The 227,015-nt window shown below is 63.8% G+C and carries 216 protein-coding genes and 3 pseudogenes (1 of these 219 only partly in view); 100 read left to right on the top strand and 119 right to left on the bottom strand.

The window, feature by feature from the left end; genetic code table 11:
* On the bottom strand, positions 1–815 hold the 5' portion of the coding sequence (locus AC1DLO_RS07605) for an aspartate transaminase (RefSeq protein WP_476889045.1). Its footprint begins 394 nt before the window's first position; 815 of the gene's 1,209 nt are visible here — the first part of the coding sequence; its start codon is at positions 813–815; its stop codon lies beyond the left edge, outside the window.
* A gap of 295 nt (positions 816–1,110) precedes the next feature.
* Between AC1DLO_RS07605 and AC1DLO_RS07600 the strand changes: the two genes are divergently transcribed.
* A complete protein-coding gene (locus tag AC1DLO_RS07600) occupies positions 1,111–1,641 on the top strand; it encodes a hypothetical protein (protein WP_476889044.1) in 531 nt (176 codons plus the stop codon).
* A gap of 46 nt (positions 1,642–1,687) precedes the next feature.
* On the opposite strand, the gene AC1DLO_RS07595 is transcribed toward AC1DLO_RS07600, so the two are convergent.
* From AC1DLO_RS07595 to AC1DLO_RS07565, 7 genes are all read right to left on the bottom strand, one after another.
* Positions 1,688–2,131 carry a hypothetical protein gene (locus AC1DLO_RS07595; RefSeq protein WP_476889043.1) on the bottom strand — a complete coding sequence of 148 codons (444 nt, stop codon included), beginning with the start codon at positions 2,129–2,131 and terminating at the stop codon, positions 1,688–1,690.
* A gap of 105 nt (positions 2,132–2,236) precedes the next feature.
* Entirely contained in the window at positions 2,237–3,073 is an 837-nt protein-coding gene (locus AC1DLO_RS07590) for an aldolase/citrate lyase family protein (protein WP_476889042.1), read from the bottom strand.
* Positions 3,058–3,843: a 2-oxo-hept-4-ene-1,7-dioate hydratase gene (hpaH, locus tag AC1DLO_RS07585; RefSeq protein ID WP_476889041.1), complete on the bottom strand. Its 786-nt coding sequence runs from the start codon at positions 3,841–3,843 to the stop codon at positions 3,058–3,060. The genes AC1DLO_RS07590 and hpaH overlap by 16 nt, the downstream gene beginning before the upstream one ends.
* Before the next feature lie 53 nt (positions 3,844–3,896).
* Entirely contained in the window at positions 3,897–4,973 is a 1,077-nt protein-coding gene (gene hpaD / locus AC1DLO_RS07580; RefSeq protein ID WP_476914446.1) for a 3,4-dihydroxyphenylacetate 2,3-dioxygenase, read from the bottom strand.
* Between the two features lie 107 nt (positions 4,974–5,080).
* Positions 5,081–6,595 (bottom strand): 5-carboxymethyl-2-hydroxymuconate semialdehyde dehydrogenase, encoded by a 1,515-nt coding sequence (gene hpaE, locus AC1DLO_RS07575; protein ID WP_476889039.1) that lies wholly within the window; start codon positions 6,593–6,595, stop codon positions 5,081–5,083.
* Positions 6,596–6,651: 56 nt separating this feature from the next.
* Complete coding sequence (locus tag AC1DLO_RS07570; RefSeq protein WP_476889038.1) at positions 6,652–7,377, bottom strand: GntR family transcriptional regulator; 726 nt, start codon at positions 7,375–7,377, stop codon at positions 6,652–6,654.
* Positions 7,370–8,827, bottom strand: a complete 1,458-nt coding sequence (locus AC1DLO_RS07565) for a fumarylacetoacetate hydrolase family protein (protein ID WP_476889037.1) — start codon at positions 8,825–8,827, stop codon at positions 7,370–7,372. The genes AC1DLO_RS07570 and AC1DLO_RS07565 overlap by 8 nt, the downstream gene beginning before the upstream one ends.
* Positions 8,828–9,096: 269 nt before the next feature.
* On the opposite strand from AC1DLO_RS07565, the gene AC1DLO_RS07560 reads away from it, so the two are divergent.
* Positions 9,097–11,001, top strand: coding sequence for an FAD-binding monooxygenase (locus tag AC1DLO_RS07560; protein WP_476889036.1), 1,905 nt, complete (start codon positions 9,097–9,099; stop codon positions 10,999–11,001).
* A 74-nt stretch (positions 11,002–11,075) separates the two neighbouring features.
* Positions 11,076–11,780 (top strand): alpha/beta fold hydrolase, encoded by a 705-nt coding sequence (locus tag AC1DLO_RS07555; RefSeq protein WP_476889035.1) that lies wholly within the window; start codon positions 11,076–11,078, stop codon positions 11,778–11,780.
* 18 nt (positions 11,781–11,798) lie between these two features.
* On the opposite strand, the gene AC1DLO_RS07550 is transcribed toward AC1DLO_RS07555, so the two are convergent.
* Positions 11,799–12,098 carry a hypothetical protein gene (locus AC1DLO_RS07550; RefSeq protein ID WP_476889034.1) on the bottom strand — a complete coding sequence of 100 codons (300 nt, stop codon included), beginning with the start codon at positions 12,096–12,098 and terminating at the stop codon, positions 11,799–11,801.
* A gap of 528 nt (positions 12,099–12,626) precedes the next feature.
* Here AC1DLO_RS07550 and AC1DLO_RS07545 point away from each other — a divergent pair.
* From AC1DLO_RS07545 to AC1DLO_RS07485, 13 genes are all read left to right on the top strand, one after another.
* Positions 12,627–13,412: an amino acid ABC transporter ATP-binding protein gene (locus tag AC1DLO_RS07545; RefSeq protein WP_476914445.1), complete on the top strand. Its 786-nt coding sequence runs from the start codon at positions 12,627–12,629 to the stop codon at positions 13,410–13,412.
* Position 13,413: 1 nt separating this feature from the next.
* Entirely contained in the window at positions 13,414–14,058 is a 645-nt protein-coding gene (locus AC1DLO_RS07540; RefSeq protein ID WP_476889032.1) for an amino acid ABC transporter permease, read from the top strand.
* The gene (locus tag AC1DLO_RS07535; RefSeq protein ID WP_476889031.1) at positions 14,055–14,708 is read left to right on the top strand and encodes an amino acid ABC transporter permease; all 654 of its coding nucleotides are present in this window, start codon (positions 14,055–14,057) and stop codon (positions 14,706–14,708) included. Before AC1DLO_RS07540 ends, AC1DLO_RS07535 begins: the two co-directional genes overlap by 4 nt.
* Before the next feature lie 42 nt (positions 14,709–14,750).
* A complete protein-coding gene (locus AC1DLO_RS07530) occupies positions 14,751–15,623 on the top strand; it encodes a substrate-binding periplasmic protein (RefSeq protein WP_476889030.1) in 873 nt (290 codons plus the stop codon).
* A gap of 164 nt (positions 15,624–15,787) precedes the next feature.
* Positions 15,788–16,693, top strand: coding sequence for a dihydrodipicolinate synthase family protein (locus AC1DLO_RS07525; protein ID WP_476889029.1), 906 nt, complete (start codon positions 15,788–15,790; stop codon positions 16,691–16,693).
* A gap of 176 nt (positions 16,694–16,869) precedes the next feature.
* Positions 16,870–17,871, top strand: coding sequence for a proline racemase family protein (locus tag AC1DLO_RS07520; RefSeq protein WP_476889028.1), 1,002 nt, complete (start codon positions 16,870–16,872; stop codon positions 17,869–17,871).
* On the top strand, positions 17,868–18,821 hold the full coding sequence (locus AC1DLO_RS07515; RefSeq protein ID WP_476889027.1) for an ornithine cyclodeaminase family protein: 954 nt from the start codon (positions 17,868–17,870) through the stop codon (positions 18,819–18,821). Before AC1DLO_RS07520 ends, AC1DLO_RS07515 begins: the two co-directional genes overlap by 4 nt.
* Positions 18,818–19,546, top strand: a complete 729-nt coding sequence (locus AC1DLO_RS07510) for a GntR family transcriptional regulator (RefSeq protein WP_476889026.1) — start codon at positions 18,818–18,820, stop codon at positions 19,544–19,546. Before AC1DLO_RS07515 ends, AC1DLO_RS07510 begins: the two co-directional genes overlap by 4 nt.
* The gene (locus tag AC1DLO_RS07505; RefSeq protein ID WP_476889025.1) at positions 19,543–20,802 is read left to right on the top strand and encodes an NAD(P)/FAD-dependent oxidoreductase; all 1,260 of its coding nucleotides are present in this window, start codon (positions 19,543–19,545) and stop codon (positions 20,800–20,802) included. The genes AC1DLO_RS07510 and AC1DLO_RS07505 overlap by 4 nt, the downstream gene beginning before the upstream one ends.
* The gene (locus tag AC1DLO_RS07500; protein ID WP_476889024.1) at positions 20,799–21,125 is read left to right on the top strand and encodes a (2Fe-2S)-binding protein; all 327 of its coding nucleotides are present in this window, start codon (positions 20,799–20,801) and stop codon (positions 21,123–21,125) included. Before AC1DLO_RS07505 ends, AC1DLO_RS07500 begins: the two co-directional genes overlap by 4 nt.
* Positions 21,122–22,645, top strand: a complete 1,524-nt coding sequence (locus AC1DLO_RS07495) for an FAD-dependent oxidoreductase (RefSeq protein WP_476889023.1) — start codon at positions 21,122–21,124, stop codon at positions 22,643–22,645. The genes AC1DLO_RS07500 and AC1DLO_RS07495 overlap by 4 nt, the downstream gene beginning before the upstream one ends.
* The gene (locus AC1DLO_RS07490; protein ID WP_476889022.1) at positions 22,642–24,144 is read left to right on the top strand and encodes an aldehyde dehydrogenase (NADP(+)); all 1,503 of its coding nucleotides are present in this window, start codon (positions 22,642–22,644) and stop codon (positions 24,142–24,144) included. The genes AC1DLO_RS07495 and AC1DLO_RS07490 overlap by 4 nt, the downstream gene beginning before the upstream one ends.
* A gap of 229 nt (positions 24,145–24,373) precedes the next feature.
* Positions 24,374–25,468 carry a hypothetical protein gene (locus AC1DLO_RS07485; protein WP_476914444.1) on the top strand — a complete coding sequence of 365 codons (1,095 nt, stop codon included), beginning with the start codon at positions 24,374–24,376 and terminating at the stop codon, positions 25,466–25,468.
* A gap of 23 nt (positions 25,469–25,491) precedes the next feature.
* On the opposite strand, the gene AC1DLO_RS07480 is transcribed toward AC1DLO_RS07485, so the two are convergent.
* The 3 genes from AC1DLO_RS07480 to AC1DLO_RS07470 form a co-directional block, all read right to left on the bottom strand.
* Positions 25,492–26,031 carry a hypothetical protein gene (locus AC1DLO_RS07480; RefSeq protein WP_476889020.1) on the bottom strand — a complete coding sequence of 180 codons (540 nt, stop codon included), beginning with the start codon at positions 26,029–26,031 and terminating at the stop codon, positions 25,492–25,494.
* A gap of 121 nt (positions 26,032–26,152) precedes the next feature.
* Positions 26,153–26,848, bottom strand: coding sequence for a maleylpyruvate isomerase family mycothiol-dependent enzyme (locus AC1DLO_RS07475; protein WP_476889019.1), 696 nt, complete (start codon positions 26,846–26,848; stop codon positions 26,153–26,155).
* A 26-nt stretch (positions 26,849–26,874) separates the two neighbouring features.
* Positions 26,875–27,357 carry a MarR family winged helix-turn-helix transcriptional regulator gene (locus AC1DLO_RS07470; RefSeq protein WP_476889018.1) on the bottom strand — a complete coding sequence of 161 codons (483 nt, stop codon included), beginning with the start codon at positions 27,355–27,357 and terminating at the stop codon, positions 26,875–26,877.
* A 100-nt stretch (positions 27,358–27,457) separates the two neighbouring features.
* On the opposite strand from AC1DLO_RS07470, the gene AC1DLO_RS07465 reads away from it, so the two are divergent.
* On the top strand, positions 27,458–29,317 hold the full coding sequence (locus tag AC1DLO_RS07465; protein WP_476889017.1) for an ABC transporter ATP-binding protein: 1,860 nt from the start codon (positions 27,458–27,460) through the stop codon (positions 29,315–29,317).
* Here AC1DLO_RS07465 and AC1DLO_RS07460 read toward each other — a convergent pair.
* The 6 genes from AC1DLO_RS07460 to AC1DLO_RS07435 are packed head-to-tail and all read right to left on the bottom strand — an operon-like array spanning position 29,307 to position 37,211.
* Complete coding sequence (locus tag AC1DLO_RS07460) at positions 29,307–29,984, bottom strand: response regulator (protein WP_476889016.1); 678 nt, start codon at positions 29,982–29,984, stop codon at positions 29,307–29,309. The two genes, AC1DLO_RS07465 and AC1DLO_RS07460, sit on opposite strands and share 11 nt — an antisense overlap.
* Positions 29,981–32,629: a DUF4118 domain-containing protein gene (locus AC1DLO_RS07455; RefSeq protein ID WP_476889015.1), complete on the bottom strand. Its 2,649-nt coding sequence runs from the start codon at positions 32,627–32,629 to the stop codon at positions 29,981–29,983. The genes AC1DLO_RS07460 and AC1DLO_RS07455 overlap by 4 nt, the downstream gene beginning before the upstream one ends.
* Positions 32,630–32,686: 57 nt before the next feature.
* Positions 32,687–33,313: a K(+)-transporting ATPase subunit C gene (kdpC, locus tag AC1DLO_RS07450; RefSeq protein ID WP_476889014.1), complete on the bottom strand. Its 627-nt coding sequence runs from the start codon at positions 33,311–33,313 to the stop codon at positions 32,687–32,689.
* 8 nt (positions 33,314–33,321) lie between these two features.
* Complete coding sequence (gene kdpB / locus AC1DLO_RS07445) at positions 33,322–35,460, bottom strand: potassium-transporting ATPase subunit KdpB (protein ID WP_476914443.1); 2,139 nt, start codon at positions 35,458–35,460, stop codon at positions 33,322–33,324.
* Complete coding sequence (kdpA, locus tag AC1DLO_RS07440) at positions 35,457–37,124, bottom strand: potassium-transporting ATPase subunit KdpA (RefSeq protein WP_476889012.1); 1,668 nt, start codon at positions 37,122–37,124, stop codon at positions 35,457–35,459. The genes kdpB and kdpA overlap by 4 nt, the downstream gene beginning before the upstream one ends.
* A 6-nt stretch (positions 37,125–37,130) precedes the next feature.
* On the bottom strand, positions 37,131–37,211 hold the full coding sequence (locus AC1DLO_RS07435) for a potassium-transporting ATPase subunit F (RefSeq protein WP_231497388.1): 81 nt from the start codon (positions 37,209–37,211) through the stop codon (positions 37,131–37,133).
* A gap of 439 nt (positions 37,212–37,650) precedes the next feature.
* On the opposite strand from AC1DLO_RS07435, the gene AC1DLO_RS07430 reads away from it, so the two are divergent.
* A complete protein-coding gene (locus AC1DLO_RS07430; protein ID WP_476889011.1) occupies positions 37,651–39,627 on the top strand; it encodes an APC family permease in 1,977 nt (658 codons plus the stop codon).
* A 72-nt stretch (positions 39,628–39,699) separates the two neighbouring features.
* On the opposite strand, the gene AC1DLO_RS07425 is transcribed toward AC1DLO_RS07430, so the two are convergent.
* Positions 39,700–40,734, bottom strand: a complete 1,035-nt coding sequence (locus AC1DLO_RS07425; protein WP_476914442.1) for a LacI family DNA-binding transcriptional regulator — start codon at positions 40,732–40,734, stop codon at positions 39,700–39,702.
* Between the two features lie 291 nt (positions 40,735–41,025).
* On the opposite strand from AC1DLO_RS07425, the gene AC1DLO_RS07420 reads away from it, so the two are divergent.
* From AC1DLO_RS07420 to AC1DLO_RS07390, 7 genes are read left to right on the top strand one after another with little or no spacing between them, the layout of a single operon-like run.
* Positions 41,026–42,345, top strand: coding sequence for an ABC transporter substrate-binding protein (locus tag AC1DLO_RS07420; RefSeq protein ID WP_476889009.1), 1,320 nt, complete (start codon positions 41,026–41,028; stop codon positions 42,343–42,345).
* Positions 42,346–42,348: 3 nt separating this feature from the next.
* Positions 42,349–43,251 (top strand): carbohydrate ABC transporter permease, encoded by a 903-nt coding sequence (locus tag AC1DLO_RS07415; RefSeq protein ID WP_476889008.1) that lies wholly within the window; start codon positions 42,349–42,351, stop codon positions 43,249–43,251.
* Entirely contained in the window at positions 43,251–44,174 is a 924-nt protein-coding gene (locus AC1DLO_RS07410) for a carbohydrate ABC transporter permease (RefSeq protein ID WP_476889007.1), read from the top strand. The genes AC1DLO_RS07415 and AC1DLO_RS07410 overlap by 1 nt, the downstream gene beginning before the upstream one ends.
* 34 nt (positions 44,175–44,208) lie before the next feature.
* Positions 44,209–45,402, top strand: coding sequence for a Gfo/Idh/MocA family protein (locus AC1DLO_RS07405; protein ID WP_476914441.1), 1,194 nt, complete (start codon positions 44,209–44,211; stop codon positions 45,400–45,402).
* Positions 45,403–45,414: 12 nt separating this feature from the next.
* On the top strand, positions 45,415–46,419 hold the full coding sequence (locus AC1DLO_RS07400; RefSeq protein WP_476889005.1) for a sugar phosphate isomerase/epimerase family protein: 1,005 nt from the start codon (positions 45,415–45,417) through the stop codon (positions 46,417–46,419).
* A 41-nt stretch (positions 46,420–46,460) separates the two neighbouring features.
* Positions 46,461–47,159, top strand: a complete 699-nt coding sequence (locus AC1DLO_RS07395) for a ThuA domain-containing protein (RefSeq protein ID WP_476889004.1) — start codon at positions 46,461–46,463, stop codon at positions 47,157–47,159.
* The gene (locus tag AC1DLO_RS07390) at positions 47,144–48,265 is read left to right on the top strand and encodes a Gfo/Idh/MocA family protein (RefSeq protein ID WP_476889003.1); all 1,122 of its coding nucleotides are present in this window, start codon (positions 47,144–47,146) and stop codon (positions 48,263–48,265) included. The genes AC1DLO_RS07395 and AC1DLO_RS07390 overlap by 16 nt, the downstream gene beginning before the upstream one ends.
* Here AC1DLO_RS07390 and AC1DLO_RS07385 read toward each other — a convergent pair.
* The 3 genes from AC1DLO_RS07385 to xylA all read right to left on the bottom strand — a co-directional run bounded on the left by AC1DLO_RS07385 (position 48,247) and on the right by xylA (position 52,339).
* Positions 48,247–49,461: an ROK family transcriptional regulator gene (locus AC1DLO_RS07385; protein WP_476889002.1), complete on the bottom strand. Its 1,215-nt coding sequence runs from the start codon at positions 49,459–49,461 to the stop codon at positions 48,247–48,249. The genes AC1DLO_RS07390 and AC1DLO_RS07385 overlap by 19 nt on opposite strands.
* Positions 49,462–49,626: 165 nt before the next feature.
* Entirely contained in the window at positions 49,627–51,129 is a 1,503-nt protein-coding gene (gene xylB / locus AC1DLO_RS07380; RefSeq protein ID WP_476914447.1) for a xylulokinase, read from the bottom strand.
* A gap of 19 nt (positions 51,130–51,148) precedes the next feature.
* The gene (gene xylA / locus AC1DLO_RS07375; protein ID WP_476889001.1) at positions 51,149–52,339 is read right to left on the bottom strand and encodes a xylose isomerase; all 1,191 of its coding nucleotides are present in this window, start codon (positions 52,337–52,339) and stop codon (positions 51,149–51,151) included.
* Between the two features lie 202 nt (positions 52,340–52,541).
* Here xylA and AC1DLO_RS07370 point away from each other — a divergent pair, with 202 nt between their 5' ends.
* From AC1DLO_RS07370 to AC1DLO_RS07355, 4 genes are read left to right on the top strand one after another with little or no spacing between them, the layout of a single operon-like run.
* Entirely contained in the window at positions 52,542–53,807 is a 1,266-nt protein-coding gene (locus tag AC1DLO_RS07370; protein WP_476889000.1) for an FAD-binding protein, read from the top strand.
* Positions 53,808–53,817: 10 nt separating this feature from the next.
* A complete protein-coding gene (locus AC1DLO_RS07365) occupies positions 53,818–55,023 on the top strand; it encodes an ROK family protein (protein ID WP_476914440.1) in 1,206 nt (401 codons plus the stop codon).
* A gap of 11 nt (positions 55,024–55,034) precedes the next feature.
* Complete coding sequence (locus AC1DLO_RS07360; protein WP_476888998.1) at positions 55,035–56,051, top strand: aldose 1-epimerase family protein; 1,017 nt, start codon at positions 55,035–55,037, stop codon at positions 56,049–56,051.
* A gap of 36 nt (positions 56,052–56,087) precedes the next feature.
* Positions 56,088–57,035, top strand: a complete 948-nt coding sequence (locus AC1DLO_RS07355) for a proline dehydrogenase family protein (RefSeq protein ID WP_476888997.1) — start codon at positions 56,088–56,090, stop codon at positions 57,033–57,035.
* Positions 57,036–57,178: 143 nt separating this feature from the next.
* Here the strand turns inward: AC1DLO_RS07355 and AC1DLO_RS07350 are convergent, their stop codons facing one another.
* From AC1DLO_RS07350 to AC1DLO_RS07340, 3 genes are all read right to left on the bottom strand, one after another.
* Positions 57,179–58,366 (bottom strand): 4-hydroxybenzoate 3-monooxygenase, encoded by a 1,188-nt coding sequence (locus AC1DLO_RS07350; RefSeq protein ID WP_476888996.1) that lies wholly within the window; start codon positions 58,364–58,366, stop codon positions 57,179–57,181.
* 100 nt (positions 58,367–58,466) lie between these two features.
* On the bottom strand, positions 58,467–59,225 hold the full coding sequence (locus AC1DLO_RS07345) for an IclR family transcriptional regulator (protein WP_476888995.1): 759 nt from the start codon (positions 59,223–59,225) through the stop codon (positions 58,467–58,469).
* Positions 59,226–59,277: 52 nt separating this feature from the next.
* On the bottom strand, positions 59,278–59,880 hold the full coding sequence (locus AC1DLO_RS07340) for a hypothetical protein (protein WP_476888994.1): 603 nt from the start codon (positions 59,878–59,880) through the stop codon (positions 59,278–59,280).
* A 183-nt stretch (positions 59,881–60,063) separates the two neighbouring features.
* Here AC1DLO_RS07340 and AC1DLO_RS07335 point away from each other — a divergent pair, with 183 nt between their 5' ends.
* Positions 60,064–61,305 (top strand): integrase catalytic domain-containing protein, encoded by a 1,242-nt coding sequence (locus AC1DLO_RS07335; RefSeq protein WP_476888993.1) that lies wholly within the window; start codon positions 60,064–60,066, stop codon positions 61,303–61,305.
* Between the two features lie 44 nt (positions 61,306–61,349).
* Here the strand turns inward: AC1DLO_RS07335 and AC1DLO_RS07330 are convergent, their stop codons facing one another.
* From AC1DLO_RS07330 to AC1DLO_RS07320, 3 genes are all read right to left on the bottom strand, one after another.
* On the bottom strand, positions 61,350–62,120 hold the full coding sequence (locus tag AC1DLO_RS07330) for a GAF and ANTAR domain-containing protein (protein ID WP_476889081.1): 771 nt from the start codon (positions 62,118–62,120) through the stop codon (positions 61,350–61,352).
* Positions 62,121–62,175: 55 nt separating this feature from the next.
* A complete protein-coding gene (locus AC1DLO_RS07325; protein WP_476888992.1) occupies positions 62,176–63,240 on the bottom strand; it encodes an FUSC family protein in 1,065 nt (354 codons plus the stop codon).
* An 81-nt stretch (positions 63,241–63,321) separates the two neighbouring features.
* Positions 63,322–64,815: a PucR family transcriptional regulator gene (locus AC1DLO_RS07320; protein WP_476888991.1), complete on the bottom strand. Its 1,494-nt coding sequence runs from the start codon at positions 64,813–64,815 to the stop codon at positions 63,322–63,324.
* 240 nt (positions 64,816–65,055) lie between these two features.
* Between AC1DLO_RS07320 and speB the strand changes: the two genes are divergently transcribed.
* From speB to AC1DLO_RS07260, 12 genes are all read left to right on the top strand, one after another.
* Positions 65,056–66,075, top strand: a complete 1,020-nt coding sequence (speB, locus tag AC1DLO_RS07315; protein WP_476888990.1) for an agmatinase — start codon at positions 65,056–65,058, stop codon at positions 66,073–66,075.
* Entirely contained in the window at positions 66,072–67,529 is a 1,458-nt protein-coding gene (locus tag AC1DLO_RS07310; RefSeq protein WP_476888989.1) for a purine-cytosine permease family protein, read from the top strand. The genes speB and AC1DLO_RS07310 overlap by 4 nt, the downstream gene beginning before the upstream one ends.
* Positions 67,530–67,606: 77 nt before the next feature.
* Positions 67,607–69,139, top strand: coding sequence for an aldehyde dehydrogenase family protein (locus AC1DLO_RS07305; protein ID WP_476888988.1), 1,533 nt, complete (start codon positions 67,607–67,609; stop codon positions 69,137–69,139).
* Between the two features lie 28 nt (positions 69,140–69,167).
* Positions 69,168–70,463 carry a D-arabinono-1,4-lactone oxidase gene (locus tag AC1DLO_RS07300; protein ID WP_476888987.1) on the top strand — a complete coding sequence of 432 codons (1,296 nt, stop codon included), beginning with the start codon at positions 69,168–69,170 and terminating at the stop codon, positions 70,461–70,463.
* Positions 70,464–70,560: 97 nt separating this feature from the next.
* Positions 70,561–70,986: a large conductance mechanosensitive channel protein MscL gene (mscL, locus tag AC1DLO_RS07295; RefSeq protein WP_476888986.1), complete on the top strand. Its 426-nt coding sequence runs from the start codon at positions 70,561–70,563 to the stop codon at positions 70,984–70,986.
* A gap of 118 nt (positions 70,987–71,104) precedes the next feature.
* Positions 71,105–71,968, top strand: a complete 864-nt coding sequence (locus AC1DLO_RS07290; protein WP_476888985.1) for an ACT domain-containing protein — start codon at positions 71,105–71,107, stop codon at positions 71,966–71,968.
* A 40-nt stretch (positions 71,969–72,008) separates the two neighbouring features.
* Positions 72,009–72,356 carry a hypothetical protein gene (locus AC1DLO_RS07285; protein ID WP_476888984.1) on the top strand — a complete coding sequence of 116 codons (348 nt, stop codon included), beginning with the start codon at positions 72,009–72,011 and terminating at the stop codon, positions 72,354–72,356.
* A 543-nt stretch (positions 72,357–72,899) separates the two neighbouring features.
* Positions 72,900–74,240: an MFS transporter gene (locus AC1DLO_RS07280; RefSeq protein WP_476888983.1), complete on the top strand. Its 1,341-nt coding sequence runs from the start codon at positions 72,900–72,902 to the stop codon at positions 74,238–74,240.
* A gap of 102 nt (positions 74,241–74,342) precedes the next feature.
* A complete protein-coding gene (locus AC1DLO_RS07275; protein WP_184740093.1) occupies positions 74,343–75,026 on the top strand; it encodes a GntR family transcriptional regulator in 684 nt (227 codons plus the stop codon).
* Complete coding sequence (locus tag AC1DLO_RS07270) at positions 75,023–75,814, top strand: aspartate/glutamate racemase family protein (protein WP_476888982.1); 792 nt, start codon at positions 75,023–75,025, stop codon at positions 75,812–75,814. The genes AC1DLO_RS07275 and AC1DLO_RS07270 overlap by 4 nt, the downstream gene beginning before the upstream one ends.
* A complete protein-coding gene (locus AC1DLO_RS07265; protein WP_476888981.1) occupies positions 75,811–77,244 on the top strand; it encodes an amidohydrolase family protein in 1,434 nt (477 codons plus the stop codon). The genes AC1DLO_RS07270 and AC1DLO_RS07265 overlap by 4 nt, the downstream gene beginning before the upstream one ends.
* Positions 77,245–77,252: 8 nt before the next feature.
* On the top strand, positions 77,253–77,987 hold the full coding sequence (locus tag AC1DLO_RS07260) for a maleate cis-trans isomerase family protein (protein ID WP_476888980.1): 735 nt from the start codon (positions 77,253–77,255) through the stop codon (positions 77,985–77,987).
* Positions 77,988–78,003: 16 nt separating this feature from the next.
* Here the strand turns inward: AC1DLO_RS07260 and AC1DLO_RS07255 are convergent, their stop codons facing one another.
* Entirely contained in the window at positions 78,004–78,207 is a 204-nt protein-coding gene (locus AC1DLO_RS07255; protein ID WP_306860887.1) for a cold-shock protein, read from the bottom strand.
* Between the two features lie 239 nt (positions 78,208–78,446).
* Here AC1DLO_RS07255 and AC1DLO_RS07250 point away from each other — a divergent pair, with 239 nt between their 5' ends.
* The 9 genes from AC1DLO_RS07250 to AC1DLO_RS07210 all read left to right on the top strand — a co-directional run bounded on the left by AC1DLO_RS07250 (position 78,447) and on the right by AC1DLO_RS07210 (position 86,720).
* Entirely contained in the window at positions 78,447–79,121 is a 675-nt protein-coding gene (locus AC1DLO_RS07250; protein WP_476888979.1) for a hypothetical protein, read from the top strand.
* A gap of 157 nt (positions 79,122–79,278) precedes the next feature.
* Positions 79,279–80,493 (top strand): serine hydrolase domain-containing protein, encoded by a 1,215-nt coding sequence (locus AC1DLO_RS07245; RefSeq protein WP_476888978.1) that lies wholly within the window; start codon positions 79,279–79,281, stop codon positions 80,491–80,493.
* A 216-nt stretch (positions 80,494–80,709) separates the two neighbouring features.
* The gene (locus AC1DLO_RS07240; RefSeq protein WP_476888977.1) at positions 80,710–82,071 is read left to right on the top strand and encodes an MFS transporter; all 1,362 of its coding nucleotides are present in this window, start codon (positions 80,710–80,712) and stop codon (positions 82,069–82,071) included.
* Between the two features lie 80 nt (positions 82,072–82,151).
* A complete protein-coding gene (locus tag AC1DLO_RS07235) occupies positions 82,152–82,811 on the top strand; it encodes a GntR family transcriptional regulator (RefSeq protein ID WP_184740079.1) in 660 nt (219 codons plus the stop codon).
* A 47-nt stretch (positions 82,812–82,858) separates the two neighbouring features.
* A complete protein-coding gene (locus AC1DLO_RS07230; RefSeq protein WP_476888976.1) occupies positions 82,859–83,671 on the top strand; it encodes a carbon-nitrogen family hydrolase in 813 nt (270 codons plus the stop codon).
* Between the two features lie 17 nt (positions 83,672–83,688).
* Positions 83,689–84,372, top strand: coding sequence for a DUF2848 family protein (locus tag AC1DLO_RS07225; RefSeq protein WP_476888975.1), 684 nt, complete (start codon positions 83,689–83,691; stop codon positions 84,370–84,372).
* On the top strand, positions 84,369–85,835 hold the full coding sequence (locus AC1DLO_RS07220) for a 4-hydroxyphenylacetate 3-hydroxylase family protein (RefSeq protein WP_476888974.1): 1,467 nt from the start codon (positions 84,369–84,371) through the stop codon (positions 85,833–85,835). The genes AC1DLO_RS07225 and AC1DLO_RS07220 overlap by 4 nt, the downstream gene beginning before the upstream one ends.
* 2 nt (positions 85,836–85,837) lie before the next feature.
* The gene (locus tag AC1DLO_RS07215) at positions 85,838–86,194 is read left to right on the top strand and encodes a cupin domain-containing protein (protein WP_476888973.1); all 357 of its coding nucleotides are present in this window, start codon (positions 85,838–85,840) and stop codon (positions 86,192–86,194) included.
* Between the two features lies 1 nt (position 86,195).
* Positions 86,196–86,720, top strand: a complete 525-nt coding sequence (locus tag AC1DLO_RS07210) for a flavin reductase family protein (RefSeq protein WP_476914439.1) — start codon at positions 86,196–86,198, stop codon at positions 86,718–86,720.
* Between the two features lie 38 nt (positions 86,721–86,758).
* Here AC1DLO_RS07210 and AC1DLO_RS07205 read toward each other — a convergent pair whose 3' ends face one another.
* Together AC1DLO_RS07205 and hisC are read right to left on the bottom strand one after the other, a co-directional pair.
* Positions 86,759–88,171 carry an amino acid permease gene (locus AC1DLO_RS07205; RefSeq protein ID WP_476888971.1) on the bottom strand — a complete coding sequence of 471 codons (1,413 nt, stop codon included), beginning with the start codon at positions 88,169–88,171 and terminating at the stop codon, positions 86,759–86,761.
* Between the two features lie 64 nt (positions 88,172–88,235).
* Positions 88,236–89,333, bottom strand: coding sequence for a histidinol-phosphate transaminase (gene hisC, locus AC1DLO_RS07200; RefSeq protein ID WP_476888970.1), 1,098 nt, complete (start codon positions 89,331–89,333; stop codon positions 88,236–88,238).
* Positions 89,334–89,424: 91 nt separating this feature from the next.
* On the opposite strand from hisC, the gene AC1DLO_RS07195 reads away from it, so the two are divergent.
* Together AC1DLO_RS07195 and AC1DLO_RS07190 are read left to right on the top strand one after the other, a co-directional pair.
* Positions 89,425–89,928, top strand: a complete 504-nt coding sequence (locus AC1DLO_RS07195; RefSeq protein ID WP_476888969.1) for an Lrp/AsnC family transcriptional regulator — start codon at positions 89,425–89,427, stop codon at positions 89,926–89,928.
* Positions 89,929–90,047: 119 nt separating this feature from the next.
* The gene (locus AC1DLO_RS07190) at positions 90,048–91,721 is read left to right on the top strand and encodes a thiamine pyrophosphate-binding protein (RefSeq protein ID WP_476888968.1); all 1,674 of its coding nucleotides are present in this window, start codon (positions 90,048–90,050) and stop codon (positions 91,719–91,721) included.
* Between the two features lie 157 nt (positions 91,722–91,878).
* Here AC1DLO_RS07190 and AC1DLO_RS07185 read toward each other — a convergent pair whose 3' ends face one another.
* Positions 91,879–92,934, bottom strand: a complete 1,056-nt coding sequence (locus AC1DLO_RS07185; RefSeq protein ID WP_476888967.1) for an iron ABC transporter substrate-binding protein — start codon at positions 92,932–92,934, stop codon at positions 91,879–91,881.
* 349 nt (positions 92,935–93,283) lie between these two features.
* Between AC1DLO_RS07185 and AC1DLO_RS07180 the strand changes: the two genes are divergently transcribed.
* Both AC1DLO_RS07180 and AC1DLO_RS07175 read left to right on the top strand, forming a co-directional pair.
* The gene (locus tag AC1DLO_RS07180; RefSeq protein ID WP_476888966.1) at positions 93,284–93,937 is read left to right on the top strand and encodes a hypothetical protein; all 654 of its coding nucleotides are present in this window, start codon (positions 93,284–93,286) and stop codon (positions 93,935–93,937) included.
* A 53-nt stretch (positions 93,938–93,990) separates the two neighbouring features.
* Positions 93,991–94,425 carry an SRPBCC family protein gene (locus tag AC1DLO_RS07175; RefSeq protein ID WP_476888965.1) on the top strand — a complete coding sequence of 145 codons (435 nt, stop codon included), beginning with the start codon at positions 93,991–93,993 and terminating at the stop codon, positions 94,423–94,425.
* A 94-nt stretch (positions 94,426–94,519) separates the two neighbouring features.
* Here AC1DLO_RS07175 and AC1DLO_RS07170 read toward each other — a convergent pair whose 3' ends face one another.
* The 3 genes and pseudogenes from AC1DLO_RS07170 to AC1DLO_RS07160 all read right to left on the bottom strand — a co-directional run.
* Complete coding sequence (locus AC1DLO_RS07170; RefSeq protein ID WP_476888964.1) at positions 94,520–94,714, bottom strand: RidA family protein; 195 nt, start codon at positions 94,712–94,714, stop codon at positions 94,520–94,522.
* Between the two features lie 67 nt (positions 94,715–94,781).
* A pseudogene (locus tag AC1DLO_RS07165) lies at positions 94,782–94,901 on the bottom strand (Rid family hydrolase); the annotation flags it as partial.
* Positions 94,902–94,955: 54 nt separating this feature from the next.
* A pseudogene (locus tag AC1DLO_RS07160) lies at positions 94,956–95,078 on the bottom strand (ectoine/hydroxyectoine ABC transporter ATP-binding protein EhuA); the annotation flags it as partial.
* A gap of 15 nt (positions 95,079–95,093) precedes the next feature.
* Here AC1DLO_RS07160 and AC1DLO_RS07155 point away from each other — a divergent pair.
* Complete coding sequence (locus tag AC1DLO_RS07155; protein WP_476889080.1) at positions 95,094–95,675, top strand: PucR family transcriptional regulator; 582 nt, start codon at positions 95,094–95,096, stop codon at positions 95,673–95,675.
* On the opposite strand, the gene AC1DLO_RS07150 is transcribed toward AC1DLO_RS07155, so the two are convergent.
* The 3 genes from AC1DLO_RS07150 to AC1DLO_RS07140 are packed head-to-tail and all read right to left on the bottom strand — an operon-like array spanning position 95,662 to position 98,566.
* Positions 95,662–97,035, bottom strand: a complete 1,374-nt coding sequence (locus AC1DLO_RS07150) for an NAD(P)(+) transhydrogenase (Re/Si-specific) subunit beta (protein ID WP_476888963.1) — start codon at positions 97,033–97,035, stop codon at positions 95,662–95,664. The two genes, AC1DLO_RS07155 and AC1DLO_RS07150, sit on opposite strands and share 14 nt — an antisense overlap.
* Positions 97,032–97,358, bottom strand: a complete 327-nt coding sequence (locus AC1DLO_RS07145; RefSeq protein ID WP_184740045.1) for an NAD(P) transhydrogenase subunit alpha part 2 — start codon at positions 97,356–97,358, stop codon at positions 97,032–97,034. The genes AC1DLO_RS07150 and AC1DLO_RS07145 overlap by 4 nt, the downstream gene beginning before the upstream one ends.
* The gene (locus AC1DLO_RS07140; RefSeq protein ID WP_476914438.1) at positions 97,358–98,566 is read right to left on the bottom strand and encodes a Re/Si-specific NAD(P)(+) transhydrogenase subunit alpha; all 1,209 of its coding nucleotides are present in this window, start codon (positions 98,564–98,566) and stop codon (positions 97,358–97,360) included. The genes AC1DLO_RS07145 and AC1DLO_RS07140 overlap by 1 nt, the downstream gene beginning before the upstream one ends.
* A gap of 1,084 nt (positions 98,567–99,650) precedes the next feature.
* On the opposite strand from AC1DLO_RS07140, the pseudogene AC1DLO_RS07135 reads away from it, so the two are divergent.
* Positions 99,651–99,923: pseudogene (locus tag AC1DLO_RS07135) on the top strand (RidA family protein); the annotation flags it as partial.
* 91 nt (positions 99,924–100,014) lie between these two features.
* Here the strand turns inward: AC1DLO_RS07135 and AC1DLO_RS07130 are convergent.
* Positions 100,015–100,539, bottom strand: coding sequence for an AAA family ATPase (locus tag AC1DLO_RS07130; RefSeq protein ID WP_476888961.1), 525 nt, complete (start codon positions 100,537–100,539; stop codon positions 100,015–100,017).
* 78 nt (positions 100,540–100,617) lie between these two features.
* Here AC1DLO_RS07130 and AC1DLO_RS07125 point away from each other — a divergent pair, with 78 nt between their 5' ends.
* From AC1DLO_RS07125 to AC1DLO_RS07115, 3 genes are all read left to right on the top strand, one after another.
* Positions 100,618–100,923: a hypothetical protein gene (locus AC1DLO_RS07125; protein ID WP_476888960.1), complete on the top strand. Its 306-nt coding sequence runs from the start codon at positions 100,618–100,620 to the stop codon at positions 100,921–100,923.
* A gap of 419 nt (positions 100,924–101,342) precedes the next feature.
* Positions 101,343–101,615, top strand: a complete 273-nt coding sequence (locus AC1DLO_RS07120) for a DNA gyrase subunit A (RefSeq protein WP_476888959.1) — start codon at positions 101,343–101,345, stop codon at positions 101,613–101,615.
* 156 nt (positions 101,616–101,771) lie between these two features.
* Complete coding sequence (locus tag AC1DLO_RS07115) at positions 101,772–102,383, top strand: NADPH-dependent FMN reductase (RefSeq protein WP_476888958.1); 612 nt, start codon at positions 101,772–101,774, stop codon at positions 102,381–102,383.
* A 16-nt stretch (positions 102,384–102,399) separates the two neighbouring features.
* Here the strand turns inward: AC1DLO_RS07115 and AC1DLO_RS07110 are convergent, their stop codons facing one another.
* From AC1DLO_RS07110 to AC1DLO_RS07055, 12 genes are all read right to left on the bottom strand, one after another.
* Positions 102,400–103,224, bottom strand: coding sequence for an IclR family transcriptional regulator domain-containing protein (locus AC1DLO_RS07110; protein WP_476888957.1), 825 nt, complete (start codon positions 103,222–103,224; stop codon positions 102,400–102,402).
* A 96-nt stretch (positions 103,225–103,320) separates the two neighbouring features.
* Entirely contained in the window at positions 103,321–104,007 is a 687-nt protein-coding gene (locus AC1DLO_RS07105) for a 3-oxoacid CoA-transferase subunit B (protein ID WP_476888956.1), read from the bottom strand.
* A 1-nt stretch (position 104,008) separates the two neighbouring features.
* Positions 104,009–104,668, bottom strand: a complete 660-nt coding sequence (locus tag AC1DLO_RS07100) for a 3-oxoacid CoA-transferase subunit A (RefSeq protein ID WP_476888955.1) — start codon at positions 104,666–104,668, stop codon at positions 104,009–104,011.
* Between the two features lie 6 nt (positions 104,669–104,674).
* A complete protein-coding gene (locus AC1DLO_RS07095; protein ID WP_476888954.1) occupies positions 104,675–105,904 on the bottom strand; it encodes a thiolase family protein in 1,230 nt (409 codons plus the stop codon).
* Positions 105,905–105,986: 82 nt separating this feature from the next.
* Complete coding sequence (pcaC, locus tag AC1DLO_RS07090; RefSeq protein WP_476888953.1) at positions 105,987–106,448, bottom strand: 4-carboxymuconolactone decarboxylase; 462 nt, start codon at positions 106,446–106,448, stop codon at positions 105,987–105,989.
* Entirely contained in the window at positions 106,445–107,248 is an 804-nt protein-coding gene (locus AC1DLO_RS07085; RefSeq protein ID WP_476888952.1) for an alpha/beta fold hydrolase, read from the bottom strand. The genes pcaC and AC1DLO_RS07085 overlap by 4 nt, the downstream gene beginning before the upstream one ends.
* Positions 107,241–108,683 carry a lyase family protein gene (locus AC1DLO_RS07080; protein ID WP_476888951.1) on the bottom strand — a complete coding sequence of 481 codons (1,443 nt, stop codon included), beginning with the start codon at positions 108,681–108,683 and terminating at the stop codon, positions 107,241–107,243. The genes AC1DLO_RS07085 and AC1DLO_RS07080 overlap by 8 nt, the downstream gene beginning before the upstream one ends.
* The gene (pcaG, locus tag AC1DLO_RS07075; RefSeq protein WP_476888950.1) at positions 108,680–109,255 is read right to left on the bottom strand and encodes a protocatechuate 3,4-dioxygenase subunit alpha; all 576 of its coding nucleotides are present in this window, start codon (positions 109,253–109,255) and stop codon (positions 108,680–108,682) included. The genes AC1DLO_RS07080 and pcaG overlap by 4 nt, the downstream gene beginning before the upstream one ends.
* A gap of 3 nt (positions 109,256–109,258) precedes the next feature.
* Positions 109,259–110,131 carry a protocatechuate 3,4-dioxygenase subunit beta gene (gene pcaH, locus AC1DLO_RS07070; protein WP_476889079.1) on the bottom strand — a complete coding sequence of 291 codons (873 nt, stop codon included), beginning with the start codon at positions 110,129–110,131 and terminating at the stop codon, positions 109,259–109,261.
* A gap of 54 nt (positions 110,132–110,185) precedes the next feature.
* Positions 110,186–112,099: a bifunctional sugar phosphate isomerase/epimerase/4-hydroxyphenylpyruvate dioxygenase family protein gene (locus AC1DLO_RS07065; protein WP_476888949.1), complete on the bottom strand. Its 1,914-nt coding sequence runs from the start codon at positions 112,097–112,099 to the stop codon at positions 110,186–110,188.
* The gene (locus tag AC1DLO_RS07060) at positions 112,099–113,022 is read right to left on the bottom strand and encodes a shikimate dehydrogenase (RefSeq protein ID WP_476888948.1); all 924 of its coding nucleotides are present in this window, start codon (positions 113,020–113,022) and stop codon (positions 112,099–112,101) included. The genes AC1DLO_RS07065 and AC1DLO_RS07060 overlap by 1 nt, the downstream gene beginning before the upstream one ends.
* Before the next feature lie 166 nt (positions 113,023–113,188).
* Entirely contained in the window at positions 113,189–113,959 is a 771-nt protein-coding gene (locus tag AC1DLO_RS07055) for an IclR family transcriptional regulator (protein WP_476888947.1), read from the bottom strand.
* A gap of 207 nt (positions 113,960–114,166) precedes the next feature.
* Between AC1DLO_RS07055 and AC1DLO_RS07050 the strand changes: the two genes are divergently transcribed.
* Together AC1DLO_RS07050 and AC1DLO_RS07045 are read left to right on the top strand one after the other, a co-directional pair.
* A complete protein-coding gene (locus AC1DLO_RS07050) occupies positions 114,167–115,483 on the top strand; it encodes an MFS transporter (RefSeq protein ID WP_184740008.1) in 1,317 nt (438 codons plus the stop codon).
* 195 nt (positions 115,484–115,678) lie between these two features.
* Entirely contained in the window at positions 115,679–115,915 is a 237-nt protein-coding gene (locus tag AC1DLO_RS07045; RefSeq protein WP_059388807.1) for a hypothetical protein, read from the top strand.
* 17 nt (positions 115,916–115,932) lie between these two features.
* On the opposite strand, the gene AC1DLO_RS07040 is transcribed toward AC1DLO_RS07045, so the two are convergent.
* The 3 genes from AC1DLO_RS07040 to AC1DLO_RS07030 are packed head-to-tail and all read right to left on the bottom strand — an operon-like array spanning position 115,933 to position 117,641.
* Entirely contained in the window at positions 115,933–116,220 is a 288-nt protein-coding gene (locus AC1DLO_RS07040) for a MoaD/ThiS family protein (protein WP_184740006.1), read from the bottom strand.
* An 8-nt stretch (positions 116,221–116,228) separates the two neighbouring features.
* A complete protein-coding gene (locus AC1DLO_RS07035) occupies positions 116,229–117,383 on the bottom strand; it encodes a WD40/YVTN/BNR-like repeat-containing protein (protein ID WP_476888946.1) in 1,155 nt (384 codons plus the stop codon).
* 57 nt (positions 117,384–117,440) lie between these two features.
* On the bottom strand, positions 117,441–117,641 hold the full coding sequence (locus AC1DLO_RS07030; protein ID WP_184740003.1) for a hypothetical protein: 201 nt from the start codon (positions 117,639–117,641) through the stop codon (positions 117,441–117,443).
* Positions 117,642–117,747: 106 nt separating this feature from the next.
* Here AC1DLO_RS07030 and AC1DLO_RS07025 point away from each other — a divergent pair, with 106 nt between their 5' ends.
* Complete coding sequence (locus tag AC1DLO_RS07025) at positions 117,748–118,290, top strand: universal stress protein (RefSeq protein ID WP_476888945.1); 543 nt, start codon at positions 117,748–117,750, stop codon at positions 118,288–118,290.
* A gap of 344 nt (positions 118,291–118,634) precedes the next feature.
* On the opposite strand, the gene AC1DLO_RS07020 is transcribed toward AC1DLO_RS07025, so the two are convergent.
* From AC1DLO_RS07020 to AC1DLO_RS07000, 5 genes are all read right to left on the bottom strand, one after another.
* A complete protein-coding gene (locus tag AC1DLO_RS07020; RefSeq protein WP_476888944.1) occupies positions 118,635–119,861 on the bottom strand; it encodes a S53 family peptidase in 1,227 nt (408 codons plus the stop codon).
* 380 nt (positions 119,862–120,241) lie between these two features.
* The gene (locus AC1DLO_RS07015; RefSeq protein ID WP_184739999.1) at positions 120,242–121,633 is read right to left on the bottom strand and encodes a GntP family permease; all 1,392 of its coding nucleotides are present in this window, start codon (positions 121,631–121,633) and stop codon (positions 120,242–120,244) included.
* A 23-nt stretch (positions 121,634–121,656) separates the two neighbouring features.
* Positions 121,657–122,292: a bifunctional 4-hydroxy-2-oxoglutarate aldolase/2-dehydro-3-deoxy-phosphogluconate aldolase gene (locus AC1DLO_RS07010; protein ID WP_476888943.1), complete on the bottom strand. Its 636-nt coding sequence runs from the start codon at positions 122,290–122,292 to the stop codon at positions 121,657–121,659.
* Complete coding sequence (locus AC1DLO_RS07005; protein ID WP_476888942.1) at positions 122,282–123,949, bottom strand: N-acyl-D-amino-acid deacylase family protein; 1,668 nt, start codon at positions 123,947–123,949, stop codon at positions 122,282–122,284. Before AC1DLO_RS07005 ends, AC1DLO_RS07010 begins: the two co-directional genes overlap by 11 nt.
* Before the next feature lie 10 nt (positions 123,950–123,959).
* Complete coding sequence (locus AC1DLO_RS07000) at positions 123,960–125,270, bottom strand: type III PLP-dependent enzyme domain-containing protein (protein WP_476888941.1); 1,311 nt, start codon at positions 125,268–125,270, stop codon at positions 123,960–123,962.
* Between the two features lie 241 nt (positions 125,271–125,511).
* On the opposite strand from AC1DLO_RS07000, the gene AC1DLO_RS06995 reads away from it, so the two are divergent.
* The 3 genes from AC1DLO_RS06995 to AC1DLO_RS06985 are packed head-to-tail and all read left to right on the top strand — an operon-like array spanning position 125,512 to position 127,723.
* Positions 125,512–126,564, top strand: coding sequence for a sugar kinase (locus tag AC1DLO_RS06995; protein ID WP_476888940.1), 1,053 nt, complete (start codon positions 125,512–125,514; stop codon positions 126,562–126,564).
* Positions 126,561–127,322, top strand: coding sequence for an IclR family transcriptional regulator (locus AC1DLO_RS06990; RefSeq protein WP_476888939.1), 762 nt, complete (start codon positions 126,561–126,563; stop codon positions 127,320–127,322). Before AC1DLO_RS06995 ends, AC1DLO_RS06990 begins: the two co-directional genes overlap by 4 nt.
* Positions 127,319–127,723 (top strand): RidA family protein, encoded by a 405-nt coding sequence (locus tag AC1DLO_RS06985; RefSeq protein WP_184739987.1) that lies wholly within the window; start codon positions 127,319–127,321, stop codon positions 127,721–127,723. The genes AC1DLO_RS06990 and AC1DLO_RS06985 overlap by 4 nt, the downstream gene beginning before the upstream one ends.
* Before the next feature lie 220 nt (positions 127,724–127,943).
* Here AC1DLO_RS06985 and AC1DLO_RS06980 read toward each other — a convergent pair whose 3' ends face one another.
* Entirely contained in the window at positions 127,944–128,393 is a 450-nt protein-coding gene (locus AC1DLO_RS06980) for a rhodanese-like domain-containing protein (RefSeq protein ID WP_476888938.1), read from the bottom strand.
* Positions 128,394–128,600: 207 nt separating this feature from the next.
* Between AC1DLO_RS06980 and AC1DLO_RS06975 the strand changes: the two genes are divergently transcribed.
* The 4 genes from AC1DLO_RS06975 (at position 128,601) to AC1DLO_RS06960 (ending at position 132,587) form a co-directional block, all read left to right on the top strand.
* Positions 128,601–129,419 carry an alpha/beta fold hydrolase gene (locus AC1DLO_RS06975; RefSeq protein ID WP_476888937.1) on the top strand — a complete coding sequence of 273 codons (819 nt, stop codon included), beginning with the start codon at positions 128,601–128,603 and terminating at the stop codon, positions 129,417–129,419.
* 75 nt (positions 129,420–129,494) lie between these two features.
* Positions 129,495–129,851, top strand: coding sequence for a metal-sensitive transcriptional regulator (locus AC1DLO_RS06970; protein WP_184739983.1), 357 nt, complete (start codon positions 129,495–129,497; stop codon positions 129,849–129,851).
* 49 nt (positions 129,852–129,900) lie between these two features.
* The gene (locus tag AC1DLO_RS06965; protein ID WP_260404984.1) at positions 129,901–130,140 is read left to right on the top strand and encodes a heavy-metal-associated domain-containing protein; all 240 of its coding nucleotides are present in this window, start codon (positions 129,901–129,903) and stop codon (positions 130,138–130,140) included.
* 8 nt (positions 130,141–130,148) lie between these two features.
* On the top strand, positions 130,149–132,587 hold the full coding sequence (locus AC1DLO_RS06960; RefSeq protein ID WP_476888936.1) for a heavy metal translocating P-type ATPase: 2,439 nt from the start codon (positions 130,149–130,151) through the stop codon (positions 132,585–132,587).
* A 128-nt stretch (positions 132,588–132,715) separates the two neighbouring features.
* Here the strand turns inward: AC1DLO_RS06960 and AC1DLO_RS06955 are convergent, their stop codons facing one another.
* The gene (locus tag AC1DLO_RS06955; protein ID WP_184739977.1) at positions 132,716–132,988 is read right to left on the bottom strand and encodes a DUF2277 domain-containing protein; all 273 of its coding nucleotides are present in this window, start codon (positions 132,986–132,988) and stop codon (positions 132,716–132,718) included.
* Between the two features lie 254 nt (positions 132,989–133,242).
* Between AC1DLO_RS06955 and AC1DLO_RS06950 the strand changes: the two genes are divergently transcribed.
* Positions 133,243–133,506 carry a WXG100 family type VII secretion target gene (locus AC1DLO_RS06950; RefSeq protein WP_184739975.1) on the top strand — a complete coding sequence of 88 codons (264 nt, stop codon included), beginning with the start codon at positions 133,243–133,245 and terminating at the stop codon, positions 133,504–133,506.
* Between the two features lie 120 nt (positions 133,507–133,626).
* Here AC1DLO_RS06950 and AC1DLO_RS06945 read toward each other — a convergent pair whose 3' ends face one another.
* On the bottom strand, positions 133,627–134,619 hold the full coding sequence (locus AC1DLO_RS06945; RefSeq protein ID WP_476889078.1) for an EamA family transporter: 993 nt from the start codon (positions 134,617–134,619) through the stop codon (positions 133,627–133,629).
* Positions 134,620–134,728: 109 nt separating this feature from the next.
* Between AC1DLO_RS06945 and AC1DLO_RS06940 the strand changes: the two genes are divergently transcribed.
* The gene (locus tag AC1DLO_RS06940; RefSeq protein ID WP_476888935.1) at positions 134,729–135,277 is read left to right on the top strand and encodes a CGNR zinc finger domain-containing protein; all 549 of its coding nucleotides are present in this window, start codon (positions 134,729–134,731) and stop codon (positions 135,275–135,277) included.
* A gap of 130 nt (positions 135,278–135,407) precedes the next feature.
* Here the strand turns inward: AC1DLO_RS06940 and AC1DLO_RS06935 are convergent, their stop codons facing one another.
* The 3 genes from AC1DLO_RS06935 to AC1DLO_RS06925 form a co-directional block, all read right to left on the bottom strand.
* Entirely contained in the window at positions 135,408–135,767 is a 360-nt protein-coding gene (locus AC1DLO_RS06935; protein ID WP_476888934.1) for a hypothetical protein, read from the bottom strand.
* A 72-nt stretch (positions 135,768–135,839) separates the two neighbouring features.
* Positions 135,840–136,394, bottom strand: coding sequence for a hypothetical protein (locus AC1DLO_RS06930; RefSeq protein ID WP_476888933.1), 555 nt, complete (start codon positions 136,392–136,394; stop codon positions 135,840–135,842).
* A 9-nt stretch (positions 136,395–136,403) separates the two neighbouring features.
* The gene (locus AC1DLO_RS06925) at positions 136,404–137,747 is read right to left on the bottom strand and encodes an MATE family efflux transporter (RefSeq protein WP_476914437.1); all 1,344 of its coding nucleotides are present in this window, start codon (positions 137,745–137,747) and stop codon (positions 136,404–136,406) included.
* A 249-nt stretch (positions 137,748–137,996) separates the two neighbouring features.
* Between AC1DLO_RS06925 and AC1DLO_RS06920 the strand changes: the two genes are divergently transcribed.
* Complete coding sequence (locus AC1DLO_RS06920) at positions 137,997–138,431, top strand: DoxX family protein (RefSeq protein ID WP_476888931.1); 435 nt, start codon at positions 137,997–137,999, stop codon at positions 138,429–138,431.
* Positions 138,432–138,593: 162 nt separating this feature from the next.
* On the top strand, positions 138,594–139,589 hold the full coding sequence (locus AC1DLO_RS06915) for an acyl-CoA thioesterase (RefSeq protein ID WP_476888930.1): 996 nt from the start codon (positions 138,594–138,596) through the stop codon (positions 139,587–139,589).
* Here the strand turns inward: AC1DLO_RS06915 and AC1DLO_RS06910 are convergent.
* From AC1DLO_RS06910 to AC1DLO_RS06880, 7 genes are all read right to left on the bottom strand, one after another.
* A complete protein-coding gene (locus tag AC1DLO_RS06910; protein ID WP_476888929.1) occupies positions 139,574–139,918 on the bottom strand; it encodes a cupin domain-containing protein in 345 nt (114 codons plus the stop codon). The two genes, AC1DLO_RS06915 and AC1DLO_RS06910, sit on opposite strands and share 16 nt — an antisense overlap.
* Before the next feature lie 35 nt (positions 139,919–139,953).
* Positions 139,954–141,369, bottom strand: coding sequence for an NAD(P)/FAD-dependent oxidoreductase (locus AC1DLO_RS06905; protein ID WP_476888928.1), 1,416 nt, complete (start codon positions 141,367–141,369; stop codon positions 139,954–139,956).
* 83 nt (positions 141,370–141,452) lie between these two features.
* Complete coding sequence (locus tag AC1DLO_RS06900) at positions 141,453–143,057, bottom strand: dipeptide ABC transporter ATP-binding protein (RefSeq protein WP_476888927.1); 1,605 nt, start codon at positions 143,055–143,057, stop codon at positions 141,453–141,455.
* Positions 143,054–143,911: an ABC transporter permease gene (locus tag AC1DLO_RS06895; protein ID WP_476888926.1), complete on the bottom strand. Its 858-nt coding sequence runs from the start codon at positions 143,909–143,911 to the stop codon at positions 143,054–143,056. The genes AC1DLO_RS06900 and AC1DLO_RS06895 overlap by 4 nt, the downstream gene beginning before the upstream one ends.
* Positions 143,908–144,927 (bottom strand): ABC transporter permease, encoded by a 1,020-nt coding sequence (locus AC1DLO_RS06890; protein ID WP_476888925.1) that lies wholly within the window; start codon positions 144,925–144,927, stop codon positions 143,908–143,910. The genes AC1DLO_RS06895 and AC1DLO_RS06890 overlap by 4 nt, the downstream gene beginning before the upstream one ends.
* Before the next feature lie 2 nt (positions 144,928–144,929).
* Positions 144,930–146,579 carry an ABC transporter substrate-binding protein gene (locus tag AC1DLO_RS06885; RefSeq protein WP_476888924.1) on the bottom strand — a complete coding sequence of 550 codons (1,650 nt, stop codon included), beginning with the start codon at positions 146,577–146,579 and terminating at the stop codon, positions 144,930–144,932.
* Positions 146,580–146,616: 37 nt separating this feature from the next.
* Positions 146,617–148,281 carry an amidohydrolase gene (locus AC1DLO_RS06880; protein WP_476888923.1) on the bottom strand — a complete coding sequence of 555 codons (1,665 nt, stop codon included), beginning with the start codon at positions 148,279–148,281 and terminating at the stop codon, positions 146,617–146,619.
* A gap of 168 nt (positions 148,282–148,449) precedes the next feature.
* On the opposite strand from AC1DLO_RS06880, the gene AC1DLO_RS06875 reads away from it, so the two are divergent.
* Positions 148,450–149,142, top strand: coding sequence for a TetR/AcrR family transcriptional regulator (locus AC1DLO_RS06875; RefSeq protein WP_476888922.1), 693 nt, complete (start codon positions 148,450–148,452; stop codon positions 149,140–149,142).
* A 92-nt stretch (positions 149,143–149,234) separates the two neighbouring features.
* Complete coding sequence (locus AC1DLO_RS06870; protein ID WP_476888921.1) at positions 149,235–150,713, top strand: gamma-aminobutyraldehyde dehydrogenase; 1,479 nt, start codon at positions 149,235–149,237, stop codon at positions 150,711–150,713.
* Positions 150,714–150,765: 52 nt separating this feature from the next.
* On the opposite strand, the gene dnaB is transcribed toward AC1DLO_RS06870, so the two are convergent.
* Positions 150,766–152,145 carry a replicative DNA helicase gene (gene dnaB / locus AC1DLO_RS06865; RefSeq protein ID WP_184739940.1) on the bottom strand — a complete coding sequence of 460 codons (1,380 nt, stop codon included), beginning with the start codon at positions 152,143–152,145 and terminating at the stop codon, positions 150,766–150,768.
* A gap of 623 nt (positions 152,146–152,768) precedes the next feature.
* Between dnaB and AC1DLO_RS06860 the strand changes: the two genes are divergently transcribed.
* Together AC1DLO_RS06860 and AC1DLO_RS06855 are read left to right on the top strand one after the other, a co-directional pair.
* Positions 152,769–153,248, top strand: coding sequence for a hypothetical protein (locus AC1DLO_RS06860; protein ID WP_476888920.1), 480 nt, complete (start codon positions 152,769–152,771; stop codon positions 153,246–153,248).
* Between the two features lie 3 nt (positions 153,249–153,251).
* Entirely contained in the window at positions 153,252–153,827 is a 576-nt protein-coding gene (locus AC1DLO_RS06855) for a hypothetical protein (RefSeq protein WP_476888919.1), read from the top strand.
* Between the two features lie 54 nt (positions 153,828–153,881).
* On the opposite strand, the gene AC1DLO_RS06850 is transcribed toward AC1DLO_RS06855, so the two are convergent.
* The 7 genes from AC1DLO_RS06850 to rpsF form a co-directional block, all read right to left on the bottom strand.
* Positions 153,882–154,241, bottom strand: coding sequence for a TFIIB-type zinc ribbon-containing protein (locus tag AC1DLO_RS06850; protein WP_184739932.1), 360 nt, complete (start codon positions 154,239–154,241; stop codon positions 153,882–153,884).
* Positions 154,242–154,422: 181 nt separating this feature from the next.
* Entirely contained in the window at positions 154,423–155,049 is a 627-nt protein-coding gene (locus AC1DLO_RS06845; protein WP_476888918.1) for an FMN reductase, read from the bottom strand.
* Between the two features lie 99 nt (positions 155,050–155,148).
* Positions 155,149–155,985: a PhzF family phenazine biosynthesis protein gene (locus AC1DLO_RS06840; RefSeq protein ID WP_476889077.1), complete on the bottom strand. Its 837-nt coding sequence runs from the start codon at positions 155,983–155,985 to the stop codon at positions 155,149–155,151.
* A 180-nt stretch (positions 155,986–156,165) separates the two neighbouring features.
* A complete protein-coding gene (gene rplI, locus AC1DLO_RS06835) occupies positions 156,166–156,618 on the bottom strand; it encodes a 50S ribosomal protein L9 (protein WP_059388834.1) in 453 nt (150 codons plus the stop codon).
* A gap of 17 nt (positions 156,619–156,635) precedes the next feature.
* Complete coding sequence (gene rpsR, locus AC1DLO_RS06830) at positions 156,636–156,875, bottom strand: 30S ribosomal protein S18 (RefSeq protein WP_003800144.1); 240 nt, start codon at positions 156,873–156,875, stop codon at positions 156,636–156,638.
* A 124-nt stretch (positions 156,876–156,999) separates the two neighbouring features.
* Positions 157,000–157,572 (bottom strand): single-stranded DNA-binding protein, encoded by a 573-nt coding sequence (locus AC1DLO_RS06825; RefSeq protein WP_184739924.1) that lies wholly within the window; start codon positions 157,570–157,572, stop codon positions 157,000–157,002.
* A gap of 55 nt (positions 157,573–157,627) precedes the next feature.
* Positions 157,628–157,933, bottom strand: a complete 306-nt coding sequence (rpsF, locus tag AC1DLO_RS06820) for a 30S ribosomal protein S6 (RefSeq protein WP_028267876.1) — start codon at positions 157,931–157,933, stop codon at positions 157,628–157,630.
* A gap of 271 nt (positions 157,934–158,204) precedes the next feature.
* Between rpsF and AC1DLO_RS06815 the strand changes: the two genes are divergently transcribed.
* Together AC1DLO_RS06815 and AC1DLO_RS06810 are read left to right on the top strand one after the other, a co-directional pair.
* Complete coding sequence (locus tag AC1DLO_RS06815) at positions 158,205–158,543, top strand: YnfA family protein (RefSeq protein ID WP_476888917.1); 339 nt, start codon at positions 158,205–158,207, stop codon at positions 158,541–158,543.
* Between the two features lie 96 nt (positions 158,544–158,639).
* Positions 158,640–159,254, top strand: a complete 615-nt coding sequence (locus AC1DLO_RS06810; protein WP_476888916.1) for a DUF1345 domain-containing protein — start codon at positions 158,640–158,642, stop codon at positions 159,252–159,254.
* Positions 159,255–159,300: 46 nt separating this feature from the next.
* Here the strand turns inward: AC1DLO_RS06810 and AC1DLO_RS06805 are convergent, their stop codons facing one another.
* Positions 159,301–160,602 (bottom strand): M18 family aminopeptidase, encoded by a 1,302-nt coding sequence (locus AC1DLO_RS06805; RefSeq protein ID WP_476888915.1) that lies wholly within the window; start codon positions 160,600–160,602, stop codon positions 159,301–159,303.
* Positions 160,603–160,776: 174 nt separating this feature from the next.
* Complete coding sequence (locus AC1DLO_RS06800) at positions 160,777–161,229, bottom strand: ester cyclase (protein ID WP_476888914.1); 453 nt, start codon at positions 161,227–161,229, stop codon at positions 160,777–160,779.
* Positions 161,230–161,677: 448 nt separating this feature from the next.
* Between AC1DLO_RS06800 and AC1DLO_RS06795 the strand changes: the two genes are divergently transcribed.
* Complete coding sequence (locus AC1DLO_RS06795; protein ID WP_476888913.1) at positions 161,678–162,058, top strand: PASTA domain-containing protein; 381 nt, start codon at positions 161,678–161,680, stop codon at positions 162,056–162,058.
* Between the two features lie 134 nt (positions 162,059–162,192).
* On the opposite strand, the gene AC1DLO_RS06790 is transcribed toward AC1DLO_RS06795, so the two are convergent.
* The 7 genes from AC1DLO_RS06790 to AC1DLO_RS06760 form a co-directional block, all read right to left on the bottom strand.
* Positions 162,193–163,278 carry a DUF1648 domain-containing protein gene (locus AC1DLO_RS06790; RefSeq protein WP_476888912.1) on the bottom strand — a complete coding sequence of 362 codons (1,086 nt, stop codon included), beginning with the start codon at positions 163,276–163,278 and terminating at the stop codon, positions 162,193–162,195.
* Entirely contained in the window at positions 163,275–163,667 is a 393-nt protein-coding gene (locus tag AC1DLO_RS06785; RefSeq protein WP_476914436.1) for a GntR family transcriptional regulator, read from the bottom strand. Before AC1DLO_RS06785 ends, AC1DLO_RS06790 begins: the two co-directional genes overlap by 4 nt.
* Before the next feature lie 82 nt (positions 163,668–163,749).
* Positions 163,750–164,445, bottom strand: a complete 696-nt coding sequence (locus tag AC1DLO_RS06780) for a response regulator (RefSeq protein WP_476888910.1) — start codon at positions 164,443–164,445, stop codon at positions 163,750–163,752.
* Entirely contained in the window at positions 164,442–165,728 is a 1,287-nt protein-coding gene (locus tag AC1DLO_RS06775; RefSeq protein ID WP_476888909.1) for a sensor histidine kinase, read from the bottom strand. Before AC1DLO_RS06775 ends, AC1DLO_RS06780 begins: the two co-directional genes overlap by 4 nt.
* 66 nt (positions 165,729–165,794) lie before the next feature.
* On the bottom strand, positions 165,795–166,685 hold the full coding sequence (locus tag AC1DLO_RS06770; protein WP_476888908.1) for an ABC transporter permease: 891 nt from the start codon (positions 166,683–166,685) through the stop codon (positions 165,795–165,797).
* On the bottom strand, positions 166,682–167,680 hold the full coding sequence (locus AC1DLO_RS06765) for an ABC transporter ATP-binding protein (protein ID WP_476914435.1): 999 nt from the start codon (positions 167,678–167,680) through the stop codon (positions 166,682–166,684). The genes AC1DLO_RS06770 and AC1DLO_RS06765 overlap by 4 nt, the downstream gene beginning before the upstream one ends.
* 166 nt (positions 167,681–167,846) lie before the next feature.
* Complete coding sequence (locus tag AC1DLO_RS06760) at positions 167,847–169,352, bottom strand: phosphatase PAP2 family protein (protein ID WP_476888906.1); 1,506 nt, start codon at positions 169,350–169,352, stop codon at positions 167,847–167,849.
* Between the two features lie 37 nt (positions 169,353–169,389).
* On the opposite strand from AC1DLO_RS06760, the gene AC1DLO_RS06755 reads away from it, so the two are divergent.
* The 5 genes from AC1DLO_RS06755 to AC1DLO_RS06735 are packed head-to-tail and all read left to right on the top strand — an operon-like array spanning position 169,390 to position 174,143.
* Complete coding sequence (locus AC1DLO_RS06755; protein WP_476888905.1) at positions 169,390–170,097, top strand: phosphatase PAP2 family protein; 708 nt, start codon at positions 169,390–169,392, stop codon at positions 170,095–170,097.
* Positions 170,098–170,154: 57 nt separating this feature from the next.
* Positions 170,155–171,684 (top strand): efflux RND transporter periplasmic adaptor subunit, encoded by a 1,530-nt coding sequence (locus AC1DLO_RS06750; protein WP_476888904.1) that lies wholly within the window; start codon positions 170,155–170,157, stop codon positions 171,682–171,684.
* 6 nt (positions 171,685–171,690) lie between these two features.
* Positions 171,691–172,419 (top strand): ABC transporter ATP-binding protein, encoded by a 729-nt coding sequence (locus tag AC1DLO_RS06745; protein WP_476888903.1) that lies wholly within the window; start codon positions 171,691–171,693, stop codon positions 172,417–172,419.
* Complete coding sequence (locus AC1DLO_RS06740) at positions 172,416–173,663, top strand: ABC transporter permease (protein WP_476888902.1); 1,248 nt, start codon at positions 172,416–172,418, stop codon at positions 173,661–173,663. Before AC1DLO_RS06745 ends, AC1DLO_RS06740 begins: the two co-directional genes overlap by 4 nt.
* Positions 173,664–173,723: 60 nt before the next feature.
* Positions 173,724–174,143, top strand: coding sequence for a hypothetical protein (locus tag AC1DLO_RS06735; protein WP_476888901.1), 420 nt, complete (start codon positions 173,724–173,726; stop codon positions 174,141–174,143).
* Between the two features lie 70 nt (positions 174,144–174,213).
* On the opposite strand, the gene AC1DLO_RS06730 is transcribed toward AC1DLO_RS06735, so the two are convergent.
* Genes AC1DLO_RS06730 through AC1DLO_RS06720 form a run of 3 tightly spaced genes read right to left on the bottom strand, consistent with a single transcriptional unit; the run spans position 174,214 to position 176,615 of the window.
* Positions 174,214–175,407, bottom strand: coding sequence for an MFS transporter (locus AC1DLO_RS06730; protein WP_476888900.1), 1,194 nt, complete (start codon positions 175,405–175,407; stop codon positions 174,214–174,216).
* 55 nt (positions 175,408–175,462) lie between these two features.
* On the bottom strand, positions 175,463–176,032 hold the full coding sequence (locus tag AC1DLO_RS06725) for a TetR/AcrR family transcriptional regulator (protein ID WP_476888899.1): 570 nt from the start codon (positions 176,030–176,032) through the stop codon (positions 175,463–175,465).
* Between the two features lie 4 nt (positions 176,033–176,036).
* Entirely contained in the window at positions 176,037–176,615 is a 579-nt protein-coding gene (locus AC1DLO_RS06720) for a sugar O-acetyltransferase (RefSeq protein ID WP_476888898.1), read from the bottom strand.
* A gap of 235 nt (positions 176,616–176,850) precedes the next feature.
* Here AC1DLO_RS06720 and AC1DLO_RS06715 point away from each other — a divergent pair, with 235 nt between their 5' ends.
* Positions 176,851–177,501, top strand: a complete 651-nt coding sequence (locus tag AC1DLO_RS06715) for a dihydrofolate reductase family protein (protein WP_476888897.1) — start codon at positions 176,851–176,853, stop codon at positions 177,499–177,501.
* 164 nt (positions 177,502–177,665) lie between these two features.
* On the opposite strand, the gene AC1DLO_RS06710 is transcribed toward AC1DLO_RS06715, so the two are convergent.
* From AC1DLO_RS06710 to AC1DLO_RS06700, 3 genes are all read right to left on the bottom strand, one after another.
* Positions 177,666–179,348, bottom strand: coding sequence for an ABC-F family ATP-binding cassette domain-containing protein (locus AC1DLO_RS06710; protein ID WP_461838479.1), 1,683 nt, complete (start codon positions 179,346–179,348; stop codon positions 177,666–177,668).
* A gap of 83 nt (positions 179,349–179,431) precedes the next feature.
* On the bottom strand, positions 179,432–179,920 hold the full coding sequence (locus AC1DLO_RS06705; RefSeq protein WP_476888896.1) for an anthrone oxygenase family protein: 489 nt from the start codon (positions 179,918–179,920) through the stop codon (positions 179,432–179,434).
* A complete protein-coding gene (locus tag AC1DLO_RS06700; RefSeq protein ID WP_476888895.1) occupies positions 179,917–180,648 on the bottom strand; it encodes an NAD(P)-dependent oxidoreductase in 732 nt (243 codons plus the stop codon). Before AC1DLO_RS06700 ends, AC1DLO_RS06705 begins: the two co-directional genes overlap by 4 nt.
* A 62-nt stretch (positions 180,649–180,710) precedes the next feature.
* Between AC1DLO_RS06700 and AC1DLO_RS06695 the strand changes: the two genes are divergently transcribed.
* Entirely contained in the window at positions 180,711–181,202 is a 492-nt protein-coding gene (locus AC1DLO_RS06695) for a MarR family transcriptional regulator (RefSeq protein WP_476888894.1), read from the top strand.
* A gap of 4 nt (positions 181,203–181,206) precedes the next feature.
* On the opposite strand, the gene AC1DLO_RS06690 is transcribed toward AC1DLO_RS06695, so the two are convergent.
* The 7 genes from AC1DLO_RS06690 to AC1DLO_RS06660 all read right to left on the bottom strand — a co-directional run bounded on the left by AC1DLO_RS06690 (position 181,207) and on the right by AC1DLO_RS06660 (position 190,280).
* The gene (locus tag AC1DLO_RS06690; protein ID WP_476888893.1) at positions 181,207–181,794 is read right to left on the bottom strand and encodes a TetR/AcrR family transcriptional regulator; all 588 of its coding nucleotides are present in this window, start codon (positions 181,792–181,794) and stop codon (positions 181,207–181,209) included.
* Positions 181,795–181,817: 23 nt separating this feature from the next.
* Positions 181,818–183,098: an FAD-dependent oxidoreductase gene (locus tag AC1DLO_RS06685; protein ID WP_476888892.1), complete on the bottom strand. Its 1,281-nt coding sequence runs from the start codon at positions 183,096–183,098 to the stop codon at positions 181,818–181,820.
* 158 nt (positions 183,099–183,256) lie between these two features.
* Positions 183,257–184,681, bottom strand: coding sequence for an amidase (locus tag AC1DLO_RS06680; protein ID WP_476888891.1), 1,425 nt, complete (start codon positions 184,679–184,681; stop codon positions 183,257–183,259).
* Positions 184,678–185,940, bottom strand: a complete 1,263-nt coding sequence (locus AC1DLO_RS06675; protein WP_476888890.1) for a M20 family metallo-hydrolase — start codon at positions 185,938–185,940, stop codon at positions 184,678–184,680. The genes AC1DLO_RS06680 and AC1DLO_RS06675 overlap by 4 nt, the downstream gene beginning before the upstream one ends.
* Before the next feature lie 33 nt (positions 185,941–185,973).
* The gene (locus AC1DLO_RS06670; protein WP_476889076.1) at positions 185,974–187,233 is read right to left on the bottom strand and encodes an MFS transporter; all 1,260 of its coding nucleotides are present in this window, start codon (positions 187,231–187,233) and stop codon (positions 185,974–185,976) included.
* A gap of 451 nt (positions 187,234–187,684) precedes the next feature.
* Positions 187,685–188,602, bottom strand: a complete 918-nt coding sequence (locus tag AC1DLO_RS06665; protein ID WP_476888889.1) for a LysR family transcriptional regulator — start codon at positions 188,600–188,602, stop codon at positions 187,685–187,687.
* Positions 188,603–188,636: 34 nt separating this feature from the next.
* The gene (locus AC1DLO_RS06660; RefSeq protein ID WP_476888888.1) at positions 188,637–190,280 is read right to left on the bottom strand and encodes a PucR family transcriptional regulator; all 1,644 of its coding nucleotides are present in this window, start codon (positions 190,278–190,280) and stop codon (positions 188,637–188,639) included.
* Between the two features lie 125 nt (positions 190,281–190,405).
* Here AC1DLO_RS06660 and AC1DLO_RS06655 point away from each other — a divergent pair, with 125 nt between their 5' ends.
* Together AC1DLO_RS06655 and AC1DLO_RS06650 are read left to right on the top strand one after the other, a co-directional pair.
* Positions 190,406–191,893 carry a CoA-acylating methylmalonate-semialdehyde dehydrogenase gene (locus AC1DLO_RS06655; RefSeq protein WP_476888887.1) on the top strand — a complete coding sequence of 496 codons (1,488 nt, stop codon included), beginning with the start codon at positions 190,406–190,408 and terminating at the stop codon, positions 191,891–191,893.
* 27 nt (positions 191,894–191,920) lie between these two features.
* Positions 191,921–193,333: an aminotransferase class III-fold pyridoxal phosphate-dependent enzyme gene (locus tag AC1DLO_RS06650; RefSeq protein ID WP_476888886.1), complete on the top strand. Its 1,413-nt coding sequence runs from the start codon at positions 191,921–191,923 to the stop codon at positions 193,331–193,333.
* 161 nt (positions 193,334–193,494) lie between these two features.
* Here the strand turns inward: AC1DLO_RS06650 and AC1DLO_RS06645 are convergent, their stop codons facing one another.
* The 3 genes from AC1DLO_RS06645 to AC1DLO_RS06635 all read right to left on the bottom strand — a co-directional run bounded on the left by AC1DLO_RS06645 (position 193,495) and on the right by AC1DLO_RS06635 (position 197,558).
* Positions 193,495–195,474, bottom strand: coding sequence for a penicillin-binding transpeptidase domain-containing protein (locus tag AC1DLO_RS06645; RefSeq protein ID WP_476888885.1), 1,980 nt, complete (start codon positions 195,472–195,474; stop codon positions 193,495–193,497).
* A 102-nt stretch (positions 195,475–195,576) separates the two neighbouring features.
* Positions 195,577–196,236, bottom strand: coding sequence for a response regulator (locus tag AC1DLO_RS06640; RefSeq protein WP_476888884.1), 660 nt, complete (start codon positions 196,234–196,236; stop codon positions 195,577–195,579).
* Positions 196,233–197,558, bottom strand: coding sequence for a sensor histidine kinase (locus AC1DLO_RS06635; protein ID WP_476888883.1), 1,326 nt, complete (start codon positions 197,556–197,558; stop codon positions 196,233–196,235). The genes AC1DLO_RS06640 and AC1DLO_RS06635 overlap by 4 nt, the downstream gene beginning before the upstream one ends.
* Positions 197,559–197,757: 199 nt before the next feature.
* Here AC1DLO_RS06635 and AC1DLO_RS06630 point away from each other — a divergent pair, with 199 nt between their 5' ends.
* Positions 197,758–198,849, top strand: coding sequence for an ABC transporter permease (locus tag AC1DLO_RS06630; protein ID WP_476888882.1), 1,092 nt, complete (start codon positions 197,758–197,760; stop codon positions 198,847–198,849).
* Between the two features lie 45 nt (positions 198,850–198,894).
* A complete protein-coding gene (locus AC1DLO_RS06625) occupies positions 198,895–199,593 on the top strand; it encodes an ABC transporter ATP-binding protein (RefSeq protein WP_476888881.1) in 699 nt (232 codons plus the stop codon).
* A gap of 13 nt (positions 199,594–199,606) precedes the next feature.
* On the opposite strand, the gene AC1DLO_RS06620 is transcribed toward AC1DLO_RS06625, so the two are convergent.
* Positions 199,607–199,999 carry a winged helix-turn-helix transcriptional regulator gene (locus tag AC1DLO_RS06620; RefSeq protein ID WP_184741295.1) on the bottom strand — a complete coding sequence of 131 codons (393 nt, stop codon included), beginning with the start codon at positions 199,997–199,999 and terminating at the stop codon, positions 199,607–199,609.
* 83 nt (positions 200,000–200,082) lie between these two features.
* On the opposite strand from AC1DLO_RS06620, the gene AC1DLO_RS06615 reads away from it, so the two are divergent.
* A complete protein-coding gene (locus tag AC1DLO_RS06615; protein ID WP_476888880.1) occupies positions 200,083–200,688 on the top strand; it encodes an NAD(P)-dependent oxidoreductase in 606 nt (201 codons plus the stop codon).
* Between the two features lie 257 nt (positions 200,689–200,945).
* On the opposite strand, the gene AC1DLO_RS06610 is transcribed toward AC1DLO_RS06615, so the two are convergent.
* The 3 genes from AC1DLO_RS06610 to AC1DLO_RS06600 all read right to left on the bottom strand — a co-directional run bounded on the left by AC1DLO_RS06610 (position 200,946) and on the right by AC1DLO_RS06600 (position 204,208).
* Positions 200,946–202,391 carry a phytoene desaturase family protein gene (locus tag AC1DLO_RS06610; protein WP_476888879.1) on the bottom strand — a complete coding sequence of 482 codons (1,446 nt, stop codon included), beginning with the start codon at positions 202,389–202,391 and terminating at the stop codon, positions 200,946–200,948.
* The gene (locus AC1DLO_RS06605; RefSeq protein ID WP_476888878.1) at positions 202,384–203,916 is read right to left on the bottom strand and encodes a glycosyltransferase family 87 protein; all 1,533 of its coding nucleotides are present in this window, start codon (positions 203,914–203,916) and stop codon (positions 202,384–202,386) included. The genes AC1DLO_RS06610 and AC1DLO_RS06605 overlap by 8 nt, the downstream gene beginning before the upstream one ends.
* A gap of 151 nt (positions 203,917–204,067) precedes the next feature.
* Positions 204,068–204,208 (bottom strand): hypothetical protein, encoded by a 141-nt coding sequence (locus tag AC1DLO_RS06600; protein WP_172465581.1) that lies wholly within the window; start codon positions 204,206–204,208, stop codon positions 204,068–204,070.
* A gap of 142 nt (positions 204,209–204,350) precedes the next feature.
* Here AC1DLO_RS06600 and AC1DLO_RS06595 point away from each other — a divergent pair, with 142 nt between their 5' ends.
* Complete coding sequence (locus AC1DLO_RS06595) at positions 204,351–204,500, top strand: hypothetical protein (protein ID WP_476888877.1); 150 nt, start codon at positions 204,351–204,353, stop codon at positions 204,498–204,500.
* 307 nt (positions 204,501–204,807) lie between these two features.
* Here the strand turns inward: AC1DLO_RS06595 and AC1DLO_RS06590 are convergent, their stop codons facing one another.
* Positions 204,808–205,392 (bottom strand): histidine phosphatase family protein, encoded by a 585-nt coding sequence (locus AC1DLO_RS06590; RefSeq protein WP_311770617.1) that lies wholly within the window; start codon positions 205,390–205,392, stop codon positions 204,808–204,810.
* Positions 205,393–206,889: a CCA tRNA nucleotidyltransferase gene (locus AC1DLO_RS06585; protein ID WP_476888876.1), complete on the bottom strand. Its 1,497-nt coding sequence runs from the start codon at positions 206,887–206,889 to the stop codon at positions 205,393–205,395.
* A 216-nt stretch (positions 206,890–207,105) separates the two neighbouring features.
* On the opposite strand from AC1DLO_RS06585, the gene AC1DLO_RS06580 reads away from it, so the two are divergent.
* The 5 genes from AC1DLO_RS06580 to trxA all read left to right on the top strand — a co-directional run bounded on the left by AC1DLO_RS06580 (position 207,106) and on the right by trxA (position 213,163).
* Positions 207,106–207,606, top strand: coding sequence for an NUDIX hydrolase (locus tag AC1DLO_RS06580; protein WP_184741317.1), 501 nt, complete (start codon positions 207,106–207,108; stop codon positions 207,604–207,606).
* Between the two features lie 70 nt (positions 207,607–207,676).
* Positions 207,677–209,758: a murein biosynthesis integral membrane protein MurJ gene (gene murJ, locus AC1DLO_RS06575; RefSeq protein WP_476914434.1), complete on the top strand. Its 2,082-nt coding sequence runs from the start codon at positions 207,677–207,679 to the stop codon at positions 209,756–209,758.
* A gap of 142 nt (positions 209,759–209,900) precedes the next feature.
* Entirely contained in the window at positions 209,901–211,541 is a 1,641-nt protein-coding gene (locus AC1DLO_RS06570) for an ABC transporter substrate-binding protein (RefSeq protein ID WP_476888874.1), read from the top strand.
* 302 nt (positions 211,542–211,843) lie between these two features.
* Positions 211,844–212,800, top strand: a complete 957-nt coding sequence (gene trxB / locus AC1DLO_RS06565; protein ID WP_476888873.1) for a thioredoxin-disulfide reductase — start codon at positions 211,844–211,846, stop codon at positions 212,798–212,800.
* Positions 212,801–212,836: 36 nt separating this feature from the next.
* Positions 212,837–213,163, top strand: a complete 327-nt coding sequence (gene trxA, locus AC1DLO_RS06560) for a thioredoxin (RefSeq protein ID WP_184741286.1) — start codon at positions 212,837–212,839, stop codon at positions 213,161–213,163.
* 6,357 nt (positions 213,164–219,520) lie between these two features.
* Here the strand turns inward: trxA and AC1DLO_RS06555 are convergent.
* The 8 genes from AC1DLO_RS06555 to rpmH form a co-directional block, all read right to left on the bottom strand.
* Positions 219,521–220,711 carry a ParB/RepB/Spo0J family partition protein gene (locus tag AC1DLO_RS06555; protein ID WP_476888872.1) on the bottom strand — a complete coding sequence of 397 codons (1,191 nt, stop codon included), beginning with the start codon at positions 220,709–220,711 and terminating at the stop codon, positions 219,521–219,523.
* A 67-nt stretch (positions 220,712–220,778) separates the two neighbouring features.
* Complete coding sequence (locus AC1DLO_RS06550; RefSeq protein WP_476888871.1) at positions 220,779–221,834, bottom strand: ParA family protein; 1,056 nt, start codon at positions 221,832–221,834, stop codon at positions 220,779–220,781.
* 86 nt (positions 221,835–221,920) lie between these two features.
* Positions 221,921–222,571, bottom strand: a complete 651-nt coding sequence (gene rsmG, locus AC1DLO_RS06545; RefSeq protein WP_184741284.1) for a 16S rRNA (guanine(527)-N(7))-methyltransferase RsmG — start codon at positions 222,569–222,571, stop codon at positions 221,921–221,923.
* A gap of 6 nt (positions 222,572–222,577) precedes the next feature.
* The gene (locus tag AC1DLO_RS06540; RefSeq protein WP_184741283.1) at positions 222,578–223,156 is read right to left on the bottom strand and encodes a Jag family protein; all 579 of its coding nucleotides are present in this window, start codon (positions 223,154–223,156) and stop codon (positions 222,578–222,580) included.
* Positions 223,156–224,127: a membrane protein insertase YidC gene (yidC, locus tag AC1DLO_RS06535; RefSeq protein ID WP_476914433.1), complete on the bottom strand. Its 972-nt coding sequence runs from the start codon at positions 224,125–224,127 to the stop codon at positions 223,156–223,158. Before yidC ends, AC1DLO_RS06540 begins: the two co-directional genes overlap by 1 nt.
* 17 nt (positions 224,128–224,144) lie before the next feature.
* Complete coding sequence (gene yidD, locus AC1DLO_RS06530; RefSeq protein WP_476888870.1) at positions 224,145–224,543, bottom strand: membrane protein insertion efficiency factor YidD; 399 nt, start codon at positions 224,541–224,543, stop codon at positions 224,145–224,147.
* Positions 224,536–224,943 (bottom strand): ribonuclease P protein component, encoded by a 408-nt coding sequence (rnpA, locus tag AC1DLO_RS06525; protein WP_476888869.1) that lies wholly within the window; start codon positions 224,941–224,943, stop codon positions 224,536–224,538. Before rnpA ends, yidD begins: the two co-directional genes overlap by 8 nt.
* A 40-nt stretch (positions 224,944–224,983) precedes the next feature.
* Positions 224,984–225,121 (bottom strand): 50S ribosomal protein L34, encoded by a 138-nt coding sequence (rpmH, locus tag AC1DLO_RS06520; RefSeq protein WP_011776797.1) that lies wholly within the window; start codon positions 225,119–225,121, stop codon positions 224,984–224,986.
* Positions 225,122–225,580: 459 nt separating this feature from the next.
* Here rpmH and dnaA point away from each other — a divergent pair, with 459 nt between their 5' ends.
* Entirely contained in the window at positions 225,581–227,002 is a 1,422-nt protein-coding gene (gene dnaA, locus AC1DLO_RS06515; protein WP_476888868.1) for a chromosomal replication initiator protein DnaA, read from the top strand.
* Positions 227,003–227,015 lie beyond the last annotated feature (13 nt).

The raw sequence follows: 227,015 nt of genomic DNA, 5'->3' as shown, positions 1-227,015 counted from the left end.
GAGGACGTCTGCGACTGCAGCTTGTTCATGGCAGCGATCAAAGGCGCCGGGCCCACGCCGTAACCAAGGCGCCAACCGGTCATGGCGTAGGCCTTGGAGACGCCGTTGACCAGCAGGATGCGGTCACGCAGGGAAGGAACCGCGGTGACGAGGCTCGTTACCCGGCCGTCGCCGAAGTGGATTTCGTCGTAGATTTCGTCGGTGAGGATGTAGACGTGCGGGAATTCCTCAAGCACGGCACCAAGCGCCCGCAGTTCTTCGCGTGAGTAGACGGCTCCCGTCGGGTTGGACGGAGCGTTGAGGATGAGCCACTTGGTCTTGGGCGTGATGGCTTCCCTCAGGGCGGCCGGCGTGAGCTTGAAGCCGGTGTCTTCTCCGCAGGCGACGATCACGGGCGTGCCGTCATTGGCGAGGACCATGTCCGGGTAGGACACCCAGTACGGTGCCGGGACAATGACCTCGTCGCCCTCGTTGAGCGATGCCATGAGGGCAACGTAGAGGACTTGCTTGGCGCCGCCGCCGATGGTCAGTTGGTTCGCTGCGTAGTGCACGCCGGTGTGGCTTTCAATCCGGCGGAGGATGGCGGTCTGCAGCTCGGGCGTTCCGGTCACCGAGGTGTATTTGGTCTCGCCGGCGTTGATCGCTTCGATAGCGGCCGCCTTGATGTGGTCGGGGGTGTCGAAGTCCGGCTCGCCGACGGTCAGGTCGATGATCGGGATGCCTTCGGCTCGTAGTTCACGGACGCGGGCGGCGGCCGCAACGCTTGCTGAGGACTTGATGCGTGTGACCCTCGACGCCGGCAGGTACTCGGACATTGTCTTCTCCAGAATCGTGAAACTCAGGATTCGGGTGTCGAATCCCCAATTTCGAGACTAGGCACTGCCGGGCGCCGTGGATAAGACCTAATGTGCGTGGATCGATAAGAGACCCTTATGACCATCTGATCCATATAGGGGGTCTGTGGTCATTTAGGGACATTTCAACCCCATATGGGAATCTTCTATGCACTTTCCTTATGGGTTCACTCGGTATTGGTATTTCCGCGGCTCTGCGAATGCCGCCTAGATTTCATAGACCAGAAGCGTCAGCGAAGCATTCGAAAGGGATCCAATGCCAGCCCCCTCCGGCTCCCTTCGGGGCCCGTCAGCCACCGGCAGATACACCTACCGGGCCAATGCCCCAGCCCGGCCCCAAACTGTTGCCAAAGGGGAGCGTGCCAAGCTCACACACGCCCTCGCGGCGCATAGGCAACTCCTGTCCCACGCTTCGAGCGCCATCCGAACATTGACCGCTGCCCGCAACGAGATGATCGCCCAGGCCCTTGAAGATGGGCTCACTCTGGCCACAATCTCCGCGGTGACCGGGGAAAACATTCGGGCTGTCCGAACCATTGGTTTGGCCTACGACGACCTCCACCCGAGTGGGCTTCCGCGAGGCGCACATGTGGATGCCCTCAGGGCGAAAAGCGAGCAACTCAAAGCAGCCGAAAGGCACCGCGACCAGATCACTGAACAGCGAGAGACCTTGATTGTCACGGCGCTCCGCACCCAAGCCTGCGATGACCTTGAACTTGCCTCGCTGACCGGCCTCACGCCCGACCATATCCGCAGGTCAACACGGGCCATCGCCCGTCCTGCCTAGTTTCTACGGGCCAGCCCAGACGGCACATCTCGCCCAACGGACGCGCTCACTTCATTGGCTCTTTCTTTGCCGGAGGCGTCCTGCAGCTAAACAGTTCCTGTGGTCCTGTTTTCCTCGCGATGAGCACCGTCAATGCGCGGGCTGACGTTGAAATCGGTTCAAAATGTTGGATCGATCGCGCACCAACGTTCCAGATGCGCTTCACGCCCAGCACACGGTCGTGCTCATCCGTGGCAACCAGGGGCGGGCTTCCCTGCCCTCCTGTGGGCCTGCGTTTCCAGCACAGACTGACCACCGTCGCATGCTCCCAGAATTCCACGGCAGTCACGAAGAATTCGCGCCCCTCATCATCCAGGAACGGACCCCACTGCGGGACGTAAACCGCACGAAGATCGTACTCCACGGGGCCCGAACGCCTTGCAGCCGGCGGCTGGGCAGTGGCTGCTTGTTGAGGATTGAGATCTGGTTGCGCGACCACGGCATGCTCCATTGAAATTGCGGACGGCCCCCTCCTAGGCCGCCCCCGAGCGGCCTCGGGATATCCAATGTAGCTCCGTCCGACGACCTCCGGAAGAGTGCCGACTACCTACCTAGTTCAGTAGCTCGACGGCGTGTCACCTGTCCCACCAAAGGGCGTGTCGCCGTCGGGGGTTGCGGGGACGAACTTATCCGCGAGCGCTTCCGTGCCGCGCGCGAGCAGCGCGACATCCGCGCCGACCAGCACGAAGGACGCGCCAGCGGCCATGTAACCGCGCGCTGTGGTTTCGTTGAAGGCGTTGACGCCTGCCGGTTTGCCCGCCGCTTTCGCCGCGGTAAGGCAGTGCTCGACGGCGGCGCGCACCTTGGGGTGTTCCTGCTGTCCGAGCAGGCCCATGGACGCCGCGAGGTCGGAGGGCCCCACGAAGATGGCGTCGACGCCGTCGACCGCCAGGATCTCTTCCACGGCGGCGACGGCGGCCTCGGTTTCGATTTGGACGGTGAGGCTGATGGTTTTGGCGGCCCGGGCGAGGTAGTCCGGGATACGGTTCCAGCGCGAGGCGCGGGCCAGGGCCGAGCCGACGCCGCGCACGCCGTGGGGAGGGTAGCGAACGGCGGCCACCGCCGCTTTCGCCTCCGAAGCCGAGTTGACCATGGGGATGAGCAAATCCTGCACGCCCAGGTCCAGGTATTGCTTGAGGAGCACGGTGTCGTTGGCCGGTGGGCGGACCACGGCTTGGACGGGGTAGCCTCGGACGGCCTGGAGCTGGGCGAGGATGGATTCGAGGCCGTTGGGGCTGTGTTCGGCGTCGATCAGGAGCCAATCCAGCCCGGCCCCGGCGCACAGTTCGGCGATGAGCGGGCTGCCGGAGCACACCCACATCCCGGCGAGTGGCCGGTCGGCGGCTGCCAGGGCTTGACGGAACGTGCGGTCGGGTTCTACTCGAACCGGCATGTGATGACTCCCAAGGGTCCGTAGTCGGCGTGGACGGTATCGCCTTTGTACACCCAGAGCGGGCGGGTGAAGGAGCCGGCGAGGATGATCTCCCCGGCCTTCAGCCCGTCTCCGTGAGGGGCGATCTTGTTGGCCAGCCAATGCACCCCGTTGGCAGGGTGGTCCAGGACTCCGGCGGCGACGCCGGTTTCCTCCACGGTCTGGTTCTTGTACAGGATGGCCGATACCCAGCGGAGGTCGATGGCGTCCGGGCGGACCGGGCGGCCGCCCACCACCATGGCACCCATCGCGGCGTTGTCCGAGATGGTGTCCACGATGGTCCGGCCCTCCATCTCGATCCTGGAGTCCAGGATCTCGAGGGCCGGAACCACGTAGTCCGTGGCGTTCAGGACGTCGAAGATGGTGCACCCTGGCCCGGAGAGGTCCTTCTTGAGCACGAAAGCCAGTTCCACCTCGACCCGCGGGTGGGTGTACTGGTCCCACGCCACGGAGCAGCCCGTTTCCAGCACCATGTCATCGAAGATCGCGCCGTAGTCGGGTTCGGTGATGCCCGTCGCGGCCTGCATGGCCTTGGACGTCAGTCCGATTTTGCGGCCCACCAGCTTCCGGCCGGCGTCCTCGTTCCTGCGCCGCCACAACTGCTGCACGGCGTAGGAATCCTCCACCGTCATGTCCGGGTAGCGGGCGGTCAGGCGAGGCACCGGGGTCCGGGACCGGCCGGCTTCCAGTAATTCGTCCGCAATGGTTTCTATCGTCTTCGGGTCAAGCATCTTCACACTCCGTTCGGCCATCCTGCGGTCAGTATCCCTTTAAAGCCCGGACACTAGACCTGGGCGCCGAGCTTGAAGCCCTCTGCCGCGGCGCCTTCCGGCCGGGTGTAGGAGAAACCGTCAGCGCCCACGGTGACCGCCATTTCGCTCTTTTCCTCACGGATGATGACCGGCTGGGGGTTGCCGTCCAGGTCCAGGACGAGGGAGGCCTCGGTGTACCAGGAGGGGACCACGGGGTTGCCCCACCAGTCGCGGCGCTGGTTGTCGTGGACGTCCCAAGTGACGGTGGGGTTGTCAGGATCGCCCGTGTAGTAGTCCTGGGTGTAGATCTCSAYGCGGTGSCCRTCCGGGTCMAGGATGTACAGGTAGAACGCGTTGGAGACCCCGTGCCTGCCGGGACCGCGTTCGATCCGGTCGCTGATGCGCAGCGCGCCCATCTTGTCGCAGATCTGGATGATGTTGTGCTTCTCATGGGTGGAGAACGCGATGTGGTGCAGGCGGGGACCGTTGCCGCCGGTCAGGGCGGTGTCGTGCACGGTCTGCTTGCGGTGCATCCACGCGGCGTACGTGACGCCGTCGGAATCCTTGATGTCTTCCGAGACCCGGAAGCCGAGGTCCTCGAGATACTTCTGGCCCCGGGGGACATCGGGGGTGACCTGGTTGAAGTGGTCCAGGCGGACCAGCTCCCCGGCGGAGTAGAGGTCGTAGCGCTGGGTGAGGCGTTCGACGTGTTCCACCTCGTAGAAGAACTCGTAGGGGAAGCCCAGCGGATCCTCAACGCGGACGGAATCGCCGACCCCCATGGTGAAGCCGTCCTTGCGGCGCTCAACCCGGCAGCCCAACTCGCGGTAGTACGCCTCGGCGGCGTCCACCTCGGCCGGGGATTTCACCCGGTACGCGAACGCCGCGGCTGCGGCGACAGGTCCCTTGCGGAGCACGAGGTTGTGGTGGATGAACTCCTCGAAGGAGCGCAGGTAGATGGTGTCCTCGTCTTCCTCGGTGACGTGCAGCCCGAGGAGGTCCACGTAGAACGCACGGGACTTAGCGAGGTCCGTGACGACGAGTTCGAGGTAGGCGCAGCGCACGATATCCGGAGCCGGGACGGAAGGGGTGGGGACGAAGTTGGTCATGGGGTTCTCTCTTCTTTGAAAGGGGTCTCTGGGGTTCGGTACCCAACTGACTCGCAGTAGGTGTCGTTTTGGAGCCTCATAACGACAACAAGTGCGAGTTAGTTGGGTTACGCGCCGAACTTGGGGGTGTGGACAGCGCCGAGGGTGATGTGCACGGCCTGCTGGTCGGTGTAGAAATCGATGGAGCGGTAGCCGCCTTCGTGGCCCAGGCCGGAGGCCTTGACGCCGCCGAAGGGAGTGCGCAGGTCCCGGACGTTATGACTGTTGAGCCACACCATGCCCGCCTCGACGTTCTGCGCGAAGTTGTGGGCGCGGGTCAGGTTCTGGGTCCAGATGTAGGCCGCCAGGCCGTATTTGGTGTTGTTCGCGAGGGCGAGGGCTTCGTCGTCGTTCTCGAACGGGGTGATCGCGACGACGGGTCCGAAGATTTCTTCCTGGAAGATCCGCGCATCGGGCGCGACGTCGGCGAACACTGTAGGGGCGATGTAGTTGCCTTCCGGGAGGTCTGCCGGGCGTCCGCCACCGGCCAACAGCCGGCCTTCGGACTTACCGATCTCCACGTACGAGGCAACTTTTTCGTAGTGCTCGGGGTGGACGAGGGCACCGACCTGGGTCTTGGGGTCGTGCGGGTCCCCGACGACKATGTTCTTCGCGCGGGCCGCGTACTTTTCGCAGAACTCGTCATAGATGGCGCGTTCGACGAGGATGCGCGAGCCCGCGGTGCAACGTTCCCCGTTGAGGGAGAAGACCCCGAAGAGGGCCGAATCGATCGCGGCGTCGAGGTCGGCGTCGGCGAACACGACGCACGGCGACTTGCCGCCCAGCTCCATGGACAGGCCCTTGAGGTTGGCCGCGGCGTTGCGGAAAATCGTCTGGCCCGTGGTCGTCTCACCCGTGAAGGAGATCAGCGGCACGTCCGGGTGCTTCACGAGGGCGTCGCCGGCTTCCTCGCCGAGGCCGTTGACCAGGTTGAACACGCCGTCGGGCAGGCCGGCGTCCTTGAAGATCTGCGCCCAGAGCGAGGCCGAGAGCGGGGTGAACTCGGCCGGTTTGAGGACCACGGTGTTGCCGGTGGCCAGGGCCGGTGCGAGCTTCCAGGACTCGAGCATGAACGGCGTGTTCCACGGAGTAATAAGGCCCGCCACGCCGATCGGCTTCCGGTTCACGTAGTTGATCTGCGAACCCGGAACCTTCATGGCGTCGTCGAACTGGGCCACGATCAGGTCCGCGAAGAAGCGGAAGTTCTCCGCCGCGCGCAACGCCTGGCCCTTGGCCTGGGTGATCGGAAGGCCGGTGTCGAAGGTCTCGAGCTCGGCGAGGCGGGCTTCCTGGGCTTCGACGGCGTCGGCGATCCTGTTCAGCACGCGGGCGCGTTCGCGGGGCTTCATCTTCGGCCACGGGCCGTTCACGAAGGCTTCGCGGGCGGCGGCGACGGCGAGGTCGATGTCTTCCTTCTGCCCGGCTGCGGCGGTGGCGTAGTTGCCGTTCGACACCGGGTCCAGGACGTCGAAGGTTTTGCCGCTCACGGAGTCAACGAACTGACCGTTGATGAAGTGCTGGATGTGGGTGGGAAGGTCCTTCGGGACGTAGTGGGTGGTGGTTTCTGGTGCAGTGAACGTCATTGTTGTCTTCCTTTACTGGTGGAACGCGGGGTCACTTACGGCCCATGTTGGGGCGCTTAATCGGCGCTAAGTGACCCCGCGTTGCTTTGTGCGAGGTACGCGTCCAGGGTGGCTGCGCGGTGGCTGCGGGCGGCTTGTTCGATGGTGTCGGCGTCGGCGTTGCTTTCAATGAGTTGGAGCAGCGCCTCGTGCTCCTTGACGGATTCCTGCGCACGGCCGGGGACGAATCGGAACGTCGAGGCCCGGATCGAGGCCAGCCGGTTCCAGCCCCGGTGCACGAGGTCCAGGATGTGCGGATTGGGGCAGTGTTCAAAGAGCACGCTGTGGAAATCCTGGTTCAGCGCAGTGAAGCGGACCGGGTCGAAATGTTCCAGGCAGTCGCGCATCTCGGCGTTCACGGCCCGGGCCCGGGCAATATCCACGGCGCCGATCAAGGGTGCGGACAACGCCGTCGCGGCTCCTTCGATGATGCTCAGGGTCTGCATCGTGTACAGGTACTCGGTCGGATCGATCCCGGAGACCGTGGCGCCGATATTGCGCTCGAACTTCACGAGCCCTTCGGCCTCCAGGCGGCGGATCGCCTCGCGGACCGGAACCACGCTCACACCCAGGTCCTCGGCGATCTTCGCCAGCACCAGCCGGTAACCCGGCGTGTAAGTGCCCTCCACGATGCGCGCCTTCACGGCCGCATAAGCCTGCTCGGACTTGCTGCCGGTTTTGGTTCCTGCTGCGTCAGCAGCGGAATGTTCGACGGCGGAAATCCCGACGGCGGTTTCAGTCACCTTGGGCTCCTTCCCATTGCTCGTAGCGGGCACGCCACTGCGCGTTCATCGGATACAAACCGTCCACGCTGTTGCCCTGTTTGACCATCTCGAAGATGAAGGCTTCTTCCTTTTCCTGCTCGATGCACTCGTCCACGAGTTCCCCGGCGATGGCCGGTGGGATCACCAGGATGCCGTCCGAGTCGGCCACGATGATGTCCCCGGGCTGGACCGTGGCCCCGCCGCAAGCGATGGTGATGTCCGTGTCCCACGGGATGTGGCGGCGGCCCAGCACGGCCGGGTGCGGGTTGGCGAAGTAGGTGGGCATGTCCAGTCCTGCCACCGCCGAATAGTCACGGACGCCGCCGTCGGTGATGATGGCCGCGGCACCGCGCATCTGGGCACGCAGCGCGAGGATATCGCCCACCGTTCCTGTGCCCTTTTCGCCCCGGGCCTCCATGACCAGGATCTCGCCCTCGTTGACGGAGTCAATAGCGCGTTTCTGCGCATTGAAACCGCCGCCATGGCTTGTGAACAGGTCCTCGCGGTTGGGCACATAACGCAGGGTCCGGGCGAGTCCGACGACGCGGCGGTCCGGTCGGGTGGCCTGCAGTCCGTCGATGCTCACGTTGTTCAGCCCGCGTTTGCGCAATTGGCTGGACAAGGTGGCGGTGGCGACGCTTTCGAGTTTCTTCTTCAGCTCCGGGCTCAGGACGGGCACGACGGCGGCAAGGCCCGCCGCTTCGCGGGAACCGTACGCCTCCTCCCGCTGGGTGTCATCGGTCTTGGGCCGGGCGCCGAAGTCCGCGAACGCCGTCGTACCCTCCCTCACGGTGGTGGCCAGCCGACCCGAGCTGAGCCCGCCGGCAGTGACCTCGACCTCGACGACGTCGCCGGGCTGGGCGACCGAGGCGCCGGCCGGGGTGCCGGTCAGGATGATGTCGCCGTTTTCGAGCGTGAGGAGCTGGGAGAGATCGGCGACGAGCCGGGCGAAGGGGAACAGGAGCTCTTCGGTGGTGTCGTCCTGGACGAGTTCGCCGTTGTGCCAGGTGCGGATGCGCAATTGGGAGGGGTCGACGTCGGCGGCCGGGATGAGCGCCGGTCCTACCGGAGTGAAACCGTCGCCGCCCTTGGACCGGAGGTTCGAACCCTTGTCCGCGTAGCGGAGGTCATAGACGCCGAGGTCGTTGCTGGCGGTCACCCACCCGACGTGGCTCCAGGCGTCCTCCATGCTTACGCGGCGGGCAGGCTTGCCGATGACCAGCGCGATCTCGCCCTCGTACCCGAGGAGTTCACAGCCGGCCGGACGCTCCACCGCTGAGCCACTGAGCGCGAGGGACGACGAAGGCTTCAGGAAGTACGACGGCTGCTCCGGGGTACGGCCGCGCTGGGCCGCCCGACTGGGGTAGTTGATATGCACCGCGATGACCTTGTGGGCCGCGGCCAGGATGTGGTCGGTGACCTGTTCCAAGATTTACTCCTCATCGAGTACGAAATCGTATACGATAACTATGGCCCCGGAGTTTCGGGACGTCAACCCCCGAGCAGATCCCGCGGCTTGTTTCCCAATCCGGAGCTTCGAGCAGCGGCCTTGGAAACAAGCTTCGCCGTCAGGGTGGGCCACGAGGGCTCTTGTGGCCCCTGTCATGCCTGCCGTACAGTTGGAATCCAATTCAGGGTTCAAATAGAGAATTTACAGTTCTATAGTTGAACAACCACACAATGAAGTGAGGAAAGCCCATGCAGTTCCACCACCACGGTTATGTGTCCGGTGACCCGCGAATCCAAGCGGCCGCCGGCGTCGGCATCGATAGACCCACTGACCTTCCCGACGAAGTCGACGTGCTCATCGTGGGCAGCGGACCCGCCGGCATGCTCGCCGCCGCGCAGTTGTCCCAGTTCCCGGGCGTCACAACCCGGATCGTGGAGCGCCGCCCCGGGAGGCTCGCGATCGGCCAGGCCGACGGCATCCAGGCCCGAAGCGTGGAGACCTTCCAAGCCTTCGGATTCGCCGAGCGGATCATCGCCGAGGCGTACCGGATCACCGAGATGGCGTTCTGGAAGCCGGACCCCGCGGATCCCTCGCGCATCATCCGGACCGCCCGCGCCCTCGACGATCCGACGGGAGACATCAGCGAATTCCCGCACCTCATCGTCAACCAGGCGCGCGTGCTGGACTACTTCGCCGAGTTCATGGCGAACTCCCCCACCCGCATGTCTCCCGACTACGGCTACGAGTTCCGCGGCCTCGAGGTCACGGGTGAGGGCGACTACCCGGTCACGGTTACGCTTCTCCACACCGCGGGACCCAACGAAAACCAGGAGCGCATCGTGCGCGCCAAGTACGTCGTGGGGGCGGATGGTGCGCGGAGCAAGGTACGGGAGTCGATCGGTTGCACGCTCGCCGGCGACCAGGCCAACCACGCCTGGGGCGTCATGGACGTGCTTGCCGTCACAGACTTCCCCGACATCCGCACGAAGTGCGCCATCCAGTCCGGCACGGGCGGCAGCATCCTGCTGATCCCGCGCGAAGGCGGCCACCTCTTCCGCATGTACGTCGACCTCGGCGAGGTCGACCGGAATGACAACCGGTCCGTGCGCAGCACCACGATCGAGCAGATCATCGCCAAAGCCAACGACATCCTCCACCCCTACACTCTCGATGTGCGCAACGTCGCCTGGCACAGCGTTTACGAAGTGGGCCACCGCTTGACCGACCGGTTCGACGACGTCCTGCCGGAGGAACGCGGAACCCGCACTCCTCGCGTCTTCATTACCGGCGACGCATGCCACACCCACAGCGCCAAAGCCGGCCAGGGCATGAACGTCTCCATGCAGGACGGCTTCAACTTGGCATGGAAGCTCGGACACGTCCTCGAAGGCCGCAGCCCGGAGAGCCTGCTGTCCACATACTCCGCCGAGCGCCAAGTCATCGCCAAGAACCTCATCGACTTCGACAAAGAGTGGTCCACGCTCATGGCCAAGAAGCCCGAGGAATTTGAGGACCCTACCGAGCTGGAAAACTTCTACGTGAACACTGCGGAATTCCCCGCCGGCTTCATGACCCAGTACGCCCCCTCCGCGCTCATCGCCGAGCCCGCACACCAAAGCCTGGCCACCGGCTTCACCATCGGCAAGCGTTTCAAGTCCGCGCCCGTGGTGCGCGTCTGCGACACCAACCCGCTACAACTCGGCCACCAGGCCAAGGCGGACGGACGGTGGCGCATCTACGTCTTCGCGGACAGCGCACCAGCCGGTTCCTCCGGAGCTGTGGCGGACTTTGCCGAGTGGATCGCGAACTCGCCGGACTCGCCGCTCGCCGCAACGCCGTCGGGCGCTGACCGTGACGCGTGGTTCGACGTGAAGGTGATCTACCAGCAAGAGCACACGAGCGTCGACATCGGGGCTGTACCGGCAGCGTTCAAGCCGCAGGTGGGGCCGTTCAAACTCACGTACCTCGAGAACGTCTACGCTACCGATCCTTCGGCTGACATCTTCGAACTGCGCGGCCTTGACCGCGGCGGCGTCGTGGTGGTGGTGCGTCCGGACCAGTACGTGGCGAACGTCCTGCCCTTGACCGCGGCGGCGGAACTCGCCGCATTCTTCGCACCCCTCCTTCGATCGGGACGAACCGCGGCAGTGTGAGCTGTTGGGGAAGCGAGACGCGTCAGACCAATGGAAGGGTTCATTCTGTCAGTGGCCCGTCGTAGGGTACCGGCATGGACATCATCTTGGTTCCCGGATTCTGGTTGGACGCTTCTTCGTGGTCGGAAGTCACTCCGCCGCTCGTTGCTGCGGGGCACACGGTTCACCCGCTCACACTGCCTGGGCTGGAGGCCGTTGACGCCCCACGGTCCGGCATCGGCCTCAGGGATCACATCGACGCGGTAGTGGCGGCGGTCGACGCTGTCGGCAAGCCCGTTGTCCTGGTCGGCCACTCGGGTGGAGGTGCCATCATCCACGGCGCAGTCGACGCCCGCCCGGACCGTGTGGTCCGGGCGGTCTACGTGGACAGCGGTCCGCTCGGCGAGGGCGGCGTCATCAACGACGAGCTGCCGGTTGAAGGCGACGCCGTGCCCTTGCCGGCATGGGAGCTCTTCGAAAACGAGGACCTCGTGGACCTCAATGACGAACTGCGGGCCGCTTTCCGCGCACGCGCCATCCCGGAGCCAAAGAACGTGACCACCGATAAACAGCGGCTGCACGATGTTCGCCGCTACGACGTCCCGGCCACCATCATCGCGTGCGAGTTCCCCTCCAGCCTGCTGGGCGAGTGGATCGAATCAGGCCACCCCTTCGTGGCCGAGCTCGCGCGCATCAACGACGTCGAATTCATGGACCTGCCCACCGGACACTGGCCCCAGTTCACCAAGCCTCTCGAACTCGGGGAAGCCATCCTGGCCGCTGTTGAGCAGACCCGCTAGGGGTTCCGGGGCGTGGTCTTAAGCGGCGCGTTGTTCGGACTGTTCGGCCGGCCCCTCAGGCTGCGGGGACTCTGCACCTATCGAGGCATTGGCCGGACGGTCCCATTCCCGGCGTTCGCGAGTCTCTCCGTAGGGGACATCAGGGCTGAGGGCAACGGTGTACCGGTTGTAACCGTGTTGGGTGACCAGGATGCCGGACGAGCGCTCCCGCATGGCCTGCGTGAGGACCGTCTCGACGGCGGTATTCAGTTCGGTTTCGATGGTGCCCGGTTCGTGGGCGGTGATTTCCAGAACGAGGTCCGGGAGTTGCTTGATCATGGTGTTCTCACTTTCGAGGCTTGGGCTGCGTCGGAGAAAGTCAGGGGCGGCCGCCCCGGGTTCGGGGTGCGAAAGGAAGGCCTAAGAAGAAAGGAATTCGTGAAGTGTGCCCTGCATTCGATGATGGGGCGGTGGCCGGCCGTGAAAGTCAGGCGGGCGGGATCTGGGAGGCAATTGTCTCGTTGATCCAAGGACAGTGTGGCGGAAGGCGGGCTTCCGACGCAAGTGGAATCGCCGGGTTTTTCTGACGCGGGCCTGAACCGTACTGGATGTGGTGGGCTTGTCCCTCGAAGAGGCACGAGCCGTCTTGTGGGACAAGGGGACCGCGAGCCGCGGCGCCCCTCCCCGGGGCCGCGGAGCCTGCGGGCCATGCGCGAAGAACCTGCCGACGACACCACGAGCTAGAAGGCCGTCTTTCAAGTTCAAAATAGCTCTTCCATCACTGCGCAGTGTCATGTACCATTTCACATATCACGTGACATGGACCACATCGTCTAGTTTCACTTGCTCCCCACATGGAAGATCACTATGACCCTTTCAGAAATCGCAGACGGCAGGATCGCGCCCCGTTTCGGCATTAAGCTGGACAACATCTCGAAGCGCTACGGCGACCACGTCGTCCTTGATGATGTTTCCTTGCACGTCGAGCCGGGAACTGTCACTGCCCTTATCGGCCCCTCCGGTGCGGGCAAAAGCACCTTCCTGCGTTGCACCAATCTCCTGGAGCGTCCTGATTCCGGGACCATCCAAGTAGGCCAGCACACCATTGAGCCCGGCAAGGAAGTCAACAGCCGGGACCTCGCGGCCCTGCGGCGCACGGTGGGCATGGTGTTCCAGTCCTTCAACCTGTTCCCGCATATGTCCGCACTCAAGAACATCAGCTTCCCGCAGCAGAAAGTCCTCGGACGCAGCAAAGAGGAATCTGACGAACGCTCCATGCAACTGCTTGAGCGGGTGGGCCTCAAAGAGAAGGCGTCCCAACACCCCGGGCGCTGCTCGGGCGGCCAGCAACAGCGCATCGCGATTGCCCGTGCCCTTGCGCTGGATCCGGGCATCATGCTCTTCGACGAGCCGACGTCGGCGCTCGATCCTGAGGTGGGGCTTGAGGTCCTGGCCGTCATGCGTGAGCTTGCCGCCGATGGCATGACCATGATCGTGGTCACCCACGAGATGCAGTTCGCCCGCGACGTCTCCGACACCCTCGTGGTCATGGCCGATTGCAAGATCATCGAGCAGGGCGATCCCCGGGCCATCATGAGCGATCCGCAGGAGGCCCGCACCCGACGCTTCCTGCGGGCCGTGCTGGAGCGCTGATATGGACGCGCTTTCCGCAGTCCTTCAAGGGCTGCCTATGACCCTCATGCTGACGCTGTCGGCGTTCACGATCGGCATCATTGGTGCCGTCCCGCTCGCGGTGGGCTTGTCGTCGTCGAACGTTCTGGTTCGGCTCGCCTGCCGGCTTTTCGTGGACCTCGTCCGCGGAGTACCAATCATCGTGTGGCTGTTCCTCCTCAAGTTCGGCATCCAGATCGGCACCTTCAAGTTCAACCCGGTGGGTGCCGCAATAGTGGGCCTCGGCACAGTGTCCGTCGCCTACCTGGCTGAGATCTACCGGGGCGGATTGCAGTCGGTGCCGCGCGGCCAAGGCGAGGCAGCACATGCCCTGGGCTTGGGACGGGGGACCACGTTTTACGGAGTCATGGTCCCGCAGGCCTTCCGCATCGTCTCCCCCTCCATCGCCACCTACCTGACCGGCCTGCTCAAGGACTCCTCGATCGCCTCCACGATCATCGTCACCGAAATGGTCTTCCAATCCCAGGCCTTCGCCCGGCAGCATCCCACGGTGGAGGGAATCCTGCCCTACATCATCGTGGGCATCCTCTACATCGTCCTGAGCCTGCCGGTGGCCTACTTGTCCCGTCGACTCGATTCCCGCATGAGGAAGGCCATCTACGCATGACCTGGCTAACAGAATGGGCGGGCTACCTCCCGCAGATGATGTCCGGCCTCGGCGTCAGCCTCCTGATCGCCGGCATCTCGATCTTCTTCGGCTATCCCTTGGGACTGGCACTCAGCCTCATGGTGACCGCCAAGAACCTGGCCGTCCGCACCCTGGGACTCGCCGTCGTCGAAATTGGCCGCGGCGCACCCGCGTTGGTGATCCTCTACCTCTTCTACTACGGTTTGCCGAAGTTCGGGATCGCCTTCGAAAGCATCACTGCGGCTTGCCTCGCCCTTACCTGGAACTCGGCGGCGTACTCGAGCGAGATCATGCGGGCAGGAATCCAATCAGTGGCCCGCGGACAGCTTGAGGCCTCCAACGCGCTTGGCTTGTCCCAGCGCGACACCTTCTTCCGGGTCATCATGCCGCAAGGCATGCGCTCGGCGATCCCGGGGCTCATGGGAGTCGCGATCCAGATGTTCCAAGGGACGTCCTTGGCGTACGCGATCGCGGTCCCCGAGCTCATGAAGTCGGCATACAACATCGGCAGCCAGGACTTCAACTACCTACAGATCTTCACCCTCGCCGGCCTCTGCTACGCCGCCATCTCCATGCCGGCCACGTGGATCACCGTCTTCTTCGAGAAGCGCATGGCCCGGCACACCTAACCACCCCCATCCCGCAGCACCCCCACATCACCAGGAGGAACCATGAACACCCCTCGCCTCAAAGGCGCCGGCATCCTGACCGCCAGCGCGATCGCACTCAGCTTCGGCCTGACCGCCTGCGGTGGATCTTCGGGCGCAAGTACAGCCTCGTGCACCCCGAAACACCAGGGCATCCAGACTGTTGCGCCGGGCAAGCTCACGGTGGGCGTCATCGACATCCCGCCGTTCAGCAGCTACAACAGCGGCAAGCCCAACGGAATCGACATCGCGATCGTCAGCAAGATTGCCAAGGACGAGTGCCTCGAACCGGCCTACCAGCAGGCCACCTATGCCGATGCCGTGCAGTCCATTTCCGGCGGCAACATCGACCTCGCGGTGGGCACCATCGACGCGACCGAGAAGCGCCTCAAGGCCGTCGATTTCTCCGCTTCCACGTATCTCGACGGCATGGGCATCGTTTCCAAGTCTGGCGCCACCACCGTCGCCGACCTCGAGAAGATGAACAAGGTGGGCACGATCGACGGCTACCTCTGGGTTGAGGACCTCAAGAAGATCCTGGGCGACAAGCTGGTCACCTACCCGAGCAGCGTCGAGCTCAAGGCGGACTTCGACGCCGGCCGCCTGGACGCCGACGTCGACGCTTATGGCGTGCAGGTGCTTCAGTTCAAGGGCGCCTCCGCAGTCAAGGTCGCACTCGCGAACGAGAAGCCGGACGCACGTGTCGGGGCAATCGCCCACGCACCCGAAGCCGCGTTCCCGATGACCAAAGGCAACAAGAGCCTGCAGGACGCACTCAACGCCGGCATCAGTTCACAGCGCGCGGACGGCACTATCACCAAGCTCCTGACCGACGCAGGCCTGTCCGAAGGACTTGGGAAGGTCGCCGACAAGCAGTACGTCGTTCCCGCAAGCTAGCCCACTGCCTCCCAGCTGACGTAAGTCAGCAAACCCCGGGTGCCGGGTTTCGGCCCGGCACCCACCTCGACCACCTGTGCAATGTCACATGGTAGATTAGGCTGTGAGGTAGCTCACGGCAGCACAATGACGGCGCCGCGTGTGCCCCATCGAAAGGACCAACCATGACTGAAACCCGCAAGCCCTGGCACGGCGTACTCGTCGCCACAGCGCTGCCGTTCAAGGACGATCTCAGCATCGACTACGACGCCTACGCTGAGCACGTCCGCTTCCTGGCCAACGCAGGCTGCGACGGCGTAGCCCCCAACGGATCGCTGGGCGAGTACCAAACGCTGAGCGATGAAGAGCGCGCCCGCGTCATTACGACGGCGGTCGAGGCTGCACCCGAAGGCTTCACCGTCATGTCCGGCATCGGCGCATACGGCGGGCTGCAGACGCAGCGGTGGGCAGAACAAGCCGCCGAGGCGGGCACCAAGGCGCTCATGTTGCTCCCTCCGAATGCCTACCGCGCCAACGACGACGAGGTGGTGGACCACTACCGCCGCGCAGCCGCCGTCGGGCTGCCGATCGTGGCCTACAACAACCCGATCGACACCAAAGTGGACCTCACTCCGCAGCTCATCGCCCGTCTCCACGGCGAAGGCCTCATTGTCGGCGTCAAGGAATTCACGGGCGACGTGCGCCGCGCCTACGAAATCAAGGAACTCGCGCCTGAGGTGGACCTTCTCATCGGCACCGACGACACCGTCGTCGAGATGGGCCTGGCCGGTGCCGTCGGCTGGGTGGCGGGCTACCCCAACGCGATTCCGGAATCCACCTTGGAGCTCTACCGGCTTTCAACCTCGGGCGACGTCTCTGACCTGGATCGCGCCCGCGAGATTTACCGCGATCTGCACTCGCTCCTGCGTTGGGACAGCAAGACAGAGTTCGTCCAGTCCATCAAACTGTCCATGGATATCGTTGGCCTTCACGGAGGCGCCTGCCGCCCACCCCGGGGACCGCTCGCCCCCGCAGTCCGCGACGCCGTTATCCGCGACACAGAAGCAGCCCTCGCGAAGGGTTACAAATAAACAAGAGGTGAACGAGCGTTTCCGCAAAACCCGCCAAAGGTGAGCGAGCATTTGGTAGGAGACGCACAAGCCGGGCCGCGGTCCTTCGGGAAGGGACATATGCGCTAAGCGACGCCGAAGGGCCGTTGCCCGGCGAAGCAGGCACGGGGACCTAGACCAACCAGAAGGAGCACTCGATGAGAACCAGCCGCATCTTCCACGCCGTGGACTCACACACCGAGGGCATGCCCACGCGCGTCATTACGGGCGGCATCGGGACGATCCCCGGTGCCACCATGGCCGAGCGCCGGCTGTGGTTCATGGAGAACAGCGATTGGATCCGCACCCTGCTTATGACCGAGCCGCGGGGCCACGCATCCATGAGCGGCGCCCTCCTTCAGCCTCCCACCAGGCCGGATGCGGACTTCGGCGTCCTTTTCATCGAGGTCTCCGGGCTCCTGCCGATGTGCGGGCACGGCACCATCGGCGTCGCAACAGTGCTGGTGGAGACTGGAATGGTGGAGGTGGTCGAGCCGGTCACCTCGGTGCGGCTCGATACGCCAGCCGGCCTGGTGATCGCCGAGGTGGCGGTCAAGGACGGGCATGCCGAGTCCGTGACGATCCGCAATGTGCCTTCCTTCGTGGACCGCCTCGACGCCGCGGTTGAGGTCCCCGGCTACGGCACCGTTGCCTACGACCTCGCTTTTGGCGGCAATTTCTACGCGATAGTCGACCTGGACAGCCTCGGTTTGCCCTTCGAGCGCTCCCGCAAGGATGATCTCCTCAGGGCCGGACTCGCCATCATGGACGCCATCAACGCCGACGACGAGCCTGTCCACCCCGAGCGCCAAGACATCCGCGGTTGCCACCATGTCTACCTCAAGGCCCCCGGCTCCACGGCGGAGCACTCCCGCCATGCCATGGCCATCTACCCCGGCTGGTTCGACCGCTCCCCTTGCGGCACCGGCACCAGCGCCCGCATGGTGCAGCTGCACGCGCGCGGCGAACTCGCCCTGGACACAGACTTCATCAACGAGTCCTACATCGGTTCGCGCTTCATCGGTCGGCTGGTCGAAGAGACCGAGGTGCGCGGCCGGCCCGCCGTCGTCCCCACCGTCACTGGACGGGCTTGGCTCACGGGCACCGCGCAGTACTTCCTCGATCCCACTGATCCGTTCCCGGAAGGGTTCCTGCTGTGACGCTCCCATACTTCGATGCTGCGGCGGTGCGGGCGGCGGCCCCATGGACGACGGCGATCGCCGCACTCGAGCACGCGCTCCGGGATGGCGTTGACCCGGAGGAGGACAGCCCCCGCCTGTTCAGCCCCGCTCCGGGCGGCGAGTTCCTGCTCATGCCAGCGGTCGGCCAACCCTACAGCGGGATCAAAGCCCTCACTGTGGCCCCCGGAAACCCCGCGCGCGGACTCGAGAAGATCCAAGGCATCTACCTGCTGCTCGACTCGGAAACGTTGGCTCCCCTGGCCACGATGGATGGCAACGAGCTCACGGCGATCCGCACTCCTGCCACCACCCTCCTCGCCGTGAAACACATTCTCGCCGCGGATCCCGGCAGCGGAACCGGTGCTCCTGGAACGCCGCACGTGCTCGTTTTTGGCGCGGGGGTCCAGGCCCTCAACCACCTCCGGGCGGCGAGCGCCGTGTTCCCGGAGGCGAGCTTCGCCGTCGTCGGCCAGCGCCCCGAGCGCGTACGGGTCCTCATCGAGCAGCTTGCCTTAGAGGGAATCAAGGTCCGTCCGGCAAGCGCTGCAGAGGTATCGAGCGCCGATGTGGTGCTCTGCACGACGTCGTCGCGTACTCCGCTGTTCGACGGCGCTCTGGTGGCTCCTGGCGCAGTCGTCGCTGCGGTGGGCCAGCACGGCCTGGACGCGCGTGAGGTGGACGCCTCGCTGGTGCGGCGAGCCGACGTCGTGGTGGAGGGGCGGGCCTCGGCCTGGCGGGAAGCGGGAGATCTCATTCCTGCCCGCAGCGTCGAGGAATGGAAATCCATCCAACCAGCCAATCTGCGGGAGCTGGTCAATGGCGAGTTCGAACGGATTCCGGGCCGGCCCTGCGTGTACGCAGGTGTGGGCATGGCATGGGAGGACCTCGTGACGGCGGCCTTGGTGTATGAAGGAGGCACCAGACCATGACGCCTGCACAAGGAGTGCTCACCGTGCCAGCCAACAACAAGCTTCCCATCGCACCTCTGGGCCGCCAGCGCAGCCTCCGCGAATCCGTCACCGAGTCGCTTCGCGCGGCGATCATCGCCGGAACCCTCGAAGAAGGCACGATGTATTCAGCACCCGCGCTCGGCGCGGCCTTCGGCGTCTCGGCCACTCCAGTGCGCGAGGCGATGATGGACCTGACCCGCGAAGGTCTGGTGGAAACGGTGAAGAACAAGGGCTTCCGCGTCACCAGCATGAGCGATCGCGAGCTCGACGAGATCACTGAGATCCGGCTGCTTCTTGAGCCGCCTGTCATGGCCGACGTCGCCGGAACGGTCCCGCCGTCGGGTATGACGGTACTTCGCTCGCTGGCAGACAATATCGTCGAGGCCGCGCGAGAAGGGGATCTTGCCGGTTATCTCGTCGCAGACCGCGACTTCCATGCTGAATTGCTCCGCTATTCGGGCAATAACCAGCTCGTTGAACTCGCCACCAGCCTGCGTACCCGAACCCGCATGTACGGGCTCAAGACTTTGAGCGAGAGCAACCGCCTGGCCGACTCGGCCCAGGAACACCATGAACTGCTTGACCTCATAGAGTCCGGCGACGCCGACGCCGCCCGCGAACTCATGCGCCGCCACATCGGTCACGCCCGCGGCCTCTGGGCCACGGGCGAGAACGAGACACCACCCGAGGAGCAACAGACATGAACCAAGGCAGCGACGTCCTCGTCATCGGTGCCGGGGTCATCGGGGCGGCTACCGCCTACTTCGCCGCCCGGCAAGGCCTCTCGGTCACGGTCATCGACAAGGGACTGCCTGCGAGCGGCACCTCTTCCGCCTGCGAGGGGAACATCCTCGTCTCGGACAAGGAGCTCGGCCCTGAGCTTGAGCTCACCCGCTACTCCCTGGGGGTCTGGCACGAAGACCTTGGGGAACACAAGAAGCTCTGGGAATTCGAATCCAAGGGGGGGATCATCGTAGCCTCGCGCGAGAGCAGCCTCGCTTCGTTGAACCGCGTCATGGCCGTGCAGACGGGTTATGGAGTGGCGGTAGAGGAACTGGACCAAGATGCGCTGCGCGAGGCCGAGCCGCATATTTCCCGCGAAGCCCTGGGCGGCGCAAGCTACTCTGAGGACTGCCAAGTCCAGCCGATGCTCGTCGCGGCCCACCTCGTCCGGCTCGCAACCGAGGCGGGAGCACGATTCCTTGCGGACACTCCCGTGACCGGCTTCCTGCGCAGTGGTTCCTCAAGAAGTGGTTCCTCAAGCGGTGGTTCCTCGGCCAACGGTGGCCGCGTCACCGGCGTTAAGACTCCCCGCGGGGACTTTTTCGCGGACGCGGTGGTGAACTGTACGGGCACCTGGGCGGGCGAGCTCGCCGCGCTGGCCGGGGTCAGCGTGCCGGTCCTCCCCCGGCGCGGATTCGTCATGGTCACCGAGCCACTCCCGCCGATGGTCCACCACAAGGTTTACGCGGCCGAGTACATCGACAATGTCGGCAGTTCCGACGCCGGCCTCCAGGGCTCGCCCGTGGTCGAGGGCACCCCCAGCGGCACCATCCTCATCGGTTCGACGCGTGAGCGGGTGGGCTTCGACCGCACGGTGAGCACCGATGCGCTGAGCCTGCTGGCCCGCAATTCCACTGCGCTTTTCCCTTTCCTGAAACATGTCAAGGCCATCCGTCACTATCACGGCTTCCGCCCGTACTGCCCGGACCACTTACCGGTGATCGGGCACGACGAGCGCGCCCCCGGGCTCTGGCACGCTGCCGGCCATGAAGGCGCCGGGATCGGACTCTCTGCCGGAACAGGCAAGCTCCTCGCCCAGGCGCTCGTTGGCCAAACCCCGGACCTCGATCTTTCACCTTTCGCTCCGGCCCGCTTCGGCGAGCTCCCTGCCAGCGAACCCGCCCACCATTCCACTTCACCCCAGTCCGCGGAACACCGAGAGGAGGCCACAGCATGAGCACCCGAGCACGAGGCGCGGCAAAGACGCCCGCGATCGGCGGCGTCGTCCGCGTGAGCTTTGATGGGCGGCCGCTTGAAGCATCTCCGGGCCAGAGCGTCGGCGCTGCTTTGACCTCCCAAGGCATCACAGCCTGGCGCGCCACACGCAAAGGCGAGCGGCCCCGGGGGCTGTTCTGCGGCATCGGCGTGTGTTTCGACTGCCTGCTGACGGTGGACGGCGCCGCCAACCAGCGCGCGTGCCTTGTTGAGGTTCGCGAGGGCATGGAAATTGAGGGCTCATGCCCGGAGGATCCCTCGGAAGAAGCCGGAGGACGATCATGACGCCCATCGTCAGCGCGGACGTCGCCGTCGTAGGCGCGGGTCCCGCCGGGCTTGCCGCCGCTGTTGCGGCTGCCGAGTCCGGAGCCACCGTGGTGCTCGTAGACGCGGGCGCCCAGCCGGGCGGCCAGTTCTGGCGGCACCGGCCTGAGACCGTTGTGCCGGTGCCGGATGGCCAGGGACACCACGGGTGGAAGAGTTACCTTGACCTCCGCGCAAGGTTCGACGCCGCTCGCCACCAAGGGCGGATCACGTACCTTCCCGGACTCCAGGTTTGGATGGCCCAGCAAAACCAGCCAGCGCAGGGGGACGACGCCGGCTTCACCTTGCGCACGACGCCCACCGTCGCGGAAGCTGCTTCGGACGGAAGCGCCGCCGGCGCCCGAACCGTCGTCGCGCGCCGCCTCGTCCTGTGTCCCGGCGGCTACGACCGCCAACTGCCCGTTCCCGGCTGGGATCTTCCCGGTGTGATGGCCGCCGGTGGCATCCAGGCATTCATCAAGGCCAACGGAATTCTGCCCGGGAAACGCTTCGTAATCGCTGGAACCGGTCCTTTCCTCCTCCCGGTTGCCGCGAATGTCGCCGCGGCTGGCGGCAAGGTCCTCGCGGTGCTTGAGTCCTCTTCCCCGACCGCCTGGCTGCCGCATCTGCGTGCTGCCGCAGGAGTGCCGGAGAAGGCACTTGAGGGAGCGGAGTACGCCGCAGTCTTCGCCCGGCATCGGATTCCGTACCGCACACGCAGCATCGTCACCGAGGTCCTCGGATCCGGATCCCTCGGAGCGGATCATGCGTCCGGGGTGCGCACGGCCAAGGTCGATGCTGACGGCAGCGTCCGGCCTGGAACAGAGCGCGTGCACGAGGACGTAGACGTGGTGGGTTTCGGCTGGGGCTTCACGCCGCAGATGGAGCTGCCGCTATCTTTCGGCGTCGAAACCCGGCTCGACACGGACGGCTCGCTGGTGGGCGTCGTCGACGAGCGCCAGCAGTCCAGCGTCCCGGGCCTGTATCTCGCAGGTGAGGTCACCGGCGTCGGCGGCGCTACGTTGGCCGTACTTGAGGGCCTCGCAGCGGGCACCGCCGCGGCGGGCGGGTCCGCCTTGCCGCAAAAAACCGCTGCGTCAGAGAAGACCACTGCGCGGCATCGGCGTTTCGCGGAGGCAATGCACCGGGCCCATCCGGTTCCCGCTGCCTGGCAGGACTGGCTCACTCCGGAGACCACCGTGTGCCGCTGCGAGGAAGTCACCGCCGGCGAGATCACCGAAGCCCGGGAGAGCCTGGGTGCCCGCGATGCCAGGAGCCTCAAGTCCTTCACCCGCGCCGGAATGGGCTGGTGCCAAGGCCGGGTTTGCGGCTTCGCATCAGCCTGCCTTGGAGCCGGGCCGGGCGCTTCGCCCACCGCCGAATCCCTGTCCAGCGCCGCCAAGCGGCCCCTCGCTGCGCCCGTGGGCATAAGCGAGCTCGCCGCGCTTGACGCCGACTACGAAGACCCCACGAATTCCCTCCTGAAAGGAGACCGAGCATGACCACCGTCGCCCAAAACACGCCCGGCAAGCACTCCAACGCGAGCGCCGTAGCGCCCACTACTGACACCGAACTGGAATCGTTCCTCGCCGCTGCCCAGGCCGCCGCGTCGCCGCTCGCCGCCTTGCGGCCTGCCGAACGCGCAAAGCTGCTCGACGCCGTCGCCGACGCCCTCGACTCGGCCGCGGACCAACTGGTCCCCGTGGCCCAGCGCGAGACCCGCCTGCCCGAGGGCCGCCTCCGCGGTGAGCTCAAGCGCACCACCTTCCAGCTGCGCCTGTTCGGGGAACTGTTGCGCGATGGCGGTTACCTCGACGCCCGGATCGACCACGCCGACGCCGACTGGCCCATGGGTGCTCCGCGGCCCGATCTTCGCCGCGTTCTGGCGCCCTTGGGGCCGGTTGTCGTGTTCGCCGCCAGCAATTTTCCCTTCGCTTTCTCGGTGGCGGGTGGAGACACCGCCTCGGCACTTGCCGCCGGAAGCCCCGTGCTGCTCAAGGCGCACTCGGGCCATCCACAGCTTTCCTTGCTCACCGCAGAGGTTGTCACCTCCGCCCTTGCTGCTGAGGGCGCTCCCGAGGGCACCTTCGCACTCATCACCGGTACCGCCGCCGGGGCCGCCGCACTGCGGGATCCGCGGATCAAGGCCGGCGCCTTCACGGGTTCCATTCCGGGCGGGCGCGCATTGTTCGACATCGCAAGCTCTCGGCCGGAGCCCATCCCCTTCTTCGGCGAGCTGGGCAGCAACAACCCGGTCTTCGTCACCGAAGCCGCGGCCGCTGACCGCAGCACGGAGATCGCCGAGGGCTTCGTCGGTTCCTTCACCCTCGGCGCCGGACAGTTCTGCACCAAGCCCGGCACGCTGTTCGTCCCGGCGGGATCCCGCCTGGTGGACGCACTGCGCGACGCCGCCCTGCCGCCGGCAGCGCCATTGCTCAACGATCGGATCCAGTCCGGCTACGCCGAAGTGCTTCAGGAGCTGCAGGCCAACCACCGCGTGAAGGTCCTGGCCCAAGGCTCCGATCCTCTGGCCGACCCGCCCAGTCCCACGCTCCTGCTCACGACCGCCGCGGACATGCTCGCCGAACCGCATGCTCTCCAGGCCGAGTGCTTCGGCCCCACGGCCGTCGTGGTGGCGTACGACGACGAGTCCCAGCTTCCGCAGATCGCTGAGACTTTCGAGGGGCAACTGACTGCGACAATCCACGGCACGGATTCCTGCAAGGTGGCCGGGCTCGTAGAGATCCTCGCACGCAAGGCCGGGCGGGTCCTCTGGAACCAGTGGTCTACCGGCGTCTCGGTCACCTATGCGCAGCAGCACGGCGGGCCCTACCCGGCGACGACTGCGGCCGGCAGCACGTCCGTGGGATCTGCCGCGATCGAGCGTTTCCTGCGGCCGATCGCCTATCAGGGATTCCCGCAGCACTTGCTGCCTGAATCCTTGCGCGAGGAGAATCCCCTGGGAGTACCGCGCCTTGTGGACGGGCGACGGGAGGGGTAGTAGTCCGCTCGGGACCGGCCGGCTCGGCTCTTGCTTGCCCTCGGGCCACCTTCACCCCGTGGTGCCCTTGACAAGATCCGCAGGTGCATGAATGATACGAGCCTCACCAGCTTTGTCCCTTCCCTTGGTCAATGGCTGAATCGGTGTCCGGCGTCGTCGAAAGAGTGTATTGACAGTAATCGTGTGGGCGTGTTTTTCAGTCGGGTTGGTTGGGCTGCTCCTGAACTGGATGAGTGTCATCGGAACGCTGATAGTGCCGCGGCCGCTGCACAGCAATCTTTCACGGGTGACCCATATGGTCACGGCGAAGATGTTTTTTGCCGTCACAAAACCCGTCACCTCGTACGAAGTACGCGATCGGATCCTTGCCTGGCAGTCTCCGATGTCGTTATTCGTCCGCTTGCTTGTCTGGGTGATCCTGTTCGACTTGTCGTTCAGCCTCCTGCTTCTTCCCTTCGTCGACGGTGACATCTGGCTAGCTGCCAGCGAGGCTGGCTCCGCGATGTTCACGCTCGGCTACGCAGCGCCGTCGAACTTTGGCAACACAGTATTGGTCTACGTAGCCGCGTATACCGGGCTGATCGTCATCGCTTTGCAGATTGGCTACCTGCCAACGCTCTACGCAGCCTTCAACAGGCGTGAAGCAGAAGTAACGCTTCTCGTGTCGAGGGCGGGCTCACCGTCGTGGGGACCTGAGCTTCTGGTGCGCACACGGTTCGGCATGGCGGCTCAAAACAGCACCAGCGAGCTGAGCGATCTCTACCGCACGTGGGAGCGATGGGCCGCCGATGTAGCCGAATCGCACAGCACCTACCTCACGTTGGTGTGGTTCCGTTCACCTGCACCGCAGTCGAATTGGCTCAATTCGCTCCTCAGCGTGATGGATGCGGCCGCGTTGCAACTTTCGCTGAGTCCGGGGTCTGCACCGAGCACCCGGGCGCGCCTGGTTCTTCGAATGGGGTTCACCTGCCTGAATCAAGTGGCGCGGGCCATTCGTATCCCGGTCGACGAGGACCCCGATCCCGATTCCCCACTCGACGTGACTTTCGAAGACTTCCAAGCAGCAGTGGAACTCATGCGGACCGTCGACTACCCGCTTGAAGTGACAGCAGAGCAAGCCTGGCCCCACTTCAGGGGCTGGCGGGTCAACTACGAAAAGGTGGCGTATGCCCTCGCCTACGCGATCGACGCCCCGCCATCGATGTGGAGTGGCCCGCGGCGATTCCCCTCAGAACCCACCATGCCGTACCGGCCGAAGAACCGCACCTCCAAGGACGTGAAGCCAGACGACCCGCAAATGCTCGGCCAGCGGAGAACGCGCTGACGGAGGCGTGCAGGGGTTCGCGCCTACAGCGGCGGATACCGTCTGAGGCCCACCATGCCACCGGCGGTGATCAGCGCTCCGCCGAAGGCCACCAGCAACCCGGCCACGGAAAAGGTGGGCGCTACGGGCTGACTGTTCCGGGCAGGGCCGCCGGGGTCAAACCTTGGGCCCGCCGCCGACGCTGAGTTCTGAGCCGAAGGAGCCGGAGGAGTGGCAATCGGCAACGGCGCTGTGCCCCCTGTCGTAGCTGATGGCGCGGCCTTGGTGGGGACCGGCTCCACGGTCACCGCCGACGACGGAGGCGGGGCCCCACCAGCCGGAGTAGTAGCTCCAGGATCAGGCTGGGGTTGCGGTTGAGCCGGCGGACTGGGCGTACCTGGCTCGGTGGGTTTGCCCGACGGCCGGGGAGTTGGAGAGCTACTTGGAGAGCACGCACCCACCAGTCCAAGAAGGCCCGGCGAATCGCAGGGCGCCGCCACTGCAGTCCCTGCCGCGGCAAGTGCGATCAGGCACAAAGCGAAAGGAATCTCGACAAGGGCAACTGGAACCTTCCGGCGAGTCATGGCTTCGACTCTACCTACTGAGCGCCAACTTGGGAGAAAGGTCCGGCCTGGCCGAGTCACAAGGCCAGGCCGCACCAACGATCACGACCATATCCACAGCCGCTTGGACGTCCAAGGGTTCTCAGGGCGTGATTGGCCCTTGCAGGACACGGAGCGCAAGCGAAACGTCGCCCTCGATGAGCGCGGTGTCCACGAGGTCCGAACGTCCCCAGAGACCGAGGTACATGCTGCGCAGAGGTGCGGAAATCGATGCCGCGATCGGCCCCGTACCGACTGCCCAGCTGCCCGATCCTTGGACATTGAAGGTCACGGCCGCTTCCGGCTGCGGCATCCGCCCCAGCCGCAACTGGCGCGGGGTGAACATTTCCAAGACCTCAGCGATTCCATCGAGCATGAAGTCCTCGCTAAAGGCTGGGGCCTCCAAAACCGATGCCGAGCATGCGTCAACAAGGTGGATGGAGTGTTCGTGCGCCTGGCGCCTGAGCCAGAATCCGGCCTTCTGCGGAGAGGGCCCAAACGTCCAGCACTCCTTCCCGGGATCAACGCTCGCCATTGTGTCAAGAAAGGAGTTCGACCCCTTGAGGAACCACTCTGCGGCGCCGACGGACGGGGCAGGGGGTTCCTCGACGAACTTCCCCCCAAGAACAATCTCCGCAGCCCATCGTTCGATCGAGCCGAGGTGTCCGAAAAGTCCATCGAGTGTCCAACCCGGACATGCGGGAACCGAATGCGCAAGCTTTTCTTCAGCTTGTCCGGCAAGGACGCGAAGTTGATCGACGCAGGTGGACAGTTCGGCAAGGTAGCGATCGGGCGACATGGGTTGAGCATAAACCGCCGTTAGCCTCAACCCCCCAGCTGACCCAGAATCCGCGCGAGCTCAGCGCGGTCCTCTGCGCTGAGCCGGCCAAAGTACTCGGAGGACTTGCCGCGCCGTTCGGCACTGATCTTCGCAAAGAGCTCCTGCCCGGCGGCCGTGGCGGCCACCAGGGTAGCCCGCCGGTCCGTGGGATCCGGGTCGCGACGGACGAGGCCCTTGGCCTCGAGCTGGTCCACCACCTCCGTGGCCGAACGTGGCGCAATGCGCAACCGTTCGGCCAAGTCTTTCAGGCGCATCGGTTCACCGGCCGATGGGTCTTCCGGCGCTATGAGCGAGCCGGCCTTCGTGTCACCTGCCGGACGCCGTCGCATCAGGGTCATGAGCGCCCGCCATTGGTGCGGCGTCATTTCCCACGGAGCCAACTGCTCGGCCCAGGTTCGGCGCAGCCCCCGGAAAGCGGCATGGAAGAGATCGCCGAGATCGGCGGAATCAGAGGGCTGTGAGTGCATGTCGCCAGTCTAGCAATTTGACCCGTAACCACATAGTGAGGTAACCTCTGTATTACTCAGCGCGATTCCCGCGCCCCATTCACCACTGGAGGTGGTGCTTATGACGGAGAACATCCACAGCCACAATCCCGCAGCGCCGGGCTCCGCGATCCGAAACGGCGGCCGCGGTCCTGCCCGCCCTAATCCCGCCGACCGCACCCAGCTGAAACGACATCCCGTCAGTCTCAAGCGGATTGCCGGACTGTTCTCACCGCACAAGGCGACCATCGCCGTCGTCGTGCTTCTCATTAGCGCTTCCAGCATCATCGGCTTGGCGCAGCCGTTCCTGGTCCGCCACATCATCGACGTCGCGTTGCCCGATAGGGATCTGCCGCTTCTCGCCTGGCTGGCTGCCGGATTGATCGGCGTAGCCGCCGCAACCGCGCTCATTGGCGTGGTGCAAACCTGGATGACCACGGGCATGGGCCAGAAGATCATGCACACGCTGCGCACGCGCTTGTTCACGCACCTGCAGCGGCAATCGCTGGGATTTTTTACCCGGACCCGCAGCGGCGAGGTGCAGTCGCGGTTGAACAACGACATCGCTGGCCTGCAGCAAGTCATCACGTCCACCGCCACTGGCGTCGCCTCCAACCTGACCACGGCCATTGCCACGGCGATTGCGATGGTGGCCATTTCACCCGGACTTTCGCTGCTGTCGCTTGTAGTGATCCCGCCAGCCGTCTGGTTCACCCGCCGGGTGGCCCTGCTCCGGCGCAACATCACGTCCACGCTGCAGAGCGAACTGGCCACGATGAACACGCAGGTGGAGGAAGGGCTGTCAGTCTCCGGCGTCCGGCTCTCCAAAACCCTCGGAACCGCCAGGCGCGACGCCTACCGCTACACGGAAAGCTCCAGACGGCTGATCGGCCTGGAGATGCGTTCGCAACTGGCCGGCCGCTGGCGGATGGCCACCATGGGCCTGATCTTCTCCGCCATTCCGGCGCTGATCTACCTGGCTGCCGGATTGCCGGCCACCAGTGGCGGTATGACCATTGGCACGCTCGTGGCGTTCACTGCCTTGCAAGCAGCCATCTTCCGCCCCATCATGAGCCTGCTGGACCTCGGGGTCCAATGGGTCACCGCGATGGCCTTGTTCAGCCGGATCTTTGAATACCTGGACTTGACCCCCGAGATCACAGCCCCGGCACAGCCTGTCCCCCTGGACCCGGCCACAGTGCGTGGCGAGGTCCGCTTTGAGGGCGTCCGTTTCGCGTACGACGGCGGCACTGAAGTTTTGCGCGGCATCGACCTTGTGCTCCCGGCAGGCAGCAGCACCGCAATCGTGGGCCCCACGGGTTCCGGGAAATCGACGTTGGGCTCGTTGGTCCCACGCCTGCATGATGCCACCGCCGGGCGGATCACCATTGACGGCGTGAATGTCCGCGACATCGCCCCGGCGGACCTGACGAAAATCGTGGGTGTGGTGTCCCAAGAGACGTACCTCATTCACGACACCATTCGGGAAAACCTACTGCTCGCCGCACCGCACGCGGACGACGCACTCCTGTGGAGCGCGCTGGCCTCCGCGCAGATCGCGGACCTGATCGCGGGCCTGCCCGACGACTTGGACACCGTGGTCGGCGCCCGGGGCCACCGGTTCTCCGGCGGCGAGCAACAGCGCCTGGCGATTGCCCGGACCATCCTGCGCAATCCGAAAGTTCTGGTCCTCGACGAGGCTACTTCCGCATTGGACAACGCCACTGAGTCCCAGGTTCAGGCCGCGCTCGACCGGCTGGCCGTTGGCCGGACTACTCTGACCATCGCCCACAGGCTCTCCACCGTGGAGAAGGCGGACCAGCTGGCGGTGCTGGCCGGGGGTGCCATCATCGAGGTCGGAACGCCTGGCAAGCTTCGCGATGCCGGCGGCGCCTATGCCCGGCTCGTCGAGGCCAGGGAAACGATGGAGTTCACGGCATAAACCGGTATCCGATCCCCACCTCGGTGATCAGGTGGCGCGGGTTCCCGGGCTCCAGTTCCAGCTTCCGTCGGAGCTGGGCCATGTACACGCGCAGGTAGTTGGCTTCCTTGGCATAGGCCGGGCCCCAGACCTCACTGAGGAGCTGCTGCTGGGTGATCAACTTCTCCGGATTCCGCACGAAGAGATCCAGGATCCTCCACTCCGTCGGCGTCAGCCGGACGTCCGCGCCCTCGCGCGTCACACGTCTCATGGCCAGGTCCACCGTGAACGAACCGGTGACCAGCACGGGCGGCTCTTCCCCCGGATCCGCGTTGCGCCGCAGGATCGCCCGGAGGCGTGCCAGCAGCTCGTCGAGCCCGAACGGTTTGGTGATGTAGTCGTCCGCACCCGCGTCCAGCGCTTCAACCTTGTCGTCCGAACCATGGCGGGCGGAAAGGACCAAGATGGGCACGTTGCTCCACGCACGCAGTCGGGTGATGACCGTGGTTCCATCAATATCCGGCAAGCCAAGGTCAAGGATCAAAACGCCCACCGGATGCTGGGCTGCTGAGCGCAAGGCCGATTCGCCGTCGGACGCGGTGGCCACGGTATAACCGTGAGCTTGGAGCGTGATCCGCAGGGCCTTGACGATATGCGGATCGTCGTCCACCACGAGGACGTTGCTCATCTCGCCTCCCGCGGGGCGTCACTGGGACTGCCCGACGGCGGCATGTGGCGGCGCTCGAAGAGCACCGATTGCGCTTCCATGGGAGCCTGAGCTTCCTCGTGTGGAAACGCGACTCCGGTAGACAGCGGCAGCCGAATGACCATGGTCAGGCCACCACCCGGAGTCTCTTCCGCGGTGAGCGTGCCTCCCATCGCTTCCGAGAATCCCTTGGCAACGGCGAGCCCAAGGCCAACACCGGTGGTGGAAGGGACGTCGGTGAGCCGCTGGAACGGCTGGAACATCCTGACAACACTTTCGGCGGGGACTCCTTGGCCGTGATCGATGATGCGAAGCTCTCCGGACGGTCTCCCGTCCAGGGTTGAGGAGCTGAGTCCGCCGGCGGCCCCCACCAGCACGACGTCGGAGTCCGGCGCGTATTTGACGGCGTTCTCCACGATGTTGGCAATGACGCGTTCCAGCATCCCGGCGTCGGCGTCGATCACCGGCATGTTTCCCGGCAGGTCAACGCGAACCCGTCCCGGCGGAATGCCATGCAGGGCCGCCGGAATCACGTCGTACCAGCGCACCGGGCGGATGAGCGCGTTCACCGAGTCCGAGGTAATGCGGGACATGTCCAGGAGGTTCCCCACCAGGACGTCGAGCCTGTCCGAGCATTCCTCGATGGTTGCCAACAGTTCCTGCTCTTCCTCCGGCGTGTAGTGGACGTTGCTTTGCCTCAAACCGCCCACAGCCAATTTGATCCCTGCCAGCGGAGTCCGCAGGTCATGGGAGACGGCCCGCAGGATGGAGGTACGCATGGTGTTGCTCTCGGCCAAACGCATGACTTCGCGGCGGCTAGCTGCCAATTGTCGCCGCTCGAGCTGGGCCGAAAGATGGGCGCCGAAAGCGCTAAGCAGCCGGCGGTCGCTTGCAGGCAGAATGCGGCCGGACAGGACCAGACGGGTTCCGGCGTCGATTTGTTCGGTGTTGTCGCCGACGTCGGGAGAAAGGCGTGCGGCCTCCCCGGCCTTGGCGACGAGGCGCCAGCCGCCGCCAGCCGCGCCAGTGGAACCGGCCCCAGCCGCCCGGAACAGGGCCGCGCCGCGCATCTGGAACACGTCCAGCGCCTGCTTCAAGAGTCCTTCCACGGTGTCCTCAGCGCTCGATGCCCCGCGCGTGAGATCTCCTAGGGTAGTGGCCTCAGCCCTGGCCCGTGCAGCCTCCTTGGAACGCCTGGCGGAGACGTCCACTACGGCGGCCACAGCGGCTGAAACACCCACGAAAACCAGCAATGCCAAGATATTCTCGGGGTCGCTGATGGTCAGGGTGCCCACGGGCGGAATGGAGAAGAAATTCACCAACAGGCTGCTCCACAGGGCACCGAGCAGCGCGGGCCACAACCCGCCCACCAAAGCCACGGCCACAGCGCCAGTCAGCTGGAGGAGCACGGCCGTCGCGATGTTGTGCGAAGGGCTCGCGGCCAGCAAAAGCTGCAGTAGGGCCGGAAGAATCACGGCGAGCGCAAAACCTATCGTGACTCTCGTCCGGCCGAGGTCCCGCTGCCGCGGACGGTCGACGCCCCTGCCGCCCAAGGGATGCGACACCATGTGGACGTCAATGTCTCCGGAGTCGCGCACCACCCGGTTGCCGATCCCCCGGCCGGTCAGCCTGCCCACGAGGGACCGACGCCGGGAAATCCCGACGACGATCTGCGTCGCGTTCACGCTGCGCGCGAAGTCAAGCAAGGCCTTCGCGGGGTCCTCCCCTGCCACCGTGTGGTAGCTGCCGCCCAAATCCCGGACCAACAAGCGCTGGGCTTCCAGTGCCTGCGGCGATTCCGAGGCCACGCCATCGGAGGCACGGACGTGCACGGCGAGCAGGTCGCCGCCGTTGACGCGCTTGAGGATCCGGGCGGCGCGCCGGACCAGGACCTCCCCTTCGGGCCCTCCGGTGAGGCCAATGACAATCCGTTCCCGGGCGGGCCAGCTCGCCTCGATTCCTTGCTCCGAACGGTACTTCGCGAGCCCTTCATCTACCCGATCAGCCAGCCAGAGCAGTGCCAGTTCCCGCAATGCCGTCAGGTTGCCCATCCGGAAATAGTTGGACAGCGCGGCGTCGATCTTGTCCGCCGCATAGATCTTGCCGTCGCCCAGCCGCTGCCGCAGCAGCTCCGGTGAGATGTCCACGAGGTGGATCTGATCGGCGCGCCGCACGACGTCGTCGGGCACTGTCTCTGCCTGCCGCACATCGGTGATAGCGCTGACGACGTCACCGAGGGACGCAAGATGCTGGACGTTGACGGTGGAGAGGACGTTGATGCCGGCGTCGAGCAGTTCCTCGACGTCCTGCCAGCGCTTGTGATTGCGGCTTCCAGGGATGTTCGAGTGGGCGTATTCATCGACGACGGCGACGCGCGGCTTGCGTGCCAGGACCGCATCGACGTCCATCTCTTCGAACGTGGTGTCCCGGTACGCGATGATGTGGGGCGGGATGACTTCCAGCCCGTCCATCAACGCACGGGTGTCGCTGCGTCCGTGATCCATGGCGAAAGCCACCACCACGTCTTCACCGCGTCCGCTCAGCCGGTGGGCCTCTTCAAGCATGGCGTAGGTCTTCCCGACCCCCGGGGCTGCCCCGAGGAAAATGCGCAGCGTTGCCCGTGCCATGTGGTCATTCTTTCACTTGTTGAACGCGCTGGTTGCCCGCGCGGATCCGGGCTTCGTTCACTTGGCCGGCGCCGCTGAGGCGGGCGCCGCTGCCGCCACGTCCAGGTTCAGTTCAGTGACATTGACCGACGGCTGCCCCAGGAAGGCCTCAAGTCCCGTGACGGTGCGCCGCTCCACCATGGCCTGCACCGTCTCAGGACTGAGCCCGTGCGCCTTGGCCACCCTCGGCACTTGAAGGCGCGCGTAGGCCACCGAGATCTGCGGGTCCAGCCCGGAACCGCTCGCCGTCACGGCGTCGGCGGGAACGTCGGATTCCTTGACTCCCTCTGCGGCGGCGATGGCAGCACGGTTGGCTTTGACGGCGTCGAGCAGTTTGGAATCGTTGGGCCCCAGGTTGCTGGCGCTCGACGCGCCCGTGTCCCACTTGGCAGCCGAGGGGCGGGCGTGGAACCACAGCGGGTTCTGGGTGCCAGCGTCATCGGCAGAGACTTGCGCAATCAGGGCCGAAGCTGCGGGCCTACCGGCTGTGTCTTTCACGATGGACCCATTGGCTTGGAACGGTGCAACAGCTTGGCCGATGCCGAAAATCGCCAATGGGTAGATCAAGCCAAGGACAACGGTGGCGAGGAGCAAGAACCGCAGGGCCGTTCCTGCCTGCCGAAGATAGCCGGGAAGGGTGTTCATGGTGGCTCCTAGCCGATGCCGGGGATGAGGGAAATGATCAGGTCGATGAGTTTGATCCCGATGAAGGGAGCTATGAGACCGCCCAGGCCGTAGATCGCCAGGTTCCTGGCCAGCGCTTGGTTCGCCGAGACGGCACGGTACTTGACGCCGCGCAAAGCGAGCGGAACCAACGCAATAATGATGAGGGCGTTGAAGATCACTGCGGACAGAATGGCCGAGGACGGCGAGGACAGGCCCATGATGTTCAAAAGGCCGAGCCCCGGAAACGCCGCCGTGAACAGTGCCGGAACGATCGCGAAATACTTTGCGACGTCGTTCGCCACCGAGAACGTGGTGAGGGCACCGCGGGTGATGAGCAGCTGTTTGCCGATCCCCACGATGTTGATGAGCTTGGTCGGATCCGAATCGAGGTCCACCATGTTGGCGGCTTCCTTAGCAGCCGGCGTACCGGAGTTCATGGCGACGCCGACATCCGCCGCGGCGAGCGCGGGAGCGTCGTTGGTGCCGTCGCCAGTCATGGCCACCAGCCGGCCCTGCGCTTGTTCGTCTTTAATGACAGCAAGCTTGTCTTCAGGAGTGGCCTCGGCGACGAAATCGTCAACGCCCGACTCCGCGGCGATCGCCTTGGCCGTGATGGGGTTGTCGCCCGTGATCATCACCGTCCGGATACCCATCCGCCGCAGCTCAGCGAAACGGGCGTGCATGCCCGGCTTGACCACATCGGCAAGGTGGATGGTGCCCAGGACCCGGGCTCCGCCGTCGTGCTCGACGCCGGCCACCAACAGCGGGGTGCCGCCCTGGGCGGAGATTTCTTGCACCTTGCGGTCCACTTCGTCGGGCGTCTGACCGCCGGCGTCTGCGACAAACTTTGCGACGGCGCTTGCGGCACCCTTGCGGATCTTCCGCCCGTCCAGGTCGAGGCCGCTCATGCGCGTGCTGGCGCTGAACTCGACAACGGCAAAGTCTTCCGAACCCTTGAGGAGCGCAGCGAGGTCCGGGCCACCGACGCCCTTTTCACCGGCAAGTTCCACGATCGAACGGCCCTCGGGCGTCTCGTCGGCGAGGCTGGAGAGCCGGGCCCCTTCGATGAGTTCGGTCCGCTCGACGTCGTGGGCGGGGAAGAAGTTGACCGCGCGGCGGTTGCCGTAGGTGATGGTGCCGGTCTTGTCGAGCAGGAGCGTGGTGATGTCGCCGGCGGTCTCCACCGCGCGGCCGGAGGTCGCCAGGACATTGTGCTGCACCAAGCGGTCCATGCCAGCGATGCCGATAGCCGGCACCAGTGCCCCAATGGTCGTGGGGATCAGGCAAACCAGAAGGGCCACCAAGACAATCGGCGACGGCGTTGCGCCCGCCAGGGAAGCGAAGGGCGCCAAGCTCATCGTGACCGCGAGAAACACGATGGTCAAGGAGACCAACAAGACGTGAAGGGCAATTTCGTTGGGCGTCTTCTGACGGACGGCGCCTTCCACGAGCTTGATCATCCGGTCGATGAAAGTCTCCCCGGCTTCGGTCGTAATCCGGATGGCGATGCGGTCCGAGAGGACCTTGGTGCCGCCGGTCACCGAGGAGCGGTCGCCGCCCGATTCGCGAATCACGGGCGCCGACTCACCGGTGATGGTGGACTCGTCCACGCTCGCCAGGCCTTCGATGATCTCGCCATCGGAGGGGATAACGTCCCCGGCTTCGCAAATGACGACGTCGTTCTTCCGCAGTTCCGTTCCCTGTACCTCCTTGAGGGTTCCGTCCTCAAGCCGAAGCCTGGCCATAACGCCTCTCCGGCTGGCCCGGAGGCTGTCGGCCTGGGCTTTGCCGCGGCCCTCGGCGATCGCCTCCGACAAGGTCCCGAAGAGCACTGTCAGCCAAAGCCAAGCCGTCACTGAGATGCCGAACACTGCCGGTTTGACGATGCAGATGGCCGTGCAGAGAGCCGCCCCCACAAGCACGATGAACATCACCGGAGAGTGAATCATCTGGCGCGGTGCCAGCTTTCGAACCGCAACCGGCAAGGCGGACCGGATGCTGGCAAAGTCGAGCTTGGCGGGCGCCTTGGTGTGGTGCTTGTGCTCCCCCGGGGTGCCCAGGGGATTGCCGTCTGCGTATGTCTGGGCGGCGGTGTCCTTGGCGAATGCCGTGCCGGAATTGGTCATTTGAGGAGTCCTTCTGCGAGGGGGCCCAAGGCAAGGGCCGGGAAGTAGCTCAAGGCGGTAAGGATGACCGTGACGCCGAGCAAGAGGGAACCGAAGAGCCAACCGTGGGTCGGGACGGTGCCGGACGACGCCGGGACCCGGGCTTGTTTTGCCAGGGAACCAGCCAGCGCCAGCACCAGGACGATGGGCAGGAAACGGCCCAGCAGCATGGCGATGCCCATCATGGTGGACAAGTAGGGGCCGGAGGTGGTGATCCCGCCGAACGCCGAGCCGTTGTTGTTGGCTCCGGAGGTGAAGGCATAGAGCGCTTCGCTGAATTGGTGCGGGCCGGACGCCGGTGCGTTGGCCATGGCGTCCGGAAGCAGGACGGTGATCCCGGCGAGCGCCAACACCACCACGGGCGTCACGAGGATGTACATGGCGGTGAGCTTCATTTCCCGGGGTCCGATCTTCTTGCCCAGGAATTCCGGAGTGCGGCCCACCATCAGCCCGGCGATGAACACGGACACAATCGCGAGGATCAGCAGGCCATAGAGCCCTGATCCTGTGCCGCCGGGGGCCACTTCGCCGAGCATCATGTTCACCATGGCGACTCCGCCGGCCAGGGGAGGCAGGGAATCGTGGGCCACGTTGACGGCTCCAGTGGATGTCAGCGTGGTGGCCGTGGCAAAGATTGAACTCTGGGCGGCGCCGAGTCGCTGCTCGAAGCCCTCCCCCAAACCTCCGGCAGCCGCCGTCGCGGCTCCTTGCGCGGAGGAGACGGCCCAGCCCATCAGGGCGGTGGAACTCAGCCAGAGCGTACCCATGACACCGGCCACCGTGTACCCCTGCCGCTGGTCCCCCACCATCCGGCCGTAGGCATACGGCAATACAGAAGGAATGAGTAGGATCAGGAAGACCTGGAACAGGCTGATGAAGACGTTCGGGTTCTCGAACGGGTGCGCCGAGTTGGCATTGAAATAGCCGCCTCCGTTCGTGCCCAGGATCTTGATGGCTTCCTGGGAGGCGACCGGTCCGCCCGGGATCGTTTGGGTCATGCCAGTTGCCTGGTTGATAACGTCCGTAGACCAGAAATTCTGCACGACGCCGCCGACCACCATCACAATGGCTGCCAGGGAAGCCATCGGAAGCAGCACGCGGAACGAGGTACGGGCCAGGTCAACCCAGAAGTTTCCTAGCCTGTCCGTCCGGGTTCGCGCGATGCCGCGGATCAGCGCGACCACCACCACTATTCCGACGGCGGCGGACAGGAAGTTCTGCACGGCCAGCAGGCACATCTGCACGAAGATGCCCATGGTGGTCTCAGGACTGTACGTCTGCCAATTGGTGTTGGTGGCGAAGGAGATGGCCGTGTTCATGGCCACCCAGGGATCCACTCCAGGCAGGGAATTGTTTCCGGGCAGCACCCCTTGGAGCCGCTGGAGCAGGAACACCACCAGGATGGACACAGCGGAGAAGACCAGGACACTGCGCAGGTAGATTGACCAGCTTTGCTCTGTGCCCGGGTCAGCCCCGGACAGCCGGTAGAACAACCGCTCCACGCGGGTAGACCTCTTGCCTTCAAACACCCGGGCGAGGTAAAGGCCCAGCGGTTTATGCATTAAGACCAGCAGCAAGAGAAGGACCGCCACCTGGGTGATGAAGGAGGCAATATTGAATACCATCCGGTATCACCACTTTTCCGGGTGGATCAAAACGGCCAGCAAGTAGCCGAAGAGACACAAGCCTGCAATGAACAGGACCAACCACATCACGGCGTCCGCACTCACTGCCCGTTCACCGGCCCATCACCGTCAACGATTTTGCCGAGAAGGTGGGCAATCCACATCACGATCCCCATGGACACCACGAAGATCCCCACAACAGCCACGTCGGCCATTGGAACGTCCTTTCATCCGCGCCCCGTTTGCGGGGCTGATGTCAGTCAACTCCGTGGTAGGCGGCGAAATTCGGTTCCTGATGGTTCCTTAACACGGCGGGGCCGAATCTTGACGCCTTCTTAACGGGCGCGACGAGCCTGGTGTGAGCGCTTCGGACTCGTCGCAGGGTGCTTTCGCACGTGCCGGCGTTCGCCTCCTGTCAGGGACGTTAAGGATTCGTCAAGATAGGAGCCATCCGGGAGGAAAGACGTGCAGTCGATGCTAACTTCGGCAGTGATAGCAGTGCCGTGCGCCACGCGGAAAGGCAAACATGACCACCTTGAGCAGGCCGCCAGCTGATCCTTCGGCGCCCCGGCCAGGGACCATGGCCTCCCTGCGGACATGGCTTCTCTTCGGACTGCAGGACAGCAAGGGAATCCACCAGGGTCCCGGCGCAGTGGGCGATGCCCATCTGAAGAAGCATTCGTGGTGGCAGGTCATGTGCCTGACCGGTGTCGATTACTTCTCGACGCTGGGCTACCAGCCGGCTATTGCGGCGCTGGCTGCGGGAGTGATCTCCCCCTTGGCCACCATTGTCTTGGTGGCCGTCACTCTCCTCGGCGCCCTTCCCGTCTACCATCGCGTCGCCGGGGAAAGCCACCGCGGCGAGGGATCCATCGCCATGCTCGAGCGCTTGTTGCCGCGTTGGGGCGGCAAGATCCTTGTCCTCGTCCTCCTCGGGTTCGCCGCGACCGACTTCATGATCACCATGACTCTCTCGGCAGCGGACGCCACCGCCCACGCGATCCAGAACCCACTTGCCCCGGGCTGGCTGCAGGGCCAGAACATCCTGGTTACTTTGTTCCTGCTGGCTCTGCTCGCCGCCGTGTTCCTGCGCGGATTCAGGGAAGCAATCGGCGTGGCGGTGGTCCTCGTCATTCTCTATCTGGGCCTCAACGTCGTCGTCGTATTCGCAACGATCGTAGAGGTATTCACCCATCCGGTCGCAGTGGGCGACTGGTGGCATGCACTGTCGACCTCCCACGGAAACCTCATCATGGTGGTCGGCATCGCGCTACTCGTGTTCCCCAAACTCGCCCTGGGCCTGTCCGGGTTCGAGACCGGCGTCGCCGTGATGCCCCAGATCCGTGGACATGCCGCGGACACCGAGGAAAACCCTGCCGGACGGATCAAGGGAACCCGCCGGCTCCTGACCACGGCAGCCGTCATCATGAGCTCGTTTCTGATCGCTACCAGTTTCACTACCGTTGTGCTGATTCCGGACCAGGAATTCCAGCCGGGCGGCCAGGCCGATGGTCGCGCCTTGGCGTTCCTAGCCCATCAATATCTCGGCGTCGGATTCGGCACCGTGTACGACATCAGCACCATTGCCATCCTCTGGTTCGCCGGCGCCTCCGCCATGGCCGGGCTCCTGAACCTGGTCCCGCGGTATCTGCCGCGCTATGGGATGGCACCGGGATGGGCCCGAGCAGTGCGCCCCCTGGTGCTGGTGTTCACCCTCATCGGGTTCCTGATCACCTTCCTCTTCAACGCCGACGTCGATGCCCAGGGTGGCGCCTATGCGACCGGTGTGTTGGTGCTGATGACCTCGGCAGCCGTGGCGGTGACGCTCTCCGCCCGCCGCGCACGGCAGCGCAAGCGCACAGTCGGGTTCGGCATCATCGCCGTGGTCTTCATCTACACCACGATCGCCAACATTTTCGAGCGTCCCGAAGGCATCCGGATCGCCGCGATCTTCATTCTGGGCATCATCGTGATCTCCTTGCTCTCCAGAATCCGGCGTTCCTTTGAATTGCACGCCACGCACGTCCATCTGGACCGCCAGGCGCTGGAATTCATGTCCACCAATCTGAATGGGCCGATTGCGCTCATTGCCCATGAACCGCTACGCCTCACGGCTGAGGCGTACGAGGAAAAGCTCACCTCAGCCATCGAAGTCAGCCACATTCCGGTCGACTACCAGGCACTCTTCCTCGAAGTGATCGTGGACGATTCCTCCGATTTTGAAACTGCACTTGAAGTCCGTGGCGTCACCCGTCACGGACACCAAATCCTGGAAGTCCACGGACCCGTGGTCCCCAACACCATCGCCTCCGTGCTCCTGCACATCCGGGACGTGACCGGGCTGATGCCGCACATCTATTTCCGTTGGACCGAAGGCAACCCGATTATCAATCTCCTGCGTTTCCTGTTCCTCGGCGAAGGAGAGATCGCGCCGGTGACCCGTGAAGTCCTCCGTGAAGCCGAATCCGACGTCACCCGGCGCCCCTGGGTCCACGTCGGCTGACCGCGTCTGACGTTGGGGATGATGCTCAAGCGCAGGTACGGACGACCCTAACGGCGGACTCCAACACCGCGCCTACGCCGGAGGCGCCGTGGATTCGCGGACTACAAGGTGCGTTGCGAGCTCCACACGGCGCGAGTCCACTGCGTCACCACGCATTTGGCGCAGCACGAACCGCAGGGCCGCGCGTCCCATCTCCTGCAGCGGCTGGGACACGGACGTCAGGGGAGGCACCGATTCTTCTGCTTGGTAGGTGCCGTCAAAACCGACCACGCTGATGTCCTCGGGGATGCGGATCTTTTGCCGGCGCGCCTCGGCGAGCACTCCCAAGGCGATGCTGTCGCTTGCGGCGAAGATCGCCGTTGGGCGCTCTTCGAGTTGAAGCAGGGTCTTCATTCCCGACACGCCGTTCTCGGATCGGAAAGGCCCTGACAGGATGTAGCGCTCCTCGACGGGCACCCCCACCGCCATCAGCGCGGCCATATACCCGTGCAGCCGGGCCTGGTTGCATTCCGCTGCTTCGGGCCCACCCAGATAGGCGATCCGGCGGTGCCCTAGATCCAGCAGGTGGGCCGTGGCAGCCTTGCCTCCAGCCCAATTGCTGGCGCCGACGCTGACCACATCACCCGGGGGCGGGTTGAGCGGGTCGATGACAACGATGGGTATCTGCCGGCGTCGAAATGGATCCAACTGCTCCGAACTGAAGGCCGAGGTCACCACGATCATGCCGCTGCGTCCCTCGTCGATAATCCGCTGGGCCCGCTGTTCCGGGCTTAATGTCGAACCACCTTGCTGGCCCGTGATGTTGAGGAGGACTTCGACGTCGGAGGAGGCCGCGTGCTCCAGCACACCATTGAGTACCTCCACACCATACGCCGAGTTCAAGGTGTCGAGCACGACCTCCACCACGGGCCGTCGGCCGGCGATGTTCTTTCGCTGAAGCGGTGATTTGTACCCCGTCCGCTCCAAGGCCGTCAGAACCTTGGCGCGCGTAGCAGCGGCAACGTCCTCGCGCCCGTTGACCACCTTCGAGACTGTAGGCATCGAGACGCCCGCTTCCCGCGCAATGGCGGCCAATGTCAGCTTGGCCGGACGTTCATTGCTGGCCATGACTCCCTTACTCTTTCGAAATATTTCGGTCCCACAAGTCTGAATGCCTGCACCCGAAGAGTCAATCATTATTTCGTAAAAGAGTTGAACTTTATGCTCGAAAGTCCTTGACGGTGACTCAGGCCACAGCTAAATTTGCCTGACGGACCGAAATTAATGTCGAAATATTTCGAAGATTCCGCAAAGCGTACTCAATGTCAGCGGCAGTGCAGCCTCGTTCCTGAAGGCCGGACTCCCGAAACCAAAAACCGGGCAATCAGCGTCGAGCCCGGAGGACGAATGGAAATGCAAATGGTAAAACTCACGTTGCGTTCAGCAGCGATCGCCGTCACCGCTGCGGCCGTCTCAATCTCCCTCGCAGCTTGCGGTTCCAGCGGGCCGGCAAGTTCGGCAGGGAACGCCGATTCGGCCACAATGTGGGGCCTTACGGGCGGTAACCAGCCCGTGCTCCAGAAGTCCATTGATGCGTGGAACAAAGCGCACCCGGACGAGGCCATCAAGCTCGACTTCTTCGCGAACGACGCGTACAAGACCAAGGTGCGCACCGCCGTCGGCGCCGGCCAGGGACCCACTTTCATCTACGGTTGGGGCGGCGGAGTCCTGAAGTCCTACGTCGACTCCGGCCAGGTGGCCGACATGTCCGATTTCATCGCGTCAAACCCCGATGTCAAGAGCCGCTACCTGCCGTCCGTGCTGAAGAACGGAGTGATCAACGGCAAGACCTATGCGCTGCCGAACAACAACGTTCAGCCCGTCGTCTTGTATTTCAACAAGGACGTCTTCGACAAGATCGGCGCACAAGCCCCCAAGACTTGGGATGAACTAATGGCGCTGGTGCCGAAGTTCAAGGCAGCCGGCATCGCTCCCTTCTCCCTGGGCGGCCAGTCCAAGTGGCCTGACCTGATGTGGCTCGAATACCTGGTGGAGCGCATCGGCGGACCCGACGTCTTCGCGAACATCGCCGCCAACAAGCCCGGCGCCTGGTCCGATCCCGCCGTCAAGGAAGCCCTAAGCAAGATCCAGGAACTGGTTGACGCCGGCGGATTCGTCAACGGCTTCTCCTCCATCGCTGCCGACAGCAACGCGGACCAGGCCCTCCTCTACACCGGCAAGGCAGCCATGATCCTGCAGGGCGGCTGGATCTACCAGGGCATGAAGAAGGACGCTGCGGACTTCGTCAAGAACGGCAAACTGGGCTACATCACCTTCCCCGCTGTATCCGGCGGCAAGGGCGATCCGGCCAACGTCGTGGGCAATCCCTCCAACTTCTGGTCGATCTCTTCCAAGGCCACGGACAGCCAGAAGAAGGCAGCACTCGACTATGTCAAGAGCGGAATGTTCACCGACGCTGACACGCAGGCCTTGATCGACTCCGGAGCCGTTCCCGTAACCACCGGTATCGAAAGCAAGCTGGCCGCATCACCGGACAAGGACTTCCTGAGCTACGTGTACGGCATGGCCAAGAACGCCCCCAGCTTCACCCTCTCTTGGGACCAGGCCCTCAGCCCCGCCCAGGGAGACGCCATGTTGGCGAACCTGGACCAGATCTTCCTGAAGAAGATCAGCCCCGATCAGTTCGTCTCAACCATGAACGCAACGATCGGAAAGTAACCAGTGTCTACCTCAACCGGTTCTTCCCGGCGGGTCCTTGAAAAAGGCCCGTCGGGGTGGCTGGCCGCACCAGCCCTCGTCTTCTTCCTGCTCTTCGCCATCATCCCGCTCTTCGGCGTGCTCTTCCTCAGCTTCACCAAATGGGACGGGCTGGGCGAAATCAAGCTGGACGGCTTGTCGAGCTGGACCACGGTCCTGACTGATCCCGTCACCGGCAATGCGCTGTGGGTCACTGCCAAGATCATGTTCTTCTCGTTCATCGTCCAGGCTCCCATCAGCTTGCTGCTCGGCGTTTTCACCTCCGCTTCCCAGAAGTACCGCGCAGCCCTCGCTGTCCTGTACTTCGTGCCGTTGCTGCTGTCCTCCGCGGCCGTCGCCATCGCCTACAAGGCCCTGTTGGACCCGAACTTCGGCCTCGGCCCGGGCCTGGGCCTTCCGTTCCTCGCCCAGGACTGGCTCGGCAACTCGGATCTGGTGCTGTTCGTCGTCGTCTTCGTCATAGCCTGGCAGTTCGTCCCGTTCCACACGCTCATCTACCAAGGCGGCGTTCGCCAGATCCCGGCGTCGCTCTATGAAGCGGCCCAAATCGATGGCGCGGGACGAGTCCAGCAGTTCTTCGCCATCACCTTGCCCCAATTGAAGTACACCATCATCACGTCCTCCACCCTCATGGTGGTTGGCTCACTGGCCTACTTCGATCTCGTCTTCGTCCTCACCGGAGGAGGCCCCGGCTACTCCACGCGGCTGCTGCCGCTGCACATGTACCTGACCGGCTTCAAGGCCAACGACATGGGAGCTGCCAGTGCCTTGGGCGTCATCCTCGTGGTGATCGGCCTTGCACTGGCCCTCATCCTGCAGCGACTCGGTGGCAAGAACCGCAACGCAAGCCAATTGGAAGGTGCCTGATGGCTTCCACAACCAAGATTCCCGCACCGCCGGCAAGGCGCACCGCGCTTAGCAACAAGCAAGGCCACAAGCATGGTCCCCGAGCAAAAGGGACCAAAGGACCGGGGCGCGTCCGTCCCAACTATCTGGGCGGCCTGGGCGGTTGGCTGTGGCTGGCGGTCATCATCGTTCCCATCTACTACGTGGTGGTCACCAGCCTGAAGAACCAAGCCGGCTTCTTCACTTCGAACCCGATGCTGCCGCCAAGCGAGCCGACCTTGGACAACTACAAGCTGGTCCTGGACAACGATTTCGCGATGTACTTCTTCAACAGCCTGATGGTCACCGTGGGAAGCGTCGTGCCGGCACTCTTGGTCTCGTTCATGGCCGCCTACGCGATCGTCCGGGGCCAGGGCCGCTTCCTGACGTTAACGAACAACACGTTCCTCCTGGGCCTGGCGATCCCGCTGCATGCCACGATCATCCCCATCTATTGGATGATCACCAAGGCCCATCTCTATGACACTTTGTTGGCGTTGATCCTCCCATCCATCGCGTTCGCCATTCCCATTTCCGTCCTCATCCTGAGCAACTTCATGCGCGATGTTCCCAACGAGTTGTTCGAGTCCATGCGGCTCGACGGCTGCTCGGACTGGGCCATGATGTGGCGCCTCGCGCTGCCCATGACGCGGCCCGCCGTCGTGACCGTGGGCATCTACAACGCGCTCGGCGTCTGGAACGGCTTCCTGTTCCCGCTGATCCTGACCCAAAGCCCGTCCACCCGAGTGCTTCCGCTGTCCTTGTGGACCTTCCAGGGCGAATTCAGCGTGAACATCCCCGCCGTGCTGGCTTCCGTGGTGCTCGCCACCTTGCCGCTGCTGGTCATCTATGTGGTGGCCCGCCGCCAACTGCTCAGCGGGCTGACCGCCGGATTCAGCAAATAGCCAACGCTCTTTTGAAATTCACGAAAGGAACACAATGACCACCGCAAAGCCCTTGCGCGTCGGCATGGTCGGCTACGCCTTCATGGGTGCCGCCCACTCCCACGCCTGGCGGACAGCGCCGCGCTTCTTCGATCTCCCGCTGGACCCCCAGCTCACCGCGCTTTGCGGCCGGAACGACGACGGCGTCCGGGCCGCCGCGGGCAAGCTCGGCTGGGGATCAGTGGAAACTGACTGGCGCCGGCTGCTCGAACGGGACGACATCGACCTGATCGATATATGCACCCCGGGGAATACCCATGCCGAGATCGCGATCGCAGCGCTTGAGGCCGGTAAGCACGTGCTATGTGAAAAGCCGCTGGCCAACTCTGTGGAGGAAGCCGAGCGCATGACCGAAGCCGCGCAAGCCGCCGCGGAACGCGGAGTGTTCTCCATGTGCGGGTTCAGCTACCGCCGCACTCCGGCGTTGGCCCTCGCCAAGCGGATGGTCGAAGAGGGCCGCCTGGGAAACATCCGGCACGTGCGCGCGCAGTACCTGCAGGATTGGCTCAGCGACGAAAACGCGCCCATGACGTGGCGACTGGACAAGTCCAAGTCCGGGTCCGGCTCGCTGGGCGACATCGGAGCGCACAGCATCGACGCCGCACAGTGGGTCACCGGGCAGCAGATCACGGGCGTTTCCGCGCTCCTGGAAACGTTCGTGCACGAGCGGCCGTTGGCCGGTGATCTCGTGGGCCTCGGCGGACACGGCGACGTCGGCGCGGATGCGCCGCGTGGCACGGTCACCGTTGATGACGCCGCCATTTTCACGGCAAGGTTCGACGGCGGCGCTACTTCAKCGGGCGCCGTCGGGGTTTTCGAGGCCACGCGTTTCGCGCTGGGACGGAAGAACGCCATGCGCTTGGAGGTCAACGGCACCAAAGCGTCCTTGGCATTCGACTTCGAAGAGATGAACGTCTTGTCCTTCTACGACGCCGGCGAATCCCCCGACGCCGGATTTCGCCGGATCTTCGTCACGGAACCCGAACACCCCTACGCAGGCAATTGGTGGCCTACCGGCCATGGCCTCGGATACGAACACGGCTTCACGCACCAAGTGGTTGACCTCGTGACCGCGATCGGCGCAGGCGAGCAGCCCTCGCCGTCGTTCGCTGATGCCTTGCAAGTGCAAAAGGTGCTGGCCGCCGTGGAAGGCAGCGCCGCAGAGTCCAGCCGCTGGCAGAAAGTCTAGGAGGGAACCCCGATGACAAGACCCATCACACTATTCACCGGCCAATGGGCCGATCTGCCCTTCGAAGAGGTCGCCCGGCGCGCGGGCGAGTGGGGCTTCGACGGGCTGGAAATCGCCTGCTGGGGGGACCACCTCGACCCCTACCGCGCTTCGGTCGACGACGGCTACGTCCAGGAACGCCTCGACATCCTCGACAAGAACGGCCTTAAGGTTTTCGCGATCGCCAACCACCTCACGGGCCAAGCGGTATGTGACGACCCCATCGATGAGCGCCACCGCGACATCCTATCCGATGAAGTCTGGGGCAATGGTGATCCGGAAGGGGTGCGGCAACGCGCTGCAGAGGCCATGAAGGCCACCGCGCGGGCCGCGGCACGCCTCGGCGTCAAGACCGTCACGGGATTCACGGGCTCCTCCATCTGGAAAGCAGTGGCCATGTTCCCGCCCGCCTCGGAGGCGATGATCGAACGTGGCTACCAGGATTTCGCGGACCGCTGGAACCCGATCCTCGACGTGTTCGACGAGGTGGGAGTCCGCTTCGCCTTGGAAGTCCACCCCTCCGAGATCGCCTATGACTACTGGACCGCGAAGCGTGCCCTGGAAGCCGTCGGCCACAGGGACAGCTTCGGGCTGAACTTCGATCCGTCCCACTTTATCTGGCAGGACCTGGACCCGGTGATGTTCCTCCAGGATTTCGCGCCGAAGATCTTCCATATGCACGTCAAGGAATCCATCCGCCAGCTCAATGGACGCAATGGCCGGCTCGGATCCCACTTGCCATGGGCGGATCCGCGGCGGGGCTGGGACTTCGTCACCGCAGGCCACGGTGACGTGAAATGGGAGCCGATCTTCCGCACGCTCAACGCCATCGGCTACGACGGGCCAACCAGCGTCGAGTGGGAAGACGCGGGCATGGACCGGCTCGTGGGAGCGCCGCAATCCTTGGCCATGGTTCGGGAACTCGCCGCCATCGCCCCGCCCGTCGCCGCATTCGACGCGGCATTCTCAAGCCGCTGACCGTTCGTTCTATCCGGCCGCATTTCTAAGCAAAGGAAACCATGACTGACAAGAAGACCGCCCTGGTGGTCCGTGGCGGCTGGGATGGCCATCAGCCATTCGAGGCCACAGAACTCTTCATCCCGTTCCTCAAGGACAATGGCTATGACGTCCGTGTCGAGGAATCTCCCAAGGTATATGCCGATTCTGCATATATGTCGGGCGTGGACTTGATCGTGCAATGCGTGACCATGTCCACGATTGAAAAGGACGAGTTCGAGGGGCTCCGCACCGCCGTAGAAAACGGCACCGGGCTTGCCGGCTGGCACGGCGGGATCGCCGACTCCTACCGAAACAACTCGGACTACCTGCACATGATCGGCGGCCAGTTCGCCTGCCATCCCGGCAAACATCCGGACGAACGCATTGGCGAGCAGTCCGACAACTACGTGCCGTACACGGTGAACATGGTCCAGGCTGCCGCGAGCCACCCTATCACTCAGGGCATCAGCGACTTCGAGCTGGTCACCGAACAGTACTGGGTCCTCTCGGACGACTACATCGACGTCCTCGCCACCACCACCCAGAAGGTCCGCGAATGGGACCAGTGGAACCGGGAAGTCACCTCAGCCGCCATCTGGACCAGGCAGTGGGCCGACGGCCGGATCTTCGTTTGCACCCCGGGACATCGGGTGGAAATCCTCCAGGACAGCAACGTCCGCACGATCATCGAAAGGGGCATGCTTTGGGCAAGCCGTTAAGAGTAGGAATCATTGGCTGCGGCGCCATCATCGCCCAGTACCTCACAAACTTCCGCCGGCTGGAGGCCATCGATCTGGTGGCCGTGGCGGATCTCGATCCAGCGCGCGCTCAGGCGGTCGCGGATTCTTACGACGGCGTCCGCGCGGTCACCGTCGACGAACTCTTGGCGGCGGCTGATGTCGAGCTCGTCCTGAACCTCACCATTCCGGCCGCGCATGCGCCAATCGCTTTGAAGGCGATCGCTGCCGGCAAGAGTGTCTATGGGGAGAAGCCGCTCGCTGCGACGACCGCCGAGGCGCGGCGAGTGCTCGACGCGGCGCGGGAGGCCGGCGTCGTGGTCGGCTGCGCACCGGACACGGTGCTTGGTACCGGTATCCAGACCGCCCGCAAGGCGATCGACGACGGCCTGATCGGCGCCCCGATCTCGGCCACCGCGACGATGGTGACCCCGGGGCACGAGCGCTGGCACCCCAATCCGGACTTCTACTACCAACCCGGCGGCGGACCGCTGCTGGACATGGGCCCCTACTACGTCAGCGCCCTGGTCACGCTGCTTGGCCCAGTGGTTTCGGTCATCGGAGCAGCAAGCCACACGCGCAACACGCGGACCATCGGTTCAGGACCGCGCGAGGGCGAGCTGATCCCGGTGGACATCGATTCACACGTGACCGGCGTCTTGGTCCATGCCTCCGGCGCACTGTCCACGCTCGTGATGAGCTTTGACGCGGTGAAAACCAAGTCGGCCAACATCGAGATCCACGGTGCGGCCGGTTCTCTGGTGGTCCCCGATCCGAACCACTTCGACGGGGACGTTGAGCTCTTCACGCTCGGCGCCGACGCTTGGCAGACGCTCCCGGTCTCGGCCGGCTACATCGATTCGGGCCGCGGCTTCGGCATTGCCGACCTCGCCGGCACTCCGGCTGGTGCCGAACCGCGCGCGGGCGGCCAGTTGGCTTACCACGCGCTGGAGGTCATGGAATCAGTGCTGGCGTCCGCCCACAGTGGCTCAGCAGTGTCCATCGAAAGCACGGTGGCACGGCCGGACCTTGTGGAACTGACCGTGTTGGCAGCACCGCTCGCAGAGGTTCAGGGAATCAGCTCGTAGGCCTGGCCCAAAATTCTCCGGACTGAGGTGGCCGCGGCGCCGATGAGCGCCCCGGTCTGCCCCAGTTCGGAGAAGGCCACGTTTCCTTCCGGGATCAGCCCCGGCGCGTGGTGGCCCAAGCTCCGGCGCAGAGCGGGAGCGATCCACTCCTCGAGTGCCGCGAAATGCCCGCCCAGCACGACGGCGGAAATATTCGCCACCCGTGCCGTGGAGGCGACCGCGATTCCGAGGTAGTGCCCGGCCTGTTCCACCGCTGACACGGCGCTCCCATCGCCGTCGGCAATGCGGCTCAGCAGCTGGTCCATCTGCTGGGACGTCAAATCCTGATCTATTCCTGCTGCGGAATATATGGCGTCTTGACCCGCGAACGTTTCAAGGCAACCGCGGCCACCACAGGCGCACAACGGACCGTCGGGATGCACCACCACATGCCCGATCTCACCGGCATGGCCTTGCGGGCCGGCGAACAGCTGGGAATCGATGACCAGCCCACCTCCGACGCCCACCTCACCGGACACGTACAGGAAGTCACGGAACCTGTCGCTAGTGCCGCGATCTGCGCCGTGGCCAAACCAGAGTTCCGCGAGCGCGGCACTGTTGGCCTCGTTCGAGAGAGAGACGCCGAAAGGCGCATTCGGCAACAGCGTGGGGAGCTCCTCGGAGAGCTCGACGTCGGCCCAGCCCAGGTTCGGGGCGGACAAGACCACGTTGTGCTCCGTTTCCACCAACCCTGGGACCGTCAGTTCCCCGCCAAGAAGTTCGACGCCGGTGCCGGCCGCCTCAATTGCCGCCCGCCGGGCCATCGCCACGAGGATCGGCAGGATGTCTGCGGGCAGGCTTCCGCGGTTGTGCCGTTCAACGGTTTCGTGGAACAAGAGATCCCCGGAGAAGTCCAAGACCCCTACCGCGAGATAGTCCACATTGATTTCCGCGGCGAGTGCGCCGCGGGCCGGATTGAGGACGAGCCCGGTTCCGGGCCGGCCGCGTTCGCCGTCGCGGGTGACGCTCGCTTCCCGCACCAGTCCGCACTCGAGCAAATCGGCCACAATGCTTGAAACGGAGGTCTTGGTCAGGCCACTTTCCGCGGCGAGTTGGGCGCGCGTTGCCCCACCGTTCCCCTGGATCCCGGCGAGGACGAGTGCCAGGTTCTGCCTGCGGACATCGCCCACTCTTCCGGGCGACGGCGTGTCAGGCATGTTTCCTCCGGGATCCGGTTGAGGACGGGGTGACCTCCATCATCATTCACGGATCAGCAGTTGGCGGCTATTTGGGTCGTGCCGCCGCAGTTACTCGTCGGCAGAAGTCACTTCAAAGCCGATCTGGCGACGTTGGAGAAGGCCCAGGTCCTGACGTGTGGCGGTTCAGTTGCCGGTATCAATACGGGCACTGGCCTTCCGGTAGTTCTGGCCAATTGAGGCCCGGAAATCCGGCTCAGGGTTGGCATCGACGGCCACGGGCCAGTCCGGGCGGTGCCCTGCGAGCGCCCATGCCGCCTGAACCGCCGCGCCGCGGGCCACGTATTCACCCGGGCTCGGAACGACTACGGGAAGGTCAAACACCTGCGCTGCAATCCGTTGCACGGCAGGGTTCTGTACGGCACCGCCAATCAGGAGCAATCGCTCCGCACGGCCGCCCTGGTCACGCAGCGCATCCAGGCCTCCAGCGAGGCCGCACAGCATGCCTTCGATGGCCGCCCGGGCGATATTCGGCCGGGTGGTGGAGGCGATGCTGAGACCGTGGAAACTGGCCTTCGCATGAGGCAGGTTGGGTGTCCGTTCCCCTTCGAAGTACGGCACCAGCACCACACCTCCCGCACCAGACTCGGCCTCGAGGGCGAGCCGGGAAAGCTCGTCGAAGTCGACGTCGAGCAATGCCGCAATAGAGCTGAGCACGCGGGCTGCGTTCAGCGTCACCGCGATCGGCAGGTACTCCCCGCTGGCATCCGCGAAGCCCGCCACAATCCCGCTCGCATCATGTCCGGGCGAGGAGTCGACGGCGAACACGGTGCCGCTGGTACCGACGGACACCACGACGTCGCCGGGTTTCGCTCCGAGGCCCAGTGCCGCGGCGGCGTTGTCGCCCGCCCCGACGCCGAGCAGGACTCCGCCACCAACAGCCTCACTTGCGCGGGGGCCCCCGAAACACTCCGGATGCACGTGGCCTGCGGTTTCGCCGGGGCCCAGCACGCGGGGAAGAACGACGACGCCGGGCGCCGCCGTCGCTGACCCGCCCGAGGCTTCCCGGGCGTCCCGGCCGAACGCCAGTTTGAACAGGTTCAGATCGTAGCGTCCGGTCAGCGGGCTCCAGTAGCCGGTGCCGCTGGCATCCGAACGGTCAGTGGTCAGCTCGTCCAGGTCCGGCCCCAGCGGACTGGAGTCGGCCGGGCCGTAACCGCGAAGACGCCACGTGAGCCAATCGTGGGGGAGCGCGACGGCGGCCACCCTCGCCAAGTTTTCGGGTTCGTGGTCCCTGACCCACCGGATCTTCGTGATCGTGAACGAAGCCACTGGCACCAGCCCGGTCCGCCGGGCGAAGTCCTCCGCCCCTACTTCTGCGGTGAGGTCTTCCGCGGCTCCGGCCGAGCGCGTGTCGTTCCACAGCAGAGCCGGCCGCACCACATTGCCCTCGCTGTCCAGCAGCACCATGCCGTGCTGCTGGCCCGCTACGGACAGCGCCCTGACGTCGGCGAGACCGCCGGCGTCGTCGAACGCTTCGGACAGAGCCCGCCACCACTCGTCCGGGTGGACTTCCGTTCCGTCCGGGTGGCCCGCCCGGCCTTCGCGGACGAGGGCTCCGCTTTCAGCGTCGAGGACCACCACTTTGCAGCTTTGAGTAGAGGAATCAACCCCGGCAACAAGGTTCAAGGAAGCAGCGGCCACGGGATCAGCGCGCCCCGAGGAGGTGCTCGATGAAGAGCTGCTGGAGCTTCACGAATCCGAAGCCCTTGCCGCCAAAGTAGGCATCGGCGTCGAAGTCCTCGTAGGCGGACTTGTCTGCACGCAACTGGGCGTAGCCTTCGCCCGGGTTCAGGGTGGGCTCGTTGATTTCTGCAACCCGTGAAGCCTGGAGGGCTTCCTGGACTTCGGGGTCGGCCCGGAATGCCTTGGCGCGCTCCTTGAGGAGCAAGTAGGTCTGCATGTTCGCAGCCGCAGAGTCCCACACGCCGTCGATGTCCTCGGTGCGGCTGGGCTTGTAGTCGAAGTGGCGCGGGCCGTCGTAGGCCGGTCCGCCGTCGGGACCGCCGTTTTCGAGCAGGTCCACAAGAGAGAAGGCGTTCTGCAGGTCACCGTGGCCGAATACCAGGTCCTGGTCGAACTTGATGCTGCGCTGGCCGTTGAGGTCGATGTGGAAGAGCTTGCCCTGGTACAAGGCCTGGGCGATGCCGTGCGTGAAGTTCAGGCCTGCCATCTGCTCGTGGCCGGTCTCGGGGTTGATACCCACGAGTTCCGGACGTTCCAGGGTTTCGATGAAGGCAAGGGCGTGGCCCAGGGTGGGCAGCAGGATGTCGCCGCGGGGTTCGTTCGGCTTCGGTTCGATCGCGAAGCGGATGTTGTAACCCTTGTCCGTGACGTAGTCGCCCAGCAGGTTCACGGCCTCGCGGTACCGCTCAAGCGCGCCCCGGATGTCCTTGGCGGCGTCGTATTCACTGCCTTCGCGACCACCCCACATGACGAAGGTTTCGGCGCCGAGTTCAGCGGCGAGATCGATGTTGTCCAGCACCTTGCGCAGGGCGAAGCGGCGGACGCCGCGGTCGTTGCTCGTGAAACCGCCGTCCTTGAAGACGGGGTGGCTGAACAGGTTGGTGGTAACCATTGGGACCACCATTCCGGTCGACTTGAGCGCCCCTTGCAGCCGGTCGATTTCGCGCTGGCGATCGGCCGCCGAGCAGCCGAAGGGGAACAGGTCGTTGTCGTGGAAAGTGATGCCGTAGGCGCCGAGGTCGCTGAGGCGGTTGATGGCTTCGACAGTGTCCAGGGGAGGGCGGGTGGCGGAACCGAATTGGTCCTGAGCCTCCCATCCCACGGTCCAGAGGCCGAACGAGAATTTGTCTTCACGGGTGGGCTGAATCGTCATTGAGTGCTCCAGGTAGATTTGTAGATTTGTTTCGCTATCCAACATATTACGAATTCGTGTGATGTCAACCACCTGCGTCAAGAAAACTTTTCACTCCTGACAATGAAAAATTCCCGGAGAACCTAGCGCCACGACTGCCCCACTGTTATGTTGTTGTGGACATCAAATAAGGCCGCAAGGCTCCCAAACGAAGGATTCAACCGTGACTGATCAGCTGGTGGCGGAACGCAACTGGGCAGGAAACTACAGCTACCAGGCACCGCAGATCGCCCACCCAGACAGCGTGGAGCAACTCCAGGAGCTCGTGGCAGGCGCGCGGCAGATCCGTGCGCTGGGGTCCCGGCATTCGTTCAACGCCATCGCGGACACGGACGGTACCTTGGTGGTGCTGGACCGGCTGGACCCGGGGATCAACGTGGATGCGGCAAATATGACCGTCACGGTGAGTGGTGGCACCCGGTACGGGACTCTCGCGTCGGAACTCCAGCGCCAGGGTTTCGCGCTTCACAACTTGGCATCGCTCCCACACATTTCGGTGGCAGGAGCCGTCGCCACCGCCACGCACGGCTCCGGGGACAGAAACGGCAACCTGGCCACCGCCGTCGCGGGCCTTGAACTTGTCACCGCGGACGGCAACATTCTTACCGCGCACCGCGGCGACGAGGACTTCGACGGCATGGTGGTGGGACTCGGCGCACTGGGCATCGTCACCACGCTGACCTTGGACATCCAGCCAAGCTTCGACGTCGCCCAGAACGTCTTCGAAAACCTCAACTGGGATCTCGTCCTGGAAAACTTCGACCAGATCACTTCGTCCGCCTATAGCGTCAGCCTCTTCACCGATTGGAGCGGAGACACCCTGGGCCAGGCATGGCTCAAGCGGCGCAGCGGTGATCCGGTAGCGGAAATTTCAGATTTCTTCGGCGGCACTCCGGCAAGAGAAGCTCGGCACCCGCTTCCGGGAGTGTCAGGCAGTAACTGCACGCAGCAGCTCGGCATTGCCGGGCCTTGGTCCGACCGGCTGGCTCATTTCAGGATGGAATTCACCCCGAGCCAGGGCGATGAGCTACAAAGCGAATACCTCATCCCCCGTGAGCACGCCGTTGCCGCGCTCCGCACCATGCGCAGGCTTTCCGGCATCGTGACCCCGCTGTTGCTGGTAGCCGAAATCCGCACAATGGCCGCGGACCAGCTCTGGCTGAGTGCCAACTACGGCCGAGACGGCATCGGGTTGCACTTCACCTGGCGCCAGGACCAGCCGGCGGTCGAAGCCATCCTGCCGCTGCTTGAGGCGGAACTCGCCCCGTTCGCCGCGAGGCCGCACTGGGGCAAGCTGTTCGACGCCGGCGCTGCCGACGTCGCGCCCTTGTACCCCCGCTTTGACGACTTCATCGCACTGGCGGACCGCCTGGATCCATCAAGGAAGTTCCGCAACGACTTCCTGGACCGCACGGTGTTTGGTAGCTGATATTGTCGCGATGATGCCCTCCCCCACCCGAACTCCCGCCACCGCCAGCGAGCCCGATCCCTCGCGGCGAAACAATTTGGCCCTGCTGACGTCCCTTGTCCATCACAACGGCGTGCTCAGCCGCGCCCAGCTGACCAAACGCACCGGCCTGAACCGGTCCACTGTAGGGACGCTGATAGGGCAACTCGTGAACCTCGAAGTGGTGTATGAAACGGCGCCGTCGGGTGAATCCCAGGTGGGTAGACCCAGCCCCATTGTCCATCCGCGTCCGTCCATAGCTGCCCTTGCGGTCAATCCGGAGATTGACGCCGTCACCATTGGCCTCGTCGGCCTCGGGGGAAAGGTCCAGAAAAAGATCCGCTTCGACACCGAGCGGATCCCCACGGCCAAAGAGGCCGTGAACATCGCGGCCGCAGTGATTGCCGGAATGCGGTCCGAGCTGGACACTTCCTACCGGGTCATGGGCGTGGGTATCGCAGTGCCCGGCCTGGTCAACCGGGACGACGGCGTGGTGCGGCACGCTCCGCACCTGGGCTGGCGCAACGAGCCGGTAGCCAGCATGCTGAGCGAGGCCACCGGATACCCATGCCACGCTGCCAACGACGCATCGCTGGGCGCTGAAGGCGAACTCCTCTTCGGCGCCGGCGCGGGGCAGAAGAACTTGATCTACCTCAACGGTGGGGCCAGCGGGATCGGCGGCGGAGTCATCGCGGACGGAGCACTGCTCCGCGGAGTATCGGGGTACGCCGGGGAACTCGGGCACACCTTTGTCCGCTCGTCCGGGAGGCCCTGCCACTGTGGGGCCACGGGCTGCCTCGAAACCGAAGTCTCCCAGTCCTCGCTTTTTGAACTCGCCGGGCTGGGCGGTGGCGACGCTAGCCAGCTCGAGCAAGCGCTCCGCGCGAAGAGCAGCGAATCCGTTACCGCAGAAGTGGCGCGCCAGCTTGAGTATCTTGGCATCGCCTTGCGGAATGCCGTCAACACTTTCAACCCGGAAGCGATCGTCCTGGACGGTTTCCTTGGCGTCTTGCACTCACTGTCTCCCGGGACCCTGGACAGCTCGCTCCGGTCCCAGGCCATGGACGGACCGTCCGGCCAGGTGAAGATCTACCAAGCTGCCCTCGGCTCTGATCTCATGATGATCGGAGCCGCGGAACTGGCCTTCACGCAATTCCTCGCGGACCCCGCCGGCGCTTTCCCTATCCCTACTCCTTAGTCAGGCCGACCATGCTGAATCAGGCGCCCTTGCTCAATCAGGAACCCTCCCTTAATTGGGCACCGCCCCACGGCGCACCATCACCCATGGGCGAGCATTTCGAACTCACGGCCAGCATCGGCGGCCGCAGCCAGCGCGTTGTGGTGACGGAAGTCGCCGCCAGCTTGCGGGAGCTCGACGTCGACGGCGTGGCCCTCGTCCAGGACTATCCCGCCGATGCGCAATCGCCGTGGTGCGCAGGCTGGGTCCTGGTTCCGTGGCCCAATCGGGTGGCCGGGGGCACGTGGAGCTGCGACGGCGTTGCCCAGCAATTGGACATCACGGAACCGGAAAACGGGAATGCCTTGCACGGATTGCTGACGCGCACTCCGTACCGGGTCACTTCACGCACCACGGACAGCATCACCCTCGACGCCGGTGTCTCGCCACAGTCGGGATACCTCTTCGAGCTGTCGACGTCGGTCCGCTATCAACTCGTAGTGGACGGGCTGCGCGTCACCCACCGCGTGGAAAATACGGGTCTCCGATCCGCACCGGTCGCGCTTGGGGCACATCCTTTCCTCCGTTTGGGCAGCGTGCCGACCGAAGAACTCACGCTCTACATCAACGCCGATACCCATATCGAGGTGGACGAACGCCTGAACCCGAGCGGAATCACCACGGACGTCAGCGGAACCCGGTACGACTTCCGCACCGGCCAGATGGTGGGTTCCGTTGACCTCGACGATGCCTGGGGCGATGTCCGTCAAGAAGGCGACGGCAGCTCCCTGCACTATCTGGAGGCGCCTGACGGCAGCCAAGTTCAGCTGCTCATGGACGCTTCCTTCGGCTACGTCCAGGCCTTCACCACCACGGATTTCACCACCGACGGCGGCATGGTGACCGCCGTCGCGCTCGAACCGATGACCGCCCCGGCCGACGCCTTCAACAGCGGCCACGGCCTGCGCTGGCTGGAACCCGGCGAGGCTTGGGAAGCTAGCTGGGGCATCCGGTACCTGCTGCCCCGGCGCTCGGGCGGGATCTCCTAAGTTTGTGCTGAAATCTCCGCGGGTACAGTTGGTCGGATGACTACCAAGATTGATCTTGAACGTGCTGCCGATACCCTCCGTGCGTGGGCATTGGATGAAGACCTGAAGCAACGTGTCATGTCCTCACCTACCCTGGCGACGATGGCTTCGCGTGTCGCGAGGAGATACTCGGCCGGGGACACCATCACTGACGCTATCCGGGTAGCCGCAGCCGCGGTGTCCCGCGGCCACGCCGCCAGCATCGAATATGCCGGCGAGAGCGTGCGCAGCGCTGAGCTCGCCCGCTCGGAGGCCGGGGTGTTCCTCGAGTTGGGCTCCGCTCTCGGGACGTCCGGCCTGCCGAGCAGTATCTCCTTTGACCTCTCCCACCTCGGCGCACTCGTGGACCGCGATCTGGCCCTGGACCACGTGCGCCAACTCGCCGCGATAACTGAACCGTTCGGAACGGAGCTGATGATCTCTGCCGAAGGCTCGGAACGGACCGACCTGATCCTGGACCTATATGACGAGCTTGCCGCCGAGATCCCCCACGTCGGCATCACGCTCCAAGCGCGCCTGCATCGCACGTCCGGCGATCTTGAGCGAGTCCTACGCCACCCGGGTACCGTTCGCCTGGTCAAAGGCGCGTTCCTTGAGCCCGAGTCTGTTGCCTATCCCCGCAACAGCGCCGAACTCACTAACGTCTACCTCGATCTGGCGAGCCGGCTCATTCTTTCCGGCCACTCGTTGTCCCTCGCGACCCACGACGACGCGCTCGTCAGGACGCTTATCGCCAGGCACGGGGAGGCGCTGAAGACCGGCACGATCGAATTCGAGATGCTCCTCGGGCTGGGAACTGATCTCCTCGACCAACTGCAGCAGGAAGGATACCGGACGCGCGAGTACGTCATCTTCGGTGGCGAATGGTGGTTGTACGTCCTCAACCGCATCGCCGAGCACCCTGAACGAGCGCTCACGGCCCTCGCCGACCTCAACCTGAGCTGACTCTGGCACTTCCCTGGCGACGCGCAAATAGCTAACCGACACGGAGAAACCCTGACGACACCCGAATTTCGGTCGCGCCACGGAATATCCGTGTCGCCAGGCATCCAGCGCGTCGCAAAGCCTCCGCCGGAACTGCCGTGAAACTACTCCGCCCCCGGCCATCCCGTGTACGACTCCGCAAGGTACGCCCGCGCATGCCGGGAGGAGACCACGGAGTGGAGTTCGCCGAGCTGGCGGGCTCGGCTGAAATCGTCCGAGCCGGGGACGGTGTGCAGCATGGAAGTCATCCAGTAGGAGAAGTGCTGGGCCTTCCAGACGCGTTCCAGGGCGCGGTCGCTGTAGGACTCGAGCAGGGCGCCGGAACCGTTTGAGTAGAAGGACTCCAAACCTTCGAAAAGCACCTTGACATCGTGCAGGGCCAAATTTAGGCCCTTGGCACCGGTCGGGGGGACGGTGTGGGCGGCGTCTCCGGCAAGGAACAGGTTCGCGTGGCGCATGGGAGTGTGGACGAAGCTGCGGAACGGCAAGACCATCTTCTCGAGGACCGGCCCTTCCTTGAGCTCAAAGCCGTTTCCGTTGACGCGCTTGCGGAATTCGGACCAGATGCGCTCGTCGTCCCAGTCGGCTACGTTTTCCTTGGGATCGCACTGGAAGTACATGCGCTGCACGTTCTCCGTGCGCTGGCTGATCAGGGCAAAGCCGCTCTCCGAATTGGCGTAGATCAGTTCGTCCGAGCTGCGCGGAGCCTGGGCGAGGATGCCGAACCAGGCGAACGGGTATTCGTGGAAATACCACTTGCGGTTCGCCTCGGGGATCTGGAAGCGGCAGTGGCTGCGGGATCCGTCGGCACCCACCAGGAAGTCCGCCTGGATCTCGAATTCCTGGCCCTCGGAGTCGGTGAACCAAACTTTCGGCTTGCCTTCGAGGTCGTGGATGGTGGTGTCGGTGACGCTGTACCGGACGTCCCCGCCGTCGTCCTTGCGCCGTGCGGCGAGGTCGAGGAAGACGCCTGTCTGCGGATAAAGCCAGACCGATTCCCCCACGAGTTCCTTGAAATCGATCCGGTGGCTTTCGCCGTTGAAGCGCAGCTCGATGCCGTCGTGCCTGTCGCCGTCGCGCAGTACCCGGTCCGAAACGCCGCTGTCCACGAGCAGATTCACGGAGCCGTGTTCCAGGATGCCCGCACGGACTGTTTCGGCGATCTGCTGATGGCTGCGGACTTCGATGACGGTGGATTCGATCCCCGACTTCGCCAGCAGGTGGGAGAGCATGAGGCCGGCCGGGCCAGCGCCCATGATGGCCACTTGGGTGGTGATGATCTTGCGTGCCATGTGTTCCTCGCTTCATCGCGGAACCGCGGCCGGAGGGCTGCGGCGGGTTCTGCTGATCAGTGTGACCCCCACCGCATGGTCGGCGTTACCCGAATTCCGTTCAACGGAAAATCGCTACGCCTTCTCCGAGCTGGCGTCCGATGCCCCGGGCCGCCGTCTGCAGCGCCGGGACCAGCGCCTGCAGGCGCATCTCAGCAAGCGGGACCACGACGCCGAGCGCAGCCACAGTGCGCCGCCTACCGTCCTTGACCGGTACCGCGATACCCCACGTATCCGGATCCACTACGCCGGCGAGCTGCGCGTAGCCCTGTTGCGCGGTTTCGGCCAAACGGTGACGGACGACGTCGGCAGTCACCTTCCCGGCAGGGTCACTGAACTGCTTGAGGTACTCCGCCTGCTGCTCGCGCGACTGGTTCGCCATCAACGCGAGCCCGGCCGAGGAAATATGGACGGGCATGCGGCCGGCCACGCGGGCGCGGTTGGCCACAGATCCGCGGCGGGACAGCCGTTCCACGAACAACGCCTCCCAACCGTCCAGCACTGCGAGGTTCACGTTCTGGTTCAGGACCTGCTGGATGTCCTCCATGAACGGCACGGCTGCTTGGCGGAGGGCCAGGGTGGGTGAATTACGGTTGACGAGTTCCCACAACCTCAGGCCCAGGCGGACATGTCCACCCGGGGCCAGTTCCAGGAGCCCGTGATCGGCGAGTTGCCGCACCAAACGATGCGCGCTTGTGAGCGGCAAGCCAGCGGTCTCCGCGAGTTCGGAAAGCTGCAGGGAGGTGGAGCCTTCGGGAAAGGCTTCAATGATCCGGACGATGCGATCCACCACGGAATCGCCGGACGCCGAGTTGGCCACGGAGCGCTTCCCACTTTCCTACGGATTCCATTGAATGGTGCCGCGCTCCAGCTTACACGGGGTCCGCAGGAGTGGCGGGCGCACTTTCCACGGGCGTCTCCCGAGCAAGGTTCGCCGCGGGATCCTGTACTTTCCGCCGCGAGATTTCCATGCCAATCGCGTCATAATGCGCCAGCAACTCCGGTCCGCGAAAGGTGGTGGGTTGGTCCAGTAGCCCAAAGGCGAAGTCGCTGGCGGCGAGAAGTTCATCATCGGAAAATTTGTCCAGCGGCTGGAATCCACCGGCATCGATCGAGGCAGCGAACTCGCCAGTGATCTCGACCGGTTTCGGCCCCGCCGCGGCCTCAACGGGAAGGGCGGAAGGCCGATCCATGAATTCCAGTGAAACTCCGGATCTGGTGGAGAGTCCTACTTCGGTGGCGCCGCCGTCGATCGCATTGAGGTCGTTACGGAGTCCCGCCAAGGCCTGCGATTCCACAAGCGCGGCGCGGGCAAAGCTCACTCTGATGTGGGAAATGATGCCCATCCGCCGGATCCGGCGAACGATGTGAACGAGAGCGGGGCGGGAATCCTCGTTGAGGCTCCCCCGCACGTCTATCTCTACTGCATCCGTGGAAACATCGAACTTGACGAGGGCGTGCAATCTGCGGTCCATAGGTACTCCAAAAGAGGGTGTCTATGGCCGACGGCTCAACCTCAAGAAGAGTAGCCTCTGGCACCCTGTTGCACAACCCCACGCGTTGACTCATAAAAAACCTCCGCGTAGCCGCATACGTTGCCTCATGGGAAAAGGTCCGGGAAGGGTGGCCGCGGAGATCCTTGAGGGATGGGATTGACGATGGGTGAACGCAAAGCCGTGACGAAGCACCTGGCCGAGTCCTACCGGGCCGGTGACCGGGCCAGGAAAGGGCGGATCCTGGATGAGCTTGTCGAGCTGACCGGCTGGTACCGGGACCATGCCCGGGCGGTTTTGCGGCATGCGCTCGATCCGCCGCGGCCACGGCCCGTCAGGCCGGGACGCGCCCCGGTGTATGGGGCCGACCTGCAGGACGGTCTCGTGCTGTGCTGGGCGGTGCTGCGGGGCCCTGCGGGCAAGCTGCTGGCCCCGATGCTGCCGGATCTCGTGCCGATGCTGCGGGCAGAGAAGGTCCTGGACATCACCGACGGGCAGGCAGCGATGCTCGCCCGCATGAGTGCGGCGACCATTGACCGGCGGCTGGCCGGTCAGCGGGCGAAGCTCCTGCCGCATGGCCGGTCCCATACCAAGCCCGGATCTTTGCTGAAGTCCCAGATCCCGATCCGCACCTGGGCCCAGTGGGACAACGCTGTGCCGGGTTTCGTCGAGATCGATCTGGTCGGCCACGAGGGCGGCGCCGCGTCCGGGCAGTACTGCTTCACCCTCACGGTCACCGATATCGCTACCGGGTGGACGGTGAACCGGTCCGTGCCGAACAAGGCACAGAAGCACGTCTTCGCGGCCCTGCGGCACGTCCTGGCGGTCTTCCCGTTTCCCGTCATCGGCATCGATTCGGACAACGGCAGTGAGTTCATCAACAACGAACTCTTCGAGTTCTGCCTCGAGCACCGCATCACCTTCACCCGGTCCCGTCCGAGCAACAAGAACGACGGCGCCCACGTCGAACAGAAGAACTGGTCCCGGGTCCGTGAGCTTGTCGGCTACCTGCGCTATGACACCGCCGCGGAACTGGAGCTGCTCAACGAGATCTGGGAGCTGGACCGGATCTTCACCAACTACCTGCTGCCCCAGCAAAAGCTCATCGCCAAGGTCCGCCACGGGGCCAAGGTCAGCAAAACCCACGACCGGGCGGCGACCCCGCACAGGCGCGCCGTAGCAGACCCCGCCGTGGCACGGATGCCCGTGATCCGCATGAACGCCCAATACAAGAAGATCAGGCCGGCCGCGCTCTCACGGCAGATACTGGCCCTCACCGGCCGGCTTGAAGCCATCGCCACCGCCAAACAACCGGCACCGATCAAACCTGTCGTGAACGAACGATGGAACCACACCAGCCGGAGGTTTTCACATGAGGCAACGAATCAACCTTCCCGGAGGTATTGACGTGAGGCAACAGGCCCCACGTTGACTAACGGAAAAGTCCGGACTCAACCCGCACGGTGGTGTCCCTGGCCGTGGTCTGGTTCCTCGAAGTGGGTCAGGGCGCCCGCTGCGTCGACAGAATCCACCAAGGACTTGGCGATATCGCGCAATTTCACGTTGCGATTGCTCGAGGCATCTGTCAGGATCCGGACAGCATCCTCCTGGCTGCAACGGCTCTGTGCCATGACAACTCCCACGGCGATGTCGATGATCGTGCGGGACTCCATCGCCGCCCGGAGGTTCTTGGCACTGTCCGCGTGAAGTGCGAACCTGACGGCAAGGCGCAAGGCCTGCGACACCTCTCTGGTGTATCCCCGGGCACGCTCCGCGGCCCTTTCGTCGAACTTGTAGGGGGCTTCGGAGTACAGGTTGAGCGCAGCCTTCGCCTCTCCCTCGAGGTCGAAAGGCAACGACAGAACCGACCTCAGGCCGAACGACGCAACCGCGTTCGCATAGTCAGGTCCCCAGCGATCCTCCTCAAGGAGATCGGGAACGTGGACTTCCCGCTCCTCTTCGGCGGCCGTCAGGCAGGGACCTTGTGCCAAGGAATACTGGATCTCGTCCACCTCCCGGGCCACATCACTGCTCCACCCAACCGTGACGGCCTTGCGCTCGCGCAGCAGCGTGATCCCACAAAGCGCGTCATCGCCGTCGCCCGCCATCTGGTGGGCAGAAAACCGTGCCAGTTCATTGAGGAAGTCCTCGAAGTCGGCACTTTCCAGGATCAGGTTCTGGATTTGGTCAATGGTGGTCGGGGCGGAATCTGCAGGGAGCATGGCACGTTCTCCAGGTGAATATGCTGATGGGGGCATGTGGAAATAATAAGCCTCCTTACCTAAGGTCCAACACTGTTCGCAACCGTGACCATGCCGTCGGCGTCAATACCACCGCAACGCCGACGGCGGCCCCGATCACCGTCTCCACGATGCGGTCCCGCAGCAAGAGCCCGGGGTCAACCCGGGCGGCCAGCAGCGTGGCGATCAAGGCCAGCGGTGTCACGAAAATCTGTGCAACGAGGTACTGCCTGGCAATAAACATCTCCGCCCCGAACTGGCAGGCCGCGATCACCAGGACCATGGCCCACGGTGCGGGATTAAGCCACAAGATGCCCGCCAGCAGCACCAGGCCGATCACCGTTCCGGCGATTCTCTGGATACCCCGGCGGACACGGTGACGGGTGGAATGTCCCACCAAAGGGACCACGGCCGCCACCATGGCCCAATACGTGTGCCCGAAGCCGAGCCGTTCGCCGGCCAGCGTCGCCAGCGTCCCCGCGAGGCCGGCCGCTACCAGGTAACCGCCGCCTTCCAACCACGCTGCCCGACGCTCGGGAGCCGTGTGCCGGATGGGCGGCGGCCGCTTCCAGGGCGTCCTATGGCTCTTGACCACACGGGCGGACATGCCGATCAGCAGGCACAAGCCCGTGGTCAAGACGGCGACCAGCAACGCCTCCCACAAGGGGGGTTGCGCTGCAATGGAGGCGATCGCGGCGAACGCGAAGATGTGGAAAAGGGAGCCGGCAGGACGCAGGCGCCAAAACGCGGCCACCACAGAACAGGCGCCGGCAACAAAAGTGGTTGCGGCGGTCAGGAACCATGAGTATTCGACGGCCCCGATGCCCCACTGTTGCGCCACGCGGGCGGTCAACGTTCCGAACAAGATGACCAACAGCATGAGGCCGCCGGCACGGAGCTGGCTGCGAAAGCGGAGGCTGTGCGGTTCGTTACGGCCGTAGATGCCGGTGAAGGCACCGAACGATGCGAAAACGGCCAGGTCGAGGCGACCCACCAGGGTCAGCGTAATGAGCGGAACGAACACGCCTGCTGCACAGCGGAGAGCCGGGTGATGGTCCTTGTTGCCGGGACCCATGGTGAACATCTCCGGTACAGCCTTCAAGGGGCAGCTTGCCTTTCGTCGCAGGATCAAACATACGACGGCGGCGCTGGCGTCCGCTTCGAATCTTACGGTGCAGCGGCCCTATTTGCGCATGGCCTCATGGATCTGGAGCGCAAACCAGAGCTGGGCCAAGGTGGAGGTTTCGGTCATGTCGAGACCCGTCAATTCGCTGATTTTCCGGATGCGGTAGATAACGGTTTGACGGTGGGCGAAGAGCGCCGCAGCGGTCTTTTGCCAGGACCTCTGGGTGTCCAGATAGGTCCTCAAAGTCACGATGAGATCGCCTTCCTGGCTCTGTTCGTACGCGAAGATCGGGCCGAGCAGCCGCTGAACCATCGCCGCCCCTTCCTCGAAACTCGTCAGCCCCAACCACGATGGTCCCTCGGCGTAGCGGGCCAAATTCAGGTCGTTACCTTTGGCTGAACCGAGCGCCCACAGCGATTCCTGCAGCGCACGCTGGATGCCGGCGGCAGAGGTGGGCGAGCTGATGCCAATCCTCGCCCCGGGCCCAGCGCAGTGGATCAAGACGTCGTCAGTCACCGCTGCGGACACCGCCACATGCAGTGTGTTGAAACGCCGCAGACAAGCGGCCTTAAAGCCGTGGCGCCACAGTTCGACGTGAACGCTCGCCAGCCGGTCGCCGTCGTCGGACCCTATCGAAACCACCACAAAACTTTGTGCCGGAACGTCAAAAGCCGTGAGCCGGCTCTCCAGCTCCGCGATCCCGAGGCGGCCCTCGACCGCCTGCAGGAGGAATTCGCCCGCCAGGCGATGTTGGCTTTCCAGGGACAGGACCGTCCGGGAGAGTTCCAGCCCCAGCACCGTTGCCGCATGTAGAAGCACGACGGCGTCAGGGTGCGGATCGCTTTTCGGCAGCACCACCAAGAGCGCATTGGGGTGGGTCGGAATGTCCATCATCAACACATGCCGGCCAAGTAGCCGATGCCATTGAAACTTCTTTCCGGCCAAGGGTGTTTGCCCTGTCAGCGGGGCCAATTCCGCCTGCAGGAAGTCCGGCAGCGGCTCGCCGTCCGGATGCCACGGATGAAGGCAGCGCCGGTCCACCACGAAAAGATCCGCATCGAGCTCAGCCGCGAGTCCATGGAGAAGGCCGTGCCAGTGGTCCTCAATTGTTCCCGTGGTGCGAAGCAAGTCATACACCCGGGCGGTCTGACGCAGGCGCCGCGATTCCTCCAACAGGGAAGCCTCGGCCACCGTTCGCGCGATGGCGATGAACGGTAGGGGGTACGGAATGTTGATCAGCGGCAGCGGCAACCGCTCGCAAGCCGCCAGGAACTCCGGCAATAGCTGCGGGGCGTGCATCTTCTCTCCGATGGCCAGCGCACTGGCCCCTGCGCCGACGAGTGCCTCGGCGAGCGCTACTTGGCCTGGGGCGTCGGCTGGGATTGACAGGCCATTGGTCATCATCAGTTCGCCGCCGGTGACCCATTCCCACAGCCTCGGCAAGTCGGAAGTGTGTGCCCACGTGATTCGGCCGTCCTTACCGGCGGACCCCGCCAGAAGAGTGAGTCCCAACTGGGGTTCCGCCAAGAGCTCGGCCACGGTTATCGCCATGAAGATGCGCTCCCAGATCGTTCCGGCCGTTTTTCCCGGCGCTTAGACATTTGTATAAGGGCCTCGGCCATTTGTAGTCAATCTACCGCTATACGCAGTGATGTGCGTCACCAAGAATGGGATTACTTACTTCCCGACAACACTCCGACTCGACATTCCCGCTCAAAGGCGAGCACCCCTCCTCCCAACCCGAAAGCTGCCGGCGTCGCCGCTCGGCAGCACCGCACGAAGGATCCCGGCATGACAACGCATCAGCCCATCGGCCCCGTCGACGCAACAAAAGTCCCCCGGTATGCAGGCCTCGGCACTTTCGCCAGGCTTCCCCAAATCGACCGCGTCCCGGACTACGACATTGCGATCGTCGGAGTACCGTTCGACGGCGGAACGTCCTTCCGGCCCGGCGCCCGTTTCGGTCCTGCCGCGGTCCGCGAAGCCTCCCGGCTTCTGCGTCCCGGGTACCACCCCGAACTGGATGTTGAACCCGTCAACGAAGTCCAGGTTGTGGACGCCGGGGACATCGCCTGCACCCCCTACGACATCACACGGGCCGTCCGCGAAATCGAAGAGCAGGCACTGCCCCTGATCAGTGAGGACAAGAAGCTCATCTCGATCGGTGGCGACCACACCATTGCCCTCCCGATGCTGAGGGCCCTGAACAAAGTCCACGGACCGGTCGCGTTGCTGCACTTCGATGCCCACCTGGATACTTGGGATACCTACTTCGATCAGCCGGTCACACACGGAACCATCTTCCGGCGGGCTTTCGAGGAAGGCCTCCTCGTGGAAGATAGGTCTATGCACGTCGGAATCCGCGGACCTGTTTACGACCGCAACGATTTCCTCCGCGACCATGAATTCGGATTCCAGATCATCCGCTGCTCGGACCTGGACGTCATAGGCGTTCCGGCGGCCATCGCACAGGTCAAGGAGCGGCTCGGCGACACCCCGGTCTACGTCTCCATCGACATCGACGTCCTGGACCCCTCCTACGCGCCGGGCACCGGCACCCCGGAGATGGGCGGGCTCCACTCCCGCGAGCTGCTGGCCCTGCTCCGCGGACTGGACGGCATCAACATCGTCGGCGCCGACGTCGTCGAGGTCAGTCCGGCTTACGACCATGCAGACATCACTTCCGTAGCCGCGGCCACCCTTGTCTTCGATCTCCTCGCGCTGATGGTGAACCGCGGCAAGGCCGAGGCGAACGCTGCCTCCCTCGACGATGCCCGTGAGCTGCAAGCAGCCTCTTGGACCGCGTCATGAACACCGGAAGCAATCCCGCCGCAGTCACCGAAGTGCCTCGGCTCGAAGACAAGACCATTCAGCCCATCCCGTTGAACGAACGCCACGGAAAGGCGCGGGACCTCTTCACCATCTGGTTCGGTTCCAACATCATGATCATGACCATCGTGACCGGCGGACTAGCCACCACGGTGTTCGGGCTCAGCTTTGTGCCTGCCATCGTGGGAATCATCCTCGGAAACGTCATCGGTGGCATCTTCATGGCGCTGCACTCCGCCCAAGGACCGCAACTGGGCGTGGCACAGATGATCCAGACCCGCGGCCAATTCGGCTCCTTCGGGGCGCTACTGATCGTTGTCATCGTGGTGATCATGTACGTCGGATTCTTCGCCGCGAACCTGGTCTTTGGCGGCGAGGCAATGGCCGCAGTCAGCCCGGACATCAGTGTTGACGCAGGCATCATCATCATCGGCGTTGTCAGCGTCGTTGCCACGATTTTCGGCTACCGGCTCATTCACGCCTACGCACGTTTCCTCAGCATCGTGGCCGGTTTGGCATTGCTTCTGGCCTTCGTCTGGATCATGTTCGTCCACGGGCTGCCTGCCACTTTCCTCTACCAGGGAAACTTCAACTGGGTCGGCTTCATGGCCACCGTCTCCGTATCCGCGTTGTGGCAGCTCGCCTACGCTCCGTACGTCTCGGACTACTCCCGCTACATGCCGCAAGGCACCGGCTCGGGCCCGGCATTCTGGGCGTCCTACTCAGGCTGTGTCCTAGGCACGCTCTTCCCGATGTTCCTGGGCGCCTTGGTGGGAACCTTGGCGGTCACGATGGGCGCGGACGCCGGCAACGTCGAAATCGTCGGCAGCATGGGAGCGGTACTCCAGCCATGGACCCTGGCAGTCGTGGGAATCTTCTGCCTCGGCGTTGCAGCGTCGAACGCCATGAATCTCTACTGCGGCGTCCTGTGCAGCCTCACGATTGGGCAGACGTTCAAGCCGAACTGGTTGCCACGCGCCAAGACCCGAAGCGTTGCGGCAATCATCCTCTTTACCCTCGCACTCCTGATCTCGCTGTTCGCCCGCGACAATTTCATCCTCTTTTACACCAACTTCCTCTCCTTCCTGATGTACGTGCTGGTTCCCTGGACGGCCATCAACCTGGTGGACTACTACCTCCTCCGGCACGGCGATTACAGGGTTGAAGACTTCTTCAAGCGCGACGGCGGCGTGTACGGCCGCTTCAACTGGGTAGCGATCGGTTCCTACGTGGCAGGTGCCCTGGTCCAGCTTCCCTTCTCGGCAACGGCGATCTACACCGGGCCCGTCGCAGCGGCAATGGGCGGCGTGGACCTCTCATGGATTGTCGGCCTCGTCGTCGTTGCCCCGCTCTACTACGTCGCGGCACGAGTGTTCCGGAGGAAGACCGAGGCCGCACCGTTCCAAGCCCCCGTACTCGCAAGCGACTTGGTCTAACACACCGCGGACCAGGGCCTGCACTCCCCATAAACTCCCGACGCCGCGACCGGCGCCAGAAAACAAAGGCAAAAATCATGACACTCATTGACACCGAACAGTTCACCGTCCGCCGCGTCAGCGAAGACAACGGCTCCCCTGCGGCCCACGACGTCTCGGCCATCCTGCCCCTGCCTCTGCCTCCCGGCGGGCACTTCATTGGCGGATCGTTTGTTCCGGGCTCTTCCGACCACCTCATCGACGTCGTAGACCCCACCACTGAAGAGGTCATCGCCTCCGTGCAGGCAGGCACCACCGCGGACGTCGACGTTGCGGTTGAAGCAGCCGTGGCGGCCCAGAAATCGTGGGGCGCCACCACGCCGAAGGAACGGTCCGAGGTCCTGAACCTGATCGCCAACATCATTGAAGCCAACCGGGAAGCCTTCGAAATCATCGAATCCGCCAACACCGGTAAACCGCGAACCGTTGCGGAAGACGATGTCTCCAGCACCATTGATACTTTCCGTTTCATGGCCGGAGCTTCCCGCACGCTGACGTCCATGGCCGGTGGCGACTACGCAACCGGACACACCTCGGTGATCCTCAGGGAGCCGGTGGGCGTGGTGGGCGTCATCACCCCGTGGAACTATCCCCTGCTGATGGCTGCCTGGAAGATCGCGCCCATCCTGGCCGCCGGAAACAGCATCGTCCTCAAGCCGTCCGAACAGACACCTCTCTCGACGCTGAAGCTCGCCGAAGTCCTGGCCGGACGCATTCCGGACGGAATCCTCAACGTCGTGACTGGACAGGGGCGAACCGTCGGACAGCGCCTTTCCGAACACCCTGGCATTGCCCTCGTTGCCTTGACGGGGAGCGTTGTCAGCGGACAGGCCGTGGCCGAGACCGCGGCCAAATCGGTCAAGCGCGTCCACCTGGAACTCGGCGGCAAGGCCCCGGTTGTTGTGTTTGCCGACGCCGACCTCCGTGCTGCCGCCGCCGGCGTGCGAAACGCCGGGTACTGGAATGCCGGGCAGGACTGTGGCGCTGCATGCCGCGTACTTGTGCACGAGTCGGTGGCTGCCGAGTTCACCGAACACCTCGTGCGGGAAGTCGGCACGCTGGTGGTGGGGGCTCCCGGCGCAGGGGACGACGTGGAAATCGGTCCCATGATTTCCCGCCCGCACTTCGAACGCGTCAAGGAATCACTGGCCGAGGCAAAAGCCGCGGGCCTGCACATGGCCATCGGAGGTTCTGCCCTCGAGGGACCCGGCTACTTCATCGAACCCACGGTCATCAGCGACGTGCCGGCCGGGGCGCCTATCGCTACCCACGAGATCTTTGGTCCCGTGGTCACGGTCGAGACTTTCACTTCTACCGAAGAAGCCATTACACGGGCAAACGAGAGCCCCTACGGACTGTCTGCCTCGGTATGGACCCGGGATTCAAGCCTCTCACTGGGCGTCCCAAAGCAACTCGATTTCGGTACCGTCTGGGTCAATTCACACTTGGTGTTGGCTTGCGAGGTGCCGTGGGGCGGATTCAAGGGATCCGGATACGGTCGCGACCTCTCGCTCTACGCCTTGGACGACTATTCCCGCACCAAGCACGTCATGATCAACCACGGCGCATGAGCGTTCAGACAAGCATCGGAGCTTAGCAATGACCACCGCGAACCTGCCCGGCACCTCATCACCGGCACGCGCCGCCACTCCGTCCGCACCCTTCGGTACTGACGTCACGTGGACCAACTGGGGCGGGAACCAGAGCGCCACACCTGCCTTCACCGTCCGGCCGAGGACGGAACAAGAAGCGCTCGACGCCGTCCGTTTCGCCATTCGCGAAGGCCTGCCTGTACGGGCGGTCGGCTCGGGGCATTCGTCGTCGCCGCTGGTCCAGACGGGCGGTGTCTTGATGGACATGTCCGCGCTGTCAGCGATCACCGGAACCGACCCCGTCCGGCGTCGTGCCAGGGCACTTGCCGGCACCACCATCAACGCCTTCGGCGATCCGTTGTGGGAGCATGGGCTGGCACTGGGCAACCAAGGCGACATCGACAAGCAGCAGATTGCGGGGGCGCTCTCAACCAGCACCCACGGTTCCGGGAAGGATCTGGGTAGCTTCTCCTCAAGCCTTCGCTGGGTGAAGCTGATCAATGGTTACGGCGAGATCGTCGAAATCGGCGAGGGTCAGCTCCGCGAACTCAGGGCTGCCCAGGTGGCTTTGGGCACCCTCGGAATTTTCCTTGAGGTGGAGTTGGCGGTTGAGGACCGCTACTACCTGCAAGAACAGATCACGTATCCCACGTGGGCGGAAACCAAGGCAACGTGGCAGTCCGACATCGACGGGAACCGGCATTACTCGTTTCTCTGGTGCCCGGAAGAAGGTTCGTGCGAGCTCCTGGACCTCCCGGGCTCGCCAGGCCAAAGCATGGCAAACCGCAGCTACACCAAGCGGTACAACATCGCGCAGCTCCAGGACGAGCGCGAAATTTCGGGTACGGAAGGTGCCCGGCTTGACCGCTCGTACCGCATCTATCCAGGCGGATTCACCACACCTTTCCACGAACTCGAGTACTTCGTGCCGAGCGAGGTTGGACTGTCCGCCGTCGAGGCTGTCCAGGACCTGATCCGCACCAAGCATGCTGACCAGAAATATCCCGTAGAGGTTCGCTGGGTGAAGGCCGATGAGGGCTACATGTCCCAGTTCCAGGGACGCGACACGACGGTCATCACCCTGACCACCGAGCCCGGGACCGACTACTGGCAATTCTTCCGGGATGCCGACGCGGTACTGCAGGAATTCGAGCCACGAGCGCACTGGGGAAAGATCCATTTCATGACCAGGAGCCGCTTGGAACGCCTCTACCCGGAGCTGGACACTTTCATCCAGGTACGTCGCGAGTTCGATCCTCGTGGAATATTCCTCAACGACCACACCCGCGCCTTGCTGGGCTGACCCAGGGAGGCAACGCTCGGTACGCCCGTTTGAAACTTTGGAATGATAGTTTGATCTCTGCTTTAGCCAGATACCCGTACCCACCGGAGGTCATCCCATGCTCAAAGGTTTCAAGGACTTCGTTCTTCGCGGCAACATTATCGAGCTGTCCATCGCGGTCGTCATCGGCACCGCCTTCACAGCCTTGGTCGCAGCGTTCACAACCAACATCATCAACCCGGTCATCGCTGCCGCCGGCGGAGTCAACGCTGAGGGCCTGGGCTTCTCCATCTGGCCGGACAACGCGAAGACCTTCGTCAACTTCGGCGCAGTCATCACCGCGTTTGTGACCTTCCTGATCACGGCTGCCGTGGTGTACTTCATCTTCGTTGCGCCCATGAACAAGATCAACGAGCTGACCAAGCGCCGCGCGTCCATCGAAGAGCCCGAGGACGAGCCGCTGCCGGCTGACACCGCACTGCTGGTCGAAATCCGTGACCTGCTGACCGATCTCGCCGCCGCCAACAAGGAAACCTCCCGCTAAGTCCTTCGCGGTCCGGTTCAGTACCTCCGCCGCGCGCTGAACCGGCCCGCACAGCGTTGTATGAGATCGTGACGCAGGCGCAATCCGCCTGAAACAGGTTTCGGGCACGATTGGTGCCATGAAGCCGAACAAGAGGACTCCCGCTACCGCAGAGCTCTCCTGCGAAGTGTGCGGCCAGATGCCCGAGGCCCCGAAGGCCCGGGTGACGGTGGCCCAAATCGCCGTGATGCTGCCGATCGAACTTCTTGTGCATGCCATCGTGGTTGAAACGCACCTGCCTTACCTGGCCAAGGTGCTCCTCCTGACCGTCACCGCCACAGTGCTGGTGATCTGGGTAGCCGAGCCCTCGGCGGCAAAAGTCCTGCGGCGCTGGATCCATGCCCCGGCCCTCCGCCACCGCCGGAAACTCAACTCTGCCCCGGCGCTTTGGCGGGCGAGGACCGTGCTCCGGGACCAGCCGGGCTCCCTCCAACGGATCACCCAATCGCTGGCACGGGCCGGCATCAACATCCTCAGCATCCATGTCCACCCTGTGGACGGAGCGGTGATGGACGAATTCGTGTTGTCCGCCCCGGGCAACCTCGCCGAGCAGGATCTGCTAATAGCCCTCGACGACGGCGGCGGCCGGGATTCGCACGTGTGGCCCACCACTGCACTCGCCATGGCGGACGGCCAGACCAAGGCCCTGAGCCTGGCTGCCCGGATCGCCGACAACCCGAACGAATTGTCCCTTGCGGTCGCGGAACTTCTCTCGGCGAAAATCGTCACCCACGAACCCGAAGGTCCGGCGGCCGAGGCGGCCTCCGCCGTCGGGCCTTCCACGACGTTCCTGAAGATTCCCACCGCGTGGCACGGTCCGCTCTTGTTTTCCCGGCCCGGTGAGCCATTCACGCCGGCGGAATCGGCCCGCGCCCATCGGCTGGCCGAGCTGGCAGAAATCCTGGCGCACACCCGCAGCGCCGAATCCAAGGACCGGGACTGAGCCCGGGCCTCAACTGGAGGGCGGTGGCGGGATGAACGCCATGGACGTAACGCACGTGGATACTGCGGAGCCACGCGGGGCGCTTAGCTCCGGGTTGCCCAGCGCAGGGATGCCCAGGGCCGAAGCGGTGGCCAGCGCAGGAATGCCCAGCGCCGGGATCGACAGCGCAGGGACGCCGAGCGCCCGCATGTTCAGCGCCGAAGCGGTGGCCACGAGCCGGGAACCCCAGCACTGGGGCCGGGCGATGGCCGTTGCCATCGGCAAACTCGCGGAACAGTTGGCTGTGAAGGATGGGCATGAGGCCTTGATGGGCCGGGAACTACGGCTTCGCATCACGGAAGATCCCGGGGGAGTACGCATCGCAATGTGGTGTTTGCCGGAGGAGTAGCCGCCCCGATCAGTAGGCCTCACGACACCCTGAATGCCTCTTGACACGGGGAATGCCTGGCGCCACGGGTATTCCGGCCTCGCCAGGTGGGCGGAGCGTCGCCAGGTGGACAGCCTGTCGTGGGGAAGATACCGCGTCGCCAAGCCAACACCCCGCCCCGCCCGCGCCCCCGCCCGCGCCCTCCCCCACTCCCGGTATCCCACCACACACGTCCACCTGCCGCAGCGTCGCGCCGGTATCCCACCGCCAACCTCCGCGCCCAAGCAACCCCACAAAATCAAGAAACTTCGTCACCCAGTCACATTTCGTTTCCTGACTTTGTATACCAAAACCCTTGACAGTGCGCCGGGTCACATCTAACTTTGATTTTGGGATCCCAAAACGGGATCCCAAAACGGACTCAATGTACCGGCAGCGTCCCTCCTCCCAGAAAGAGGATCGGGCCGCTACAGCTGCCGCCGGCGCGGGTCCAGCTGCCGCGGCAACCCGCCAGCTCAAAAATTCAAGACTTCCCGCTCCTCAAACTCCCCTGAAGGAGAAACTGTGTCTCTCCCCAACACCGAAACAGTGGCCCCGGCCGCAGAAGAAAAAACCGGCCAGGACGGCGTGCAGCGACGCACGAGTGTCCGTTGGAGGCTCTTCGTCCTGCTGCTGATCCTGGTAGCCGTCAACTACATCGACCGCGGCTCGATCTCCGTGGCCCTCCCCATCATCCAGAAGGAATTCAACCTCGCACCGGAGCTCATCGGGCTCCTGCTTTCGGCATTCTTCTGGACCTATGCCCTCATGCAGATCCCGGTCGGCTTGCTGATCGACAAGTTCGGTCCCCGCAAGGTGGTCACGGCCTCGTGCATTGGCTGGGGCGCCGCAACGGCAGCGTCCGGCCTGGCCGGCGGCTTCCTGAGCATGTTCATTGCTCGCCTGGGTATCGGCGTCGCTGAGGCAGGCGTCATGCCGGCCGGTGGCAAGCTCAACGCCATCTGGATGCACAAAAAGGAACGTGGCCGCGGCGCCACGATCCTTGACGCAGGCGCCCCGCTCGGCGCTGGCCTGGGCGGCATCTTGATCACCTGGCTCATCGCCTCCACGGGCAGCTGGCGCTACTCGTTCATCATCGCCGGTGCCGCCACGGTCCTCATGGGCCTGGCCGTCTGGTGGTACGTCCGCGACAATCCCCGCAACCACAAGGGCGTCAACGGCGCCGAGGCCGACTACATCGAGACCTCCCACGCCGAGGAAGACGCCGAGGCCAAGAAGGACGGCGTCAAGGGCAAGCGTGCACTCCTCCCCTACCTGAAGTTCCGCTCCTTCTGGGCCATGTGCTTCGGCTGGCTTGGCTTCAACGGCGTGTTCTACGGCCTGCTGACGTGGGGCCCGCTGTACCTGGCCCAGGCCAAGGGCTTCAACCTGAACACCATCGGTTGGTCCACCTTCGTGATCTTCGGCGCCGGCTTTGTCGGCGAAATCCTGGGCGGCACCATCGCGGACAAATGGCGTGCAGCGGGCGCCTCCGCAAACAAGGTCATGCGCACTCTGTTGGGCACCTCCAGCGTTGTGGTGATTGGCGGCCTGGTTGGCGTCACTGTCGTGGCGGACCCGACGACGGCGGTTGTCCTGCTGTCCGTGGTCATGTTCTTCCTCCGCTGGGTTGGCCTCTTCTGGAGCATCCCCGCCATTCTGGGCGGCCGCACCAACTCGGGCGTCCTGGGCGGCGCCATGAATTTCAGCGGCAACATCTCCGGCTTTGTCACCCCGATTGTGGTAGGCCTGATTGTCGGGGCCACGGGCTCCTACACCTGGGCCCTCCTGTACTTTGTCGGCTCCGCGATCATTATGGGCGTCTCCGTGCTGACGTTGGATTACGGCAAACGACTCCCGGTCTAACTCGCCTGACCGGTCTGGCCGGACGGTCCTGAACCACCCAAGGCCAGACGCCCGCCGGGAATGCCGGGCGCAATGACTCAAGAGAACACGAATGGAGCAGAGATGCTGATTGCAGATGAAACCCCCACCACGGACCGCCCCCTCCGGGAATCCGTGCGGGACACCATCCGTTCGCGAATCTTCGAGGGTCATTACGCGCCCGGCACCCGGCTGGTGGAGCGGGACCTTGCCGCCGAATTCAACGTGTCGCGCCTACCCATCCGGGAAGCTCTTCGCATGCTGCGGCAAGAAGGCCTCATCCGGGACCGGGCATCCCGCGGGACCGAAGTGGCAGGGCTGAGCCCCAAAGACGTCGAGGACCTCTTCGACGTCCGCCAATCCCTCGAAGTCCTCGCGTGCCGCCTCGCCGCGGCCCGCGCCACTGAAAAAGACCTGAAGCATCTAGCGAAACTCCTCGAAGAGGCCGATCGTTTCCTCGCCAAAGGCTCAATCTTCGAGGCCCACCGCGCCAACAGCGAATTCCACGATGCCATCACGGCCATCGCCAACAATGACTTTCTCCGCACAGCACTGGAACCGCTCCAAGGCCGCATGCACTGGCTCTTCCGCCACGTCGACGACCTGCCGGAACTGATCCGGGAGCACCGGGACCTCTACGCCGCCATCGCCAGCGGCGATCCCGAGCTCGCCGCAGCCCAATCGGCGTCGCACATTGGAAAGTACCGTGAGCAGTTCCCGCAGGACTCGCCCGCCACCGAACTCAAGTTGCAAGGCAAACGACCATGAAATTGCTAGTCATCAATCCCAACATCAGCGAGGACGTCACTTCGCTGATCGACGCCGAAGCCCGCCGCTCGGCGGGGACGGACACCGAACTGGTCGTCCGGACCGCCGGCCATGGCGTCGAATACATCGAGACCCGGTTTGAAGCCCTCATCGCAGCGGGCGCGGTCGCCGAAATCATCGCCGAGCACTGTGGCGATCCGGCAGCGGACCACATAGACGGCGTCGTGGTTGCCGCATTCGGCGATCCGGGAATGCCCGCCCTCAAGGAACTTTGCGACGTCCCGGTCATCGGCATCACCGAGGCCGCCCTCTGCGCTGCGGCCCTGCAAGGCCAGCGATTCTCGATCATCGCCATCTCGGACCGCATCACCGCCTGGTATCGGGACTGCGTGGAGCATTTCGGGCTCGGCAGCCGGCTCGCCTCGATCCGTTCCATCAACCAAAGCCTCAACGGCATCGGCACGGTGCAACAGGACTTCAAGGAAACCCTCTTGGCACTGAGCCGGCGGGCCGTCGTGGAAGACGGCGCCGACGTCGTCATCCTGGCAGGTGCCCCGCTTGCCGGACTCGCGCGCGAACTTGAAGGGCAGATACCCGTGCCTGTGGTGGACGGGATCTCCGCCGGGATCCGCATGACCGAAGCGGTGGTGGCGCTGCAGTCCGGTTTCCATCGCCAGGGCGCTTTTGCGCCGCCTCCAGTCAAGCGCCGTGCGGGGTTGTCCGAAAACCTCGACGCCGCCCTGACCGCCATCCAGGCCGCCGCCGGCCGGAAAGTAGGGACACCATGACTAACCCCGATCTCGTCATCGCCCACGGCACCGTGGTCAACAGCTTTGGCCGGCAGGCTGCCCACATAGTGGTCGACGGCGGCCGCATCACCCAGCTCATCGACGCCGCCGAGCCGGTCCCCGCAGCCTCACGCATCATCGATGCGTCCGGCAAGCTCGTGATCCCGGGCGGCGTTGACGGCCATTGCCATGTGGCCCAAGTGACCGGCCGCTTCCGGACCCTGGACGACTACCGCACCACGTCCACCGCGGCCCTGTGGGGCGGCACCACCACCATCATCGACTTCGGCATCCCCCGCGACGCCCAGGAATCCCCGCTGGATGCCGTCCTGAACAAGAAGCGGCTGGCCGCCGAGTCCCGCTGCGACGTCGCGCTGCACGGATCCGTGGTCAGCTGGGACGAAACCGTGCCGTGGCAGCTGGAGCAACTCGCCGCCGAGGGCGTCCGCTCGGTGAAGATGTACACCACCAACCGCGGCTCAACCATGGCCGACGGGGACACCATCCTGAAAGTCATGCGCGAAATGGTGCGCCTGGACGGACTCACGTACATCCACGCGGAGCACGATCCCATCATCGCCGATTGCACCGAACAGCACGCCTCGGATGGACGGATCGGCATCGAGCACCTGCATTCCATGCGGCCCGAGCTCGCCGAGGAAATCTCCGTCAAAGAGACACTCGCAATGGCCGAGTACACCGGTGCGCCGGTCTACTTCGTGCACCAATCGACCCCAGGAGCGGTGGATCTTGTCACCGCGGCCCGCGAGCGCGGCCAGGAAGCCTACTCCGAGACGTGCCCTCACTACCTGACGCTGGATGACACCGTCTACGGCTCGAAATTCCCCGAATGGTACGCCTGCTGCCCGCCCATGCGGAGCGCTGAAACCGTCGCCGCGCTGAAGGAACGCCTCGCGGCCGGAGCCATCCACACTGTGTCCTCGGACCACTCCTGCTACGACCTCTCGCAGAAACGCGAGCGCACCGACGACGTCCGCTTCATGCCGCACGGTCTGCCCGGCGTCGAAACGCGCATGCCCGTCACCTTCACGGCGATGGCGTCGAGCGGCACCGTGGAGGACTTCGTCGAAGTCTTCTCGGCGGGCCCCGCGCGCATCAATGCCGTGCCCGGCAAGGGCACCATCGCGGTAGGGTTCGACGCCGATCTGGTCATCTTTGATCCCGCCGAGGAACGCGAGGTCGACGGCGGCGCGCTGCATATGGGGACTGACTTCTCGCCTTTCGAGGGGAAGGCGCTAAGCGGCTGGCCTGCCGTCGTCGTCTACGCCGGACGCGTGGTGATCGACAACGCCGGTTTCCACGATCCCGGTGCCGTGGGCCGTTTCGTGGCCCGCAAGGGCTTCACCGCCCACCGCGATGCCCTCTCCGACAACGATGACTTGTCCGTTCCCACTACCGTTTCCGCTTAGGAGCCTCGATGCCTTCAGCACACCGCCCCACCCGCATCGGCATGATCGTGCCGTCGTCCAACACCTGCCTGGAGCCGCAGAGCTACCGCATCCTCGGCGACCGGCAGGACGTCACTATCCATTTCACGCGGATTCCGGTCACCCGGATTGCGCTGGATGATTCCTCGGACAAGCAGTTTGATTCGGCCGTCATGCGGGAGGCCGCCGCATTGCTCGCGACGGCGGACGTGGACGTCATCGCGTGGAACGGAACCTCGGGTTCCTGGCTCGGCGCCGCGCACGACGAGGCCCTGGTCCGGGAAATCACCGAGGCCACGGGGATCCCGGCCACGACGTCCACGCTGGCCTACCTGGAGGCCTTCAAAACGTTCGGCACGGAGCGGATCGGTATGTTCACGCCCTACACGGGGGACGTCAATGACGCGGTCATCGAGTCCTACGCGCGCGAAGGAATCAAGACGGTGGACCACCGCCACTTGAACCTCAGCAACAACGAATCCTTCGCGCGGGTCACGGACGCGGAGATGCTTCCCGGATCCTTGGAACTTGCTGCCTCGAACCCGGACGCGCTCATTTACTTGTGCACAAACCTTTACGGAGCCAACATCACTGCGGAAGTGGAAGAAGCCACCGGAGTGCCGGTACTGGATTCCGTAGCGGTGACGCTCTGGCACTGCCTCAGGCTTGCCGGAGCGCCTTTGCTGGCACCGCGGTGGGGCCGGCTGCTTGCAGAACTGCCCTAGGAAAAGTGCCCTCGCTTCACAGGGGTTGGATGTTCTCCGCCTGCGGGCCTTTCGGGCCTTGCACGACGTCGAACTGGACCCGCTGATTCTCGTCCAGTGATCGGTACCCACTTGTGGCGATCGCCGAGTAGTGGGCAAAGACGTCCGCCGAACCGTCGTCGGGGGCAATGAAGCCGAAACCCTTCTCGGCGTTGAACCATTTGACAATACCTGTTGCCACGGCCGTGTTCCTTCTCTGAATCTGACTGACCATCGGCTTCACGACCGATGCCTCCCGGACGCATCCGTCCGATGCCTCAAACCTACGGGGCGGGGTTCGGAGGCGCAAGGATCTGCGGGGGTCTCAGTGTTCCCGGCGTGCCGAATCTTGAGGGTTTCTTGCTCCTCTGCAGTGCGGGATCTTGAAGTTGGGAAGGCAGGGTGGTTGATGATTAGCGTCGTCGGCCACAGGGAGAACACATGGGGTTGTTCCGGCGACGGTTCGAGGCGGCAGAGCCAAAGATCCACGTGGACATCCTCGAAGACCACGCAGTGCTCCGCGAGGGCCTGGCTTCCTGGCTTGAGGCCAACGCCCAAACAGTGAAAGTGGTGGGCAGGTACGGCTCCTGGGCTGAGCTCGCAGCATCACTCGGCCACTTGTCTGATGTGGTCCTGCTGGACATCATCCTTGGCGATCGCATCCCACTGCGATCCAAGATCCAAGCCATTCTCTCCACGGGATCGCAAGTGGTGGTGTGCAGTTCCCTGACAGAGCCGCTGGTGATCCGCCAAGCGTTCGACGCCGGCGCCTTGGCCTACGTACCGAAGACGGCGGGAGCCGAAGTGCTCACCACAGCCGTTCTCGCCGCGGCACGCGGCGAACAGTTCGTCCTGCCCGAGCTCGCCGGCGCCCTCGACGTCCCGGGGCCGCGGATCCGCCTCACGCCGCGCGAACACGAGGCCGTCTCGCTTTATCTGGGCGGCGCGGGCGGGACAATGGCCGACGTCGGCGCCAGCCTGGGCATCAGTGCCGACGGCGTGAAGAAGCTCCTGGTTTCGGTCCGCCGCAAAGCCCACCACGGGCCGGAACCACTCAGCCGGCCCGCGCTCCGGGAACTGCTGATCGCAGACGGTTGGCTCCTCCCCGATCAATGAGGTGAATCCGCCCCCAGGGCTTCCGGCCCATCAAGGCATGGGGCATACTTCTTTAAAGTGAATGCCATTCGCTTTAAAGAAGTATGCCCGGCCGCGCCGAAGTTGCTGCGGCCCTGGGCCACAACCGGCCCCAGACCGGATCCGATGGAGGAGCAGCATGTCGCGCATTACCACTGGCCAAAGCGAGATCACCGTTGGCAACTGGCAGGAGCCAGGGAATCTGTCCTGGTCCTTCCTTCACATGGATCACCTCTTTCCTACCGCCCAAATCCGTGCAGCGATCACCGGTTCGGTCGCCACTGAGGACCGTACAGAGCCCGGGGCATTGCTCGGGGATCCCTTCGGCCTCCGGGGAGTGGCTGTGCCCTTGCCGGATGGCTCGGACAGTACCGTTGCCGGGGTTCTGGCTTCCACCAGCACCGATGCCTGGATGGTCCTGCGCGGCAACGAGGTACTCGTCGAGGAGTATTTCGGCGAGATGGGCCCCGGGACCAGGCACCTGCTCATGTCCGTCAGCAAGTCCATTGTGTCGGCGGTAGTGGGCGTCCTGGTTGCCCAAGGGAAGATCGATACCGCAAAGCCGATAGAGCATTACATTCCGGAATTCCGGAGCAGTGGGTACGGGGGCGCCACAGTGCGGGACTTGTTGGACATGCGCAGTGGCATCAAGTTCTCCGAGGAGTACCTCGATGCCGGGTCCGAGGTCCGGAAGCTGGACGAGGCCGTGGGGTGGGCACCCCGGCGCGGCGGAGCAGTCACGCTCAAGGAGTTCCTGGTGACCCTTGAACAGGTCCGTGAACACGGCGGTCATTTCGAGTACCGCAGCTGCGAGACCGATGTGTTGGGCTGGCTTTGCGAAGCTGCTGGCGGGAAGCCGTTCGCAGAACTCGCCGGTGAGGTCCTCTGGTCACGGATGGGCGCCGGTCACGACGCGTACATCTGTCTCGATACGGCCGGCACCGGCATGTTCGACGGCGGCATCTGCGCCACGCTCGGTGATATGGCCCGTTTCGGAGCCGTGGTCCGCGACGGCGGCGTTTCACTGGACGGCGAGCGGGTCCTCGAGCCTGGCTGGGTGGATGACATCTTCCGGGGCGGCGCCGATTCCGCAGAAGCGTTTGCGGCCAGCGGCCATGCTGAAGCGATGCCTGGCGGAAGGTACCGCAGCCAGTTCTGGTTCCTTTCGGAGGACCAGAACACCGCTTACTGCCTCGGCATCCACGGTCAGATGGTCTATGTCAACCGGAATTCCGGCGTGGTGGGGGTCAAATTCTCCTCGACGGCACTGCCGGTCGACCCCCTCGCAGGCCCTGCGGCGGCCGCGATGTTCGAGGCCATCAGCAGGCGGGTGACACCTCCGGCTGGACAGTGAAAGCCCTCGCAAGACTGGTCCAGGTCACGCTCCGGGTCAAGAGGATTTCCTAAAAAGTATTCAGACTGTAGACAGACTGTATACAACTGGTCTACAGTTTTGAAACGGCACCAAGTGAGTCGCATCACGAGGGCCAGCCGAGACGTCCCGGCGATATGCATCTCCTGCGCAACGGTGCGCAGGAAACACATCGAACCGAAACCCGAGGATCCACCCATGAGCAATGTGTCCGAACAGGAACGAGCTGTGCGCAAGCACACCTCGCTTCCTGCAGTTGCTGCATCCAGCCTCGCCGGCACCGCCGTCGAGTGGTACGACTTCTTCCTCTACGGCACAGCTGCCGCCCTTGTCTTCAACAAACTGTTCTTTCCCACCGCTGACCCCTTTGTCGGCACCATGCTGGCCCTTGGCACGTTCGCGGCGGGCTTTGTCGCCCGGCCTCTCGGCGCCATTGTCCTTGGCCACCTTGGCGACAAGCACGGCCGCAAATCCACCCTTGTCGCCAGCCTGCTGCTGATGGGTATCGCAACGGCACTCATCGCGTTCATCCCGTCCTACGCCTCCATCGGCATCGCCGCCCCGCTGATCCTGCTCATCCTGCGCCTCATCCAGGGCTTCGCACTCGGCGGTGAATGGGGCGGGGCGGTGCTACTGGTGTCCGAGTACAGCGACGACAGCACCAAGCGGGCCTTCTGGGCTTCCTGGCCGAATGTCGGTCCACCGCTGGGCAACCTCATGGCAGCCGGCGTCCTTGCCCTGCTGTCCGCAGTCATGCCCCAGCCAGACTTCCTGGCCTGGGGTTGGCGGATCGCCTTCGGTCTTTCCGCGCTGCTCGTGATCATCGGGCTGGTACTGCGCCTCTACGTCCAGGAAACTCCGCTCTTCCAGGCCTCCCAAGCCAAGACCGAGGCTGAGCACTCCCAGCGGCCAAAGCTGCCGCTGACGGAACTCTTCCGTGGAAACTGGCGCGAGATCCTGATCGCCACCGGCAGCCGCATGGGTGAAAACGCGGGCTTCTACATCTACTCGCTGTTCCTTATCACGTATGTCACCGACATCCTCAAGGTCGACCGGCAGACCGGCCTGACCGCCGTCATGATCGGCCAGGGAGTCGCCGTCGTGGCAGTCCCGCTGCTGGCAATCTACGCCGACCGCATCGGCCGCAAGCCCATGATGATCGGCGCCTCTGTAGCGACAGTGGTGTGGGCGTTCGCATTCTTCGCACTGCTGGACACCCGCGAACCGGCGGCGATCATCCTCGCGGCGGTCGGCGGCCTGTTGATCTTCGCGGCCTACAGCTCGGTCATCGGCGCGTTCTTCTCCGAAATGTTCCCCACCAAGGTCCGGTACAGCGGAACGTCCGTGGCGTACAACCTTGCTTCGCTCATCGCCGGCTCGCTCTCGCCGATCATCGCCCTGGCTCTCTACAAGACCTTCGGCACAGGCCAGGCAATTGCCCTCTACCTCGCGGGCATGGGCGTGATCTCGATCGTCTCGGTTGCCTTCGCCAAGGAAACCAAGAACATCAAGCTCAGCGACCTTGACACGAAGGTTGACCACAAGGTGGCACAGTCATGATGTAGTCAAAGTTCGTGGCGGCCTGACCGCCGCCACGAACGGCACACACGACCGCATGAAGGCACCAGAATCGAGGACCAATGAGCATTTTCCAGAAGCCCGCTCCAACAGCTCCGGAGGCAGCCTATCTTTGGCTGCGCAGGGAAATCTCGTCACTTCCTTGGGACCAGGAAGCCTTCCTCAGCGAGAACGCCATCGCGGAGGCCGCCGGGGTTTCCCGTACCCCGGTCCGTGAAGCCCTCCTGCGGCTCGAAGCCGCCGGGCTCCTTCGCCGAGTTCCGCACAAGGGCGCGTATGTCCCGGCGCTGACAGCTCAGGACATCGAAAGCATGATGGAAGTCCGCCAAGTCATCGAAGACTGGGCGGTCCGCAAAGTCACATCCCTAGGACGCCTGGGGCCCGAACTGGACCGGCTCCTGCACGCGCAGGAAGAAAGCCTGGCCGACCCAGTGGCATTCATCGAATGCGACATCAGCTTCCACAAATACATCGTGCACGCGGCCGGCAACCCGGCGCTGGAGGAACTCTACGATTCGCAGCGGTTCAAGCAGCAGCGCATGGGCGTCAAGGCCATCCAGGACAGCCAGGGCCGGAGCGACCACGTCGTCACTGAGCACCGGGCCATTGTGGACGCGATCCGGAGCCAGGACTCGCAGATCGCCTCGGCCGCGGTACGGAGCCACCTCGACTCCACACTCGCCGTCCTCAAAGCCATACCCACCCACGCAAACCGAAGCTAGGCCGCCCAACTGGCCGCAGCTTCGCCCGGAACACAAAAGGAGCACACATGGACATTGCACTCGTCCAGTTGTCCAGCCCGGACAACGAGACCCAGAGCCAGCGCATCGAGCGCGCAGAGGCCCTCCTGCGCGAACAGCGCGGAGCGGATCTCATTGTGCTCCCGGAGCTCTGGAGCGCCGGCTACTTCCACTTCGAGCAGTACCCGGAACTTTCAGAGACTGTGGACGGGCCGACCGTGGCGATGTGCGCCGCCGTGGCGAAAGACCTCGGGACCTACGTGCACGTCGGAAGCATCGTGGAACGGGCCGAAGGCGAGGCCTCCGTCAGCTCTCCGGTGTTGCGCAACACCTCGGTGCTGCTTGACCCCCGGGGCAATGTCGCCCACCGGTATTCGAAACTCCACGTCTTCGGCTACAAGTCACTCGAAGCCGATCTGCTCACTCCGGGAGTATCCCTCCCGGTTGCTGACACCCCGTTCGGGCGGATGGCAGGCACCACTTGCTACGACCTTCGCTTTCCGGGCCTCTGGTCCGAGCTGAGCGTCCGCGGCGCGGAAATCGTCGTCGTTCCCGCCGCCTGGCCGGCCGCGCGCCGGGAGCACTGGAAGCTCCTGACGTCAGCCCGCGCCGTCGAACACCAGGTCTTCGTCCTCGCCTGCAACGCCGCAGGCATCCAGGATGGCGTTGAGCTTGGCGGCACCAGCCGCGTTGTGGATCCCGCCGGTCGCCTTGTGGCGGAAGCCGGATCCGGCGAAGAGGTGCTGCATGCCAGCATCGATCCCACCATCGTCCAGACCACCCGCAGCGAATTCCCGGTCATCGCCGACCGGTTCGCCGACTACTCGGGCCTTGCCCGCTGACCAGGAAAGACCCACCCATGAAGACCAGCACAGAAACGTTGACGTTCGACGTCGCGGGCACCGGCGAGACGATCGAGCTCACCGACTTCTACGCCGTCGTCGCCGGCTACACCGGCCGCGACGCTGCCGCCGTCCAGCACCACATCGATGAACTTGCCGCCATTGGCGTCGCCCCGCCACCCTCGGTGCCGATGTTCTATCCGGTGGAGAGCGTGACCGTCAGTTCCGCCCCGCAACTGACGGTCACGGGAGAGAAGACTTCCGGCGAGATTGAGCCGCTCTACATCCGGCACGGCGGTCGCTACTATCTGGGCATCGCCTCGGACCACACGGACCGCCACGTCGAAACGATCGACATCGGCGACTCCAAGCGGGCCTGCCCCAAGCCCGTGGCCGGCACCGTCGTAGCAGTGCCGGAACTCGACGGGCTTTCGCTCGACGAGTGCCGGGCCCGCACCTGGGTGGACGGCCGCCTGTACCAGGACGGAACGCTGGATAACCTGCGGACCCCTGCCAACGTCGTCGGACTTCTCCTGGAACGGAACGGCGTCGGCGAGCGGGACTTCGTCTGCCTTGGAGGCACCCTGCCGGTCATCGGCGGCGAGTTCATTTATGGCCGGGAATGGCGGATCGAACTGGCCTTCCCCAACGGAAACACCATCGACCACACGTACATGATCACGAAAGGACACCAGTCATGAGGACCGGAGAAGAGTACATCAAGACGCTCAATGATGGGCGTACCGTACTGATTGACGGAGAAGCAGTAGAAAACGTTGCCGAACACCCCGCGTTCCGCAACGTCATCCACACCATCGCCGAGCTGTTCGACATCGCGGCCGATCCCGCCAACGGCATGCAGTACCACAGCGAAGAAATCAACGGCACGGCCAACCGGGTGTTCAGCATCCCGCGCACCGCGGAAGAGCTGAAGTTGCGCCGCCAGGCCGTTGAGCGCTGGGCCAAGCACACCCACGGCTGGGTGGGCCGCAGCCCGGATCACGTAGGCACCTTCTTCGCGGCCTTCGGAGCCCACCCGGAGGTCTTCGAAAACTCCGAGCACGACTTCGCAGGCAACATCCGACGCTACTACGAGCGAATCCTGCGCGAAAACCTCTACGTCTCCTACGCGATCATCCCGCCGCAGGTATCCCGCGCGACGACGGCGTCCGGCTGGGAAGGCGACTTCCTGCAGGTCGGCGTCGTCCGGGAGACCGAAGAAGGCCTGATCGTCCGCGGCTCGCAGATGCTCGCAACCGGCGGCGCCATCGCCGACGAAGTCTTCGTCACCTGCATCAAACCCCTTGGCCCGGACGATGTCGACTTCGCCATCAGCTTCGCACTGCCGACGGCCACGGAAGGCCTCAAGTTCCTCTGCCGCCGCCCGTTCAGTCCGGCAGCCACCAGCGAGTTCGACTACCCGCTGACCAGCCACTACGACGAGCCCGATGCCCTGGTCATCTTTGAAGACGTCCTGGTTCCCTGGGACCGCGTCTTCATTGACCGCAGCGTGGAGACCCTGCGCCGCCAGTTCTTCGAAACCGGCGCGCACGCATTGGGCAACTGGCAGGCCCAGACGCGCTTCACCACCAAGCTGCAGTTCATCGCTGCTGTGGCGCGCAAAGTCACTCAGGTCAACGGCACGGACAAGATCCCGGGCGTCCAGGAGAAGCTCGGCGAGCTCGCAGCCCTGGTCTCCTCGGTGGAGTCCGCGCTGATCGCCGCCGAGTACATGGCCGAGGCCGATTCCTCCGGAATGCTCGTTCCAGGCAAGCGCGCCCTCTATGGCGTGATGGGCCTGCAGTCCGAAACCTACCCGCGCGTCATTGCCATCCTGCGTGATTTGGTGGGCGGCGGTGTCCTTCAGCTGCCCTCCAGCGTGGTGGACATGAAGAGTCCGGTGACGGCTCCCGACGTCGAGCGCTATATCGCTTCTCCGGGCGTTTCGAGCGAAGAGCGCATCAAGCTCTTCCGCCTGGCCTGGGACATCATCGGCTCCGAGTTCGCCGGGCGCCACCAGCAGTACGAGCTCTTTTACGCCGGGGCGCCGTTCGTCGTCAAGGGCGTTTACACCTACCGGAACTACGGCTACGAAGCGCAGGTCGCCGAACTCGATGAGTTCCTGGCCAGCTACGGCGTGGACGGCCGCAAGGAGGAGAACTAATCATGGCTAAGCCGGAGTTCGAATTCACCCCCACCTCATCGGTGGAGTTCACCCCTTGCACACCCCACATCGAAGGTCTCTCCGAAGCCATCCTGGCCCGCGACGACGCGAATGACTCTGTGACCCGCATCCTCAAGTTCGAACCGGGCACGGACACCTCTCCCAACGGCGCCCTGACCCACGAGTTCTGGGAAGAGGTCTTCATCTTCGAAGGTTCGTTCGTGGACCAGCGGCTCGGCAGGACCTTCCGCGCCGGTGACTGGGCCACCCGCCCCCCGGGCATGGAACACGGCCCGTGGATCTCCGAAGGCGGAGCCAAGATGTTCGAAGTGCGCTACTACCAGGACGGAAAGAACTGACATGGGCACTCCCGCAGTCTTCGCCGAGCCCGACGGGCTGGCCATGCGCCGGACCATGGGCCGCTTCCTCACCGGTGTTGCGGTTGTGACCACCGAGCACGACGGCGAGCAGCACGGCATGACCATCAACTCGCTGACGTCCATCAGCCTCGACCCGCCGATCCTGATGATTTCGCTGAACTTCAACACCCGTACAGGAGACGCTGTACTGGCCAGCGGGAAGTTCGCGATCTCCATTCTGGGCGCCAAGCAAGAAGCCGTGGCGCGGCAGTTCGCCCAACGGGGCGGCGCCCGCTTCGAGGCCGGTGAGTTCGACACCACCGAGGGCGGCCTGTCCGTCATCGCCGGTGCGCTGTCCCAGGCAGAGTGCAAGGTGGTCCACCAATATGACATCGGCGACCACCAGGTGTTCTTCGGCCAGGTTGTCACATGCCGTGACCGCGACGGCGAAGGCCTCGCGTTCAACGCAGGCAAGTTCGGCTCGTTCCGCGACTTCAACCACGACGCCATGCCCTGGACGTTCTAGGATCTGGCGCGTCGAGGCTAGCGGTATGAGCACCGGGTTCAGTCGATGAGCACCGGGGCTTCGGCGATCACCGAGGCCCCGGTGTGCTCCCGGGCCTTGGCGGAACGGTGGTGCAGCCAGTTGGCCACCGCCAGGACGGCCACGAGCCCGAAAGTGCTCAGGAGCTGGGGACGCGAATCCTCGCCAATGAAGCCGACGGCGAAGATGGCCACCAGGATGAGGAGCCCAAGGCCCGTGAGCCAGGGGAAGCCCGCCATCCGCAAGGGAAGGACCGTCCCCTCGCGGTCAGCTCGGAGGCGCAATGCGAGTTGGGCGAGCAGAGCGGAGGTCCACACCAACAGGGACGTCGACCCCACGATGTTGAGCAGGACGGGAAGGACCTTGTCCGGGAAGGCCACCTCAAGCACGGCCGTGACGACGCCGAAGGAGACACTCGCCAGCACGGCGACCGCCGGGACCCTGGCCTTCGACAGCGAGGCGAGGACGCGCGGCGCTTCACCCCGCTCGGCGAGCGAGAACGCCATCCGGGAAGCACCGTAAAGGTTTGCGTTGAGAGCGGAGAGCAGGGCCGCGACAGCAACCAAGGTGATGGCGGTGGCCGCACCGGGCATGCCGGCGGTTTCCAGCACTGCCGCGAATGGGCTCTTCAGGCCTGGGGAGCCCACGGGGACTACCGCAGCGATGACGAAAATCGCCCCGATATAGAAAACCAGGATCCGCCAGAGCACCGTGCGCACAGCCTTCCGTACGCTGCGGGCGGGCTCCTGGGTTTCTGCTGCGGCCACCGACACGATCTCGGTGCCGCCGAAAGCGAAAGCCACCACGAAAAGCGCCGTGGCGATTCCCGCGAATCCGTGCGGGGCGAGATCGCCTCCGGTGAAATTGACCAGACCCGGTGACGGGACACCCGGCAGCCAGCCGCAGAGGAGGGCAACGCCAATGACGAGGAACCCAATGATTGCGGCCACCTTGAGCAGCGCGAACCAGAACTCGAATTCACCGAAATTCTTCACGCGGGTGAGGTTCACCGCGGTGAGGATCGCGATGAACACGAAGGTCATCAGCCATACCGGCAGTGCGGGGAAGACGGTTGAAAGCAGTCCTGCCGCTCCGAGCGCCTCCGCTGCGATGACAACCACGAGCTGCAGCCACCATAGCCAGCCCACGGTGGCGCCGGCCACGGCTCCGAAAGCTCTGGCCGTGTAGACCGAGAAGGCACCGCTGTCCGGCTTGGAGGCCGCCATTTCGCCGAGGGCCCACATCACGAGGATGATGAGAGTCCCCGCCACAAGGTAGGAGATCAGCACGGCGGGGCCGGCGGCCTGGATTCCGGCGCCCGAGCCGATGAAGAGGCCCGCGCCGATGGCGCTTCCGAGTCCCATCATCGTGAGCTGCCGGGGTTTGAGCGTGGCCCCGAGCGCGGGGGCAGACGTCATTGTCTGGTGTTCCATGAAGGAGTCCTCTGGGTTGATGGTGGAACGGGTTGATGGTGGAACTGGTTGGGGGTGGGGGACTTCAGGCCGTTTGGGCTTCCAGGACCTGGAGCACGCGATCGTTGGACATGGGATCGGCAACGGTGATCCGGATGCCGTCTCCCTGGTATGCCCGGACCAGGATGTCGGCGCGGTCGAATGCGGCCACGAGCCTTGCCAGGAGGTCCTCGTCTGCACGGATCCAGAGGAAGTTGCCCTGGCTCGGCCGCAGTTTCCAGCCCTGGGCTTCCAGCCGTATGGCCATCCGGGCGCGCTCTTCCTTGACGACGGCAACCCGGGCCCGCATTTCGTCGGCCGCGTCCAGCGAGGCGATGGCTGCCTTCTGGGCCAGTGCGGTCACTGAGAAGGGGATCGCGGTCCGCCGGAGCCCTTCCGCGATTTCCGGTGCCGCTACGGCGTATCCCACGCGCAGGCCGGCCAGTCCGTAGGCCTTTGAAAAGGTGCGCAGGATGCACACGTTCGGGTACTCGCGGTAGAGCGCCAGGGAGTCGGGGCCGCTTCCCGCTACGGCGTATTCCACGTAGGCCTCGTCGATCACCACGAGGATGTCGGAGCGCACGGAGCGGAGAAACACTTCAAGGCGTTCGTGGCTGATCGGCACGCCTGTGGGGTTGTTGGGGGTGCAGAGCAGGATCACCTTGGTCCGCCCGGTGACTGCTGCGGCCATGGCGTCGAGGTCGTGGCCCTCGGCGTCGTCCAGCGGGATGCGGACAGGCCGGGCGCCTGCCAGCTCTACCAGGATGGGGTAGGCCTCGAAGGACCGCCACGCGAAGATCACTTCGTCCCCGGCGTCGCAGACTCCGGTGATGATCTGCTGGAGAACGCCGACGCTGCCAGGTCCCACGGCAATCTCGCCGGCGGTGACGGAGAGATGGCCGGCGATCCGTTCGCGGAGCTCGACGGCGGCTATGTCCGGGTAGCGGTTCATCCTGCCCGCCGCTTCGGCCACCGCTGCCGCGGCCGCGGGCAGGGGTTCGTGGTGGCTTTCATTGCTGGCGAGTGCTGCGATGTCCACACCTGAGCTCTGCCGGCCCGGGACGTAGGACGGGAGGCCGGAGACCGCTGCACGAAGGATGGGGAGCGCAGTTTCGGCAGCCGTCAGGATCTGATCACTGGTCATGGCTAGATCATGGAAGTGACCCGGAGCACATTGCAAGATACTCTGGACGCCTTGGGATTTCTGCTCAACTTCTACTGTCTGTGGTGAAAATATGACCATCCCGAATCCCCGCAGCTTTGATTCGCTGGACGCCAGGATCATCCTTGCCCTCGACAAGGACCCAGAGGCGAGCGCCTTGGCCCTTTCCCGGACACTCGGCGTCGCGCGGAACACGGTGCATGCGCGCCTGGCGAAGCTCGAGCGCGGGGGCGCCCTCAGGTCTTTCAGTCAGAGACTGGACCCGGCGGCCCTCGGCTACGGCCTGCTGGCGTTCCTCTCCCTTGCCATCAGCCAAACCCGCACGGGTTCAGTGGAAGGCGGGCTCGAGGCGATCCCGGAAGTCATCGAAGTGCATGCCACCACCGGGGATGCAGACCTCATGGCCAAAGTGGTGGCCCGGGACACGGCCGATCTCTACCGCATCACCAACCAGATCCTGGAAATCGACGGGATTCAGCGGACCAGCACAGCCATCTCCGTCCTGGAACTCATGCCACCGCGTTTCGACCGCCTCTTGAACAGGCTGTCGAAACAGGAATCCGTTCTTCGGACCTAGACTGAGTGACCCCCGCCACAATTGAGCATATTCTCACTATTCCTGTGCATTTCTGACAAATATCCCATGTGATATCGGCTCTCTTGCCTATCCACGGTTTGGATTCGAAGATCGCTGCCATGACTTCACTCACAGTGTCCGGCCGCGTGGCGCAAGTTCTCAGCAGCTATCTCAGCGATGTGTTCGGCGTGATGGGCAACGGAAACGTCTACTTCCTGGACGCCGCCGAGAAGCAGGGCCTCCGCTTCTCGGCCGTACGCCACGAGGGCGCCGCCATCGCAGCGGCAGACGCCTACTACCGCGCATCCGGGCGCCTCGCTGCGGGGACCACCACCTACGGCCCGGGCTACACCAACGCCCTGACGGCACTCGCGGAGGCGGTCCAGGCGCAGATCCCGGTGGTGCTCGTCACCGGTGACGCTCCGAGCAGCGGCGCCCGGCCCCAGGACGTGGACCAGGCGGCAATCGCCGCAGGTCTTGGCGCGGCCACCTTCACCATCACCCGCGATGCCGCGGGCTCCATCACACAGGAAGCCGTTGAGTACGCCCTGGCCAAGCAGACCGCCGTCGTCATCGCTATCCCGTACGACCTCGCGGCGCTCGAAGCAGCGGAGGAAGAGCCTGCCGCGCCGCAGGCGGCTGCGATTGCGGACGACGTCGACGGCGGCCTCCAGCGGGTTGCCGGACTTCTGGCCGGCGCGAAGCGGCCGCTCATCCTCGCGGGCCGCGGCGCGCATCTCGCCGGAGCCGGCCCCGAACTCCGGGAACTCGCCGACAGCCTCGGCGCGCTCACGGCCGGGACCGCCCTGGCGCTGAACCTGCTGGAGGGCGAGGGATACCTCGGTGTCGCGGGCGGCTTCGGCACAGATACGGCCGCCGGGCTCATGGACGAGGCCGACGTGGTGCTCGTGGCGGGGGCAAGCCTGAGCCCTTTCACGATGCGCTTCGGTCATCTGATCGGCCCGGACGCCACCGTGATCCAAATCGACACCGCCATCGAGCCGACGCACCCGCGGGTGGACATGTTCGTCAGTGCAGACGCGAAGACCGCCGCAGGCCGGATCCTCCGCATGCTGGATGACGCTGCCTCGCCGGAGGCCACCGCACGTCAGGGCTGGCGCGCGGAAGCCCTGAAACGCCTGGCCGACGGACCGGCCCACCATGCCGGCTCCGAGGAGACTCCGGACGGCCGCCTGGACCCGCGCGCCCTCGCCACGGCACTGGACGCCGTCCTGCCTGAGCGCCGCACCGTGGTCCAGGACGGAGGGCACTTCGTCGGATGGGCACCCATGTACTGGCGGATCCCGCGGCCCCAGGACCTGATCATGGTGGGAACCGCCTATCAGGCCATCGGGCTCGGCCTTGCCAGCGCCGTCGGGGCTGCCCGGGCCGTGGACGACGGACGTACGCTGGTGCTGGCCTCTGGCGACGGCGGCTTCCTGATGGGCCTATCCGACCTGGAATCCCTCATCGGCGCGGCGAGCAGCGCCGTCGTCGTGATCTACAACGACGCCGCCTATGGGGCCGAGATCCACCAGTACGGATCGAAGGGCCTCACCGAAAAGCCGATGCTCATCCCCGAGGTGGACTTCAGCGGCATCGGCCGCGCACTCGGGGCCGAGTCCGCGGTCATCCGCTCGCTGGCCGATCTTTCCGCGCTCAAAGAATGGATCGACGCCGGTGCCAAGGGAACATTCGTGGCCGATTGCCGCATCACCTCGAGCGTCAGGGCCCCGTGGCTCAGTGAATGGATGAGGGCTTCGCAGGCCGCGAAGGAGACGGTCGCGGGCTAAGGGCGCGAGACCGCGGGATGCCGATCCGTCGGACAGAGGTCGATTCCGCCAACGGTGCTGGTTGGACCTCCGGCGAAGGCGGTCCCGTACGCGGGAAGGCCTCCTTTCGAGCGATTCGGAGGGAGGCCTTCTGCTTGACCTAGAGGGTCCGGGAGGCTTAAAGGAGTCCGACCTTGGTCATCAGTTCGGTGACCTTCTCGCTGTTGAGCTTGGCGGGGTCCACCGAAGGTGCCTGGAGATCCTTGAGGGGCACAAGCTTGGAGTTGGCCGGCACATCGGAGCCAACGGTGTATTCAAAGGAGTCACCGGTCTGGAGGACTTGCTGGCCCGCTTTGCCGGTGATGAACTTCAGGAACTGCTGGGCCTGGGCCTGTTTTTTGCTCGATGCCAGAACGGCACCCCCGGAGACGCTGACGAACGCACCCGGGTCCTGGTTCTTGAAGTAGTGGAGATCAACATTCTTGCTGTTCTCTCCAGTCTGGGCCTGGTCCACAAATGAGTAGTAGTGGTACAGGACTCCTGCGTCCACTTCACCGGCGTTCACGGCCGCGAGCACCGGGGTGTCGTCCTTGTATGACTTGAAGTTGTTCTTCGCCGCCTCCAGCCATTTCTGGGTTGCGTCTTCTCCCTTGAGCGCGAGCATCGCGCTGACGATGGCCTGGAAATCCGCTCCGCCGGTGGACGCGCCGATGCGTCCCTTCCAGACGGGGTCGGCGAGGTCCATCAAGGACTTGGGGAGCTGATCCGCTGTGAGCTTGCTCTTGTTGTAGGCCAGCACGGTGGAACGGGCCGCGATGCCCGTCCAGTCGCCGGTGGACGGCCTGTACTGCGCAGGAACCTGGGCGAGGGTTGCTTGGTCCACCGGGGCCAGCAAGCCGGCACTCGCGATGCGGACCATGGCCGGGGAGTTCTCCGTGAGGAAGACGTCCGCCGGGGAGTTCTTGCCTTCCTCACTGAGCTGGTTGCTCATTTCAAGGTCGTCACCATTGCGGAGCGTCACCTTGATTCCCGTTTCCTTCGTGAAGGCGTCGACCCACGCGCCGGTGAGGTTTTCGTGCTGCGCGTTATATACGACGATGCCATCTCCGGATGCCGCGCCGGATGTGGAACTACCGGTTGCCGTCCCGGTGGGTGAGCCGCTGCACGCCGAAAGTGCCAGCAGCGTGGCCGTGGCGGCGGCAAGGGCCGTAGCGGGTTTGATGCCGAATTTCATGGGGGGCCTTTCGAGGTCCCGGCCGGGACCGGAACAGTTGGGGAGATGCAGTTGGGGCAGTGCCGTTGTAGGCAAGGCAAACCTTACTGTAATAACAACATGTCATTGTTGCGTAATTCGGAACACGCTGAGGTCGACTGTTACAAAGGACCGGCCACGGCGGATCGCGGGTGGATCCCCGGAGCGCCCCAGCGGCGCTTCCGCCGTTAAGAGCGCGCTAAATCTCTGCCTGCCGGCGTAAGGAAACCATTAAGACCGGCGGCGGCCGCCCTGTTTGGTGATCTCATGAAGAGAGGAAGCACCCGCCGTCGGGCCTTCCACCCGGCCCTCCACAGGAGCTGAATTCACCATGAAACGAATTGACCTCAACACGGGAACGGAACATGGCGCCGAGTTGTCGGGCACGCACCCTGAAGACTACGTCGTGGTCGATGACCTCGGTGATTTCACGTATTACCCGTCCGAGGCAGTCATGCTCGAAGACTTGGAGTACGTTGACGAAGCAGCCAGCATTCTCGACCGGGCGGGCAACGATTTTCGCTTGACGCTGGAGGGAAACAGGAAGCTGAGGCTGGGTTCCTCATTCGGCAGGGTGGAATTTACCTGGCTCCGCCAAGCATGGATGAACGACCGTCGCCGGGACCCGCAGGCGCATCGATTGCTCCGCTTCTACCCCATAACCTTGGACGCCCTTCTGGCTGGAATTTTTGAAACCTTGACGCTTGAACTCGCCATCCAAGCCGCAGGCTCATCATGGGTGTTGGAGATGGGGGGAGAGGAAACGCACCCGGCGACACTCAAGGACGTCGATGGCCTGCTCGCTGCGCATGATCATCTTGAAGCGGCATCTGTGCGAGACCCCTTCGGACACCGCTATCGTCCGACCCGACACGCACCTCACCCTTTCCGTTCCCGCGGCGCGGGGGCGATCTATTACGTGGAGATTGAGACCCACCCCGGGGAGGCCGGCAATGGTCCCCAAGTTTCTGACAGTTTGCCGTGAGTTCCTTCACTGCGGGTTACCGCCCGGTAGGCGTTCTGCGATAGTTGGGAACCATGGTGAACGTCCAGACTGAAATACTCATCCAGCAGCCCCGTGAGATCGTGGCGAGTTTTGCTTCTGATCCGGACAACGCGCCCGTCTGGTACGCAAACATCCGATCAGCGCGGTGGCAGACGTCGCGGCCTTTGGTTGTTGGATCACGGGTCGCTTTCACTGCGCGGTTCTTAGGCCGCGACCTCGACTATGTCTACGAATTCACCGAGCTTGTCCCCGGCGAGTCACTCACCATGCGCACAAGCCAAGGCCCTTTCCCGATGCGGACCACCTACACCTGGTCCGATGAGAATGGCGCGACCCGCATGACCCTTCGCAACACGGGCGAACCCTCCGGGTTCTCCGCACTTGCAGGCATCTTCATGGCGCCAATGATGCGCGCGGCCATGCGCAAGGACCTTGAGAACCTCAAGCGGATCCTCGAAGCCCGCTAGTCCACGAGGCCCCCTGGGAACGGCTAAACGCTCACCAGGAAACGCGGCCGGGAACCTGGTTCCCGGCCGCCGCCCTCGCGTTAAGCGTTTGGAGCTAGGGCACGACGGCGACAACGTCGATTTCGACGAGGAAGTCACCGAGGAACGAACCCACCGTAGTCCGGGCCGGGTAAGGGATTTCGACGAGCTTTTCGTAGATGGCGTTGAACCCCGCGAAGTCCCTGCCTGGATGGTGCAGGTGCACAGTTGCTTTGACGACGTGGGAGAAGTTCAGCCCATGCGCCTCCAAGACCGCGCCCCAAGTTGTTCATGGCTTGGAGGGTCTGCTCTGCGATGGTGGTTCCCACAGTCTCCCCAGTCATGGGGTGGTGCGGGGTCTGGCCAGCGGTGTAGAGAAAGCCGTTGGCGACGACGGCTTGGGAATAGGGGCCCGCCGGGCTGGGTGCGAGGTCGGTTGTTACCTGTTTGCGGGGCATGGGATGGGTTCCTTTGCGATGACCGGCGTAAAGGCCGGCCGGCGTTGCTGATGTTTAGAGGACCTTGGAGAGGAAGGCCCGGGTGCGTTCGTGTTGCGGGTTGCCCAGGACGTCCTCGGGCCTGCCGCTTTCGACAACCACGCCCTGGTCCATGAAGACCACCTGGTCGCTGACTTGGCCCTCATTGACTCGGTGGTCTACGCACTTCTTCCCTCCGATGGGACTGCCTCAAGGGCAATCCATCGGCGCGTGGTCCAGGAAATCGGCGCCTATTCCCACACGATCAGCTCCTATCCGCTCATCGCAGCCGTCGGCGGCATCGCAGCCCGCGTAGAGGAGCTGCCAAAATCCAGGTCGGAAGCCCTGCAAACACTCCAGTACCTGCTGCATCAGCAGTCAGCAAGGACGGATGCCTCTGGAGCCGGGGGTCCCGCCGTCGGGCTGTTCGAGGACTACAGGATCCCGCTGAATCTCCTGAAGATCGGGGCATTCATCAGCGAGAACGGATTTGCCGACCTCGATGACATCTCAAAAATCCAGGCCTACGATTTCGAACAGCAGACCGATTACCTGGACACCTTGAGGGCCTACATGGCCTCAAACGGAAACATCTCGGCAATGGCGGCCCGCCTCCATGTGCACAACAACACCGTCCGCTACCGAATATCTCGCCTTGCCAAGGACTTTGACCTCGATCTGGACGATCCCCAGAAGCGGCTCTGGCTGTGGTTGCGACTCACGACGATGGACCTCTCGGAAACTACAGAGCCTTGACAGCGCTCAACACCTTAGTGAGGGACTCCTTGGCGTCGCCAAAAAGCAGGGTTGTCTGCGGCTCGTACATGAGTTCGTTCTCAATGCCCGCGAATCCCGGCCGCATGGACCGCTTCAGGAAGACGACTTGGCGCGCGTCGGCCACTTCGAGGATGGGCATGCCGTAGATCGGCGAACCCGCACTGGTCTTCGCTGCGGGATTGACGACGTCGTTCGCACCGACCACCAACGCGACGTCGGCCGTCCGGAATTCCGAGTTGATCTCGCCCATTTCCTTGAGGGACTCATAGGGCACATTTGCTTCGGCGAGCAGGACGTTCATGTGCCCGGGCATGCGTCCGGCCACTGGGTGGATCGCGAAATCCACATCGATGCCCCGCGCCTCAAGTGCAAGCGCCAGCTCGGCGGCCGTGTGCTGGCCTTGGGCCACCGCGAGCCCATAGCCGGGAACGATGATGACCCGCTGCGCGTAGCCAAGAAGCACGGCCACGTCCTCCGCGCTGGATGAGCGGACGGGCCGATCGCTCACCGCCGTCGATCCCGCCGTCGAGCCTCCCTTGAACGCGCCGAAGAGGATTCCCGCAACACTGCGCCCCATAGCCGCGGCCATAGCCCGGGTGAGGATGGTGCCCGAGGCGCCCACCAGGGTGCCCGCGACCACCAACAGCACGTTGCCAAGCACCAGGCCCGAGGCCGCCACGGCCAGGCCCGTGAAAGCGTTCAGCAGCGAGATGACAATCGGGACGTCGGCGCCGCCCACCGGCAACACCAGCAGCACGCCGGCGGCCAGTCCCAGCAATAACAGCACCAGCGCAAGCGCGAGGGAACCACTGAAAACGACGGCGACGGCGGCACCCACCGCCGCGAGCAGCACCGCTCCCATGAGCGTCGGCAGGCCGGCGAACACCACCGGGCGGGTGGTCATGAGCTCCTGCAGTTTGGAAAAGGTGATGGCGGAACCCGCGAACGACACCGCCCCCACCAGCAGCGTGAAGACAATGGCCACGCGCACCCAGGGGTCCTCGGTATGCTCGAGTTCCAGGAGTGCCACGAGAGCCGCGGCACCACCGCCCACTCCGTTGAACAGGGCCACGAGTTGCGGCATCTGGGTCATCTTGACCTGCCGCGCGACCGGCGCGGCCACCCCCGAACCCACCGCCATCGCCCCGAGGATCCACGGAACGTTGTCCATCTTGACCGAGAAGAAGACCGTCGCGACGGCGAGAGCCGCGCCGAAGGCGCCCACCAAGTTGCCGCGCCGGGCGGTGCGCGGAGAATTCAATCCCTTGAGCGCGAGGATGAAACAGACGGCGGCCGCGAGGTAGAGGAGCGAGGTCCACACCGGATCGATGAGGCTCATCGCATACCCTCCTTCGCCTCGGGTTTCTTAGCCGCAGTCACTTCGCGTTTGCGGCCGCGGAACATCTCCAGCATGCGGTCGGTCACCACGAAGCCACCCACCAAATTGGCGGTGGCGAGGACGACGGCGAGCAAAGCCACCGTGAGGACCCACGGGTCCGAGGCCTGCCCGGCAACGATGATCGCGCCCACCAAGATGATTCCGTGGATGGCGTTGGCCCCGGACATCAAGGGCGTGTGGAGCGTGCTCGAGACCTTGGAGACCACTTCGAAGCCCACAAAGACCGCCAACACGGTAACGGTGAGAAGGGCGATGCCGTCCATTACGAAACCCCCTCGCTCGCGGAGCCCATGGAACCTGCGGAGCCCACTGATTCTGCCGTCTCGGCGGACAGTGCCTCGAGAGCCTCCGCCGTGGGAGCGTGCCGCACCTCGCCGTCGTGCGTCAGGCACGCACCCGCCACCACCTCATCGCCGAAGTCCGGAACAACGGCGCCGTCACAGGTCATCAGAGCAAGGAGGTTGGCGACGTTCTTGGCGTAGAGGCGCGAGGCGTCCGCGGGCATCGCGGAGGCGACGTCCTTCATCCCCACCAGGGTGACCGTGCCCTGGCCGTCCGCCGTCGGAATCTCCAGGTCCAAGCCAGGCACCGAGCCCTCCACATTGCCACCTGACTCGGCGGCGAGGTCGACGACCACCGAGCCCGGGCGCATGTGCTGAACCATCTCGCGACTCACCAGGAGCGGGGCCCGCCGTCCGGGGACAGCCGCCGTCGTAATGAGCACGTCGGACTGGGCAACATGCGGTGCGAGCAGTTGGCGCTGCAGGGCGCCACGATCGGCGCTGAGCTCGCGGGCATAGCCGCCGGACGCTTCAGCCGTCTCGACGTCGAGCTTGATGAACGTGCCGCCCATCGAGGCCACCTCGTCCGCCGACGCCGGCCGGATGTCATTGGCGGAGACGCGTGCGCCCAGCCTCTTCGCAGTACCGATGGCTTGCAGACCCGCCACACCGGCGCCGAGCACCAGAACGCGGGCTGGGGGGATGGTTCCGGCGGCCGTCATGTACAGCGGGAAGAAGCGCGGCAGGCGCATCGCGGCCTCGAGCACGCAGCGATACCCGGCCACGAGGGCCTGCGAGGTGAGGGCGTCCATGGATTGTGCGCGGGAGATGCGCGGCACCAGCTCAAGCGCGAAGGAGGTCACGCCCGCTTCGGCAAGCGCGCGGACGGTGGGAAGTTCCGACGACGGCGACGCCAGGCCCACGGTGACGGCACCCCGGCGCAGCGCGGCCGCCGTCGCGGGCCCTAGGGGGCGGACGTGCGCGTAGACGTCCAGTCCTGCGAGATCCAAGCCGGGAACGATGAGTGCGCCCGCCTGGCGATAGTCGTCATCGCTGTGGCCTGCTGCCGTTCCGGCTCCGCTTTCGACGAAGACCTCCAGCCCCAATCCTGCCAACTGCGTGACGGTCTCGGGCGTCGCAGCAACCCGCCGCTCACCGTCCAGGCGTTCGCGCGCTATGCCAAGTTTCACCCGCATTCCCTTCCCGAAACCTCATTGCCCCGAGCCGTCGTTGGCTTGAGTCTAGGACGCAGAAGGCCCGGGCGGGAGTAGGTGCCGAGGTCATCTCGCGGACTGTCCGGCCGCACCGCTCCATTACCCACGTTTTGGATCGAACCCACCAAGATCAGCGTCGCCGTGATCACGCAGAGGATGGTGACGATTCCACTGGCTATCGTGGGCCGGTTCCACGTGGAAATGACGTTTCCTTCCGAGGAAAGATAGCCTGAGGCCTCCGCCGCCCCCCACAGTGCATTTCACCGTGCGGGTCTTACGTACATTGCCTTCTTCGGCGCCGGACCGGAGCCTGTGGAAACAAGGAGTGTGCTGTCAGGGACCGGCTAACGGGCGCCTTCGCCGCTGATATTCCTTTTGTTAGTTGCCGCAGGAGCCGTCACCGATGGAGAGCATGGCATGGCGTGCGGAGTGCTCCCCTTTGACCTGGACTGCAAGTGGTATGCAGGCCGACTGCCGCCCCACTAGCGTGAACCCGCCGACCCAGAACACCCGCCCGGGGTCGATATTGGCTGAACAGCCCTCGTAGGTGACGCTCGAATACCCTACTGAGGGTCCCTGCTCTGTCAAAATTCCGGCAAAAGACCGAGCCGCCGCGTCGATAGAAACCGTCACCGTCGATTCCGCAGGTAGCCTGGTTCCGACCTTAAAATAAGTGACCCCATCCGCGTCGGCATCCGGCGGGACGTCGACCTTGTATCCGTTGCCCAGCCCTGGGTAGACCAACGGGCCAATGACCAGATCCTCTGGCCCTGGTGGAGGAGTGTCCGTTCCCACCGGACGCGCGAGGTCACAACCGACTGTCGTACTCCCTGAGGGCGAGACAGAGGCTGGCTGAGGAGAGGATGCCACGGTCCGATTTTCTGAAGCCGTGCCGATACAACCGGCAAGCACGACCGCCGTGAGCACTTCAATGACTAGAAACGCGAACCTCGGAACTGTGCCTTTTGACTTACCCATCTGCCCCAATCCCCTGGGCCAACTCTAACCGTCGCTGCGGTCCGAGACCATCGCTGGCAACGCCAGCCAGCGGCACCTTCATTTGGGACACCACATCTACGCCGCGCAGGCTGCAAAGTGCATTGAGAACATGAGGATCGCCCTGCATGAGGCAGGCGCGTCGATTGACGATGTGATAAGCACGCGTGTGCTCGTTGCGTCCACTAAGCAAACGGACCTAGTGACTGCATGGGAGGTCGTACGCGACGCCTTCGGAGCAGACGACGTGCCACCGAGCACTCTGTTGGGGGTAACGGTTCTCGGGCATGACAACCAGCTTGTGGAGGTCGAGGCCATCGCGGCCGTCCGCGACTAAAGCGTAAGAAGTGGTGCCCTGCCAGGTTGACATCTGCGCGACCGCTGGAGGATCCCTCAACGGACACAGGCAGTCCGCACGTTCCGCGCTCTCAGCGACCAAGCACCGAATCCGCGATCTGCTGCGCGGCTTGGTCCGCCGTGATGTGTGTGGTGTCGATGACCTCGGCTTCATCATGCAGCCAGATACGAGCTGCCTCGGCGTATGGCTCCAGATACGCGAAGCGGAAGGTCGAGGGGCCGAGGTCTTTGTCGTTCTGTATGCGGTCGCGGAGCGTGGCCTGGTCCGCGTGGAGCACGAAATGCTGGATCGGTATGCCGTGTTCGGTAAGACCATTGCTGATCTCCCGCCAGTAGCTCTCGACCAGGACAGTCATCGGCATCACGAGTGTGCCTCCGGTGTACTCGAGCACGCCCCGAGCGGTTTCGACAACGAGTGGTCGCCACGGCTCCCAATGCTGGAAGTTGTCCGTTGCAGGAAGCCCCGGCTTGATGTCCATGAGCACCTCACCGACCTTCTCAGCGTCGAGGACGTGCGAGTCAGGCAGCAATTGCTGTACGAGCGCGCTCGTCGTCGTCTTCCCCGCCCCATGGGTGCCGTTGAGCCAAACAATCATGGACCGAACTCTAGCGCCAAAAAGTGTCCTTCACGGCCCGTCGATAGCCGATCCCTCAGCGGGCTCGGCTGGCCGATCATGAAGCTGCGGAACTCCGGCGGGTACGGGTGGGCCGGCCGCGAAGACGCGGCCTGGGAATGGACCCGTGATCACGGCTTCCCCGAGCTGCAGATCAGTCCTCGTCGGCTCGACGACGACGAAGTCAGGCAGGCGATCACGGCCACCGAGCGGATGGGCGACCAGGTGTCCGCGGCACTGGGGATGTCCACGGTCTCTCTCATCGCCCGCCTTGTTCTGGCTACCCATGAGGACGGCGCCTATCTGATCCTTGAGCCCCCGAGGGTGTCCCGCCACTGGATGAAGGGTCTCGAGCGGTCGACCTGAGGAAGGCGTCGGCCTGGTCGCCGTTGACGACCCGTCCACGCCCCACCGACACTTGACCGAGCGTCTCGCGGTGCGGCGGTCCGGCAGGGCGCATCCACTGACAGGCCCCCGGAAGCCTAGGAGCGGTGGATCGCAACGGTAAGTGGGGCATGCGCCGGTTGTGGATCCGCTAAGGGACACCCGGTGCGCCGATCCGAGACCACTTGCCACGAAACTGTTGGATAAATCACCTTTGTGCCGCGGGGTCCGCTAGCCTCATCTGAGGATCAAGGGGGGAACCCACGGTGGAAATCGCGTTGACCTGCGGAAACGCAATCTTGAATGTCGAGCGCGGAACAATCGGCAGGCTTGTGTCCGTTGAGAGATCCCCAAACTGGACGGAAATGCTCCAAGACTGCCGGTCGTGCAAGAATCGCGGCATGGATGAGGTTGAGCGGCAGACGAGGGAACAATTGATGGTCCACGAGGCTTTGATGCAGGCGATGGATCGGCGGGACGAGGTCTTCCAGGTGATTGAGGATTCAGAGGACGTGGACGAAGCAATCCGTCGCGTGGGCCAACTGTTGGGCGTTGGAGAGCTGGGCAGCCGGGCCGTCCTCGACCTGCAGGCCAGAAGATTCACCCGAGACCAGCGTCAGGCCTTCGCTTCTTATGCGGAAGAACTTAGATCAAGGTTGCCCGATGGGCGCTGAACTGGTCGCGTACGATCCGCTTACGGTTGATCGTCCCGGTGGCCGGCCATTCCCATCTTCGGACGGCTCAACTAAGCTCGCTGTGGGCTGGGAGCCTCCAGTTAATGCACCGTCGATGAGCCGGTTCCCGCCGCGCCGTCGGGAAGGAACACAGCTATGGCCACGTACAAAATCGGATACTTCGTCGGCAGCCTTTCAAGCCACTCCATCAACCGGGTCCTGTCCAAGGCGCTCATCAGCGTAGCGCCTGAAGAACTCGAATTCACCGAGATTCCCATCAAGGACCTGCCCCTCTACAGCTCAGACTACGACGCCGATTTCCCGCCCGCAGGCCGGGCGTTGAAGGATGCGATCGCGGCGTCGGACGGCATCCTGTTCATCTCCCCCGAGTACAACCGCTCCATCCCCGGTGCCTTGAAGAATGCCATCGACTGGGGATCCCGGCCCTGGGGGACCAACTCCTTCGCCCGCAAGCCCACGGGCATCATCGGCACATCTCCCGGCAGCATCGGTACGGCCGTGATGCAGTCCTCCATGCGCAGCGTCCTGAGCTTCCTCGACGCGCCGCAACTCAACGCCCCGGAGGCCTACGTCAAATTCGATCCGGCGTCCTACAACGAGGACGGATCCGTCCGGGACGAAGGCACCGCGTCCCTCCTCCGCCACTACATGGAGGAATACAGCGCGTTCGTCCAGCGCGTCCTGGCCGCCAACGCACCCGGGCACATCGGCGACGAGCACCCGGACGGTGCCAAGCTGACGCGGTAGCGAGTCGGCGGCGCAGCTAGTGCTTCGCCGAGACGTCCTGCGATATCGCCCGCGCCGTCTCCACGATCTGCTCCCGGACCGATTCAAGGTATGCAGCGGGGTCAGGCTGGGCAGCGACGTTTTGGGCTTGGAGCGAGACGTTGACCGCGGCAGCCACATGGCCCGCATTGTGGTTCCAGACCGGCGCGGCGATGGACATGAGTCCGAGTTCCAGCTCCTGGTCCAGCAGGCACCACCCTTGCTTGCGGACGCGGTCCAGCTCGGCCAGAAGTTCCCCGCGGGACGTGAGGGTCCGTGGCGTCAGGGCTTTGAACTCCACCGAAGACAGGTACTCGTCCAGCTTCTGCTGCGAAAGACCCGCCAAAAGCACGCGTCCCATGGACGTGGCGTAGGCGGGGAAGCGGGTGCCCACCGAGATGCCAACGGTCATGATGCGGCGCGTGGTCACGCGGGCCACGTAGAAGATGTCCGCCCCATCCAGCACGGCGGCCGACGTCGACTCCCCCAGCTTCAGCGACAGCTCCTCAAGGTGCGGCTGCGCGAGCTGTGGCAAGGACAACGCCGACAGGTAGGAATAGCCGAGCTGCAGCACCATCGCTGTGAGGGCGAAGGTCTTGCCGTCGGTGCGGACATAGCCCAGCTCCACGAGTGTGTGCAGGAAGCGCCGGGCCGTGGCACGCGTCAGGTCGGTGCGTGCCGCCACTTCGCTGAGCGTCATGACGGGGTTGGCCGCGTCGAAAGCGCGGATCACGGACAAGCCACGTGCGAGTGATTGCACGTACTGGTCACTCGCCTGGGGAGCGCCTGCCCGCGGCGCTCCGGCTACTGCTGCGTCGGTCATGGTTACCAATCTTATTGGCGCGAACTGGCAGCCAATGCCTCTTAAAGTGCTTCCAGAGGGCATCTGGTGCCAGTTCGCGCTTGGGGTTGAGACGACCTAGACCCCGACGGCGGCGCCAGCCGCCTTTTCCTTGAACGGCACCAGCGGGAGCGGCACCAGCGCTTGGAGCTCTTCGAAGGTGCAGCCGAAGGTCTCACGCACGGTCACGCCGTCGGACCCTATCAGGAAGACGGCTTTGTCCGTGTACACGCGGGTCACGCAGCCCACGCCGGTCAGCGGATAGCTGCAGTGCTCCACGAGCTTGGACACACCGTCGCGGGTCAGGAGCGTCATCATGACGAACACGTCCTTGGCACCGGTGGCCAAGTCCATCGCGCCACCAACAGCCGGAATCGCGTCCGGAGCCCCGGTGTGCCAATTGGCGAGGTCGCCCGTGGCCGACACCTGGAAAGCGCCGAGCACGCAGATATCCAAATGGCCGCCGCGCATGATCGCGAAGGAATCGGCGTGGTGGAAATACGAAGCGCCGGGGAGCTCGGTGACGGGGATCTTGCCGGCGTTGATGAGGTCGCCGTCGATCTCCTCGTCCTTGGCCTCCGGGCCCATGCCGAGCATCCCGTTCTCCGTGTGGAGCGTGATGTTCTGCTCTTCGGTGAGGTAGTTGGAGACGAGCGTCGGCTGACCGATGCCGAGGTTCACGAACGAGCCGGGAACGATGTCGCGCGCCACGAGCCGCGCGAGGTCGTCGCGACCCAAGGGTGTTGTTGAGGTTTGGATGCTCATGTCAGGCCACCTTCACGATGCTGTTGACGTAGATTCCGGGGGTCACCACGTTCTCCGGGTCGAGGGCGCCCGTTGGAACGATCTCCGACACCTGGACGATGGTGTGCTTGGCGGCGGCGGCCATGATGGGACCGAAGTTCCGGGCCGTCTTCCGGTACACGAGGTTGCCCTTGCCGTCGGCCTTGAGCGCCTTGATGAGCGCGACGTCGGCGTGGATGGGCGTCTCGAAGACCTGCCACTTGCCGTCCAGCAGCCGGGTTTCCTTCCCCTCCGCCAGCATGGTGCCGTAGCCGGTGGGGGTGAAAAACCCGCCGATTCCGGCCCCGGCAGCGCGGATGCGCTCGGCCAGGTTACCTTGCGGCACGAGCTCCAGCTCGATGTCCCCAGCCTTGTACTTGGCGTCGAAGTGCCAGGAATCGGACTGCCGGGGGAAGGAGCAGATCATCTTGCGGACCCGTCCTTCCTTGATGAGCAGCGCAAGGCCCTGGTCCCCCTGGCCCGCGTTGTTGTTCACCACGGTGAGGTCTGTGGCGCCGGAATCGAGCAGCGCGTCGATGAGTTCGAACGGCTGGCCTGCGTTCCCGAAACCGCCGATCATGACGGTAGAGCCGTCCTGGATGCCGGCGACTGCTTCGCCAACTGTGTCAATGAAATTCAGCATGGTCCGTTAGCCCTTAACCCCAGGAGTGACGTTTTCGAGCACCACGGCCAGGCCTTGCCCGACGCCGATGCAGATCGCCGCGACACCCCAACGCTGTCCAGAGGCCTGCAGGCTGCGGGCCAGGGTGCCAAGGATGCGCGTGCCCGACGCACCCAGCGGGTGCCCCATCGCGAGCGCGCCGCCGTGCCGGTTCACGATGGACGGGTCGATCCCCCATGCATCAATACAGGCTAGGGACTGCGCGGCAAACGCCTCGTTAAGTTCGACGGCGCCCACCTGGTCCCAGCCGATGCCCGCCTTCGCGAGCGCCTTGTTAGCCGCTTCCACCGGGGCGTAGCCGAAGAACTGGGGGTCGTTTCCATGGGCGCCGCGGCCAGCGATACGAGCAAGCGGCTCCAGACCCAGCAGCCCGGCGGCACTTTCGCTGCCAATCCAAGCCGCCGACGCGCCGTCGGACAGCGGCGAGGCGTTGCCTGCCGTGACCGTTCCACCTGTTGTCTTACCTGCGGCAGCGTCGCTGGACTCAGGACGGAACACCGTCTTGAGCCCACCGAGCTTCTCCGCCGTCGAGCCTGCCCGGATGCCTTCATCGCGGACCAACTCGGTGCCTGGAACCGGAGTCACCAACTGGTCGTAAAAGCCTTCGTCCCAGGCGGCAGCGGCGAGGTTGTGCGATGCTGCGGCGAACTCGTCCTGGCGTTCGCGGGTGATCCCGTATTTCTCACGGAGCCGTTCCGTGGCCTCGCCGAGGGAAATGGTCCAGTCCTTGGGCATGGCCGGGTTCACCAGGCGCCAACCCAGGGTGGTAGAGGCGAGGGTCATGTCCCCTGCCGGGTACGGCTTGGAGGTCTTGGGCAGTACCCACGGGGCGCGGGACATGGACTCGGCACCACCCACCAGCACCAACTCGGCGTCGCCGGCGTTGATCTGGCGCGAAGCGATGATGGCGGCATCCAGGGAGGAGCCGCACAGGCGGTTGACCGTGGTCCCCGGGATCGACGTCGGGAGCCCCGCCAACAGAGTAGCCATGCGGGCGATGTTGCGGTTCTCCTCGCCGGCGCCGTTGGCGTTGCCGAACACCACTTCGTCAATCCGCTCGACGTCCAAAACAGGCGCACGCTTCACGGCTTCGCGCACTACGTGGGCTGCGAGGTCATCCGGCCGGACCCCGGCAAGGCCCGAGCCGAATTTTCCAAAAGGTGTGCGCACGGCGTCGTACAGATATGCCTGATTCATGGGGTCTCCTCTAAGTGTCTGTAGCCCCAACTAGCTCGCAGTTAATGTCGTTATGAGGGCTCAAAACGACATCTAATGCGAGTCAGTTGGGTGGGGTGGGGCTCGCGGGTTCGGTGGATTCGGGGGTCTCGTCGAGTTCCGCGAAAACGCCCTGTGCGGTCTTGAACGCGGTGTTGGCGGAGGGGACTCCGCAGTAGATGGCGGTCTGCAGCAGGATTTCCTTGATCTCGTCCCTGCTCAGCCCGTTGGTGATGGCGGCGCGGATGTGCATGGCCAGTTCTTCCCAGTGCCCGTGCGCCACCATGGCCGTGATGGTCACAGCCGAGCGCATCTGCCGCGTCAGGCCCGGACGGGTCCAGATGCCTCCCCAGGCGATCCGGGTGATCATGTCCTGGAAGTCGTCAGTGAAGGAATCCTTGTTCGCGTTGGCGCGGTCCACGTGCGTGTCGCCGAGCACTTCGCGGCGGACCACCATGCCGGCGTCGTAGATTTCCTGCGAGGTGGCATCGCGCCGAACGGCACCCTGCGAAGAATCAGTGCTCATTTTCCGGCCTCCGTCATGAACGTCCGCATGAGGTCCGCGACGACGGCGGGCGCCTCCGCGGGCGCAAGGTGCCCGACGCCGTCGAGCGCTACGGAAACGGCGCCGCCGCCGCCGGCGTTGATGCCCGCCGCAATCTCTTCAGCGAACGACGGCGGTGCAACAGTGTCCTCGACGCCGGCCAGCGCCTGCGTGGGGACGGTGATGCTGCCGAGTTCGGAGCGGACGTCGAATTCGGCGAGGGCCTCGCAACAGAACGCGTAGCTGAAGCGGTCGGCGTCCCGCAAGGCGTGCAGGAGGCGGCTGCTAACCACGGGCTGGCGATCCATGAAACCCGGGGCGAACCAGCGCTGCGCGGACCCCTGGATCATCACTGCGGTGCCTTGCGCGCGGACGGTTTCGGCGCGTTCCAGCCACCCTTCCGGCGTGCCGATCTTCGCCCCGGTGCACTGCACGGACAGGCTCTTGAGCCGTTCTCCGTGCTTGATGCCCAGTTGGAGGCCGGTAGCACCGCCCAGGGAGTCCCCGGCGTAGTGGAACACGACGCCGGGCGCGATCGAGTCCACCAGGTCCACCACCGCATCGGCCAGTTCGGCGACGCTGAACGTTTCTGAGGCCACGGGCGAGACGCCGTGGCCGGGCAGGTCCCAGCCGATGACGTCGAAGTCGATTCCGAGCAGGGCTGCCGTCTCGGTCCAAAGCACCGTTGACGTTCCGAGCGACGGTCCCACCACCAGGAGCGGCTTCTCCCCGAGGGTGCGCTGCGGGGACAGCAACACCGCTTTGACGTTGGGCTTAGCCACGATCGGCTCCCTTCGGATTGGTGTGTGCGAATTCCGGGTACTCCGTCAGAATGCGGCGGCTGATTTCGGCGGCCTCGCCTACATAGTTGGCCGGGTCGAGAAGGGCCTGCAGTTCCTCGTCGGACAGTTTGCTGGTCGGGACGGCTTCGCGGAGGAGCTTCGTGTAGATCCGGGCCTGCTCCACAGCAGGCGCCTGGAGGGTCTCGTCGACGACGGCTTGCAGCCGGGCCTTCGCGTCGCTCCTGTCCGCGCCAAGGAGCGGAGCAACGGAGGATGCCACGGCTTCACTGAGCAACAATGGCACGGAGATTTCCAGGTTGCGGCGCATCGCCTCCGGAAAGACCCGGAGTCCTTCGGCGAGCTCGCGGAGCTGGGTCGCGGCACCGAGTGCGAGCCGAAGCAAGCCCCGCAATGCCTGCCATTCGCTGTGCCAGGCGCCGTCCGGGCGTTCGTCGTTGAAGTTGGCTGCCGCCAGGTGCAGCTGCGCAGCCAATCCGGGAGCTTGGAGTGCCGCGCTACGGATCAGCACCGACAACACCGGATTCTGCTTTTGCGGCATGGCCGAAGAAACGCCTCGCCCTGCGGCAAGCGGCTCACCCAGTTCGGCAACCTCGGGCCGGCTGAGGAACAGCAGGTCAGAGGCGATCTTGCCGAAGGAGTCCGTCAGTGCCGTGAGGGCGTCGCCGAGTCCAGTGACGGCAAGGCGGTTCGTGTGCCACGGCGCGGGAACGGGCGCGAGGCCCAGTTTCCCGGCCAGGGCATCGGCCAAGTCAAAGGGGCTCGACGACGAGCCTTCCGTGAGCGGCGAGCCTTCCGTGAGCACGGTACCGGCAGCAAGGGTGCCACCGGCGCCGCCGAACTGCACGGGCAACTTCAGGGATTCAAGGCGACGGGCCGCGGCGGCCACTCCGTGGAACCATTGCGCCGCCTTGAGCCCGAAGGTGAACGGCAGCGCATGCTGGGTCAGGCTCCTGCCGACGCACAGCATGTCCGCATGCTGCTCCGCAAGGGCTGCGAGCGCCGTCGTCGTACCTTTCACTTCGGCAAGTAGCGCGGAAACCACGCGGTGCGCGAGCAGCATGAGGGCCGAATCCAGGACGTCTTGGCTCGTCAGGGAGGTGTGTACGGCAGCAAGCGCGCCGGCGTCGAGCTGCCTGACCCGGGCCCGTAGATCGGCCAGCAGCGGAATGACCGGGTTGGCGCCGCCTTGTGCGCGTTCGGCGATGGAAGCGGCGTCGTAGGCCCAGGATTCCGCGGCCTCGGTGACGACAGCGGCGGAACCGGCGGGAGCGAGGCCCGCCTCTTCGAGCACGGATGCCCAAGCAGCCTCGACGTCGAGGATGGCGGCAATGACCGCACCGTCACCCGTCAGCGCCGCCACCGCGGGCGACGCCGAAACCGGGCTGAGCAGCCCGAAATCGCCGTTGCCACTCACTGGGTGGCGCCTTCGAAGCGCTCGAAGTCGAGGAAAACAGTCTCGTTCTCGCCTTGCAGGCGCAGATCCCAGGTGAGGCCGCCATCCGCGTCGCGGCGTGCGATCAGGGTGCTGCGGCGCTCGGGGTCCAAGGAGCTGAGCAGCGGATCGGCGGCGAGCGCTTCCTCGTTTTCCGGCAAGTAGATCCGGGTGAACAGGCGGTTCATAAGGCCACGGGCAAAAACGGCGACGGAAATGAACGGAGCCGCTCCCGCTTCAGTGGGACCGGGATTGACCGTGGTGAACGTGAAGACACCGGAGTTGCCCACGGCTGCGCGGCCCCAACCGGTGAAGGTGTAGCCGTCGCGGACCAGGGAACCGGTGCGCTGAACCACGTTGCCTTCGGAATCGGGCTGCCAGATCTCCAAGATGGCGTCCGGGATGGCCTCGCCTGCGCCGTCGTACACGGTGCCTTGCAGGCGGATGCTTCCGGCGCTGCCCGGGGCGAGGAGCTCGTTGTCCTTATTAAAGGGAAGGGCATAGCCGTAGAAGGGGCCAACCGTCTGGCCGGGTGTCGGGGTCAACTTGCTCATGATTTACTCCTCATCCCCGGCGTCGCCAAAGGCTTCGTTTTCGGTCCAGGTGCGCTTCGATCCGCTCAGGACGATGTCCCAGTTGTAGCCGAGGGCCCATTCTGGGCTCGTCAGCTCGTGGTCGTACGTGGCCACGAGCCGGTCGCGGGCGTCCTGGTCCACGATCGATTGATAGATGGGGTCCAGCGGGAACAACTGGTCGCCCGGGAAGTACATCTGGGTGACGATGCGCTGCGTGAAGTCCGTGCCAAACAGGGAGAAGTGGATGTGGGCCGGCCGCCAGGCGTTGAGGTGGTTCTTCCACGGGTAGGCGCCGGGCTTGATGGTGGTGAAGTGGTAAGAGCCGTCCGGCCCGGTGATGCAGCGTCCGACGCCGGTGAAGTTCGGGTCGAGCGGGGCAGGGTGCTGGTCTCGCTTGTGAATGTAGCGGCCGGCAGCATTGGCCTGCCAGATCTCCACGAGCTGGCCGGCAACCGGGCGGCCGTCGCCGTCGAGCACTTTGCCCTGCACGATGATCCGCTCGCCCTGGGGTTCGCCGTTGTGCTGGATGGTGAGGTCCGATTCCAGGGCGTGCACATCTTGGTGCCCGAACGCAGGCGAGTACAGCTCGATGGTCTCGGGGTCCGCATGGTGCAGGCTCTTGGTGGGATGGCGCAGGATGCTGCTGCGGTAGGGCGCGAAGTCCAGGCGGGGCTGGGTCTCCGGCGCTGCACCGTCCTTGAGCGCCCGGGCGTACGCGTCGCCGATGGCCTTGATCTCGGCGCTGAGATCCGCTTGGGTTTCGGCTGCGGCGTCCAACGGCGCGTGGGCGGCATGCGGTTCGGCCGCCGGTACGAGCTCGTCGTCTTGGTAGTGCCCGGCATTTGCGTCTAGCAGCACGGCCGGCTCCTTTCGGGTGGTTGCTTTTCTGGTTTCTGCTTGCGTTTCTGCTTAGCGGTGCACGTGGTGGGCGTGAAGCGAGTCGTATTGAACGGCGTGCCGCACGGGGGCGTTCGGGGCGCCGTAGCCGTCGTAGTTGCCGCGGCGCTCCACCATTTCGAAGAACACGCTGCCCACCGTGGCGGTGTAGAAATGGAGGAATTCACCGTTGGCATCCCTGTCGTAGAGAAGGTTCAGTTCCTTGAGGGTTGCAAGGAAAGCAGGCTCCAAGGCGAAGCGCGCATCCAGGTCCTCGTAGTAGTTGGCCGGGATCTGCAGGAAGTCGAGTCCACGTGCCTGGGCCGCCCGCGCCGTGGCCACGAGGTCGTCCACCGCGAACGCGATGTGTTCCTGGTAGCTCTTGCGCCCGCCCTGCTGAAGCAGCGGCGCGAGGTTCAGGACCAGGCGCACCGCACGGTCCGACGTCTGCATGACCTGGGAGCGCACCAGGCCGCTGGGGCTCGGCACCTCGGCGAACGGCTGCGGTTCCAGGGCCAAGGCACTCGTGTAGAAAAGGACGGCTTCGTCGAAGTGCTGCCAGGGCTGCGCCAGGTTCACGTGGTCGATCACCGCGGAGCCGGCCGCGGCCGGGTGCTCCAGCCCTTCGCCGAATTCATGCGTCCAGGCCGCGGTGCCATCCGGGCTGCCTTGGCACAGGAAGATCTCGGTGGAGTCCGGGGCGGCGATGCCTTGGAAGACTTCCTCGTCCGCCTGGACCTTGCGCGGCACCACGGGAGCCCTGAGTTGCTGGGCGCGAGCCGAGGCAATCACTGGAGAGTCGACGTCGAACCCCAACGCCGCGATGGCGGGTTCACTATGCGACGGAGCCTGTTCGTTGATGATGACGCGTGCCTGGCCCATCGACCACAACTGCACGTCCTTGGTCCGGTGCCGGCCATCGAATTCGAAGCCGAGCTGGCCCAGGAGCGTCTCAAGCTGAGCGGGCTCGTCCGTTTTGACCTCTGCGAAGTTAAACCCGGCCGGTTCCGCCACCTTGGGCAGCGTGGCCAGTTCCATGGGATAACGACGGCGGCCGGCGGCGTTGGCGAGTGAGTCACCATTGGCGCTTCCAGGCGCTCCTCCCGCCGTAAAGGACGACGCGTTCGCGTCAAGCCATTTGGCGCTCTGTTCCTCAAGCCAGATCAGCGAGCGCATCGCGTCGACCGCGGTCCGCTCCACGTCCGATTGGCGGAAGACGTCGTTGAAGACCTCCAGCGAGACGGGACCCGAATAGCCTGCGCGGGCAACGTGGCCCATGAACTTGGCCAACTCGAATTGTCCTTCGCCCGGGAACACGCGGTAGTGGCGGCTCCAGGACAGCACGTCCATGGAGAGCTTGGGGGCGTCGGCCACCTGAACGAAAAAGATCTTTTCGGGCTTGATGGCCTCGATGGGCGCGGTGTCCCAGTCGCGGGAAAGGATGTGGAAAGAGTCCAGGCACGTGCCGAGGTTGGGGTGGTCCACGGTGTCCACGAGGCGGTGCGCGTGCTCGTAGTCGCTCACGTATTTGCCCCAAGCCAGGGCCTCATACGCCACTTTGACGCCGTGGTTCCCGGCCAATTCCGCCAGACGGCTGAGCTGCTCGGCCCGAAGGTCGTCGTCGTCGATCGTCGCAGTTCCCACGTTGGTGCACACCAGGATGGTGTCCATGCCGAGTCGGGACATGAGCTTGAACTTGGCATCCGCCCGGCGCAGGTTTTCCTGCAGAATGTCCTCGGTGACGCTGTCGAAGTCGCGGAACGGTTGGTAGAGATCCAGGCCGAGTCCAAGGTCGGCAGCCATCTTCCGCACGTCCTCGGGGCTAAGCGGCGACGTGACGAGGTCTTGTTCGAAGATCTCGATGCCGTCGAAGCCCGCGATGGCGCAGGCCTGCATCTTTTCCTTGAGGGTGCCGGAGAGGCAGACGGTAGCGATTCCGGTGCGCATCAGTGCCCCGCCCCGGCGAGGGCCTTATCAGCCTTCGACGCTTCAGCCTTTGCATCCTCGGCGTTCACCAGCTCGAGGAAGTGTGACCGCATCCGCTCCGGATCGGCGTAGCGGCCGGTGAAGATGCGGAAAGCGTCGGCGGCTTGGCCCACGGCCATGCGGCCGCCGTCGAGCACACGGCACCCCTTGGCCCGGGCCTCGAGAACCAGCTGGGTTTCAATCGGCCGATAGACGATATCGGCCACCCAGTGCCGGGGTTCCACGAGGGACATGTCCAGTGGGAGGCCTGGATGCGCGGCCATGCCCACCGGAGTGCAGTGCACCAGACCGTCAGCCAGCGGCATGAGCTGCGGCAGCTCCGCCGTCGTCCGCGCCGTGACGGTGCTGCCCGGGAAAAGGGCGGCGAGTTCCGCCGCCCGTTCGGCACAGCGCGCGGGGTCCACATCCACAAGGTCCAGGGTCTTGACCCCGGCGGAAAGAAGGGCGTAGGCGACGGCGGAGCCGGCACCCCCAGCGCCCAACTGGACGACGCGGTCCAGGCCGGCATCGGGAAGCCCGCTGGCCAAAGCGGAGCCGAAACCGGAGAAGTCTGTGTTGTGGCCGATGAAGCGGCCGTCCTGGATCAGGACGGTGTTGACAGCGCCGAGCCGCCGGGCGTCCTCGGAAACCTCGTCCAGGAACGGCAGCACCAGTTGCTTGCACGGATGCGTGATGTTGAGGCCGTTGTAACCAAGCCGTGAGGCGGCAGTCAGGAGATCGCCGACGGCAGAGCCGGGCAGGGAGAGCTCCAGGAGGTCGATGGGCCGGTACAGGTAGCGCAGCCCCTGGACGTCAGCCTCCCTCTCATGCATGGGCGGCGTCAGCGAAGGCGATACGCCTTCACCTATAAGGCCCACCAGGAAGGATTCGGCTCGGTTGCTCATGCTCATTGCTCCTTTGACAACTACACCCGAGGATTGGCTCCCCTGGACTCCCTGAGGACATCCTGAGCTTGCTGCTCCGCCGGGCGGTATGAATCAGACTACACAAAATGTTCATATATTGCACTTGTGTTCTTATCGCGAACAAAAGTGAGTGCCGTCAGGCCCTTTAGCGCTGCGGCAAGCGGTCGGCAAGCTCGGACGCCGCACTCTTCAGCAGGGGTACGACAGCCACGAGCTGTTCCACTGTCATTCGGAAAACAGGGACCGCAGTGGCAAGGGATGCGAAGGCAACGCCTTGGGAGTTGAGGACAGGGACGGCGACGGCACGCATGCCCACCTCGTTCTCCTCGTCCATGATCGCGTAGCCCTGGCGGCGGACCTTCTCGATTTCCAAGCGGAAGGCGTCGCGATCGGTGATGGAGAATTCCGTGAGCGGCTCCAGTTCAAGCTCTTCCACGAGCAGCTTCCGCTCCTCGTCCTCAGCGAAGGCAACCAGCGCCTTGCCTACCGCAGTGGTGTGCAGCATTCCAAGATGCCCCGGATCGCTGGTGACCCGGAACATTTGGGGGCCGTCCACCTTGTTGACCGTGAGGTGGTGGTGGCCGTCCCGGACCGACAGGATGGTGGCTTCGCCGGTTCCCTCCGTCACGCGCTGCAGGATGGGCCGAGCCGTACCGGCAAAGCCGTGGTGGTTGGACACCCGCTGCCCGAGCTGGAAGACACGAAGGCCCAGGTGGTAGCGGCGGCCATCGGCCTCGTAGTCCACAAAACCATCGCGAGTCAGGGATCCGAGCAGGCGGTACGTGGTACTGAAGGGCAATTCCGCCTGGCGGGCGAGTTCAGAGGCGCTGGCCCCCTTCGGCTCATTACCCAGCAGTACAAGGAGGCCCAGGGCCTTGCCGATCATGTCAGTCTTTGTGTCTTCCTTCACGTCCATAGATCAAGATTGCCACATCGTGAGAGCTATATCTAGATGGTGAGTAAATATCTTGACAAGTGACTGTGCTCACAGTCATCATTGCTATATCGCACAAGTAGCTCTCACAATGTGGCTACAGTGTGAGGCCGCTGCCGGACCAACATCGACGTTCCAGGTACGCAAATTTCAGCCAGATGCGACATCGCCGTCACACAAAGGAACACCATGAGTCACACGATCCCGTCTACGACGCCGGGCACTGCCACGGCAGGAACGCCGAAGAAGGCCGCCCTTGCCAGCTTCCTCGGTAGCGCCGTCGAGTACTACGACTTCTTCATCTTCGGTTCGGCCGCGGCCTTGATCTTCCCGCACGTCTTCTTCCCCAGCGCCGACGCCAACGCCGCCATCATGTCCTTCGCGACCTTCGGTTTCGCCTACGTGGCAAGGCCAGTCGGAGCCATCATCCTGGGGCACTTCGGCGACCGCATCGGCCGCCAGCGCGTCCTGATGTTCACCCTGGTGCTCATGGGTGCGGCGACGTTCATCATCGGCTGCCTCCCCGACTTCAAGACCATCGGTTGGTGGGCCCCTGCACTTCTGGTCTTCGCGCGTCTTTGCCAGGGCCTGTCGGCTGCAGGCGAGCAAGCTGGCGCCTCGTCCATGACACTGGAACACGCGCCGGACAACCGCCGTTCGTTCTTTACCTCCTGGACCCTCACCGGAACCCAGGGCGGCCAGATCCTCGCAGCGCTGGTCTTCATCCCCGTGGTTGCCCTTCCGGACGAGATCAAGTACGGCATCGGCTGGCGCATCCCGTTCTGGCTCAGCGCCGTCGTGGTCCTGGTAGCTTTCTTCATCCGTCGCACCCTGCACGAGCCGCCCGCATTCGAAGAGGCCAAGAAGAATCACCAAATCGCCAAGCTTCCGGTAGCCGACCTCCTCAGGCTGCACTGGGCCGATGTCCTGCGCGTTGTCTGCTGCGCCTTCATCTCCGCCGTGAGCACGGTCTTCGGCACCCTGGCCATCAAGTACGCCCAGGACGTGGCCCACGTCAACAGCACCATCACCCTATGGCTCGTTGTGGCAGCCAATATCGTGGCCCTTGGAACCCAGCCGGTCTTCGGCAAGCTGGCTGACCGGATCGGCCGCAAGCCCGTCTTCATCTACGGTGCCGTAGCCAGCGCCATCATGACGCCGGTGTTCCTCCTGACACTTGAATCCGGGAACGTGCCGCTCATGTTCCTGGTGTCCGTGGTGTACTTCGCCCTTGGTTACGCCGCAGCCAACGCTGTGTGGCCCTCTTTCTACGGCGAGATGTTCAGCACCAAGGTCCGCTTCTCCGGCTTGGCCATCGGCACGCAGCTCGGCTTCCTCATGGCAGGCTTCGCCCCGACCATCGTCACCGCAATCGGCGGCACCAAGGCAGGCGGCTGGGTCCAGATCAGCATCTTCACCGGCGTCATCTGCGTCATCGCAGCGGTCTCCGCGATGACCGCCCGGGAATCCTTCAAGACCCCGACGGCGGAACTCGGCTTGAAGTAGGACGCCACCAGTTCACCCCTATCCGTTGTTCCCACCGGCTCCCGGCTTCTCAAGCTCAGGCCGGTGGGGAACAACGGATTTTCTTTGTCCCGGAAGTCTTACCCACGGCTAACCCATACGAAACCACCCCGCAACATTGGTCCGCCACACTGGAATAGCCGGCAAACGCTGGCAGCTCCAGCCAGGGAGGCCACCATGTTGAAGGAAGTATCAACCCACCCCACACGAATCCGCGCACTTGACCAGCTGCACCGCGGCGACCAGATCGAAGCCCGCCTCTCCGTGGGACCCTCCTACGATGACGTGGTCATCCGCAGGGGCAGCGTCCAGGAGACGGCCCCTGGCATCGGGGTCGTCTGGATCATGGATCAGCTGACCGGCCTCCGCAAGGCCATCAATACCGACGAATGCACAGTCTGGCGAGTGGCCTGATCCTGGCCCCGAACCGCTCAGCCGCCAGCCACGGACTGGATGATCAAGACCTCCTGGCCGGCCGCAACTTCAGTATCCAGACCTTTCAAGCGCCGGACCTCCTCGCCATTCACGTAAATATTCACGTAGCGGCGGAGGGACCCGGTTTCGTCCCGGAGCCTCCGGGCCAGCACCGGGTAGTCCCCGGTCACAGCGTCAAGCAAGCTTTCCACGGTCACAGCTCCGTCGGCGGGCGTAGTCAGGTAGGACTGCCCGCCGGCGAGGGGCTGGAGCACGCTGGGCAAAACCACGGTGATGTCAGACAACGTTTGTCCTACGCTGGCAGACCGGATGCCGCAGAGGCAGCGGCCAATTCAGCAGCCAGATCGCCGGTGACAACGGCGGCGCGGACGCACAAAACATCAGGCAGGTGCGAGGCGACCTCGATGAAAGACTCGCCCTCGTCAGCGCTGGCGTAGACCGAACCGCCGCGTGTTCCGAAGTACACCCCGGCAGGTTCAGCWGAATCCACCGCGGCCGCGTCACGGAGCACTGCATTGTATTCATGGTCCGGGAGTCCCACGTCCAGACGTTTCCAGGTATTCCCGGCGTCGTCCGTGCGGTGCACCGCTAACCGGCCATCCGGCGGAATCCGCTCCCCGTCGGCCTTGATCGGGACCACCCACGCGGTACCTTCGCGGCGGGGGTGGGTGAGCATCACGAAACCGAAATCAGCCGGAAGTCCCTCGGCGATTGAAACCCAGTTCTCGCCGTTGTCATCCGTGCGGTACACGCCGTGGTGGTTCTGCGCGTACAGGCGGCCTTCGACCGCGGCATCCGCAGCGATCTTGTGTACGCACTGGCCGAACTCGGGATTGGGGTCCGGCATGAAGTAGGCCGAAATCCCCTTGTTGCGGGCCTCCCAGGAGGATCCGCCGTCGAGCGATCGGTAGACGCCCCCCGTGCTCATGGCGACGTGGACGTTCTCCCCGGACGGGTTGATCACGATCGAGTGGGCGGCTGCGCCGCCGTAGCCTGCTCCCCATTCGCTGCGATGGGGGTGGTCCCACAAGCCACGGTTCAGCTCAAAGTGCTCGCCGCCGTCGGTGGACTTCCAGACGGAGATCGGCTCGCAACCCGCCCAGACGACTCCGGGGCGGGACGCGGAGTCCGGGTAGATCTGCCAGATCCGTTCGAGCGCGGCGTCGGTGTCCTCGGGGAATTTGATGGCGCCTTGTTCGGGTTCGGTCCACGTGGCGCCTAGGTCATCGGAGTGGGCCACAGTGGGCCCCCAGTGTTCGGAGCGCACACCCACCATGATCCGGGGGCTGTCCCCCCGGGTGTCGATCCCGATGCTGGGGATCTCGCTCATGAGGAAGTGCGGGCCGGAGAGGGACCATACCTTGCGGTCTGCGCTGCGTGCCAGCCACAGTCCTTTTTTGGTCCCGATCGCCAAGACGTAACTCTCTGCGGTAGCCATGAACCCCATGCAACCATCCCCGCGCGGGAGCCGCAACGGTTTTGTGAACCGGTCTATGGAACCGGCTCAGTCCACGAACTCGGACTGCGTCTCAATAAAGTCCCAGTCGGCATCGGTCAGCCCGCCGGCCAGGTCATCGGGATGCGGCCCGCCAGCCTCGGCAATACGCTGCAGAACCTCCAGCGGAAGCTCGGTAGCACGCAGGTTCTCCCGCAGCCATTCCTTGCTCTTGAGGTCAATGTCCAGCCACCACATGAAGATCTCCACGTGGACCACCCCTTCCTGTGCACGTTAACGCTAGGCCCGACAGGGGTGCTCTACAAGGGGGGTCCGGAGCCTGTTCAAACCACGGCCCCCGGGTCAACAATTGGGTATGGCCCCGGATAGTTTCAGTGGGCGTGTTCCGTTGGTTCTCGGGGTCTTGCCCGGGCAACACCCCCATGTGCTGCAGACGGCGCTGGATCTCGCACTCCACCTCGCCGCCCCGTTGGTCTGTGCCTACGTGGATGAGGCCAGCTACCTAGTGGAATGGGATCCGGCGAAAGAAACGCACCGCGTGTCACTCCACCCCGGGAAGGTTGACGCCGACATCATGGCAGTCCAAAACGAGTTACGCTCCCGGATCAATGAAGCCACCGCGGCCGGCGCCGTCGAGTGGACTTTGCGCACCCTCGCCGGCGACCCTGCGCGCGCAATCAGCCGGCTCGCGGAAGATGTCCAGGCTTCCATGATCATTCTCGGCTGCCCCGAGCCCGGGCTCGGGCACAGAATATCCGAAGCCCTGAACGGCTCGGTTGCCACATGGCTCAGCCGCCACCAAAGCCGGCCCCTGCTGCTCGTCCCGCTCCCCAAACACGGCCGCCACGGTTCCGAGCAACGGACCGAAGATGACACGGATGGCCGGATCATGCCCTAAATTCGGGCCCGGAAAAACTAAAGTGAAAGTAGTAATTCGGATTGGTAGCGGAGGGCCGTTGGGGCACGTAAGCTAATTGTCAGCAGGAACCAAAGAACCTGCTCCAAAGTCCGCTCCGGAGTGCGTATCCCCCAATAACGCACTCCGGAGCTCTTTGTTTAAGCCCGACTTCCGGGCGGTTAAGGGCCAGCTTCCGGGCGCCCCCACGGCGTTGAAGGCGTGTAATCACCGGGTATGTTCATTGCTCCCCGGCACGCGTCCCCGGGCATCGTCCCGGCGTTTCACCAAAAGGGTGGCCGGCCGTCACAGACGACCGGCCACCCTTCAGACGATGACAAGCTAGGTCAGAGTCCAGAGACCCCGTTTGGAGTACCGACGCCCGTGGGCCCATCCCAACCGCTGCCAGCCAGACACCATTGGCTTGTGGGGCAACTGCCCGTGGAACCCGTGACGACGTCATTGAATTTGCCGGCGTTTGTGTACGGGAGAGAGTTGGCCAGCGCGGTGGAGCTACCAGAGTTCCCGGAAAGCGCGTACATGGCGGCGATCAGGGGTGAGGATAGGCTCGTCCCCCCGTATTGTGCCCAAGACGAGCTGGTACTGCTGTTCGGCGCATACACCGCCAAGCCGGTCTGCGGATCTGCGACGGCAGCCACGTCTGCTGAGGCGCGTCTGCTGCAGCCCGTGCCAAAGGCGGCAGCAGCTGGCAACGCGGCATTGACGGTGGAGCATCCGGATCCCGAGCCGGACCAGGCCGACTCGCTCCACCCGCGGGTGCTGGTGTCCTTGACCAACGACGTGCCGCCCACCGCGGTGACATAACTCGAGGATGCAGGGTAGGACGAGCCGGTGTAGCCATTGTCACCGGTGGATGCAGTTACTGCGATGCCGGGGTGGTTGTAGTACGCGCCGTAGGTGGAGTCGGGGGAATCGCCACCGCCGTAGCTGTTCGAGATCGCCGCGACCCCTGGCTGTTTTGCCGCTGTAGCCACGGCCGTACCAAGATTGGTGAAGCTGGCGGTTGTGGCCTGCACAACAAGAATCTTGCAGTCCGGGCACGCCGCGGAGACGGCGTCTACGTCCAGGGCGGTTTCGTCGGCCCAGCCCGAATTGAACCTGGGAAGCTTGCTGCCGCCATTTTGGTTCATGATGGTGAGGCAGCCGTTGCTGACGGTGCACGCCGGCAGGCCGAACTGCGAGCGGTAAACGCCGAGGTCGCGCTCAAGGTTCGGATAGCCGTAGGCGTCCACAATTGCCACGGTGCGTCCGCCGGACTTGAGGCCAGTGATGTTGTAGGCGCTCTGAATATCCGCAGGGGTCTTGCCGGTGGAGAGCGCAGTGCTTCCGGCGGGCGTAACTTGGCTTCCCTGAGGCAGTGCTTTGGCCGCGCCTGTTGAATCATCGACGTACTTGAGCGCAAAGCACGACGCATTACCGGCAGGAACATCGGCACAAACCCTCTCCGCATGCCAATTGGCTTGCGGAGAAGGTTGTGCAACAGCCGCCGGCGCCGTCGAGAAAGTACTCATCAACAGCAGCAAAGCCCCGGAAACGCTAAGAATCTTCTTCACGAAACCTCCCTGAGGATCAATAAGATTCGCATTGACAAAAGAGTCAAAGCGGCGCGACCAGCTTTGCACCAAACACCACACTTGTCACGCGCGTCACATCCGTTACCCGCGGTTCACGAGCCTCCAGGGATCGGAGCTCCCCCCGCTTTGCCCGGCCGCACGCCGTCGTCGTGAGTCTTGGGACAAAGGTGAGTCCTGCGCGCATCCCGCCACCACCTGGCGACGCGGAAATTACCGGGGGACGCGCAGAATCCCTGGCGACACCCGAATTCGGGCCGCGCTAGGCAAGAACCGCCGCGCCACACGAGAACCAGCGCGCCGGGGAATTTCCGTGTCGCTCAGCCAACGACGGCGCGTGGTGACGCGCCGTCCAGACCGTCCTAGACGAACTGGTACAGCAGGGCCGCCATGCCGAAGCCCACCACGGAGAGCACAGTTTCCAGCACGGTCCACGTCTTCAAGGTGTCCTTGACGGACATGTTGAAGTACTTGGAGATGATCCAGAACCCGCCGTCGTTCACGTGGCTGGCGATGATGGAGCCGGAGGAGATGGCCATGACGATCAGGGCCAATTGGGGCTGCGAATAGTGTCCGGCGGTGAGCGCCGGGGCCAGGATGCCGCCGGTGGTCACGATCGCTACGGTGGCGGAGCCTTGGGCAATGCGCATACCGCAGGCGATTACATAGGCGGACACAATGACCGGGAGCCCTGCTTTGGACAGGGTGTCGGCCACCGCATTGCCTACTCCCGTGGCCGAGAGCACGGCACCGAAGAATGCACCCGCTCCAACAACCAGGAGGATCATGCCGACCGGCTTGAGTGAAGCAGAGCTGAGTTCGGAGAGCTCCTTGGCGCTCATGCCCCGTCGGATGCCCAACAACCACATGGACAATCCCACGGCAACGGTCAGCGCAATGGCCGGGTTGCCGAAGAACACCAGCGTGTCACGAAATCCACCAGCGGGCAGGAAGACGTTGCCGAAGGTGGCGCCGAGAATCAGGACCATCGGCAGGCCGATGGCCAGGGCAACAAGGCTCATGGGCGGTTCGTGGCCCACGGCTTCTTCGGCCTCCGGTATCACGCGGTCCTCCGGAACGGCGATCTGCACACGCTTGCCGATCCACCGGCCCCACAGGATGCCTGAGGCGAACCAGGCGGGGATGCCGCAGGCAAGGCCCATAATGATGATCCAGCCGAGTTCAACGTGGAAAAGTCCAGCCGCGGCCACAGGTCCCGGGTGCGGTGGCAGGAAGGCGTGGGTCACGGAGAGGCCGGCAAGGAGCGGCAGGGCGTACAGGATGAGGGACTTCCCGCCGCGCACCGCCGCCACGTAAACCAAGGGCGCGAGCACGAAGATGCCGATGTCGAAGAAGACCGGGATACCCAGGACGAAGCCGGTGACACCCATCGCAACAGGGGTGCCCTTTTCGCCGAAGACCTTTACCAGCTTCCCCAGCAAGACCTCCGCGCCGCCGGAGCGTTCCAGGATGGCCCCGAGTACGGTACCTAGGCCAATGATCAGGGTGATGTGCCCGAGGATCCCGGCGAAGCCCTTCTCGATGAGGGCGTCCCCGCTCTTGATGGGCGAGCCGACAAGAGCGTCGATGCTCACGCCGCCCGCCAGCGCCACGAGCACGCTGGTGCCCACCAAGGCGATGAACGGTTCCACCTTGACCTTGATAATGAGAAACAGCAGGAGGGCAATGCCCACACCTGCCAGGAGAAGCAGGCCGGCTGTATCGTGCCGCAGCCAGTTCAGGAATTCATTCATGGAATTTACTTTCTGGGGGATTCCTACTTGAGGGTGGCGGTAAAGGCGGACGCCCTGGCGGAGATGTCTGCCCAGTCGCCCGAGGCCACGGCGGCCGGAGGGACCACGCTGGTTCCGCAGCAGACGGCGGCAGCACCGGCGTCGAGGTAGCTCTTGGCATTCGACGCGTCGATCCCGCCGGAGGGAAGGAGCCGAATGCCGGGGTACGGTCCCTGGAGATCCTTCAGGTAGGCCGGACCGAGTTGCCGGGCCGGGAAGATCTTGACCGCGGCTGAACCGAGATCGAGGGCCACCGCAACTTCCGTGGGTGTCATGGCGCCCAAGCTGAAGGGAATACCCGCGGCGGCAGCCACCGCGGCCACCTCCGGGCGGAGGCCCGGGGTCACCAGGAATTGGGCTCCGGCGTCGATGGCTGCTTTGGCCTGCTCGGCCGTCATGACGGTGCCGATCCCGACGGCGGCGCCGTGCTGCGAGGCGGTCTCCGCCGCGCGCCGGACATGTTTCAGCACGTCCGGCGTGGTGAACGTCAGTTCGACACTGCGGATGCCGCCGTCGGCCAGCGCGAGGCAGAGCCCGGCGGCGTCGGGGATAAACGGCGCCCGGACGACGGCGAGGGTGCGGTCGGCTTCAAGCTGCTGGACGAATTCTTCAGGAGTCATGCGATTCGATACCTTCTTCTGGAGCTATTCGGGTGCGTCCGTCGGGGCTGCGACGCAGGGAGCGGCCGGCACGGGCGCCGGTGGGCTTCCCGCCGTCGATCGCTGCCGTCCCGTTGACGAACACGTAGTGGATGCCAGTAGCTGCCTGGCGGGGGTTGTCAAAGGTGGCTTCGTCACGGACCGTGTCCGGATCGAAGAGCACGACGTCGGCCGCGTAGCCTTCGCGGACCAGGCCGCGGCGGTCGAGCTTGAGCCGCTCAGCCGGACGTCCGCTCAAGTGGTGGACCATGTCCTCCAGTGTCAGCAAGCCCAGGTCGCGGCTGTAGTGGCCCAGGTAGCGGGGAAAGGTTCCCCAGGCGCGCGGGTGCGGCTTCGCTCCGACCAAGAGGCCGTCGCTGCCGCCGGTGTGCGTACGGTGCACCATGATGGCCCGCACGTTTTCTTCGTGGCCAACGTGCTGCAGGATCCCGGTACCCAGCCGGTCCTCCTGGAGGATCCCCGCGAAGACGTCGAATGGCTCTGCGTTGGTTTCCTCGGCGATCGCGGCGATCGTCTTGCCCACGTGGCCCGCGAGCGCGGGGTTCTGGACGCCACTGATCTCCAGCGTGTGCCATTCCGCAACCACTCCGTGGCAGCCGTCGGAGCCATAGATCTCCACGCTTTCGCGGATCTTCGCCCTGGTTTCCGGGTCGGCCAGCCGGGCGAGCGTGGCCTCGGTGCCCCCTGAGGATGCCCAGCTGGGCAGGATGGCCGAAAGGGTGGTGGCGCCGGGGAGGTAGGGATAGGTATCGAGCGTGATGTCGGCGCCGCCGTCGAGCGCTGAGTCGATCAGCTCCAGCAACTCGCCTGCCCGGCCTTTGTTCTCGGCGAAGTTCATGGTGGCGTGCGACAAGTGCAGCGCGCAGCCCGTGTCACGGCTCAGCCCGATCATCTCCGCGTAGGCGCCGAGCGCGCCCTTCCCGTAAGAGCGGTGGTGCGGGGCATAGAAGCCACCCACCTCCCCCACAGTGCGGCAGAGTCCTGCCAATTCCTCAGTGCGGGCGTACATGCCGGGCGTGTAGGTCAGCCCGGAGGACATGCCCACTGCGCCTTCCTCCATGGCGGTGCGGACCACGTCCTGCATCCGCTGCTGCTGCTCCGGCGTCGGGTCGCCTTCGGTGAAACCCATCACCAGGGCCCGTACGGTTCCCTGCGGCACGAGGTAGGCGGCGTTCGTGGCGATCCGGCCGCCGTCGTTGAGAGCGTCGAGGCGGTCCAAGTACTCGCCCACCGTTCGCCAGTTCCAGTCGAAATCCTGCGGATTGTCGTTCCAGCCCGCGATCTTTTCGCGGACTCCGGCGAGAGTGGCATCGTCTACCGGGGCGTAGGACAGCCCGTCCTGGCCCAGCAGTTCGGTGGTGACGCCCTGGCTGAGCTTGGCGTAGTGGTCCCTGTTGACCAGGAGTTGCAGGTCCGAATGGGCGTGCATGTCGATGAAGCCAGGGCTCAGGACAAGGCCCGTGGCATCGATGGTCCGCCCGGCGCCTGTTCCGCTGGCGGTGAGGGATCCGGCGTCGGCGACGACGGCGATCACTTCGCCGGCCAGCAGGACGTCCGCGGGGCGACGGTCCGCTCCGGTTCCATCCACCAGGGTGGCGTTGCTGATGAGTGTCTTCATGGCATCTGTCCTAGAAGAAGGTATGGATGAGGTCGACGACGGTTTGGTCACCGTCCGTGTCTGCCAGCACGGGGATGAGCGTCCACTTGTCGAAGGCGGTGCACGGATGCGAAAGTCCTAGGCGCACCACGTCGCCGGGCCGCACAGTTGTGGTGCCGGCGTCGAACGTCATGAAGCAGTGCTGATCGTTGACGGCGGTGATCTCGGCACCTGCGAGCGGCTGCATGGGACCGCCGAGGGCAGGTCCGATCAGCTGCGGCCGGGGCAGGCCTTCGTCAACCGGCAAGTCGCGCTTGCCGGCGTCAAGGATGGCAAGGCCGGGTTCGGGCTGGGACACGACGCGGGCCCAACCGTGCATTCCTGCCTTGAATGGCTGGCCGCCGTCGCGGGAAAACGGCGAGATGCCGAGGTAGAAACCGTCGTCGTGGATGATGTAGGCGCCGCTGCGGATCATGAGTTCCGCGCGGGGACTCGCCTCGGAGTCATCGGTGATGCACGGCGAGAGGACATCGACGACGTCGTCGAAGTAAGCGCTGCCGCCCGCGGTGAGGAAGACGGCGTCGGATCCGTAGAGACCTTCCTCGAGGAGCCGCTGATGCAGTGCACCCATCTGGCCCAAGTAGCCGCGGACGGCGGCGAGGCTGCCGGCGTCGGCCGTGTGGGCGAGCGATCCTTCGTAGCCGCTGACGCCCACCAGCCTGAGGCGCGGGGAGGCCGCTACAGCGCGGGCGACGTCGAGTGCCGCCTCCACGCCTCGCGCGCCGGTGCGGCCCCCGTTTCCGCCAAGCTCAACCAGGACATCCAGGACGGCATCGCTCCCGGCGGCCTCCAAGGTGCGGCCGATGAGATCCACGGTGACCGCGGAATCCACCCAGGACAGGATCGGCATCTCCTCCGTGACGACCGAGGCAACCCATTCGATGGCATGCGGATCGGTGAGGCTGTTGGCCAGCTGCAGCCGCCGCACGCCGAATTCGCGGGCAACGCGGAGCTGTGCGAAGTTCGCCACGGTGATTCCCCAGGCGCCGCGGTTGAGCTGTTCGGCCCACAGTTGCGGTGCCATGGTGGTCTTGCCGTGCGGAGCAAGCAGCACGCCGTGCTCGGCACACCACGAGGCCAGCCGATCGGCATTGCCTCGCAGCGCCCCGGCGTCGAGCGTCAGCAGCGGGGTCTGGAGATCGGCCAGCGTGTGCTTTTCAGCGAGGAAATCGGCGTGGGTGCTCCCCTTTGCGGTAGCGGGCACGGCCTTGTGCCGCCAGTCCAGGCAGCGATCTGCCAAGGCGGCCACGGCGGATGCCGAAATGTCTTCGGAAGTGTTCACGCGTTGATTCCCTTCGCGGTGCTGCGTTTTTGAAGCTGCGGGGCTGTTGGGTGGAGTTTTCGCTTGCGTTGCGTATTTTGCAACGCTGGTTGCAAAGCTGTTGGTGATATGTCTAACATGGTGCAGGATTGGGAGTCAAGGCCGCGGCATGTCCCGGCAACCCTGATCCGGCCACTGAAATCCCTTCTTCATGGGGGGTATCGAGTGCCGCTCGGAGCGGCAGAGGGAGTGCGGGAGTTTCATGCTTTCAGCTGTATGTGTGGGCGAAACGATGGCCATGCTCACCCCGGTGAAGGCCGTCCCCCTGCACCAAGCCACCGAATTGCACTGCGGCATCGGCGGCGCCGAATCGAACGTTGCCATGGGCCTCGCTGCCATGGGCCTGGACTCGCACTGGGTGGGCCGGGTGGGCCGGGACGGATTCGGCACGCGGATCCTGGACGAGCTCAGTAGCCACGGTGTAGGCGTCGCCGGCGTCGAGGTTGACCCCGGACGGCCCACCGGCCTGTACGTCAAGGTCCCCGCCCAGGAATCAGATCCCGACGGCGGCAGTTCAGTTTTGTACTACCGGCAAGGTTCCGCCGCTTCGGCCATGGGGCCGGGCACCCTGGCGAATCCCGCCGTCGCGCGCTTGTTGGAGGAAGCCGGGCTCATCCACCTGAGCGGCATCACGGCGGCACTCTCCGCAGAATGCCTGGAACTGATGGAAGCCATCCTCACCACACCGAGGCAGGGCCGCATGATCAGTTTCGACGTCAATTGGCGCGCCGCGCTCTGGGCCGGGCAGGACCGCTCAGTACTGCGCCGCCTCGCCAATCTTGCCGACATCGTCCTGGTGGGGAAGGACGAGGCCGAGCACGCCTTCGGCACCACGGACGAAACTGAACTCCGGCGCCTCATGCCGGATCCCGCCGTCGTCGTTATCAAGAACGAAGCCATCAGCGCCATCGCCCTAGAACGGGACGGTTCCCGCACGGAAGTGCCCGCTTTGTCCGTGGACGTGCTGGAGCCGGTGGGCGCGGGCGATTCCTTTGCCGCCGGCTACCTGAGCGGCATGTTGTTCGGACTCGAGCAGAAGGCGAGCCTCCGCCGCGGTCACGTCGCTGCGGCCTGCACCCTCACCGTTCGCGGCGATCGCGGCCCCCTTCCCGACACCGCACTGCTTTCGGCCATCCTCGATTCGACCGACCTGGAGTGGGCTGCGACCCACGTGTCCGGCGGGCACTTCACCACAAGCGTCCGTTTCACCACGAGCGGCCGTTTCACCACCCAAAACCGGAGCGTGGAGCCATGAGCCAGAGCCTGATGCGTGCCATCGACCTGCTTACGGAACTCGCGGCCAAACCGGCCACCCTCGACGAGCTCGCCTCGAAAGCGTCAGTCCACAAGACCACGGTGATGCGCCTCCTGCATGCCATGGAGGAAAAACGCTTCGTCGTCCGCGATGAGGACCAGCGATTCATGCTTGGCTCCAAGCTGTTTGAGTTGTCCTCGCTCGCGTTGGAACAGAGGGACATCCGCAAAGTGGCGCACCCGTACCTGGCCGAGCTGAACGGCAAGACCGGGCACACTGTGCACCTTGCCGCGTTCGAGGGAAACGATGTGGTGTACATCGACAAGTTCGAGTCGCACCATCCCGTGCGGATGTACTCCCGGATCGGCCTGACCGCGTCCCTGCATTCGGCCGCCGTCGCAAAAGTCCTGCTTGCCGACATGCCGCGCAGTCGGCAGGAACGGATCGCGGCGAGCCTGGACTACACAAGAATTACCGACACCACCCTGACCTCACCGGAAGCCCTGCTGGCCGAATTGGAGCAGGTCAGGATCCAGGGCTGGGCCCACGACAACGCCGAGCACGAAGCCTTCGTGCACTGCATCGCGACCCCCATTCGCGACGCGAGCGGCGCCGTCGTGGCCGCAGCCTCTTGTTCGGTACCGGTGGTGATGCTCAGCTATGAAGGATTGCTTGAGCTGCTGCCAGACCTCAAAGCCAGCACCGAGGCGATCTCCCGCGACCTCGGCTGGATCAGCCACGAAAGGAACTCAGCATGAGTGAAAAGACCGTAGTACTGACCGACAACGCCCCCGCACCCGCGCACACCTTCTCGCAGGGCGTCCGTAAGGGCGGCATGTTCCAGGTATCCGGGCAGGGCCCCATGGATCCCGCCACCAACCAGTACATCGGTGAGGGCGATGTCCGCGTCCAGACCCGCCGCACCCTGGAGAACGTCAAGGCAATCCTCGAAGCCGGCGGCTCCTCGGTGGAAGACGTCATCATGTTCCGCGTCTACCTCACCACGCGCGACGACTTCGCGGCCATGAACGATGTCTACGGCGAGTTCATCACCGAAAACGTCCCCTCCGGCCAACTGCCGAGCCGCACCACGGTGTTCGTGGACCTCCCCCACGAAGTCATGCTCGTCGAGATCGACGCGCTGGCGGTAACGGCCTAATCCCGGAGTTCAGGTTCGACGGCGCGGGTTCACCTACCGCTGCGGCCGGCCGGTCGTTCGTGGCCGGACCGAAGCCAATCAGCTCCCGTCGCAGCAGGGCGAGTGCCCGCATCATGGTCACCGGATACGCCGATGGACTCGCGACACGCAATTGGACTGGCGACACCGGAATTCGGGTGTCGCGCGTCTGATTGCGCGTCGCTAATCCGCTTCTGCGTCGCTACACCTCCGGCTGGTGTGCCGTCACCAGCCGGTCAGCATCCCGAACAACAACCCCATCAGCTGTCTCCACCGGGAGCCCGTTCCGTGCCCAGTACTCAATGCCACCGATCATTTCGCGGACGGGGTACCCGAGCTCGGCGAAGGCCAGGGCCGCGAAGGTGCTGCCGTTGCAGCCCGGACCCCATGAATAGACCACCACTGAGCTCCCGGCCGGGATCAGGGCGGCAGCGCGGGTAGGGATCTCGGCGGTCGGCAAATGCACGGCGCCTGGGATGTGGCCGTGATCCCACGAGGCCTGCCTACGCGTGTCCACGAGCACGAAACCGCCGGGGGCTGCATCGGCAACATCCATGACGTCGATCTCGAACTCCAGCTTCGCGCGAAAGTAGGCGCCCGCGGCACTTGTAGCGCCCACCGAAGCACCGGCGTCGTTCATTGGATTTTCCATCCTCACCCCTCAGCAAGCTCCGCCAATTTGGCGTTCGCACGTCGCGATACTAGCTTGGCCGATTGGCAAATCCGGGAGGCGCATCAGGGAAGATGACGCCGCAGGCCACATTCTTGGCTACGATCGGCCGTACGTCGTAATTCCCGCGGATCTTCCTCCACGACGGCGCGCCTGTACTGGGCCAGCCGCCAGTCCTAGGCTGGAAACATGCCCCGCGTGCAGGTGAACGGCGTCGATCTCTACTTCGAGGAACACGGCGACGGTGTGCCGATCCTGGGTTTGCATGGCACACCCGGCTCGGCCGTCGTATGGTCGGAGGCCGCCGTAGAACTCAGCCGGCACGGCCGGTGCATCATCTACGACCGCCGGGGATTCCACCGGAGCGCTCCCACCGAACCGTTCGCCACCCTTGACTTGATCCAACACGTCGACGACGCCGCGGCCCTCCTCGCGGCGCTGCACGCAGGACCCTCCATAATCGTCGGCCGTGGCACGGGTGGCCAGATCGCACTGGAGTTCGCACGCCACTTCCCAGACAAGGTCAAGGCACTCGTACTGCTGGAACCGGCGTTGTTCACAATTGATCCCGACGCCGATTCGTGGGCCCGTGAGCTGCGGAAGAGGATCCTTGGGGCTACCAGTGCGAATCCCTCCATGGCGGCGGAAATCGTTCTGAGAGATGCCTTGGGGAACGACGGCTGGGAGTCCTTGCCCGGAGAGCTCAAGGCCATGTTCGCGGGGACAAGCTCAGCGGTTATGGCCGAAATGCAGGGCCACGGCCTCGCTCTCAGTGGCGATCCCCTTGAGCTTAGCGAAGACGAGCTCGCTGGTATCCGACGGCGGACCCTCATCGTCTCCGCCGAGGACTCTCCGGCCACGCTCCGGCTGGTGACCGCCCGGCTGGCTGGAGCACTTCCCTTCACCGAATCCGTGTTGGTACCCGGCGGTCTTCTCATCAATCCAGCTCACCCTGCCGTCCTGGACTTCATTGACCGAATTGGCGCCATCCCCAACTCCTGGACTTAGGCCTCTCGAACGCCACCTACAAATACCCCTAGGGGGTACTTGTATTCATACCCCTATGGGGTATACCTTGGGTGCATGAGCAAGGCAGACCTGAGTATTAATCCCCTGAGCATCGAGCTGGAGCTGGATCACGCCGCCCCGCACGGCTACTCCGCCAATAAGGACGCCTACCTTCGCCGCCTGAAACGCATCGAGGGCCAGGTCCGCGGCATTGCGCGCATGGTTGAGGAGGACAAGTACTGCATCGACATCCTCACGCAGGTTGCCGCCGCCACGAAGGCCCTGCACGCCGTCAGCCTCGGACTCGTCGAGGAACACATCGGCCACTGTGTAGTGGGCGCCGCCTCCGAGCCCGATCCGGAAGCGCGCGCGGAACAGATCGACGCCAAAGTCAAGGAGGCCACCGATGCCATCGGGCGCCTGCTGCGGTAATCCCGCCAGCACTCACCACACCATCCAACTCACCACCAAGGAGTACGCCATGGGCCACACCGCCACCATCCAGACGAACGTCAGCGTTTCCGGCATGACCTGCGGGCACTGCGTTTCAGCCGTCAGCGAGGAAATCGAGTCCTTGGCCGGCGTAGAGAGTGTCGAGATCGATCTGAATTCCGGCGGAGTCTCCACCGTCACCATCACCTCCACCCAGGAGTTGTCACCGTCCGAAATCGGCGAGGCCGTCGCCGAAGCTGGCTACCTGGTAGTCGCCAACCAGGCCTAGGGGCCAATGTGAGCAATCAGGACATCCTCCACCAAGCGGGCACGCGCATTATCGAACTCGACATCGAGGGCATGACGTGCGCATCGTGCGTGGCACGTGTGGAACGGAAACTGGGCAAGCTCGACGGCGTGGAAGCCTCCGTCAACCTCCCCCTCGAATCAGCCCACGTAACAGTCCCGGCCAACGTCACGGACCAACAGATCGTGGACACAGTCAACGCCACCGGCTACAAAGCCTGGATCCGCGAATCGACGCTCACCCACTCCGAGCACAGCACCGGCGACCCGGCGCAAGAGCTCGCGCAGGGAGATATGCGGCAGCGTGCGTCCAAGGGAGGAACGACCGAGCACGCAGAGCATGCGTCCCGGAGTGAGCGGACAGGTGACCATGGCGCCGGTGGCGGCGCGCATGGCGACCACGATGCGCGCACCCACGAAGACCACATGCACCACGGACCAGCCGCCAGCCAGTTGCGCCCAAGACTGTTCGCTGCCGCCGTACTCACGGTCCCGGTATTCGCGATCTCGATGATCCCAGCCCTGCAGTTCCCCCAGTGGGGCTGGGTCGCCGCTGTGCTGGCCCTTCCGGTGGTGACGTGGGCTGCCTGGCCCTTCCACCGCGCCGCGGCCATCAACGCCCGCCACTTCGCCTCCACCATGGACACGCTCGTCTCCATCGGAGTCCTTGCCGCGTACCTCTATTCGGCGTGGCAGCTTTTCGCCAACCCGATGATGACGGAACACCCCGGCATTGAATCCGTAGGGATGGGCGGTGGGCTGTACTTCGAAGTTGCCGCCGTGGTCACTACCTTCCTGCTCCTTGGCCGCTATCTTGAGGCCAACGCCAAAGCAAAGGCCGGCGATGCTCTCAAGGCCCTCCTGAATCTGGGTGCCAAGGACGCAACGGTGCTGCGAGACGGCGTCGAGCAAAAGATCCCGGCCGAGCACCTCGTCGTCGGGGACGTCTTCGTTGTCCGTCCGGGCGAGAAGATCGCCACCGACGGCGTGGTGACCGGCGGTGCGTCCGCTGTCGACGCGTCGCTGGTCACCGGAGAGTCCGTGCCGGTGGAGGTCGCGTCGGGCAGCCAGGTTACAGGCGCCACCATCAACACTTCGGGGCGGCTGCTGGTCCGCGCCACACGAGTCGGTTCCGAGACAACCCTGGCGCAGATGGGGCGGTTGGTCAGCCAAGCGCAGACGGGCAAGGCCCCGATTGCACGGCTCGCCGATCGCATAAGCGCCGTCTTCGTTCCGGTGGTGCTGGTCATCGCCGTCATAACCTTCGTGCTGTGGCTCTCCTTGAGCGGAGACCTCAATGCTTCGTTCACGGCGGCGGTCGCGGTGCTCGTGATTGCCTGCCCCTGTGCGCTCGGGCTCGCGACGCCGGTGGGCCTCCTGACCGGAACCGGCCGCGGAGCACAACTCGGCATCCTCATCAAAGGCCCCCAGGTACTGGAAGATACCCGCACTGTGGACGCCATCCTGCTGGACAAAACGGGTACCGTCACTAGCGGCAAGCTGGCGGTCGGACACACAGTAGCGCTGAACGGCCACTCCCCTGCCGACGTCCTGTCTATGGCAGGTGCTGTCGAGGCAGCTTCGGAGCACCCTATTGCGCACGCCATCGCCGCGGCGGCCAAGTCCGCAGTGCCCGACGGCGGCATGCTCCCTAGCGTGAAAGACTTCAGCTCCGCTCCGGGCGGCGGAGTTCGCGGGGCAATTCCGACGAACGGAACCGGAAGCGGTGCTGAGCGCATTGTTGTCGCTGGCAGGACCGGCTGGCTGGAACAAAACAGAATCTTCCCCGATGATGCGCAGCGCCAAGCGCTGGCCGCTGAGGAAGCCGATGGCGCCACCGCCATTTGGGTTGCCTTGGACGGGGAGCCTGCTGGAATCGTCACCCTCAGGGACACCATCAAACCCGGCTCGGCTGCCGCGATAGCAAGGCTCAAGGAACTCGGAATCCGGCCCCTGCTGCTGACGGGAGACAACGCTGCGGTCGCCGCCCAAGTGGCTGTCGCCGTCGGGATCGCCCGGGAAGATGTATTCGCGGGCATCCTGCCCGAGGGCAAAGTGGACGCGGTCAGGAAGCTACAGGCTCAGGGCTCCACTGTGGCCATGGCCGGGGACGGGGTCAACGACGCAGCGGCCCTCGCGCAAGCCGACCTCGGCATTGCCATGGGCTCCGGCGCCGATGTTGCCATCGAGGCCTCGGACCTGACAGTGATGGGTAGCGACCTCGGCCAGCTCGTTCAAGCCATCGAGCTGTCTCGGAAGACCCTCACCACCATCAAGACGAACCTGTTCTGGGCGTTCTTCTACAACGCCATCGGCATCCCCGTGGCGGCCCTTGGTTTGCTGAACCCGATGATTGCCGGGGCAGCCATGGCCGCAAGCTCGGTCCTGGTGGTCGCGAACTCGCTACGGCTCCGGTCGTTCGCGAAGTAGCGGTCGTTCACAAAGGCGCGGACATCTACAAAGGCGCCATCGTTCACAGAGGGCCGCACGCCCAACTGGCTCGCATTTGTTGTCGTTATCCGGCTTGGAAACGGCAAGAGCTGCGGGTCAGTTCAGGCCTAGGCCGTTCCGAAACGGACAGCAGCCCGGGCCCTGGCCTTGGCGGCTTCCTCGTCACGGCTCCGCGCCGGCGCGTGGGTCACGAGGGAATCCAGGAGATGCTGGGTAATGTGTGCGATCTCGTGGACGGCCTCGGCGAAGGCCTCCTCGTTCGCCTTGGACGGCTTGGTGCTGCCACTGATCTTGCGCACGTATTGCAGGGCTGCAGCTTCCACCTCCGCCGAGGTGGCTCGTGGCTCGAAGTTATGAAGGGTGTGGATGTTGCGGCACATATCAACATGCTAGGCCTCGGACCCCTCATCCGGGATCCCCTGAAATGACATCGTGCCCTCCCCTGGGAAGCCTCACCACCGCCCAGCTCCACCCACCTCAGCCTCATCACCCATGGGGAGGCCTTCATGGGGAGGCGTCCCCATCGACACCCTTTCAGGGGCCGGGATAGTTTGTAGTCAATGGATCTTCGGAATGAGCCGGAGGCCGCGGGGGATGCCGAACCGTTCGGATCCGTGATTGAAGGAGTTATGACATGGCTATTTGGGGCGCAGATATTGCTCAACTCAAGAACCTTGGCAGCAAGCTGCAGGCTGGTTCCACGGAGATCGAGAACCAGCGCAATACGCTGAACAAGGTTCTGGCGGGCACCGACTGGAAAGGCCCGGACGCGGACAAGTTCCGCAGCGAGTGGCAGGGCCAACACATGACGGCGCTGAACAAGGTGGCCCAGGCACTTCAGGAAGCAGGCAAGAAGGCTACCCAGAACGCTTCCGAGCAGGAGCAGGCTTCCCGCTAAGACGGTGAACTAAGAGGGTCCGGACGCCATGGCGTCCGGACCCTCCATCGTTAACCCGGTCTATGGCAAACCGGCAGCGCAGTCCCCAATCAGCCGCTGACCAGCCCGGGCGGGATCAGCCTAGGAGACCCTCTCGGAAGGAACCGGCTCGACGTCGTTCGCATGGTCAAGCTCCCGGGCCACCCCAAGTTTGCCGGGCTCCGCGGCATCACGCTTGTCTGCCCGCAGCTCGTCGATACGCACCAAGACCACTCCGCAAACGATGAGCGCACCACCCAAGAGCTGGATGGGCCCCGGCAATTCGGCCAGCAACAGCCACGCCCACACCACGGCGAACAGCACTTCAGTGAGGGAGACGAAGGACGCCACCTTGGACCCAAGACTGCGGGCGGCCATGATCCCCGTGACATAGGACAGCACGGTGGACAGGACGACCAGCCCGGCGATGGAAACCCACCATGGGGTGGTCCACGGCCCGAGTTGGGTGTCTGCGGTAGCGAAAGTCATGGATAGCAGTCCGGTTCCACCAGCAATCCAGATCAGCACCGAACCGGCCATGAGACCGCCGGAGGCCAGGACGATGGGCGGAAGTGTGTCGTTCTGCTTGGCTGTGATGAAGAAGTAGATCACCAGGCAGACGGCCGCGGCCATACCCCACAGGACGCCAATGAAGTCCACCTTTACGGAACCGGTGAGGTCGAGCACCAAGACAAGTCCACCGAGGGAAAGCAGTGTTCCGATGGCTGTAAGCGCCCGGGGACGCCGTCGGCTTGCCGCCCACAGCCACAACACGATCATGGTGGGTGCAAGGTATTCCAGCAGTAGCGCGACCCCCACCGACAGTCTGGACACCGCGTTGAAGTAGAAAAGCTGGCACGCTGCAACGCCAATCACACCGAACAAGAGAATGGTGATCCAGTTGTCCTTGAGCTGGTGCCAGCGGCCCCGGAGGGCGACGACGGCCGGGATCACCAAGATGAGTGCAGCGCCGCTCAGTCGAATGGCCACGGCAGCACCTGGGGTCCATCCGGTTTCCAGCAGGGACTTGGCAAATGAGCCGGACAAGCCGAAGACCGCTGAGGAAAAGAGCGCGAGCCCCAGGCCCGATGCCATGAAGCCTCCAGCACCAGCCCGGTTTGATGCAGCTGACACGGCAGCCTCCTGTCAGGAGTAAAATGGGTTACGCTGCTGACAATACTCCCGAGAGATGTAAGGAGTCAAAGTGCTTTTTGCACCTGACACTGAAGTGGCGCTGCGCACCGTGGTCAATTTGATCAATACGGCTGCCAACGGCACCGAATCGCTCACGAGCGTCGCCGAGCTTCATGCCTTCCTGGACGCGGAAGAATTCACCGGAACAAGGGCCGGGACCGAGTCCGAGCTACTCAGCGTGAAGCGCCTGCGGAGCCAGCTGGCTTCCTTGTGGAGCTCCGAAGAGGATGCGGCCGCAAAGACCGTCAACCAGCTCCTCATCGACGCACGCGCGCTCCCTCAACTGGTCAAGCACGACCACTGGGATTGGCACCTACACGCCACCACCCCGGAAGCGCCCCTCGCGGAACGCATGGGGACGGAGGCTGCCATGGCACTCGTGGACGTGATCCGCAGCAAGGAAATGGACCGGCTACGGGTGTGCGCCGCCGATGATTGCGACGCCGTCGTCTTGGACTTGAGCCGCAACCGGTCCAAGCTCTATTGCGACACCGGAAATTGCGCGAACCGAACCCACGTGGCCGCGTACCGGGCCCGGAAAGCGTCCGGTACGGAATGAGCCAAGGGAAGCGTCACGTCAGGCAACTTTTCGGAGCGGACGACGGCGGCCTGCCGCGTGTTTCCGGGGTTGGCGTGGTAGATAGTCGGCTAAAAGGCGCGTCGCGTGACGGGACGCAAACGGAGGAAACCTAGCGAGGACCGGCGTCGGGGTTTTCCGTCTCGGTACCGGCGGGGGGTGACGAAGGCGAACCGTGGCCGTGGCCCGGCTTCTTGGAACTCAGGTTGACGCCCGAGCCCTTGCCGAGGTGCTCGGCGTTTTCCTTGTGGCTCATGGAGAGCATGGCGGCGATGACGAGGCTCACGATGAACGCGATGCCGGCGCCGGTGAAGGCGAGGTCAAAGCGCGGAGTGCGGGCGCTGCCGCCGGAGGCGAAAATCAGCACGGCGAAGAAGATCAAGACGCCCCAGAACGCGGAGAACATCAGCGGTCCCTTAACCGAGGTCCGCATCTTGCGCGGCTCTCCTGGTTTCTGGTCAGCCAAGGTCATTCCTCCAATGTGGCGTGGGTGCTGGCGCCGTGCGCGCCGTAAGAGTTCTACGCAGAGTAGAACGTACGATTACTAGTTTACGGCCTCAGAGGAGGGGGTTTGCCCATCGTGCCGCAGGCTCAGCCCGGAAAGCACCCACAAGACTCCCGAGATGATGGCCCCACCGCCGGCAACACCGAGGAGCGCGTGTGCGCCAAGGCTGATGAAGAACGGCAACGCCACTGCTGTACCGATTCCCACCACCCCGGAGATCATCCAGTCGCGGGCAAGCACGTGGCGTCCGCGCTGACTGAATCCCTGGACCAGCTCAGACACCCCAAGCACCAGCAGTCCCACGAGCGCGGAAACCGCCACCCCGGTGTCCGACTGCGTGATCAGGGCACCAACGCCGCCCAAAGCAACAACGACGGCTGCGGCAGCAGGAACGCTTGCGGCCAAGAACGCGGCGCCCGCCGTCGCCAGCAGGTAGAGCCCGGTAGCCCAGGCCAAAACGTGGACGGACGGCGAGCCCCAGAAGACGGTCACAGCTCCGAACACCAGCGCAACACCGGCACGGAGAAGGACGGGCTTCCAGAGTCCTGCTGCTGTAGGCGTGGATGAAGTCGCTGAAGAGGCGGGGAGAGTCACCCGTCCAGTTTAGTGCGAACCGAGGACCATCCACTTGTCCGTGCGGGCCCGCAGCCCCAACGTGACTCCGCGAGCGAGCATATAGCCCAGCGCAAACGCCGCCCACAGCCACACGAGCCCCGCCGCGCCGTCGGGCCTTGTCAGGTGGATTGCCGCCAAAAGGGGCAAATAGACCGCGAGGTTCACGACGCCGGCAATCGCCAGGTAGCGGGCATCGCCGGCGCCGATCAGGACTCCGTCCAGGACGAAGACGTAACCGGCAAGGGGCTGCCCGACGGCGAGCACCCACAGTGCCGCGGTGAGCGCGGACTGAACGCCGGCGTCGGGAGTAAAGAGGAAGCCCGCCCAAGGAGCGGCCACGGCGAGGAGCGCGCCGGTCACCACACCGAAGCCCACGCCCCAGCGGATCATCGTCCGGGTGAGTTCGCGCGCCCGGGCCGAATGGGAGGCTCCGAGCTCCTTGCCGATGAGGGCCTGCGCGGCAATCGCCAAGGCATCCAGGGCGAAGGCAAGGAAAGAGAAAATGATCATCGCGAGTTGGTGCGCGGCGAGGTTCACCGGCCCTTGGGAGGTGACCACCAGGATCGTGGCCAGGATTGCCAGGCGCAGGCTGAGGGTACGGAGCATGAGCCACGAACCCACCGTGGTCATCGTGCGGATGCCGCGCCAGTCCGGACGCAGCGAAACGCCGTGGCGCCGGGCATTTCGTCCCACCATCACCAAATAGACGGCAGCCATGGCCCATTGCGCAATACTGGTGCCGATAGCCGACCCTGCCACGGACAAGTGCAGCCCGTAGACCAGGACCACGTTGAGGGCGATGTTGAGGGCGAAGCCCGCTGTCGCCACTACCAAGGGGGTGCGGGTGTCCTGCAGTCCTCGCAACACACCCGTGCCGGCGAAGATGAGGAGCATGGCCACGAGTCCCGGCATGGACCAGCGCAAGTAGTCAACCGCGTAAGCCCGGACCTCGCCACTGGCTCCAAGCAGACCGACCACCGGTTCAGCCGCGAGGAAGCCGGCCACCGCCAGGACGGCGCCCAGCAACAGCGCCAGCCAGACGCCGTCGCGCCCTGCGGCGAGCGCCTTGGTGAGCTTTCCGTCCCCGATGGCCCGCGCCACGGCCGGAGTCGTCGAATATGCCAGAAAGACCATAAGTCCGACGGCGGTGTGCAGCAACGTCGAAGCCAGCCCCACGCCGGCCAGCTGCGGGACGCCGAGATGCCCGACGATCGCGGAGTCGGCCAAGAGGAAGAGGGGTTCGGCAATGAGCGCGCCGAAGGCGGGGACTGCCAGGCGCAGGATCTCGCGGGCATGGGAGGGCGCGGTGGGACGGATCACTGTTTGGGGCACTTTCCCAGCCTAGCGGGGCACCGACAGGCAGATTGTTGAGGTGGCGCTTGAGGATCCCTTACCGTTTCCGTTTCCCGCACCATCACTCCCGGCTAGCGGCAACGGGGCGTAGGAAACGGCTCGGCCGCATGACGTTTGTTTGACACTTCAAGAAAAATTCGAAAGGCTTGAGTTGAAGCTTCAACAAATTGGCGACCGACCAGAGGAGCTTCGAGACAGCCAACCGCTACCCGAAAACGGTGCAATTACATGAACCAGTCCAACCTGACCAACACAGCCCTTACCGTCCTGCGCGTCATCGTCGGCTTCATCTTCGCCGCGCATGGCTGGCAGAAATTCAACGAGTTCACCATTGCCGGCACGCAGGCCGCCTTCGGCAAGATGGGCGTCCCGGCGGCCGATGTCGTGGCCCCGATCGTCGCGACCATCGAACTGGCCGGCGGCATCGCCCTTATCGCGGGCGTGCTGACACGCGTCTTCGCCGCCCTCCTTGCGCTGGACATGCTCGGCGCCCTGTTCCTGGTCCACGCCCCGGCGGGCCTGTTCGTTGAGAAGGGCGGCTACGAATTGGTGCTGGCCCTTGCCGCCGCTGTGGCCGCCGTGGCCCTGACCGGCGCCGGGCGGATCTCGGTCGATGCCGCGGTCTTCGGCCGGAAAGGTTCCAAGCTGCGCATCCTCGCCTAGGATTGCGCAGGCGACACCCAAACAGGCTGCCGACTCCCGAATCCCCGGGTGTCGGCAGCCTGTTTGCTCGTCACTGATCGACTTGCGCATCGCGGATCCGCGTGGGCGTCGCCAGTCCGTCATACAACGCATCAGCATCCTCGCCGTCGATACACTCACGTCATGAGCGAGCTCCCCTCCAACTCCGTCACCCTGCGGTTCCTTGCTTCTCCCACCGACGTCGGACACAGCGGCTCCGTCGACGCCGGCACAGTCCTTGAGTGGGTGGACAAGGCCGCCTACGCAGCAGCCGTTGGATGGGCGAAGTCCTATTGCGTCACGGCCTATGTGGGCAACATCCATTTCGCCGATCCCGTGAACAGCGGAGACATGGTGGAGGTGGAAGCCACCATCGTCTACACAGGCCGCTCATCAATGCACATCCGGACCATTGTGTCTTCCGGCGATCCCAAGGGCGGGCCCGCGACGATGCGCAGCCAGTGCCTGGTGATCTTCGTTGCCGTCGGTCCCGACGGCAGGCCGGTTCCAGTCCCCCAGTTCGAGCCGTCCACGCCCGAGGAGATTGCGCAACGGGACAACGCCCTCGCGAGGATCGCCGTGCGGGAACAGATTGTCGAAGCCATGAACGCGCAGGAATATACCGATGCCGGTACGTCCGAACGGGTTGTCCTCCGCTTCATGGCGGCCCCTACCGATGTGAACTGGGGAGGGAAGGTCCACGGCGGCATCGTCATGAAATGGATTGACGAGGCCGCCTACGTCTGCGCTTCCCGCTATTGCGGCAAAGACACGGTGGCCGTATTTTCCGGAGGCGTGCGCTTCTACCGCCCGCTCCTGATCGGCGACGTGGTGGAGGTGGAGGCCCGGCTCGTCTACACAGGCCACAAAGGCATGCACATCGCCGTGCACGTGCGCTCTGGAAACCCGAAGAACCGCGAGATGAACCTGACAACGTACTGCCTCACGGTCATGGTGGCCCGGGATGAGACCGGCACGTCCGTTCCCATCCCGCAATGGGTGCCGGAAACGGACGAGGACCGGCGACTTCATGCCCACGCCCGCGAGCTCCTGGAGATCCGGGGAGGGGCGCCGGGAAACCGCATGCCGGACCATCTGCTTAATGGAGGCCCCGGCGCCGCTGTTCAGGCCGCAAAGTAGATCTTCCGGAGGGTTTTGGTGACGGTCCAAGACGTCCGCTGGCCTTCGCGCAGCCGCACGACGTCGCCAGTTGCGATGTCCAAAGTGCTTCCATGGTCGAGGAACAAAATGCGGGCCTTCCCGCTCAGGACCACAAAGGCTTCCTCGGTCTCAATGTCAGTCGCCGTGCCTGGCGTCATCTCCCATATACCGACGCCGCATCCCGCCAGGTCCTCGAGCTCGTGAATCGCAGTGCTGGGATTTCCACAGACGATTTTCTCAGCGGGAAGGGGCTCATGTTGCAGGTCGACACGGAGTGCCGGGGTGTACACGGCTGATGAGTCGGTCATTGGTGTTGAATCTCCCTGTTGGTATCTGGGGGCGCCTAGGAGTCAAAACCCAGCCCCACGGCGTCGAGCGTCTTGAGGAAAAGGTTCCGTTTGCCCGCATTGTGATCGGCCCGGTCCATGGACCAGCGAGTGAGGTTGATTCCAATCGAAGCGAAAGGCTCAGGCGGGAAGGGCAGCGGGCGTTTCCGCACCATTTCAAGGCGGGTCCGCTCCGTATCTTGCCCGGCCAGCAGATCGAGCATGACATCCGCGGCAAAGCGAGTGGAGCCTACACCCAGGCCTGTGAAGCCTGCGGCGTAGGCCACCCGTCCTTTTCGTGCCGTACCGAAAAAGGTACAGAACTGCGTGCTGGAGTCGATCGCGCCTCCCCATTTGTGGGTAAACTTCAAGCCCTCCAGCTGCGGGAAAGTGGTGAAGAAGTGGCTGGCCAGCGTCCTGAAAGTCTCGTCTCGGTCCTCGTATGCTTCCTTCACTTGACGTCCCGCATAGTAGATCGCGTCGTAGCCGCCGAAGAGGATGCGGTTGTCCTTGCTCAAGCGGTAGTAGTGGAATTGGTTGGCCATGTCGCCGATGCCCTGACGTTCCTTCCAGCCAATGGCGGCGAGTTGTTTGTCAGTGAGCGGTTCCGTCATGAGTGCGTAGTCGTAGACCGGAACGGTCATGAGGCTGTTCCGCTTCAGGAGCGACGGAAAGACGTTGGTGGCAAGGGCTGTTTGCTTGGCGCGCACGCCACCGGCTCCTGTGGACACTCGGACGCCGTCGGGTAGCTCTTCCAGCCCACTCACCCGGGATTCTTCAAAGATCCGCACCCCCAGCCCTGTCAATACCTGCGCCAGGCCCGCGGCGAGCTTGGCGGGATGGATCATGGCGGCCGCGTCCTTGTGCCAACGGCCCGCGAGGTAGGTGGGGGAATTCACGGATGCGCGCATCGCATGCGCGTCGAGGAAAATCCCGTCCCCGTCTTCCCCCTTGAGCCATTCAACCTGGTGTGGTTCCACAGCCACGCTGAGCTCGCCCGTCCGCTCGAAATCGCAATCAATTTGATAGCGCTCAACGGTCTCCTCGATCCCGTCCAGGTTTTCCCTTCCCAGACGCTCAAGCTGCTCCAATTCCTGGGGCCAGCGGTTCTTGCCGTTCTCATAGCCGTGCGTCAGGCTCGCAACACAGAACCCGCCATTGCGGCCTGACGCGGCCCACCCGACGCGTTGTGCCTCGATCACGATCACGTCGAGTTCGGGATCGCGTTCCTTGGCCCGAAGGGCAGTCCAAAGTCCGGTGTACCCCGCGCCCACTACCACCAGATCGGCCCGAAGCTCAGCGTCAAGCTGGGGGTAGCGGACCTCATCTTTGCCCAGATCGTCGATCCAGAATGGGCGGTGCACGGTATCCGCCAACGACTGCTCGACGATGGCCGAGCCGGGACGGATCCGTTCAAAAACGGTCGAATGCACTGGAATATCTCCTCATCGTGGGTGCCCGAGTATTTGTGGGGCCCTTGGGTTGGTGGCGCGGGGGCCGGGCGTGGATGCCGGACCTAAGCGAGTTGCTCTTCCCAGAGCGCCCGCGGCCTTGAGTCAATGAGCGTCCGGGTGTAGTCGTTGGTGGGAGCCGACAAGATCCTCGAGGTAGACCCCTGCTCCACGATCTGGCCGTGCTGCAGCACAAGAAGTTCCGCACACAGCCTCGAAACCACCGCAAGATCGTGGGTCACGAAAAGGAGGGTCAGGCCCAACTGCTCACGCAGTTCCTCCACCAGCTCCAACACTTGCGCCTGGACTGAAACATCCAGGGCACTGGTGGCCTCGTCCAGAACCAGCAGCTTGGGCCGCGCAGCGAGGGCCTTGGCAATCGCTACACGCTGCCGCTGTCCGCCCGAAAGGGCCCGCGGTTTAGAGTCGAAACGCTCAGGGCCGATGCCCACCCGTTCGAGGAGCTTCTCGGCACTCTTCACCGCCTCTGCCCGCCTCTGTCCCTGGTGCAGGCGGAAAACGTCCGCAACAGCCTTACCCACGACGATCCGAGGGTCCAGGGACAGGTAGGGATCCTGGAAGACGATCTGCACGTCCTTGGCCAGGAGCTTGCGCTCAGCCGCCCGGAGAGGACGTGGCGCACGGACGCGGCCGTTGATCGCGAGTTCGCCCTCGTCGGCCGTCTCGAGCGCAACAATCATCCGCGCCAATGTCGATTTGCCTGAACCTGACTCACCCACGACCCCTAGCGAGCCGCCAGGGGCAAGGCTAAACGTGGCGTCCTTCAGGGCAGTCAGTTCTTCCCCGCTGGGCAACTCGTAGCGCTTACAGAGGCTCTTTACCGCCAGCAGCGGCACGGTGCCATCGGCGGCAGGCGCCGCCGGGACCTTGTCTATTTCGATGCGCGGCGTGGCGCCGACCAGCTGCCGCGTGTAGTCCGCGCGGGGACTCATGAAGACCTCGCGTGCCCCGCCATGCTCGACGACTTCGCCCTTGCGCAACACGTAGACCCGGTCGCAGAGTGAGGCAGCGAGGTTCAGGTCGTGCGTGATGAACAGCATGCCCATACCTCGTGCCTGTTGCTGCTCGCGTAGCAACTCGACGATCCCGGCCTGGGTGGTGACATCCAAGGCCGTGGTTGGCTCGTCGCACAAAAGCAATTCGGGCGAATCGAGCAGCGCCCCCGCAATCATGACACGTTGCAGCATGCCGCCGGATAGCTGGTGGGGGTACTGCCGCATCAGATCCTTGGTCCGCCGCAGACCCACCTGGTCCAGCTGCGTGACGGCCCGAGCGTATGCTTCTTCGCGGCTCAAGCCACGCCATCTCACCAGCGTCTCGGTGAGGAAATCCCCCACCGTGCGTACCGGGTTGATGCCGGCGCGCGGGTCCTGGAAGATCATCGAGGCGTGGTTGCGGCGCAGTTCCAGTAACTTGGCTGCAGGGGCACTCGTCGTGTCCAGGCCTCGTACCTTCACCGAACCGGAGAGCTGGGAGAACTCGGGGAAAAGGCCCAGCGCCGCCCGGGTAGTGAGCGACTTCCCCGAACCAGACTCTCCCACCAGGGCGACGGCCTCGCCGTCGTCCACGTGCAGCGAAACGTCGCTCAAGAGCGCCCCGCGCCCTGGGTAGTGCAGCGTGAACTGTTCAATTTCAAGGAGCTTGCTCATGAAAGCTTGCCTCCAATCCGGTCGGAGAGTTCCTCACCGATGACGTTGATGGACACCACAATAAGAACGACGACGAGCGCAGGAAGCAGGCCCGGGAGTACATGGCCGCCGAGCAGGGCGCCCCGTGCTTCCTCGATCATGGCGCCCCAGTCCGAGGTGGGCGGCTGGATGCCGAGGCCGATGAAGGACAGCGCCGCAAGGTCGGCGAGCACATAGCCGAAGTTGAGCGTGGACTGGGCGCCAATGGTGGGGACCAAGTTTGGCATGACGCGCCCCAGCACCACCCAAGGAGTTCGGAAGCCCAGGACCCGGTAGGCCTGGACATAGGGCCGGGCCCGTTCTGCGACCACTAGCTGCTGCGTCAAACGCGCCACGTAGGGTACATAACTGATGGTCATCGCCAGAATGGGCGCCATAAGGCCTTTGCCGAAAATCGCAATGGCCAGCATGGAGAGCAGCAGCGCGGGGAAAGCGAAGAGCAGGTCGAAAATGCGGTTCAGGATCCGGCTCATCCAGCCATCGGTCCATCCGGTTGCCAAGCCCAGTAGCAGGCCCAGGGCCGTAGACGCCACCACCACAATCAACGGGCCCATAAGCGAAGTGCGCCCCCCGTACATGAGGCGGCTGAACAGGTCCCGGCCCAAGGCGTCGGTGCCAAGCCAGTGAGCGCCGCTTGGTGCGCCCAGCACGCTGGAGAGATCAACGAAGTCTGGATCGTATGGGGCCAGGACCGGGGCGAGGACGGAGAGCAGTACGACGACGAGCGTCACCGCCGCTGCCAACCAACCCGTCCCCGAGAGGAGGCTTCCATAGCCCCGGGTCCTCAGAAGGGGGATCGTTCCTGTGAGAGTCATCGGGACTCCGTTCCTGCGGCGATGCGCGGATCAATGAGGGGTTGAATGAGGTCAACGATCGTATTGGCCAGGACAAATGCCGTGACAACGATCATGACGATCGCCTGAACCACCGCGAAGTCGAGCCGGTCGATTGACTGGACAAGGAGCTGGCCGATCCCGGCCAGTCCGAACGTCTGCTCCACGATGGCGCTCGAGACCAGAAGGCCGGCGATCAGGACACCACTCACGGTCAGGATGGGGCCGAGGGCGTTGCGGAGCACGTGCCGGAACACCACGGAACTGCGGTTAAGGCCGCGGCTGGTGGCCACCTCGACGTGCTCACGGGTGAGCTGTTCGTTCATCGAGGAACGCGTCACCCGCGCCATGAACGCAATGAATGTCAATCCCAGGGCCAGGGCCGGGAGCGTCAAGTGCCAGAGCCGGCCCAGTCCTTCATCACCACTGCCGAAGGACGGGAACCACCCCAACTGGACCGCGAAGAGGGCGGTGAGGGCAATCGCGGCAACGAACGGCGGTATGGCACCGGCGGCCGTGACCGTGATGAGGATGAAGCGGTCCCACCCGCCCTTGTTCAAGCTCGCGAGAATGCCGGCAACGAGGCCCAGGACGGTGATGAAGACGGCGGCCAGGGCCGCCAGTTCCAAGGTCACGGGCAGTCGATTGAGGAGCACGTCGCTCACGCTCTGGCGGTAGGTCAAGGAGCGGCCCCAGTCGCCGTGCAGGATGCCTCCAACCCACGTGAGGTACTGCTCAATCGGCGGTCTGTCCAGGCCGAACTGCTTTGTGATTTCGACGAGGGCTTCGGGCTTCGGGCTCCGCCCGCGCAGGAGGAAACGGGCAGGATCGCCCGGTAAGACAAAACGCGAGAAGAACACGACCAATGAGGCGAAGAACAGCGTGATCAACAGGGTCCCCAGCTTGCGGAGCGCAAGGACGATCAGGGACGTTGCCGGGCCCTTTTTGATTTCGGGCGTCGGTGGGGCGGACGGTGCCCCAAGTTCGGTCACGGCCATGGCTACCGGCCTCCAATCGTTGCTGCCCACGGGTAGTACATGTAGTTGATCGACGGAGCCGCGCCCGTGATGCGCTTGCCGAGCCACAGCGAGGTGACATTCTCGTAGAGCGGAGACCAAACCACATCTTGGCTGGCGATCTTCGCAGCTTGGGCCGTGAGCCGGTCCCGCTCGTCGACGCTCTTGGTGCCGATCGCGTTGTTCACGAGCTGGTCGAAGTCCGCGTTGGACCAGCCACCGTAATTGCTGAATTCGCCGGTGCGCAGCACTGAGTACATTTCAGTCGGGTCCGCGCTGGAGAGGTACCAAGACGTCTCAAAGAGATCGATCCCCTTGCGGGCCGCCGGGTCGGAGAAGAGCGTCGTGTACTTGCTATTGGACATGGTCTGAATCTCCGGCACCAGGCCGATTTGTTCGGCAGCCGAAGCGACGGCGCGGGATGTAATGTCCGAGGCCGCGCTTATGGGCGCCGTGGCGTAGACGAACTTCTTGCCGGTAGCGCCTGCTTCCTTGATGAGGCGCCTGGCTTCGTCAAGGTTGTAGTCCTGCTTCTCTAGCGATTCAAAGGCCGAATTGACCGTGGAAGGCTGGGCATCCACCCACACGTTCCTGGTGGTGAGCGCATCGGTCTTCTTCCCGTAGCCCTGCGCCGCAGCCTGAACGAGCGCGTCACGGTTGATGGCCATCATGAGGGCTTTGCGAACCCGGACATCGCCGAAGACGCCTTTGAAATTCGATGTGATGAGGCTCGTCACGGAGGTGCTATTGCCAAAGTAGACGTTACCGGCGTCGGTATTGGCTTTGAGGACGTCCAGCGCGTTGGGGGGAACCCCCCAACTGCCATCGATCTCACCCGTCTGCAAAGCGTTCACGCGCGCGTTGGCGTCGGGGAGGATCTTAAAGGTCATCTCCTTCGCCTTGGGCTTGAGGTTCGGATCCCAGTAGTCGTCGAAGCGCTTGAGCGTGATGCTCTCCCCGGCGTCCCAATGGTCAAATTGGAAAGGGCCCGTGCAATTCACCCCCGTGGCGGCGTTTCCGTAGTCCTTTCCGTCCTTGGTGAGCGTCTTGGCCGATTCCACCACGCCGGGAGCCCCCACGAGGGCGGAGTTCAAGCTGTAATCCGGGACGCTGGTGGTGATAGTGACCTCGTAGTCCCCGGTCTTCCGGATGTCTGCCACCCGTGCAAAGGCTGAAACCCAGAAGGATCCAACCTTGTCATCGACATGTCGCTTGAGTGAGGCCACGACGTCGTCGGCAGTCATGAGGCTGCCGTCGTGGAAGTGGACGCCTTGCCGGATCGTGTACACCCAGGTCAAGTCATCGGGGTGTTCAAATTTGGTTGCCAATCCCGGGGAAGAACTCAGGTCCGGGTTCCAACGGAAGAGCGATTCACACATGTTTGCCAGGACCTGGTTGTCCGGGTAGTCGAACGCGTAAGCGTAATCGAGCGAAAACGGCTCGGCGTAAAGCGCCCAGCTGAACTTGTCGATGTCCTTGCTCGGTTTGGGCGTTGAAGTGCTGAGGGTGAATTTGGCGGCGCCGGCGTCGTTGCCGGCCTCCGTCGCACCGCAACCGCTCAGCATGAGGCCAATCGCCGAGCAACCGGCGACGACGGCGACCAGCCGTCGACGCCGTGTGCGTGTGGGGGTCATGCGCTTCCCTCCTCGGATCATGAAAGTCATCTCGGGCTTAGGAATCTGCCCGGGCAAAGACCCGCTCGCCGGCAATCCAGGTTTCGTCTACGCGAGCCGTGTGCAGTTCCTCCACAGGGATGTCGAAGAGGTTACGGTCAAGGATCGCCAGGTCAGCAAGGGCTCCAGGGCGGATGATGCCGGTGTCCGTGTCCAGGTGGTTGATCCACGCTGTGCCCTGGGTATAGGCATCCAGGATCTGCTTGAGCGAGAGTTTGTGTTGTTCCGGGCCGAGCGGTGGCAGCGCGCCGCCTGGCTCCACCCTGTTCACAGCAACGTGGATCGCCAGGACGGGGTTGGGCGAAGAGACCGCCCAATCGCTTCCCGCGGCCAGGTGTGCACCGGCCGCTGCGAGCTCACCGAAGGGGTAATGCCGCTCCTCGGCATCGGCATCCAGGAAGGGCAGGGTCAGCTCATCGAGTTGTTCTTCGTGGCACGCCCAAAGGGCTTGGAGGTTGGCTGTCGCCCCAAGGGCCGCGAAGCGCGGCACATCCGCCTCGCGGACCACCTGAAGGTGGGCAAGATGATGGCGATTATCGCTGGGTCCATTGGTGGAGCGTGCCTGCTCAACGGCGTCGAGCGCGTCCGTGACGGCGCGATCCCCCAACGCATGGAAGTGGACCTGGATACCGTTGGCGTCGAGGTCCGTGACGAACTCCCGCAACACTGCAGGGTCGAAGAACTCGATGCCGTGGTTGTCCGTGTGGTGTCCGTGGCTGTCCCGGTACGGAGCGTGCATGGCAGCCGTGTAGTTCTCCGCCACACCGTCCACCATGACTTTTACCGTCGCCGCGGACAAACGCAGTGGATCGAAGGCGTCGGCAACACGATCGCGACGCGCCAGGATTTCTTCGAGCTGTCCCCGGCCGGCTGAACGATCCCACCACTGGGCTGCACGGACACGAACCTTGAGGTCCCCGGCGTCGAACGCCTGGGCATAGGTCTCCAAGGTATCGGCAGACCCGTTGGAGGATACGCCCACCCAGGCGTCCTGCCATGCCGTAATGCCGTAGGAGAGCATGAGTTCCTGTGCCCAGAGCAATCCTTCGTACGCCAGTTCCGGGGAGGTCCCCGGGCGCACGTGGTCAAACAGCTCCATGGCGCCCTCGTGGACGGTTCCGGCAGGGTAGCCGTCGGCCTCGCGTTCGATACGGCCGCTCCCGGGGTCCGGGGTCTCCGCTGCGATCCCCGCCAATTCGAAGGCCTTTGTATTGGCCCAGGCTCCGTGATGGTCTCGGTTATGGACAAACACGGGGCGATCGGCGACCACTGCGTCCAGCATTTGCCGGGTGGGCGTCCCGCCCGGGAAGCAGTCCATCGACCAGCCCGCGCCAAGGATCCACGGCTCGTCGGGATGGGACTCGGCGTAGCGGCGCACCACAGCCGCGGCATCCTCGGCAGAGGTCGTCTCGGTGAGGTCGCATTGCAGGTGTTCGACCCCGGCCATGATGGGGTGGATGTGGGCATCCTGAAAACCAGGAATGAGCAGACGCCCGTTCAGGTCCACGCGATTCGTGGCGCCGGTGGCCAGCGCGGATACCTCCGCACTGTCCCCTAGAGCAAGTACGCGGCCGTCCGCAACTGCCACGTTGGTTCGGACAGGACGCTCGTCCTCACCGGTGTATATCCACCCGTTCTCAAAAATCGTCTCGGCGCTGGTCATCGGTTCCCTTCCCTGAATGATTGATTGTGCCCCGCGTCACACTATGTGGAGGGTGATGGAAATGTCAATGCCATTGACAACGGCAATGACAATCACTTTGACTTTGAGGGCCGAGACTCGTGTACCGTGGGGATCCCAAGACAGGGAACTACAGAGAGGCGGTGATACGTGGCGCAGTCCCGGCCCGATCGAGGCGAGGAACAACTCACTGACAAACGCGCGCGGCTCGATGCAGACACAATCATCGACGCCGTGTTGGAACTTGCTCGGGACGAACCCCAGTCCCGTTTCACGTTCAAAAGCCTCGGTGACGCACTCGGCGTGGACCCCACCGCAATGTACCGCCACTTCCGCAACCGGGACGCGATCCTGCGCGCGGCGCTCGACAGGCTCTTCTCCATGGCGCTTGCAGAAGCAACTACGGGGAACGCGCCCTTGGACTGGCGGCCACGCCTTGAGCGATACTTCAACTCCCTAGTCGAAATCTTCATCAAATACCCGTCGATTGGCTGCGACGCCTTTGCCACGGACACCTTCGGCCAGGGCGAACTCCACACCATCGAATTCGTCCTTGGCTGCCTGAGAGATGCAGGCCTGTCCGGGGACCGGCTCGTGCACTATTACGGAGCGCTGGAGAGCTACACCCTGGGACACGGTTCCGGAATTGCCCAGGAAGTGCTCGCCAAACCTAACTCAGACGGCCACGAGCCCTGGCTCCAAGCGATTGCGGTCGCATCGGTAAGCGGCTTCCCGCTGATCGAAGAACACCGCCACCGGCTACTCAGCCTTGACGGCCTCAACGTATTCTCTGCGGGCCTCAGTGCCATTCTCGATTCCGCTGAGCGCGAGGGCGCCCGGTAGCCGGAAACCCAGCGAAGAGGGGATCGGGCAGGGAACCGCGTCACGAGCTTCGCCGCGCCATCAACCACCCACCTATCCCCCGGGGGAGCATCATGTACCAATTCATCAACGGCCGCGCCCAGCAGGGCACTTCCGGCCGGACGCACGATGTCCTCAACCCCGCCACCGGCGAGGTTGTGGCCACCGTGGACCTTGCCAGCGCAGACGACGTCGACCGCGCTGTGGCGGCAGCCCGCACGGCCTTCGCCCCATGGGCCCGCACGACACCCGGCGAACGCTCCGCGATACTGCACCGTTTCGCGGCGATCCTGACGGAACGGGCCGAAGAATTCGCCCAAGTGGAAAGCAGCCAGACCGGCAAACCCCTCCGCTTGACCCGGAATTTCGATGTCCCTGGGACCATCGACAATGTCGAGTTCTTCGCAGGCGCCGCGCGGCACCTTGAAGGCAAGGCAACGGCCGAATATTCGCCCGAGCATACCTCCAGCATTCGACGCGAACCCCTCGGAGTGGTGGGCTCAATCGCCCCCTGGAACTATCCACTCCAGATGGCTGCATGGAAAATTCTTCCCGCCATCGCGGCAGGCAACGCGATCATCCTCAAACCGGCCGAGATCACGCCACTCACTTCGGTGATGTTCGCTCAGGCTCTCAGCGACGCAGGGCTGCCCGACGGCGTCGTCAACGTCCTCGTCGGCACCGGACCCGAAGTGGGCGCGGCGCTGATGCGTCACGAAGGCGTTGACATGGTCTCCTTTACGGGCTCCACCGCGATCGGCCGCACCGTGCTGGAAGCCGCGGCCGTCAACGCCAAACGCGTTCATCTCGAGCTCGGCGGCAAAGCGCCCTTCGTGGTCTTCGAGGACGCGGACGTGGAGGCCGCAGTGCACGGCGCGGTCGCCGGGAGCTTGATCAACTCGGGCCAGGACTGCACGGCCGCGACCCGGGCAATTGTGCACCGTTCGGTCTACCCGGAATTCGTGGACAAGCTCGCGAAGCGATTCCAGGACATCCGCCTAGGGTCGCAGGACGACGACGGCGCGGACCTTGGTTCCTTGGTCTCCTTCAAGCACCGCGATCACGTGGCCGGAATGGTTGAGCGCGCGCGCGGATACGCGAAGGTGCTCGTCGGCGGCGAAATTCCCACCGAAGGTGTCCTGGCGCGAGGCGCCTTTTACCCGCCCACCCTCATCACCGACGCCGCTGCGGACAGCGAGATCGTCAAGGACGAAGTGTTCGGCCCCGTTCTGGTGGTGTTGCCCTTCGACGACGACGACGAGGCCATCCGTCTCGCGAACGACACCGTCTACGGGCTGGCCGCCTCCGCCTGGACCAGCAATGTGCGCAAGGCCCTGCGGGCAACCCGCGAAATCAATGCCGGCTGCGTGTGGGTCAACGACCACATCCCCATCATCTCCGAAATGCCCCATGGCGGCTTCAAGCAGTCCGGGTTCGGCAAGGACATGTCTGCCTACTCCTTCGAGGAGTACACCCAGGTCAAACACGTCATGTTCGAACTAAGCGGGAACGTCGAAAAGGACTGGCACCGGTCCATTTTCCAGCTTCGCTGAAGAATGGAGCCGGTGCGTCCTCAGCCACCGCCTGTGCGACGTCGGCCGGATCTTAGAACCCGCCGCCGGTCTCGCCGGCCATGTTCGCGAAGCGCGAGTAATGGCCCTGGAAGGCAACCACAATGTCCTTGGTGGGGCCGTTACGGTGCTTGGCGATGAGGATGTCAGCCTCGCCGGCGCGGGGGGATTCCTTGTCGTAGACGTCTTCGCGGTGAAGCAGAATGACCATATCGGCGTCCTGCTCGATGGAGCCCGATTCGCGGAGGTCCGAGACCATGGGCCGCTTGTCCTGGCGCTGTTCGGATCCACGGTTCAGCTGGGAGAGCGCGATGACCGGAACCTGGAGTTCCTTGGCCAGCAGCTTGAGGGCACGCGAGAATTCGGAGACTTCCTGCTGGCGGGACTCCACCTTCTTGCCGGAGCTCATGAGCTGGAGGTAGTCGAGGATCACCAGTTTGAGGTCGTGCTGCTGCTTCAAACGGCGGCACTTGGCCCTGATTTCCATGAGGGACATATTGGGGCTGTCGTCAATGAAAAGCGGTGCGTCGTTCATACGGCCCATGGTGGTGGCGATCTTGGACCACTGTTCGTCCTTGATCGTGCCCTTGCGGAGGTCCTGAAGGCCAATGGTGGCCTCAGCGGACAGCAGGCGCATCGCGATTTCGTTCCGGCCCATTTCCAGGGAGAACATCACGGTGGCGAGGTTGTTCTTGATGGCAGCGGAACGGGCGAAGTCCAGCGCGAACGTGGACTTACCGACGGCGGGGCGCGCGGCGATGACGATCATCTGGCCCGGGTGGAGGCCATGGGTGAGCTCATCAAGTTCGTAGAACCCGGTAGGGACACCCGTCATGCCCTCTCCGCGGTGGCCTGATGCCTCGATCTCGTCCACGGTGGATTCCATGACGTCCTTGAGCGCCACGTAGTCCTCCGCGGTACGGCGTTCGGCCACGGCATAGATCTCGGCCTGGGCCTGGTTGACGAGGTCTTCCACCTCACCGTCCTGGCCATAGCCCATCTGGACAATCTTGGTGCCGGCATTGACGAGACGGCGCAACACGGCGCGTTCCGCCACGATTTCGGCGTAGTAACCGGCGTTGGCCGCCGTGGGCACGGTCTGGATGAGCTCGTGCAGGTAGGCGGGACCGCCAATCCTGTTGATCTCGCCGCGCTTCGTGAGCTCATCGGACACCGTGACAGCGTCAGCGGGTTCGCCACGGCCGTAGAGGTCGATGATGGACTCATAGATGGTTTCGTGCGCAGGACGGTAGAAGTCATGCCCGCGGACAATCTCCACGACGTCCGCGATGGCGTCCTTGGAGAGCATCATGCCGCCGAGAACCGACTGTTCGGCGGGGATGTCCTGCGGAGGTTTGCGGCTGGCGTCCGATGTCCGGCCGCCCTCGATCGAATCCAAGTGCGTAACTGACAAGCCGTCCTCCATTGTGTACCGCGGCAAATAACTGTTCCCGGCGGTTCGGTGGGTCAATGCCCCGGTGTGGGTTGGCCCGGCCGCCCGGTGTGCCGGCTGGTCCGACTCTTTCGCGGAGCACCGACAATTTGGGATTCCCCGCTTTCCACAGCTTTTCCACAGACCTGCCGCGGGCGCGCTGGTTACCGACGGCGCCATGGCACCGCACACGAGAAACAAAGGTTTTCCAAGTACCTAAAGCAGGTACTCAGCCACGTTAGCCCTGCTTTTCCGAGGCACCAAGCCGGGCTTGTGGATAAAGTGTTGAAAACATACCCCTACTTGTGCACAGTCTGTGCATGACCCTGTGGAAAGAGAAATTCTTTTTGCGGAAATTAGCCCCTGAGCTGGGAAAACATTCTCCAAGCCATGTGGATCAAAAGTATTTTGATCCACCGCTCATCCACAGGCCGATTCGCTCAATCCACACCACGGACTCCAATCAAACGGCCCAAAGCCGGATAAATATGCCAAAAATGTGATGACCCCCACAATCCCTTCCAAAATTTGACAGCCGGCTCTCAGAAGCTATGCCCAAACAGGAATGTGCTGTGGATAACTGCGTTCTGACATAAGCTCTAGGTATGGGTTTCACTGTTGGGGATGTACTGCTGGTCGCAATGCCCGTTGTCATCCTTGTGGCGGTGATCTGGGCCGTCACGGCGGCGTTCAAGCCGCGCGACACAGGGTTGTCCGACGCCGAACGCTATCAACGGGAGTTGGCCGCCCGTTCGGCAGCCCACCAAGCCGCCCAGGTACAGGCGGCGACGGCGGCAAGGGCACGCATCGATGCTTCCACAAGGCCTAGCCAGAATGCACAGCAACAGTCTCAGCAGGACACCCAATCGCGGGCGGCACTGAAGGCGCAAGTCGGAGCCAGCCCTGGGGTCGGCCAAGCTGGCTACAACGGCCCCATCCTGCCCAACGGGCAGTTGAACCCACAGTTTGCGTTGCAATTGCAGGGCATGGTCCGCAGCGGACAGAAGATCCAGGCCATCAAGCTTCTCCGCCACGAAACTCATTCGGACTTGTTGACCGCCAAGAACTACATAGATCGGCTTTAGTGCATGGAATCCCTACTCGTTCCGGTCTTGATCCTGGCGGCCGTCGCCGTCGGCGTACTGCTGATCAGCCGGGTGCTTTCCCGCCGCGCAGCAGATCGTCGCGGCAATGTGGCTGCGCGCAAGGCGGCCGCGGACCCCGTGGAGCTGGCGCGCGAAGCTGCGGCGAAGCTGAGCGAAGACCAACACCGACTGCTGTATTCCCTGATCGCCCAGGGCCAGGCCATGGCCGCCATCAAGCTATACCTCAGCGCCACGGGAGAGGGCCTGCGCGCCTCCCGTAACGCCGTCGGCGCGCTGGCGGCGCATCCGCAGCCCTTCCGCAAGCCGGAGCCCGCCCCACAGGACCTCCTGCCCGACGACGACGAGCCGGAGCGCTTTCCGTACCGTTACCGGGCGATCGCCAGCAAGGGCGACGTCACGCGCGAAGTAAGCAGCAACATGCTCAACGACGAAATCTACGGACGGATCCGTACCCTGGCCAAAAGCGGCGACGTCGAAGCTGCGGCGTTGGCCCTGACTAAACATTCCGACATCAGCATGAAGCAGGCGCTCGAGTTCATCGAGCTGCTGGACGACTAGCGCCAACCCACTAGCACCAACAGCCGGATGGCCCGAGGTCCTAGAACTCCGGTCCTAGAAGTCGAACAAGTCCCCCAGCCAGCCTTCCTTCTTCTTGGGCGGCCGGCGGTCATAGTCGCGGTTAAAGCCTTGATTGCCGTAGTTCCGCTCGTCACGGCGCGGCCCGTCATTCCGGCCGTAGCGGGGGTCCGGGGAGTCGTACGCCGGCGTGCCGTACAGAGGCGGCGGCGTAGGCCCCGGAACTGGAGCCGGCGGCACAACGGACGCGGCGCCGAATCCGCCGGAAGCGCGGTCAATAATCTTGTCGAGCTCGCCGCGGTCCAACCACACTCCCCTGCATTGCGGGCAGTAGTCGATCTCCACGCCGCTGCGCTCACTCATTACCAGGTCATTTGAATCCACAGGACACTTCATGTTCGGGTCAACGAGCCGGCTGCCGGAAAAGTTCGGGTGGCGAAAGTTCGGGTGGCGAAAGTTCGGGTGGCGAAAGTCTCGGCGGAAAAGTCCGGCCGGCTCGCCCCGTGGCGAACCGGCCACCTGGCGACCCGCCACCTGACGAACCGCCACCTGACGAACCGGCTCCGTGAATCCTCGCCTAGCGTCCGGCTGTGATCCCGGCGAGGAGCTGTTCAAAAGGCAGGGACTCCATCGCCTCCACCTTCCGGTGAGGCTGCTTGCCACTCAGGAGCTGGGTCAGCTCGCCTGCCGCCCGGTCCACGCGGACCGACAGCGGCGAGGCACCGTCGTCGGTGTTTCCCCAATCCTGGGGGCCGGCGAAAACGGACGTCTGGGTCATCCTGGTGCGCAGATAGGTGAACAGCGGACGCATGGCGTAGTCGAGAACCATCTGGTGCCGATCGGTACCGCCCGTGGCACCGAGGAGAACAGCCTTGCCGTCGAGGGACTTCGGGTCCAGGACGTCAATGAAGGACTTGAACAGCCCACTGTAGGAGGCGCTGAAGACGGGCGTGACGGCGATGATGCCATCGGAATCCTCGACGCCGGCGATCACCTCTGCGAGGCGCGGGGCTGCATAGCCGGTCACGAAGTTGTTGGCGATATCCACGGCCAGGTCCCTGAGTTCGATAACGTCCACCCGTGCCTCGTACCCGGCGTCGCCCAGCTGGCGTTTCGCCGACGCGGCGAGCTGGTCTGCAAGGAGCCTGCTCGACGACGGTACGCCGAGCCCGGCGGAAAGGACGGTTATGCGGCGGGTTTCCATGGCGATCTCCTGTTGCTCGGCGGTTCGATGGCTTCAAACCAGAGTACATGCGTTTGCATCTATACTCCCAAACTGCGGTCTCGCGCCTTTTATTCCCCGCTACAGCCGCACGGTTCCCTGGATGCAGGTCACGGTGTTCCCGCCGACCCAGACATCGCCGTCCTGCTGCTTGACGTGAATGCGCCCTGCCCGGCCCAGGACGGTGCCCTGTGCCGCGACATACTGCTCCGGCGCCCGCCCGCTCCCCATCAGCCACTGGGCGGCCCCGGCATTGAAACTGCCTGTCACGGGATCCTCCACCATGGCGTCCCCCGGAATGAACGTCCGGACTTCGAAGTCGACGCCGGCGCCCGGTTCATGGGGACCGATCACACCAACCTTCAGATCCCCCAATGCCGCAAGGTCCGGCTCAAGCCCAAGGACCTGCTCGCCCGATTCGAGTAGCACACCGATCCATTGCGGACCATTGACCAGCCACGAGGCATCCAAGAGCGCGGTTCGGGGCAGCCGAAGTCCAGCGGCTAACTGTTCCAAGGTTGCCTCGTCCACGGGACCGAAACGGGTCAGCGGTGGCGCCGCAAAGGCGAGGCGGCCGCCGTCGTGCTTTACCTTGACCAAACCTGCGCCGCACTCCTGCACCAGGACCCCGGCTTGTTTCGGCACTCCGCCGGCCTCAAGCCACGCGCGCGCCGAGCCGAGCGTCGGATGCCCGGCGAAGGGGAATTCCTCGCTGCCGGTGAAAATCCGGACGCGGTAGTCGGCCGCGGGATCGCGCGGCGGGAGCAGGAAGGTGGTCTCCGACAGATTGGTCCAGTTGGCGAAGTGCTGCATCTGTTCCGCAGTGAGCCCTTCGGCGTCGACGACGACGGCGAGCGGATTGCCACGGTAGGGCATGTCGGTGAAGACGTCCACCTGGGAGAAGGGCCTGGTGCGCATGGGTTCGAGGTTCACCGCTGCAGGTTATCAAGTCCACCTAGCGCGAACAGGCAGCTAATGCCCTCAATGTGGCCCGCAGAGGGCATCTGCTGCCAGTTCGCGCCCCCGAAACCCCGCGCAACGCAAAAGACCCCCGCCTCCGGAAACCGGGGACGGGGGTCCTTCGAGCTACGTCAGAGCTTACTTTCCTGCAACGACCTCAAGGTCGATCACAGCAGAAACGTCCTCGTGCAGGCGGACGTTGGCTTGGTACGAACCAAGGGACTTGATGTGGTTCGGCAGTTCAACGTTGCGCTTGTCGATGGAGCCAAGGCCAGCGGCCTCAACTGCAGCAGCGACATCGGCCGGCTTGACGGTGCCGAAGAGACGACCGGACTCGCCGGCCTTCACTACGAGCTTGACCTTCTTGGAAGAAAGCGCAGAAGCCTGGGCCTGTGCAGCTTCAACCGAAGCGTGGGCACGAGCAGCGCGGGCAGCCTTGATGGACTCAACCTGCTTCTCGCCACCCTTGGTCCAGGTCAGAGCGAAGCCGCGGGGCAGCAGGAAGTTACGTGCGTAACCGTCCTTGACCTCGACAACATCGCCAGCAGCACCGAGACCGGTTACTTCGTGGGTCAGAATGAGCTTTGCCATGTTAGTTAATCCCTTCCTTAGCCGCGGCCAGCGCCGGAGTAAGGCAGCAGAGCAACTTCGCGGGCGTTCTTGATTGCCTGGGCGATTTTGCGCTGTTCCTGCACCGTGACGCCAGTGACGCGACGGGCGCGGATCTTTCCGCGGTCGGAGATGAACTTGCGCAGCAATGCTACGTCCTTGTAGTCGATGACAGTGATGTCAGCGGCCTTCAAGGGGTTGGACTTTGGTTTGGGCTTACGGAGTTCAGCCTTAGCCATCGTGGAGCTCCTTTTCTGTGGAGCCCGTGGAATGGATCCACGGGATGGTGGTGCTCGACGGCGGTTTCCGCCCGCGTGCCTCGCGGCACTTCGGCGGGGTCCGGCGTCGAACTTTTATGAATGTTTAGAAGGGAGGTTCGGAATCCGGGCCGTTGCCCCATCCGCCCGCGTTGCTGACGCCCGGGGTAGCCCAAGGGTCTTCCTGCGGTGCGGACTGGCCGCCGCCCCATGTTCCACCGGAGTTGCCGCCTTGGTTTGCACCAGCGCCGCCTCCGAAGCCACCGCTGTTGTTGCCGCCACCGAAGCCACCCTGGCCACCCTGAGCGCCGGAGCGCTGGGTGCGGTTGACCTTGGCGTTGGCGTAACGCAGGCTCGGGCCGATTTCATCGACTTCGAGCTCGATAACGGTGCGCTTCTCGCCTTCCTTGGTTTCGTAGGAACGGCTCTTCAGGCGTCCGGAAACGATCACGCGCATGCCCTTGGTCAGGGATTCGGCGACGTTTTCAGCTGCTTCGCGCCATACCGATGCGCGGAGGAACAGGGTTTCCCCGTCCTTCCACTCATTGGACTGGCGGTCGAAGGTCCGGGGAGTAGAAGCGATGGTGAAGTTCGCTACCGCCGAGCCTGACGGTGTGAACCGCAGTTCGGGGTCATTGGTGAGATTACCGATGACCGTAATAGTGGTTTCGCCTGCCATCTACTGCCTCCTTGTTCGTTCCTGCGGGGTAAAGAATGAAAGCCGGGAGCTGAAATTACTCAGCAACGACCTTCTGCTCTTCGGGGCGGGTGATCTTGGTACGCATGATCGTCTCGTTGAGACTCAGCTGGCGGTCAAGTTCCTTGGCGGTTTCCGGCTTGGCGGTGAAGTTCACCACGGCGTAGATACCTTCGGACTTCTTCTTGATGTCGTAAGCGAGGCGACGGCGGCCCCAGATGTCAACCTTTTCGATGGTTCCACCATCGGTGGTGATGACATTGAGGAACTTCTGAAGCGACGGCTCTACGGTACGCTCTTCGACCTCGGGGTCGATGATTACCATCAATTCGTAAGGACGCATATGTGAACCCACCTCCTTTGGGCTAAGCGGTTACGGCATTTCCGTAACAGGAGGTTCATTTGCGATGAACAGTGCGCACGACCAGTTCCAGAAGCGGAAGCAGGGCGCAGCACAGACTTCAATATCTTAGTCCATTTCCCGTGTCTAAGCCTATTCGGCGTGTCGGCGGGGTGGAACGGGCGGCCTCGCGTATGTGGATAACTTGCGTATGTGGATAACCCAGGCGGGTCAGCGTCGGCCAGGATCGGCAAGGCTCAGGCAGACTGAATCCATGACCATCCTCAAATCCACCGCCCTCTTTGTCCTCGCGGCCTTGGCCGAGATCGGCGGGGCCTGGCTCGTGTGGCAATCGATCAGGGAGTCGAAGCCCTGGTGGTGGGCAGGCCTTGGGATCGTGGCCTTGGGCATCTACGGTTTCGTCGCGGCGTTCCAACCGGATGCGCATTTCGGACGCGTCCTTGCCGCTTATGGCGGTGTATTCATCGCCGGATCCTTGGCCTGGGGGATGCTCCTCGACGGCTTCCGGCCGGACCGCTGGGACATTGTCGGAGCCGTGATTTGCCTTCTGGGCGTGGCGATTATTATGTTCGCGCCGCGTCCGGGAAATTGAAGCCACGCCCACCGGCACCCGTGGCATGATCTGACTATGAATGCTGCCGCAGCAAAGAACCGAGGTCCTCAGTCGACCCGGGCCAGGCGTTCCCAATTGCGATTTTTGCTGATGATCGTCACCGGCATCGGCGCCGGGGTGGCCACCGGAATATGGGGGCAGTGGATCTACGCGCCGGCCGTAGGTTGGGCAGTGGCTGCCGGGGTCTACAACGTCTTTGTCTGGACAGTCATCACCCCCATGAAAGCCGATCAAACGGCCAACCATGCCAAAGAAGAGGATCCGCGCCGAGCCACTACCGACCTGCTCATCTTGTGTGCCGCCGTCGGATCCCTCGCCGCCTTCGTGCTGGTGATGTTCGGAGCCAAGGATGCGCACGGCGTCGACAAATTCTTGCTCGCGCTACTGGCCCTCGCCGGCGCAGTATTCTCCTGGCTCCTGGTACACACCCTCTTCACCTTGCGCTATGCCGAGGTGTACTACACCGCCGAGCCGCCCCGTGGAATCGAATTCAACCAGAAAGAACCGCCCCAGTACGCGGATTTCGCCTACATGGCGTTCAGCCTCGGAATGACCTACCAGGTCTCGGACACAAATATCACCACCAGGGAAATGCGATCTGCCGCATTGAGGCACAGCCTGCTCGCCTATGTTTTCGGCGTCGGTATCCTGGCCACCACCATCAACCTCGTGGTGAGCCTCGCATCCTGACCCGGACCGCCTGAACCCAGTCCGCCTGACCCAGGTCGCGGTAAGGCTAGATCGCCGTCCGGAAGAACAACTCCGCCACGGTAGCCAAGTGACGTGGATCCTCAACGCCGCACAGTTCGCGTGCCGAGTGCATGGACAAGAGGGGCACGCCGACGTCGACCGTCCGGATTCCCAGGCGGGTGGCAGTCAAAGGACCGATAGTGGAGCCGCACGGGACATCGTTGTTGGAGACGAACTCCTGGTACGGGACGCCCGCTTCGCCGCAGAGCCGAGCCCAGAACGCAGCACCGGTGGCGTCGGTGGCGTAGCGCTGGTTGGCGTTGATTTTGAGGAGCGGGCCGCCGTTGAGGATGGGCCGGTTAGCGGGATCGTGCCGCTCAGGATAGTTGGGGTGGACCGCGTGGCCGGCATCCGCGGAAACACAGAACGACGCCGAAAGCGCCCGGCGCCGTTCACTCACCGTGGCGCCGAGGCCATCGGAGATCCGCGTCAGGATGTCCTCAAGGATCGGTCCGCAGGCCCCGGAGCGGGAGGCAGAGCCGATTTCTTCGTGGTCAAAGGCGGCCAGGACCGCGATGGGGCCACCGGCGGGTGCAGCCGTGGCTGCGTGTGCGATGAGCGCTGCAAGTCCGGCGTGGGTGGACGAGAGGTTGTCCAGCCGTCCCGAAGCGAAGAATTCGCCGTGTGCTCCGAACACCTCCGGCGCCTGCGTGTCCGCGACGACGATGTCGTATCCGCCGATCTCGGCAGGATCCACGGAAGCTCCGGCCACGGAGTCTGCCAGGATCGCCAAGACGTCCGCAGAAGCGGGATCGCCGAGCCCAAACACCGGGTTCATGTGGTTCTGCTTGTCGAGCGTGAGGCCATCATTGACGGCCCGGTCCAAATGGATGGCCAACTGCGGAAAGCGCAGGAGCGGTCCCGTTGCCGTGAGGTGCTGGGTGCCGTCCAGCATGACAAGCCGCCCGGCGAGCCGGAGTTCGCGGTCCAGCCAGGAGTTCAGTAAGGGACCGCCGTAGACTTCGACGCCGGCCTGGAGCCAGCCGAACTTGCCTGCGGTGGGCTTCGGCTTGAGCTTGAACGACGGAGAGTCCGTGTGGGCGCCGAGGATGTTGAATCCCGTGGTGGGAGCTGCGCCTTCCGGGTTCACCCACGCGATGAGGGCACCATCGCGGATCACATAGAAGCGGCCCGCGCCGCCTTCCCATGGCTGAAGTTCATCAAGTGCCGTGAAACCAGCCTCGTCGAGCCTGCGCGCGGCCTCGTGGACGGCGTGGAAGCTCGACGGCGATGCGCTCACATATGCGCCGAGGTCATGGATGTGTTCAGCAGCGGAGTTCGAAGGCATGGCTTCGAGTCTAGCCCCGGCGGCGGACAGTATTTAGAAGCCACCACGGGTCGGGCGTTAACAGAAATGGCCTGCCAGCTCCGCTCACTGTGAAACGCGTCAATGGGGCCAGGGGAAGCAGGCGAAGGGCCGGGCGCGATGCCCGGCCCTCGCGGTGTTGGGTGTGGGCGATACCTACTTGAAGAGGGGGATGATGCCGAGCTGCTGGAGGACCTTCACGCCGTCATCGAGTCCGACCTCCTCGACGATGAGGCCGTCAACGACCTTCAGTACGGTCGTGCCGGTGAACCTCATGCTCTTGCCGGACGCGGCAGGTACGGAGCCGATGGGCAAGTCATCGAACGCGACGGGTCCGGTGTGGATGCCGCCGCCCTCCCATTGGCCAACCACGTAGTCGCCTTCGGCGATGAGGTCGGCGGTGCCCCAGAAGTTGAGGTCTGGAAACGCGGTACGGAAGCGGGTCGCGAAGTCGCGAACCTCGTCCCGGCCAGTCATGGGTTTGTGCAGCGAGTAGTGGAAGCGGATGTCGGGGGCGGCGAGCTCGTCAATGACGGCGGGGTTGAAGTCACTGCCCCAGAACTCGGTAAACCAGCGTCCGACGATAGCCTTGTTCTCTTCAACCGACATGGTGTTCTCCTTGTCTCGTGTGAGGAATCGGCGAGCAAAGGTGACCGCCGATATCTAGAAGACGTTCGCGGTGGACGATCCGTGAGATGAAAACGGCCAGGTCCTTGCGTCGGTGGCGATACGGCCGTCGGTGTCAAGGTGCCTGAACCGTCCCGGGTTTGATGCCGCCATCTTTTGTGAGCGCCTCGCGATGAGTAGAAAACTCACTTGAGTTTTTTGAGTAAGAGACTGCGATCCCTCGGGTGCTTATGTTTGGGTCCCCAGGTAGAAGTCCAGTCTTTGTGTGAGTTTCGTGTCCGCGAATGGACACAGAGGAAATTCGCGAATCATGGCACGCAGACACACCGCCGAGCAGGTCATCGCCAAGGTCCGGCAGGGCCAGGAAGGTCGGCGACCTGTTGTCTGCGTGTTGGACAGGGCGGACAATACCGGGAGGAGGATAAATACCATGGCTGACATACTCGACGACGACCAACGGGCCGCGGACTTCGTCCTTGTCCCCGATGTTGTCGGGGAACGTTTCCTCAAAGCTCGGGAGATAGCACAGGCCGCTGGCCTGACCCTGGCGAATCCAGACCCGGACGGCCCACCAATCAGCGAACTCGCGTGGCGCCGCAACACGACCATTCAGAGCCAGTTTCCAGCGCCCGGGATTGTTTTGTACCGCTACGATTCCCTCCGGGTTTGGCTCCGCTCGGACCTTGGGCCCGATATGGCCCGCAAGCTCGACAGCCCTCCGCCCTCGGTGGACTCGGCTCACGCGTCTCCGGAAAACCCGCCTCAAACAATCGCGCTCACAGGGGAAGACCAGGCGGACGAAACCGCCTAGGGAAAGAAGCAGCCAGTCATGGCGAGGACTTCCGGCCCGCGCTTTCGGAGACCCATTCGTTCAAAAAGCCACTCGGCAAGTTACCGAGAGCCTTCGCGAACCGACGGGAGTCCACGTGCGACGCGAGGGCCAGGTCAGCCGCCAAAACGGAGGATGACCACCAGGCCGATCAGCGCGACCACGCCGGCCAGAAGCATCGCGGCCTTGGGATTGCCGAAGTTGAGTGCCCATCCCAGGCCGAACCGGCGCGGAACCATCAGCGCGTGGTCTTCGCGGTTGATGTAGAAAAGTCCGCCTCGCCAGTATTTGTCATCTTCCCGATGGGTCAGGCCTGTGTCCTCCTCGCCCTCGTCCCGCTCGCGGTTGTTCCTGGCCAAGACAACGACGGCCACCGCGACGGCGGCCAGGATCGGTAGCACGACCACCAGCTGCGCCCATGACGTGACCGTCCCAGTCCACATCAGCAGCGATGACCCGAGCATCCCCAGGTCGATCATCGCGACCAGTCCGAGCAGCGCCTTGGCGCCTAGTAACATGTACCGGCGGTGCCAGCGTGCGGAGCCTACCGGGTGCGCAGGGTCGATATCGGGCCGGCTGCGGAAGAAGATGGCCGCCGCGATACCCACGAGCAGGGCGGTCACACCGATCTGCACGAACACCAGTGAGAAAGCGGTGCCAAGCGATTTGGCGACCAATCGGTTAGGCACGCCCTTCGCGCCGTAATGCACCGCGAGCACCTCAGGCATCGACGGGTAGCTGATCACGCCTATCACCACCGTAGCGAGTGTGATGATCACTGCCGGGGCCAGCCAGAGCCAAGGGAACCGCGGCGGATCGGTCCGCAATTCGGTGTCCACCGCGATGCCTTGGTGCACGCCCTTGTACCAGCCCCCGGCGGCCTTGGCGGCGCGGATTTCGTGGTTGGCAAGGAAGAAGCATCCGTACCAGAAGCCGACGAGCACCAGCACCGACAACGGCAGCAGCAACGTTTCGCCGGTTATGCCGTAGATGAGAACGCAGACCCCGACAACAACGATTCCACTGACGAGTATCCGCAATCGGTAGATGCGGGTCTGCGTGACCACCGCCGGGTCCTCGGCATGCTCGGCCGGCACGCGAACCCCGAAAGGCACGGTCGGGCTGTTGATGGATGGCAGCACCAAGGCGATTGCGAGCACGAGTGCTGACAACGCGGAGCTCAGGACGATGGCGACGGTCATGGCGTGTCCTCTGGCGGCGTGGTTCCGAATGAATCGAGCACGGACCGGCAAGTTTTAAGAACTTCGTCGGCCGGTAGTCCCCGTGCGACGGCCTCGGCCAGCAGGGTCCGTGCCCTCGCGGTCCATTCCGTAGGGAACGGCGGGTCCGCGACCGTCGAGGTCACCACCGCGCCGGTCTTGCGGTTGAGCTGAATTAAGCCTTGCTGGCGTAAGAGGTCATAGGCCTTGTTCACGGTGTGGAAGTTGATCCCGAAGTCCGCAGCGAGCGTCCTGGTGGCCGGCAACGAGCTGCCCTTGGTCAGCACGCCATCGGCGATCGCCTCTACGATCTGGTCCCGTAGCTGCTGGTAGATCGGGATCTCGCTGGCCAGGTCGACGTTGAGGATCACCTCTCCCACCTCCTACCTTTGTTCTATAAGTTATAGAACAAATATCAATCGGAAGCAACGTTCGGTCCACAAGCCGGAGTGCCTAATAGTCCGGGTTGCTCGGGATCACGAGTCCTGTTTCGTAGGCGTAGACCACCACTTGGACCCGGTCCCGCAGGTGCAGCTTGGTGAGGATCCGCCGGACGTGGGTCTTGACCGTGGCCTCTGACAGGAAGAACTTGTGGGCGATTTCCGCGTTGGATAGCCCGCCGGCGATCGCCTCCAGCATTTCTGTTTCGCGGGGCGTGAGTTCTTCGAGCAGCGGATCCCGGGGGTGGGCTGCGGCCTGGCCCGGCACTCGGCCTCCACGGACGTAGGTTTCCAGGAGCCGCTGGGTGACCCTCGGCGCCACCACGGCGTCTCCGCTGGCTACGAGTCGGACTCCCTGGACCAACTCGGCGGGCGCCACATCCTTGAGCAGGAAGGCGGAAGCACCTGCCTGCAGTCCGGAGAACGCATATTCATCCAGGTCGAAAGTGGTCAGGATGATGATCCTCGCGTTCGATGCCGAGGCCGTGATTCGCCGTGTGGCTTCGATTCCATCCATGGCGGGCATCCGGACGTCCATGAGGACAACGTCTGGCTCCAGTTCCTCGACCTTTCTCACAGCTTCGGCACCGTCCGAGGCTTCGCCGACCACCTCGAGGTCCTCTTCGCCTTCCAGAATGAGCCGAAATCCCATGCGCAGCAGGGGCTGATCGTCCACCAGCAGAACCTTGATGGGAGCGTTGTCAGTCATGATTTCCCCTTGTCTCCATTCCAATTCAGCTCCGCACGGACCCTCCACCCGCCGTTCATGCCAGGACCGGCATCCACGGTGCCCGCATAAATTCCCGCACGTTCACGCATCCCCGCGATGCCTTGGCCCGTTCCCAAGGCAACCTCTTCGGTTCCCGAGTCCCGGGAGCCCCGGCCGTCGTCGAGCACTTCGATGGTGACCGAGTCACCGTTCCGCACAATCTGCACATCCACTTGGCTCAAGGAACGCCCATACCTGAGCACGTTGGTGAGGGATTCCTGCACGATCCGGTAGACGGTGAGCTGGAATGCCGGGTCTTCGGGAAGGGCAGGGCCTGTGTGCGAATAGTGCAACGGCAGCCCGGCTGTCCGGAATCCATCGAGAAGCTTGCTCAGGTTGTGGCCGCTGACCAGGGGCGCCAAAGGCGCCGGGCCGCCGGAATCCTCCCGCAGCACACCGAGGACACGCCGCATGTCTGCCAACGCCGTCCTGCCGGTGCGCGAGAGCTCACCGAGCACCTCACCTGCGCGCTCCGGATTCTTCTTGACCACGACGGCGGCGCCGTCCGAGAGACTGATCATGACAGTCAGGGAGTGGGCCACGACGTCGTGCATCTCGCGGGCGATCCGGTTGCGTTCCGTGACCGAGCCCAAGCGGGCCGTGCGCGCCGCCCAGGCCCTGATTTCGTTCTCGTGCTCACGCCGCTGCCGCACCGAAATACCGATTCCGGTCGCAATGAGGTTGGACAACAAAATGCTAACCGCCGCGGTGATGTTGCTGATGAGATGGAAGTTCTCCGGAATCGCCTCTGCGTTGGATGGCGTGACCGGGCTGATCCACATGAACAGGTACACCAAGGTCAGCGGCAGGCTCGCCGCGCCAAACACCGCCAACGTAAAGGTCCGGGTCCTCGCCACGGCCACCGCGTAGAGCGCGAACCACAGCCCTGCTGAGACGTTCGAACCCCAGGGGTTCAGCAACGTCACGGCCACTTCGAGGACCGCCACAGCCGCGGTGACGATGAGGGGGTAGCGGCGCCTCAGGAACAAGATGGCCGCAATGGCAACCAGCAGGGCAGCGGCGAACCACTTCCCTTCCACGATAGAGCCAATGAAAGTGGGCAGTGCCAACAGCGAATAGCAAAGCACCACCACGGTGTCCATGACGCGCGGGTGTTCGAAAAGGTAGCGGCGGATCCTGCCACGGCGGCGCAGGGTGATTTCGGCAAAGGACGCATCGGCCACGTGGGCCGACGCGTCCTGTGCTGGCAACTCTTCACTCATGGCATGAGCCTAGTGTGGCCTTGTCTTGAGTGACTGTTCCTGGATTGAGGATCAGACGGTTGCGGATCAGACGTCGCGCTTCTTGAGAGCTATGAGGGCGGGAACCATGAACAGGATGACGTATCCGAGGAAGACGAGTCCGCCCGCCCACGGGTCCAGGATGCCGTCCGCGTGGCCGATCGACAAGAACCGGCCTCCCGCTTCGCTGGGCAGGTACTGGGGAACGTACTTCCAAAAATCGCCCGGCGCGAAGGTGAGGAACTGGCCAGCGAACGGAAGCACGAACATGATGCCCACCAGGACGGTGATGCCACCGGCCGGGTTCTTGAGCAGTGTTCCGAGCGAAAGCCCGATCAAGGCAACACCGGAGACGTAAAGCCCTCCAGTGAGGACGCTGTAGAGGACCCCATCCGTGCTCCAGCCAAGGTCAACGCCGAAGTTGGTGAACATGGGAGACGCCAACAGGAAGGTCACAATGCCGGCCACGATCGACAGGACGTAGGAGACAACAATCAAGACGACGGCCTTGGCCCCGAAAGTGGAGAGCCGGCCCGGTGCTGCGTTCATGGTTGAGCGGATCATGCCCGTGGCGTACTCGGACGCAATGAACAGTACGGCCAGCGATCCCATGATCAGGATGCCGATGTTCAGGCCGGCATTCGGAAGGTTGTAGAGATCGAAACCCTGGCCCGGAGGGAACGACTCAATGGCTTGCTTCGCGGTCATCGTGTGGCCCTGGCGGCCAACCGTGACCATCTGGTTGACGACGTTCCAGCGGACCAGGGCGGACAGGACGCCGACGCCGACAATCGCAACGAAAGTCAGGACCAGCAGAAGCTTGGTGCTCATGAGGGTCCGGAACTTGATGGATTCGGAGTTCAGCACCCGGAGGAAATTGACGCCGCTAGTGCCGGCCGACGGGGCAGCATGCTTCTTGCTGATGGTTGTGGTGCTCATGACTGGATCCCTTCCATGGTGGCAGCGGATGTGGCGCCGATGCCGGCCGGGCTGCCGTCCAGCGGCCCGCCTGGTCCCGCCGGCCCGCCCGTGATGTGCGAGTGGTATTCCACCTCGTCCTTGGTCAGCTGGAAGTAGGCCTCTTCCAGCGAGGACGTGAGCGGGGTGAGCTCGTAAACCAGTACCCGGTTGTCCAGGGCGAGCTGTGCGATACGGAGCGGTTCCACCCCGTACACTTCCAAGGTCTCGCGCTCGTTCTGCTCGACCCGGACGCCGTCGCGGGCCAGCAACTCGGACAGGCGCGTTGTCTCGGAGGTACGGACCAAGGTGCGCTTGCGGGATTGGCTCTCGATCAGCGCATCCACCGAGGTATCGGCGATGATCTTGCCGCGCCCGATCACGATCAGGTGATCGGCGGTCTGGGCCATCTCGGACATAAGGTGGCTGGAAATAAAGATCGTTTTGCCCTGGCTTGCCAGGTAGCGCGCGAGGTTCCTGACCCACTGGACGCCCTCGGGGTCAAGTCCGTTCACAGGCTCGTCGAGGATGAGCGTCTGGGGATCGCCGAGGAGCGCATTGGCGATGCCAAGCCGCTGGCCCATGCCGAGGGAGAATCCGCCCGCCTTCTTCTTGGCCACTGCGGTGAGGCCGGTCATTTCGATGACTTCCTCAACGCGTGAGTTCGGAATCCCGTGCGTCGCAGCCATGGCCCGCAGGTGGTTGTAGGCGCTGCGGCTCGTGTGGACCGCCTTGGCGTCAAGCAAGGCTCCCACTTGGTGCAAGGGCGCCTTGTGCTGGGAGTAGTGCCGACCGTTGACGATGACATCGCCCGACGTCGGACGGTCGAGCCCCATGATCATGCGCATGGTGGTGGACTTGCCGGCGCCGTTCGGGCCTAGGAAGCCCGTGACTTTCCCGGGCTGTACGGTAAAGCTGATTCCGTCGACGGCTGTTTTTGCGCCGTAGACCTTCCTCAAGCCTGTTGCCTCAATCATGGAAGCGTTCCCTCCGCTGCTGCAGCTATGTGTTGACTGTAAGTACAACGCTAGCCACCTGCACAACGGAATTCGCCGGTCTCAGGGATGATTCAGGGTCCGGCCAGGGTAGTCCCTATGGATGATGCCGGCCGGATCCGGGAAAGCGTCCGGCTCCTTGAGAGCGCTAGGAAAGCGGGGAATAAACCCGTAGCGCGCGACGCCTGACCGTGAACTTTGCGGTCCGCACACCAGGCAACGGCTCGCCGTCGACCGCTAGCACCAGCGGTTCTCCGACCGCTTCGATGCTGATCTCTGCTGCCTCACTGAGATGCGTCACTCTGGAGGCGGCCACGGTTCCCGTGATGACTGCCCACAGCAGGCGCAGCCGCGCAAAGGGCTCGTCGGCCGTGACCATGCGGATGTCCAGCACGCCATCGTCCAGCACCGGCCGCGACAACGGCGCCAAATCCCGTGGGTAATAGCGTCCGCGGCCTAGGTAAAGGATCCACAACTTGTGGTGCACCCCGTTGATCATGAGAGTGGTGGGGGTTGCCGCTCCGAACGTGCGCAGTCCGGCAACAAGCCCCGCAAGCGGCTTCCCCAGGGCAGGCTGCAGCCGCTCGCGGCGCCGCACCAAATTGGGATACACGCCAATGCTGGCCGTATTGAGCATGATGAGCTCGGTGATCTCATCCTTGCCGTCGACGCCGCGGCCCGCAGTCACGTGTCCCAGATCCGTCCACGCTGCGGCTCCGGTCTTGGCGGCCTCGAGGGCACCTTCCAGTGAGCGGGCGTCGACGTCGCGTGCAAAATGGTTGAGAGTGCCGCCAGGCAGCACCAACAGGGGCAAGGAATGCTCGACGGCGACGTCCGCGGCAGCTCCGACCGTTCCGTCGCCACCCCACACGCCCAAGGCCTTCGTCCCGGGCCTCTCTGCGGCAGCCAGGACTTCGGCCGCTATGTCCTCGCCTTCGGTGATCAGGCGAATGTACGCCTTCGGGAATATATTCTGAAGCTGAGTCTCGGTGTCTGGCGAATAGGAACCGCCGAGGGCGTTGACCGCGATGCTGAGCCCTTCGCCGTTGTCGATTGCTGGTGCCTCGGCCGGAGAACGCTCCGCGTCCGGGACGGGCGGACGGCTAGGCCACCATTTTCGCGTCAGGAGGGCCGCTCCAGCGCCAATCGTCGAGCCAAGCAGCACGTCGGAGGGCCAATGGGCACCTGTATGCACCCGGGAATACGCCACACCCGCCGCAACCGGCGCCAGCGCTGCCCCCAGGCGCGGATGCACCAGCGCAACGCCAAGGGTGAACGCGACCGCCGACGCCGAATGGCCTGAAGGCATGGAGGAGCTGGTGGGCTGCGGGTTCACAAAGCGGAAAGCTGGAAGGTGCTCGGGCAGTGGCCGCGTCCGCGGCAGAAGCGTCTTGAAACCGAGATTGGTGACAGCCGACGCGACACCAAGAGCCAGGAGGCCGTGGATTGCCGCATTGCGAGGCCTGCCGGGAACAGCCCCGAGAACGCCGGCCACGGCGAACCACAGCTTGCCCTTGGTGGCGGCCTCCGAGAGGTTTTTCAGAATGGCGTCCTGCCGGCCTTCCGGCAAGCGCGACACAGCGCGGACCATCGCCCGGTCCAGACGCGCTATGCTCCTTGTGCCCCAAAGGCCCCTTCGCACCATGCTTCGCATCTCACCAGACTAACGGCGGGCTGGATAGGATGTGGGAATGGTGAGGGTCCTTCTACCCCGCAGGCTCGATCAGGCACGCACAACGGTCATCGCCACCGTGCTGCTCGCCGTCGCCGTGGTACTTGGCGGCATGCTGCTGGGGGAGGACCGAAACCCGCCCTTCCAAGGCCTGGACGACTCGTGGTTTGGGTTCATGGCGACCCTCCACGCACCGTTCTGGAACGCTGTGAACCTCGTTCTCAACTGGGCCGGGTACACGGGCATGCTGATCTTCCACACCCTGTTGGCCTTGGCATTGTTGATCCGCAGAAGACCCCGCCTAGCGGCTTTCTCGGCGGTGGCAGGACTCACGGTGATGCTTCTGACCCAGCTGCTCAAATGGCTCCTTCACAGGCCGCGGCCAATCGATGCGATTGTCGCGACGGACACCTACTCATACCCTTCGGGGCATGTATCTGCCACCACCGCGTTCGTGCTGGTGATGGCCCTCTTGGTCGGTCGCGGCTGGGCCTGGTTCCTCGCGATCGGCGGGATCCTCGTCATGATGATCAGCCGGGGCTATTTGGCCGCCCATTGGCTCACCGATGTGGTGGGTGGCGCTTGCCTGGCGTCCGCCGTCGTACTTCTACTCTGGCTTGGATCGCAGAACATATGCATTCAGGAGAATGCAGATGCGCGACGTGCGCTAGCCTGGAAATCGAGGGTCGCGCGCCGCAAGCGGCACGCTAAGCAACACGTCACATAAGGTAAACCCTCAGGTAGCACTCGGCATGCTCCAAGCGAGCGGCCATAGTGTTCGGGCATGCTCTCAAAACCTCAACTCATCAACAGCGGCATCGGGGTGGCCGTAGTCGGCATTGCCGCCGGTGCCTTCTTCGTGCTGAACGGCGTGCCGCAAACAGCCTCCGACACCACAGCCCGTACCGTCGCAGTCAGCGCGGCGGACCTCACGGCCGTGTCCACGGCAAGCGGTAACGTCTCACCCGCGAGCACCACCGTCATCAACGCGCAGAACTGCACCGGGCCAATCGCCACAGTTTCCGCGGTGACGGGCCAGCAGGTCACGGCAGGCCAGGTGCTGGTCACCATTGATCCGACCAACACCCAAAACGCCCTGGCCGTTGCCCAAGCCCAATTGGATTCGGCCGCGGCGCAGGCAAACCAACAGCAGGCCTCGGCCAGTAACCAGGTCGCTTCGGCGAACCAAAACCTGGCCAACGCGCAACAGACGGCCAATCTGGACGCGAGCCAGCAGGCCAGCGCCGTAGCCGCGGCGCAGACGGCCGTGAACAATGACACGGCGACTGTCGCTTCAGCACAGGCCGCTGCCAGCTCCCAGCCCTCCAGCCAGCCCGCCCAGACCGCGCTCAACGCTGCCCAGGCCCAGCTGGCGAAGGACAACCAGGCGCTGACCCAGGCAGCCAACCAGCAAGCCAGCTCGGCCCTCAAGGACAAAGAGCAGCTTGCCTCGGCCCAGACAGCCCTCAATTCAGCTCAAAGCGCCGGCGCCACGTCCAACACCACGTCTGCGCAGATCGCCGTCGACACTGCAACCAAGAACCTGGCATCTTGCTCCCTCGCCGCCCCGGTTTCAGGCACGGTCACCGCCGTCAACGCGGTAGTCGGCGGCAACGCCGGCAGCAGTTCCGGCTCATCCGGTTCCGGATCCTCCGGAGCATCTGGCAGTTCGGGCTCCTCTGGCAGCGCTTCCACGAGCTCCGCCAGCACATCGTCCTCAGGACTCATCACGATCAGCGACACGGCGCATCTGCAGGTCATCGCCAACTTCGCCGAATCGGACGTTACCGCCATGAAGACCGGCGACTCCGCAACTTTCACCTTCCCGGCACTCAAGACCGACCCCTCCGCGGCTCCCGTGACCGGGACCATCACCGCGATCGCGCAGAACGCCACCACCACCAACAACGTGGTCAGCTACCCCGTCACGATCTCCATCAAGAATCCTCCGGCTGCCCTCCGGCTCGGCCAGAGCGCAAACATTTCCGTGACGACGGCGACTGCCAAGAACGCGTTGACCGTGCCTTCGCTGGCAATCACCACCACGGGAACCCGGCAAACGGTCAACGTCGTCAAAAACGGAACCTCGGCCCCGGTGACCATCACCACCGGGATTACCGACAACGGACGCACCCAGGTCCTCACCGGGCTGAGCGCAGGCGACCAGATTGAACTCCCGGCCATCTCCTCCACCTTGGACACCGGCACCACTACCGGACGGACCGGGGCGGGCGGCTTCGGCGGTACGGGTGGGTTTGTTGGGGGCACCGGAGGCGCCGGCGGCACCGGTGCTACGCGCGGAAATGGCGGGTAAGGAGCCGTGAACGACGCTGTCATCCGACTGGACTCCGTGAGCAAGATCTACGGCAAGGGGGAGGCCGAGGTCCGGGCATTGGACTCGGTCAGCATTTCCATTGATCGCGGCGACTTCGTGGCCATCATTGGCGCCTCGGGCTCAGGAAAGTCCACCATGATGAACATCATCGGCTGCCTCGACGGCGCCACCTCGGGTACTTATCACCTGGACGGCATCGACACCGGGACCCTGGACGAATACCAGCTGGCGCAGATCCGCAACCGCAAAATCGGCTTCGTCTTCCAGAACTTCAACCTGATACCGCGCACCCGGGCCGTGGACAACGTCTCCATGCCCCTCGCGTACGCAAAAGTGCACCGGAAGGAGCGGCGTGAGCGCGCCTTGAGGGTGCTCGATTCCGTGGGCTTGGCGGAACGCGCAGACCACAAGCCTTCCCAGCTCTCGGGAGGTCAGCAACAGCGCGTTGCCATCGCCCGTGCCCTGGTCACCAACCCGGTGCTGCTGCTGGCCGACGAACCAACCGGTGCCTTGGACACCAAGTCCTCGCACGAAATCCTGGATCTCTTCGAGTCCCTGCACGCCAACGGGAGGACCATCGTGATGATCACTCACGAGGCCGACGTAGCGGCTCGGGCCAACCGCGTAGTGCGGTTCCAGGACGGCCACATCATTGAGGACCACCGAGTCCGCGGTGTCCATGGACACCCCCTGGCGACGGCGGTCCCACTATGATGATCGCCGAATCCGTGCGCTTTGCCCTGACCGGGGTGATGGCGAACAAGATGCGCTCCATACTCACCACCCTGGGCATCCTGATCGGCATCGCATCCGTCATCATCTTGCTCGCAGTAGGCGCCGGAACGTCCAATGCCATCAAGGCCCAGATCGGCAAGCTGGGAACCAACGTGCTCACCGTGAGCCGCCAGACGACGGCGGGCGGGCGCGCCGCGGGCGGCGGACAGGCCGTCACCGGTCCGCGCTCCCGCGGTACCAACCTGACGCTCCAGGACATGGCCGCACTGACTGATCCCGTCATGGCCCCAGACGTCGCCGCGACAGCACCCGTAGTCACCGCCCAGAACGTCACGGGAACCTATAAGGACGCAACCCACGCGGTGGCAACGTTCGTGGGGACCACGCCGTCGTACTTTGCCATTTCGAACGACACCCTGGCGGCGGGCTCCTACTTCAGCGATGGCGACGCGAGCAGCGGCACCGCCGTGGCGGTGATCGGCAACACCGTGGCCCAAGATCTGGTGGGCAACTCAGTGGCTTCAGCAGTTGGGCAGACGATCGCCCTCAACGGCCAGAACTTCGTGGTCTCAGGAGTGTTGGCTCAAAAGGGCTCGTCGGGCCTCAACGATCCGGACGACATTGTGGTGATCCCCTACAGCGCCGCCCAGGACAAATTCACAGGGTACTCGCCCTCGCTCGCTTCCATCAGCGTCCAGGCGAAGTCAGCGGACGTGATGAACCAGGCCCAGAACGAGGTTCAGATGATCCTCGATGCCAGGCACAACGTCACCTCCGCCAACCGTGACTACCAAGTGCGGAACCAAGCGCAGATCCTGACGACGGCCACGACGACCACGGCCACGCTGACCATCCTCTTGGGCGCCGTGGCCGGTATTTCGCTCCTCGTTGGCGGGATCGGCGTCATGAACATCATGCTGGTCACTGTCACCGAACGCACACGCGAAATCGGCATCCGCAAGGCGATCGGAGCCTCGCGGGGGAGCATCGTGAGCCAGTTCCTGATCGAATCGCTCATCATTTCGCTGATCGGCGGAGTGCTGGGCATTGCCGCGGGCTACATCGGGAGCGCCTTCCCCCTGTTGGGAACCCAGCCGGAAGTCCAGTGGTGGACCGTGTGGCTGTCGTTCCTGGTTTCCGCGGCGATCGGCCTGATCTTCGGCATCTATCCGGCCAACAAGGCCGCGAAACTTCGGCCGATCGACGCCCTTCGGTACGAATAGCCCCGACCATTTCCACCCCCAGCAACTAGACGAAGAAACAGCCAAACAGGAGATCCACAAATGTCCTATTCAGCGCCGGAGCCCGGTCCCTTGAACCAGCCGGAGCCCCAACAGCCCTACTCCCAGGAGCCCTACGCCGGACAACCGACCGCGGTCCTGCAAGCCACCGGGCAGGAACCCACAGGACAGCCTTGGGGCCAAGCACCGGAACCGTTCGTCCCCAAGAAGCGCTTCCAGATGGGACGCCTGACGCAGATCCTCCTCGCCGTGTTGCTGGTCGCCGTGGGCTTCTTCGGTGGCGTCGGCGTCACCAAGCTCATGGACGCCGGACAGGCCCGTCCCGGCCGAGGCCAGTTCCAGAACTTCAACGGTGGCCAAGGAGGTCAAGGGGGTCAAGGCCGGAACCGGCAAAGCGGCGCTCCCACCAACGGGGCATCGCCGAGCGCTATTCCTTCGGCGCCCGCTACCTCGGCACCGTAACCACCCACTGATCCCCAACTGACTCGCAGTTGTTGTCGTTTTGACGCCTCATAACGACAACAACTGCGAGTCAGTTGCTTCTCGCCAAAGGTTTCGCGGCACCGGCCAGCCACAGGGCAATCAAGATCGGCGCCCCGATAGCAAGCAAGGCCATGTGGATGCCGGTATGGTCGCCCAGGTATCCCAAGAGGGGCGGGCCGGCAAGAAACGCTACGTAGCCAATGGTCGAGACCACCGAGACGCGTGCGGCTGCGTGCTTGGGGTCATCGGCAGCGGCGGACATACCCATAGGGAAGGCCAGCGCAGCGCCCACACCCCAAAGAGCCGCCCCCACTCCGGCCAGGATGAGGTTGTCCGCGAAAACGAACAGCGCCAGGCCCGCCGCAGCGGCGGCCATGCTGGCCCGCAGCACCGCGACGCGTCCGAACTTGTCGATCGCGCGTCCGCCAAGGAAACGCATCAGGGTCATCGCGGCGACGAAGAGGGCAAACAGGAGGGCGCCCGTCGATTCCGTGGCATCCAGGCCATCTACCGCGGCCTTGGCGATCCAATCGTTGCCCGCGCCTTCCGTGAGGGTCGCACCGAGTACCACCACACCGATCAACAGGGTACGGGAGTCCCGCCACGGAGAGCGGCCCTTGATTGGTGGCGCGCCGCCGTCGGACGCCACAAGCGGGGCTTCGTGGGGCATGAAGTAGCGGGGCGCCGTCAAGGTCAGAAGGACCACGACGCCGGCAATCACCAGCAAGTGCTCCGGAAGTCCGACCCCCATTTGGGAAAGCCAAGCACCAATCAACGCACCCACAAAGGCGCCCCCACTAAAGGCGGCGTGGAACTGCGGCATGATGGTGCGCCCGAGCCGGTGTTCGACGTCGGCCCCTTCGATGTTCTGCGAAACATCCCATAGTCCGACCCCCACGCCGAAGAAGAACAGGGCCACCGCAGTTGCGGCGACGGATCCGGCCATCAGGGAGAAGGCAATAGCGGCTCCGGCAGAGGCGGCCAGCAGCCCGGCGGCGCGCACGGTGTTGGCCGTACCGATCCGGCCGACCACCCATCCGGCGGATGGCAGCGCCACGAGGGACCCGACGGCGGTGCACAGCAACAGCGTGCCCATCTGTCCGGACGTGAGGTGCAGGGTCTGGGTGACGGCGGGGATGCGGGCCGCCCAGCTGGCAAAGACCAGCCCGTTCATGCCGAAGACCAGGAAAGTGGCGATTGCCGCGGCTTTGACGTTGGGGGTGGTTCTGGTGCTGGTGGTCATACGGTCACAACTTCCACGGAGAGATTTTCACGTCGGTTTCGGTGCCTGGAATGCGCTATCGGGCGGTCCGAGCAGGGTGGTGATGCGGGGTGGTGATGCGGACAACCGCCTCTATGGTGGTGGCCCGGTCATGCGGCTCGGTGTCGAGTGCGGCGTGGATGAAAAGTCCTTCAATCAGTGCGTCCAACATCCTGCAGGTGTCCGGGTCGAAATGCAGCCCGAGGGCACGCCTGCTCCGCGCCATCCAGTCCCGGGTAATTTGGCGGAACACCGGCTTCCTCGCAGCGAGTGTGTAGAGCTCGTGCGTCAGAACCAGGTCCCGCTGTGAGTCCAGCAAGTCGATGTGGATCAAGTCCACCACGGCCAGCCGCGCGCCGTCGACGTCTATCGCTTGTTCCAACTGCTGATCAAAGCGATCCGCGATCGAATTCCCGAAGCGCCTGAAAGCCTCCGTGAGGAGTTCATCCATGCTGGCGAAGTGATAGGTCATGGACCCCAGGGGCACTCCGGCATGCTCGGCGATCTTGCGATGCGAGGCTCCGGCAACACCCTGGGCGGCGATGACATCCAACGCGGCGTCGATGATCCGGTCCCGGCGGTCCGGATCGAAGCGGCGGGAGGCCACGGTTTCAGATCTCCCGTATGACGCGGGCCGGGTTGCCGACTGCGAGCGAGTTGGCGGGAATGTCCTTCGTCACCACTGCACCCGCTCCGATCACGGAGTTATCGCCGATGCTCACGCCGGGAAGGACGATCGCTCCGCCCCCGAGCCACACATTGTCTCCAATGGTGATCGGCTGCGCAGCCTCTAGTCGGTCGCGGCGCGGCTGCGGCTCCACGGGGTGGGTCGGCGTCAAGAGCTGCACGTTGGGCCCGATCTGGCAGTCTTCGCCGATGGTGATCGGTGCGACGTCCAGGGCGGTCAGGTTGTAGTTGATGAAGGTGCGGGCTCCAACCGTGATGTAGGTGCCGTAGTCAACAAAGATCGGTGGTTTGATGTGGGCGTCTTCGCCGAGGCCGCCCAGGAGCTCCACGAGGATGGGACGTGCGGCATCCTGGTCTTCTACGTAGGCCGCCGCGTACTTGGTCTGCAGCAAGACTGCCCGCTGTGATTCACGCGCGCTCTCGGGATCGTCGGAGATATAGAGGTCTCCAGCAAGCATCCGTTCCCGGTTGGTGCGCGGGTCATCAGCGAAATAATCGGCCATGCGTACGATCGTACACATCGTGGAGTCAAAGGGGAAGCCACCTGCCGACGCTCGCTCAGTTATATGGCCAACAATCCCAACGCTCGCTCACCTATGAGGCCTCTGGCTCTTGTCGATCCGTCGATTGCGGGGTTGATCGCGCATGCGGTTCTCGGCCACGTCGCATCCTCTCGTTGACCCTTTCTTGCGCTCTACTATCCTGATTGCAGACGCAACCACATTCGAAGGAGAAACGATGACTGTCCGCGCCGACCTGAACATCTCGCTCGACGGGTACGCCACCACCACCGATCAAACCCCCGAGCATCCGTTCGGCCACGACTGGGGCCGGCTCGTCGGTGCCTACACTGCGACCCGCACATTCCGCGAGCGAGTGCTTCACGACGAGAGCGGCGACGGCACGACCGGCGTCGACGACCGTTACGCACAGGCCTACTTCGCCGAGGTCGGCGCCGAAATCATGGGCGCCGGGATGTTTGGACTCCACAACTTCCCAGACGACCCCAACTGGCGCGGCTGGTGGGGTGACGAGCCACCATTCCGGGTGCCCGTATTCGTACTCACGCACTCAGAGCGATCGCCGATCGAGATGGCAGGCGGCACAACATTCGAGTTCCTCTCCGCCACACCTCTCGAGGCGCTCGCACGGGCACGGGATGCGGCCGGTAGCAAGGATGTGCGGATCGGCGGTGGCGCAACGATAGTTCGCGATTTTCTCAAAGCGGGACTCATTGACCAACTCCACGTCGCAATCACCCCAATCCTGTTGGGCAGGGGCATCCGCCTCTGGGACGACCTCCGGGAACTCGAGTCCGACTACACCGTCAGTTCCGAGGTCGCGGAGAGCGGCATCATTCACGTCACTTTCCAAAGATCACGAGCTTAGAGCCTTGTAACCGATCTGTGTCGTACCTCGCGGGATGACTCCCGGGGACCGGTTCAACTGCAGGAGCGTTCCAGAAAAACAGCCCAAAGGTGAGCGAGGATCGGCAAAAAGCGCGACATAGGTGAGCGAGCGTCAGAGTCGGCGGTCGGGGAACCAACCGGACGTCAGCGCGCCCGCTCTACCCGGGACTCGTCCCAGACGGGCTCGGCGGATTCGTAGACCTTGCCGTCGGACCCGAAGACGAGGAAACGGTCGAAGGACTTTGCGAACCAGCGGTCGTGCGTGACGGCCAGGACAGTGCCTTCGAACGCGTCGATGGCGCGTTCCAAAGCTTCGCCCGAGTGCAGGTCCAAGTTGTCCGTAGGTTCGTCCAGGAGCAGGAGCGTGGCGCCGGATAGCTGGAGCAACAGGATCTGGAAGCGCGCCTGCTGCCCGCCGGAAAGCGACTCGTACTTCTGCTCGGCCGAGCCCACCAGTCCGTAGGAGTCGAGCGCACCGGAAGCAGCCTCGCGGCCCAGCCCGGAACGGTGTTCGTCACCCCGGTGCAGGATGTCCAGGAGCGTCCGGCCCAGGAGGTCCGGACGCGAATGGGTCTGCGCGAAGAATCCGGGACGGATCCTGGCACCCAGCTTGACGGTGCCTTCGTGTGGAACTTCGGCGATCTCTACGTCCGAAACGGGCAAATGCTCGCGCTCCGGATCGGTGCCGCCGGCAGCGAGCAGCCGCAGGAAGTGGCTCTTTCCCGAACCGTTGGAGCCCAGCACGCCCACGCGGTCCCCGAACCAGATCTCGGTGGAGAACGGCTTCATCAAGCCCGTGAGTTCAAGCTTTTCAGCCACGACGGCGCGTTTGGCCGTCCGGCCACCCTTGAGCCGCATGTGCACGTTCTGCTCCAGCGGCAAGGCCTCGGGCGGACCGGCTTCCAGGAACTTGGCGAGGCGCGTCTGGGCCGCCTGGTACTTGTTGGCCATGTCCGAGCGGAATGCAGCCTTTGTCTTGTACATGATGACGAGTTCCTTGAGTTTCAGGTGCTCCTCGTCCCAGCGCTTGCGAAGTTCCTCGAAGCGCGCGTTACGGTCGATGCGTGCATCCACGTACGTCCCGAAACCGCCGCCGTGCACCCAGGCGCCGGCACCGTTGATGCCGGGTTCAAGCGTCACGATGCGGCCCGCGGCGTTGTTGAGCAGCTCGCGGTCGTGGCTGATGAAGAAGACGGTCTTCTTGGACTCGTTGAGCTTGCTTTCGAGCCAGCGCTTGCCCGGAACGTCGAGGTAGTTATCCGGTTCGTCGAGGAGCAGCAGCTGATCCGGTCCCGAGAACAGCGCCTCAAGCACCAACCGCTTTTGCTCGCCACCCGAAAGGCTCGACGCCGGGCGGTGCTGGGCGCGGTCAAAGGGGATGCCCAGCGCGGCCATGCAGACCTCGTCCCAGACGGTCTCGACGTCGTACCCTCCGGCGTCTCCCCAGTCCACGATCGCTTGGGCGTACTGCATCTGGGTGGGCTCGTCGTCGTGCTCCATCATGGCGAGCTCGGCGTCCTCGACTGCCTTGGCGGCCGCGGCGAGGGCAGGCGGCGCGGCCGAAACGAGCAGGTCACGCACGGTGGATTCATCCCGGACCTGCCCGACGAACTGTCGCATGATGCCCATGGTTCCGGAACGGCCCACCACTCCTTCGTCAGGCGTGAGATCGCCGGCGATGATCTTGAACAGGGTGGTCTTTCCCGTTCCGTTGGGCCCGATCAGGGCCGTTTTGCTGCCGTCCGGGACCTTGAAGGTCACACCGTTGAGCAGCTGGGTGCCGTCGGAGAGGAAGTAGTCGATGCCTGAAACGTCAATATGGGCCACTGCCCAATCTTCCCACGGACCGCGGGAGACTCCTTCAGCGACCCCAACCTAGGGCGAGCCTTAGCCCGCCAGCCGATCAGGAATCACCGGGAACCCGCGATCGGCCGCCGATACGCCGCGATGCCAAGTGCTCCAAAGGCGAGCAAGGCCGCGCCGGTTCGGATGGCGTGGCCCACCTGCCAGCGGTCGCGCAAGCCCACCCAGTCCGCGGGCGGGGCCTGCACGCTCCAGCCGCCTTCTGCGAGGTTGATGGGAACGTTGACCACGAGCGTCGTCACCAATGCCACGAGCAACAGGGCAAGGGCCACAGCGGTGAGCCAGAACGTGCGTTCCCGCGACCGCACTCCCACGATGACTTGAAAACCCGTCGCGGCCAGGGCCGGCAACAACAACACCGACGCAAGAATTGGCAACCCGATGAGGGCCACCTGCTGCAACTGCGTATAGACGGAACCATCAAAGCGTCGCAGGGATACCTCAAGGACAAGGACGCATACCAGGAAACCGGCGAAAAGGCCTGCAAAGAGCAGGCTCGCGAAGCGGCTGATGGTTTGGAGCATGGCGCCGATCATGACGGGTCCCCTTCGAAAGTCCGATCCGGCGCGGACTTCTTGCTGCTTGCTTCCCGGGCGATCATCCGGATCAAGCTGGGCTTCTGATCGAACGTCGCGACCGCCGCGACCTTGCGCACATACTCACGGGAAGAGAGCTGGCGGAGCATCGAGTCCGCCAGGTCCACTCGGGACGTAAAAGTTCCATTGAGGTAGTCCACAGCCATCCGATAGTCCGTCACCGATTCGGTCTCGAAGAGTCCCGAGGGGCGCATGATGGTCCACTCCAGTCCGCTCGCCGCGACGGCGGCTTCCATGCGCCGCATGTCCTCGTACAGCGTCCGGCCCAGCAGATTAGTGATGAGGGGTTGGAGCACTTTGCTGAAGAAGATGCCTCCATGCGGGCCGGCCGCCGGGTCCGTTGCGCTGGAACTGACGCACACCAGGCGGCGCACGCCGTGCCGGGTCATCGCCCGCATGATGTTGCCGGTTCCTTCCGAGTAGACCCTGATCGGCTGCCGGCCGTAAGGCACACCCAGGGTGGAGAGGACAGCATCCTGCCCTGCAACCACCCTCTCAACCTCTTCGGAGTTGTACACATCGGCGCCCACCACGGTCAGGCCGGGTGCATCAAGCGGGAATTCGCCCGGGTTGCGAGTGACGGCCGTCACGGCATGGCCTGCGTCAAGAGCCTGCCTGGTCAGGATTCTGCCGGTGGGACCATTCGCCCCGAATATCGCGATCTTCATGTCGGTATCGCCTTCCAGTAGTCTTACACTAAGAAAACCATAAGATACAGAATCGATATTATATGAATCTCATACCAAATCAAGAGGCTGAAGCCACCCGTTTGCGACGGCGGGCGGTCACCCAGCTCAAAGCCGAGCTCCGTGGCGCCAGGGTGCAGCTGTCAGTGCTCAATCATGTGGTTGGCACACATGCCGAGCTGAAGGACGTTGACCTTGACTGCCTTGACCTGATCTCCAGTCAAGGTCCGCTGAGCCCGAGCACGCTGGCCAAGCGCGCCGGCCTCCATCCCGCGACAGTGACCGGCATCCTCGACCGCTTGGAACGCGGCCGCTGGATCGCAAGGGACCGTGATCCGTCCGACCGCCGTGCCGTCTTGGTCCGGATCCTGCCGGAACGGAATGCCGAGATGTTTCGGCTGTACTCCGGCATGAACAGTCGGATGGATGCCATCTGCGAGGGCTATGACCAGGCCCAGCTGGAGGTCATCGCCGACTTCCTCCGTCGCGTCCAGGCGGCGGGTAGCGATGCCTCGGAGGACCTGACCGCGGGTTGATGCGTCACCAGGGACCCCAGGCATCGAGTTCGCCGTATTTCGTTCCGGTCAGGTAGCGCTGGATCGTCGGACCCAGCGCTTGGACGACGACGGCGTGCGGCGCCGAGGCGATCGGCTCCAGTTTGATCAGGTAGCGGGTCAGGATCAGCCCGGAGAGCTGCGATGCCACCAGGCTTCCGCGCCACGAGGCCTCTTCCGCGGGCGCGCCAAGGCCAGCCAGAAGCGGGTTGATAGCCCGGTTCAGGATGAACTCGCGGACCAGCGCGGCACTCCATTCGTGTTGCATCGCCGTCCTGAGAACCGCGACGCCGGCTGCTCCCGCGGGCGAGTCCCAAACGGTCAGGAAGCGCGTCACCACCCGTTCCCCAATGCCATCCCGCGAGCCGTTAAGAATAGCCGTCACGTGCTCCTTCGGGTCCACCGGCAATTCGAGAGCAGCCATGAACAACTGTTCTTTGGTGCCGAAATGGTGGTTGATCATGGACGGGTCCACGCCAGCTTCGGCTGCAATGGCCCGTACCGTTGCGGCGTCATAGCCTTTTCGGCTGAACTGTTCGCGAGCCGCACGGAGAACGGCGTCGCGACTGCTCACTCGTCCCGGGCGGCGACCCCTGTTCACGCCGAATTCCGCGTCTTGGGAGCCTTTCGGCGCGCGAAGTCCGGGGCGTGCTCCGGCCGGGGACCGAAGGCGATCATGAGCGCCGGAAGTTTTCCTAGCCACGGCATGTGCTGGGCAATAAAGACCAACGGACTCGGCGGGCCCGCCAACTGACCTCTCACTGCGGGGCCGAAGACCGCTTTCTGGATAAGGAGCTGCACCTTCTGGATCACCACGGTGGGGAACCATCGACGCTTCTGCACCGCAGCGAGATCGGCCTCGTCCAGGATGCCCTGAAGCAACGGACGGGCGATGCGCTGGGCCGCGGCGACGGCGTCCTGAATGGCCAAGTTGATGCCCACACCGCCAGCGGGAGACATCGCATGGGCGGCATCGCCGATGAGAAGAAGGCCGGGTTTGTGCCACTGCTTGATCCGGTTGAGCTTCACGTCCAGCATGTGGAGATCGTCCATGGACCTGATTTCGTCCAGTCGGTCCGCCAGATCCGGGCGGAGGCCGGCTACACGTGCGCGGAAGCTCTCCACTCCTTCGGCGCGCATTTGGGCGTCCTTGCCCTTCTCGGCAATGTAGGCGATCTGGTAGAAATCCTTGCGGGTCAGGCTGAGGAGCACATCCGTGCCGGAGAAGCGGGGCGTGATGGAGGCCAACTGCTCCTGTTCGTCTGCACGCCGGGAAAGCCTGAACCACCAAGTGTCGAACGGCACCGGGAATTCGTGGGGGACCAGGCCTGCCTTCTGCCGGAGCACCGAACTGCGGCCATCACAGGCCACCGTCAACGTTGCGCGCAGCTCGCCCGTGCCGGTTTCCTCTCCCGAGGCCGCGTCCCGGGTGCGGTACGCCACCCCGGCGACCTTACCGCCGTCGTCGTACAGCAAATCCGTGGCCTCTGTATTCATCCGGAGCGCGAACTGCGGCCCTTGCTGCGCGGCGTCCACGAGGAAGTTCAGGAGGTCCCACTGGGGAACCATGGCTACGTAATCGTAGGGTGGCTTGAGGCGATCGAAGTCGGCCAGAGTCACTTCCTCGCCGCCCATGGGGAGCTTGAAATTGCCGAGTTTGCTTTGCGGCAGCGCACGGAATCCCTCGCCGAGGCCGAGCTCATCCAAGAGTCGGATGGTGGAGGCATGGACAGTGTCGCCGCGGAAATCGCGTAGGAAGTCGGCATGCTTTTCGAGGACGGTAACCTCGACGCCGGCCCGGGCCAGCAGGAGTCCGAGCATCACTCCAGCGGGGCCGCCGCCGGCAATGACGCACGTGGTGCTTTCGAGCTGGTCCATGGCCACCCCCGCAGGATGCAATTAACCGTTGCGACTAATTCAACAAGCGTTGAATTAAGTGTGCGCCTGTAGGCAAGGTGTGTCTAGGGGGTCACCGGCGTCATCGAGGGGTGAGATCTCGGCCCTTTCGCGAACTCAAAGAGCCGAGATCTCACCTCTCATCCAAGCAAAGGCACAGCTGGCCGGCGTCCGGCCCAGGGAAGCAAGGCCTCCACCGCTGCACCCACCCTGAAAACCGTGGCATCGTCGAAGGGGTGGCCAACAATCTGCACGCCGCTCGGGATGCCGCAGTCCGCTATGCCGCTCGGCACCGCGAGTACCGGGCAGCGGTTGGCGATGTTGAAGGGGGCTGTCATGTGGCCCTGCCAGTAATGCTCGAGGTGCATCGCCCCGGCGTCGATCCCGTCGAGGTAGTTTCCATCCGCTTCCAAGGCCGGAACCGCTGACGCCGGGCAAAGCACTGCGTCGAAACCGTCCATGGCGTCCGCCAACTGGGCTTGGATCAAGGTCTCGGCACGGATTCCGTCCACAAAACGGTTCCGTTCCGCAGCCCGGCGCGCATCGGCCATGAAACGGCGGGTGTACGCGGCCAGTTGTTCCTCCGTGCCCGCAGTCTCGTCCTCCATCGCTGGACCCAAAAGGTAGCCAAAGTGGGTGAACATGGTGCGGTTGATCTCCTCAACCGACCAGGGCAGATCGATCTCCTCAACGACGGCGCCGGCCCCCTGCAAAGCGGAAGCGACCCGCCGCGTGTTGGCCTCGACGTCGGGCGCCACGGGGTAGTTCCCGAGCCGGATGCACAAGGCGATCCTCATTCCAGCCACGGAAGCCGACCCCACTGGCAACGCCGACGCTTCCGGCAAGGAAGCGTGGTCTCCGGGGTGCCGTCCGGCCATAACGTTGGCCAGGAGTGCCGTATCGGCCACGGACCGCGCCATGGGACCGTCCCCGCGGTAGTGGTCTGCGGACAGTGGCGCCAACCCGGGAATCCGGCCGTAAGGAGCTTTGAAGCCGACTGTTCCGGTGAACGACGCCGGCAACCGGGTTGAGCCGGCGATGTCTGAGGCCGTGGCCAAGGGTGTCAGCCCGGCGGCCAGGGCGGCCCCTGCCCCGCCGGAAGACCCGCCCGGCGAGTACCGCTGGTTCCACGGGTTTCGTGTCACCCCCCAGAGCGGGCTATGGGTAACGGTCGCGCAACTGTATTCAGGAGTGGTGGTACGGGCGTGGATGATGCCTCCGGCCCGGCGGATACGCTCAATGACCGGATGATCTTGGTGGGCGATATCGGACTTTCTCGCGATGAGCCCCTGCGAGAGGGTGCGTCCTTTGAGCCCGTGTTTCTCTTTGGCCGCCACCGGCAACCCCAGCAACGGCGTCAGGTCACGTCCGCGGGCATAGGCTGTGGCGGCCCGCTTGGCCTCCAGCAGGGCTTCCTCGAAGAGCGTCTCCGTCAGGGCATTGATGCTGCCGTTGACGGCCGCGGTCCGGCTTATCAATGATTCCAGGAGCTCCACCGGGGATAGCTCACGGCCGCGGAACAACGTCAACGCGGACGTAGCGTCGAGGTAGTGCAGCTCAGTCACGCGGCGGTACCCCGCTCCGTGTTTGCACCGGGAAGGGCACCGCCCACCATTTCGCGCGCCACTCCGGTGAGCATGTCCACCCCTGCCACCATGTCCTCGTCAGTGGTGAATTCGCGTTCGCAGTGCGAAACCCCGTCCACGCTCGGGATGAACATCATGACCGAGGGGACCATGGTGTTCAGCGCGACGGAGTCGTGCCCGGCCATGGTCTGGATGCGGCGCGAGGAGAGGCCTAGATTTGCCGCTACTTTCGCGGAAAGCTCCACGCCGTTCTCCGGGAATCTCCGGATGGGACGGATGTCGAAGTCCTTCACCTTGACCTTGATGTCGTGCTCGCGAGCCAGGACATCTATGTCCGCGAGCAGCTTGGAGCGGGCGGAGCGAACGATCTCCGGATCACCGGAACGCAGGTCCGCCACCAAATGCACGCGGCGCGCGACGACGATGGGCGAGTTGGGCTCAAGGGTCAGCTGACCCACTGAGGAAACAAGTTCCTCCTCGGCAAAATCCTTGGTGACGTCGTGCACCATCAGGATGATCTTGGAGGCCGCCACCAGGGCGTCGTGCCGATCCGCCATTGCTGTGGCGCCGGTGTGCGATTGCTCGCCGAGGACCTCAATGTCCAGCTTCTGCGTGTACCAGCTGCTGTCCACCAGGCCGATGGTGATCCCTTCGCGTTCCAGGATGCGGCCCTGCTCGATGTGGATTTCCGCATAGCCAGCGGTTTCCGGGCCAGCGTCCGTGCCCAGGTAGCCGATGCCGTCGAGGGCCTCACGGACCGAAACGCCCTTGAGATCCGTCACGGAAAGCATCTGTTGGCGATCGAACAGGCCTGCGAAAACGGAGCTGCCCATCACGCTGGGGGCAAAACGGCCGCCTTCTTCATTGAACCAATTCACCACGGCAAGGTTGAAACGTGGCGCGTCTCCGGATTCACGCACTTCCACATCGATGGCGCGGGCCGCATGCAGCGCAGCGACGACGCCGTAAGCCCCATCGAACCGGCCGCCCAAGGGTTGGCTGTCCAGGTGCGAGCCAATCAGGATGTAAGGGGCTCCTGGCGTCCACTCCAGCAGCCCGAACATGTTGCCGATGCCGTCCACCTGAAGTTGCCATCCGGCGTCGTGCACGCACTGCTGAAACCACGCTCGGGTCTGCGCGTCTTCGGGGGTTGCGGCCTGGCGGTCGACGCCGCTGTTCGCTGTGGCACCGATGCCGGCCACGTGGTGGAAGTCCTGGAGGAAAGCTGCTGCGCTCATGTGAAGTCCTTGATAGATAGAAGAAAGAGGGAGTCAGCCCATGCGGCCGCGGGTCTCGGGCACCTTGGTGAAGATCACCAGCAGGAGTACGACGGCGGCCGCGGCAGCCATGTAGATGCCCGGCGCGTGCGCTACACCGCTCGCCCCTACCAAGGCGGTGCCGATGAACGGGGCTGTGCCGCCGAAGATGGCGTAGGCCCCGTTGTAGCTCACGGCCGCGGAAGTGAATCGGGTCTTAGTGGTGAAGATTTCAACGAAGAAGGTGTAGCAGCCGCCGCCGTAGGTGCAGAGGGCCACCACAAACAGTGCCTGCCCAAGCAGGGCAAGCGGCAGAGCGCCACTCGTGACCAGCATGAAGCTCGGGACGGAGACGATGGCCAAGGCGGCGGCACCCGCGATCAGCATCGGCTTGCGGCCAAAGCGGTCACTGAGCCGTCCGCCGATAGGCAAGAGCACGGCGTACAGGGCAAGCGCGCCCGCGTTGATCAAGAGCGACTGTTCGCGGCTCAAGTGGCCAGTTGTCTGCACGTAGGAAACGAAGTAGGCAGACAGGAAGTAGAAGCCCATGGCCGTCAGGCCCATGACGAAGATGACTTGGACCATGCGGAGTTTGTTCTCGCGGAAGGCTTCGCGGACGGGGCTGAATTCCTTGCCCTGGTGGGCTTTGGCGTCTTCGAAAACAGCGCTCTCTTCGGTGCGGCTGCGGATCCAGACTCCAAAGAGGGCTAGGGGGAGGGCCAGGATGAACGGCAGGCGCCATCCCCAGGCCGTGAATGCCTCGTTCGGCATGGACTGGCTGAGGATCAGGATCATCGAACCGGCCACCACCGAAGGAAGTGCGGTCGCGGCAATGGTGATGTTTAGCCAGAATCCGCGTTTGTTGACAGGCGCATGCTCAAAGACGAACGACGGCGCGCCCACGGATTCGCCCCCGGCCGAGAAACCTTGAATAAGGCGGCAAAGGACCAAAAGTACGGGCGCCCAGGCACCGATCTGGCCGTAACCGGGCAGGATACCCATGAGGGCGGTGGCACCGCCGATCGCGATGAGCGTGATGGTCAAGACGCGGCGCCGGCCGATCCGATCGCCGAGGGCTCCGAAGAAGAGGCCACCCAGTGGGCGGACTACGAAGGCGACGCCGAAGGTGGCGAAAGTGGCCAGCATTGCGGCGAGCGGGCTGCTGCCTGGGAAGAACAGTTGGGAAAAGATGACGGCGGTGAGGCCGTAGAGGGTGAAGTCGTAGAACTCGATGAACTGGCCGACGCTGCCGCCCGCCAGGACCCGCTTCTGCATTTTGGTGATCTTGGGGACCCGCCCGATCCTCGTGTCGCCGGGGGCTACGGGAGTCGCGTCTTGCGTTGGCTGGGGTTGCCCGGAGAGCTCGTTGATGGTCATGGCAGCCACGCTAGGCGGACAGTATTTCCGGCGACGGCCGCACTGTTTCGGCCATGAGAAATGATTTCGGCGGTTATTGCTTCCATATTGCGATAGGAACGCTTCGGGGAAACCCCGCGGACACCTTCGGCGAAATTCATCACCATCGAATCTCCTTTGATCAGGATGGCATTCTGATGTCCGGTTCGGTTTGGTGACCTGCGTTTGCGGGCTTCTTGAAGCGTGAGCGCCTCCGCGGGTTACCGGACTTGTTCAACCTTCGGTGACCCGCATCACATCTGTCCAATTGATTGTTTTTGAAAATGCCATAGATCTAATCGATGACAATCTCGCCGCGTATGGGGCCGGCCTAGGTTCGTTCCGCCCCGTACAACGTCAGGCACGTCTCCTCGAAGGCAAGAACCCGCTTGGTCGCCTGCACCCCTTCGGGCCGAACGAGCATGACTTCGATGGGCGGGAAATTGTCCGTCAGCGTCAACGGCACCACCTTGCCACCGGAGTACGTGACATCGCTGTGAAGTCGCTGATTGAGGAGGGCGTACCCATGCCCCTTGGCCACAAAGGAGCGGACGGTCTCGTAGCCYGCAAAACGGTGCCTGACATTCTGGACTACTCCGGCCATGGCGTAGAGCTGCTCGAAGTACTCCCGGGTGTGGGGGAGATCCAGTACCACGGACGGCTCGCCGTCGAGCTCCTTAAGGGCAATCTCCCGTTCCGGTCGGATGGCCGCAGGGTGTCCCTCGTGGACCAGGACGTGCGGCGGCACTCGTTCCACCACCTTGTAAGTGAAACCGCGGCCCAGCCCCAGCCCATAGGTGAGCGCCACGTCGCAGCGGCCATCCATCAGCGCCTCCTGAAGCGCCGCCAGGTCGGTTTCAAGGAAAGACACGTCGACGCCTGGATGCCGGGCTTCGAAAGTCTGCAGGATCGCCGGGAGCCGGAAAGGTGCCAGCGGAGTGAACACACCCACCCTGAGTTCGCCAACAAGGGTGGCGGACAGACCGCGCGCGGATTCGTAGAGGGAATCCGCGTGCTCCAGAAAAGACTTGATGTCCTGCGCGAACTGCCTACCGCTCTGGGTGAGACGAAGGCCTCGGGAACGGTGGCGTACGAAGAGTTGGGTGCCGAGGCTGACCTCTAGCTGCCCCATTGCGGTTGAAAGCGCCGACTGGGTGACCAACAGTCGCGCCGCGGCCGCCGTCATGTTCTCCAGCTCGGCCACTACCGCAAAATACCGCAACTGGGTGAGAGTAAAGGGCTTCGCCATTTGTCCATGATGACACCCCGGCCCACGCCCCCTCCTACTGCCCGCGCAGCCTGTGAAGCATCAAAGCCACGTGCAGCGAGGTTCGCGATTCTGCGTCCTCCAGATCCACGGCCAGGAGTTCCTCCAGCTTGGCCAGCCGGGCGTAGAGGGTTGGCCGGCTCAGGTAGCCGCTGCGTGCCATGGCCGCTTTGTTGCCACCGGATTCCAGATACCGTCCAAGCAGCTCAAGGTAGCCGGCCTTTCCTTCTGCCTCGGCCTGCAGCACCGGGGCAAGCTCGGATTCCACGAACTGCTGCACCCGGGGATCGTTGCGGATCAGTGCCAGCAGGCCGCGGAGCCGGATGTCCGTCGCGCGGTAGTACGGCTTCCCTGGTTCGCGGAGGGTGGCAGCAGTTTCGGCAACGTGCGCGGCCTCGTCGATTCCAGCCGCCGCTTCCAGCAACGAGGAGCGGTAACGCCCGACGCCGATGGTCCAGTGAGGAGCAAAGTCGCCACCGTGGGCGCGGAGCGCGGCGGCAAGGCGCTGGAGGGTAGGGTCTTCAAGCTGCCGTGCGGGGAGAGCAAGGATCATCCCCACCGAACCGGAATGGATACTGGCCGTCAATCCACTGCTGGCCGTGGATTTCAGTGCCTTGGCCAGGATTTCCAACAGCACCCGCTCCTCCTGCTGACCTGCCAATGGATCACGGGAAAGCGATGCAGCGGCAGGAAGCGCCGTCCGGAACACCAAGGGAACGTAGTAGGGCGACAATTTCAAGCCCAGCGAGCCGGCGCGTGCGAGTGCCTCTGCCTCGCCCAGTCCGCGGGGTTGGCGAAGCGCGTTGAGGAGCCCGGCCTGCGCTTGTTGGGAAAGTTCGCGCTGGTCCCGTTCGGCCAGGCGGTTGATGGCGAGGGTTTGCGCCGCCCGTTCGAGGACCATGACCGCCATGTCATCGTCGCTTCCTGCGCTCAGGGGCGCCGGAACCACCAAGCGGCCCCATAGTTGCCGCTGAACACCCACCGGGACTTGCAGCCATCCCTCGGGACCGATCCGCCTGGCCGAGCCATCAGCCTGCGGCGGCGAAGGAGTGGTCCGCGATCTCCGCTCCCAGTCATCCAACAACTCCGTGGTTGCCAGATGGCGGGCGGAATAGGCCAGGACGAGATGCTGCAAATCCTCCAGCACCACCGGCGCACCGATCATTGCGGCCGCCTTCTCCACCACTTGCTGCGTCCCGGCGCTCTCAAGGCTCAACACGGTGAAAGCCTCGTGGACGTCCCGCGCCCGCTCCACCCGTTCAAGCTGCTCGGCAACGATCAACCGGTGCACGATCTCCGTGATTTCCACGAAGCGCACGCGACGCCGGACGATCACTACCGGCATCGAAGCCGAGCGAGCCGCGGACCGCAGGGCCGCCGTCGTACGCTCCCGAGCTCCGGTGAGTTCCACGATCAGGCCCGCCGCCCCGGTGCGTTCCAGTGAGCGGATGTACGACGCCGCGCGGCCGGGTTCTTTGTCGAGTTCCAGGCCAGTGGTCAGCACCAATTCGCCGCCGGACAGCAGGCCTGTCAGGTCCAGGATCTCGCTGACGTGAACCCAGCGCACACGATCATCCAGCCTGCCCTCTCCGCCCAGGACCTCCGGGCTAGCGTCGCGCACCACAGGAAGGTCAAGGATCGAGCGAAGAGAGGGCAGCATTTACACATTGTAAATGCCTGAGCCGATTCTTTTACACATCTGCCCTTACGGAGGTTCCGCAGGCCGGACAAACTGAACGCAACGCAGAAACGAACGCCCCTCTGAGAACCAACCCAGGAGAACCCTTGAACACGATCGAGCACTGGATCAACGGCAGCTACGCCCCGGCCGGGGAGCGCACCGCCCCTGTGAGCAACCCCGCTACGGGTAAGGTCACCGCGCAGGTAGCCTTGGCCAGCACCGAGGACGGCAACGCCGCCGTCGCCGCCGCCAAAGCCGCGTTTCCCGCATGGCGCGATACTTCCCTCGCCCGACGCACCCAGATCCTGTTCTCTTTCCGGGAACTGCTGAACTCCCGGAAAGAAGAACTCGCCGCCATCATCACCTCGGAGCACGGCAAGGTCCTGGACGACGCCCTGGGCGAGGTCACGCGTGGCCAGGAAGTCGTCGAGTTCGCGTGCGGCATTCCGCACCTGCTCAAAGGCAGCTACACCGAGAATGCCTCCACCAAGGTAGACATCCACTCCATCCGCCAGGCCCTCGGTCCGGTGGCCATCATCAGCCCCTTCAACTTCCCGGCCATGGTGCCCATGTGGTTCTTCCCCATCGCCATCGCCGCCGGAAACACCGTGATCATCAAGCCAAGCGAAAAGGTCCCCACGGCCGCCGTCTGGATGGCCGAGCTCTGGAAGGAAGCCGGCCTGCCGGACGGGGTCTTCAACGTCCTGCAGGGCGACAAGGTAGCCGTTGACACGCTTCTCACCCACCCCGACGTCAAGGCCGTCTCCTTCGTCGGCTCCACCCCGATCGCCAAGTACGTCTACGAAACCGCTACCTCCAACGGCAAGCGCGTCCAGGCCCTGGGCGGCGCGAAGAACCACATGATCGTGCTGCCCGACGCCGACTTGGACCTCGCCGCAGACGCCGCGATCAACGCCGGCTTCGGCTCCGCGGGCGAGCGTTGCATGGCCATTTCAGCGTTGCTGGCCGTGGGCGACATCGCCGATTCCCTGGTGGCGAAGATCGCCGAACGCGCCCGCGGCCTCCGGACCGGCGACGGGCTCCGCGGCTGCGACATGGGCCCGCTCGTCACCGCCCAGCACCGAGACAAGGTGGCTGGCTACGTCGACGCCGGTGAAGCGGCCGGTGCCACGCTCGTCGTCGACGGTCGCTCGGTGATGCCCGACGCCGAAGGTGAGGGCTTCTTTGTCGGCCCCACCCTGTTCGACAACGTCACGACGGACATGTCCATTTATCGCGACGAAATCTTTGGCCCGGTCCTCTCGGTGGTCCGAGTCGACAGTTACGACGAGGCCCTCGCCACGATCAACGCCAACCCGTACGGCAACGGCACCGCGATCTTCACGAACGACGGCGGCGCGGCCCGCCGTTTCGAGAACGAAGTTGAGGTGGGCATGGTGGGCATCAACGTGCCCGTGCCCGTGCCGATGGCCTACTACTCCTTCGGCGGCTGGAAGAACTCGCTGTTCGGCGATACCCACGCGCATGGCACGGAAGGCGTCGGATTCTTCACGCGTGGCAAGGCAGTGACCACCCGCTGGCTGGATCCGAGCCACGGCGGCATCAACCTCGGCTTCCCCCAGAACAACTGACGCCCTCACCGGAAAGGATTTCCGTCCATGACTTCCACGATTGAAAACAGCCGGTTTCCCGACAGCACCGATCCGCGAGCCGCCGTCGACGCCGGTGCTAACGCCGCCGCCACTGCTGCTGCCAAGCGGGCCTACGAACTGGACCGCAAGCACGTGTTCCACTCCTGGTCCGCTCAGGATCTGTTGGACCCCATGGTCGTCTCGGCCGCCGAGGGCTCATACGTGTGGGACGGCGAGGGGAAGAGGTACCTCGATTTCTCCTCGCAGTTGGTCAACACCAACATCGGACACCAGCACCCCGCCGTCGTCGCCGCCATCGCAGCCCAGGCCGCGAAACTGTGCACCATCGCACCCAGCTACGTCAACGAGGCCCGGTCCGAGGCCGCACGCCTCATCGCCGAGCGGACCCCGGGAGAACTGAACAGGATCTTCTTCACCAATGGCGGCGCGGACGCCAATGAACACGCCGTCCGCATGGCGCGCCTGCACACGGGAAAACAGAAGGTCCTCTCGGCGTACCGCTCGTACCATGGGGGCACCCAACTCGCCATCAACATCACGGGCGACCCCCGCCGTTGGCCCAACGACACCGGTTCCACCGGCACCATCCACTTCTTCCCGCCGTATCTTTACCGCACGGCCTTCCACTCCACCACGGAAGAGGAGGAGAGCCAGCGCGCCCTGGAGCACCTCGAGCAGCTCATAGCCTTCGAGGGGCCCTCTACTATCGCGGCACTGATCCTGGAATCCATACCGGGAACGGCGGGAATCTACGTGCCGCCGGCCGGATATATGCAGGGTGTCCGCGAACTCTGCACCAAGTACGGCATCGTGTTCATCGCCGACGAGGTCATGGCTGGTTTCGGCCGCACGGGCAAGTGGTTCGCCGTCGAGCATTTCAACGTCGTCCCGGACCTGCTGACCTTCGCGAAGGGCGTGAACTCCGGCTACGTGCCGCTGGGCGGCGTGGCGATCAGCCCGGAGATCGCGGCAACGTTCGGCACGCGGCCTTATCCGGGCGGCCTGACCTATTCCGGGCACCCCCTGGCTGCCGCGGCGGCCGTCGCCACCATCAATGCCATGGAACGCGAGGGCATCGTGGAACACGCGGCCTTATTGGGCGAGACGGTGATCGGGCCGGCGCTGGCCGGCTTCGCCGCGCGGCACAAATCGGTAGGCGAGGTCCGAGGCAAGGGCGTCTTCTGGGCCATCGAGTTGGTCCGCGACCGTGAAACCCGGGAACCCTTGGCCCCTTACGGTTCGTCAAGCCCGGAAATGAACCAACTCGTGGCCGCCTGCAAGTCGCGCGGGCTCATCCCGTTCGCGAACTTCAATCGGATCCACGTGGTTCCGCCTTGCAACATCCGCGTGGAGGACCTGAAGGCCGGATTGGCAATCCTGGACGAAGTACTGGACATCGCCGACACCTTGGTCTCCTAGCGCCTATGGTCTGCTAGCGATCCTCGCTCACATATCGCGCCAAAAAGCCCGACCCTCCTGCACATATGGGCCATAAAACGGAAACCTTCCTGCACTAGATGTGCAGGAAGGTTTCCGTTTTGGAGCTCAAAGGTAAGCGAGCGTCTGAGGTGCGCCCGGCGTTAGCCTGCCGCGGTCAGGAACGACTTCAGCAGCGGGCCACTGGTGGTCGCCCCAAGGCCGCCGTCTTCGACGAACACTGCCACTGCCAGATCGCCGTGGACCGCAACGATCCAGGCGTGCGTCTTGGGCGGGTTGTCCTTTCCGAATTCTGCCGTCCCGGTCTTGGCGCCCACAGGGGCTCCAGGTACCGACGCGAGGAATCCGGCATGGCCGGAAGTCACCACGGCACGCATCATGTCGCCCAGCGCGGCGGCCTCCGCCGGGGTGATCGGCTTATCGGACGCTGCGGGCGCGGCGGCAGTAGCCGACGACGACGGCGAGCCGGACGCCGTCGGCGTGGCACCTGCGGAGGGCGAACCTGAGCCGGGGTTCAGGACGAGCTGCGGCGACACCGGCGCGCCGTGGGCCACCGAGGCGGCCATGATGGCTGCGGCGAGCGGGGAAAGCAGCACTTTGCCTTGGCCAATCATCGAAGCAGCGTGTTCGGTGCCGTCAGCGTTTCCCGGTACCGAGCCCAGGAAAGCATCGGCCCCCAGCTTCGGCGCCTGGACGGCCAGCCCCAGGGAGGTTGCCGCGGATTCGAGCTGGGCCTGGCTGACGTTGTCGCGGGCACTGATGAAGGCTGTGTTGCACGAATGCGCAAAGGCATCGCGCAATGCGACAGAACCCAAGGACGACGCCGGATAACCTTCGGCGTTCTTGAAGGTCCGGCCATCCACAGTAATTGTTGGCGTGCATTCAACCTTGGAATCCGGTGTCATTCCGTTGCGGATCATGGCAAGGGAATCGACGATCTTGAACGTGGAGCCGGGTGCGTACTGGCCAAGCATTGCCGTGTTGTAGCCATTGCTTCCGGGGCCGGAGGCGGCCGCCAGGACGGCGCCGGTGGACGGGCGGAGCGCCACAATTGCCGAGGCCGGGCCAACACCCGCCAAAGTGTCCTCGGCGAGTTGCTGCAATCGCGGATCCAGGGTGGTTTTCACCGGTTCGCCGGGCTTCGCGTCAACGGCAAAAAGCACTCGACGGGGATCGGGCTTTGCGGCCTTGATCTGGTCGTCCGTCATGCCTTGCGGCCGGGTCTTGATGGAGACTCCATCTTGACCCCGGAGCTGCGCGTCATATTGTTCCTGCAGTCCGCCGGTTCCGACCGTGTCTCCCACCTTGAGGGCACCCCCGGCCTTTTGGATCTGTTCGGCGCTTGCTTCAGCCGCGGTACCCAAAACGGCGCGGGCAAACGTGCGGGTAGGTGCCAACGGCAGATAATCAGGAATGCCACGGGCGCCCGGAATCGACGCAATCTGCTGGTCTGTGACCGTCCGATTGCCGTCCTCGCGCAGGGTGATGGCACTGACGAAGGCTTGTGGGCCGGACGCCTGGACTTGCTTCACGTACGCCGCTTCGTCCACACCAACCAGCTGTGCAAGCTTGGCCGCGGAAACAGCAGGATCAGCCGACCCAATCGTGGTCTTGTCGATGCCCACGTGAACCACCGGACGGTAGCTGACCAATTTCGCGTCCCCCGCACCAAGGATGTCGGCCCTGGACGGCAAAGTGACGGTCTTGTCGAGAATCTCGCCGTCCTTGAGGTCGGGCTCCAGGAGCGTCGGATTCCATTGGACGGACCATTTGTCGCCGGACTTCTTCAGCGCGGCCTGGGAGGTGTACTTCCACTCCGCAGTTCCGATCTTCCACGTGTAGTTGAGCGGGACGGTGGCTTTGTCGCCGTCGAGCTTCACTGCTCCGCTTTCAACGGAAGGCTTGGCAGGGTCGAGGGCAGCAAACACAGCCTTGAGCTGCTCATTCGCCGCGGCGGCGTCCTTGCCGTCAACGGCGAGTGAGCCGACGTCGAGGGCTGCCAGAGAGGAAGCCAGCTGCTTGGCCGCGCCTTCCGCCCCGGAACGGCCGTCATCGCAAGCGGACAGCGAGCCAGCAATCATCAGGGCTGCAAGCCCTAGGACAAGATTCTTAGTTTTCCCCATTTGCGCCATTATGCCTTCTTCCGCCGACAGGAATGATCCAAGGCACAGTTAGTTCCCCTTTTGTAATGCTTCAGGCCAGTCGGGTCCGAGCCACCGTGCGAGCTATTGGCTCCGGATGATCCTGCGCTGTGTTGCTACCGCGATGGCCGCAGTCCTGTTGTCCACGCCCAGCTTGGCGTAGATGTGCACCAAGTGCGTCTTCACCGTGGCTTCGGAAATGAAGAGCTGCTTCGCCATTGCGCGGTTGCTCATGCCGGTAGCGAGGAGCTCTACAAGTTGGACTTCGCGGGTGCTCAGGGCGGGCGTCGGATTGCGGATCCGTCCCATGAGGCGCGCTGCTACCTCGGGCGCGAGTGCGGTCTGGCCCGCCGCCGCAGACACCACGGCTTGCCGGATTTGCTCTGGCGGGGCGTCCTTGAGCATGTATCCGCTCGCACCGGCTTCCACCGCGGCGAGGATGTCGGCGTCGTTGTCGTAGGTGGTCAGGATCAAGACCGGTGGTGGGGGAGTCCCGGCTTCACCGGCCTTGATCTTGCCGGTGGCGGTGACTCCGTCCATGCCCGACCCCATCTGCAAGTCCATGAGGACCACGTCCACTGGCTCGCCGAGGGTATGGAGCTTCGACAGTTCGGCCAAGGCGGCGCCGCCGTCGGAGGCTTCCGCCACAACGCTGACTCCCTCGAAGTCGGCAAGCATGGCCCGGAGGCCCGCCCGGACCACGGGATGGTCGTCCACCAGCAAGACCCTGATGTTATCGGTCACTGGGATGCCTCCTGAGCTGGATTAAGGGTACCCAGCGGCAGCCGGATAGCCACCACGGTCCCCTCCCCGGGAACAGACTCGACGTCGAGCGTTCCGTCCAAGGCCGCAAGACGCTCGCGCAGGCTTTTGAGCCCGACGCCGGTTCCATCACCGCGCGCTTCCGCGGCAGCGGCCGCGACGGGATCGAAGCCCGCACCGTCGTCGAACACGTCCAATGTCACCTCGGCGTCCAGAAAGGACAGGGTAACGACGGCGGTGCTCGCGTGGGCATGCGCCCACACGTTCGCCAGGGAAGACTGAGCCGCGCGCAACAAAGTGGTTTGGTGTGGATTGGGCAGCGGCACCGGCGTGCCGTGGAGCTCAAAACGGCAGCGCAGCATGGCTCCGCGCGCGGCGGCCTCGGCCTCGGTCTTCGTGCAAAGACGCCGCAACGTGTCCGCCAGGCCAGACTCCTCCAGGTCCGGCGGCCTCAGTCCACGGACAAAATTGCGAGCCTCCGCCAGGTTGCTGGCCGCAGTTTCACGGACCGTCCTGAGGCGATCGCGGGCCGCAGCGGCGTCACCAGCATCAAGGGCCTTCTCCGCCGAACGTCCCATCAGGACGATGCTCGAGAATCCCTGGGCCAGCGTGTCGTGGATTTCGCGGGCGAGCCTTTCGCGCTCAGCCAACACACCGGCGTCGTGCTGGCTGCGTGCCAGTTCGGCGCGGGTGCGGCGCAATTCCTCGGCCGCGAGCCGTTGGTTCTCCCCCTCGACGTAGAGCGCCCGATACGCCAGGCCGGTGACCACCGCGAAGGCGGCACCGAAAACCGGCCCAAGGACCATGGGAAGTTGCAAGGCATCCGCCCCGGCACCCCGGTTGTGGAACCACATGGCTGCGATGAGGAGCGCAGTGCTGGCGGCTATTGCGGGCAGGGCCAAACGCCGCGGCAAAACGTGCAGTTGCAGGAAGAACAACGGGAAGGCTATCCAGGCGAAGTCCGGACTAATGAGCATGAGCAACAGCCACAGGCAGCAAACCACGGCGAGCCACCACCGCGCGTATGGCTTCGGATCGAGGCGCTTGGGATTGAGGGCGTGCCTCTTCTCGAGAACCGTCCCCACGAGGTAGACAGCCGCAAGCAGCAGGGCTAACACCAGGCCTGCCGCGGTGGCGAGTGGCGAAAGGCCCGCGGCCACGAGCCTGAGGACGGCGACCAGCAGAAGCACGGCAAAACCAACGTGCAGGCTGACGCGCAGGACACGCAAAATCACGGGGGCGCCGCTGGGCTGCGCGGTGAGACTGGGCTGCGCGGTGACTTGAGGCAAATCGGCTCCCTGCATGCCCTCCAGCGTAGCCCCGGCCGCCGACACTTTTGCCCCGATTCCGCGGTATTCGGGCCCAATCAACCAAACGGTTGATCCGCAGGTCAACCAAGGCGATCGAACGGATCCATCGGCCTCCCGATGCCTCGCAGGCTTTTAGGTCGGAGAGTTGAAACAGAACCAGAAGATCGCCTCAATGGCTGAACAAAGGAATTACATGTACCTCGCTCTGCGTGACCTCCGCTTTGCCAAGGGCCGCTTCGCCCTCATGGGAAGCGTCGTAGCCCTCATCACGCTCCTCCTCGTTATGCTCTCCGGACTTACCTCCGGCCTCGGCAACCAGTCGACGTCCGCCATCGCAGCCCTTCCGGCCCAGCAGATCGTGTTCGGCGCGCCCGCCGGAGGCGAGGCCAAGGCGTCCTACACGGAATCGGAGGTCTCCGCCAAACACCTTGAAGTATGGCGAAACCGGCCTGGTATTGCCTCCGCCGAGGCCGTCGGCATCACGCAGACTCGATTCCAATCCCTCGATTCGTCCAACAATGCCGCTGGCACAGCCAACGTCGCGGTCTTCGGGGCCGACGGCGGGATCTCACCGATCGCGGTTAAGGACGGCGAAGTGGTGGTCGGGAAGTCCTTGGCGAAGGAACTCTCACTGAGTACCGGGAGCCAGGTGACAGTCGGCGGTACCGGCCTGACCGTTTCTGCGATCGCCCAGGATGAGTGGTATTCGCACACCGGCGTCGTCTGGACCTCGCGGGCCACGTGGCAGAAGCTCGCCCATATTCCTGCCGGGGCATCCATAGGAACAGTTCTCGCCGTGACTTACGACGCCGGGGCTTCCGTAGACGTCGATGCCGCCAATGCCGCTGCCGGCACGGTCAGCGCCAGCCCCAGCGGCTCGTTCCAAGCCCTCGGTTCGTACAAGAGCGAAAACGGTTCCCTCCTGTTGATGCAGGCTTTTCTCTACGGCATCTCGGCACTCGTCATCGTGGCGTTCCTGACTGTCTGGACCGTCCAGCGAACACGCGACATCGCGGTGCTTAAGGCCATGGGCGCTTCTTCGGGCTACGTAGTGCGGGACGCCCTGGTCCAAGCCGGGATCGTCCTGCTCGCCGGTGCGGGACTGGGTGGTGCGATGGGCGTGCTGGGTGGATTCTTCGCAGCCCAAGCGGCCCCGTTCCTGGTGACTCCGCTGACCACGCTCCTGCCCATCGCGGGGATTGTGCTCCTAGGCCTGGCAGGGGCCGCCCTTGCGGTCCGCAGCATCACCACGGTGGATCCGCTCATCGCCCTCGGCGGCAACTAGGGCCAGTCCGCCCCTACCACTAAATATTCCATGAAAGGCATATCAATGAACCCCGCTCTCACCATGGCCAGCGTCACCCTGGAGTACCCAGACGGAGACTCCACCCTAAAAGCGCTGGATGATGTGGATCTCAGCGTGGACGCAGGCGAATTCTTCTCCCTCGTGGGCCCGTCCGGCTCCGGAAAATCCTCGCTTCTGGCCGTGGGGTCCACGCTGGTCCGGCCAAGCTCGGGACTGGTTGTCATCGACGGCGTGAATGCCACGGAGCTCAAGGACACCGAGCTCACCTCCCTGCGCCGGGAGAAGGTGGGCATCATCTTCCAGCAGCCCAATCTCTTGCCATCGCTGACCGCCGTCGAGCAATTGATCATCGGAGACCATCTCCGGGGGAAGGCAGCCAAAGCGGCACGGAGGCATGCCAGCGAGCTGCTCGACGTCGTCGGGCTCTCTGCTTCACTCAACAAGCGGCCACACCAGCTCTCAGGCGGACAGCGGCAGCGCGTGAACATTGCGCGGGCGCTCATGGGCCAACCCCGGGTATTGCTCGTGGACGAGCCAACAGCAGCGTTGGATCACGAGCGCAGCGAATCGATCGTGCGGTTGCTGCGTCAGGTCACGGACGAGTTCGCGACCGCGACCGTCATGGTGACGCACGATACCGAATTCCTGCCGTTCACCGACTCCGTCGCAACCATGCGGGACGGGCGCCTTGGCTCGGGCGTACCCGTTGGAACACCTAGCTGAAAGAGTGGCAGGGTCAGCCCCTCAGGACAGCCTCATCCTGGGCATCGTCATAGGCGTCGCGGGCCTCAAGAATGCTGGGCACGTGGTCCTCGGCCCACAGACGCAGGAGGGTCAGGGGTTCCAACAACGAAGTTCCAAGTTCCGTCAGTTCGTAGTCGACGCGTGGCGGCACCTGGGCATGGACTGTCCGCGTGATAAGCCCGTCGCGTTCGAGGGTGCGCAGGGTCTGGGTCAGCACCTTGGGCGTCACCACGTGGACCATTTTGCGAAGCTCGGAGAAGCGGATGGGGCCGTCTGCGAGAACCTGGACCACCAACGAGGCCCATTTGTCGCCGATGCGTTGGAAGATCACGCGAGACGGGCAATCAGGGTCCAACACGTTTGCCGGCAGTTCATTGGTTTCCATAAGGTAACTAAGTTCCTTTGAAGCTCTCAGTATCAAATAGATACTGTTTTCGTATTGCAAGGATAGCAACCCCAAGGAGAGTCATGAAAATCGCAGTCTACGGCGCAACGGGCATGGTCGGAAGCCAGATCGTCAACGAATCCCTCACCCGCGGCCACGAGGTCACCGCCATCTCCCGCAAGGGCGCCGAGGTTGCTGGAGCTAAGTCACTCGCCGCCGATCTCGCTGATGGCCAGCGTTTCGCGGAAATCGCCAAAGAGCACGACGCGGTCATCCTCGCCACCGGCCCGAGCCGCACTGGCGGAGACCACGGCGAGTGGCTCGCTGCGATGGATACGGCCTACAGCAACGCCGAAGGCACGCGCCTCATGATCGTCGGCGGCGCCGGGACCCTGGAGATCGACGGCGTCCGCCTCCTCGATTCGCCCGACTTCCCGGAAGCCTACAAGGCCGAAGCCACCACCGCCGCTGCAGCCTTCGCCGCCGTCAAGGAAGCCCCCGAGACCCTGGACTGGACCGTGCTGGCACCGGCACCCCTCATCCAGCCGGGTGAGCGGACGGGTAACTACTCCACTGCCAAGGATTCCCCGGCCGGCAACAGCATCTCCACCCAGGACTATGCCGTCGCCATGCTCGACGAGATCGAGACTCCGGCCCACCGCCGCGCACGTTTCACGGCGGCCAACTAACCCGGCCCACCTGCACATATATCGGCTCCCCACCCGACCCTCCTGCAGATATCGGGGAAAAACAGGGAACCCTCATGCAGATGTTCTGCAGGAGCGTTCCGCCCTTTGGGCCAATATGTGAGCGAGCATCGGCCGGAAGTGCCGTATATCCGAGCGAGCGCCGGCCGGGAGAGCCACACAAGTGAGCGAGCGTCGGCCGTGGGGCGGCGATGTGGGGGGCGGAGATGTGTGGGGGGCGGCGATGTGTGGGGGGGCGGCTATGCGGGCATGCCAAGCCCGGGTACCTGCAGTCCGAATATGTCCTTCAGGGCATGCTTTGCTGCATGGTATCCGGGCATTCCTGTCACTCCGGGCCCTGGCGGCGTGGACGATGAGCACAAGTACACGCCTCGCAGCGGCGTCCGCCACGGCACGGGTGAAAGCACGGGACGCTGCACCAGTCCCCGAATGTCCATCAGTCCTGCGCTAAAGTCCCCGCCCACATAGTTCGCGTTGTACTCGGCCAAGCCTGCCGCCGTCGTCGTCTTCCATCCGATCACCACATCCCGGAAGGCCGGCGCGAATTCCTCGATTCTGGCCATGACTGCCTCAGCCATGTCCACCGTCGACCCCTTGGGCACGTGGCAGTAGGTCCACAGAATGTGTCTCCCGGCCGGAGCACGCCCGGCATCGACGATCGATGGCTGGGCCACAAGCACATACGGCTTTCCAGGATGCCGGCCGGCAGCTACCAGGTTCTCCGCTTCAGCCATGTCTACACGCGTACCACCCACGTGCACAGTCCCAGCGCCAGCTAGTCCCCGAGCGGCCCACGGAACCGGCCCGGACAGGATGAAGTCCACTTTGCACGCCCCATTCCCGAAACGGAATGTTTCCAGTGCTCGCCGGTAGCCCCCCGGAAGGGCCGTACCAGCCATGCGCAGCAGGCCCGGGGGTGCAACGTCCAACAAAATGGCCTTCGCGGGACTCAACTCTTCCAAGGAATCGATCCGTACGCCGGTCTCAATCACCCCGCCATGGGCTTCGATATCGCGGGCCATTGCATCGGCTATCGCCGCCGAGCCACCAACGGGAATAGGCCAGCCTCCGGCATGGGCCAGCGCTCCCAGCAAGAGTCCCGCCGCCGCTGCGGTGAGCGAGGGCAGGGGCGCCACAGCGTGCGCCGCGACCCCAGTCAAGAGCGCTGGAGCGGCGTCCCCGGTGAATCGCCGGTTCCACCATGGCGAACCCTGCTCCAGGGTTGCTATACCGAGTCGAAGCGCAGCGACAGGATTTGCTGGCATTCGCAGCAGTTGGTTCTGCGTCACGTCCAGCACTCCACCCAGGTGCTCCACCAGCGGTCCCATCAGGCGAGTAAAAGCATCTCCGTCGGCGCCAAGTCCAGAGGCCGTTTGCTCCAGAGAGCGGTAGGCGAGAGCTGCCCTGCCGCCGTCGAGCGGGGTCCCGTACTGAACCTCCGGCAAACGCAGCTCCACGCGCCGTTCGAGTTCAAATTCCCGGAAGAATCGCGAAGCCAGCGCCATCGGGTGGACCGCGGAACAGACGTCGTAGACATGACCCGGTTCCAAGAGCTCGGCGGTGCGTGTTCCGCCCCCGATCGTCTCCGCAGCCTCGTAAACCCGGACAGCCAGGCCTGCGCGTGCCATGACTACCGCGGCAGCCAAGCCGTTGGGTCCGGAGCCGACGACGGCGACCTCAGCCATCGCGTTCGGACTCGCCTTTCGCGGATGGGACCGAGTCCTCTGCCAGCTGCCCCTCTTCACGAGAGGAGACTGCGTGGCGCCAAGGCAGCAGCGAAGCGGCGGGATTCTTAAGGTCCACTCGGAACCAATCCTTGGCACGGTCGAACTCCCCACCATGGGGGTCGTCCACGCCATGGATCCGAAGGGGGTCCAGATGTGGTTCCCAAATGTCCCACGCGATCCTCAACATCAAATATGCCGTCGCGGCCATATGCAGCATCACGGCCATGACGTAGTACGGCATGTCGATGTTGTTCTGCGCAGGTCCGCCGCTGCTTGTCTGGCCCAAATACATCCACGTGGCGGTCCAGTGCAGAGCCTCGGCAGCCTGCCAGAGAAGGAAGTCGCGCCACCGGGGGCGTGCCAAGGCCAGCAATGGGACAAGCCACAGGACAAACTGGGGCGAATAGACCTTGTTGCTGAGGATGAAGGCGGCGACGATCAGGAACGTCAGTTGGGCTAACCGCGGGCGCCGCGCCGCCGTCAAAGCCAATCCCGCGATCAGGACGCATGCAAGCAGGAACACGTTCAATGCCAGGGCGTTGATGGCTTCCGGCCCAAGTTGGACCAGGTGCAGCCGTTCTGCCACTAAGTTGTAGGCGAACCACAACGAGCTGTATCCGGCCGGGCGGTCCTGGGTGAAGTCGAAAAAGTATCGCCAGCCGGCGGGGTTGACGGCGGCGATAGGGATATTGACCGCAAGCCAAGCCACTGCCGCGGAAAGAGTGGTCGCAAAGAAGACCCGAACCCGGCCGCTGCGTAGCGCCAGCAGGAAGACTGCGCCCAGGATGAGCACCGGGTACAGCTTGGTGGCCGTGCCGAGGCCGATGAACACGCCAGCCAGGACGGGACGCTCCTTCGCGAAGAAGTACATCCCGACTGCGAGCATGGCTACGGCCCACATGTCCCAATTGATAACGCCAGCCAGCACGATCCCCGGAGCCAGCGCCACCATGGCTGCGTCCCAGGGCCGGCGTGGGTTGATGCGCGCGGTAACCAGGACAGTCACGATCCACAGGGCCGCAATCAGGGTGGCATTCACATCGAAGTAGCCCAAGACCCGTTCGGAACTGGCGCCATGACCGGGGACCAACCATGCCGTAGCACCAGCTATGAGCCCGGCGATCACGGGATATTCGAAGAGGCTTTTCTGGTCGAAGAACGGAAAGACGCCATCGGCAAGGCCTCGGCTACGGAAGAGTTCGGGGAAATCCGAGTAGCACGTGGCGTAGAACTGCTGGGGTGCCTGCCAACCGTTGACCCGGCAATAGCCCTTGATCAGGATCGACAGCAGAGCAGCAACGATCGTGAGGATGATGAGGACACGTTCAACGGTGAAGAATCCGGGGGAGATGTCTCCCGGAGAGGAGCGCCCCCCGAGGGGTCCTCCGACCAGTTCGGTGAAGTTCCTCAGTAAGGTGTCGCTACGGGTGGGGACCACAAAGCGCGCACGCTTTTGCTGGATGTGCGGCTTCGTCTCCTGCATGGAATCGAGCTTACCTTCAGGCGCGGCGGACAGCCTCGCCACTAACTCCCCGCATTAAAAGGCGGAAGCCCACGCGTAGCCGCGTGGGCTTCCGAGGCGAACGGTCCGATGTGTGCCATCAGTCCCTCCTGAATTGCAGTGGTGGGGACACTCAGCGGATGATGCCCATTTGGTGCAGGACGACGTAGACGTCCTCCCGGCGTTGGTCCAGGAGTTGTCCGTTGAAGAGGGTCTTGTCTTTGACGACGGGCTTGCCGTTGAAGACCATCAGGTCTTTGAGGCGCTTGGCCATGGTGTCACCTCCTTTCGTTATTGAAGAGAATTGCCGGAATTCGGGCATGACAATTAAGCCCCACTGAATTCGAAGGAAGACAGCAGTGGATATAGGCATGTGAATGCCAGGCAATGATGGGTGGATTAAGCGGATTGTTCGAATGACCGTGGAAGTACCGAAGCACGGAGTTCCGGTACGGGGTATCCAAGGGGCAGCCGTCCCCAACAAGAAGCTGGTTCCGAACTATGAGGAAGCTGCGCACCACGTCAATCGCGTGATACCGCTCAATGGCAGGCCACTCGGCGACTGATTGCACCGTGAACCGCCCCGATATTCAGGGGCGCAAGTACATCAGGAGAAGTTAGGCCGCAAAACGGCGTCGAGCAGCAAAGGCCGGGGTGCCAGCGACGGTCATCTTCCATCCGCTAGTCAAAGTAATCATTTTCCCAACCTCCTTTTCTGCGTGGCGACATAGCCTGCTTTGGCACCACCACAGCTGACTGACTGGGTAGGGCACGCCATAATCCCGGCGGATCGCTCTGGGATCAAAAATAAAGTTACACCATGAATCGTGCTGTTGGCCAGCCAATTACAGACATTTTAGAAATTAATTCCCCTTACAGTCCCCAGCGAAGAATGGCAGGCGTCCGCTTATCCCATCCCAAGGTACAAACTTTGGCGGTTCCCAGGACAAAGTGGCGTCCTTCCCTGGCGTCCAATTCAAGCCAGCGGGCCGTAAGGATGCGGGAGAAATGGCCGTGGGCGACAATCAGGACGTTGTCCATTCCAGACTCCAGGACGCGGGCAATGATCTTGTCTGCACGGGCTGCCACGGAGTCGAGCGTCTCGCCATTGGGGACGCCGTCGGTCCAGATGAGGTAGTCCGGATTGTCCTTGCGGATGAGGTCCGAGCTGATCCCTTCGTAGTCTCCGTAGTTCCACTCCACGGCCAGCGGCTCGTGGACAGCGTCGGGGAAGCCTGCCAACTCCGCCGTGCGTCGGGCTCGTCGCAGCGGGGAGGTCAGGACGAGGTCGAAGTCGATGCCTTCCAGGATTTTGCGCGCTTCCACGGCCTGCTGCTCGCCTTCGACCGTCAAAGGGAGATCGGTCAATCCCGTGTACTGGCCGCTCTTGGACCATTCGGTCTCCCCATGGCGCATGATCCAGAGCTGTGGCCGGGCGGGCTTGGCTGCTTCGTTCACTTAGGACTCCTCTGGTTCGGCGATGCCGGCATGGGCATCGACGGATGGTTCCGATGAAAGTTCGACGGCGGACTCGGGCTGCTCGGCCCACCACGCCAAAAGCTTGGATTCAGCGTCCTCGTGGGACAGTGGACCGTTTTCCATGCGCTCTTCCAGTAGGAACTTGTAGGCGCGGCCAACAACGGGTCCGGGCTTGAGCCCCAGCAAAGCCATGATCTGTGCTCCGTCCAAGTCAGGCCGAATGGCGTTGAGCGATTCTTGTTCGGCCAGGACCTCGATCCTTTGCTCAAGGTCATCGTAGGCAAAGGAGAGCCGCTCTGCCTTGCGTTGGTTACGCGTGGTGACGTCGGACCGGGTGAGCCGGTGCAGGCGCTCCAGCAGGGGACCGGCGTCAGCCACGTAACGGCGGACGGCGGAATCGGTCCAGCCCGCGTCCCCGTATCCATAGAAACGCATGTGCAGCTCGACGAGCCGCGCCACGGCCTTAATGGTGTCGTTGTCGAAGCGCAAGGCTTTCATGCGCTTCGCGGTCAGCTTGGAGCCCACCATGTCGTGGTGGCGGAAGCTCACTGCGCCGCCCGGTTCGAACCGGCGCGTCGCCGGCTTCCCGACGTCGTGCATTAACGCCGCGAAGCGCAACACGAAGTCTGGACCGGGCACGGGGCCGTCTCGACCGGTCTCGAGCGACGCGGCCTGCTCCAGCACCTGGAGGGAGTGCTGGTAGACGTCTTTATGGCGGTGGTGCTCGTCGGCCTCAAGACGCAGCGCAGAGACCTCCGGCAGGACAAATTCGGCCAGTCCGGTATCAACAAGGAGATCGATGCCCGCCCGCGGTTGCGCACCGTTAATGAGCTTGACGAGTTCCTCGCGGACGCGCTCGGCGGAAATGATCTTGATCCGCTCAGCCATCCCGGACATGGCGAGCCGGACGTCGTCGTGCACTGTAACGCCAAGCTGCGCGGCAAAGCGGGCGGCGCGCATCATGCGCAGCGGGTCGTCGGAGAAGGACGATTCGGGGGCTCCAGGGGTAGCAAGCACCGAAGCATGGAGATCGCGCACGCCGCCGAACGGGTCCACAAGCTCCAGCGAGGGCAGGCGGAGCGCCATGGCGTTGATGGTGAAGTCGCGGCGGAGCAGGTCATCCAGCAGCGACGAACCGAAAGCCACCACCGGCTTGCGGGAATCGGCGTCGTACGCCTCCGCGCGGTACGTGGTGATCTCGATCTGGAAGCCGGACTTCTTCATCCCGATCGTTCCGAACGCGCGGCCAATCTCCCAGAAATTGTCCGCCCACCTCTTGATGATGGAAAGGGTCTGGTCCGGGGTGGCGTCAGTGGTGAAATCCAGGTCCGGCGAGACACGGCCTAGGAAGAGGTCCCGCACGGGCCCACCCACGAGCGACAGTTCGAATCCAGCGTCGACAAAACGCTGGCCGAGGTCCAGGACCACTGGATCCATCTGGAAATTAACTGAAGAACTGTCCAATACTTGCGCCATAGTTCCTTAAGCTTGTCAGATTTCGCTGCGCCATCCCACCGGATCCTTGTCATTGCGCTGCGATTGCGCGACGACGACACCTGGATCACCGCCGAACGCCATCCGCACGTCACCGTGAGTCCATGTCCCGGTCATCACCAACGGGCAAGAGTCGTTAGAGTGGACTTCATGGCCAACCCGATCCCGAGTGCTCCTGGCAGGAGGACGAACGCACCATTGCCGTCGGCAATTGGTGCCCACGTCGCGCCCGCTCAGCACACGGCGCAGGCCGCCCTTCCGACCGTGGAGGAAGTCTCTGCCGGCGGCGTCGTAGTGGACACGTCCGACGGCGAACTGAGGGTTGCGATCATCGCTCGCCTTAATAGGGGTGGCCGGCTTGAGTGGTGCTTGCCGAAGGGTCATCCGGAGGGCAAGGAAAACAACGAGGAAGCCGCAGTCCGCGAGATCGCCGAAGAGACCGGAATCGAAGGCAATGTCCTGGCTCCGCTCGGCAGCATCGACTATTGGTTCACCGTGAGTGGGCATCGCGTACACAAGACCGTGCACCATTTCCTGCTCCGCGCCACGGGCGGCGAGCTGACCATCGAGAACGATCCCGATCAAGAGGCCATCGATGCCGCTTGGGTCCCCCTCCAGGACTTGGCACGCAAGCTGTCCTTCCCCAATGAGCGGCGCATCGCCGATCTCGCCCGGGAAGTCCTGCCCGAACACCTCTAGCGCGGCCGTTGCTACCGCCTGACGCCGGTTTGACGCAACAGGCAGCCCGGCTCATGGGACGATAAGGACAATGTCTGCCGCCAAAACAACCCAGTCAACCCAGTCCGGAGAAACCCGTTCCAGTGCCGTCATGGCCGCCGGGACGCTCGTTTCGCGGTTCCTCGGCTTTGCCAAAACATGGATGCTTGGCGCCGCGTTGGGCCTGGGATCGACAGTCAATGACACCTTCATCAATGCCAACAACCTGCCCAACCTGATCTTCCTCCTAGTGGCTGGCGGCGTTTTCAATGCCGTACTGGTGCCGCAGATCATCAAGGCCAGCAAGGGCCCGGACCGCGGCGCGGACTACATCAGCCGGCTCCTGACTCTGGCGGTGCTGGTTCTCCTGACGCTGACTGCGTTGGTCACACTAGCCGCGCCGATGGTCATCGACCTCACCACCCAGGGCTACTCACCCCAGCAGAAATCGCTGGCCGTAACCTTCGCGTTCTATTGCCTGCCGCAAATCTTCTTCTACGGTCTGTACGCGCTCCTGACCCAGATTCTCAACGCCAACGGCGCCTTCGGTCCCGCGATGTGGGCGCCGATCCTGAACAATGTGGTGGCCATCGCAGGACTCGGCATGTTCATCTGGATCCTCGGTGCCAACAACACCAACCCGCACACCCTGGACAATTGGGGTCCCTTCCAGACCTTCCTGATCGCCGGCTTCTCCACCGTCGGCGTGCTCGCGCAGACCGCCATACTCCTCGTCCCCGTGATCCGCCTGCGGCTCGGGCTCCGGCCGCGCTTCGGCTGGCGGGGCGTGGGACTGGGCCAGGCAGCAAAACTGAGTGTCTGGACGCTCCTGACCGCCGCCGTCGGGCAGCTCGCGTTCCTTTATGTCATGAGGATCGCCACCATTCCCGGATCCGAGCGCCTCCGCCTGGAGCACGCGCATGACCCCGCCGCCGCCACCCTCCCCGGTAACGCGGTCTTGGAAGTCGCCAGCCAGCTGTACCTCCTGCCGCACTCGATCATCGCGTTGTCGCTCGCCACAGTTTTGTTCAACCGAATGACCCACGCTTCCCAAGCCGGCAACAAGGCCGAGTTGCGCGAAGCCCTTTCCCACGGACTGCGGACCATGGCTGTCGCCACCGTTTTCGGGGCGCTGGCGCTCTTTGCCCTTGCCGGTCCGCTGGGCATGTTCTTCTCCGGCGGAAACCCCCAGGACGGCGTCATGCTGGCCCAGACGCTCACGATCCTCGCGCTGAGCACGCCGTTCATGAGCGCCAACTTCATGATGTCCCGCGTGTTCTACGCCAACGAGGACGCCCGGACCCCGTTCTACATCCAGCTCATGCTGGCCCTGCTGAACGTTGTGGGCGCGTTCATCATCCAGTTCCTGCCGGTCGCCCAGATCATCTTCGCGATCGCCGTCCTGTACACCCTCGGCAACATCCTGTCCGTGGTCATCAGCGTCTGGTTCCTGCGGCGCCTCCTAGGCCATGTGGACGGCCCCCGGATTGCGAACTCCTACATCCGCATGGGTTACGCGGCCCTGGGTTCGGCGATCGCCGGGGCCTTGGCCCTGTGGCTCCTCGGCAGCTACCACGCGGACGGTTTCGCCTGGAGCAGCAGGCTTGCCGCCTTGGTGACGGTGATCGTCGTCGGGCCGGTCATGCTGCTTGCCTACCTGTTCCTGCTGCGAATCTTCCACGTCAGCGAACTGCGCGATCTGCTCCGTCCGGTGCTCGGCCGGCTAGGCCGGGGCGTTCCGGTGGCGCAAGCGCCGTCCACCATTGGAAAGCAAACCCCGACGCCCGTCCGCGCCACCGTGTCCGACGATACCGGGCTCATTCCGCGCATCTCGGGCGAATTCGACGCGGCATCGTTCCGCGCCGGTCCCGCACTGGAAACGCTCCCGCCCAAGGACGGGTGGGACGGCAGTCACGACGCCGACGGGGTTGCCGATGCGGCCATCGCGGAAGGGCAAGGCAAGGTGGATGCCTGGTCCGACATCGAGAAGTCCTACTTGCCGGACGAAGACCTCCCCAGCACCGCCCAAGGAGGCGTAGGCCGTCCGGGCATTCCGCTCCCTGGCCGCCGCACCTATCAGGGGCCGCTGGGAAACAACCCCTATTTCCGCGGTGGACCTCGCCGCAAAAGGTGACGCTTCGGCGCAAACCGGGAGTCAGAACGGCCCAATCCGCTAGGATCAGAAACTAATACAGGTAGTTGCAGACCACGGGTCACCCGGCTGGCCGGATCCCGTATTCAGGACCCGCAGCTTCCGGACAGTCTAGGAGGAACCCGTGTCCCACCCGATCGATGTCGGATCAGTGCTTGGCGGCCGCTACAAAGTCACAGCCACCGTATTGACTTCACACGACCAAGATCTGGTGCTCGACGGCGTCGACCAGGTCCTCAACAGACCCGTCAGTATCCTCGTGGCCGGCCCTGGAAATGCCGATCAGGTTGCCAAGAGTGCCCGCGAAGTGGCCACCGGCGAACGGCCCGGACACGTCCAGATCCTCGACCTCGGCGTCAGCGACAGCACCACCTACCTCATCACCAACCACAGCAGTGCTCCTGACCTGCTGGACCTCGTGGTAGCCACCAACCCGCCGTACGTCGAGCCGTTCTTCACGGACACGCTTGGAAGCGAGATCTTCGGCCAGGCCCGGTCCCACGAGCCCGAAACCTACGACGGACTGTACGACGACGAAGAGCACGACGCCGAATACATCAATTACGACGACGTCGAGCCCAACCCGGCTGGTGGATCGCAAGCAGCCGCTCCGTCGACCGAAGACCCGCGCCGCCCGGTGGTTCCTCCCATGCCTGCTGGCCAGCCGGCGTCGGCTTCTGGGGGCATTGGTTCCCGCATCGCTGCTGCGGCAGCGGGAGCTGGGGCAGCCGCCGCCGCGGCCGCTGCGGCTGTGAAGGGTGCCGGCAAGCAAAGCAACGACGACGGGCAGCGCACGTCTGAGGCTGCCGCTTCCACCGAGGCGGCTTCGACTGTCCAGCAGAGCCAGACTGCCCCCCAGCAGATCCAGCAGGGGCCGGCGACGCAGGCCGTTCCAGCGTCGACTCCTTCTGCGCCGACGTCCGCGAACCCTGCGCAGGACTCCAAGGTCTCGCTCTGGTCGGAGGACGACTACGGTTTCGTCAACGACGACGCCGCCACCTCCCGCGGTGCTGCCGGCGCTGCCGCAGGCGGGTACAGCCGGGGAGCGTCGAGTTTTCCGGCCACGGCCCGGGCGCAAGCCGATCCTCTCGACGAGGACGAATACTACGACGACGAGCCAGTGCGTGAACCCCGTTCTTTCCGGTGGCTCGTGGGTGGCGTCCTGGCCGCCGTCCTGATTGTCGGATTGATTCTTGCAGTCACGAATCTCGGTAATCTCATCCCGGGCGGCGCTCCCGCGGCCAAGCAGTCCACTCCAGCGTCTCAAACAGGATCCGGACAGCCGAGCAGCACCGAGTCGGCCACCGCAGTCGCAGCCCCTCCGGTCATTGACGGCGTCACCCGCATGGGCGATTTCGAGTTTGCGGCGACGTATGACAAGGACTTGGTTAAGGCTTACGACGGCAATGCCGCGAGCTACTGGTCGGACATGGAGTTCGCCACTGCGGACTGGGGTGGACTGGCACCTGACGGGGTTTCCTTGCTGGTCAAGCTCAAGGGACCCGCGCAAGTCAAGTCCGTCACTCTGAGCCAGTTGGGTGCGTCCGGTGGCAACATCAGTGTGTACACCAACGATCGTCCGGCGATGGACGGCGCCAAGCTGGTAGGCACCAACAGCTTCACTTCGCCGGAACTCACCATGCCGCTCAGCACCCCCGCAACAGCCCAGTACGTGATCATCTCCATCAAGTCGCTGCCCAAGCTCACCGCGCCCAAGACGCGCTACGGTTTCGGCCTGCGCCTCGCCGAGATCAAGGTCCAATAGGTCACGGACCAGTAGATCAACGTCCAGTAGTCGACGGCGGGCGGCAGCTTTCGGCCTCGCCTGACCGTCGCGAGTGCTCCCGCCTCGGTGTCCCTTCCCGTGTGCTCCTGTCACGTGGACCGTCAACTCGGGTAACGGAGCCCGTGCCCYTTCGATGCCCTGCGCCGCTAGAAGGTACCCTGAATGGTGGTGGATATTAGGGTCCCCGGAAACACCGGAATATTCGACACCGCCATGGGGTTGTGCCATGTGGCCGGCCGCGATAATCCGGTGCATCGACTAAGGAAGAGGTTCACCCAACAGTGAGCAACGCAGAAAACACCGCGTCCGAAGTACGTGATGTCATCATCGTAGGCTCCGGGCCTGCCGGCTACACGGCGGCCGTCTACACGGCACGTGCCAACATGAACCCGCTGCTCATCGCCGGTTCTGTGACTGCCGGTGGCGAACTGATGAACACAACAGACGTCGAAAACTACCCGGGATTCCCCGACGGAGTCATGGGACCTGATCTCATGGAGAACTTCGAAAAGCAGGCGGCACGCTTTGGGACAGAGATCCAGTTCGAGGATGTCACCGAGCTAGGTCTCGACGGCGACATCAAGACGGTGACCATCGCCACGGGGGAGACCTTCAAGGCACGGGCGATCATTCTGTCGACCGGTTCCGCCTACCGGGAGCTCGGCCTGGCGAACGAAAAGCGTCTTTCTGGCCACGGCGTGAGCTGGTGTGCAACCTGTGACGGTTTCTTCTTCAAGGACCAAGACATCGCGGTGATCGGTGGCGGCGACTCGGCCATGGAGGAGGCTCTCTTCCTCACCAAGTTCGCCAAGTCCGTCACTGTAGTGCACCGCCGCGACACGCTGAAGGCTTCCAAGATCATGGGCGATCGCGCCCAGGCCCACGAGAAGATCAACTTCGTGTGGAACACCGCCGTCGAGGACGTCATCGGCGGTGACAAGGTGACCGGCTTGAAGCTGAAAAACCTCGTCGACGGCGCCGAGTCCGAACTCGCCGTCACCGGCGTTTTCGTGGCCATCGGCAATGACCCTCGCACCGAACTCGTGAAGGGCAAACTGGAGTTGGCCGCAGAGGGCACCATCGCCGTCGAAGGCCGCAGTTCCAAGACGAGCATCAAGGGCGTCTTCGCTGCCGGCGACGTCGTCGACCCCACCTACCGGCAGGCCATCACGGCCGCGGGTTCCGGTTGTGTCGCGGCCCTGGACGTCGAACACTATCTTGCAGACCTGCACGCCTAATCGGCACAGCAGCCATCCATTCGAAGGGAAAGAATTATGAGCAACGCTAAAGACGTTACCGACGCCAGTTTCAGCACCGACGTCCTGGCCGCTGAAAAGCCGGTCATCGTGGACTTCTGGGCAGAGTGGTGCGGCCCGTGCCGTAAGTTGGGCCCGATCCTCGACGAAATCTCGGTTCAATACGGAGACAAGGTTGACGTCGTCAAACTCAACGTCGACGACAACCCGGCCATTGCCGCGGAGTACGGCATCACGTCAATTCCAGCCGTGTACCTGTTCAGCGGGGGAGAAGTGAAGAGCACGGTTATCGGCGCTAAGCCGAAGCAGTTCTTCGAAAAGGAATTTGAGTCCGTCCTCTCCTAAGACTCGTTCTGTCCTTGGGTTCGGGCGCCGCTCTTTTGTGACGCCTCCTGGCTCAGCCGGTGGTTCTTGCTTGTGAGCGGGAGCCACCGGCTTTTTCGTGTCCGCGCTCTTTCGCGTCTGCGTCTTTCGTGCCGGGCGGCTCTGGGCCGGCGCGACGGCTCCGGCCCCGGCAGCTCCGGGCTCAATTCACGCATCAGGAACCTTTTTCCATTTCAAAACCAGCGAATTTTGAGGGAAAGCCATTCATTTGCGAAGTTGGCTTTCACCTATCTGGCTATCTGGGGTAGGGGTGGATTGCAGTTGAGTTAGTGGTTGGCCGCGCGGAATTTCCCCTTCCCGTGCTTTTGAGCCCCCTGGGAAGCCTCTTGCCAGAGGACGCCTTTTCGTCGTGTCAGGCATGGAACTCCTTGCCTTGGCGCAAGGGCCTTAGAAGCCCAGGGCGCCGTTTCACGTGAAACAAGACGTGCCCCTGCCGGGCTTATGGATGCATCTTGGTGCGAAGTCGAAGGAGAAATTGAAGCAGCGCTCTTAGGGATTGTTTCACGTGAAACACCCACGAACTTGCAGTGCGCATCCTGCGGTTCCTTCAATCGTGGCGCTTGTTGCCTACGCGCCTTTCAAGCGCATTGCCTCAAATGACGTCTCCCTAGGCGATAGCGGGTACGAATAGCACGCTGCTCCTTGGTTGGTGTGGACAGCTGTGCTCGGCAAGCCCGTGCTCGTGTGACCATACGCTCGCCCACGCTTCTTGATCGAGGTGACGAACCCTCACAGCCAACGCAAAATGGCAGATCACCCTAGTGGCTTCTACGCATGAGGCCGCGGGGTTGGCGCCAGCTCCTCCCGTTGTTTCACGTGAAACGACGCATGCGTTTAGAGCAAAGGCAGCCTGCGACACGGGGGACCGTTTGGCACAGCAGAAGTACCCTTAATCCGAGGCTCTTGTCTGTGCAGTAGCCGTCAACAGGCGCGGCGAGCGTCCAGAGTGCGAAATTTGTTTCCACCAGGGTAGTGGAAGTGAATCCTGATGGGCGTCAGCACGAAGGGGTTCACCGCCTTGAGCAGCGCCTAGCTGCGCAACCACGATGCCCAACCGAGACCGTCCTGGAGCTTTGACAACAGAAGGGACCGCCTCCCGCTCCGGGGGCCCATCTGGTTGCGGGCTGTTCGTGCTCGAGGTGTTCAGATTACAGATTGTTTGCGCTGGAGGCTATGCGAACTGCATGTTATACGGGCCCAACGTAACTTGAGCCCCTGGCCCTTTGGGCTCTAAGCATGCTCGGCCGAAGCTAGGCAGGCCTCCAAACGGTCCGCCCGCTAGCTGCGACGAGCCCTTGCTACCACTCCGAGCTCTAGCACCCGCTACTCAGGCATCCGCAGCCTGTAGGGTCCGAGCCCTGCCCGGCCCGGGGTTCTCAATAGCTGACCGAACTGGTGATAGGGGCGACGTGGTTCTCACTGCAGGGGGAATGCTAAGACTATATCGGTTGATTAATAGTCCACTTGGGGTGATACTGCCACCCGCAGTCAGGACGCACGATGCAGCCAAGGAAATCCGAACACCTCGTGAGTGCACGTTGGCTGATCCCAGACACGCGGTAGGATCGCAGCGATCGGCTATGGGGAATGAGACGGGCGGACCTCATATTCCGGCTTCCGTGGTTAGCCGCTTGCCCCCTCGTTTGTGGATTGTTGCCTTTGAGTCAGGCCTAGCGAGCAAGAGCATGGAAATTGGAGTTTAGACCAAGGTTTGAAGCGTAGCGCATCGCACTCGGCAGGCCCCATCTCATTGAGATCAGGAGAACCCCGACAGCCTTCCTAGATGCAGTGGCCGCCGCAAATTAGGAATACACCGCCGTCGGCTTTTGAAACAGTTCTAGGAGACCGGCAGAGTGTTGACGATAGAGCGGCGCCCAGCAGGACCCGCCTTGCCGTGGGCAGGATTGGGAGTCCGAGTCAAACACACCCATTGGTCAACTCGCACTAGCCTTGAATGGAGCACCTTTATCCCCGCGATTTGGCTGGCATCCGTCGGCCATCGCTGGCGTTGTGCACCGCTCTCCGCGACGTGCGCCAGACTCGCTCGGGGACCAGGGCACTATCTCAAGCTTTCGCCTTCCTAGATGCTCTCTAGTCCACCTTCTAGACACTCTCTGCGTGCAATCGCCAGATCACCATCGAGATCAATCGGTACTTCCTTCTATACAAATACGCGAGCGTAACGGTTCGCCAGGTTAGCGCAACCAGTCGCCCTGTGTCTGCCGAGGGGAGGAGCAACCCCCCGACCATTCGCACCATGCTCGGAATCCCTCTAGCGTTGGGCCGCTCTTAAGCTCAAGGTTGACATCTGGGTCCGCCAACCCTGAGTATCTGCCGTCTGCCGGGGGCCTACGCGGCCGACGGAGTGAAGCCTTGCCCCAACAACAGCGAACCGGTCGCTCGCGCGAAGACATCGGACCGAAGGTTTTGGTACGGACGTCCGCCACCTTACGCGACAACAGTGCTCCCGGTAGGCCTCTACCTACGATCTGCGGTCTTGGAACTAGGTTCAAAGTTGGAGTCTATGGGTGCGCCCTGGGTCTACCAGCTTCAGCCCCCAAGAGTGTCCGGGAGGCACCTACTCATTTTCCACAGATGACGCACGTCAACAGCTAGCCCTTCGGGGCATGAGGAACCAGGGCTCCCAAAGCTGGCGTTGCCACAATAGCTGCGTAATAGCTGCGTACGGCATCGACTCCAACAAGCGACGCGATGCCTCGTGTGGGCGTTGAGCTTGTTCTCCAGAGCACGGAGGGGTCCGGCACAGGAGTCCGTTGGCGCAGCCGTCGTTTCACGTGAAACATAGGGAGACCGCGGCGCCGGCCTTCCCTTTAACAGAGCTTGGAGGTTCTGAATGCCATTGCTGCCCGCGATCGTCGAACCGTGATACACCAACGGATGACCTATGGTGGTGCCACTCACACTCACGACGAGGGGAAGATATCCACCGATGATCGTAAAGTTATGCACATAGTTATCCACAGCGATATCCACCGGCCAGAAGATTGCCCACAGCCGCGCTGCTGTTCGAGCAAGATCGGCGGTGTACGGGTATCGCGGCCCGACCGCAGGATCAGGGCACGGTCGAACCTGTCAGATATCGGAGATCGGCCTCAAAAGGGCCAGAACTGGCCAAAATCCGAGCCAAAAGACCCAATTTGGTCCAACTATTGGCTTGCTGTCTTGTTTCACGTGAAACGGGACAGCAGGGAGCCTGACTACTTCGAAAATCCGGCGGCGAACCGGGCAGACGTAAACAGATTTGAGACTGCTAGTCGCAGTGAGCAGAAGAGTTATCAACAGAGTTATCCACAACGATATCCACCGGGAGTCTCGGACTTTTCAACAGGAAGGCATTACGCTCTCTGAGACTCGCAAACGCGTGAGTGGACCTGCCACGGCGCTGTACGCCCGATTGTTCGTCGACACTCTCTGCGGCCGTCTCAGGCTCGAATACGAAAACGACGGTCTCGAAGCGACACCAGATATGACTTTCCGAAGCGTCGCCGGGGCTCAGTCGGCCAGTCCTCAAACTCGTTCTGGGCCGAGCCTCCGTAATACTCGAGAACGCAAATCCAGCACGGCGACAGCTCGTCGCTAACACTTCCTGCCTTCACCAGACAGGGGCAGCTCAAGGCACCGATCGGTCGTCGCGGCACGAGGCAGCAAGCCCTATGCCCAAACTTCAGCCCTGGCCCTGGCCCTGGCCTCAAACACCGTCCTAGTCCACCAATGCTCGCAATGGGAACCGCAAGACTCCATGCGAGCTTACTAGTGTCGCACCCATCCAGAGACGCAAAACCAACTGCTCGCTGACACCCGGCTCGCTGAGGGGGGAGTAGACGACTGCTGACAACGAAGACTGAGGCCTGCTAATACAGATGAGAAGGAGCAGAGATTACTGCCGCTTCCCCTACTCCGCATAATCTAATCCATGCCACACCCTCGCTGGTTAGGAGCCGTCAGGCATCAAAGCATTGGGGACTCAAGGATGCCTAAGTTCCCGGGATACGCGCAGCCTGTAATTTCGGGGCGAACAGCTCGACCAAACACCAACTACACCCAAAGTCCGAGCACGGGGCTTCTGGCCGACCCTACAATCACCAGCCCAACGAGAGCCATGCTGCGTAGGCGGAGTCGGACCGCACTTCTTCAAAAAGCCGGTGACGCACCGTATCCCTCACCTCAGCGCCAGCCTGGGAAACTTCAAGTCAAACAGATCCTCTCGGCTCGCACAGCATTCAGCCCGGAGACGATAGCCCAGCTTAGGGAGCCGCTTCAAAGGCCAGGGAAACCATGACACGATGTAGATTTCCCGTGCTCCCGCCCCCACAAGCGTGCGCGCGGCACTTCAGCAAGACCCCACCAGCAGGAATCCAAGGTGTGGAAACAATCGCCCTACGAGCGGGTCGCCGGCCGGCATCAGCCGGCACCGGACCAGGAGAACGGGCCCGCTCGCAATCCTCAGCCTGCCATCGCGAAACCACGCGAGCTACAATCCCGAACATTCCGACTGTCATCCCGGGATCGGATATGGCTATCAACAACACATGATCACTGCGACAGTTCGCAGACCGTCACACAGGCAAGGACGCTAATCACAGAACGCAGAGCACGAAGCGGAGCGCACGAGGCACGGGCATTCGGCGTGACCCGGAGGGTAGCGGGCGGCCCCAGCAAGCGGATGCCGGATCCACTCGTGGCTATACACACATTCATCGGAACGCAGTCCTAGAGCCGATTCCCAGAGCCATGCCTTCATTGAAACGAAACCTGGAACTCAACGTGCAAGCGATCCTAGGGGGCATGTTCACAAATTTTGCGGCGCGAGATGCTGGAAAAGTGCACCACGCAATTCAATTCGACGCAGCCGAGAATGGGTCGGACCGGGAGTACGGCGTGAGCCCGGAATTCCTTTGGGGATAGAACGGGCCCGCAAGTGACAGACTCTCACCTTTTCAAGGGTGAGTTCATGAACCAGACGAGCCACAGACTTGTCCCGCCCGGTTGCCGCACGGCATCTGCCTAAAGCAGAAGCTACCGGACTGCGAGTGGACTCCCAATTCCGCGCGGAGACGTCGCCCTGGGTCGGTGTTGCCCAGCTCCAATGTTCTCGTTTCACGTGAAACAGCAAAGGAGTCATCTATCCAAATGGAACATTGGCGCGCAAATGGAACACTGGCGCGATCCAGCAACCCGACTCGGACGCCAAAAGGGACCGTGAGATCTGCGGTACGTTTCACGTGAAACACTGAGTCCTTGATTCCGGTTACGAAATGACGATACCTAGCGGGTTGCCTCCGGCCTGCCAGTAGTGGCCTTGCAGCAACAGGCCTCAGCCAACACCATCCGCCGCGTCCTTCGTGCACTAACCGCACAAACAGAGCATCGCAGGTGGGCATCGATGAGACATCTTCCGTGAGCAGCATTCACCAATCCGAGAGATGGATCTAGATAGGAGAGGACCTCTTGTCGGCGATGGTTGAAGGACGGCCTTGACATAGGAACGCGGAAAGCCAAGAGTCCACCATTTTGGGATCCTCGGGCATCGGTACCGGGGGATTGCGGCCGCGATTGTCTCACGTGAAACGCGCGAGCACGAACTTATCGATATCGACTGCCAGGCCCGAGAGGACTCTGACTGTCTCGATGCAGCGCGTCCCTGAATGGCCATCACATCCGCGCGCGCCCGAAATAGCACCTACTCTACAGCTATACAGCGTCCTACACGGAAAAGTTGCCGCGCATGATGCGCCGACGCCGCACCAGAGGCTTCACCGACGAGGGCTACAGCCCCCTTCGCGGACAGAGGTGGCCGCCAATCCCGAAGAAGACACCCAAGATAAAACGTCCGGACAACCGCTCATCCAGTCCTCCAGCACTCCCGAGTCACAAGAGCCCGAACAAATCTCGACAGTTCTTGAGAGGACCACGTGGTGGATCGGATCGCCAGGACGCAAATACATGGGCGCGTTCCGCCCATCGCGACACCGTACAGCACGCAGGTGTTTCACGTGAAACACCTGCCAAGACAAGGCACTGGAACAATACCGCGACCGCTAGGCAACCGGCACATGTGGCACGTCACCCGCGCTGCAGGGAATAGCCTGCTCCCCGCAGGAAGGCCCTGCAGCAGAGAAGTGCCAAAAGAAGCGCCTGATCGTTCTGACTCAGCACCGGCACGAGCAGCTGGGAATCGAACACAGAAGCGGCGCGCGCCAAGAGCCAAGACGAACAACACGCGCGCAGCAACCGAGACGAACAAAAATGGGGTTTGCTCCCTCAGAAGCAAACCCCATTTCATAGAAATCGGACAGACTAGCCCTCGGCGTCGGGGGACAAGACATCCATGATGCGGTTGAGATCTTCGACACTCGCGAACTCAATGCTGACCCGACCCTTGCGGGCACCCAACGTGATCTTCACGTTGGTGTCCAAACGATCAGAAAGAGACGAAGCGAGGTAATCCAGGCGCTCGTGGCGTGCGTTAGGGCGCGGGATGCTGTTCTTAGGTGGGACGGTAGGATCTTGGTATAGTGCCACGGCCTCTTCAGTGGCACGCACCGACATTCCTTCAGCAACGATCTTCTGTGCAAGACGCTCCATTGCCGCCGCGTCAGGAAGTGCGAGCAATGCGCGCGCATGACCGGCCGACAATACGCTAGCGGCGACGCGCCGTTGAACCAGAGGAGGAAGCTTAAGAAGACGAAGAGTGTTGGACACTTGCGGGCGGGAGCGACCAATTCGATCCGCCAGTTGCTCATGGGTGGTACCGAAGTCCTCAAGCAGCTGCTGGTATGCAGCCGCCTCTTCCAAGGGATTTAGTTGACTACGGTGGAGGTTCTCCAACAGAGCATCGCGCAGGAGGTCATCGTCGTTGGTGTCACGGACGATCGCCGGGATAGTTTCGAGGCCCGCGGCCTGAACTGCCCTCCAGCGTCGCTCACCCATCACCAGCTCATACGGTTCTCCACCCTTTTCGGTTGAGGTACGTACAACAATTGGCTGGAGGACGCCGATTTCCTTGACGGAGTGAACCAACTCTGCCATGTCGTCCTCATCGAAGACGCTGCGCGGCTGCTTGCGGTTGGGGTGGATGTCACCAACGGGAATTTCGGCGAAACGCGCACCTGGAACTTCTACCAGCTCAACCTCAGGCGCTGCCACAGGAGCAGTGTCAGAAACGGAGTCTTCGGCACCATCTGCAGTAGCTGCCTTCGCCGGGGCTGGCTTTGAGCTGGCGGGAGCTTTAGCCGCAGGCGACTTAGCCGCCGGAGTCGCTGCCGCCGTCGAACTCTTGGGCGAAGAACCCCGCGATGGAGAGCTCTTCGCTACCTCAGTCTCAAGCACCCCCGGAATATCCGCCGTCTCTGGTGCCTTGCGCGCCTCGGGAAAGAAGAGATCCACGGGGCGCGATGCCGGAACGCCGTTGCCCGATGCACCAGCCGAAGCGGAGCTGGGAATGAGAGCCCCAAGACCCCTACCCAGGCCTCGTCGCTTTTCGCTCATTAGTATGTCCCTCCGGTGGAATGGCAAGAATGAAGCCCGCCAAGGATGTTGCAGTGATTCAGAAAGTCTAGCGCTCGGCGATTTCCGCTGCGGCTTCCATGTAGGACAACGCGCCGCTGGATGACGGATCATAAGTCATCACCGTCTGTTGGTAACTCGGCGCCTCAGAAATGCGCACAGAGCGCGGAACCACGGCGCCGAGAACTTGGTCCGGGAAATGCTGGCGAACTTCCGACGCCACCTGTGCAGCAAGATTGGTGCGGCCGTCGTACATCGTCAGCAAAATGGTGGAAACGACCAGATCGGCATTGAGATGCTTCTGGATCATTTCGATGTTCTTGAGGAGCTGGCTAAGGCCTTCCAGCGCGTAGTACTCGCACTGGATGGGAATGAGAACCTCGCTGGCCGCGCAAAAGGCGTTGACGGTCAGCAGGCCCAGACTCGGCGGGCAGTCGATGAAGATGAAGTCCAGGCGACCTTCACCGTTCTTCGCTCGTTCCTTCGAATACACATCGATTGCACGGCGCAGGCGCTGTTCACGCGCAACGAGGGAGACCAACTCAATTTCGGCGCCGGCCAGGTGAATCGTGGCCGGCGCGCAGATGAGATTGGGAATGTCGGGGCAAGGAGCCACGACGTCACGCAGTGGCAGGTCATTGATCAGTACATCGTAAATACTGTCAACGTCAGCGTGATGCTCAATTCCAAGAGCGGTGGATGCATTGCCCTGGGGGTCTATGTCGATCACCAGGACATTGAGTCCGGCAGAAGCCAAAGCGGCCGCGATGTTGACCGTCGTGGTGGTCTTTCCCACCCCACCTTTTTGATTGGACACCGTGAAAATACGTGTCTTTTCAGGCTTGGGCAGCTCGCGTCCCACCAGCCGTTCGCGGCGTCTGGTCTCGTTGGCGAGCTGGCGCGCAATCGGACTGGAGTCATCGATGGAGTCCATGACGTTGTCGTCTCCGACAATCAAGGTTTCACGTGAAACAGCGGCATTTGCAACCAAATTCGTGCGCATCAGCGCGGATTCAAACGACGCCGAGGGCGCAGCCATAGCCCGCGCGGACCCCAGGGAAATAAACGGCGGGATCCGCTGCGTGGAGGTTTCGCTACTGCCCACTGTCACACTCTCACTCTCATTCGGCTCTAGCTGCCGTTCTCTAGCTTAACCGCTCGGCTGCGGACACGCGGGACACAGCGCCGAAACTAAGGGATCTTCCGCTGTTTGTTGACGACGATCCTCACCACTGTGGTGGGTTCCTCCAAAAGTTCCTGTCCACAAACCACAACGGATGTTTCCACACCTCCGAGCTTGCGGATGACCTTTGCTGCTTGCTCAATCTCTTCGGCAGCGCTGCGACCCTTGATCGCCACCACTTCGCCTTTGCCGTTAAGCAAGGGAATGGTCAGGCCAGCTAGCTTGGACAAAGCAGAGACCGCCCTCGCTGTGACGACGTCAGCGTTGACCATTCCCACCGCAAGCTCAGCCCGGGTGCGCATGACGGTGACATTATCCAGCCCCAGATCATCCACTACCTCCTGGAGCCAGATAACCCGGCGCTCGAGCGGTTCGATCAACGTGAGTTCAAGGTCAGGACGTGCAATCGCCAAGCACAAGCCGGGAAGCCCAGCACCTGAACCTACATCCGCAACGTGGCTTCCGTGGGCTATGGCCGACTCGATGACGGCACAATTGAGAACATGCCGGCTCCAGAGGCGGGGAACTTCACGCGGGCCGATCAGCCCGCGCTCGGTCCCCGACGTCGCCAAATGTTCTACGTACCGTTGCGCGAGCCCCAGACGGTCACCAAAAATCTTCTCTGCCGCCTGCAATTCGGCTGCCGTGATGTCAACCATGATCCGTTAGTCGGCCGAAACCACAATGTGCCGGCCAGCGCCTTCACCCTCGGACTCGGAAACGAAGCCGAGGTCCGCAACAGCGTCGTGCACAATCTTGCGTTCGTAGGCACTCATAGGCTCAAGGGCCACCGAAGCGCCCGTCTCCTTGACCTTGGCGACGGCGTCTTCGGCAATCTGCTGCAGATCGCCGGCACGCTCTTTACGGTAACCGTTGATGTCCAACACGAGGCGCGAGCGGTTCTCGGTCGCAGACAGTACGGAGAGCCGCGCAAGCTCCTGAAGGGCTTCGAGCACTTCACCGTCGCGGCCCACGAGGCTCTCAAGACCCTCGGAGTCGTCTTCGGCTGCGATAGAAATGTAGGTGCGGCCGTTGCGGATCTCGATGTCGATGTCGCCGTCGATGTCGGCAATGTCCAGGAGTTCCTCGAGGTAGTCTGCGGCGACGTCGCCCTCTTCCTCAAGGCGGCTCACGGAAGAGCTCTTTCCGGTGGACTCGTCCTCAGCGGCAGTTTCTACCGTGGCCTCTGCCAGTTCCTCGGTGGCCCCAGCGGCCGTTGCCTCTTCGGTGCTTTCAACAGACATTACTTCTTCTTCCTGTTCTTACGTTGTGRCTGGATGCGCTGTGCCTTGAGTTCGACGGCGGCCACTTCGGCAGCCACTTCGGCGTCCTTTTTGCCGCCCAGGAGCGGGATGGACGGCAAGCCCTTGGCGGCGCGGCGCTCTGCAAGTGCCTTGGCTGCGGGGGATCCCGGCGTCGGCATGCGGCGGATGACAAAGAACTGCTGGCCCATGGTCCACAGGTTGGTAGTGGTCCAGTAGATGAGCACACCGATCGGGAAGTTGATGCCACCCACGCCGAAGACGACCGGCAGGATGTAGAGCATCATCTTCTGCTGACGCATGAACGGGCTGGCCATGGCCTCTTCGGACATGTTCTTGGCCATGATCTGCTTCTGCGTGATGAACTGCGAAGCGGTCATGGCGAGAATCATCACGATCGACAAGACCCACACCGCCACAACGTCGCCGCCTGCAGGCGTGCCGTGAAGCAACGTCGCAGACAGGGGCGCGCCGAAGATACTTGACTGGTCAAACTGGACGACTTGCTCATGGCTCAGCGCACCGATGCCCTGGCCGGCTTCCTTAGCAGCACTGATGCCGGAAAGCACTTGGAACAGGGCGAAGAAGAACGGCATCTGGATCAGCATGGGCAAACATGCCGAGAACGGGTTGGTGCCGTGCTTCTTGTACAGCGCCATCTGTTCCTGGGCCATAGCCTGGCGGGAAAGCTGGTCGGTCTTGCCCTTGTACTTCGCCTGCATCTTCTTCAGATCAGGCTGAAGCAGCTGCATCCCTCGCTGTGCCTTGATCTGTTTGACGAACACAGGGATAAGGGCGGCGCGAATCACCAACACCAGGCCGATGATGGACAGCGTCCAGGTCCAGCCATTCGCCGCGGGCAGGCCAATGAAGCTCAGGCCGTCGTGGAACCCCAGCATGATCGCGGACACAAGCCACTTGAACGGGGCCAGAATTGTTCCAAAGATGTCCATACGTTTTCCCTATTTCCTCAGGCCGCTGTACGGCGGCCGTCTTCATCAGACCGCACAGCCAGGAACAGGTCCGGGTTGTTCAGTACAACAATTGTGGGCGTCTGGCCCTCGGGCCAGTGGCGATGTCCGGCGGGGACGTGGTCCACGCCGCCGGCGTTCCAGGGGTGGCAGCGCGCAAGGCGCCGCGCTGCGAGCCAGCTTCCCTTGACGGCACCGTGGACCGTCACCGCTTCGAGGGCATAAGCCGAGCAGGATGGGAAGAATCGGCACACCTGGCCGTATAAGGGAGAAATGATCCGACGGTACGTCTTCAACAGGATCATGAGGACGTTGCGCGGCAGCTCCCACAGAAATGTTCCGAGGATCCTCGGAACGACTCTTAAGAAGCGGACGACGGCGGAGCTCAGCTCATGCACGCGGTGTCCCTTCCGTTGTGGTGCCCTGGGTGGGCGAAACAACCCGCGGAGAGGATCCGACGAGCCGTTTCGTGGTCGCCGCCAAGGCGGCGTTGTAATCCGTCAGCAGCTGGTCCCAGCTTGCCGTCGCAGCCGCAGGCAGAGCCCGGACCACAACAGCAAGACCTGTGCCATGCCTCTTGAGAGACAAAGCACCTGCTTCTCTCAGTCTCCTCTTAACGAGGTTCCTGGTCACAGCGTTCCCGACAGCTTTGGAAACAATGAAGCCGATCCGGCTCGGTTCCCCGGCACTGATAGGTGCCGTATATAACACTAAGTTCCGGCGTCCATTGCGGACGCCGGAACGTACAGTTGTTGAAAAGTCGGTTGAAGTCCGTAGACGGTTACGGGTGGCTAGCACCTAGTGACTCGCTTGGGAGACTGACCGACGAGTCAGTTATTTAGGCCGACAGTTCGACGCGGCCCTTGCCACGACGGGCGGCCAAGATGGCGCGGCCGGCACGGGTGCGCATACGAAGGCGGAAGCCGTGCTTCTTGGCCCGACGGCGGTTATTCGGCTGAAAAGTCCGCTTGCTCACGTTAGTTACTCCAGTGGATCAAAGGTGCGCCCACCCGATCAAAAGGGGAAGAACTGGCCGACGCTAAGTTTATTTGTGTATCCGCCGCCGCCCAACGCCGGATTTACCGGAGGTGCGGGTGATCAAAAAGCGGACACATAGGACTTCACAACGTTAGGGCAAAAAGACCCCCCAGGTCAAACCGGGAGCCGCCTTGCCCGCTATCCCCAACTGTGGCTAAGTGACCCCAACAGCCTGTGGATGAAGTGGCTCACAGGGCCCGTTTCAGAACCACAACCGTGTAATTATCCACAAGCATGTTCCCAGCTATCTTCTGGGGTTTCCATCCCCTAGAGTGGCTCAGTAGCCGATTATCCACGGACTGTGCATAACCCTGTGGATTCGGTTTGAAATCCACTCATGGTTTGGACCTTTCGGCTGCCGCAATCCAGGCAAGCAAGCACTCGAGGGAACCAATTGATGACGGTAGACGACGCCAACCACGCCAACACGGTCGGAAGTTCCTGGCGGCGGGTGCTGAGCCTGCTGGAACAAGACGATCGCGTCACACCCCGGCAACGTGGTTTCGTTATCCTCGCCCAGGCGCAAGGCCTGATCGGCTCCACCCTCCTGGTGGCCGTGCCCAATGAGCTGACCCGCGAGGTTCTCCAGACACAAGTCAAGGAAGCCCTCGACGACGCCCTCCGCAGTGTCTTTTCCGATGACATCCGGTGCGCGATCGACGTCGACACGGATCTGGTGCCCATCCACGAAGAGCCGGCCGTCGTCGTCGAGCTTTCTTCCGCAAACGACCTGGCAGTGGAACTGAAGCCCCAGCCCACTCCGCCGAGCACTTCGCACGAATTCGGTCGACTGAACCCGAAGTACGTCTTTGACACCTTCGTGATCGGCTCCTCCAACCGCTTCGCCCATGCTGCCGCCGTGGCGGTCGCGGAAGCACCTGCCAAGGCCTACAACCCGCTGTTCATCTACGGGGATTCCGGGCTCGGCAAGACGCACCTGTTGCACGCGATCGGCCACTATGCCCGCCGGCTCTACAGCGGGATCCGGGTGCGCTACGTGAATTCCGAGGAGTTCACCAACGACTTCATCAACTCCATCCGCGACGACGAAGGTGCCAGTTTCAAGACCACTTACCGCAACGTCGACGTTCTGCTGATTGACGATATCCAGTTCCTGGCAGGCAAGGACCGGACGCTCGAAGAGTTCTTCCACACCTTCAATGCCCTGCACAACAACAACAAACAAGTGGTCATCACCTCGGACCTGCCCCCCAAGCAGTTGGCGGGCTTCGAAGACCGCATGAAGTCCCGTTTCGAGTGGGGCCTGCTGACCGATATCCAGCCGCCGGAACTCGAAACCCGCATCGCCATCCTCCGCAAGAAGGCACAAAGCGAGGGACTGTCCGCCCCCGACGACGCCCTGGAGTACATCGCTTCCAAGATCTCCAGCAACATCCGCGAGCTCGAAGGGGCACTGATCCGCGTCACGGCGTTCGCCAGCCTCAACCGCCAGCCCGTGGATGTAGCCCTCGCCGAAATGGTCCTCAAGGACCTGATCACCGACGACGGCGCCCAGGAGATCACGGCTGACCAGATCCTGAAGCAGACTGCCGAGTACTTCAAGCTCAGCATGGAAGAGCTCTGCAGTAAGTCCCGTACACGCACCTTGGTGACTGCGCGGCAAATCGCGATGTACCTGTGCCGTGAGCTCACGGATATGTCCCTGCCCAAGATCGGCCAGGAGCTCGGTGGCCGCGACCACACCACGGTGATCCACGCCGATCGCAAGATACGCGAACTCATGGCCGAGCGCCGCGTGATCTACAACCAGGTGACAGAGCTGACCAACCGCATCAAACAGCAGCAACGCGATTCCTAAGCGGCCACTACAT

It is taken from the genome of Arthrobacter sp. 01T419 (assembly GCF_056398865.1).
Note: the sequence above shows the minus strand (reverse complement) of the source record. Positions and strands in the feature narration are given on the sequence as shown.

Bases quoted from the DNA above. Each gene is read 5' to 3' on its own strand.
- AC1DLO_RS07600 (WP_476889044.1), top strand. From the start codon at position 1,111: ATGCCAGCCCCCTCCGGCTCCCTTCGGGGCCCGTCAGCCACCGGCAGA.
- AC1DLO_RS07595 (WP_476889043.1), bottom strand. From the start codon at position 2,131: ATGGAGCATGCCGTGGTCGCGCAACCAGATCTCAATCCTCAACAAGCA.
- AC1DLO_RS07590 (WP_476889042.1), bottom strand. From the start codon at position 3,073: ATGCCGGTTCGAGTAGAACCCGACCGCACGTTCCGTCAAGCCCTGGCA.
- hpaH (WP_476889041.1), bottom strand. From the start codon at position 3,843: ATGCTTGACCCGAAGACGATAGAAACCATTGCGGACGAATTACTGGAA.
- AC1DLO_RS07560 (WP_476889036.1), top strand. From the start codon at position 9,097: ATGCAGTTCCACCACCACGGTTATGTGTCCGGTGACCCGCGAATCCAA.
- AC1DLO_RS07555 (WP_476889035.1), top strand. From the start codon at position 11,076: ATGGACATCATCTTGGTTCCCGGATTCTGGTTGGACGCTTCTTCGTGG.
- AC1DLO_RS07550 (WP_476889034.1), bottom strand. From the start codon at position 12,098: ATGATCAAGCAACTCCCGGACCTCGTTCTGGAAATCACCGCCCACGAA.
- AC1DLO_RS07545 (WP_476914445.1), top strand. From the start codon at position 12,627: ATGACCCTTTCAGAAATCGCAGACGGCAGGATCGCGCCCCGTTTCGGC.
- AC1DLO_RS07540 (WP_476889032.1), top strand. From the start codon at position 13,414: ATGGACGCGCTTTCCGCAGTCCTTCAAGGGCTGCCTATGACCCTCATG.
- AC1DLO_RS07535 (WP_476889031.1), top strand. From the start codon at position 14,055: ATGACCTGGCTAACAGAATGGGCGGGCTACCTCCCGCAGATGATGTCC.
- AC1DLO_RS07530 (WP_476889030.1), top strand. From the start codon at position 14,751: ATGAACACCCCTCGCCTCAAAGGCGCCGGCATCCTGACCGCCAGCGCG.
- AC1DLO_RS07525 (WP_476889029.1), top strand. From the start codon at position 15,788: ATGACTGAAACCCGCAAGCCCTGGCACGGCGTACTCGTCGCCACAGCG.
- AC1DLO_RS07520 (WP_476889028.1), top strand. From the start codon at position 16,870: ATGAGAACCAGCCGCATCTTCCACGCCGTGGACTCACACACCGAGGGC.
- AC1DLO_RS07510 (WP_476889026.1), top strand. From the start codon at position 18,818: ATGACGCCTGCACAAGGAGTGCTCACCGTGCCAGCCAACAACAAGCTT.
- AC1DLO_RS07505 (WP_476889025.1), top strand. From the start codon at position 19,543: ATGAACCAAGGCAGCGACGTCCTCGTCATCGGTGCCGGGGTCATCGGG.
- AC1DLO_RS07500 (WP_476889024.1), top strand. From the start codon at position 20,799: ATGAGCACCCGAGCACGAGGCGCGGCAAAGACGCCCGCGATCGGCGGC.
- AC1DLO_RS07495 (WP_476889023.1), top strand. From the start codon at position 21,122: ATGACGCCCATCGTCAGCGCGGACGTCGCCGTCGTAGGCGCGGGTCCC.
- AC1DLO_RS07490 (WP_476889022.1), top strand. From the start codon at position 22,642: ATGACCACCGTCGCCCAAAACACGCCCGGCAAGCACTCCAACGCGAGC.
- AC1DLO_RS07485 (WP_476914444.1), top strand. From the start codon at position 24,374: ATGAGTGTCATCGGAACGCTGATAGTGCCGCGGCCGCTGCACAGCAAT.
- AC1DLO_RS07480 (WP_476889020.1), bottom strand. From the start codon at position 26,031: ATGACTCGCCGGAAGGTTCCAGTTGCCCTTGTCGAGATTCCTTTCGCT.
- AC1DLO_RS07475 (WP_476889019.1), bottom strand. From the start codon at position 26,848: ATGTCGCCCGATCGCTACCTTGCCGAACTGTCCACCTGCGTCGATCAA.
- AC1DLO_RS07470 (WP_476889018.1), bottom strand. From the start codon at position 27,357: ATGCACTCACAGCCCTCTGATTCCGCCGATCTCGGCGATCTCTTCCAT.
- AC1DLO_RS07465 (WP_476889017.1), top strand. From the start codon at position 27,458: ATGACGGAGAACATCCACAGCCACAATCCCGCAGCGCCGGGCTCCGCG.
- AC1DLO_RS07460 (WP_476889016.1), bottom strand. From the start codon at position 29,984: ATGAGCAACGTCCTCGTGGTGGACGACGATCCGCATATCGTCAAGGCC.
- AC1DLO_RS07455 (WP_476889015.1), bottom strand. From the start codon at position 32,629: ATGGCACGGGCAACGCTGCGCATTTTCCTCGGGGCAGCCCCGGGGGTC.
- kdpC (WP_476889014.1), bottom strand. From the start codon at position 33,313: ATGAACACCCTTCCCGGCTATCTTCGGCAGGCAGGAACGGCCCTGCGG.
- kdpB (WP_476914443.1), bottom strand. From the start codon at position 35,460: ATGACCAATTCCGGCACGGCATTCGCCAAGGACACCGCCGCCCAGACA.
- kdpA (WP_476889012.1), bottom strand. From the start codon at position 37,124: ATGGTATTCAATATTGCCTCCTTCATCACCCAGGTGGCGGTCCTTCTC.
- AC1DLO_RS07435 (WP_231497388.1), bottom strand. From the start codon at position 37,211: ATGTGGTTGGTCCTGTTCATTGCAGGCTTGTGTCTCTTCGGCTACTTG.
- AC1DLO_RS07430 (WP_476889011.1), top strand. From the start codon at position 37,651: ATGACCACCTTGAGCAGGCCGCCAGCTGATCCTTCGGCGCCCCGGCCA.
- AC1DLO_RS07425 (WP_476914442.1), bottom strand. From the start codon at position 40,734: ATGGCCAGCAATGAACGTCCGGCCAAGCTGACATTGGCCGCCATTGCG.
- AC1DLO_RS07420 (WP_476889009.1), top strand. From the start codon at position 41,026: ATGGTAAAACTCACGTTGCGTTCAGCAGCGATCGCCGTCACCGCTGCG.
- AC1DLO_RS07410 (WP_476889007.1), top strand. From the start codon at position 43,251: ATGGCTTCCACAACCAAGATTCCCGCACCGCCGGCAAGGCGCACCGCG.
- AC1DLO_RS07400 (WP_476889005.1), top strand. From the start codon at position 45,415: ATGACAAGACCCATCACACTATTCACCGGCCAATGGGCCGATCTGCCC.
- AC1DLO_RS07395 (WP_476889004.1), top strand. From the start codon at position 46,461: ATGACTGACAAGAAGACCGCCCTGGTGGTCCGTGGCGGCTGGGATGGC.
- AC1DLO_RS07385 (WP_476889002.1), bottom strand. From the start codon at position 49,461: ATGCCTGACACGCCGTCGCCCGGAAGAGTGGGCGATGTCCGCAGGCAG.
- xylA (WP_476889001.1), bottom strand. From the start codon at position 52,339: ATGACGATTCAGCCCACCCGTGAAGACAAATTCTCGTTCGGCCTCTGG.
- AC1DLO_RS07365 (WP_476914440.1), top strand. From the start codon at position 53,818: ATGATGCCCTCCCCCACCCGAACTCCCGCCACCGCCAGCGAGCCCGAT.
- AC1DLO_RS07360 (WP_476888998.1), top strand. From the start codon at position 55,035: ATGCTGAATCAGGCGCCCTTGCTCAATCAGGAACCCTCCCTTAATTGG.
- AC1DLO_RS07355 (WP_476888997.1), top strand. From the start codon at position 56,088: ATGACTACCAAGATTGATCTTGAACGTGCTGCCGATACCCTCCGTGCG.
- AC1DLO_RS07350 (WP_476888996.1), bottom strand. From the start codon at position 58,366: ATGGCACGCAAGATCATCACCACCCAAGTGGCCATCATGGGCGCTGGC.
- AC1DLO_RS07340 (WP_476888994.1), bottom strand. From the start codon at position 59,880: ATGGACCGCAGATTGCACGCCCTCGTCAAGTTCGATGTTTCCACGGAT.
- AC1DLO_RS07335 (WP_476888993.1), top strand. From the start codon at position 60,064: ATGGGTGAACGCAAAGCCGTGACGAAGCACCTGGCCGAGTCCTACCGG.
- AC1DLO_RS07330 (WP_476889081.1), bottom strand. From the start codon at position 62,120: ATGCTCCCTGCAGATTCCGCCCCGACCACCATTGACCAAATCCAGAAC.
- AC1DLO_RS07320 (WP_476888991.1), bottom strand. From the start codon at position 64,815: ATGGCGATAACCGTGGCCGAGCTCTTGGCGGAACCCCAGTTGGGACTC.
- speB (WP_476888990.1), top strand. From the start codon at position 65,056: ATGACAACGCATCAGCCCATCGGCCCCGTCGACGCAACAAAAGTCCCC.
- AC1DLO_RS07310 (WP_476888989.1), top strand. From the start codon at position 66,072: ATGAACACCGGAAGCAATCCCGCCGCAGTCACCGAAGTGCCTCGGCTC.
- AC1DLO_RS07305 (WP_476888988.1), top strand. From the start codon at position 67,607: ATGACACTCATTGACACCGAACAGTTCACCGTCCGCCGCGTCAGCGAA.
- AC1DLO_RS07300 (WP_476888987.1), top strand. From the start codon at position 69,168: ATGACCACCGCGAACCTGCCCGGCACCTCATCACCGGCACGCGCCGCC.
- mscL (WP_476888986.1), top strand. From the start codon at position 70,561: ATGCTCAAAGGTTTCAAGGACTTCGTTCTTCGCGGCAACATTATCGAG.
- AC1DLO_RS07290 (WP_476888985.1), top strand. From the start codon at position 71,105: ATGAAGCCGAACAAGAGGACTCCCGCTACCGCAGAGCTCTCCTGCGAA.
- AC1DLO_RS07285 (WP_476888984.1), top strand. From the start codon at position 72,009: ATGGACGTAACGCACGTGGATACTGCGGAGCCACGCGGGGCGCTTAGC.
- AC1DLO_RS07275 (WP_184740093.1), top strand. From the start codon at position 74,343: ATGCTGATTGCAGATGAAACCCCCACCACGGACCGCCCCCTCCGGGAA.
- AC1DLO_RS07270 (WP_476888982.1), top strand. From the start codon at position 75,023: ATGAAATTGCTAGTCATCAATCCCAACATCAGCGAGGACGTCACTTCG.
- AC1DLO_RS07265 (WP_476888981.1), top strand. From the start codon at position 75,811: ATGACTAACCCCGATCTCGTCATCGCCCACGGCACCGTGGTCAACAGC.
- AC1DLO_RS07260 (WP_476888980.1), top strand. From the start codon at position 77,253: ATGCCTTCAGCACACCGCCCCACCCGCATCGGCATGATCGTGCCGTCG.
- AC1DLO_RS07250 (WP_476888979.1), top strand. From the start codon at position 78,447: ATGGGGTTGTTCCGGCGACGGTTCGAGGCGGCAGAGCCAAAGATCCAC.
- AC1DLO_RS07245 (WP_476888978.1), top strand. From the start codon at position 79,279: ATGTCGCGCATTACCACTGGCCAAAGCGAGATCACCGTTGGCAACTGG.
- AC1DLO_RS07240 (WP_476888977.1), top strand. From the start codon at position 80,710: ATGAGCAATGTGTCCGAACAGGAACGAGCTGTGCGCAAGCACACCTCG.
- AC1DLO_RS07235 (WP_184740079.1), top strand. From the start codon at position 82,152: ATGAGCATTTTCCAGAAGCCCGCTCCAACAGCTCCGGAGGCAGCCTAT.
- AC1DLO_RS07230 (WP_476888976.1), top strand. From the start codon at position 82,859: ATGGACATTGCACTCGTCCAGTTGTCCAGCCCGGACAACGAGACCCAG.
- AC1DLO_RS07225 (WP_476888975.1), top strand. From the start codon at position 83,689: ATGAAGACCAGCACAGAAACGTTGACGTTCGACGTCGCGGGCACCGGC.
- AC1DLO_RS07220 (WP_476888974.1), top strand. From the start codon at position 84,369: ATGAGGACCGGAGAAGAGTACATCAAGACGCTCAATGATGGGCGTACC.
- AC1DLO_RS07215 (WP_476888973.1), top strand. From the start codon at position 85,838: ATGGCTAAGCCGGAGTTCGAATTCACCCCCACCTCATCGGTGGAGTTC.
- AC1DLO_RS07210 (WP_476914439.1), top strand. From the start codon at position 86,196: ATGGGCACTCCCGCAGTCTTCGCCGAGCCCGACGGGCTGGCCATGCGC.
- AC1DLO_RS07205 (WP_476888971.1), bottom strand. From the start codon at position 88,171: ATGGAACACCAGACAATGACGTCTGCCCCCGCGCTCGGGGCCACGCTC.
- hisC (WP_476888970.1), bottom strand. From the start codon at position 89,333: ATGACCAGTGATCAGATCCTGACGGCTGCCGAAACTGCGCTCCCCATC.
- AC1DLO_RS07195 (WP_476888969.1), top strand. From the start codon at position 89,425: ATGACCATCCCGAATCCCCGCAGCTTTGATTCGCTGGACGCCAGGATC.
- AC1DLO_RS07190 (WP_476888968.1), top strand. From the start codon at position 90,048: ATGACTTCACTCACAGTGTCCGGCCGCGTGGCGCAAGTTCTCAGCAGC.
- AC1DLO_RS07185 (WP_476888967.1), bottom strand. From the start codon at position 92,934: ATGAAATTCGGCATCAAACCCGCTACGGCCCTTGCCGCCGCCACGGCC.
- AC1DLO_RS07180 (WP_476888966.1), top strand. From the start codon at position 93,284: ATGAAACGAATTGACCTCAACACGGGAACGGAACATGGCGCCGAGTTG.
- AC1DLO_RS07175 (WP_476888965.1), top strand. From the start codon at position 93,991: ATGGTGAACGTCCAGACTGAAATACTCATCCAGCAGCCCCGTGAGATC.
- AC1DLO_RS07150 (WP_476888963.1), bottom strand. From the start codon at position 97,035: ATGAGCCTCATCGATCCGGTGTGGACCTCGCTCCTCTACCTCGCGGCC.
- AC1DLO_RS07145 (WP_184740045.1), bottom strand. From the start codon at position 97,358: ATGGACGGCATCGCCCTTCTCACCGTTACCGTGTTGGCGGTCTTTGTG.
- AC1DLO_RS07130 (WP_476888961.1), bottom strand. From the start codon at position 100,539: ATGATTGTTTGGCTCAACGGCACCCATGGGGCGGGGAAGACGACGACG.
- AC1DLO_RS07125 (WP_476888960.1), top strand. From the start codon at position 100,618: ATGAAGCTGCGGAACTCCGGCGGGTACGGGTGGGCCGGCCGCGAAGAC.
- AC1DLO_RS07120 (WP_476888959.1), top strand. From the start codon at position 101,343: ATGGATGAGGTTGAGCGGCAGACGAGGGAACAATTGATGGTCCACGAG.
- AC1DLO_RS07115 (WP_476888958.1), top strand. From the start codon at position 101,772: ATGGCCACGTACAAAATCGGATACTTCGTCGGCAGCCTTTCAAGCCAC.
- AC1DLO_RS07110 (WP_476888957.1), bottom strand. From the start codon at position 103,224: ATGACCGACGCAGCAGTAGCCGGAGCGCCGCGGGCAGGCGCTCCCCAG.
- AC1DLO_RS07105 (WP_476888956.1), bottom strand. From the start codon at position 104,007: ATGAGCATCCAAACCTCAACAACACCCTTGGGTCGCGACGACCTCGCG.
- AC1DLO_RS07100 (WP_476888955.1), bottom strand. From the start codon at position 104,668: ATGCTGAATTTCATTGACACAGTTGGCGAAGCAGTCGCCGGCATCCAG.
- AC1DLO_RS07095 (WP_476888954.1), bottom strand. From the start codon at position 105,904: ATGAATCAGGCATATCTGTACGACGCCGTGCGCACACCTTTTGGAAAA.
- pcaC (WP_476888953.1), bottom strand. From the start codon at position 106,448: ATGAGCACTGATTCTTCGCAGGGTGCCGTTCGGCGCGATGCCACCTCG.
- pcaG (WP_476888950.1), bottom strand. From the start codon at position 109,255: ATGAGCAAGTTGACCCCGACACCCGGCCAGACGGTTGGCCCCTTCTAC.
- AC1DLO_RS07065 (WP_476888949.1), bottom strand. From the start codon at position 112,099: ATGCGCACCGGAATCGCTACCGTCTGCCTCTCCGGCACCCTCAAGGAA.
- AC1DLO_RS07060 (WP_476888948.1), bottom strand. From the start codon at position 113,022: ATGAGCAACCGAGCCGAATCCTTCCTGGTGGGCCTTATAGGTGAAGGC.
- AC1DLO_RS07055 (WP_476888947.1), bottom strand. From the start codon at position 113,959: ATGGACGTGAAGGAAGACACAAAGACTGACATGATCGGCAAGGCCCTG.
- AC1DLO_RS07050 (WP_184740008.1), top strand. From the start codon at position 114,167: ATGAGTCACACGATCCCGTCTACGACGCCGGGCACTGCCACGGCAGGA.
- AC1DLO_RS07045 (WP_059388807.1), top strand. From the start codon at position 115,679: ATGTTGAAGGAAGTATCAACCCACCCCACACGAATCCGCGCACTTGAC.
- AC1DLO_RS07025 (WP_476888945.1), top strand. From the start codon at position 117,748: ATGGCCCCGGATAGTTTCAGTGGGCGTGTTCCGTTGGTTCTCGGGGTC.
- AC1DLO_RS07015 (WP_184739999.1), bottom strand. From the start codon at position 121,633: ATGAATGAATTCCTGAACTGGCTGCGGCACGATACAGCCGGCCTGCTT.
- AC1DLO_RS07010 (WP_476888943.1), bottom strand. From the start codon at position 122,292: ATGACTCCTGAAGAATTCGTCCAGCAGCTTGAAGCCGACCGCACCCTC.
- AC1DLO_RS07005 (WP_476888942.1), bottom strand. From the start codon at position 123,949: ATGAAGACACTCATCAGCAACGCCACCCTGGTGGATGGAACCGGAGCG.
- AC1DLO_RS06995 (WP_476888940.1), top strand. From the start codon at position 125,512: ATGCTTTCAGCTGTATGTGTGGGCGAAACGATGGCCATGCTCACCCCG.
- AC1DLO_RS06990 (WP_476888939.1), top strand. From the start codon at position 126,561: ATGAGCCAGAGCCTGATGCGTGCCATCGACCTGCTTACGGAACTCGCG.
- AC1DLO_RS06985 (WP_184739987.1), top strand. From the start codon at position 127,319: ATGAGTGAAAAGACCGTAGTACTGACCGACAACGCCCCCGCACCCGCG.
- AC1DLO_RS06980 (WP_476888938.1), bottom strand. From the start codon at position 128,393: ATGGAAAATCCAATGAACGACGCCGGTGCTTCGGTGGGCGCTACAAGT.
- AC1DLO_RS06975 (WP_476888937.1), top strand. From the start codon at position 128,601: ATGCCCCGCGTGCAGGTGAACGGCGTCGATCTCTACTTCGAGGAACAC.
- AC1DLO_RS06970 (WP_184739983.1), top strand. From the start codon at position 129,495: ATGAGCAAGGCAGACCTGAGTATTAATCCCCTGAGCATCGAGCTGGAG.
- AC1DLO_RS06965 (WP_260404984.1), top strand. From the start codon at position 129,901: ATGGGCCACACCGCCACCATCCAGACGAACGTCAGCGTTTCCGGCATG.
- AC1DLO_RS06955 (WP_184739977.1), bottom strand. From the start codon at position 132,988: ATGTGCCGCAACATCCACACCCTTCATAACTTCGAGCCACGAGCCACC.
- AC1DLO_RS06950 (WP_184739975.1), top strand. From the start codon at position 133,243: ATGGCTATTTGGGGCGCAGATATTGCTCAACTCAAGAACCTTGGCAGC.
- AC1DLO_RS06945 (WP_476889078.1), bottom strand. From the start codon at position 134,619: ATGGCATCGGGCCTGGGGCTCGCGCTCTTTTCCTCAGCGGTCTTCGGC.
- AC1DLO_RS06935 (WP_476888934.1), bottom strand. From the start codon at position 135,767: ATGACCTTGGCTGACCAGAAACCAGGAGAGCCGCGCAAGATGCGGACC.
- AC1DLO_RS06920 (WP_476888931.1), top strand. From the start codon at position 137,997: ATGAACCAGTCCAACCTGACCAACACAGCCCTTACCGTCCTGCGCGTC.
- AC1DLO_RS06915 (WP_476888930.1), top strand. From the start codon at position 138,594: ATGAGCGAGCTCCCCTCCAACTCCGTCACCCTGCGGTTCCTTGCTTCT.
- AC1DLO_RS06910 (WP_476888929.1), bottom strand. From the start codon at position 139,918: ATGACCGACTCATCAGCCGTGTACACCCCGGCACTCCGTGTCGACCTG.
- AC1DLO_RS06900 (WP_476888927.1), bottom strand. From the start codon at position 143,057: ATGAGCAAGCTCCTTGAAATTGAACAGTTCACGCTGCACTACCCAGGG.
- AC1DLO_RS06895 (WP_476888926.1), bottom strand. From the start codon at position 143,911: ATGACTCTCACAGGAACGATCCCCCTTCTGAGGACCCGGGGCTATGGA.
- AC1DLO_RS06890 (WP_476888925.1), bottom strand. From the start codon at position 144,927: ATGGCCGTGACCGAACTTGGGGCACCGTCCGCCCCACCGACGCCCGAA.
- AC1DLO_RS06885 (WP_476888924.1), bottom strand. From the start codon at position 146,579: ATGACCCCCACACGCACACGGCGTCGACGGCTGGTCGCCGTCGTCGCC.
- AC1DLO_RS06880 (WP_476888923.1), bottom strand. From the start codon at position 148,281: ATGACCAGCGCCGAGACGATTTTTGAGAACGGGTGGATATACACCGGT.
- AC1DLO_RS06870 (WP_476888921.1), top strand. From the start codon at position 149,235: ATGTACCAATTCATCAACGGCCGCGCCCAGCAGGGCACTTCCGGCCGG.
- AC1DLO_RS06860 (WP_476888920.1), top strand. From the start codon at position 152,769: ATGGGTTTCACTGTTGGGGATGTACTGCTGGTCGCAATGCCCGTTGTC.
- AC1DLO_RS06855 (WP_476888919.1), top strand. From the start codon at position 153,252: ATGGAATCCCTACTCGTTCCGGTCTTGATCCTGGCGGCCGTCGCCGTC.
- AC1DLO_RS06850 (WP_184739932.1), bottom strand. From the start codon at position 154,241: ATGAAGTGTCCTGTGGATTCAAATGACCTGGTAATGAGTGAGCGCAGC.
- AC1DLO_RS06845 (WP_476888918.1), bottom strand. From the start codon at position 155,049: ATGGAAACCCGCCGCATAACCGTCCTTTCCGCCGGGCTCGGCGTACCG.
- AC1DLO_RS06840 (WP_476889077.1), bottom strand. From the start codon at position 155,985: ATGCGCACCAGGCCCTTCTCCCAGGTGGACGTCTTCACCGACATGCCC.
- rplI (WP_059388834.1), bottom strand. From the start codon at position 156,618: ATGGCAAAGCTCATTCTGACCCACGAAGTAACCGGTCTCGGTGCTGCT.
- rpsR (WP_003800144.1), bottom strand. From the start codon at position 156,875: ATGGCTAAGGCTGAACTCCGTAAGCCCAAACCAAAGTCCAACCCCTTG.
- AC1DLO_RS06825 (WP_184739924.1), bottom strand. From the start codon at position 157,572: ATGGCAGGCGAAACCACTATTACGGTCATCGGTAATCTCACCAATGAC.
- rpsF (WP_028267876.1), bottom strand. From the start codon at position 157,933: ATGCGTCCTTACGAATTGATGGTAATCATCGACCCCGAGGTCGAAGAG.
- AC1DLO_RS06815 (WP_476888917.1), top strand. From the start codon at position 158,205: ATGACCATCCTCAAATCCACCGCCCTCTTTGTCCTCGCGGCCTTGGCC.
- AC1DLO_RS06805 (WP_476888915.1), bottom strand. From the start codon at position 160,602: ATGCCTTCGAACTCCGCTGCTGAACACATCCATGACCTCGGCGCATAT.
- AC1DLO_RS06800 (WP_476888914.1), bottom strand. From the start codon at position 161,229: ATGTCGGTTGAAGAGAACAAGGCTATCGTCGGACGCTGGTTTACCGAG.
- AC1DLO_RS06795 (WP_476888913.1), top strand. From the start codon at position 161,678: ATGGCTGACATACTCGACGACGACCAACGGGCCGCGGACTTCGTCCTT.
- AC1DLO_RS06790 (WP_476888912.1), bottom strand. From the start codon at position 163,278: ATGACCGTCGCCATCGTCCTGAGCTCCGCGTTGTCAGCACTCGTGCTC.
- AC1DLO_RS06780 (WP_476888910.1), bottom strand. From the start codon at position 164,445: ATGACTGACAACGCTCCCATCAAGGTTCTGCTGGTGGACGATCAGCCC.
- AC1DLO_RS06775 (WP_476888909.1), bottom strand. From the start codon at position 165,728: ATGAGTGAAGAGTTGCCAGCACAGGACGCGTCGGCCCACGTGGCCGAT.
- AC1DLO_RS06770 (WP_476888908.1), bottom strand. From the start codon at position 166,685: ATGAGCACCACAACCATCAGCAAGAAGCATGCTGCCCCGTCGGCCGGC.
- AC1DLO_RS06765 (WP_476914435.1), bottom strand. From the start codon at position 167,680: ATGATTGAGGCAACAGGCTTGAGGAAGGTCTACGGCGCAAAAACAGCC.
- AC1DLO_RS06760 (WP_476888906.1), bottom strand. From the start codon at position 169,352: ATGCGAAGCATGGTGCGAAGGGGCCTTTGGGGCACAAGGAGCATAGCG.
- AC1DLO_RS06755 (WP_476888905.1), top strand. From the start codon at position 169,390: ATGGTGAGGGTCCTTCTACCCCGCAGGCTCGATCAGGCACGCACAACG.
- AC1DLO_RS06750 (WP_476888904.1), top strand. From the start codon at position 170,155: ATGCTCTCAAAACCTCAACTCATCAACAGCGGCATCGGGGTGGCCGTA.
- AC1DLO_RS06740 (WP_476888902.1), top strand. From the start codon at position 172,416: ATGATGATCGCCGAATCCGTGCGCTTTGCCCTGACCGGGGTGATGGCG.
- AC1DLO_RS06735 (WP_476888901.1), top strand. From the start codon at position 173,724: ATGTCCTATTCAGCGCCGGAGCCCGGTCCCTTGAACCAGCCGGAGCCC.
- AC1DLO_RS06730 (WP_476888900.1), bottom strand. From the start codon at position 175,407: ATGACCACCAGCACCAGAACCACCCCCAACGTCAAAGCCGCGGCAATC.
- AC1DLO_RS06720 (WP_476888898.1), bottom strand. From the start codon at position 176,615: ATGGCCGATTATTTCGCTGATGACCCGCGCACCAACCGGGAACGGATG.
- AC1DLO_RS06715 (WP_476888897.1), top strand. From the start codon at position 176,851: ATGACTGTCCGCGCCGACCTGAACATCTCGCTCGACGGGTACGCCACC.
- AC1DLO_RS06705 (WP_476888896.1), bottom strand. From the start codon at position 179,920: ATGATCGGCGCCATGCTCCAAACCATCAGCCGCTTCGCGAGCCTGCTC.
- AC1DLO_RS06700 (WP_476888895.1), bottom strand. From the start codon at position 180,648: ATGAAGATCGCGATATTCGGGGCGAATGGTCCCACCGGCAGAATCCTG.
- AC1DLO_RS06695 (WP_476888894.1), top strand. From the start codon at position 180,711: ATGAATCTCATACCAAATCAAGAGGCTGAAGCCACCCGTTTGCGACGG.
- AC1DLO_RS06685 (WP_476888892.1), bottom strand. From the start codon at position 183,098: ATGGACCAGCTCGAAAGCACCACGTGCGTCATTGCCGGCGGCGGCCCC.
- AC1DLO_RS06675 (WP_476888890.1), bottom strand. From the start codon at position 185,940: ATGAGCGCAGCAGCTTTCCTCCAGGACTTCCACCACGTGGCCGGCATC.
- AC1DLO_RS06670 (WP_476889076.1), bottom strand. From the start codon at position 187,233: ATGCAGAAGCGGGTCCTGGCGGGCGGCAGCGTCGGCCAGTTCATCGAG.
- AC1DLO_RS06660 (WP_476888888.1), bottom strand. From the start codon at position 190,280: ATGCTGCCCTCTCTTCGCTCGATCCTTGACCTTCCTGTGGTGCGCGAC.
- AC1DLO_RS06650 (WP_476888886.1), top strand. From the start codon at position 191,921: ATGACTTCCACGATTGAAAACAGCCGGTTTCCCGACAGCACCGATCCG.
- AC1DLO_RS06645 (WP_476888885.1), bottom strand. From the start codon at position 195,474: ATGGGGAAAACTAAGAATCTTGTCCTAGGGCTTGCAGCCCTGATGATT.
- AC1DLO_RS06635 (WP_476888883.1), bottom strand. From the start codon at position 197,558: ATGCAGGGAGCCGATTTGCCTCAAGTCACCGCGCAGCCCAGTCTCACC.
- AC1DLO_RS06630 (WP_476888882.1), top strand. From the start codon at position 197,758: ATGTACCTCGCTCTGCGTGACCTCCGCTTTGCCAAGGGCCGCTTCGCC.
- AC1DLO_RS06625 (WP_476888881.1), top strand. From the start codon at position 198,895: ATGAACCCCGCTCTCACCATGGCCAGCGTCACCCTGGAGTACCCAGAC.
- AC1DLO_RS06620 (WP_184741295.1), bottom strand. From the start codon at position 199,999: ATGGAAACCAATGAACTGCCGGCAAACGTGTTGGACCCTGATTGCCCG.
- AC1DLO_RS06615 (WP_476888880.1), top strand. From the start codon at position 200,083: ATGAAAATCGCAGTCTACGGCGCAACGGGCATGGTCGGAAGCCAGATC.
- AC1DLO_RS06610 (WP_476888879.1), bottom strand. From the start codon at position 202,391: ATGGCTGAGGTCGCCGTCGTCGGCTCCGGACCCAACGGCTTGGCTGCC.
- AC1DLO_RS06605 (WP_476888878.1), bottom strand. From the start codon at position 203,916: ATGCAGGAGACGAAGCCGCACATCCAGCAAAAGCGTGCGCGCTTTGTG.
- AC1DLO_RS06600 (WP_172465581.1), bottom strand. From the start codon at position 204,208: ATGGCCAAGCGCCTCAAAGACCTGATGGTCTTCAACGGCAAGCCCGTC.
- AC1DLO_RS06595 (WP_476888877.1), top strand. From the start codon at position 204,351: ATGACCGTGGAAGTACCGAAGCACGGAGTTCCGGTACGGGGTATCCAA.
- AC1DLO_RS06585 (WP_476888876.1), bottom strand. From the start codon at position 206,889: ATGGCGCAAGTATTGGACAGTTCTTCAGTTAATTTCCAGATGGATCCA.
- murJ (WP_476914434.1), top strand. From the start codon at position 207,677: ATGTCTGCCGCCAAAACAACCCAGTCAACCCAGTCCGGAGAAACCCGT.
- trxA (WP_184741286.1), top strand. From the start codon at position 212,837: ATGAGCAACGCTAAAGACGTTACCGACGCCAGTTTCAGCACCGACGTC.
- AC1DLO_RS06555 (WP_476888872.1), bottom strand. From the start codon at position 220,711: ATGAGCGAAAAGCGACGAGGCCTGGGTAGGGGTCTTGGGGCTCTCATT.
- rsmG (WP_184741284.1), bottom strand. From the start codon at position 222,571: ATGGTTGACATCACGGCAGCCGAATTGCAGGCGGCAGAGAAGATTTTT.
- AC1DLO_RS06540 (WP_184741283.1), bottom strand. From the start codon at position 223,156: ATGTCTGTTGAAAGCACCGAAGAGGCAACGGCCGCTGGGGCCACCGAG.
- dnaA (WP_476888868.1), top strand. From the start codon at position 225,581: ATGACGGTAGACGACGCCAACCACGCCAACACGGTCGGAAGTTCCTGG.